The sequence below is a fragment of the Klebsiella sp. GG_Kp173 genome, assembly GCF_040062415.1.
In the GTDB taxonomy this organism is placed as follows: domain Bacteria; phylum Pseudomonadota; class Gammaproteobacteria; order Enterobacterales; family Enterobacteriaceae; genus Klebsiella; species Klebsiella quasipneumoniae.
Map to the genome: position 1 here is coordinate 115,344 of NZ_JBEAFZ010000088.1, position 212,233 is coordinate 327,576.

A 212,233-nucleotide genomic window follows, 5' to 3' on the forward strand; every position below is an offset into this window, starting at 1 on the left:
GGCGTTAACTTCATGGTGGCGCACGACATGCTGCCGCTGGCGTCTATCTTCGTGGAACCGGCGAAAATCCTGTTCCTTAACAACGCCATCAACCACGGTATCTTCTCGCCGCTGGGTATTCAGCAGTCCCACGAGCTGGGTAAATCCATCTTCTTCCTGATTGAAGCGAACCCGGGTCCGGGGATGGGCGTTCTGCTGGCGTACATGTTCTTTGGCCGCGGCAGCGCTAAACAGTCTGCAGGCGGGGCGGCTATCATCCACTTCCTGGGTGGTATCCATGAAATCTACTTCCCGTACGTGCTGATGAACCCGCGTCTGATCCTGGCCGTTATCCTCGGCGGGATGACCGGTGTCTTCACCCTGACCATCCTCAACGGCGGTCTGGTCTCTCCGGCTTCCCCGGGCTCTATCCTGGCGGTGCTGGCGATGACGCCGAAAGGAGCCTACTTCGCGAACATCGCAGCCATTATCGCCGCGATGGCGGTCTCCTTCGTGGTCTCTGCGGTTCTGCTGAAGACCAGCAAAGTCAAAGAAGAAGACGATATCGAAGCGGCAACCCGTCGTATGCATGATATGAAGGCGCAATCAAAAGGCGCCAACCCGCTGGCGGCAGGCAATGTCACCAACGACCTGAGCCATGTGCGGAAAATCATCGTCGCTTGCGACGCCGGGATGGGTTCCAGCGCCATGGGCGCCGGGGTACTACGCAAGAAAGTGCAGGATGCCGGCCTGAGCAACATCTCGGTCACCAACAGCGCGATCAATAATCTGCCGCCGGATGTTGACCTGGTGATCACCCACCGCGACCTGACCGAGCGCGCCATGCGCCAGGTACCGCAGGCGCAGCATATTTCGCTGACCAACTTCCTCGACAGCGGTCTCTACACCAGCCTGACCGAGCGTCTGGTGGCGGCCCAGCGCCACATCGACAACGAAGTCAAAGTCACTGATAGCCTGAAAGACAGCTTTGATGATACTGACAAAAACCTGTTCAAGCTGGGTGCGGATAACATCTTCCTCGGTCGCAAAGCGGCCACAAAAGAAGAAGCCATCCGCTTCGCCGGCGAGCAACTGGTGAAAGGCGGCTACGTTGAGCCGGAATATGTGCAGGCGATGCTGGACCGCGAAAAACTGACCTCGACCTATCTTGGCGAGTCCATCGCGGTGCCGCACGGCACCATCGAAGCGAAAGACCGCGTGCTGAAAACTGGCGTCGTCTTCTGCCAGTACCCGGAAGGGGTGCGCTTTGGGGAAGATGAAGACGATGTTGCCCGCCTGGTGATCGGCATCGCCGCCCGCAACAACGAGCACATTCAGGTGATTACCAGCCTGACCAACGCGCTGGATGACGAAACGGTGATTGAGCGACTGGCGAACACCACCAGCGTCGACGACGTACTGGCGCTGCTGAATAAATAAACAGACCGGTCCATTCCCTCTCCTTTTTGGAGAGGGTTTGGGTGAGGGGAAAAGCCTCACCCCAGCCCTCTCAGGTAAAAACATTAATTGAAGGTTAATACTATGAAAGCATTACATTTTGGCGCAGGTAATATCGGACGTGGCTTTATCGGTAAACTGCTGGCCGACGCGGGCATCGAACTGACGTTTGCCGATGTTAATCAGACCGTACTTGATGCCCTGAATGCCCGTCATAGCTACCAGGTTCACGTCGTTGGCGAAAATGAGCAGGTGGATACCGTCTCCGGCGTAAATGCCGTCAGCAGCATTGGCGACGAGGTCGTGGATCTGATCGCCAGCGTCGACCTGGTGACCACCGCCGTCGGTCCCGTGGTCCTTGAGCGCATCGCCCCGGCCATCGCCAAAGGGTTGGCGAAGCGCAAAGCGCAGGGCACCGAACGCCCGCTGAACATTATCGCCTGCGAAAATATGGTGCGCGGCACCACGCAGTTAAAAGGCCACGTATTTAACGCCCTGGCGGAGGAAGATAAGGCCTGGGTGGAAACCCATATCGGCTTCGTCGACTCCGCCGTTGACCGTATCGTGCCGCCATCGGCGTCCGCTACCCATGACCCGCTGGAAGTCACCGTGGAAACCTTCAGCGAATGGATCGTCGATAAAACCCAGTTCAAGGGCGAACTGCCGACCATCCCGGGAATGGAATTAACTGATAACCTGATGGCATTTGTCGAGCGCAAGCTCTTCACCTTGAACACCGGGCATGCTATAACCGCCTACCTCGGAAAACTGGCGGGCCACCAGACGATTCGCGATGCGATCCTCGACGAGAAAATTCGGGCCGTCGTGCAGGGCGCGATGGAGGAGAGCGGCGCGGTGCTGATCAAACGCTACGCCTTTGACCCGCAGAAGCACGCGGCTTATATCCAGAAAATTCTTGGCCGTTTCGAGAACCCGTACCTGAAAGACGATGTTGAACGCGTTGGCCGTCAGCCGCTGCGCAAACTGAGCGCCGGCGACCGTTTAATTAAGCCGCTGCTGGGTACACTGGAATACGGCCTGCCGCACCGCAACCTGGTGAAAGGGATCGCGGCGGCGATGCATTTCCGTAGCGAAGACGATCCGCAGGCTCAGGAGCTGGCGGCGCTGATCGCCGACAAGGGGCCGCAGGCCGCGCTGGCCCAGATTTCCGGCCTTGACGCGGCAAGCGATGTCGTCGCGGAGGCCGTTAACGACTACAACGCGGTAAAATGATGCACAACCTGGCGCGACCGACGTCGCGCCCATTACGACTCCTGTCAGATATGCAGGCAATGATGGAAGAAACACAAGCATTTGAAAACCGTGTGCTTGAGCGTCTGAATGCTGGCAAAACCGTACGAAGCTTCCTGATCGCCACCGTCGAGCTGTTAACGGAAGCGGTCAATATTCTGGTGCTTCAGGTGTTCCGTAAAGACGACTACGCGGTGAAATACGCCGTTGAGCCCTTGCTGGAGGGCAGCGGGCCGCTCGGCGATCTCTCTGTACGCCTGAAGCTGATTTATGGCCTTGGGGTGATAAGTCGTGCCGAATATGAAGACGCCGAGCTGCTGATGGCCCTGCGCGAGGAGCTTAATCACGACGGCAATGAGTACAGCTTTACCGACGACGAAATTATCGGTCCGTTCGGCGAACTGCACTGCGTCGCCGCCCTGCCGCCAACGCCGCAGTTTGATGACAGCGACGCCGAACTGCTGGCAATGCAGAAACTGCGTTACCAGCAGATGGTGCGTTCAACGATGGTGTTGTCCCTGACTGAGCTGATTTCACGAATCAGCTTAAAAAAAGCCTTCCAGAAATCAACGCTCTGATTCCGGCTCCGTCTGGTCGCAGGTCGGCCGGTAAAGCTGACGATAATATTCCAGACGCTGCAGAAACAACGCTTCCTTATCCTGAGGGATATCTCGCGGTACATGCTGCAGCCGCGGAGACTTTTTCAAATACTCCATAAACGCCTGACTGGAAGCCATAAAATCAACCGCTTTGTCGATTAAACGTGGTACGCCGTCGCCGATCTTTGCCATCACGTCCTCCTTTTGGGAATAATCTGATTAAGCATTAGCCAATTCACCGGCGTGGGTTAAGGAAAACGTGCTTATCTGCCGACCGGCTTCACAGAAATGAAATTAGAGCGGGTATCAGAAAGAATATTAATAAAATTCAAATTATTAGCAGGTTCAGGTATCGTATTCTGACGGCGATTAACGGCGAATTTTTGATAAATAGCTATCAACAATAGCGGTCACGGCACATACTATAGGCGAATGAAGCCCCTTTATTAACAGATCAAATCACCATGAAAGAAGTCGAAAAGAATGAAATCAAACGTCTGAGCGATCGTCTCGACGCCATCCGCCACCAGCAGGCCGAGCTGTCGCTGGTGGAAGCCGCCGATAAATACGCTGAGCTGGAAAAAGAAAAAGCCACTCTGGAAACGGAGATTGAACGTCTGCGTTCCGTCCAGAGCCAGAAGCTGAGCAAAGAGGCGCAAAAGCTGATGAGCCTGCCGTTCCGTCGCGCGATTACCAAAAAAGAGCAGGCCGATATGGGCAAGCTGAAGAAAAGCGTCCGCGGCCTGGTGGTCGTCCATCCGATGACCGCCCTGGGCCGGGAAATGGGTCTGAAAGAGATGACCGGTTTCGCCCGCAGCGAATTCTAATCCCCAGCCCTCTCCGTCCGGAGAGGGTTATTCTGTCCTACCGCCACCCTTTTTCGTCCCCTGCCGGCAGATTGGTCCAACCAATAAATTCATCTACCCCCCAGCAGTTCACAAATCCATCAAAATGCATCACAAACCCGTTGCCTAAGAGTAACATATGGTTAACCATTCGTTGTCATCAACCCTGCTATCCCTAATTGGCCGGGCCAATTTTACCTAAGACGGATTCGGCAATGAGCGCAGACTCAGCCCACACGTCCTGGCGGCCCGATGGAGACCCTGCATGAATCTCTGGCAACAAAACTACGATCCCGCCGGTAATATCTGGTTATCCAGTCTTATCGCATCGCTACCGATTCTGTTTTTCTTTTTTGCGCTGATTAAGCTCAAACTGAAAGGCTATCTCGCCGCTACCTGGACCGTTGCGATCGCCCTGGCCGTCGCATTGCTGTTCTATAAAATGCCGGTGGACCGCGCCCTGGCCTCGGTAGTGTATGGCTTCTTCTACGGACTGTGGCCCATCGCGTGGATTATTATCGCCGCGGTCTTTGTCTATAAAATCTCGGTGAAGACCGGACAGTTCGACATTATCCGCTCGTCGATCCTGTCGATTACGCCTGACCAACGCCTGCAGATGCTGATCGTCGGATTCTCGTTCGGCGCCTTTCTCGAAGGGGCAGCGGGGTTTGGCGCGCCGGTGGCGATTACCGCGGCGCTGCTGGTCGGACTCGGGTTTAACCCGCTGTATGCGGCTGGTCTGTGCCTGATCGTCAACACCGCGCCGGTGGCCTTCGGCGCGATGGGCATCCCAATCCTGGTGGCCGGCCAGGTAACCGGTATCGACAGCTTCGCCATCGGCCAGATGGTGGGCCGCCAGCTGCCGTTCCTGACCATTATCGTGCTGTTCTGGATCATGGCCATCATGGATGGCTGGCGGGGCATCAAAGAGACCTGGCCGGCGGTGATGGTCGCAGGCGGCTCGTTCGCTATCGCCCAGTACCTCAGCTCTAACTTCCTTGGCCCGGAGCTGCCGGACATCATCTCATCGCTGGTCTCCCTGATCTGCCTGACCCTGTTCCTCAAACGCTGGCAGCCGGTGCGCATCTTCCGCTTTGGCGACATCGGCGCCTCGCAGGTGGATATGACGCTGGCCCGCACGCGCTACACCGCAGGACAAGTGATCCGCGCCTGGTCGCCGTTCCTGTTCCTGACCGCCACCGTAACCCTGTGGAGCGTGCCGCCGTTCAAAGCGCTGTTCGCACCGGGCGGCGCGATGTATGACTTCGTCATCAATTTTTCGGTGCCGTTCCTCGACAAAATGGTCGCCCGCATGCCGCCGGTGGTCAGCGCCGCGACGCCTTACGCCGCCATCTATAAGTTTGACTGGCTGTCGGCAACCGGCACCGCCATTCTGTTCGCCGCCCTGCTGTCCATCGTCTGGCTGCGTATGAAGCCGAAAGACGCGCTGACCACCTTCGCCGGGACGCTGAAGGACCTGGCGCTGCCGATCTACTCTATCGGCATGGTGCTGGCGTTCGCTTTTATCTCCAACTACTCCGGGCTGTCGTCAACCCTGGCCCTGGCGCTGGCCCATACCGGCCACGCGTTTACCTTCTTCTCGCCGTTCCTGGGCTGGCTGGGGGTATTCCTGACCGGTTCGGACACCTCGTCTAACGCCCTGTTCGCCGCGCTGCAGGCAACGGCGGCGCAGCAGATTGGCGTCTCCGATATCCTGCTGGTCGCGGCCAATACCACCGGCGGCGTCACCGGCAAGATGATTTCCCCGCAGTCGATCGCCATCGCCTGCGCCGCGGTTGGCCTGGTGGGTAAAGAGTCAGATCTGTTCCGCTTTACCGTCAAACACAGCCTGATCTTCACCTGTATGGTGGGCCTGATCACCACGCTGCAGGCCTACGTTTTAACCTGGATGATCCCGTGATAGTGATGCCTAAACGCCTGGCCGACGATGTAGCCCGTCGCGTCCGGGCGCTGATTGAAGAACAACAGCTGGAGGCGGGCATGCGACTGCCCGCCGAGCGTCAGCTCGCCGCTCAGCTCGGCGTCTCGCGCAATTCCCTGCGCGAAGCGCTGGCGATGCTGGTCAATGAAGGGGTACTGCTGAGCCGTCGCGGCGGTGGCACTTTCGTCCGCTTTCAGCATGAGCCGTGGTCGGAGCAAAACATCGTCCAGCCGCTGAAGACGCTACTAGCCGATGACCCTGACTACAGCTTCGACATCCTCGAGGCCCGCCACGCCATCGAAGCCAGCACCGCGTGGCACGCGGCGATGCGGGCCACCGACGCCGATAAAGAAAAAATTCGCCTGTGCTTTGAAGCGACCCAGAGTGAAGACCCGGATATCGCCTCGCAGGCGGACGTCCGCTTCCATCTGGCCATCGCCGAAGCCTCGCATAACGTGGTGCTCCTGCAAACCATGCGCGGCTTTTTCGACCTGCTGCACTCCTCCGTCAAGCAGAGCCGTCAGCGTATGTATCTGGTGCCGCCGGTATTTGCCCGCCTGACCGAACAGCACCAGGCCGTCATGGAGGCGATTGTCGCCGGCGACGCCGAGGCGGCGCGCCAGGCGATGATGGCCCACTTAGGCTTTGTCCACGCCACCATTAAACGTTTTGATGAAGACCAGGCCCGCCAGGCGCGAATTACCCGCCTGCCCGGCGATGCTATTGATAATTCCAGGGAGAATTCGTGATGATTATTTCCGCCGCCAGCGACTATCGCGCCGCCGCCCAGCGTATCCTGCCGCCTTTCCTGTTCCACTATATCGACGGCGGGGCTTACGCCGAACATACCCTGCGCCGCAACGTGGAAGATCTCTCCGACGTGGCGTTACGCCAGCGTATTCTGCGCAATATGTCGGACCTGAGCCTCGAGACCACCCTCTTCAACGAGAAGCTGGCGATGCCGACGGCGCTGGCGCCGGTGGGGCTGTGTGGGATGTACGCCCGCCGCGGGGAAGTGCAGGCCGCCGGCGCAGCGGATGACAAAGGTATTCCGTTTACCCTCTCCACCGTTTCCGTCTGCCCAATTGAAGAGGTCGCCCCGACCATCAAGCGGCCGATGTGGTTCCAGCTGTACGTTCTGCGCGACCGCGGCTTTATGCGCAATGCGCTGGAGCGCGCTAAGGCGGCGGGTTGTTCAACGCTGGTCTTTACCGTCGATATGCCGACCCCCGGCGCCCGCTACCGCGACGCCCATTCCGGCATGAGCGGCCCGAACGCCGCCCTGCGCCGCTACTGGCAGGCGGTCACCCATCCGCAGTGGGCATGGGACGTTGGCCTCAACGGCCGTCCGCACGATCTGGGGAATATCTCCGCCTATCTCGGCCAGCCGACCGGCCTGGAGGATTACATCGGCTGGCTGGCGAATAACTTCGATCCATCGATTTCATGGAAAGACCTCGAGTGGATCCGTGATTTCTGGGACGGTCCGATGGTGATCAAAGGGATCCTCGACCCGGAGGACGCCCGCGACGCGGTGCGCTTTGGCGCCGACGGCATTGTGGTCTCCAACCACGGCGGCCGCCAGCTTGACGGCGTGCTCTCCTCCGCTCGCGCCCTGCCGGCAATTGCCGACGCCGTGAAAGGCGACATTACCATTCTCGCCGACAGCGGCATCCGCAACGGTCTCGACGTCGTGCGGATGATCGCCCTGGGCGCCGACAGCGTACTGCTGGGCCGCGCTTACCTGTACGCCCTGGCGACCCATGGCAAGCAGGGGGTGGCGAATCTGCTGAATCTAATCGAGAAAGAGATGAAGGTGGCGATGACCCTGACCGGCGCGAAAACCATCGCGGACATTAGCCGTGATTCGCTGGTGCAGAACGCGGAGGCGCTGCAGACCTTCGATGCGCTGAAGCAGCATAACGCGGCATAAGCTGCGCCGTTGTGCTCTCTCTCCTCACCCTCTCCGTCAGGGAGAGGGAACCGTCCGGCAGCCAGGCTAGCAGTAGCGTTCCCCTCCGTCCAGGTGAAGTACCGAAGGTTGGGTGGGTCCTTTCACCCGCGTCCTCCGGCCCACCGACCGGCGCCGGTTTTCCCCCTCTCCCTCAGGGAGAGGGCCGGGGTGAGGGTTGACCAAATATCTGCTATTCTGCCCCCCGCAATTAAGGGGGCAGTATGCTGAACATCGTGTTATTCGAACCAGAGATCCCGCCGAACACCGGGAATATTATCCGCCTGTGCGCCAACACGGGCTTCAGTCTGCATATCATTGAGCCCATGGGCTTCACCTGGGACGATAAGCGCCTGAGACGCGCCGGACTGGACTATCACGAGTTCACCGCCGTGCAGCGCCACGCCGATTACGCGGCATTTCTCGCCAGCGCGCAGCCGCAGCGCCTGTTCGCCCTGACCACCAAAGGCACGCCGGCCCACAGCGCGGTCAGCTATCAGGATGGCGATTTCTTGATGTTTGGTCCGGAAACCCGCGGTCTGCCGGCGAGCATTCTGGATGCCCTGCCGCCGGAGCAGAAAATTCGGATTCCGATGATGCCGGACAGCCGCAGCATGAACCTGTCGAATGCGGTGTCGGTGGTGGTGTATGAGGCCTGGCGGCAGCTGGGGTATCCAGGCGCGGTGCTGCGCAGCTAGCCTGAGCGATTCCCGGATTGCAGCGCACGGCGCCTTATCCGGGCGACAGGCTGGCGGGATGAGATCGCAGGCCCGGTAAGCACAGCGCCACCGGGCAAGACGTTAAATCCCGTCGCCGTACTCGAAAGTGTGGTGAATACCGTTGAAATGCTGATCCATATCCATCGCCGGCTTATCGCTCTCCGGCTTGCCGACGATGCGCGCCGGTACGCCCGCCGCGGTAGTGTGCGGCGGAACCGGCTGCAATACCACCGAACCGGCGCCAATCTTCGCCCCACGCCCGACTTCGATATTGCCGAGGATCTTCGCTCCGGCGCCAATCATCACGCCTTCGCGAATTTTCGGGTGACGGTCGCCGCTGGTTTTACCGGTACCGCCGAGGGTGACCGACTGCAGAATAGAGACGTCATCCTCAATCACCGCCGTTTCGCCAACCACAATACCGGTGGCGTGGTCGAGCATGATCCCGCGGCCGATTTTCGCCGCCGGGTGGATATCCACCTGGAAAGAGACGGAGACCTGGTTTTGCAGGAAAATCGCCAGCGCACGCCGGCCCTGCGTCCACAACCAGTGGCCGATACGATAGGCCTGCAGAGCATGGAAACCCTTCAGATAGAGCAGCGGCGTGGAGTATTTATCCACCGCCGGGTCACGCGTGCGCACCGCTTGAATATCGCAGGCGGCGGAGGCGATCATTTCCGGGTCGGCGGCGTAGGCTTCTTCCACCACTTCGCGAATGGCGATCGCCGGCATAATCGGGGAAGCCAGCTTGTTGGCCAACATATAGCTCAGTGCGCTGCCCAGATTTTCATGCTTGAGTAACGTTGCGTGGTAAAAACTGGCGAGCATTGGCTCACAGTCAGCCAGAGCCCGGGCTTCGGCTTTAATATTATTCCAGACGATATCCAGTTCTTCACACGGCATTGCATACTCCAGGCGATATGGTAATGACCTGCCAGTTCTGCGCTGGCAGGGTCATTCAGGTGACAAAGGAAAGCTAATTGCTGCTGCGCTCGTCCTTGCGGGCGCGACCCAATAAGGTCAATGCTGCCTCGCGCGCAATTTTTCCGCAATACAATACCTGATAAATTTCCTCGGTTATTGGCATTTCGACACCTAAACGCTGTGCCAGAACGCGAACTTCCTTGGTATTGCGGTAGCCTTCAACCACCTGGCCAATCTTTTCCTGGGCGCTTTGCACGTCCATCCCCTGGCCGAGCATCATGCCGAAGCGACGGTTACGGGACTGGTTGTCGGTGCAGGTGAGCACCAGGTCACCGAGGCCGGCCATCCCCATAAAGGTTTCCGGGTCGGCGCCCAGCGCCGCGCCAAGGCGAGACATTTCCACCAGGCCACGGGTAATCAGCGCCGTCCGCGCATTGGCGCCGAAGCCGATGCCGTCCGACATCCCCGCCCCGATGGCGATGACGTTTTTCACCGCGCCGCCGAGTTGTACGCCGATAAAGTCCGGGTTGATGTAGACGCGGAAGCTCTTGCCGCAGTGCAGCAGGTGCTGCAGATCCTCGGCAAACTGCGGATCCGTCGCCGCCAGCGAAATCGCCGTCGGCAGGCCGGCGGCCAGCTCTTTGGCGAAGGTTGGCCCGGAGATCACCGCCAGCGGGATATCATCGCCCAGCGCTTCACGCGCCACGTCCTGCAGCAGACGACCGGTTTCGGCCTCAAGGCCTTTGGTCGCCCACACCAGACGCGCGTCAGGACGCATCAGCGGTTTAATCTGGCGTAACACCTGACCAAACACATGGCTTGGCACCACCACCAGAATATCGCGGCTGGCAGCCAGCGCGGTGGCCAGGTCGCTTTCAAGATGCAGCGTATCCGGGAAAGGCACATCGGGAAGGAACGCGGCGTTGCAGCGATCGTGTTGCAGCGTCGCGATATGTTTCGGGTCATGGCCCCAGAGCACAACGTGGTGGCCATTTCTTGCCAGGGTGATGGCAAGAGCGGTGCCGTAAGAGCCGGCACCGATCACAGTCATTGCAGCATTAAGTGCGTTCATCAGGCATCCTGATGTTGTTCAGCACCTTCGCCAGCCTGCTGCTGCAGATAGTTCATAAACAGCGCGTCGAAGTTCACTGGCGCAAGGTTAAGTTGCGGGAAGGTACCGCGGGAAACCAGGCTGGTGATGCACTCGCGCGCGTACGGGAACAGAATGTTCGGGCAGTATGCGCCAAGGCAGTGCGCCATCTGGGTGCCTTCGATGCCGTCGATGGAGAAAATACCGCCCTGCTGTACTTCGCAGAGGAACGCGGTCTCTTCGCCCAGCGCAGCGGTCACGGTTACACGCAGCACCACTTCATAAACGCCTTCAGCCAGCTGGGTGGAGGCGGTATCCAGATCAAGTTTAACTTCCGGCTGCCAGTCTTTCTGGAAAACTTGCGGCGCGTTCGGCGCTTCAAAAGAGATATCTTTGGTATAGATACGCTGGATCTGGAAGGTCATTTCGGTGCTGTTTTGTTCTGACATAGTAAAACCCTTTCGTGTTGTCCTTAAATACGCGCTTCCGGCAGGGAAAGCGCGCAAAAATTAGCGCAAGAGGGGATCAAGTCCACCACGTGAATCAAGCGCATACAAGTCGTCACAGCCGCCAATGTGCTGCGCATCAATAAAAATCTGCGGAACCGTCGTCCGTCCGCTGCGCTGGATCATCTCCTCACGCTTCGCGGCATCGCCATCGATCGGCAACTCATGGAACGTTACGCCTTTGCTGTTCAGCAGCGCTTTCGCGCGGATGCAGAACGGGCAGGTCGCTTTGGTGTAGATCTCAATATTGGCCATGACTTCACTCCTGTTATTACCCTGAGGGTTTTACGCCGCAGCCTGTGTTCCCCTCACGTCAGGCGCGACGGGGAAAACGCGGCGGCATCACCACGCGAGGTAAGTTATTTGCCGCGTACCAGAGGGAGGTTTTCGCCGCTCCAGCCAGCAATGCCCTCTTTCAGTACAAAGACTTTTTCAAACCCGGCTTTGTTCAGCGCGTTGGCTGGCTCTTGCGCCTGCATGCCGGAACCGTCTACCACAATAATGGGTTGCGATTTGTGTTTTTCCAACTCGCCGACGTTATTCGCTTTGATATCGCTGGGCAGCAGGTTGATGGCGCCGGCAATATGGCCTTTACGGAAATCGTCACGCTGACGCAGGTCGACCACTACCGCGTCTTCTTTATTGATAAGACGCGTCGCTTCACCACGGGTGATGACTTTAACTTTCGACATCAGGCCCTTGAAGGTGGTGAACAGCACCGCCCCCAGCAGCGCGATCCACGCGATGCTCAGAACAGGGTGACGGCCGATGAATTGCATAATTTCTTGCATGGGGGGTTACAACTCCCGACTAAGTGAGAAAAAAACCAGGAAAGGAGTATACCTGTGCCTTGCGGCAATTACAGCCAGTGAGCGCGATGTAATGTATTTTCTGCGGGCGGCGGCGAAAAAAAGCCGTTCTCGCTGACGCGCCGCGGACTGGCCGCTCCCTTTCTTTGATCTTTCACGGGGATTTAAACGATTCAGCTGTAGTAAAATTACGCAAAATTTCTGTCTTTGAGCATGAGGTTGTCGCAATGTCGGTTACTAAAAAACCTATGGTACTGGTGATTCTGGATGGCTACGGCTATCGCGAAGACCAACAGGATAACGCCATTTACAGCGCTAAAACGCCGGTAATGGACGCCCTGTGGGCCAAACGTCCGCATACCCTGATCGATGCATCCGGCCTGGAAGTTGGCCTGCCGGACCGTCAGATGGGGAACTCCGAAGTGGGTCACGTCAACCTGGGCGCCGGTCGTATCGTCTATCAGGACCTGACCCGTCTCGATGTGGAAATTAAAGAACGCACCTTCTTCGCCAACCCGGTACTGACCGCCGCGGTCGATAAAGCGGTTGCCGCCGGCAAAGCGGTACATATCATGGGTCTGATGTCGCCAGGCGGCGTCCACAGCCACGAAGATCACATCATGGCGATGGTGGAGCTGGCGGCAGAGCGCGGCGCTGAGAAGATCTACCTGCACGCCTTCCTCGACGGCCGTGATACGCCGCCGCGCAGCGCGGAAAAAACGCTGGCGACATTCGAAGCCAAATTTGCCGCGCTGGGCAAAGGCCGCATCGCGTCGCTCATCGGCCGCTACTACGCCATGGACCGCGACAACCGCTGGGATCGCGTTGAGCAGGCCTATGACCTGATGACCCTGGCGAAAGGCGAATTCCAGGCCGATACCGCCGTCGCCGGTCTGCAGGCTGCCTACGCCCGTGACGAAAACGACGAGTTCGTGAAAGCGACCGTGATCCGCGCCGCCGGCCAGGCCGATGCGGCGATGGAAGATGGCGATGCGCTGATCTTCATGAACTTCCGTGCTGACCGCGCGCGCGAAATCACCCGCGCCTTCGTCAACGCCGACTTCGACGGCTTTGCGCGTAAGAAAGTGGTTAACCTCGACTTCGTGATGCTCACCGAATATGCCGCCGACATCAAAGTGGCCTGCGCCTACCCGCCCGCCTCGCTGGCCAATACCTTCGGCGAGTGGATGGCCAAGCACGATAAAACCCAGCTGCGCATCTCCGAAACTGAAAAATACGCCCACGTCACCTTCTTCTTCAACGGCGGCGTAGAAGAGCCGTTCAAAGGCGAAGAGCGGATTCTGATTAATTCGCCGAAAGTAGCGACCTACGATCTGCAGCCGGAAATGAGCTCCGCCGAGCTGACCGAGAAACTGGTCGCGGCCATCAAAGGCGGCCAGTACGACACTATCATCTGTAACTACCCGAACGGCGATATGGTTGGCCATACCGGGGTGATGGAAGCCGCCGTAAAAGCCGTTGAAGCGCTGGATCACTGCATCGATCAGGTGGCGCAGGCGGTGGAATCCGTTGGCGGTCAGCTGCTGATCACCGCCGACCACGGTAACGCCGAGCAGATGCGCGACCCGGCCACCGGTCAGGCGCATACCGCCCACACTAACCTGCCGGTTCCGCTGATCTACGTCGGTAACAAAGCGGTTAAAGCGGTCAATGGCGGCAAACTTTCCGACATCGCCCCAACCATGCTGTCGCTGATGGGAATGGAAATCCCGCAAGAGATGACTGGCAAGCCGCTGTTCATCGTGGAATAATCCTTCCCCATGAGGGGAAAGGCGACGTATTCAACTACATGGATCGCAACGGCAGTTCGATCCGTCCTTTACGCCAGCGCGCTCAGCGCTGGCGTATTACTGTGCGCGTCATCTGCGCACGCCGACGATCGCGATCAGCTTAAGTCCATCCAGGCCGACATCGCCGCCAGGCAGCGGGCGATTAAGCAACAGCAGCAGCAGCGCGCAAGCCTGCTCGCCCAGCTCAAAGCGCAGGAAGAAGCGATCGCCGCCGCGGCCCGCAAACTGCGCGAAACCCAGGACAACCTGAACCAGCTCAATAAGCAGATTGACGAAATGAACGCCTCTCTCGCGAAGCTGGAGCGCCAGCGCGCGTCTCAGGAGCGTAACCTCGCCGCGCAGCTTGACGCCGCGTTCCGCCAGGGGCCGCATACCGGCATCCAGATGGTGCTGAGCGGTGAAGAGGGCCAGCGCAATCAGCGGATGCAGGTCTACTTCAGCTATTTCAACCAGGCCCGTCAGGAAACCATCGCGGAACTGAAGAAAACGCGCGAAGAGATGGCGGTGCAAAAGTCGATGCTCGAAGAGAAGCAGAGCCAGCAGCAGACGCTGGTCTACGAGCAAAAAGCTCAGCAGGCGAAGCTGGAGCAGGCGCGTAACGAACGGAAAAAGACCCTTTCCGGACTGGAATCCTCCATTCAGCAAGGTCAGCAACAGTTAAGTGAATTGCGGGCTAACGAATCGCGCCTACGCGGTCGTATCGCCCAGGCGGAGGCTGCCGCCAAAGCCCGAGCCGATCGGGAAGCACGCGATGCGCAGGCGGTGCGCGACCGCCAGCAGGAAGCATCGCGCAAAGGCACCACCTATAAACCAACGGAAAGCGAGCGTTCGCTGATGTCACGCACCGGCGGACTAGGCTCGCCGCGCGGTCAGGCGTTCTGGCCGGTTCGCGGTCCGCTCCTTCATCGATATGGCGAACAGCTGCAAGGTGAACTACGTTGGAAAGGGATGGTTATCGCCGCGTCTGAAGGCACCGAAGTCAGAGCCATTGCCGATGGTCGGGTCATTCTGGCCGACTGGCTGCAGGGCTATGGTCTGGTGGTGGTGGTCGAGCATGGCAAAGGCGACATGAGCCTGTATGGCTATAACCAAAGCGCGCTGGTCAGCGTCGGTACGCAGGTGCGTGCCGGTCAGCCTATCGCGCTCGTAGGCAGCAGCGGCGGTCAGGGCCGTCCGTCGCTCTATTTCGAAATTCGCCGCCAGGGTCAGGCGGTCAATCCACAGCCGTGGTTGGGAAGATAAGTTTTGCTTCAATTTCGCGCAATTGCTCTTGCCGTAGCCGGTTCGCTGGCTCTGGCGGCGCCAGCGTTCGCTGGCAAACTCTCCATCGTTATTGACGATTTTGGCTACCGCCCGCAGACCGAAAATCAGGTGCTGGCGCTGCCTTCCACTATCTCCGTCGCCGTGCTGCCGAACGCGCCGCACGCCCGGGAAATGGCCACGAAAGCGCATAATCTGGGCCATGAAGTGCTCATCCACCTGCCGATGGCGCCGCTCAGCAAACAGCCGCTGGAAAAAGACACCCTGCGTCCCGAAATGAGCAGCGAGGAGATCGAGCGCATCATTCGCGAGGCTTACGGCAAAGTCCCCTACGCCGTCGGGCTGAATAACCATATGGGCAGCGCGATGACCTCCAACCTGTTTGGCATGCAGAAGGTGATGCAGGCCCTGGAGCGCTACAATCTCTATTTTCTCGACAGCGTGACCATCGGCAATACCCAGGCCATGCGCGCCGCGCAGGGCACCGGGGTGAAAGTGATTAAGCGCAAGGTGTTTCTTGACGATACGCAGAATGAAGCCGATATCCGCACCCAGTTCAACCGCGCCATCGCCCTGGCGCGTCGTAACGGTTCGGCGATAGCCATTGGCCATCCGCATCCGACGACGGTGCGGGTGCTGCAGCAGATGGTCTATAGCCTGCCGCCGGATATCACGCTGGTGCGCCCGAGCAGCCTGCTCAACGAGCCGCAGGTCGACAATTCGACGCCAAACTACACTCAGCCGCCCGCGCAACAAACGGCGCCGCAGCAGCAGAAGCCGCGTAATCCGTTCCACGGCGTGAAGTATTGCAAGCCGAAGCGCCCGCTGGAGCCCGTGAACGCCAGCCGCTTCTTCACTATCCTCAGCGACAGCATCAGCCAGAGCGCGCTGGTCCAGTACTATCGCCTCAAATGGCAGGGCTGGGACAATCCCGGCAACTAGACCACTCAGGGGTCCGTTCGCTTTTGCGCGACGGGCGCCTGGTTATCTTCGTGGGCGTACCACGCCTTAAAATATTTGAGAAAGCTATAAAACGTGGCGTACAGGCCGGTGACCACGCCGACTTTGCCATAGCGCCACGCCCCGCTGAACAGATACCATTTAAAGAAAGCGCCAATGGCGCTGACAATCCCCCGCGCCAGCGAAGGTTTGATCTGCTGGTGCTTCACCAGCCGGGTGGTATAGCTGTTCAGCTTATTAAACACTTCATGCAGCGAATAAAAGGTGTCATGGCGTACAAAGCCAGGCAGCCTGACGGATCGCGCGTGTCCAACCACCTGGTCATCCACCGGCCGGTCGTTAAATCGCGCCTGCTGGCGGTTAAAGAGGCGCACCGGGTAATCCGGCGAGGAAATGGGGTAGATCGTCCGCACCTGCTTGCCGAGGACAAACCAGTAGCGCGGCAAACGCCAGGCGCAGGCCGGGTCAGGCTCCTCCCCCGCTTTTAACGCCTGAATGGCCGACACGACGTCGTTATCAAGAATTTCATCGCTGTCCATGCACAGCACCCAGTCATGGCTGGCCAGCCCAATGGCATAGTTCATCTGCGCGCCGTGGGCTTTATAGGCATGGTGATGGACGGTGAGACCAAACTGCTGACAAATAGACACCGTTTCGTCGGTGCTACCGGAGTCGACGACAATACACTCATCGGCTACCCTCAGCAGCGGGGGCAGCACCTCCATGAGCAGACGTGCAGAGTTACAGGTCAGTAAGCATACGGAGAGTTTAAGCATGATAGTTACAAAGTTAAACCGCGACTAAACACACTGTATAAGCGAATAACCGTAAAATCGATGTAGAAATTGTGCGCTTGATATTAAGCAGGCTAAAAATGTTATCCAAATCTAAATTAAGGCGCCCGCAGGCGCCTTTTTTGCTGGTTTTTACAACAGACCGGAGGCGTTATTCCCAGCTCAGAACCACTTTACCAGACTGGCCGGAGCGCATGGCGTCAAAACCCTTCTGGAAGTCGTCAATGCCGAAGCGGTGGGTGATGATCGGTGAAAGATCCAGACCAGACTGGATCAGCGCCGCCATCTTATACCAGGTTTCGAACATCTCGCGGCCGTAGATCCCTTTGATAAACAGCCCCTTAAAGATGACCTTGGTCCAGTCAATGGACATATCTGACGGTGGAATACCCAGCATCGCGATACGACCGCCGTGGTTCATGGTATCCAGCATGCTGCGGAACGCCGGCGGCGCGCCGGACATCTCCAGGCCCACGTCGAAACCTTCGGTCATCCCCAGCTCGACCATCACGTCATTAAGGTTCTCTTTGGCCACGTTCACCGCGCGGGTAACGCCCATTTTGCGCGCCAGCTCAAGACGGTACTCGTTGACGTCGGTGATCACCACGTTACGCGCGCCGACGTGTTTCGCCACCGCCGCCGCCATCACGCCGATCGGACCGGCGCCGGAAACCAGCACGTCTTCCCCCACCAGATCGAAGGAGAGCGCGGTGTGCACAGCGTTGCCGAACGGGTCGAAGATAGACGCCAGGTCATCAGAGATATTGTCGGGGATTTTAAAGGCGTTAAAGGCCGGGATCACCAGATACTCAGCAAAGCAGCCCGGGCGGTTGACGCCCACGCCGATGGTGTTGCGGCACAGGTGGGTACGGCCCGCGCGGCAGTTACGGCAGTGGCCGCAGGTGATATGCCCTTCGCCGGAGACGCGGTCGCCAATCTTAAAGCCGCGCACTTCCTGGCCAATCCCCACCACTTCGCCGACATATTCGTGCCCGACCACCATCGGTACCGGAATAGTCTTCTGCGACCACTCATCCCAGTTGTAGATGTGCACGTCGGTCCCGCAAATGGCGGTCTTGCGGATTTTAATCAGCAGATCGTTATGGCCGACTTCCGGTTCCGGTACGTCGGTCATCCAGATGCCTTCTTCCGCTTTCAGTTTGGATAACGCTTTCATCTCACACCCTTATTAGGCGATGACGCCCAGTTGTTTACCGATGCGGGTAAAGGCTTCCACCGCACGCTCAATTTGTTCAGGGGTATGCGCCGCCGACATCTGGGTGCGAATACGCGCCTGGCCTTTCGGTACCACCGGATAGAAGAAGCCGGTGACATAGATCCCTTCTTTCTGCAGCTCGCGGGCAAAGTTCTGCGCCACCACCGCTTCGCCCAGCATCACCGGAATGATGGCGTGGTCGGCGCCCGCCAGAGTGAAGCCTGCCGCGGTCATTTTTTCACGGAACAGACGCGCGTTGGCCCACAGGCGATCGCGCAGGTCTGCACCCTCTTCGACCATCTCCAGCACTTTGATGGAGGCGGCCACGATGGCCGGCGCCAGAGAGTTGGAGAACAGATACGGACGGGAACGCTGGCGCAGCCACTCGACCACCTCTTTGCGTGCGGCGGTGTAGCCGCCGGAGGCGCCGCCCAGCGCTTTACCCAGCGTGCCGGTGATAATGTCGACGCGACCCATCACGTCGCAGTATTCGTGGGAGCCGCGGCCGTTTTCGCCGACGAAGCCGACGGCGTGGGAGTCATCGACCATCACCAGCGCATCGTATTTATCCGCCAGATCGCATACGCCTTTCAGGTTGGCGATCACGCCATCCATCGAGAAGACGCCGTCGGTGGCGATTAACACGTGACGCGCCCCGGCGTCGCGGGCTTCTTTCAGGCGCGCTTCCAGCTCCTGCATGTCGTTGTTGGCATAGCGGAAGCGTTTCGCTTTACACAGGCGCACGCCGTCGATGATAGAGGCATGGTTCAGGGCGTCGGAGATAATGGCGTCTTCCGGGCCGAGCAGCGTTTCAAACAGGCCGCCGTTGGCGTCGAAGCAGGAGGAGTAGAGGATCGCGTCTTCCATACCGAGGAAATCCGCCAGCTTCTTCTCCAGCTGCTTGTGCGTATCCTGGGTGCCGCAGATGAAGCGTACCGAGGCCATCCCGAAGCCGTGGCTGTCCATGCCGGATTTCGCCGCGTCGATCAGCGCCGGGTGGTTGGCCAGACCCAGATAGTTATTGGCGCAGAAGTTAATCACGTGGCTATCGCCGACGGTAATGTCCGCCTGCTGCGCCGAGGTGATGATGCGCTCTTCTTTAAACAAGCCTTCGGCCCGAGCGGTCTCCAGATTGCTAGTTAACTGTTTGTAGAAATCACCACGCATTGCAACTCTCCAGATTCGGCAAAATTTGGCACATATTACCCAAAGCTATACGCTGATACGAGATGATGCATGCCTGAATGAATTATTTGCAGCATAAATCACGTCAGCCCAGCACCTTATTCTGCGAATGGCTGTAGGCTTGCTCATGTGGTGATATGATATGAGCATTCATGTCCGGATTGTCTCCGGGCTCTCAACTTCAAAGGTACAGTTATGATCATCGTAACCGGCGGCGCAGGCTTTATCGGCAGCAACATCGTTAAAGCGCTGAACGACAAGGGCATTACCGACATTCTGGTTGTCGACAATCTGAAAGACGGCACCAAGTTTGTGAACCTGGTTGACCTGAACATCGCTGACTACATGGATAAAGAAGACTTTCTGATCCAGATTATGGCAGGCGAAGAGTTCGGCGACATTGACGCTATCTTCCACGAAGGCGCGTGCTCTTCCACCACGGAGTGGGACGGCAAGTACATGATGGACAACAACTATCAGTACTCCAAAGAGCTGCTGCACTACTGCATGGAGCGCGAAATTCCGTTCCTGTACGCCTCTTCGGCAGCCACCTACGGTGGACGCACCAGCGATTTCATCGAGTCCCGCGAGTACGAGCAGCCGCTGAACGTCTACGGCTACTCCAAATTCCTGTTCGATGAATACGTCCGTCAGATCCTGCCTGAAGCCAATTCGCAGATCGTCGGCTTCCGCTACTTCAACGTCTACGGGCCGCGCGAAGGCCACAAAGGCAGCATGGCGAGCGTCGCTTTCCACCTCAACACCCAGCTGAATAATGGCGAAAGTCCGAAACTGTTCGAAGGCAGCGACGGCTTCAAGCGCGACTTCGTCTACGTCGGCGACGTGGCTGACGTCAACCTGTGGTTCTGGGAAAACGGCGTTTCCGGCATCTTCAACCTCGGCACCGGCCGCGCGGAATCCTTCCAGGCCGTCGCCGATGCGACCCTGGCGTACCACAAAAAAGGCAGCATCGAGTACATCCCGTTCCCGGACAAACTGAAAGGCCGCTACCAGGCGTTCACCCAGGCGGATCTGACTAACCTGCGTAAAGCGGGCTATGACAAACCGTTCAAAACCGTTGCCGAAGGCGTAACGGAGTATATGGCCTGGCTGAATCGGGGCGCGTAAGAGATAACATGAAAATTCTGGTGGTAGGCCCGTCTTGGGTGGGCGACATGATGATGTCGCAAAGTCTTTATCGTACGCTCAGGGCGCGCTATCCCCAGGCGATTATCGATGTGATGGCGCCTGCCTGGTGCCGTCCGTTGTTATCGCGCATGCCGGAAGTGAACGAAGCGATCCCGATGCCGCTGGGCCACGGCGCGCTGGCTATCGGCGAACGCCGCAAGCTCGGGCACAGCCTGCGCGAGCGTCGCTACGATCGCGCTTATGTGCTGCCGAACTCGTTTAAATCGGCATTAGTCCCCTTCTTTGCCAACATCCCGCTGCGCACCGGCTGGCGCGGCGAGATGCGCTACGGCCTGCTCAACGACGCCCGGGTGCTGGACAAAGACGCCTGGCCGCTGATGGTGGAACGCTACGTGGCGCTGGCCTACGACAACGGCGTGATGCGCTGCGCCAAAGATCTGCCGCAGCCGCTGCTGTGGCCGCAGCTACAGGTCAACGAAGGGGAAAAGTCGCAGGCCTGCAGCGCCTTTAACCTGTCCAACGATCGGCCGATCATCGGCTTCTGCCCCGGCGCGGAGTTCGGCCCGGCAAAACGCTGGCCGCACTATCACTATGCTGCGCTGGCGAAAAAGCTCATCGACGATGGTTATCAGATTGCGCTATTTGGCTCGGCAAAAGATAACGAGGCCGGCAAAGAGATCATCGCCGCCCTCAGCAGCGAGCAGCAGGCCTGGTGCCGGAATCTGGCGGGTGAAACCCAGCTGGAGCAGGCGGTGATCCTGATTGCCGCCTGTAAAGCGGTGGTGACTAACGATTCGGGGCTGATGCACGTCGCCGCGGCGCTGGACCGCCCGCTGGTGGCGCTGTATGGCCCGAGCAGTCCGGACTTTACCCCGCCGCTGTCGCATAAAGCGCGCGTGATCCGCCTGATTACCGGCTACCACAAAGTGCGCAAAGGCGATGCCGCCGAAGGCTATCATCAGAGCCTGATCGACATTACGCCAGAGCGCGTCCTGCAAGAGCTGAATGAATTGTTGACGGATAAAACCGGGCACGAGGAAGCGTAGCGGATGCGGGTATTGATTGTAAAAACCTCATCGATGGGCGACGTGCTGCACACGCTGCCCGCGCTGACCGACGCCGCGCAGGCTATCCCCGGCATCCGCTTCGACTGGGTAGTGGAAGAAGGCTTCGCGCAGATCCCCTCCTGGCATGAAAGCGTCGAGCGGGTGATCCCGGTGGCGATCCGCCGCTGGCGTAAAGCCTGGTTCTCCGCGCCGATCAAAGCGGAGCGTAAAGCCTTTCGCGAGGCCGTCCAGGCGGTAAAGTATGACGCCATCATCGACGCCCAGGGGCTGGTGAAAAGCGCTGCGCTGGTCACCCGCCTGGCGCACGGCGTCAAGCATGGTATGGACTGGCAAACGGCCCGCGAGCCGCTGGCCAGCCTGTTTTACAACCGCCGCCACCACATTGCGAAACAGCAGCACGCCGTGGAGCGTACCCGCGAGCTGTTCGCCAAAAGTCTCGGCTACGCGAAACCCCAAACCCAGGGGGATTACGCCATTGCGCGCCATTTCCTGCAGCACGAGGCTAGCGCTGCCGCCCCCTATCTGGTGTTCCTGCACGCCACCACCCGCGACGATAAGCACTGGCCGGAAAACCGCTGGCAGGAGCTGCTCGATCTGCTGGCCGACAGTGGCGTCCGCATTAAGCTGCCGTGGGGCGCCCCGCACGAAGAGGCGCGGGCGAAGCGGCTGGCGGAAGGCCGGGAGTATGTTGAAGTGCTGCCGCGCATGAGCCTTGAGCAGGTAGCGCAGGTTCTGGCCAGCGCCCGGGCCGTCGTCTCGGTCGATACCGGTCTCAGTCATCTGACCGCCGCGCTGGATAAACCGAACTTCACGCTTTACGGCCCGACCGATCCGGGGCTGATTGGCGGATACGGTAAAAACCAGCACATCGTGCGGCCGGAAAACAGCGCCAGCACCGGCGATATTACCGCCAGCCGGGTTCATCTTCTTCTGCACAATCAGGGGCTGCTCTGATGGGATCTCTGTTTAAGCAGATCTATCGCTACACCCGCCCTCGCGCTTATCGTCACAATGAAAATCTGTGGCCTTTTACCCGCATCACCCGCGCGCCGAGCGGCGAAATCAGCGCGTTGCGCTATAAAGGGAAAACGGTGCCGCTGGTCAGCCTGAGCGCGCTGAAAAACAGCATGCAGGGTGAAGTCCTGCTGACCGCCACCGGTCCTTCGACCCGCAATATCGATTTTTCCCTGTTGTCGAAAACGATCCCAGTGATGGGCGTCAATGGCGCCTGGCATCTTGCCGACCGCCTGCACTTTTCGCTCTATACCATCGTCGACATGGAGTTTTTCGATAAGAAGCCGGACATTATCCGCGCTATCGTCAGCCAACCGGACATTCTGCTGTTCACCACCATGCATGGGATCGCCAAAATCGTCGATCGCTATGCGGACGCGCTGCGCTGCCGTTTGGCGTTGATTGAGGACGGTTGCTATAAGATTTACCAGCCGAAAGTCGCCAGCGAAGCGATAAAGCGCACTTACCAGCAGAATCCGGCGATGTGCTTTCATCCCCAGCGCCCGGATATCTGTTTTAGCACCGATATTCGCCAGGGCGTCTTTGATGCCGGTACGGTGGTCTACTGGGCGCTGCAAGTTCTCGCCTGGCTGGGCTTCAATACTATCCTGGTGAGCGGCCTGGATATGACCAATTTTAACCAGCCGCGATTCTACGAAACACAACAAGAAAAATTGCCTTCTTACCTGGCAACAAAAGTGGATACCCTCGTCATGCCCTCCTTTGCGCATGCCGCGCAGGTACTGCAGCAACGCCAGATCCGGGTGATTAATTTTTCCCCAGAAAGCGCTGTACCGGATACTATTTTCGAAAAGGTTGCGTTTAATGAGTACTTTAAAAGTGAGTAACTTCGCCCGACAGGGTTACTCGATTGTCTTTCCTTTGTTTTTATTTTTTAGCGCGATTTTTTGTATGTCCACCCGGACCAATAATCTGCTGCATTTATCGATCCTGCTGCTGTTGCTGTCGCTGGTACGCCAGGAAAACCGCCAGGCGCTGGCCGGCGTGTTACGCGAGCAGTGGCAGACCTGGACGCTGCTCGCGGCCTTCTTTATCTATTACGCCCTCAGTAACCTGTGGGGCCATACGCCGCAGCATATTGATTCGCCGATCACCCACGGTGTGTATCTGACGGGCTATCTGTTGCTGATGGCGATGCTGCTCAGCGACGAACGAACCCGCCGCCTGGCCATGCTGGCGGTGGTTGGCGGGATCACCGTGCTCTCGCTGTGGACGCTGATGTTCGACCACACGCTGGTCCTCACCGAACGAGCGGTCTCCCCCGAGAACCCCGGGCCAACAAACGTTATCGACCTTGCCGGATACTGCGGCATCGGCATCTTAATCTGCGGCATGCTACTGAAAGAAAAAGCCAGCCACTGGCTCTATCTGCCGGTGGCCATCATGCTGGTGATGATGCTGCTGACCCAAAGCCGCGGGCCGCTCATCGCCCTGGTGCTGGCGGTCGGCTGTACGCTGCACCTGCACGTCTTCACCCGCCGCAACCTGCTGATCGCCGCGGCGCTGGCCGTGCTGGTGGCTCTGCTTTTGGTCATGACGCCGGTGGGCGACATGCTGCTCGCCCGTTTCGAAGAGCTGGGCACCCAAAGCGGGCTGCGTCTGAGTATCTGGCACCATACGCTGTCGGAGATGGCCAGCCAGCCCTGGCTGGGACGCGGTTTCAGCTATGAACTGGATTTCATCAACTACAGCGGCGAACACATCACCACCACCCACAGCGTATATATGGGCGCGCTGCTGAAAGGCGGCATCGTGGGTTTACTGCTGCTGCTGGCGGTCATTGCCTGCGGACTCTGGCAGGCGTGGCGCAAGCGCCGCTCCGACAGCCGCTACAGTCTGGCGATCCTGTTTTACGCTCTGGTGTTTATGGCCTCGCAGGGGATGTTTATCATCAGCAACCCCCGGGAGACCTGGGTGCTGTTCTGGCTGCCGCTGGGCATTGCGCTCAGCAAAGGGCTAGCGGAAAAGCGTTAACAAAAAAGGGCCGCTGACGGCCCTTTTTTATAGTCACTTTTATATTAACTGCGGGCGGCGACCAGCCGGTCGGCCTGCTCTTTAATCACCGGCCACACCGACTCAATCGCCACATCGGCGACATTCGCTTCTTCACAGACGATCTGCCTCGCTTTGTCATAGCCCGGCGCCCAAATATGATAGCCGGGCAGCCCGGTATCCTTGAGTTTACGTTTGTTATAGACCGCCACCATCGGTTTATCGAAGGCGCGGGCGATATGCACGATCGAGGTGTCCGGCGTAATGACTAAATCACAGCTGCGGATCACCTCCACGGCGGAGTTGATGGTGCTGTCGGCGATGTACAGCGCCATATCCAGCCCCAGCTGCTGAATCTTCTCACTGCGCCCCACCATCACGATACAGACCCGGTAAGGCAGAGCATGTAGCCGCTCGACCAGGGTCGCCACCTGATGACGACAGAAGTCTTTATCTTCGGAGGCGGTAAAAGGGTTAATGGCGATGCGCAGTGCGACCTCTCCGGCCTGGGAAAGCAAGCGCGCCACCTTCTCCCGCTCATGGCGGCAGCCGGGGAGATGGTAGTGATACGGGTGGTCGTCAACGACGCCAAAAAGCTTCACCACCTGTTTATAGCGCTGGGAAATATGGCTGTTGCTGTCAAAAAAAGCGATCGAATGATCGTAAAGTTTATAGGGCTCTTTATTAAACCCAATCACGCTGGTCGCCCGTAAATCGGCGAGTAATTTAAAACGTTCATAGCTGGTCACGTCATCAAAATCGATAACCGCATCAAAACCCGCCGCCCGTAACGTATTTAAGGACATGCGTGGTCGATATAAATATACTTGCTCGATGAATTCTGAGCCGGCTAATATTTCGCAGCATATTGGTCCGGTTAACACCGAAACCTGATATCCCCGTTCGGCCAGTATTCTGGCGCAGCCGGTGGTCACCACCATATCGCCGACTTTATCGTCCAGGCGCAATAGCAGCACGCGGCGCACAGGGGCCGGGTCGAAGGGTTTGCGCGCCGGCTTATTTCTGTATCGATAGTTAATTAAATTAAATTTAATACCGCGGAAAAAAGCGTTCTTTTTCCGCGTCAATTGTTTAAGGATACGCATACGGTACCTTGAGCTGTGTTAGCGCTGTGTGATTTTCCGCTGGTAATATTCTGCCAACGTCATGCCCTTCACCTGCGGCGCCAGCCAGCTAAAAAAGGCTTCAAGGTCAGCGTATAAACGCTCAATATCCCGTTCATTCTGGAACGTGGGGCTGCCGCCGGGCATATACTCTGAAGAGTGGAGCATATATTCCACGTAGTCATTGCCCTGCGTCAACGTTTGTTCGACGACTTTTTTCATCGTCTCCACGTTGCCGCCCATCGGACGCAGCCAGTGTACGGAGGGGGAACGCACTTTGCCGCGCAGGCGGTCGTAGCCCTGCTTCACGCTGTTCATCCACGCGGAGTGCTTGTACTGAATGCTCATCGGCACTTCCAGCAGCGGCGAGTGGCCTTCGCGGCTGATGTCATTTTCATCGAGAAAATAGGCATGCTGCGGGAAGCGGCGATAATCGGTCCCGCCATCGCCCTGCGGCGCCCCCTTGGCGGTCTTCCAGTTCACCCGCGGGGTCACCGAGCAATCCACCTGATAACCGTGCTCCACCAGCAGACGCGCATAGCGCTCGTCAAAGGCCCAGCGCCCGGCGCGATGGCTAACCATTTTGGTCTGGAAGGTGTCCTCCAGCAGATGCGTCATATAGTCGACCTTTTCACGCATCATGGCATCGCTGTATTCAATGAGATAAGGCTTATGCCGCCAGTCGTCGGCGGTTAGCGGCTCGGTCGGCGGGCTGTTCCAGGCATGCAAATGCATACCGACTTCCGCGGTGCCGCGGGCAATCACGTCTCTGGCGAATTCGATATAAAAGGGGTCGATGGCCATTTCATAGTTGGTCAAATAGACCGGTTTAAAGCCATACTTTTCGCAAAGTTGCTGAAAACGCGGGAGATAACGCGCATTCTCGGTGGTGATGCTGTCATGTTTTTGCCAGAGGTTATCGCCCTCTGTATCAATCGTGATGAGAAATGCGGGATTGTGCACGAAAACGTCCTCAGGCCATACGTATCGGGTCATGGTAGAGCAATACAACGCTTCTCTCAATCTGTCTGATCCCCTAGAATCGGAACCCTTATCCTGGATGAAGAACAGAGTATGACGCCTGAAACCCTCTCCCGCAGCCCCTTGAACCCGGCGCGGATCCTGGTCATTAAGCTGCGCCATCATGGCGACATGCTGCTGATCACCCCGCTTATTCACGCGCTGAAACAGCAGTACCCCGCCGCCTGCGTGGATGTCCTGCTGTATGAAGAGACCCGGGATATGCTCGCCGCCAACCCCGATATTCACCAAATTTATGGTCTCGACCGCCGCTGGAAAAAGCAGGGGAAAAAGCATCAGTTGAAGATGCAATGGCAGCTCATTCAGACGCTGCGCCAGCAGCGATACGATATGGTGCTTAACCTTGCCGACCAGTGGCCGAGCGCGATTATCAGCAAACTGACCGGCGCCGCGACGCGGATCGGCTTTGATTTTCCGAAGCGTCGCCACCCGTTCTGGCGCTATTGCCACACCGCGCTGGCCGCCACCCAACAGCATAATCAGCTGCATACGGTACAGCAGAATCTCTCTATCCTCGCTCCGCTCGGTATCCAGTTGAACGACGCGCCGGCGCGGATGGGTTACAGCGAAGCAGACTGGGCCACCAGCCGCGCCCTGCTGCCGGAGGACTTCCGGGATAACTACATCGTCATCCAGCCAACGTCGCGTTGGTTCTTTAAATGCTGGCGCGAAGATCGGATGAGCGCGCTGATCAACGCGCTGTCCGCCGAAGGGTACGCGGTGGTGCTCACCTCCGGCCCCGACGACAGAGAGAAGCAGATGGTGGAGACCATCATCGCCGGCTGCCCGCAGGCGCGGCTGCACTCTTTAGCCGGTCAGTTAACGCTGCGCCAGCTGGCGGCGGTGATCGATCACGCCCGGCTGTTTATCGGCGTCGACTCGGTGCCGATGCATATGGCAGCGGCTCTCGGCACCCCGCTGGTCGCCCTGTTCGGCCCCTCGAAGCTGACCTTCTGGCGTCCGTGGCAGGCGAAAGGCGAGGTGATCTGGGCCGGCGACTTCGGACCGCTGCCCGACCCGGACGCCATCAACACCAACACCGACGAACGTTATCTCGATTTAATTCCTACCGACGCCGTGATCGCGGCGGCGAAAAAGGTACTGGCATGAGTAAATTCAGGCTGGCTCTGGTGCGGCAGAAGTACCGCCCGGACGGCGGCGCAGAACGGTTTGTCTCCCGCGCGCTGGAAGCCCTCGACAGCAGTCATCTGCAGTTAAACGTCATCACCCGCGAATGGCAGGGACCGGTGAAGCCCGACTGGCAGATCCATATCTGTAATCCGCGCAAATGGGGGCGCATCAGCCGCGAGCGTGGGTTTGCCAACGCCGCGCGGGCGCTCTGGCAGCGCGAGTCCTTCGACCTGGTGCAGAGCCATGAGCGTATTCCCGGCTGCGATCTCTACCGCGCCGGCGACGGCGTTCATCGCCGCTGGCTGCAACAGCGCTCGCGCATTTTACCGGCCTGGAAAAGCCGCCTGTTGTTTGCCGACCGTTACCACCGCTACGTCATGCAGGCGGAGCGCGAGATGTACGAAGACCCGCATCTGCGCGGGGTGATCTGCAACGCCGAGATGATCAAGCGCGAGATCATCGAAGACTTTGGCCTGCCGGCGGATAAGATCCACGTTATCTATAACGCCATTGATAACCAGCGCTTCCTGCCGCCGGGCGAAGACACATTTGCCGCCTTACGCGCCAAATGGCAGTTGCCGCTGCAGGCAACCTGCCTGATTTACGTCGGCTCCGGCTTTGAGCGTAAAGGGCTGGCGGCGGCGATCCGCGCCATCGCCCCGACCGATCGCTATCTGCTGGTGGTTGGCAAAGATAAGGATCAGCCACGTTACCAGGCGCTGGCGAAGAGCCTGAACTGCGAAGCGCGGGTGCGCTTCTTCGGCATGCAGTCGGAAACGCTGCCGTTCTATCAGATGGCCGATGGCCTGCTGCTGCCCACCCTCTACGATCCGTTCCCCAACGTCATCCTCGAGGCAATGGCCTGCGGTCTGCCGGTGATCACCACCACCGGCTGCGGCGGGGCGGAGTTTATCGTCAACGGCCACAACGGTTACGTCTGCGACGCCCTGGATATCCCGGCGCTGCAGCAGGCGGTGATGGCCCTGCCCGCCCGCGCGCTGGGCTCCGTGGAAGGCGACCGCGCCCGCGAGCGCATCATGGCCTGCACCAGCGGGCGCCTCTCCACCCAGCTGCTTTCCCTTTATCAGGATCTGGTGAAATAACGATGCGCATCTTATTTGTGATTGATGGATTGCCCGGCGGCGGCGCGGAAAAAGTGGTCCTGACCCTGGCGGCACAGTTCCTGCGCGACGGCGATCGGGTATCACTCATTTCGCTACGCGACGTCTGCGAGTACCCCTTGCCCGAGGGGCTCGACTACCAGGTGGTGGCCGATCGCTGCCGCAAACCCTGGCGCAAGCTAACCGAGCTGTCCCGCCGCGCCCGCCAGCTGGACGCCGCGATCATCCGGGCCGAGCAGCAGGGACAATTTGACCTTGTGCTCTCCAACCTGCACAAAACTGACCGCATCGTCGCCCGCAGCCGGGCGCTGCGCGAGCGCAACGTCTGGTTCTGCCTGCACGGCGTCTTCTCGGCCTCTTATCTTGGTCACCGTACCGGCTTTGACCGCTGGATGAAGCAGCAGAAAATTAAGCGGATTTACCAGGGGCGCAACGTGGTGGCGGTTTCCGACGCCGTCGGGCGCGATCTGGTGGAAGCCTTCGCCCTGCGCCCGGCGCAGCTGAAAACCATCTATAACCCCTTCGATATCGCCGCCCTGCGCGCAGGAGCGGAAGCCGACAGCGAGCGCCCGGACGGCGACTACCTGATTCACGTCGGCCGCTTCCATCCCGGCAAACGTCACGACCGCCTGCTCGAAGCCTACGCGCAAAGCGGCATTGACGCGCCGCTGGTGCTGTTAGGACAGGGGAAACCGGAGCAAGAGCAACGCCTGCGCCAGCTGGCCAAAACGCTTGAGATTGAAGACCGGGTGTGGTTCAAGGGTTTTCAGAAAAACCCCTTACCGTGGATCAAAGGCGCGCGGATGCTGGTTTTGAGCTCGGATAGCGAAGGATTCGGCAATGTGGTAGTGGAGGCGCTGCTGTTACATACCCCGGTCGCCAGCACCCGCTGTCCCGGCGGCGTCACCGAGATCCTGACCGGCGAACTTGCCCGGGGTCTGGCGGATCTCACCAGTCCGGCGCTGGCTCAGACGATGCAAAGCATTTACCATAACCCGCCGGCCATCGACGATGCCGCGCTGGAAAAATTCAGCGTCGTGTCCATTTGTCAGCAGTACCGTCAGCTGCAGCGCACCTGACGCCGTTAGTTAACCAGGATCGAAGATTTATGAGTCAAACGCCTTTACTGAGCATCGTGGCTGCCGTCTACAACGGTGAGAAATTTCTTGCGCAATTCTTTGAGTGCATTGAACAGCAGCAGCTGGACAGCTATGAACTGATCCTGGTGAACGATGGGTCGACGGACAACAGCCTGGCGGTGATCGCCGAATGGCGGGATCGGCTGCAGAACGTCCAGGTGCTGGAGCAGGAAAACCAGGGCGTCTCGGTCGCGCGTAATACCGGCCTCGCCGCCGCCAGCGGCAAGTACCTCGCGTTTCCGGACATCGACGATAAACTCTATCCGGGCATGTATCGCACGCTGCTGGAAATGGCCGAGAAAGCACATCTCGATGTCGCCACCTGCAACGGCACCTACGTGTACGAAAAGCGCCGCGAGAGCCACCCGATCTTCCCGCTGGATCGCTTGCCCTCGACCGGCGTGTTGCCGGGCCATGTCTGGCTCAAGCAGGCCCTGGACTCGCGGAAATTTCTGCACGTCACCTGGCTCAATATCTATCGCCACGATTTTATCCGCCAGCATCACTTCCATTTCGAGCCCGGCCTGCGCCATCAGGATATCCCGTGGACCACCGAGGCGCTGCTGGCCGCAGAGCGCGTGCAGTACACCAGTCAGCAATTCTATGATTACTACATCCATTCTGAGTCGGTATCGCATAAGCCGGACAACGACGACACGCTGATGCGTTCGGCGCGCCATTACATGAAAATTCTGGAGATGCTGGAGGCGATCAACCAGCGTTACCCGGATAAAGTGCGCCATATCGCCGCCTGTCGCTGGCAGATCGCCAAAGAAGGCCTGGGGATCATCCACACCTTCGACAGCATGAAAGATGAGTCGAAAAAGCATGTTATTATTAAAGAATTCTTCGACCGCGGTATCTGGCGGTTAATCTGGAAAAACGCCTGTACTTTCCGTTTACGCTGGCGCCTGGGACGCCGTTATCTGCGTATTAAGCGTTATCGCCACGCGGGATAGACCAAAAACCCGCTGTTTCCGCCAAAGAGATAGCTTTACGCGGGCTAAATGCTTAGAATTTGCCCGCCAAAACAGAGAACGGATAAATAGTTTGGAATTGCTTTATACCACCCTACTTTACCTTATTCAGCCGCTGGTGTGGCTGCGGCTGCTGCTGCGCAGTCGTAAGGCTCCTGCCTACCGTAAACGCTGGGCGGAACGCTATGGCTTCTGTCAGAACAAGGTAGAGCCGGATGGCATTCTGCTGCACTCCGTTTCCGTCGGCGAGACCTTAGCCGCCATTCCGCTGGTTCGCGCCCTGCGCCACCGCTACCCTTCTCTGCCGATCACCGTCACCACCATGACGCCGACCGGCTCCGAGCGCGCCATGTCGGCCTTCGGCAAAGATGTCCATCACGTCTATCTGCCCTACGATCTGCCCGGCGCTATGAACCGCTTCCTGGACACCGTTCAGCCGAAGCTGGTGATCGTCATGGAGACCGAGCTGTGGCCGAACATGGTGGCCGCGCTGCATAAGCGTAAGATCCCGCTGGTGATTGCCAACGCCCGCCTGTCCGAACGTTCCGCCAAAGGCTATGCCAAACTGGGCGGCTTTATGCGCCGCCTGTTGAGCCGTATTACGCTTATCGCCGCGCAGAATGAAGAAGATGGCAACCGCTTCCTCGCGCTGGGACTGAAGCGCAATCAGCTGGCGGTCACCGGCAGCCTGAAATTCGATATCTCCGTTACGCCAGAGCTGGCGGCGCGCGCGGTGACGCTGCGTCGGCAATGGGCGCCGCACCGCAAAGTCTGGATTGCCACCAGCACCCACGATGGCGAAGAGCAAATTATCCTCCAGGCGCATAAAAAGCTGCTGGAGACCTTTCCGAACCTGCTGCTGATCCTTGTTCCCCGCCATCCGGAGCGCTTCCCTGACGCCCGCGACATGGTGCAAAAAGCCGGAATGAGCTTCACTCTGCGCAGCACCGGCGAGATCCCCTCCTCCAGTACCCAGGTGGTCATTGGCGATACCATGGGCGAACTGATGCTGCTCTACGGCATTGCCGACCTCGCTTTCGTCGGCGGCAGCCTGGTGGAGCGCGGAGGCCATAACCCGCTCGAGCCGGCGGCGCACGCCATTCCGGTGCTGATGGGGCCGCATACCTTCAATTTCAAAGATATCTGCGCCAAGCTGCAGCAGGACGATGGCCTGATCACTGTCACCGACGCGAACTCGCTGGTCAAAGAGGTTTCCACGCTCCTGACCGATGAAGACTACCGCCTGTGGTATGGCCGTCACGCGGTGGAAGTGCTGCACCAGAACCAGGGCGCGCTGTCGCGTCTGCTACAGTTACTGCAACCTTACCTGCCGCAGCGGAGTCATTAATGTCTAACCGGCTTTCCGTGGTGATGATCGCCAAAAACGCAGCGGACCTGCTGCCGGATTGTCTGGACTCCGTTAGCTGGGCGGATGAAATTATCGTCCTCGACTCCGGTAGTACTGACAGCACCGTCGAGCTGGCTCGCCGCCTCGGGGCGCAGGTCTATACCCATACCGACTGGCGAGGCTATGGCATTCAGCGCCAGCGCGCGCAGGACTACGCCACCGGCGACTGGGTGTTGATGATCGATACCGATGAGCGCGTCACGCCAGAACTCAGGCAGGCTATTCTTAAGGTACTGGAAGCCCCGCAGCGCGGCGCCATCTACAGCATCGCCCGGCGTAACTATTTTCTCGGACGCTTTATGCGCCACAGCGGTTGGTACCCCGATCGCGTCCTGCGCCTGTACGAACGCGCCCGTTACCGCTATAACGATAATCTGGTCCATGAATCGCTGGATAGCCTGGGCGCCGAGGTCATTCCGTTGACCGGCGATCTCCTGCATCTGACGTGCCGCGACTTCGCTGGCTTCCAGCAAAAACAGCTGGCGTATGCCGCCGCGTGGGCGCTGGAACGCCATCAGAAGGGCAAGAAGACCTCGATGGCGGGGATATTCAGCCATACGCTGGGGGCGTTCCTGAAAACGCTGCTGCTGCGCGGTGGGGTGCTGGACGGTAAGCAGGGCTGGTTACTGGCGATGGTCAACGCGCAGTATACGTTTACAAAATATACCGAGCTGTGGGCGCTGAGCCACGGCTACTCGGAGAAAGAGTCATCATGAGCACAAAAGCGATCTATCCGGGTACCTTCGATCCCATCACCAATGGCCATATCGATATTGTCACCCGCGCGGCGAGCATGTTCGATAAAGTGGTGCTGGCTATTGCCGCCAGCCCGAGCAAAAAGCCGATGTTCAGCCTTGATGAACGCATTGCGCTGGCGGAGCAGGCGACGGCCCACCTGGTGAACGTTCAGGTGGTCGGCTTCAGCGACCTGATGGCCAGCTTCGCGCGCGCGCAGCAGGCCAACATCCTTATCCGCGGCCTGCGGGCGGTGGCGGATTTCGAGTATGAGATGCAGCTGGCCCATATGAATCGCCATCTGATGCCCACCCTTGAGAGCGTGTTCCTGATGCCGTGCAAAGAGTGGTCGTTTATCTCCTCTTCGCTGGTGAAGGAAGTCGCGCGCCACCAGGGCGATGTCTCTCATTTCCTGCCAGCCAACGTCCACCAGGCGCTGTTGAATAAGCTGAAGTAACGCATCTGCTGGGGCGTGAGCCACGCGGGCTGGCGCTGCGCTGCTGGGCCATCCACACCGGCTCTGTCTCTGTCTTGATGCCAGGTGGCGCTGCGCTTACCTGGCCTACAAACGCCCCGGGTCCGCCAGATGCGCACCCGCAGTTTCGCTGACCTGGCCGACAATCATTCCTGTTCCGGTGACTATTTCTGACACTGGCGGCAATAAAAGGTCGCCCGCTGGGCATGCTTGGTCCCGACGACCGGCGTGCCGCAGATCCGGCAGGGTTCGCCCTTGCGGCCATAGACCTGTAGCTCCTGGGCAAAATAACCGGGCTTGCCATCGCTTTGCAGGAAGTCCTTCAGCGTGGTGCCGCCCTGCTCTATCGAGCGCAGCAGGACCAGCTTAATCACCTTCACCAACTGCTCGCACTCGTCCCGCGACAGCGAGGACGCCAGCCTGTCAGGGTGGATCCCGGCGGAGAACAGCGATTCACTGGCGTAGATATTGCCGACGCCCACCACCAGCTTGTTATCCATCAGCCAGGGTTTGATCGCGGTTTTCTTCTTCGCGCATTTCTGCTGGAGATAGTCGGCGTTGAAGGCATCGCTTAGCGGTTCCGGCCCCAGATGCGCCAGCACCGGGTGGCCTTCCAGCTCTTTGGTCCATAGCCAGGCGCCAAAGCGGCGCGGATCGGTATAGCGCAGGACTTTACCGTTACTCATAACCAGATCAACGTGATCGTGTTTTTCCGCAGGCAGCTCTTCGCTCAGGATGCGCAGGCTCCCCGACATCCCAAGATGGACGATGATCCAGCCGTCCGGGAGTTTCAGAAGCAAATATTTGGCGCGACGTCGCACGCTGAGCACCGGAACGTCGCTCAGGCGATAAATCTCTTCGGAAACCGGCCAGCGCAACCGTCCGTTGCGCACGACGGCGTGCAGAATGGTGGCGCCAACCAGGTGCGGCTCAATGCCGCGACGGCTGGTTTCCACCTCTGGTAATTCAGGCATGATTTTCCTCATCTACATAGGCAGGCGTCACCATTTTACCTCGTTCAGGAGGCAGCGACGCGATTAGTGGAGAAAATTCACGCCAACGGTCATCCGCCTGCCATCAGGCTGCGGTTTAAATTTCCAGCGCCACAGCATATTGACCGCCTGCGCATCATACTGTTCCACTTCGCTGCTTTTGCTGATGAGTACCAGCGTCGGCATGCCAGTGTCATCGATATCAATGGTCAGTTCCGCCCGCCGTTCGTCCGGCCGCTGCGGCGCTCTCCACTCCACGTTGAAGAGAGCAGCATTCAACACCTCATCACGATCGATATCAACCGTCATGCGCTGCGCTGGATCCAGGGGGGCGACGGTTTCCTGACGATCCAGTTTTTGACTGGCGGGTAAGATCGCCGCGGCCTTCGCCGTATCTTCCCCTTTAGCTCTCTCCCCAAGGATATCGCCATAGTCGGCGTAGACCTTTGCCGAAAGAATCGCCTTACGTGGCCCCATGCCAACCCGCATCAGGAGCTTCGTTTTGATATTCGCTATTTTCTGCTCGGTATCCTCGGTGAGCGGCTGTAGCAGCATGGAAGCGATCATCGCGCCCATGTACAGCTCTGGATCGCGATCGGCCCACACGCTCCCCCAGGCCATCCACACCTGCGGATCCTCTGGCGCCAGCGCCAGCAGCTGCGACCATGCTGCCCTCTTCTCCTCAAAGGAGGCGTAACTTTTTCTGAACGCCAGATCTTTGAGTAGCGGCGCGTAGTACGGATGCGTATCCACCAGGGCTTCCATCGCCTCCGTCATTTCAGTAAAGCTTTCCATTCTGCCTTTGGTCGTTTTATCCCGCTTTTTGAGGTAGATAAGCTGTAACTGATGCGCCTCTTTCGCGCTCAGTCTCTGTTGCGGAAACAGCGCTTTCATTCGCGTAAATCGCGCGATCATCTCCTGGCGGGTGCTTTCCATCCCCGTTTTATTATGGCGAGCGGCCAGCCGGGAAATGCGCATCGCCCGCGCCTCCATCTCCCCATAGTATTCTTCCGGCGGTACGCGATCGCTGATAAAGCTCACCGGCATCAACACGCGTTTTCCCTGCCGGTGAGAACCAAAACGCCACTCCTGCGCATAGTGCAGCGCCGCCTGGTCGAACTCGGGAACGCCGCTGCTGCACTCAACGACCACGTTTAACAACTCGCCGCTGGCGTCGGTATCCAGCGAGAGTATGGTTGTCGCTGTCTTGATATATTTATGTATCGCCGGATACAGCATCGCCTGCAAACTCTCTTTTCTGAGGCCATACCGCTCCGTATCAATACTAACGTGTCCGGGAAAGCGTTCGTTAATCGGGCTGACGCTACGCACGGGAGCGGTTTTAAACACGATTGATTTTGCCAAAGGCAGCACCTTGCTCGCTTCACCCTGTTCCGTTGCATACTTATCCAGTGGCAAATCACAGGAGCGGGTCTGCATTCTGGCCCGCAGAATTTGCAGGATTTGCCGATCTTCCACCGGCATTTGCGCGATGTATGCTGCCAGCCTTTGCTGAAGCGCAGGCTGCCGCGGGCTCTCCTTCAGGCCCTCCGCCATCAACAACCCGGTCGTAATACTCTTTGTGAACGGCTGAAACTGCGATTTTCGCACCCGCTCATCATCGCGGGACTGGATCAGCGCGACTGCCCAGCCCAGCCAGGCATCCGGGTTTTCCGGCGCAATGGCGATGGCCCGACGAAAGGCCGTTTCCGCCTGCGATTTATCCGCCTCGCTCGTCAGCGTCAGGACGGCCGTGGCCAACGTCAGATCGCCCCGGTCCGGCATCCAGGCCAGATAGTCCATGATTTTGGGTAACGCATTCGCTTCCCGTTCACGATAGCCCAACGCCTGCAGCCAGAGCGCATCCGCGGCGGCGGCATCTTCTTCATTCCAGCCAAGCGGCAGCGCCCACAGCGTTTTTTTCTGGGCGAGAAATTGCTCGGTGATCTTGTGCTGATCCAACGGCCCCCCACGCAGCACTATCTGAATAAAACGGGCATCGCGGTCATAGAGAAAATCGCTCCAGGCGGGCGTTTCCAGCTGATTCATACTCTGCCAGCGCCGCTGGTTTTGTTCGCCAAAAGGCACCTTGCATAAGGTAATGCCAATAACAAAAACCAGCTGCGCCACAGCAACAATCAGATAGCCTTTATTGCGTCGGGTAACCGCCACCCATATCAGGGCGGAAAAATAGATCGTTCCTCCCAACCACAGGCCATAGAGATATAAACGCTGGGGATCATTGAGCGCGGCAGGTAACAGCGGCAGGGTATCCATTAAGCGAAATGGCGCGGACCACAGCAAGGAGACTAAATCCGGCGCAACAAAAGCCATCAGCAACGCGAAAAAGAGAATGAGATATCTTAATTTCAGCGTCATTTATGGCTTACTCCGAACAATGGACCGGAGAATCATCGCCGCCACCCAGATAAAAATAATCAGTAACGCCGCAATATCAAACCATGCTGGACCAGAGCCGTTGAGCCGGGCAAAACTGCGCGCCAGCCCCCCCATAATCAGCGTACTCATCAGCGCCAGCGCGCCATGCCAGGCAAACGAAGGAACGCTGCTGCGAATACTGCGCCACAACAGGGTTAACTGCCCCGGCCCGGTGGGTTGACGAGGTACGGCAGCGGCTGGCGCCCTGCGAGGCTGCCGCATTACCGGCGCAACCCGCGGGCGAACGGTTTCCGCTTGCTTACGCTGCTTTGCCTGTTTGATTCCCGCAACAACTTGTTTTTTCCGCGCGCAGACCAGACACGGCATCCCGGCGAAATGCTGGTGTTTTTGATGACAAAGAATAATTTTTTGCGTGCTGCGTAGCGCATAAGGACGCAGCTCCTGCGCCCACTCATCGGCGGAGGGACGTCGGGCGGCCGAGTCGCTAAATGCGCGATCGAACAGCTTACGCAGCTCAACCGGCAACAAATGGTGAGTACTGCCCGGCACCGGAACACTACTTTTTGCCGCATTGATACCGTAGGCGTAACAACCAGCAGCGATACGACCGGGTAAATCATCAGGCACCTTCGCCGATATCGAGCGACCGCTGAAGGGATGAATTCCGTGATTGAGTAGCTGGAAAATAATCACCGCCAGCGAAAAGCGGTCCTGCGCCTCCTCTTGCTCACCGGGTACCTGCCCAATACGCTGAAACTCCGGCGCCAGATAATCCGGCGTAAACTGCCCTGCGGGGAAACGCTCTCCCTCGCCCTGGATGCTAAAGCCATCGCAGTCCAGCAGCGCGATATACAGGCTGTCGCGATAGAAACGCAGATTGACCGGCTTCATATCGATAACCCGGTGCTGTCGCGCATGCAGCGTAGAGACCAGGGTTGCAAGGTTGCAAGCCAGGCTCACTTTCGCGCCGATGCCTTCCGGCAGATGGTGCGCCTTCGCCTGCCGCGCCTGTAAAATATACTCCAGCTCAATGGTGCGCTGGGTGTCCAGAACCGGCATAACAAAGCCCACAACGCGCTTGCGCTCGTCGTAGAGCAAATAGTCGGGCCACGCCAGCTGGACAATCGTCGCATCTTCTGCGGGGGCAGGGATCTCGGGCCGCTGCGCCAACATGGCGCTGAGCTTGCGCTGATAGTAAGCGGTATCGGTGTGTGGATGGTAAAGTTTGGCAACGCGGGAAGGGTCATCCGCCAGGAAATAAACGCTACCCGCACCACCGCTTTTGATCAGTTTCCCCAGACGTACGGCGCGACGCTGTTCTGTATAGCAGACTGGCTGTTTTTTATGGTTCATGACGCAGGGCTACCAGAAGCGTCTTGTCATCACCGGTTATCGCCCAGGTGCGCGGGTCATCCAGCGTGGCGCGTAGCGCTTCGCTTCCCTCTGCCTCCGAAGAATGCTGTAGATAACGCAAAACCGGATCGATAAACGGAGAGAACAGCGCATCCCCACGCCGATTGAGTGCGAACGGCTGTACGCCGTCAGTCATCATCACCAACCGCGTGGCTCTGCCAGAAAACGGGCTGATATGTAAATGCTCCCGCCAGTCGTCGCTGGTCAGGAACCAGGTCTGGTTAGCGTATTCGCCGTTTTCAGGCAGGGAGATGTGCTGTTCGGCATCCAGACTTAACGCCGCAGCGCCATCGCCAATATGTACTATCACAGAGGCAGTCTCGCCCAGCCACGCGGCCAGAACGGTACAGGCAAAATCGCCCGGAGAAATATCCTGTGCCTGCGCCTGTAATAGAACAGTCTCACGCACGCTCCCGACCAGCGCCACCAGCTGCTTTTCATCCGGTGTAGTGATGAATGTCGCCAGTCGACTAGCCAGCTCATGCGCGACCATGGCCGCGCCCTGCTCGCTATACGCGGCAGAGCCCGCCCCATCACACACCACGGCGACCAGCCGATTGCCCAAATTGCGGTAGCAAAAGGCATCCTGGCAGGGAAGTTGATTGTGTCGGTGGCTGCTCCCCATGACCGACGCTGCGTATACGCGCCAGTTCATGGTGTCAGACCGAAATTTCTGACCAGCTATCCGTCGGCGGCAGCTGTGCTTTACCGCCCGGTGTCGACTGCGACACCACCTGCATACTGGCGCTGAGCCAGAGGAATAGCTCGCGGAACTGCAATCCCTTCAACTGCTTCACACCGTTCCTGCCGCTGCGACTGAACTGTTCCATCGACTCCGTCGCGTCGTCTCCTACGCTAATCGGAAACACAGCGACTTTGTTTGCCGCCTGCGCATCACGACACTTCTGCGCAGCCGCCTGCCAGTTGTCCGTGGGCTCGCCATCCGACATTAAAAACAGCCACGGCCGGGTATAGGGAACGCCAGCCGCTTTCAGACGCTGCTTTTCAGCTTCAATTTCGTCCAGCGCCAGGCTAACAGCCTGCCCGGTGGGCGTCAGGCCATTGGCCTCAAGCACCGGAGCGGTGAAGTCCATCGCATCACACCAATCACCGTAGAGTTCACATTCATCATACCCGCCATACTTAATCACCAGCAGGCGAACGCGTTTCGCGGCGATGACATCCTGCTTAAGTTCTTCCTCCAGCAGCTTTAACCCTTCGTTCAACTGCGCGATTGGCTGACCCTGCATACTACCAGAGCAATCGAGGACCAAAATTAACGGGGTACGCTGTTCGCTGTTATCGATAAATGAAACATCTGGAATAAAAGAGGCCATAACAATCCCTGTCGCTGGTTTTCTGTACCGGAAGAATAGACAGACTCTACAAGCAAGACAAGAAAAAGCTTTTTATTCATATAGTTAATTGGTAATTACGAGACTATCAAGAGAGGGATATATAATTAGTTTTGCAGATGTTTAGCGAGAAAAAGGCAATAAAAAAACCCCGCCTGGGCGGGGTTTTTATTACAAGGAGGCGAAAATTATTTAATTTTAGCTTCTTTGTAGATAACGTGCTGACGTACAACCGGATCGTACTTTTTCAGTTCCATTTTTTCCGGTTTGGTACGTTTGTTCTTCGTGGTGGTGTAGAAGTGACCAGTACCAGCGGAAGAAACCAGCTTGATTTTCTCACGAATACCTTTAGCCATGATTTATTTCCTCTAAGTACTTAGTACTTTTCGCCACGGGCACGCAGTTCAGCCAGAACTGTATCGATGCCTTTCTTATCGATTACACGCATACCTTTAGCAGATACGCGCAGGGTGACAAAACGCTTCTCGCTCTCAACCCAGAAACGGTGAGAGTGCAGGTTCGGCAGGAAACGGCGTTTAGTCGCGTTCAGTGCGTGGGAACGGTTGTTACCGGTCACCGGACGCTTGCCAGTAACTTGGCAGACTCGGGACATGTCTATTCTCCAAAAATCAAATTAGCTCGAGCTTCGTATGGGGTATTGGCGCCTCGTCAGGCTTTACAGCCTGGTCATCGCAGTTCAATGTGAACTCTCGACTGCCAGGCCCAAATGCCAAACCCGAGATTCTCAAAGGTGGCGTAGTATACGCTGACTCGGCGATGTGCTCAAGTCCCGAACAGACAAAGATCCCGAAGGATCGCCAGTCTGGGGCTAAATCCAGCCACGTTCGGCAAAAGATACATACGCACCGCGGCCGATAACCAGATGGTCAAGCACGCGTATCTCCATGAATCGACAACATTTTACCACCCTTTCGGTAATCAGCCTGTCAGCCTGGCTCGGCTCCGGACTACCGGAGGGATGATTATGCGCAAGGATCACGGCGGCGGCGTTCACTTTGATGGCTTCGCGTACAATTTCTCGCGGATGCACCTCAACGTGGCTAAGAGTACCAGAAAAAAGGCGGCTATGTTTCAACACGCGGTTCTGATTATCTAAAAAGATCACCATAAAGATCTCGCGCTCCTCTTCCGTCAGCTGGCTTTGCAAAAATTCCCGCGTCATCGAGGGGGTGATCAGCGCGGCCTCCTCAACCAGCTGCGAGCTAAAATAGCGCCGCGCCAGCTCGGCAATCCCCTTCAGTTGCGCATATTTCGCCAGCCCCAGTCCGTCAACGGCAACCAGTTGCGCTTTATCAGCGGAAAGCAGAGCGTAGAGCGAACCAAAACGCTGCAGTAACGCCTGGGCGTAGCTCAGCACATCCTGACGGCGTGTGCCAATGCGCAGAAACAGCGCCAGTAGCTCAACATCCGTCAGCGCCTCGATGCCGTATTGCAGCATCTTCTCCCGTGGCATCAGATTTTCCGTTCCGTCCATGCGCCCTCCTGCGTGAATCAGCCTATCCTGGCACAACCTGACGGCGCTGCCGAGGCGCCGCTTTTCACCCTGCGTAGCCGCTCGCAAAGTGAATGCCCGTCAGAGGCACGACCACGTCAGGATTGTGATAAGATGCGCGGATTCTGGTCTACGGCAACAGGAATACATCATGATGACTCTGGCGGGTAAAAAAATCGTCCTGGGCGTCAGCGGCGGTATCGCGGCGTATAAAACCCCGGAACTGGTGCGGCGACTGCGTGAACGCGGCGCGGAAGTGCGTGTCGCAATGACGGAGGCGGCAAAAGCGTTCATCACCCCACTCAGCCTGCAGGCGGTATCCGGCTATCCGGTTTCCGATAGCCTGCTCGATCCGGCGGCGGAAGCGGCCATGGGCCATATTGAGCTCGGAAAATGGGCCGACCTGGTGATCCTCGCCCCGGCGACCGCCGATTTGATTGCCCGCGTGGCGGCCGGCATGGCTAACGATTTGGTGTCGACGATCTGTCTTGCCACCCCTTCTCCGGTTGCCGTCTTGCCCGCCATGAACCAGCAGATGTATCGCGCGCAGGCCACCCAGCATAATCTGCAGACGCTCGCTTCCCGCGGCCTGCTGCTGTGGGGACCGGACAGCGGTAGCCAGGCCTGCGGCGACATCGGCCCGGGGCGAATGCTCGATCCGTTAACCATCGTGGAGATGGCCGCACAGCATTTCGCCTCCCCTGTCAAAGATTTGCAACATCTCAACCTCATGATTACCGCGGGCCCGACCCGTGAGCCGTTGGATCCGGTGCGTTACATCTCTAACCACAGCTCCGGTAAGATGGGCTTCGCGATTGCCGCCGCCGCCGCACAGCGCGGCGCGAACGTGACCCTGGTCAGCGGACCGGTATCGCTTCCGACACCGCCCTTTGTGCAGCGTATTGATGTCACTACCGCGCTGGAAATGGAAGCGGCCGTCCAGGCCGGCGCTCAACAGCAGCACATTTTTATTGGCTGCGCCGCGGTGGCGGATTACCGCGCCGCCGCCATCGCCGAAGATAAAATAAAAAAACAAGGTGATGAATTAACAATAAAAATGGTTAAAAACCCGGATATCGTGGCCGGGGTTGCAGCGCTAAAATCGCATCGCCCCTACGTCGTTGGGTTTGCCGCCGAAACGAATAATGTGGAAGAATATGCGCGGCAAAAACGTGCCCGCAAAAACCTCGACCTGATTTGCGCCAACGATGTTTCCCAGCCTAATCAGGGCTTTAACAGCGATAGCAACGCATTACACCTTTTCTGGCAGGATGGGGAAAAGCGCTTACCACTTGAGCGCAAGGAACTCCTGGGCCAATTATTACTCGACGAGATCGTGACCCGTTATGATGAAAAAAATCGACGTTAAGATTCTGGACCCGCGTGTCGGCCAGCAATTTCCGCTGCCGACCTATGCCACCTCCGGCTCCGCCGGACTTGACCTGCGAGCCTGTCTCGACGACGCCGTAGAGCTGGCGCCGGGCGCAACCACGCTGTTGCCGACCGGCCTTGCGATTCATATCGCCGATCCCTCTCTGGCGGCGGTGATCCTGCCGCGCTCCGGCCTGGGTCATAAGCATGGCGTGGTGCTGGGCAACCTGGTGGGCCTTATCGACTCCGATTACCAGGGGCAGCTGATGGTGTCCGTCTGGAACCGCGGTCAGCAGAGCTTTGTTATCGAGCCGGGCGAACGTATCGCGCAGATGGTCTTTGTGCCGGTCGTGCAGGCGGAATTTAACCTGGTGGAATCTTTCGATGCCACCGACCGCGGCGAAGGCGGCTTCGGTCACTCAGGGCGCAAATAGGCCCAGCAACACGGAATCTGCATCCCAACGCGCATAATGCAATAACACCACCGCAAACTCTGGTTTGCGGTCGCGTTGTGGATGTCTGCCTGACAAGTGCTTATTTTCAGGGGTATTTTAAAACATGGCAGAAAAGCAAACTGCGAAACGGAATCGTCGCGAAGAAATACTTCAATCTCTGGCGCTAATGCTGGAATCCAGCGATGGTAGTCAACGTATTACCACCGCGAAACTGGCAGCTTCCGTCGGCGTCTCTGAGGCCGCGCTGTATCGCCATTTTCCCAGCAAAACCCGCATGTTTGACAGCCTGATCGAGTTCATTGAAGACAGTCTGATTACGCGCATCAATTTGATTCTGAAAGATGAGAAGGACACGTCCGCGCGCCTGCGCCTGATTGTTCTGTTGATTCTTGGGTTTGGCGAGCGTAATCCTGGGCTGACGCGCATCCTCACCGGACACGCGCTGATGTTCGAACAGGACCGGCTGCAGGGCCGTATCAACCAGCTTTTTGAACGCATCGAAGTGCAGCTGCGTCAGGTGATGCGCGAGAAAAAAATGCGCGAAGGCGAAGGCTACACGCTCGACGAAACGCTGCTGGCCAGCCAGCTGCTCGCCTTCTGCGAGGGCATGCTGTCGCGCTTTGTGCGCAGCGAGTTCAAATACCGTCCGACGGATGATTTCGACGCCCGCTGGCCGCTGGTCGCCGCACAGCTGCAGTAGTTTTCTTTGCATTGCCCGGTAGCGCTCTGCTTACCGGGCTTTTTCGTTACACGCCGTAGGCTTCGCGATAAGCGCGAACGGCCGCCAGGTGTTCCGCCATCTCCGGTTTCTCTTCCAGGTAAGCGATCAGCTCTTTCAGGGTTACGATCGAGATAACCTGGCAGCCGTAATCCCGCTCCACTTCCTGAATGGCGGAGATTTCACCGCGGCCGCGCTCCTGACGATCCAGGGAGATCAGCACGCCCGCCAGCTGCGCGCCGTTGGCCTGGATGATCTCCATGGATTCGCGAATCGCCGTACCGGCGGTGATCACGTCATCCACCAGCATGACCCGCCCCTGCAGTGGACTACCGACCAGATTGCCGCCTTCGCCGTGAGTCTTTGCCTCTTTACGGTTAAAGCAGTAAGGCAGGTCGCGGTCATGGTGTTCGGCTAACGCCACCGCGGTGGTGGTGGCGATCGGGATCCCTTTGTAGGCCGGGCCAAACAGCAGGTCGAACTCAATCCCGGAATCCACCAGCGCCTCGGCATAAAAACGGCCCAGCAGAGCCAGATCGCGCCCGGTGTTAAACAGGCCGGCGTTAAAGAAATAGGGGCTCTTACGCCCGGATTTCAGCGTAAACTCGCCAAACTTAAGAACCTGCTTGCTAAGCGCAAACTCAATAAACTGGCGCTGATACGGCTTCATGGATTCGCTCCTCATCTTACTTTTTTACGGTCAAAAAAAAGGCGACTTCTCAGTCGCCTTAAAAACTAATCTGCTAACGCCGCCTTCTGCGTCGTAATAATGGATTCGATCCCCCCTCGGGCTAACGCCAGGAGAGTGAGGAGCTCTTCATGGGTGAACGGCTCGCCTTCTGCCGTACCCTGCACCTCAATGATGCGACCATCTTCGGTCATCACCACGTTCATGTCGGTTTCCGCGGCAGAGTCTTCGATGTACTCCAGATCGCAGATGGCTTCGCCATTAACGATCCCAACAGAGACCGCCGCCACCATCCCTTTCATCGGGTTAGTTTTCAGCTTGCCGGCCGCCACCAGCTTATTCAGCGCATCAGCCAGCGCCACGCAGGCACCGGTAATAGACGCGGTGCGGGTGCCGCCGTCGGCCTGCAGCACATCGCAGTCGAGGGTGATGGTAAACTCGCCCAGCGCTTTCAGATCAACCGCCGCGCGCAGCGCACGGGCGATCAGGCGCTGAATTTCCATCGTCCGGCCGCCCTGCTTGCCTTTTGCCGCTTCACGCGCGTTACGCGTGTGCGTTGAACGCGGCAGCATGCCATATTCAGCGGTGATCCACCCCTGTCCCTGTCCTTTCAGGAAACGCGGAACGCCTTCGTCAATGGAGGCGGTGCACAGCACTTTGGTATCACCGAATTCAACCAGCACAGAGCCTTCAGCGTGTTTTGTGTAATTACGGGTCAGGGTGACGGGGCGCACCTGGTTGGCGCTACGACCTGCTGGACGCATGATAGAAATCTCCGGCTTGAAACGAATGTGGCTGCGCATTATACGGATTAAAGGCGCTTATTCCTATCCTGATAAGGTCTCGAAAGCTATAATCCTCCCCACTCTCCTTTAAAAACAGGAACGACTATGATCCGCAGTATGACCGCCTATGCCCGCCGTGAAATCAAGGGTGACTGGGGTAGCGCCGCATGGGAGCTGCGCTCGGTAAACCAGCGCTATCTGGAAACGTACTTCCGCCTGCCGGAGCAGTTCCGTAGCCTGGAGCCCGTGGTACGCGAACGCATTCGCGCCCGCCTGACTCGCGGTAAAGTCGAATGCACCCTGCGTTTTGAACAAGACCCCAGCGCTCAGGGCGAACTCATTCTCAACGAAAAGCTGGCTAAACAGCTGGTTAACGCTGCCAACTGGGTGAAAATGCAGAGCGATGAAGGGGAAATCAATCCGGTTGATATCCTGCGCTGGCCGGGCGTAATGGCCGCCAAAGAGCAGGATCTTGACGCCATCGCCGCCGACATTCTGGCAGCCCTTGACGGCGCGCTGGATGACTTCATCGTCGCTCGCGAAACGGAAGGCCAGGCGCTGAAAACGCTTATCGAGCAGCGTCTTGAAGGCGTGAGCGGCGAAGTGGCGAAAGTTCGCGCCCATATGCCGGAAATTCTCCAGTGGCAGCGCGAGCGTCTGGTCGCCAAGCTGGAGGATGCGGAAGTGCAGCTGGAGAATAACCGTCTCGAGCAAGAGCTGGTGCTGATGGCGCAGCGTATCGACGTTGCCGAAGAGCTGGACCGCCTCGAAGCCCACGTGAAAGAGACCTACAACATTCTGAAAAAGAAAGAGGCCGTGGGTCGCCGTCTCGACTTTATGATGCAGGAGTTCAACCGTGAGTCGAACACCCTGGCGTCAAAATCGATCAATGCCGAGGTCACCAACTCCGCGATTGAGCTGAAAGTGCTGATCGAGCAAATGCGCGAGCAGATCCAGAATATCGAGTAATCTCAGATACCTTTCTGAAGGCCGGTTTACCGGCCTTTTTTCATCCATTTCAAAAGCAATATTTCTTATCCAGTACCCGGCAGGTCAAAAACGCCCCTGCCGCGCACAGCAGCGTCGGGGCCAGATAGCTGTGATCCATGTGGGTGAATTCCATCACCAGCACCACCGCCGTCAGCGGCATCTGCATGGAGGCGGCGAGAAAAGCGGCTGCCCCCACCAGGGCGAAACTACTTTCATCTCCGCCGGGGAACCCTGATTGCCAGAGCGCGCAGAGCAGCAGGCTGGCCAGCCCGCCCACCGCCAGCCCCGGGGTTAGCAACCCGCCCTCCGCGCCGCCGCGCAGCACCGCCAGGATAACCACCATCTTCAGCCCTAACAGGATCGCAACCATGGAGAGAGGCAGCCCGTCGCTGAGCGCCAGCTGCATCGGCCCCTTGCCATTGCCCGGTAGCGCAGGGAGCCAGAGGCTCAGGACGGCAAGAAGTGAAAACGCCAGCAGACAGAACACCGGCATCTGCCAGTTACTTCGCACGCGTGAACGCGCTGCGCTGGTCGCTTTGCGAAAGAGCCAGGCGCCGGCGCCCAGAATCGGGCCCACCAGAATCGCCCACCAGAGAAAGGTGTGCGGAAGCGCGCTGGAAACAAAATGGTATTGCGATTCATCCCCTAACCCGAGGGTGGCCGTCCAGGCGGCAATCGCCGAGGTCATTATCGCCGCCAGCGTTTTTTCCCAGCTAAACGATAGCAGCATGACCTCGAGGGTGAACAACGCCCCTGCCAGCGGGACGTTATACACCGCCGCCAGGCCCGCGCCCGCCCCACAGGCAATCAGCGTGCGGGTGTCATCCTCCAGCAGGCTCAGCTTACGCGCCACCATCCCCCCTCCCAGCGCGCCCATTTCCCGCGGCGCCACTTCGCGGCCAAGCGGGGAACCCAGCGCTACGGTGACGATCTGCAACAGGGCGTGGATCGTCGTGGTGCCCGCGGGCATGGGGACGGAAGGGTTAGCCGCCGCCGCGGCAATGGAAACCCGCTTCTGCCCATAGCGACCAAGCAGCCACCAGCCAAATCCGGCGACGATGCCGCCGGCCACGATTGCCGCGATGCGACGTGGCCAGGGCGACGCCGTGACGCCCTGTAAAAATGACACCGAACCGACGATCTGCCCGGAACTGTAGCCAAAAGCCAGGTGCTGAATGGCGTGTAAAATCAGTGCCAAAACCATGCCGGACAGACCGGCCAGAATCCCGGTTAATACCACGGCCAACAGGCGAGTCAGAGAATGTTTGCTCCCGGCGGCGACACGCATTTTCTCATCTCCTCGAGAAAGAAAATAAAAGGATAAAGGTCGGGACTTAAACATTAGGTATTCGTAGCGTTTTCAATATAGAAAATCGATCGGGAACAAGTCATTACTTTTTCTAATTTTTAAAAATTCAAAAAATAGAAATCAACCGCCAATTAAAGCCAATTTAATCTATATTGGCATTAGTTTTTCCTGGCCTAACTATTTCACTTTAGAAAATCTCAATCGTGATCCTGCGCACAAATCGTTAACCTGCCGGCCACTGTCTGGGGGGATCTATGCTGCTTCATGTTCTGTATTTAATCGGTATCACCGCGGAAGCCATGACCGGAGCGCTGGCTGCCGGGCGTCGGCGGATGGATACGTTCGGCGTCATTATTATCGCCACCGCGACCGCGCTGGGCGGGGGTTCCGTTCGCGATATCCTGCTGGGACACTATCCTCTCGGCTGGGTGAAGCATCCGGAATACGTCATTATTGTCGCCGTCGCCGCCGTCCTTACCACAATTGCCGCCCCGGTAATGCCGCACCTGCGCCGGCTTTTCCTGGTGCTGGATGCGCTGGGGCTGATCGTATTTTCCATCATCGGTGCGCAAATCGCCCTGGATATGGGAGAAGGGCCGGTTATCGCCTCTATTGCTGCGGTCATCACCGGCGTTTTTGGCGGTGTACTGCGCGATATGTTCTGCAAACGCATTCCGCTGGTCTTCCAGAAAGAGCTGTACGCCGGGATCTCGTTTGCCGCAGCGGTACTCTATATAGCGCTGCAACATTACGTTAGCAGCCACGATGTGGTGGTCCTGGCCACGCTGCTGTTCGGCTTTACCGCCCGCATGCTGGCGCTGCGCTGGAAGCTCGGGCTACCGGTCTTCCACTACACCCACGACGCCCACTAACCGCCTCAAAACCCGGGGATGCGTTGCCCGCTAAGCCATTGCGCCAGCGCCGCCACGTCAGGGTGATGCAGGAAAGCCACCAGCTGTCGGGCTCTGATCGCCCCCACGCCCGGCAGCGTGCGCCATTGCGCTTCACTCTTTGCCGTGAGGAGGCGCCAGTTTTCATTTCCAGGCTGCGCCAGCGCCTCCTGGGGCACCGGGATCCCCATCGCCAGCACCCAGCGTATAAAAGGCCGTTTACGAATAAGATCAAACTGATGCCAGAGGTGCTGCCCACGGGCGGCCGAGATCCCAGGCATCGCCTGCAGCTGCTCCGCCGTGAGCGCCAGCCAGGAAAAAAGATGCTCCATCGGGTGCTGCCGCTGAATGACGCGCCATACGTTTTCCCCTACGCCATCGATATCCAGCGCCGACTTTGATGACAACCAGACCAGCCGGGAAAGAAACTGTTCGCTGCACTCAGGGGTGGCGAAATAGCAGGTTAGCGCATTGAATTTGGCCGCCGGCGGCGTCGGTTTAAGGCGCTCGGCCATCCGCCAGACGACCGCGTCGATCCGTGGAATACCCTGACCTGCCAGACTGATCTGCAGCTGATCGCCAACCCCAATATCCAGCGCCTGCCAGCGGGCCACAGAGCCAACGTTAACCCGCTGCACGCGTTTGTCATCCAGTCGCTGGGGCTCAAGCTCAGCCACTACGTTGACTCTACCGCTGCGGCCGGTACTGAAATGGATCGCCCGCACCTCCATCACCCGCGATGCCGGAGGATATTTCCAGGCTGCCAGCCATTCGCCCTTTCCCGGTGACCAGACGCGCCCCGCCGGTTCGCGCCCTTCACGCACAATCACGCCATCGCTGACGAAGGGCAGCGGCGAGCGATACCACCGCTGGCGCCACTCCGCCACCTGCTCAACACGCGTCACCGGATGGGTGTATTGTCCGCTGTAGATAAACCCCGCCTGCGCCAGCAGCTTCTGACGACGGCGCATATCCAACGGACCGTCTGGCCAGGCCCAGATAAAAACGTCCAGCTGGCTGAGGGGCGCCGCCGCGTCAGCCCGCATCATCAACCCGGCGACTTTCGCCCGCGCGTTCATTCCGCCAGCCTGCTGCTGAACATGCCCCTCCCGACGCAGAAACAGCTCCCCCTGCAGCACGCTGTTGGCCAGTTCGCCGGTCGTCAGCTTCGCCAGCGCCGGGATCTGCCGCGCTCGGGCGGTCCACAACTCACCGCGCAGGCCATCCCCGCGGCTGATAGCCTGAACCAGATGCCCCTGGCGATAGACCAGGGTTACCGCCACGCCGTCCACCTTAGGCTGTATCCACAGGTCGGTTTTATTTTTCATCCAGCGGGCCAGGCTGGCTTCATCCGCCAGCTTGCGTACGCCGGTATGGGCGACCGGATGACGCGTATCGCCGGTCGGTGGAGACAGACCGTCCTCCTCAGGCGTCGCGCCCCGAAAGCATTGCCGCCACTGCGTCAGGCGCTGGGTGAGCTGGTCGTAAACGTCATCACTCACCTCGCTGGCGCCCTGTCGCCAGTAAGCCTCGTTCCAGGCGTCAATCTGTTGATGAAGACGTGCAATCTCCTGTCTGCCTTTAGCCGGCGGCCAGTCCGGGCACGTCGCCAGCGCGCTGGCAGAGAACATCCCTATCGCCAGCCACCCCCCTCCTTTACGCATTGCAGTTCCCTCCTTCAGCACCTGACGGAGAGTCTGCGGCAGAATACCGGAAACCGCGACGGGGGCTTTTTCACCCTGCGAAGCGCCTTCCAGGATTTGCACCTCGTTGCAGCAACGGCTGGCGAATTTAGGAAAACGGCAGGCAAAATGAAAGAAACAGCGGCAAAAAGTGTGACAAGGACTGCGTCACGCCGCGGCGACGTGTATAATAGGCTCGTATGTAGGACCTCTTTCGATAACCACATACAAAAGACACTCATGGCTCAAGGCACGCTTTATATTGTTTCCGCCCCTAGCGGCGCGGGTAAATCCAGCCTGATTCAGGCTTTATTAAAAACCCAACCGTTGTATGACACCCAGGTATCGGTTTCCCATACCACGCGGGCGCCGCGTCCGGGTGAAGTGCACGGCGAACACTATTTCTTCGTGAATCACGACGAATTCCGCTCGATGATTGGCGAAAACGCGTTTCTGGAACATGCAGAGGTCTTTGGCAACTATTACGGCACGTCGCGTAAAGCGATCGAGCAGGTGCTGGCGACCGGTGTTGATGTCTTCCTCGATATCGACTGGCAGGGCGCGCAGCAGATCCGTAAAAGCATGCCGGGCGCACGCAGCATTTTTATTCTGCCGCCGTCAAAAGATGAACTGGACCGTCGCCTGCGCGGCCGCGGCCAGGACAGCGAAGAGGTGATCGCGAAACGAATGGCCCAGGCCGTTGCGGAAATGAGCCATTACGCCGAATATGATTACCTGATTGTGAACGATGATTTTGACACCGCCCTGAGCGACCTGAAAAATATCATCCGCGCTGAACGTCTGCGCATGAGCCGCCAAAAGCAGCGACATGGCGCTTTAATCACCAAACTATTGGCAGACTGAACCCACATTCAGTATCATGCCCAGTCATTTCTTCACCTGTGGAGCATTTTAAGTATGGCACGCGTAACTGTTCAGGACGCTGTAGAGAAAATTGGTAATCGTTTTGACCTGGTACTGGTCGCCGCGCGTCGCGCTCGTCAGATGCAGGTCGGCGGAAAGGATCCGCTGGTACCGGAAGAAAACGATAAAACCACCGTAATCGCACTGCGCGAAATCGAAGAAGGTCTGATCAACAACCAGATCCTCGACGTACGTGAGCGCCAGGAACAGCAAGAGCAGGAAGCCGCTGAATTACAAGCCGTTACCGCGATTGCTGAAGGTCGTCGTTAATCACACAGCGGGTCGCCCTTGTATCTGTTTGAAAGCCTGAATCAGCTGATTCAAAACTACCTGCCGGAAGACCAGATCAAACGTCTGCGGCAGGCGTATCTCGTTGCACGTGACGCTCACGAGGGTCAGACACGTTCAAGCGGTGAACCTTATATCACGCACCCGGTCGCGGTAGCCTGTATTCTGGCCGAGATGAAGCTCGACTACGAAACGCTGATGGCCGCGCTGCTGCATGATGTGATTGAAGATACTCCCGCCACCTACCAGGACATGGAACAGCTTTTTGGTAAAAGCGTCGCCGAACTGGTAGAGGGGGTATCGAAACTTGATAAGCTCAAGTTCCGCGATAAGAAAGAGGCGCAGGCCGAAAACTTTCGTAAAATGATCATGGCGATGGTGCAGGACATCCGCGTCATCCTCATCAAGCTTGCCGACCGCACCCACAACATGCGTACCCTGGGCTCGCTACGCCCGGATAAACGCCGCCGCATCGCCCGCGAAACGCTGGAAATCTACAGCCCGCTGGCGCACCGTTTAGGTATCCATCACATCAAAACTGAGCTCGAAGAGCTGGGCTTTGAGGCGCTGTACCCGAACCGCTACCGCGTCATTAAAGAGGTGGTCAAAGCGGCGCGCGGCAACCGTAAAGAGATGATCCAAAAGATCCTCTCGGAAATCGAAGGGCGTTTGCAGGAAGCGGGGATCCCCTGCCGCGTCAGCGGTCGCGAAAAGCATCTGTACTCGATCTACTGCAAAATGGTGCTCAAAGAGCAGCGTTTTCACTCGATCATGGATATCTACGCCTTCCGCGTTATCGTCCACGATGCCGATGTCTGCTACCGCGTGCTTGGCCAGATGCACAGCCTCTATAAACCGCGTCCAGGTCGTTTCAAAGATTACATCGCCATTCCGAAAGCGAACGGCTATCAGTCTTTGCACACCTCGATGATCGGCCCCCACGGCGTCCCGGTCGAGGTACAAATTCGTACCGAAGACATGGATCAGATGGCGGAGATGGGGGTCGCGGCGCACTGGGCTTATAAAGAGCACGGCGGCGAAAGCAGCACCACCGCGCAAATCCGCGCCCAGCGCTGGATGCAAAGCCTGCTGGAGCTGCAGCAGAGCGCCGGCAGCTCGTTTGAATTTATTGAGAGCGTTAAATCCGATCTGTTCCCCGATGAGATTTACGTTTTCACCCCGGAAGGGCGCATTGTCGAACTGCCCGCTGGCGCCACGCCGGTGGACTTCGCCTATGCGGTGCATACCGATATCGGCCATGCCTGCGTCGGCGCGCGCGTCGACCGCCAGCCCTATCCACTGTCGCAGCCGCTCTCCAGCGGTCAGACTGTCGAAATTATTACCGCGCCGGGCGCACGTCCGAATGCCGCCTGGCTGAACTTTGTCGTCAGCTCGAAGGCGCGCGCCAAGATCCGTCAGCTGCTGAAAAACCTCAAGCGCGATGACTCGGTCAGCCTTGGCCGTCGTCTGCTCAACCACGCGCTGGGCGGTAGCCGCAAACTCGCCGAGATCCCGCCGGAGAATATCCAGCGCGAGCTCGACCGGATGAAGCTGGCCTCGCTTGACGATCTGCTGGCGGAGATCGGTCTGGGCAACGCCATGAGCGTGGTGGTGGCGAAAAACCTGCAGCAGGGCGAAGCCGCTGCGGCACCGGTGCCGGCCAATGCCTCGAACCACGGCCATCTGCCAATCAAAGGCGCCGATGGCGTGCTGATCACTTTCGCCAAATGCTGTCGTCCGATCCCCGGTGACCCGATTATCGCCCACGTCAGTCCCGGCAAAGGGCTGGTTATCCATCATGAATCCTGTCGTAACATCCGCGGCTACCAGAAAGAGCCGGAGAAATTTATGGCGGTTGAGTGGGATAAAGAGACCGCTCAGGAGTTCATTACGGAGATCAAGGTGGATATGTTTAATCACCAGGGCGCACTGGCTAACCTGACGGCGGCGATCAACACCGCCTCTTCCAATATCCAGAGTCTGAATACGGAAGAGAAAGATGGCCGCGTATACAGCGCCTTTATCCGCCTGACCGCCCGCGACCGCGTGCATCTGGCGAATATCATGCGCAAAATCCGCGTCATGCCGGACGTGATTAAAGTCACCCGTAACCGAAATTAGCTTTTAGACAAAACATTCGAATTGCATCAAGGCAGCAAGCGAATGACAAATCTGCCGGGAGCAGATTTGAACGCTGCTTGCAGGCCCCGTCAGGGGCGAGGCCCAGGGATGGGCCGCGTGATCCGCAGCGACTAAAGAGGTAATTCGAAGGATGAAGTGTAATGAATTCACAGCGTTATGCGCGTATCTGCGAGATGCTCGCCAGGCGTCAGCCTGACCTGACGGTCTGCATGGAGCAGGTCCATAAGCCCCATAACGTCTCTGCGGTCATCCGGACCGCAGACGCCGTTGGCGTACACGAGGTGCACGCGGTCTGGCCGAGCAGCCGGATGCGCACCATGGCCTCCGCCGCCGCGGGCAGCAACAGCTGGGTGCAGGTGAAAACCCACCGTACCATCGCAGATGCCGTCGGCCACCTCAAAGGCCAGGGTATGCAAATCCTCGCCACCCATCTTTCCGGCAAAGCCATCGATTTCCGTGAAATCGACTATACGCGCCCAACCTGCATCCTGATGGGTCAGGAGAAAACCGGCATCACTCAGGAAGCGCTGGCCCTGGCCGATCAGGACATTATTATCCCGATGATCGGCATGGTGCAGTCGCTGAACGTCTCCGTCGCCTCGGCGCTGATCCTGTATGAAGCCCAGCGGCAGCGACAGAACGCCGGGATGTACCAACGCGCCAACAGCATGCTGCCGCCGGAAGAGCAGCAGCGCCTGCTGTTTGAAGGCGGCTATCCGGTGCTGGCCCGCGTCGCGAGACAGAAAGGGCTACCTTACCCCCACGTTAACGAGCAGGGCGAAGTGGAAGCCGATGCCGCGTGGTGGGCCACCATGCAGGCTGCGAGGTAAACCCCATGTCAGGCCGCCTGTTAGATGCCGTTCCGCTCAGTTCACTCACCGGCGTTGGGGCTGCGCAGAGCAGCAAGCTGGCGAAGATCGGCCTGCATACGGTACAGGATCTGCTGCTGCACCTGCCTTTGCGCTACGAAGATCGCACCCATCTTTACCCGATAGCCGATCTGCTGCCCGGGGTTTATGCCACCGTGGAAGGCGAAGTGCTCAACAGCAATATCACCTTCGGCGGCCGCCGAATGATGACCTGCCAGATCAGCGATGGCACCGGCATCCTCACCATGCGCTTTTTCAACTTCAACGCGGCGATGAAAAACAGCCTCGCGACCGGTCGACGAGTGCTGGCCTACGGTGAAGCCAAACGCGGGAAGTACGGCGCCGAGATGATCCACCCGGAATACCGCGTCCAGGGCGATATGAGCACCCCGGAGCTGCAGGAGACCCTGACGCCGGTCTACCCGACTACCGAAGGCATTAAGCAGGCGACCCTGCGCAAGCTCACCGATCAGGCGCTCGAGCTGCTCGAGACCTGCGCAATTAGCGAACTCCTGCCGCCGGAGCTGTCGCAGGGGATGATGAGCCTGCCGGAGGCGCTGCGTACGCTGCACCGTCCGCCTCCCTCCTTGCAACTTAGCGAGCTGGAAAGCGGCAAGCACCCGGCGCAGCAGCGCCTGATTCTGGAAGAGCTGCTGGCGCACAACCTCAGCATGCTGGCGCTGCGGGCGGGCGCCCAGCGCTATCACGCCCTGCCGCTCGGCGCCAACGATACCCTGAAAAATCAGCTGCTGGCCTCCCTACCCTTTAAGCCCACCGGCGCGCAGGCGCGGGTCACCGCCGAGATCGAGCGCGATATGGCGCTGGACGTGCCGATGATGCGCCTGGTGCAGGGCGACGTCGGCTCCGGTAAAACGCTGGTCGCCGCCCTGGCCGCTCTGCGCGCTATCGCCCACGGCAAACAGGTGGCGCTGATGGCGCCCACCGAACTGCTCGCCGAGCAGCACGCCAACAACTTCCGCAGCTGGTTTGCACCGCTGGGCATTGAGGTCGGCTGGCTGGCGGGCAAACAGAAAGGCAAAGCCCGCCAGGCGCAGCAGGACGCTATCGCCAGCGGCGAGGTGCAGATGATTGTCGGCACCCACGCCATCTTCCAGGAACAGGTGCAGTTTAACGGCCTGGCGCTGGTGATCATCGACGAACAGCACCGCTTCGGCGTACACCAGCGGCTGGCGCTGTGGGAGAAAGGTCAGCAGCAGGGTTTCCACCCGCATCAGCTGATCATGACCGCCACGCCGATCCCGCGCACCCTGGCGATGACCGCCTACGCCGACCTCGATACCTCGGTTATCGACGAGCTGCCGCCGGGCCGAACCCCGGTGACTACCGTCGCTATCCCGGACACCCGGCGCAGCGATATTATTGACCGCGTGCGCAACGCCTGCACCCACGAAGGCCGCCAGGCCTATTGGGTCTGTACGCTGATTGAGGAGTCCGATCTGCTGGAGGCCCAGGCGGCGGAAGCGACCTGGGAGGAGCTCAAGCTGGCGCTGCCGGAGCTGAATATCGGTCTGGTGCATGGGCGGATGAAACCGGCGGAGAAGCAGGCGGTGATGCAGGCTTTCAAGCAGGGCGAAATGCATCTGCTGGTGGCCACTACGGTCATTGAAGTCGGTGTCGACGTACCGAACTCGAGCCTGATGATTATCGAAAACCCGGAACGTCTGGGTCTGGCTCAGCTGCACCAGCTCAGAGGGCGCGTCGGGCGCGGCGCGGTCGCTTCCCACTGCGTGCTACTCTATAAATCGCCGCTCTCTAAAACGGCGCAGAAACGCCTGCAGGTGCTGCGTGACAGTAACGACGGTTTCGTCATCGCCCAGAAAGACCTTGAAATTCGCGGTCCCGGTGAGCTGCTCGGCACCCGCCAGACCGGCAACGCTGAGTTTAAAGTGGCGGATTTGCTGCGCGATCAGGCGATGATCCCCGACGTTCAGCGCATTGCGCGTCACATTCATGAACGCTATCCGCTGCAGGCCCAGGCGCTGATCGAGCGCTGGATGCCGGAAACCGAACGCTATTCCAACGCGTAGCGCGCTTTTGCCGCGCTGCGGGCAATCTTTCTACACAATGAGTGGATTATGAAACGAGAACTGGCCATCGAATTTTCGCGTGTCACCGAAGCCGCCGCGCTGGCGGGCTATAAATGGCTGGGCCGCGGCGATAAAAACTCCGCCGACGGCGCAGCGGTTAACGCCATGCGCATTATGCTTAACCTCGTCAATATCGACGGCACCATCGTCATCGGCGAGGGCGAAATCGATGAAGCGCCGATGCTCTATATCGGCGAAAAAGTGGGCACCGGCCAGGGCGATGCGGTGGATATCGCCGTCGATCCCATCGAAGGTACCCGGATGACGGCGATGGGCCAGGCTAATGCCCTGGCAGTGATGGCGGTCGGCGATAAAGGCTGCTTCCTCAACGCGCCGGATATGTATATGGAAAAGCTGATTGTCGGCCCAGGCGCTAAAGGCGCTATCGATCTCAATCTGCCGCTGGAAGAGAACCTGCGCAATATCGCCCGCGCGCTGAACAAGCCGCTGGGCGAGCTGACCGTCACCGTGCTGGCGAAACCGCGCCACGATGCGGCGATTGCTCAGCTGCAGCAGCTGGGCGTGCGCGTGTTCGCCATTCCCGATGGCGACGTCGCGGCCTCCATTCTCACCTGCATGCCGGATAGCGAAGTGGACGTGCTGTACGGCATCGGCGGCGCGCCGGAAGGGGTGGTTTCCGCCGCGGTGATCCGCGCGCTCGACGGCGATATGCAGGGCCGCCTGCTGGCTCGTCACCACGTGAAGGGCGACAGCGAAGAGAATCGCCGCATCGGTGAAAACGAGCTGGCGCGCTGCAAAACCATGGGCATCGAAGCGGGTAAAGTGCTGCGCCTTGATGAAATGGCGCGCAGCGATAACGTCGTCTTCTCCGCTACCGGCATCACCAAAGGCGATCTGCTGGACGGCATTACCCGTAAGGGCAATATGGCCACCACCGAGACGCTGCTGATCCGCGGCAAGTCGCGCACCATCCGTCGGATCCAGTCGATTCATTACCTCGACCGTAAAGATCCGGACGTCCAGCAGCACATCCTGTAATACCGCTTTCTCTCCTCCAGGCAACCGTCCGCGGGCGGTTGTCCTGTTCTTCGTTTATATTTGATCAATAGAGCTTTCTTGCGCCTGCGGGGTGGAAATCTTGCCCGTCTGGGCCGAAGATAAGGCATCGCTTGGCAACAGGAGAAGACGATGGCGGACTGGGTTAGCGGCAAAGTGACAAAAGTGGAGTACTGGACGGACGCCTTGTTCAGTTTATACGTGCGGGCGCCTGTCCATCCGTTTACCGCCGGGCAATTTACCAAGCTCGGGCTGGAAATCGACGGCGAACGCGTGCAGCGCGCCTACTCCTACGTCAACGCCCCCGGCAATCCCGATCTCGAGTTCTATCTGGTCACCGTCCCGGAAGGCAAGCTGAGCCCGCGTCTGGCGGCGCTGAAACCGGGCGATGAGGTCCAGGTGGTGAGCGAAGCGGCTGGCTTCTTCGTCCTCGAGGAAGTACCGGATTGCGATACTCTGTGGATGCTGGCGACCGGCACCGCCCTCGGGCCTTATCTGTCGATTCTCCAGGAAGGCAAAGATCTTGAGCGATTTAATCATCTGGTGCTGGTCCACGCCGTGCGCTACGCCGCGGACCTGAGCTATCTGCCGCTGATGCGCGAACTCGAGCAGCGCTACGCCGGCAAATTACGCATCCAGACGGTGGTCAGCCGCGAAACCGTGGCAGGCTCGCTGACCGGCCGGGTGCCGTTCCTGATTGAAACCGGGGCGCTGGAGGAGGCGGTCGGCCTGCCGATGACCCGCGACACCAGCCATGTGATGCTGTGCGGCAACCCGCAGATGGTGCGCGATACCCAACAGCTGTTAAAAGAGACCCGGCAGATGACCAAACATCTGCGTCGCCGGCCGGGCCACATGACGGCGGAGCACTACTGGTAATCAGGCGTCCGCTTTCCAGCGCACGTCCTGGGTCTCCTTGCCGAACTTATTCTCGCCCTGGGTGCCGACAAACGCCCCAAGGTCGATCAGCATCATGACGATAATCAGCGTCGGCACAAAGCGCCCGACGCCCCACTGCCAGACCTGCGGCAGCATCGCCCAGTTCCCCGCCAGCAGCATCCACGCCAGAATCATCAGCAGCGCCCACAGTCCGGATTTGCCGCGATCGTGCAGCCGCTTCACCACCACCGCCGCCGTCGGCCACAGCAGGCAGACAATAATAAACGCCGCCGTCTGCAGATTAAGCAGATTGCTGCCTGCCAGGGTGAACAGCGCGCTCATGGTCACCAGCCAAATGGCAATCCAGATCCAGAAATCGCGGCGGCCAATGCGCCCTTTAATTGAGAATAACCACTGCTGTAGGGTCATGCGTTTTTCCTTATCATCATCGTCTGCGTAGTTTACCCTGGCGTTGTGACTTTTTGACAAGCGCCGCGCTTCCCGATTTAATCGTCAGCAGGCAAAAAAAGGAACGACGGGCATGAAGAAGTGGACAATCTTGTGTTTCAGTGGGCTGATGGGCCTTGCCGTCGGCCCGCATGCGTTGTCCGCAGAAAGCGAATCGACGACCGCTGCCCCCTACCTGCTCGCCGGCGCGCCGAGCTTTGACCTGTCGATCAGCCAGTTCCGGGAAAAATTTAACACCGATAACCCGAAGCTGCCTCTGAATGAATTCCGTTCCATATCAACCAGCCGCGATCGGGCTAACCTGACCCGCGCCGCCAGCAAGATTAACGAAAATCTCTATGCCTCCACCGCGCTGGAGCGCGGCACGCTGAAGATCAAATCCATGCAGATCACCTGGCTGCCGATCCAAGGGCCGGAGCAAAAGGCGGCGAAGGCCAAAGCGCTGGAGTATATGAGCGCCATGATCCGCGCCTTCGTGCCCACCCTTAGCCCGGCGCAGAGCCAGCAAAAACTGCAGAAACTGCTGACTGCCGGCAAAGGCAAACGCTACTTCTCCGACACCGAGGGCGCCGTGCGCTATGTGGTGGCAGATCATGGTGAAAAGGGTCTGACCTTCGCTGTTGAACCGATTAAGCTGGCGCTATCTGAAACGCTGGAAGGTAACAATAAATGACAAAAAGCAAAGCCTTTCCAGTGACGAGTCTCTATACTGTTTCACAGACCATGCTGCCCTCTGGGGCGGCTATATTCCTTAATTCGCTTAAGTAGCGTGGAGAATTAAAATGCGACATCCTTTAGTGATGGGTAACTGGAAACTGAACGGCAGCCGCCACATGGTAAACGAACTGGTTGCGAACCTGCGTACCGAGCTGGCTGGCGTAAGCGGCTGCGCAGTTGCCATCGCCCCGCCGGAAATGTATCTGGACCTGGCTAAGCGTGCGGCAGAAGGCAGCCACATCCACCTGGGCGCGCAGAACGTTGACGTAAACCTGTCCGGCGCTTTCACCGGTGAAACCTCCGCCGAAATGCTGAAAGATATCGGCGCGCAGTACATCATCATCGGCCACTCCGAACGTCGTACCTACCACAAAGAATCCGACGAGCTGATCGCGAAGAAATTCGCCGTGCTGAAAGAGCAGGGTCTGACTCCGGTACTGTGCATCGGTGAAACCGAAGCCGAAAACGAAGCGGGCAAAACGGAAGAAGTTTGCGCACGTCAGATCGACGCGGTACTGAAAACGCAGGGCGCTGCCGCTTTCGAAGGCGTGGTTATCGCTTACGAACCGGTATGGGCTATCGGTACCGGCAAATCCGCGACCCCGGCTCAGGCTCAGGCGGTGCACAAATTCATCCGTGACCACATTGCTAAAGCTGACGCGAAAATCGCTGAGCAAGTGATCATCCAGTACGGCGGTTCCGTTAACGCTGGCAACGCCGCAGAGCTGTTCACCCAGCCGGACATCGACGGCGCGCTGGTTGGCGGCGCCTCCCTGAAAGCTGACGCTTTCGCGGTGATCGTTAAAGCAGCAGAAGCGGCGAAAAAAGCGTAATTCGCTTTTCCCGGTGGCGACACGCGACCGGGTTGACTGACAAAACGTGGGAGCCCGGCTTAGCACAGCGCAAGCCGGGCTTTCTTTTGCCGCTACAGTTTCCCCAACAGCTGATACCACGCGTAGTCCAGCGGCAGTAAAATCAAATAGCTCACCGCCGCCAGCGCCAGACAAAGCAACATCCCCGCCCTCGCCGGGACTTTGCCTAACCCCATCGCGACCACGATTGGCGACGCCTGATACGGCAGCAGCGGCGTGGAATAGCCCAGCACCTGAATCATAATCACGCTCAGCAGCGGGAAGTCGGTGGCGTCGGCAAAGCTCTGGGCAAAGGTGGTATACAGCGCCGGCACGCCGTTGGCGGTCATAATAAAGTTCAGCGCGCTGGTAATTCCGGTCAGCGCCAGGAAGCTGGTGAAAGGATTGTCTTTATCCAGGGGCATCACCTGCAGCAGCGCATTGCCCACCACGCCGCCAATCCCGGTTTGGGTGACGGTGATCGCTAGCCCCAAAATCCCGGCAACATAAATACAGGTGCGCATATTCACCCCGCTGGCAAACTCTTCGCCGCTGATAAAGCCCACCCGCGGCAACAGCGTGACCACCGCCGCCGCCAGGCCGGTCCACGCCGGGCCGATGCCATGCCAGCTCTCGGTCACCCACAGCGTGAGGACCACCGCCAGCAGCCACGCCAGACGCTTCTCGTCGCGGCTCATCGCCGGCAGCGGCGCCAGGTCGCGCGGCGGATGCGGCTTACCGGGAAACAGCCAGCAGATCAGCGCCACCAGCGCCGCCCCTTTCAGCCAGCCAAGCACCGGCGTATGCAGCAGTAAATAGGGAACATAATTCAGATGGATACCGTACGAGCCCTCCGCCGCGCCGCTCATCACCAGATTCGGCACGTTGGCGGGCAAAATCGTCGCCGAAAGCTGAAAGGTGCCGAACCCCACCGCCAGCGCCAGGCCGAACCAGCCGCGGCTGCCGTCGGCAATGCCCGCCCGGCGGGCCATCGCCGCCACGATCGGCATCAGCAGCGCGATGCGCCCCATGTTGGAAGGCATCACGAACGCCAGGGCATAGCTCAGGAGTACCACGCTGGCGACCATCCGCGGCCAGGAGTCGGTTAGCCGCGCCGACAGCGCCTGCGCCGCCCGGTCCGCCAGCCCGGTTTTACGGATCGCGATGCCGAGCACAAAGCCGCTGAACACCAGCCAGAAGGCCGAGGAGGCAAAGCCGCCAAAGATCACCTCCGGCGGGGCGATTTTCGCCATCATCGCCGCAGCGAAAAACAGCAGCGCGGTGATAAATTCCGGCAGCAGCGACGTCGCCCAGAGCACAATGGTAACGCCGACAATCAGTGAAGGGAGGAACAGCGGGTGGGTAAGCCAGAGCGACATGCCTGTCTCCTGTCGTTTTTTTCAGCAAGAATACGACGACAGGTAAGACAGGTAAACGCCAGAACTAGTGGTTTGCGTTAAGGATGGCGCAGCGATGATCCTGGATCTCTTCCGCCGAGGCCCGGTTCAGGGACAGCAGGTTACGCTCCGTCGCCAGCAGCACCAGAGAGCCGTCGCTCTGCTGCGCCATCGCCAGCGCGTAGCGTCCCATATGCTGACGCGCCTCCGGCACCTCTTCCGCCAGCATCAGGAACGGGCTGCGCTGGGCGAGCTCCGCCTCCGTCACCCGGCGCGCCAGATATTCATGGCCCTGAAGCCCACCCGGCAACGGCAGCCAGCGGCTGCTGATCGCCGCCGCATCCTTGTCTAACTGCGCGCGCACATCGGGGCGCAGGCAAGAGATATGAATATGGAAATGGTTTTGCGTGCGTCCGCTGCGCGAGTTGATCGCCAGCGATACCGCGTTATCAGGAACCGGCGCGCCGTGGTGCTGGCTCATGATCTCACGCCCCTGCCAGGCCTGCCAGAAGAAGTTCGGCGTCAGTGGATCCAACAGCAGCGGGCTTTCGGTGCCGTTAATGCGGTAGGTCGGCATCAGCAAATACTGCAGCGGGCCGTTACGATCTTTAAACAGCACATAGCCGCCCTTGAGGTTCACTTCGGCACACGGCGACGGGTTTTGCTGCTGTTGCTGATGGGGAACGCACTGCTGCAGAACAATCTTGCGCAACGCGTCCGGGTTGCCAGAGTGCAGCCAGTAGTAGCCGCCCGCCAGCGCCGCGAGGATCGCCACCAGCAGCGCCAGCAAAAAGTATCTTACTCTTCTCATTTTCATTCCCTGTTAAGCCTGAAGCGGAAGAGTAACGTAATTTGATGACTAAATGAAAACAGATGACGGGCGGAGCGTTTTCCGGGTCGCGGCTGGCGCCTTACCCGGGCTACGCACAGCGCAGAACTGTAGCCCTGCTAAGCCTAGTGCAAGCAGGGATTCCCGGGTGGCGGCTGACGCCTTACCCGGGTTACGCACAGCGCAGAACTGTAGCCCTGCTAAGCGTAGCGCAAGCAGGGACAAGAGAATTAACGCTGGCTAATCTGGTCGAAGGTGCCGCCGTTGGAGAAGTGCTCTTTCTGCGCTTTCGTCCAGCCGCCGAACTCCTGATCGATAGTGAACAGTTTCAGTTTCGGGAATTCATTAGCATATTTCTTCGCCACGTTCGGATCGCGCGGACGGTAGAAGTTCTTCGCCGCAATCTCCTGGCCTTCCGGCGAGTAGAGATACTTCAGGTACGCTTCCGCCACCTGGCGGGTGCCTTTCTTATCCACGACTTTATCGACCACCGAAACGGTCGGCTCAGCCAGAATCGACTCACTCGGGGTCACGATTTCAAACTTGTCTTTGCCCAGTTCGTTGGTCGCCAGCAGCGCTTCGTTTTCCCAGGCGATCAGCACATCGCCGATCCCGCGTTCTACGAAGGTATTGGTCGAACCGCGCGCGCCGGAGTCCAGCACTTCCACGTTTTTATACAGCGCCTTGACGAAATCCTGGGCTTTCGCCTGGTCGCCATGGTTCTGATGCAGGGCATAGCCCCAGGCCGCCAGGTAGTTCCAGCGAGCGCCGCCGGAGCTTTTCGGGTTCGGGGTGATGACCGACACGCCCGGTTTGATCAGATCGTTCCAGTCATGGATCTGTTTCGGGTTGCCCTTACGGACGAGGAACACGATGGTGGAAGTATAGGGCGCGGAGTTATCCGGCAGGCGCTTCAGCCAGTTTTTATCGATACGGCCGCGCTCGGCGATCGCGTCGACGTCGTAGGCCAGCGCCAGCGTAACCACATCCGCTTCAATACCGTTAATCACCGAGGTCGCCTGCTTGCCGGAGCCGCCGTGCGACTGGCGGATCACCACGTTGTCGCCGGTCTCCTGCTTCCAGTGCGCGCTGAACGCTTTGTTGTACTGTTCGTACAGCTCGCGCGTTGGATCATAAGATACGTTTAATAGCTGAAAATCTTTTGCCAGAACGCTGGCGGATGCCAGCAACAGAGTTAACCCTACGCCCCACTTATTCATCGCACCGCTCTCTTTATGTCGTGTTGTGATGGGCTAAGCGTGCCAGAAAGCGATTCAATGATTAAAGAATAAAAAAAGATTGGCTATAACTTGTGAGTATAAAGGAAGGGATAAGGATCACCCCCTCCCTGGCGGGAGAGGGCGTGAAGCGATTAGACTTCTTCCATGCGGCCCAGGAGCGCCTGCAGACGTTCCTGCCAGCCCTGCTGCTGCTCTTTCAGCTGGCTGTTTTCGCGCTCCAGCTCTTCACGACCATGCTGCGCGCTCTGAACTTCCTGCACCAGGGTGTTGTTCTTTTCTTTCAGCTCTTCGATTTCCATCTGCAACAGAGTGATGGTATCAATCGCCTGCTGAACCTTAGATTCTAATTTCTCAAACACTTCTAATGACATCGTCATACCTCTCCTGAACTTGCAAGGCGTTGATAGAAACTGGTGTTTCGTATACGCGGTCCCGCCTTAACGAAAATTAGCGCACATAGCGGTGTTATCGTCGATTGTATGAATCCCCGCCGCCCCTGTCCAGCGGCAAGCCGCGCAGATTGCGGTTTGCAACACTTTTCAGTCTTTACCTGGTACTTTCAGCGCAGTTCGCTCGTACTTCATGAGCCATTGTTAATATTATGGTTAACAAAATGCGAGGTGAAACGCTCCGGCAGCGCGCTTAATGCGCGCGAATGGCGCGAAAACGCTCATTTTCTTGACGTGGTACACACATTTGAAGTTCGATATTTCTCGTTTTTGCTCGTTAACGATAAATTAACACTATGCCTACATGGCAATATGGTCGTCTGTGACCACCCTACATACAATAATCATCACCACGCTTCAGGATTCGATTATGAGCCAAACATCAACCTTAAAAGGCCAGTGCATCGCAGAGTTCCTCGGTACCGGGTTGTTGATCTTTTTCGGCGTTGGGTGCGTGGCTGCGCTCAAGGTCGCGGGAGCCAGCTTCGGACAATGGGAAATCAGCATCATCTGGGGTCTGGGCGTCGCCATGGCGATCTACCTGACCGCAGGCGTATCCGGTGCGCACCTTAACCCTGCGGTGACTATCGCGCTCTGGCTGTTCGCCTGCTTCGATGGCCGCAAAGTGGTTCCTTTTATTATTTCGCAATTCGCTGGCGCCTTTTGCGCTGCGGCATTAGTTTACGGGCTTTATTACAATCTTTTCCTCGATTATGAAACCACCCACCATATGGTACGCGGCAGCGTGGAAAGCCTTGATCTGGCTGGCATCTTCTCCACTTACCCGAACCCGCATATCAATTTTGTGCAGGCCTTCGCGGTAGAGATGGTGATTACCGCTATCCTGATGGGCGTCATCCTGGCACTGACCGACGATGGCAACGGTGTGCCGCGCGGCCCGCTGGCGCCGCTGCTGATCGGCCTGCTGATCGCGGTGATTGGCGCCTCCATGGGACCGCTGACCGGCTTCGCCATGAACCCGGCGCGTGATATCGGCCCGAAAGCCTTCGCCTGGCTGGCCGGCTGGGGCGACGTCGCCTTCACCGGCGGTAAAGATATTCCTTATTTCCTGGTGCCGCTGTGCGCACCGGTGGTCGGCGCGGCGCTGGGCGCGTTCAGCTATCGTAAGCTGATTGGCCGCCACCTGCCTTGCGACACATGCGTGGACGAAGAGCAAGAGAGCCCCTCCTCTTCCTCCACTCAACATAAAGCTTCGCTGTAATCTGACTACGGGACACCGACTATGACCGACAAAAAATATATCGTTGCGCTTGACCAGGGCACTACCAGCTCCCGGGCCGTTGTGATGGATCATGATGCCAATATCGTCAGCGTCTCCCAGCGAGAATTCGAACAAATTTATCCTAAGCCAGGCTGGGTTGAACACGACCCGATGGAAATCTGGGCGTCCCAAAGCTCGACGCTGGTCGAAGCGCTGGCCAAAGCGGATATCAACTCCGATCAGATCGCGGCCATCGGTATCACCAACCAGCGTGAGACCGTGGTGGTGTGGGAGCGCGAGACCGGCAAACCGATCTATAACGCCATCGTCTGGCAGTGCCGCCGCACCGCCGAGATCTGCGAGCAGCTCAAGCGTGACGGGATGGAGGAGTATATCCGCAAGGCCACTGGCCTGGTGGTGGACCCCTACTTCTCCGGCACCAAGGTGAAATGGATCCTCGACCATGTCGAAGGTTCCCGTGAGCGTGCGAAGCGCGGTGAGCTGCTGTTTGGCACCGTGGACACCTGGCTTATCTGGAAGATGACCCAGGGTCGCGTGCACGTCACCGACTACACCAACGCCTCGCGTACCATGCTGTTCAACATCCACGACCTGGACTGGGACGACAAGATGCTCGACGCGCTGGATATTCCGCGCGCCATGCTGCCGGAAGTGCGCAAGTCGTCCGAAGTGTACGGCCAGACCAACATCGGTGGTAAAGGCGGGACCCGTATTCCTATCGCCGGGATCGCCGGTGACCAGCAGGCGGCCCTGTTCGGCCAGCTGTGCGTCAAGGAAGGGATGGCGAAAAACACCTACGGCACCGGCTGCTTTATGCTGATGAACACCGGCGAAAAAGCGGTGACCTCCACTCACGGTCTGCTGACCACCATCGCCTGCGGTCCGCGCGGCGAGGTGAACTACGCACTGGAAGGGGCGGTGTTTATGGCTGGCGCCTCCATTCAGTGGCTGCGCGACGAGATGAAGCTCATCAGCGATGCGTTCGATTCCGAGTACTTCGCCACCAAAGTGAAGGACACCAACGGCGTGTACGTCGTGCCTGCGTTCACCGGTCTTGGCGCGCCGTACTGGGACCCCTATGCCCGCGGCGCGATTTTCGGCCTCACCCGTGGCGTGAACTCGAACCACATTATCCGTGCGACGCTGGAGTCCATCGCCTATCAGACCCGCGACGTGCTGGAAGCGATGCAGGCTGACTCCGGTATTCGTCTGCATGCGCTGCGCGTGGATGGCGGCGCGGTGGCCAACAACTTCCTCATGCAGTTCCAGTCCGATATCCTCGGCACCCGCGTGGAGCGTCCGGAAGTGCGCGAAGTTACAGCCCTGGGCGCCGCCTATCTGGCCGGTCTGGCGGTCGGCTTCTGGCAGAACCTCGATGAGCTGCAGGAAAAAGCGGTGATTGAGCGCGAATTCCGCCCGGGGATTGAAACCACTGAGCGTAACTATCGTTACAGCGGCTGGAAGAAAGCGGTGAAACGCGCGTTAGCGTGGGAAGAGCACGACGAAGCGTAAGATTGTGGAGGTATTCCCGGCTTGCGGCGTAAACGCCTTAGCCGGGCTACAAAACCCCAAACAGCACGATCTTGTAGCCCGGACAGGTGCGCAGCACCACCTCCGGGTTTTTTATCAACCAAATATCGGCAGCAACAGGTACAGCTTAATCACCAGCGCGTTGACGATATCGATAAAGAACGCCCCCACCATCGGCACCACCAGGAAGGCCATATGTGACGGGCCGAAACGGTCGGTAATTGCCTGCATATTGGCGATCGCCGTCGGCGTTGCCCCCAGACCAAACCCGCAATGCCCGGCTGCCAGCACCGCGGCATCGTAGTTTTTACCCATCATCCGATAGGTGACGAACACCGCATACAGCGCCATCGCTACCGCCTGCACCGCCAGGATAATAATCATCGGCAGCGCCAGAGAAGCCAGTTCCCAGAGCTTGAGGCTCATCAGCGCCATGGCGAGGAACAGCGACAGGCTGACGTTGCCCAGCACCGACACCGCGCGATCGAACACCCGATACAGCCCCGCCAGCGCCAGGCTGTTGCTGAGGATCACGCCGATAAACAGCACGCAGACAAAGGTCGGCAATTCAAAGACACTGCCCGCCAGCAGTTGCGCAACCACCTTGCCCACCGTCAGACAGATGGCGATCAGGGCGATACTCTCGATCAGCACCAGCGAGGTGATCACCCGCCCCACGTCCGGCTTTTCGAAGGCGGTCGGCGCCACCTGATCGTCCGGCGTCCCGTCCGGCGAGGAAGAGTGTTTCACCAGGTAACGCGCCACCGGGCCGCCGATCAGGCCGCCGAGCACCAGGCCGAAAGTCGCGCAGGCCATCGCCACCTCGGTGGCGTTGGCAAAACCATAGCGCTCAACGAACAGCTTGCTCCATGCCGCCCCGGTGCCGTGGCCGCCGGAAAGGGTAATAGAACCGGCCAGCAGACCCATCAGCGGATCCAGGCCCAACAGCTTCGCCATGCCGATACCGAGGGCGTTCTGCAGCAGCAACAGACCAACCACCACAATCAGAAAGGTACCCAGTACCTTGCCGCCAGCCCGCAGGCTGGCCAGGTTGGCGTTCAGACCGATGGTGGCGAAGAACGCCAGCATCAGCGGATCTTTGAGGCTCATATCGAAATCAATATCGATATCCATACTTTTTTTCAGCACCAGCAGCGCCAGCGCCACCAGCAGACCGCCGGCAACAGGTTCAGGAATGGTGTATTTCTTGAGGAGGGGTACGGTTTGGACGAGTTTTCTGCCGAGTAATAGCACAAGCGTTGCGGCAACGAGCGTCGATAAGGTATCGAGATGAAACATAAAAAGCTCCTTATGGGCGCATGATCCATTCACACGCGACGATATTCCTGGTGTCTTTAGCTTCTCTTCATGAGGAGGCAGAGGGGGATTTTACGCAGAACGGCGGAAAAAATGACAGAAAAAGATATTTTGTATCCTGAATGATGCGATTTAGCATACAAAATGTTAATAATCTCGTTGCGCATATTCACAGCATAAATTTTTATGGGCAAACGATGGCACACGTTTGCTTTTGGTCTACAGTCCGATAAAATTCCCGCTTTGCCACCTTGGGATTGCTTGTGATGTCCGTTAACACCGCAGAGTCAGAAAATGCGCAACCGGTTGCGCACAAACCAGCCAGCGAATTAATTTACCGCCTCGAAGATCGCCCGCCGCTACCGCAAACCCTGTTCGCCGCCTTCCAGCACCTGCTGGCGATGTTTGTCGCGGTGATCACCCCGGCGCTATTAATCTGCCAGGCTCTCGGTCTCCCGGCGCAAGATACCCAACATATCATCAGCATGTCGCTGTTCGCCTCCGGCGTGGCCTCCATTATTCAGATCAAAGCCTGGGGCCCGGTCGGTTCCGGACTGCTCTCCATCCAGGGCACCAGCTTCAACTTTGTCGCCCCGCTGATCATGGGCGGCACCGCGCTGAAAACCGGCGGCGCCGACGTCCCGACGATGATGGCCGCCCTGTTCGGCACCCTGATGCTGGCCAGCTGCACGGAAATGGTCCTCTCCCGCGTCCTGCACCTCGCGCGCCGCATCATTACCCCGCTGGTCTCCGGCGTGGTGGTGATGATCATCGGCCTGTCGCTGATTCAGGTTGGGTTGACCTCCATCGGCGGCGGCTACGCGGCGATGGCCGACCATACCTTCGGCGCGCCGAAGAACCTGCTGCTGGCGGGCATCGTGCTGGCGCTGATCATCATTCTCAACCGCCAGCGTAATCCCTATTTGCGCATCGCTTCGCTGGTGATTGCCATGGCTGCCGGTTATCTGGCGGCGTGGTTCCTCGATATGCTGCCAGCCAACACCGCCCCGACCAACAGCAGCCTCATCACCGTCCCGACGCCGCTCTATTATGGCCTCGGCATCGACTGGAGCCTGCTGCTGCCGCTGATGCTGGTGTTTATGATCACCTCCCTGGAAACCATCGGCGATATCACCGCCACCTCCGACGTCTCCGAACAGCCGGTCTCGGGTCCGCTGTATATGAAGCGCCTGAAAGGCGGCGTGCTGGCTAACGGCCTCAACTCCTTTGTGTCCGCGGTCTTCAACACCTTCCCGAACTCCTGCTTCGGCCAGAACAACGGCGTGATCCAGCTGACCGGCGTCGCCAGCCGCTACGTCGGCTTTGTGGTGGCGCTGATGCTGATCGTCCTCGGGCTGTTCCCGGCGGTGAGCGGCTTCGTACAGCATATCCCTGAGCCAGTGCTCGGCGGCGCCACGCTGGTGATGTTCGGCACCATCGCCGCGTCCGGCGTGCGCATCGTCTCCCGCGAGCCGCTGAATCGCCGGGCGATCCTGATTATCGCCCTGTCGCTGGCGGTGGGCCTCGGCGTGTCGCAGCAGCCGTTGATCCTGCAGTTCGCGCCGGACTGGCTGAAGAATCTGCTCTCCTCCGGTATCGCCGCCGGCGGTATCACGGCGATTGTTCTGAATTTAATTTTCCCGCCAGAAAAAGCCTGATTTAACGCGTCCCGGTCGTGCCATCGGCCGGGGCACCCTGGCGCTGCCCTCCACCGCCTGCCCCGTCACGGAAATAAACCACGCCTGCCTTGAGAAGTGCGCATAAATCGGGCATAACACGGTTATGTGCATCTCACAGAATGGAAGACCATGAAATTTCTTGGAAAGCTGATTCTCTGGCTGCTAGTCGCTCTGCTGCTCGTCATCGTTGGCGCGTGGTTCCTGCTGCAAACCCACTGGGGCGCCCGCCAGGCCAGCGCCTGGCTCAGCAATGGCACCGGCTGGCAGGTCTCCTTCGATGCGATGGACCACGATTTCTCCTCCCCTCTTCATGTGCAGTTGCAAAACGTCACCTTTGGCCGGGAAGGCAAGCCGGCAACCCTGGTGGCGAAAACGGTCGATATTGGCTTCAGCACCCGCCAGTTTAGCGACCCGCTGCATGCGGATGAGATTGTCCTTAACGACGGCACCCTGAATCTGTCACCCCACTCTGCCGACCTGCCGTTCGCTGCAGACCGGCTAATGTTGCGCAATATGGCCTTCAATAGTCCGGAAACCGGCTGGGCGCTCAGCGCGCAGCGCGTCACTGGCGGCGTCAGCCCATGGGCGCCGGAGGCAGGCAATGTGCTGGGGAAAACGGCGCAGATCCAGATGAGCGCGGGCTCGATGACGCTCAATGGCGTCGAAGCCAGCAATGTTCTGATTCAGGGCAAGATTGATCAGGGCGAGGTCACCCTCTCCACCCTCGGCGCCGATGTCGCCCGCGGCACCTTAACCGGCAATGCGAAACGCAGCGCCGACGGCAGCTGGCTGGTGGATAACCTTCAGCTCAATGAGATCAGGCTGCAGAGCGCCGCCTCGCTGGCCGACTTTTTCGCACCGTTAACCACGGTCCCCTCTCTGCAGATTGGCCGCCTGGATATCACCGACGCGCGCCTGCAGGGGCCGGACTGGGCGGTAACCGACCTCGACCTGAGCCTGCGCAACCTGACGCTCAGTCACGGCGGCTGGCAGAGCCAGGACGGCACGCTGTCGATGAATGCCAGCGAATTTATCTACGGCTCGCTGCACTTTTTCGACCCGATCCTGAATGCCGAATTTTCACCCCAGGGTATTGCCCTGCGCCAGTTCTCCTCGCGCTGGGAGGGCGGCATGGTGCGCACCTCCGGCAACTGGCTGCGCGCCGGTAACGCGCTGGTGCTTGACGACACCGCCTTCGCCGGGCTGGAGTACACGCTGCCGGCGAACTGGAAGCCACTGTGGATGGCCCCGCTGCCGGCCTGGCTGCAAAGCCTGACGCTGAAAAAATTCAGCGCTAGCCGCAACCTGATCATCGATGTGGACCCAGCCTTCCCATGGCAAATTACCGCTCTCGATGGCTATGGCGGCGAGCTTCAGCTGGTGAAAAACGGCAGCTGGGGGGTGTGGAACGGTAGCGCGACGCTGAACGCCGCGGCGGCGACCTTTAACCGAATTGACGTGCGTCGCCCTTCACTCAAGCTGAGCGCCACGGCGTCGACGGTCAATATCACTGAGCTCAGCGCCTTCACCGAGCGCGGCATTCTGCAGGCCACCGCCGCCGTATCCCAGCTGCCGCAGCGCCAGGTCAATCTGAGCCTGAACGGCCGCGGCGTGCCGCTGAATATTCTGCAGGCCTGGGGCTGGCCTTCGCTCCCCATTAGCGGGGATGGCAATCTCCAGTTGACCGCCAGCGGCAGCGTGCAGGCCGATGCCCCGCTCAAGCCGACGGTCAACGCACAGCTTAGCGCCGTGAATATGGAGAAACAGCAGGTGGCGCAAACCATGCGCAACGGCGAGGTCAATACCGCCCCCGCCGCGCCAGCGCCCACTCCCGTCACGCCCTAGCGATGCCCCATCACCCTCTCCCCCACGGGGAGAGGGAACGCTTCTCTGCAAACACTCCGCTCTGGCTACGCCCTTTCCCTTTCAGGGAGGGGGTCTGCAAGCATTCTGAAACCTGTGTGCAATAAGCGGCTATCTGTGCCTATTTACCGCTACTGGTTCCTTTCAAATATCAGAGTTGCTATAACCAAAATACTGGAAGTCAATAAAAACAAACCGCTCCCTGTACCTACAAAAATATAAAAGGATCAATCATGCCTGAAATACGTCAGCGTATTCTGGAGAATATGCAAAAATTCTCCCGGGCCATGATCGGCGCCGTATTGTTCTTGCCGGTCATTGGCTTAATTCTGGCCCTCAGTTCAGTATTAACTAATCCGACATTAATTGCTGAAACCAGTTTCCTGCACCAGCTTGGGCAGATGCTCGGCGACACCTTTTGGCCTCTATTTGGCAACCTCGGCTTATTATTTTGCGTCGGTATTAGCTATGGCCTGGCAAAAGATAAAAAAACCGAAGTCGCGCTGGTTGCGGTGATGTGCTTCATTATGTTTCTTGGCGCCAACCACTCCTGGCTGGAACACACCCACGGACTCGCCGAAAAAATTAACGGTGAATATTATGGCACCGGGCAAACCCAACTGCTGGGCTTTGTAGTGGTGGATATGGGCGTTTTCCTTGGCATTATTCTCGGCTGCACTATCGCGTGGGTGCACAATAAAGTTTCTACTATTGAGCTGCCCGGCGCGCTGTCGATGTACGGCGGCGCCAAGCTGACGCTGGTGGCGATGACGCCGGTGGTTATCTTCTACGCCATCGCCTTTACCTGGATTTGGCCGTTTATGACCCACGGCATCTCCGCCCTCACCGGCTTTATGAAAAATGCTGGGGTCGCCGGGGTCTTCGTCTATGGTTTCTTTGAAAAATTTCTTATCCCGACCGGCCTGCACCATTTTGTCTGGTCACCCTTCCAGCTCACCCAGATTGGCGGCACCCTGAACGTGGACGGCCAGGTGGTCTCCGGTACCCAGGCCATTTTTCTCGCCTATATGCGCCATCCGGATCTGACCCCGGTGATGAATGAGGCCCTACGCTTCTCACAGCAAGGGATGACCACCATCTTCGGCCTGGCCGGCGCCTCGCTGGCGTTCTACCACACCGCGAAGCCGGAGAAAAAAGTGATGGCCAAGGCGATTCTGCTGCCGGCAATTATCACCTCGATGCTGACTGGCATCACCGAGCCGATTGAGTTCACCTTCTTGTTTGTCTCGCCGCTGCTGTGGGTGATCCATGCGACGTTAACCGCCGCCTCGCAGGCCATTTGCGACCTCTTCACCGTACGCCCCTGGGGAGCCTCGGGCCTGATCGAATTTCTGATCTATAACCTGCCGCTACCGGTCTCCTTAACGCGCTGGCCGGGATATGTCCTTATCGGTATCGGCCAGTTCGCCGTCTACTACGTGATTTTCCGCACTCTGGTGGTGAAGCTGAATCTGAAAACGCCGGGCCGGGAAGATGACGAGAACGTGAAGCTCTACAGCAAAGCGGAGTATCGCCAGAAAGTCGCGCAGCCGCAGTCGGTCACCGATGACATTATCCGTGGTCTCGGGGGCAAGGAGAATATTCTCTCCGTCGATAATTGTTTTACCCGCCTGCGCGTGGCCGTGCGCGATATGGCGCGGGTTGATGACGCGCAATTAAAAAATACCGGCGCCAACGGCGTAGTGCGCAATCGCAATGAGGTTCAGGTTATTTATGGCGTAAAAGTGGGACAGGTACGTTCCCGGGTTGATAACTGGTTAGCAGAAAATTAATGAGGAGTTTGTATGAAATTAACCGTATTAGGCGGGGGCGGCGTTCGCTCTGCATTTTTAGCGAAATCTCTGGCATATAATGCTCACCGCATTGGTTTAACGGAGGTGGTTTTTCTCGATAACTCTGCAGATAATCTGGCGATATTCGGTGAAATTGCCCGCTATGTATTTACGACCATTCGCCCGGATATTCATTTCACGACCACTACCGATCCGGTCGCGGCGCTACAAAACGCCAATTATATTATTACCACCCTGCGGGTCGGTGGTGATGAAAGCCGTATTCGCGACGAGCGCATTGCGCTGCAACATAACACCCTCGGCCAGGAGACCACCGGCGCCGGCGGCTTCGCGATGGCCATGCGTTCGATCCCGGCGATCCTCGACTATTGCCGGCTGATCGAAGCGCATGCCTCCGAAGACGCCATTCTGTTTAACTTTACCAACCCCTCAGGCCTGGTGACGGAAGCGATCGTCAAGTCCGGCTTTAAGCGTCGGGTCTACGGGATCTGCGATGCCCCCTCCGAGCTGATTCGTGAGCTGCCGGCGATCCTCGGCTGTGAGGAGCGCGACCTGAGCGTGGAATGCTATGGGCTGAACCATTTCTCCTGGTTTACCCACTTCACCGTGCGCGGGGAAGCGGTGACCGAGCGGCTGATCGCCAGCCCGGCGCTGTACCAGAAGACCGCGATGCAGTATTTCTCACCCGAACTGGTGCGGCTGTGCGATAACCAGTTACTCAACGAATATCTCTATTATTATTACTATCGCGACGAGGCGCTGAAGGCGATTCAGGGGGCAGGCGAAACGCGCGGGGAGCAGATCGCCCGTATCAATCAGGAGATGCGCCAGGCGCTGCGCACCGTGGATGCCAGAACGCAGCCGGAAGCCGCCTTCAATATCTGGATGCAGCACTACCTTCGCCGGGAAAATAGCTATATGCAGAACGAATCCCGGCAGGAGAAATTTCATACCCGCGAGCCGCTGACGCTGCGGCAGTTTATCGAAGAGCCGGACACCGGCGGCTATGCCGGGGTGGCGCTGGATATTCTGGAAGCGGTGAACAGCACCACCACCAAGCGGATCGTGGTGTCGATCCAGAATAATGGCACGCTCGACTTTTTGCGCCCTGACGACGTGATTGAGATCAGCTGCGACCTGAGCCGGGAGGGTCTCAAGCCGGTAACGCCGGTGAAGGTGCCGACGGCGCAGAAAAATATGATTTCCTGCGTGAAAGAGTATGAGCGGCTGGCGGTTGCGGCGATCCTGCAGCAGGATAAGTCGCTGGCGGTGCGGGCGCTGATGGCGCACCCGCTGATCGGTTCCTATTCGCTGGCGAAAACCCTGGTCGAGGCCTACCTCGACGATGAGCAGTTCGCCGCCTGGCGGTAACCTGCTGCCGATGGGATTCCCCCGCTTGCGCTACGCTTAGCGGGGCTACGAACGGAGCGGTTATGATTTTATGTAGGTCGGGTCAAGCGTAAGCCGCCACCCGACAAATAGCTGCATCACCCGGTAGCCCGGATAAGGCGCCATCCGCCATCCGGGAACTCCCCCGCTCGCACCGCGCTTAGCGGGGCTAGCTATTGTTACGTACGCGGGTAAACCACATCTTCAGTAGCCGCTCAAAGCCTAAGATGCAGTAGCCGAAAAACGGGTTGCTCCAGTAAATATCATCGTCAAACTTCTGCGGGTCGTGAATAATAAACGCCGTATCTGCAGCCTGCGCCAGCGGGCTCTGATAATCACCGGTAAAGCAGACCAGGTTGATCTCCTTCCCCTCCAGGGCCTTCACCCAGTTAAGCGCTGAGCTGCTGCGCCCGGATTTCGAAATGATCCAGATGGAGTCGAAGCGAGCGGCGTTTTTCTGTTCAAGAATTTCGTAATCCGGCCACAGCGCCAGGCTGGCATTCATCCCAGTGACGAGAAACTTGTTATAAATATACTGGGCGATCAGCTGCGAAAAGCCGCTGCCGTGGATCAGGACGCGCTGCTGCGCGAGGCTTGCCAGCAGTGGCGTCAGCGCCTCCGCCGGCTGAATGCTCATATAGTCGATATCGTTGGTGACATCGAGCTTCGGCATGGTGATATTGAACTTGATGAAATAGACCAGCTCCAGCCAGCCGCTGAACTTAAGCTTTTTCGCCAGCCGTACCAGCGAGGAGGGATTACTGTAGCACTGCTCCGCCACGGCGCGGACCCCCTGGCGGATACACTGCTCCGGGTCGTTCTGGATAAAGCGCAGCACGGTCATTTCCGTTTTGCTTAGCTTCACGTCACGAAAGATATTTTCTACGTCCATGGCGGGCTCCTCTCAGCGGCAGAATACGCTATCACCGTTCAGCAACGGCGTCTGCGGCCTGAGTCACCAGACTGAAATGAATATTACTTTTTGTACAAAAATGGAATAAAAAACCCTCTCCGCCAGGCGAAGAGGGTCTCTGCCGTTAACGCAGTCTTTTACAACGTAATCGTCAGCGTATTGCCCTGGGCGCTCACCACCACACCCCATTCGCTGCCGGTCTGCGTGCCGCCCTGAACGCCGGCTATCTGCTGGATATTGCGCAGGCACAGCGTCCAGCCGCGGGCTTCGCCTTCGCCGCTCACGGCGATGGTGTTGCCCTGGCGCTTCGCCTTCAGGGTGAAGATCGTGGAACCGTCCGCCGCCGGAACCTGACAGCGCGCCTCGCGCCCCTCTTCGAGGTGGAACAGCTGGAAGGCGGTGCCTTCATGCCAGGCATAATCGGGTTTCTGGTCATTGTTGCCCAGCGCCAGCAGAGTATTGTCGCGAATGTAGACCGGCAGACTCAGCGCATTATGATTCTGCTTATGCCAGCGGCTACCCGGCAATTCATCGTTATGCCACAGATGCGTCCAGCGCCCTTCCGGCAGATAAAACTGCACATCGCCCGCTTCGGAGAACACCGGCGCGACCAGCACTGAATCACCCAGCATATACTGGCGGTCGAGATAGTCGCAGGTCGGATCGTCCGGGAACTCGAGCATCATCGCGCGCAGCATCGGGGTGCCGTACTCATTGGCCAATGCCGCCTGACGATAGAGATAGGGCATCATGCGGCATTTCAGCTGCGTGAAGTGGCGCACCACGTCGCAGGACTCTTCGTCGTAGGCCCATGGCACACGATAGGATTTACTGCCGTGCAGGCGGCTGTGGCTGGAAAGCAGGCCGAAGGCGCACCAGCGCTTGTAGACGTGGGCCGGGGCGGTATTCTCGAAACCGCCGATATCGTGGCTCCAGAAACCGAAGCCAGACATGCCGATCGACAACCCGCCGCGCAGGCTTTCCGCCATCGATTCGTAATTGGCGTAGCAGTCGCCGCCCCAGTGCACCGGGAACTGCTGTGCGCCCACCGAGGCGGAGCGAGCGAACAGCACCGCTTCTTTCTCGCCGACGGTCTCTTTCAGCACGTTCCACACCAGTTCGTTATAGATGAAGGCGTAATGGTTGTGCATTTTCTGCGGGTCAGAACCATCAAACCACTGCACATCGGTCGGGATGCGTTCGCCGAAGTCGGTCTTGAAGCAGTCGACGCCCATCGCCACCAGGCCTTTGAGTTTGTCGGCGTACCACTGACAGGCTTCCGGGTTGGTAAAGTCATATATCGCCAGCCCAGGCTGCCACTTATCCCACTGCCACAGCGAACCGTCCGGGCGCTTCAGCAGATAGCCCTTCTCTCTCAGCTCCTTGAACACCGGCGAGCGCTGGCCGATATACGGATTGATCCACACGCAGATCTTCAGCCCTTTCGCCTTCAGGCGCTTGATCATCCCTTCCGGGTCCGGGAAAGTCAGAGGATCCCATTCGAAATCGCACCACTGGAAGGCCTTCATCCAGAAACAGTCGAAATGGAAGACGTGCAGCGGCAGCTGGCGCTCGGCCATGCCGTCGATAAAGCGGTTCACCGTCGCTTCGTCATAGTTGGTGGTGAACGAGGTGGTCAGCCACAGACCAAACGACCATGCCGGCGGCAGCGCCGGGCGACCGGTGAGCTGCGTATAGCGGTTGAGCACCGCTTTCGGCGTCGGGCCGTCGATCACGAAGTACTCAAGGTATTCGCCTTCCACGCTAAACTGGACTTTCGAGACCTTCTCCGAGCCCACCTCGAAGGAGACGCGCTGCGGGTGATTGACCAGCACGCCGTAGCCGCGGTTGGTCAGGTAGAACGGAATGTTTTTATAGGATTGCTCGGTGCTGGTGCCGCCGTCTTCGTTCCAGGTTTCTACCGTCTGGCCGTTGCGCACCAGGGCGGTAAAGCGCTCGCCGAGACCGTAGACGGTTTCGCCGACACCGAGGTCGAGGCGCTCAAACAGATAATTGCGCTGGGTCTGACTATCCTGCACGTAGCCGTTGTTTTTCAGCTGACTACCGGTGATACGCACGCCGTCGCGCAGAAAATCCAGCGCCCAGAATTCGCCTTTAGTGACGCGCACGCTAAGGCTACCGCTTTTCAGCTCGGCGAATTCGGCCGTATCCTCTATGGTGACATTGACGTCGTTCTGCACGTTCAGCGGGTAGTGCGGACCGTTATCCAGCGCGCCCTGGAAGTGCTCCATACGCACCCCGATCACCCCTTCCAGCGGGGAGAAAAAGCGCAGGGTGAATAACGGCGTATCCAGCTGCCAGGCGCGTTCGCGGACATCGCGCGGCGCGGCATAGACCACCATTTCATTCCCCTGCTGCTCCACCTCATAAACCTGTACGGGTTGGATCAGGGTGAGCCCTGGTTGAATGAGCCAGTTTCCATCACTGATTTTCATTAAAACGTCCTCTTAGTTTTGCCATTCTTTGTCGATCGGGGCTGTTGCGAAATCTTGTTCATTACGACGCGCGCCCTCGGCCAGCTCGGCCATCATTTTTTTCAGGAACGGCGTTTTCAGCGTGTAGAAGCGTTTGGCGATCGCCGCGCTCAGCAGGTAACACACCGCCGGAACGAGGGTGAACAAGGCGATAATAATGGTGAGGGTGGCGCCGTTCTGAGTTTTGGCTGCGGCGTCGTAACCGCCGCCGGCCAGCATCCAGCCGATGAGCGCGCCGCCCAGCGCCAGACCCAGCTTGAGCACAAACAGGGTGCCGGCAAAGCTGATGCCGGTCAGGCGTTTGCCGTTGCACCATTCGCCGTAGTCGACGGTGTCGGACATCATCACCCACTGGATTGGCGTCACCAGCTGGTGCAGTACGCCAATGGCGAAGATAAAGACGAACATGGTGATTTCGGCATTCATCGGTACGAAAAACATCGCCACGCTGAGCACCGCCAGGATGGCGTTGGTCCACCAGAAGACGCTGACTTTGCATTTCCAGTCGGTCAGCGGTTTCGCCAGCGCCGAGCCAATCAGGTTGCCGACGCAGTAGGTGGTGAGGAAGACGGTGAACAGCGCCGCCGAGCCCATGATCCAGGTGGTGTAGTACATCATCGCGCCGCCGCGAACGCAGACCGCGAGGATATTGAGAATGGTGAGCACGCCAACCACTCGCCACTGGTCATTGCGCCAGATATCGCGCAAATCTTCGCGCATCGAGGTGCTGCTCGGCGGCGCTTCAACACGCTCTTTGGTGGTAAAAAAGCAGAAGGCCAGCATCAGGAAGGCGATCGCCGACAGCACCGCGATGCCCCCCTGGAAGCCAAGCGCTTTGTCTTCGCCGCCGATAACGTTGACCAGCGGCATCATCAGCACGGTGGAAAGCATGCCGCCTGCCGTCGCCAGCACAAAGCGCCAGGACTGGAGTGAGATGCGCTGTGTCGGGTTGTCGGTGATCACGCCGCCGAGCGCGCAGTAAGGGATATTCACCACGGTATAGAGCAGGGTCAGCAGCGTGTAGGTTACCGCAGCGTAAATCAGCTTGCCGTGGTGGCTTAAGTCCGGCGAGCTGTAGGCCAGTACGCAGACGAGGCCGAACGGAATGGCGCCGAAGAGGATCCACGGGCGAAATTTACCCCAGCGGCTGCGGGTACGGTCGGCCAGCAGGCCCATGCACGGGTCGGAGATCGCATCCAGCGCGCGCGCCAGCAGGAACATGGTGCCGACAAAACCAGCGGGGATGCCGAAGATATCGGTGTAGAAAAACATCATATACAACATAACGTTATCAAAAATGATGTGGCTGGCGGCGTCACCCATGCCGTAGCCAATTTTCTCTTTGACGGACAAAATATGATCTTTCATATGGGCACAATTCCCTTAGCGGCGCCATGGATTGGTACCGGTTACATTTCTTGTAAACCTTTGCCGCAGGAAGATGAATTGCGATATCTCGTTATCAGATTACGTTTCTTGTTTTCTGTGATCGCGGTAGCCTGAAAGCGTATGAAAAAGTGTAACCCATGGATTTTGAACGGATTTGTTTCAGACTGTTCTGCAAAGTCCAGTTTTAACAGTAAAAAAGTGCGTTCAGGTATGTGGTAAACGGCTGAAAGTAGCTATAATGCGCCCCGCCTCCATGTAGCAATCGAGGCGCGGAAGATCGTCATCTCCGGTGAGGTGGCTGGACTTCAAATCCAGTTGGGGCCGCCAGCGGTCCCGGGCAGGTTCAACTCCTGTGATCTTCCGCCAGTTTGCCTCTGCTCCTCCACCGCCACGCCATACCAAACTGAGCCGCAAAACCCATCATCCCAGTCAATCATTTTCATCCAAACTCTGCGTTATTTTGTCTCCTGCGAACCCGTTACACTGGTGCAAAGGCCGCGTGCCGTTGCCAACCGAAACAGGAGAGCCATGATGACCCCCGAACTGAGACACTGTTTTTCCATTACCATCCAGGTTGATAAACCGATAATCGTTTCCCGCAGTCCGCAAACCGGCAAGCGTCAGCTGATCCCGATTCTCGGCGGCAGCGTTTCGGGTCAACTTCGCGGCCACGTGCTACCCGGCGGCGTCGACAGCCAGATTATCGAGCCCGACGGCACGTGCAGGCTATCCGCCCGCTATGCCCTGCAGGTGGAGGAAGGGACGGTGTACGTGGAAAACAACGGTATTCGCCGGGTGCCGGCCCGCTATCATGACCAGCTGTTCGCCGACGATATGCGCTTTTTTAGCACTATTCCGCCGGAAGAAATCTATTTTCGCACCGTCCCCACCTTCGAGGTGGATACCCCCGCGCTCAGCTGGCTAACCACCTCGCTGTTTATCTGCGCGGGCGGACGTACTCAGGATGGGGTGATGCTCGATTTCTATCAGGTGGGCTGATTTTCACTTTCTGCATATAACTGTTATTGCCGTTAACCCGTTTTTCCCCTCCCGGCGCCGGTCTACTATCGCGTCATCGCTTTATTCACCCGATTCACAGACCGGAGCAGTTATGAAAGCTATCGCCATTACTCAAGCCGCCGCTGACGGCGACAATATCCCTTTTTTAACCGAGATCGACCTGCCGGTCCCTTCCGCCCACGGGCGTGATCTGCTGGTTGCCGTGAAGGCGGTCTCGGTCAATCCGGTGGACACCAAAGTGCGCGCCGGCTTCCAGGGCGACACGCCGCGGGTGCTGGGCTGGGACGCCGTTGGCGTGGTGCAGTCCGTCGGTGAGGAAGTGACGCTGTTCGCACCAGGCGATGAGGTCTGGTACGCCGGCGCCCTGGGCCGGGCCGGCAGCAACAGTGAATATCAGCTGGTAGATGAGCGCCTGGTGGCCCACAAACCGCGCACCCTCGATAACGCCTCCGCCGCCGCGCTGCCGCTGACGGCTATCACCGCCTGGGAGCTGCTGTTTCACCGTCTTGGCGTCACGGAAGGCGGCAACGCGGGCGACACGCTGCTGATCGTCGGCGCGGCGGGCGGCGTGGGGTCGATCCTGACCCAGCTGGCCAGCAAACTGACCGCCATGACGGTGATCGGCACCGCCTCGCGTCCGGAGAGCCAACGCTGGGTCCGCGAGGCGGGCGCGCACCATGTTATCGATCACAGCAAGCCGCTCTCCGACGAGCTGGCGCGCATCGGCATCAACGCGGTGACCCATGTCGCCAGCCTGACCAACACCGACCAGCACTTCAACGCGCTGATCGACGCCCTCGCCCCGCAGGGCAAGCTGGCGCTGATTGATGACCCGGAGACCCTGGACGTGGTGCCGCTGAAAGCCAAAAGCCTGTCCCTGCACTGGGAATTTATGTTCACCCGCTCAATGTTTGAGACGGATGACATGATCGCCCAGCATCAGCTGCTAACCCGCGTGGCGGCCTTGATCGACAACCACACGATCAAAACCACACTCGGCGAACACTACGGCGCTATCACCGCCGACAATCTGCAGAAAGCGCATCGCCAGCTGGAAACCGGACGCGCAGTGGGCAAGATTGTGCTGGAGGGATTTTAAGATGATAACCCTTCTCGCCGTGCTCAAGGCGAAACCAGGCCAAACGGACGCGCTGCGCAAGGTCCTGCAGGGTCTGCTCCTGCCGACGAGACAAGAGCCGGGCAATCTTGACTACGCGCTGTTCCAGCTGCGCGACGCGCCGGATACCTTCTACATGCGGGAGTCCTGGCGTGACCAGCAGGCGCTGGATGAGCATATCGACCAACCCTACTTTCAGGCCTTTATTGGCGAGATGGATTCCCTGCTCGCCGAGCCACTGCGCCTGGACTATCTGACGCCAGTCGCCCCCTGAAAACTCTGCTCCTCACCCGGTGAGGAGCGGTTTTAACGCTTTGAGCTACCCGTCTCGCATCCCGGGCGCTCCAGGCTACGCTTATCCTTACCGCGCAAAAAACGCTCACCTCCGTCCGCCCGTTTTAACACCGATATAATCAAGAGGTTTCGCTATGCTGATCAACGCTATAGGTACCTACTCCGCCAGCCAACCGCTGGAATCAATGGCCATCACCCGCCGCGAACCGGGGCCGCAGGATGTGCAGATCGCCATCGCCTACTGCGGCGTCTGCCACTCCGATCTCCACCAGGCGCGATCGGAATGGGCCGGAACGCTCTACCCCTGCGTGCCGGGGCATGAAATTGTGGGCCGGGTCACCGCGGTCGGCGAGGCCGTCTCGCGCTACGCCGTCGGCGATCTGGTGGGCGTCGGCTGCATGGTCGATAGCTGTCAACAGTGCGAGGAGTGCGCTGAAGGGCTGGAGAACTACTGCGACCATATGGTGCTGACCTACAACGGACCGACCCAGGACGCGCCGGGCCACACCCTGGGCGGCTATTCACAGCAGATCGTGGTCAAAGAACACTACGTGCTGCGGATAACCCATCCCGAAGCGCAGCTGGCCGCCGTCGCGCCGCTGCTGTGCGCCGGGATCACAACCTACTCGCCGCTGCGCCACTGGCACGCCGGGCCGGGTAAAAAAGTCGGCGTGGTTGGCATTGGCGGCCTTGGACATATGGGAATCAAGTTGGCCCACGCCATGGGGGCCCACGTGGTGGCCTTTACCACCTCTGAATCCAAGCGTAATGCGGCCAGAGCGCTAGGCGCTGATGAAGTGGTGGTGTCGCGTAACGAAGAGGAAATGGCGGCCCACGTCAAAAGCTTCGATTTCATCCTCAACACCGTGGCGGCGCCGCATAATCTCGATGCCTTCACCACGCTGCTGAAGCGCGATGGCACCATGACGCTGGTAGGCGCGCCGTCCACACCGCATCCGTCGCCGGAAGTGTTCAATCTGATCATCCGCCGCCGGTCAATTGCCGGGTCGATGATTGGCGGGATCGCGGAAACCCAGGAGATGCTCGACTTCTGCGCTGAACACGGCATCGTCGCCGATATCGAACTGATCCGCGGCGATGAGATCAACGAAGCCTGGGAAAGAATGGTCAAGGGTGACGTGAAATACCGCTTCGTGATCGACAGCGCGACCCTAGGCGGCTAAGCGCCGCGGCGAAAGGTACGCCGCCATTCGGTCGGACTGACGCCAAAGCGCGCCTTAAACTGCTGACGCCAGGTGACGGCAGAGAGATAACCCACCGCCTCCGCCACCTGCTCGACCGGCAGATCCCCCGCCTCAAGCAGGCTCTGGCTGCGGCGCAGGCGTTCGGCGGTCAGCCAGTCGGTGATGCTCATCCCGGTCGCCCGTGCGAAGTGGCGGGTCAGGCTGCGGCGGCTCATCGCCACCACCCGGGCCAGCGAATCGAGATTATGCGGCTCGGCAATATGCTGCTGCAGATAATCCAGCAGGCAGTTGATTCGCGCATCGCGGGTATTTTTCGGCACCGGCTGAGCGATGAACTGCGCCTGGCCGCCCTCGCGGTGCGGCGAAACAATCAGCCGCCGGGCGATCTGGTTGGCCGCGAGGCTGCCGTAACGCTGGCGGATAATGTAGAGGCAACAGTCGAGCGCCGCCGCGGTGCCCGCTGAAGTAATGATCCGCTGATCGTCGACGTACAGGGCGTTGATATCCAGCCGCACCTGCGGAAACCGGTGCTGAAAATCCTGCTCAAACTCCCAGTGGGTCGCCGCGCGTTTCCCGTCCAGCAGTCCGGCGTAGCCAAGGACGAACGCGCCCAGGCACAGACCGACGATTTCCGCGCCGTTATTCCGGGCCCGCACCAGGCTATCAAGCAGCGCCTGCGGCGGGCGCCGGTCGACCTCGCCCCAGTAAGGCACCACCACGATATCCGCCTGTTCCAGTACGGCGTAATCGCCGCTGGCGTACAGCGCGAAGCCGTCGCGGGCGCGCAGCAGCCCAGGTCGCTCGGCGCAAATGTGCAGATTAAAGCGTTTGTTTTCAGAGACCGAATCGCCAAACAGCATGCAGGGAACGGCGTAATGAAACGGGCTAAAGCCCTCTACGGCAACAATCGCCACATCGGTGAGCTTCATCGTTCCTTCCCCTTGCGCACGTTAATAAACCACGGTTTCCCCATCCTGCGGGATACACACTACCTCGGCAATCTGATTATCCAGCGCATAATGGCGCATCTCTTCCCGACTCACCAGGCAGTGGTTGACCGCCTCCAGGTGGATAGCCATGATTTTCGCTTCCGGCAGGGTGAAGTGTACGTTCAGGAGATCCTCTTTGCCCATGATAATCGGGCCAAAGCCGATGACGTGGGCGTAGCCGGCGTTGAGGACCACCACGTCCGGACGCAGCTTCAGCAGGTCGGCCGCAATTTCATCACGCCAGATGGTATCCCCCACCAGCCACAGCGTCTTCTCCTGCGGATGGCGAAACAGCACGCCGCAGGCCTCGCCCAGGCGTTCGGCCATCGCCGGCACCGCGTAGGTGCGATCGCTGCCGTGCTGGCCGGAGGTGGTTTTCAGCAGGCGCACGCCGGCAAATTCGCTGTCTGCCGTCAGCAGGCGGATATCCTGGAACCCCTGGCTGCGCAGCAGCGCACCGTCGGCCTCGTGCTGGACGAATACCGGCAGGGTTTTCGGGATCGCGGCGATCGCCGCCTCGTCCCAGTGATCGTCATGGGTATGGGTGACGATCACTGCGTCAACGTCGATAATGTTATCGCGGGAAAAAGGCAAGGCCACCAGCGGGTTGCGCAGCTCGCTGCGCGCGGTGCCCGGAAAACCCGGCCAGGCGCCTTTGTCCGCCAGCATCGGATCGATCAGAAACTTTTTCCCGGCGTAGTCAATAATCTGGGTCGCGTTACGGATATGGGTGATGTTCATGTCGGCGTTCCTCAGGGGGTAATTTGACGAACATCGTACTGAGTACCAGCCTGGCGCAATAGGGGCATTTGGGCAAGGATCGATGAAATCGGGCCAACCTGCGGCGATTGCTATCCGTCTCCGGCTATGTTGTTCTGAAGGCTCCATTTTTGACAGGAGTGGCAGGATGAAGAAAAAACTGACCGCCGCCGATATGCACGACCCGCAGGTCATCGCCGAAACGCCGTGGTTCAGCATGCGCAAGGTGGGTATTGATATCGCCCCCGGCGAGCGCCGCGACTTTTACGCCATTCACTATCCCCGCCCGGCGGTGGGGGTTGTGGCTATCCAGGAGGGCAAAGTGCTGCTGATTCGCCACTACCGCTACCTGATCGACAAGGTAGTGTGGGCCATTCCGTCAGGCGGCGTTGACGAAGGGGAAGATCCAGCGGCGGCCGCGCTGCGCGAGCTGCGGGAAGAGACCGGCTGGCAGGCGCAACGCGTCGAGGAGATCATTCGCTTCAACCCCTCCTACGGCAGCAGCGATCAGCTATTTATCACCTGGCTGGCCACCGGTTTACGCTGGGTGGGGATGGATGCGGATCAGGATGAGGTAATGGAAACCGGCTGGTTTACCTTTGAGGAGATAAACCAGCTGATCGCCCGCGGCGAAATGCCGGACGGGCTGTCGCTGGTGCCGCTGCTGCAATTGATGGCGCAGCCGCGCACCGGGCAGGCTACGGCTTAAGCATTCGCCAGCGGAACCACAGCTGGGCCACGAGGATCAGCACACCGCCGATAATTTTCTGCAGCGGCAGCTGTTCGCCGTACCACAGCGCGGCGGCAATGACCGTCAGCAGCGGTTCGAGCACCATAATGATCGCCGCGCTGGCCACCGCCGCGTACTTTTGCCCCTTCATCTGCAGACCGAAGCGCAGGCTGGTGGCGATGACAATGCTGGCCACCAGCCAGCCGAAGGTCGGTAGGGTCATCGGCTGGTCCCAGCGTTCAACGGCAGCGGAGATGGTCAACCCGACGATACCAGTGATCGCCAGCTGCACGGTGGTCAGGGGGATCAGCGGCACTTCACGCGCGCAGCGGCTGGTGTAACAGAACCAGATCGACTGCACCAGCGCCGTCAACAAAAACCAGCCCTGGCTGGGGTGGAAGGCTATCGGCATATGCAGACTGAGCAGCCCCAGGCCCACCACCGCGATCGGCAGGCACTCCCACCAGGCCCGCGGCGGGCGCACCTTCATCATCACCCACGCGGTCAGCGGGACGAACATCATCGACAGGCTCATAATAAACGCCCCTTCGCCGAGCGACGCCGTCGTGGAGACCGAGTAGATCCACAGGCAGAGGTTGAGCGCAAACCACAGCCCGCTGATGATGAGCTTTGGCCAGTGCTGCTTTTGCGGGCGAAACCCGCGGCAGAATGGCAGCAGCAGCAGCGCGGCGAAGAAGAAGCGCAGCCCAAGGAACGCGAATACCGGCATGCCGGCGATCGCCTCGCGGGAAAAAATCCAGCCGCAGGCGGCAATCACCGTCGCGGCAATCAGCAGCAGGTCAGCCTGCCGTTGGCGTACCATACGCGCCTCTCCCTGTGTGTTGGCTTACCAGCCCGGCACCGCGCCGCCGTTGAAGATAGTCTCTGCCGCCTTCGCCACCTCCGGCGACTGGTACGACTGCATAAACTCCTTCACGTTTTCCGCGTCTTTATTGTCTTCACGGGTCACGATGATGTTCACGTAGGGCGAGTTTTTATCTTCGATAAAGATGCCATCGCGAACCGGCGACAGCCCGGTTTGCTGCAGGTAGGTGGTGCTGATGATGGCCACGTCGACTTTAGGATCGTCGAGTACGCGCGGCAGCTGCGCCCCTTCCAGCTCCATAATTCTCAGGTGATGCGGGTTGTCGGTGATATCCACCGCCGTCGGCAGCAGGCCGGTGCCGGCTTTGAGGGTAATCAGCTTCTCTTTTTGCAACAGCAGCAGCGCCCGCCCGAGATTGGTCGGGTCGTTGGGGATGGCGATCGTCGCGCCGTCTTTCAGTTCGGCGACTGACTTGATCTTGCGCGAATAGCCGGCCATCGGGAAGACGAAGGTATTGCCGACCGCCACCAGATGGTAGTTATGCGCTTTGTTGTCCTGCTCAAGGAAAGGCCGATGCTGGAAGACGTTGGCGTCCAGATCCCCGGCGTTGGTCGATTCGTTAGGCAACAGCGAGCCGCTGAACCCCACCAGCTCTACCTCCAGACCATACTTCTCTTTGGCCACCTTCTTCGCCACTTCCGCCACATCCTGTTCAGCGCCATTAATCACGCCGACCTTAATGTGCTTCGCTTCATTACTCTTTTGGTCGCAGCCGACCAGCGCCAGACCCGCCAGCATTACCGCGGCGGCGGCACGTAAACGTAATCTCATCCTCTTCACCCTGTCCGTCCTGACTGTCATTGTTTTTTTCGTGCAAAACTATAGCGACTTTCGGGTGGGGTAATAAACAGCAAACCACGCAACCGGAAATAAAATCATCTTCCCCAGAGCGAAGCACTAGCCCCGTCGCCACTCGCCCGGCGTCACGCCATAGCGCATTTTGAAACGCTTCGAGAAGGACGCCAGCGACTGAAAGCCGCAGCGTTCGGCAATCACCTCGAGGTTGGTCTGACGCTCGAGGCGCAGCAGCCGGGCGGCCAGCGCCATTCGCAGCTGCGACAGCCACGCCTGCGGCGTCAGGTGATAAACGCGGGCAAAATGACGGGCAAAGGTGGCCCGCGACAGAAAGGCGCGGGCGGCCATGGTTTCCAGCGTCCACGGCTGCTCCGGGGTCGCCATCACCGCCAGCACCGCCGGCATCAGGCGTTCATCGCTCATCAGACGCAGCAGCCCGCCGGGCGGCTGCTGCTCGCCAAGCAGCATGCGCAGCAGCAGCACCAGCAGCGTATCGCCGAGGCTGCGCACGATAGCGCTGCCGCCGGGACGCTGCGCCAGGCTTTCGCGGACCAGTATGTTAAGCAACGGCTGCAGCTCCGGGCAGTCTTCGCGCGTATCGGTATGGAGATGGATCAGCGTCGATGCCTCAGTGAACAGCCAGCTAACGTGCGGACCAAAATAAAATTCGCCGCACAGCATCTCCAGCGCCCCCTCCGCCGGGCCGGCGCGCATTTCCGTCACCGTGCCGTTAAACCGGTGCGCTACCGGCAGCACCTGGCCCCACTCCACCAGGCTTTCCATCAGATGCGGCGAACCGTGCGGCAGGAGGACCACATCTCCCGCGCGCAGGTGATGAGTCTGGCCGCCGACGTTAAGCCGCCCCTCACCGCGCAGCACCACGTGCCACGGCACCACGCCGCTGCGCATTTGCTGGTGCCCGGCCTGCCAGCGGCCGCCGAAGCGACAGTGCAGGTTCACTTCGCAGCGCGGCGCCAGCAGCGCCAGCAGATGACTGAGACTGTCCATGCTTCTCCTGAGACGATAAGACAAAAAGGTGAGACGAAGACCGCCAGTCTAGCATGCGGCAACGGCCTAAGATGACCCCAATGCCAACACACACCCTCGATAACAACAGGAGTTAACCATGAGCCGTTTAGCTGATATCCGTGAACAAGACGCCATTGGCAAAGCCGCCGATATTTTCGCCGGGATCAAAAAAGCGATGGGCAAAGTGCCAAACGCCTACCTGACCATCGGCGGCCACTCGCCGGCGGCGTTGCAGCAGGCGCTGGCGCACAATGCGATGCTCCATAAAGGCAGCCTCAGCGCCCAACAGCTGGAGGCGATTAATCTGTCAGTCAGCGAAGCCACCGGCTGTGACTATTGCCTGGCCGCGCACACCCTGATGGCGAAAAAAGCCGGCTTCAGCAGCGAGCAAATCCATGCCCTGCGCCGCGGGGCGTATGCGGAAGAGACACAGCTTGATGCGCTGGTGAAATTTGCGCAGACTCTGGTCACCACCACCGGTACGCTGCCGGAAGCCGACGTCGCCGCGCTACGCAACGCCGGGTTTAGTGACCAGCAGGTGATTGAGATTATCAGCGCCATCAGCGCGATCCTGTTCACCAACATGGTGAACCGGGTTAACGACACGGTGGTCGACTTCCCGAAAGCCGATTAATCCGTCGCGCAGCGCCGGTTTTACAGCCCCAGATCGCTGAGCCCCGGATGATCGTCCGGGCGACGCCCCTGGGGCCAGTGGAACAGGCGCTCGCTTTCAGCGATCGGCAGATCGTTGATGCAGGCGTAGCGCGTCTGCATCAGTCCATGCTGATCAAACTCCCAGTTTTCATTGCCGTACGAGCGAAACCAGTTGCCGCTGTCGTCGCACCACTCGTAGGCGAAGCGCACGGCGATACGATTTTCCTGCCATGCCCACAGCTCCTTAATCAGCCGATATTGCTGCTCTTTGCGCCATTTCCGCTGCAGGAATTCGACAATTTCCCTCCTGCCGTGAACAAACTCGCTGCGGTTGCGCCATTCGCTGTCCACGGTGTAGGCCAGAGCGACCTTTTCGGCATCGCGGCTGTTCCAGCCATCTTCCGCGGCGCGAACCTTCTGGATAGCGCTGTCGCGGGTAAACGGCGGTAACGGGGGACGTTGTTCGGTCATGCTGACTCTCCTCTGCGAACTAATTGCTGCTGCAGGCGCTGATTCTCCTGCTCCAGGTCATGAATACGTTGCTGCAGGTTCTGGCTGTACTCCGCCACCTGCTGCGCGCTGTAGCGCGGCGTAATGTGCTGCGGGCAGTTCCAGTCAAACGCCTGCAGATGAAAGAGAAACAGGCGCTCGATGCGGGCGCGATAGTTGGCCGGCGCCACCTGCGCCAGCAGCTGCGGGTGGTCCACTGCCGCCAGGACCTCGACGGTGGCGTAGATTTTCAGCCTGGCACGGCGCGGATAATCCATCAAAAACAGGCAGGCCCGGTCGCTGCCGCGCAGATTGCCGGTAGTGATGTACTGGCGGTTACCGCCGAAATCGGCCATCGCCAGGGTGGTGTCATCCAGCAGATGCAGAAACCCCGGCGGGCCGCCGCGGTGCTGAATGTAGGGCCAGCCGCTCTGCGACACCGTCGCCAGATAAAAGCTGTCGCGGGTGGCGATCATCCCCGCTTCGCTGTCGCCGAAGCGGTCGGCCTGGCGGCGGCTATGCGGCGTTTGCCACAGCTGGTCGCTGCCCATTTCATGCTGCACATCCATCACGTCCGGGGTGATGGCGATATCGAGAAAGGTTGCTGCCATAGCGCCTCCTGTTGTCTGGCGCCATCATGGACTGTACTGCGAAAAATGATAATACTGGTTTAGTGGCAATCATCTTTCCAGAAACCGGGAGAATAATGGATCGATTAAGCGCGATGGCGCTGCTGGTGAAAGTGACCGAGCTGGGGAGTATGTCGGCGGCGGCGCGGGCGCTGAATATGCCGTTGACCACCGTCAGCCGCCATATCGGCGAGCTGGAGAACACGCTGGGGGTGCGCCTGCTGGCGCGGACCACCCGCAAACTGACGCTCACCGACGCCGGGGTCGATTATGTCGCCGCCGCGCGGCGGATCCTCGAGGAGGTGGAAAACGCCGAACGCCAGGCGACGGGCGAGTATCAGGAGCCGAAAGGCGAGCTGGTGATCTCTGCGCCGACGATGTTTGGACGCCAGCACGTTCTCCCGGTGATCGCTGAATTTATCGCCCGTTACCCGCAAATTCGCGTCCGTTTGCTGCTCAGCGATCGTAACGCCGACCTGGTGGGCGACCATATCGATCTGGCGGTGCGGATTGGCGACCTGGCGGACAGCAGCATGGTGGCCACCCGCCTCGGCAGGATGCGCATTGTGGCCTGCGCCCATCCGGCGCTGCTGGCGAAATACGGCGAGCCGCAGCGGCCGCGCGATCTGGCGGCGCTGCCGATCATCCGTATTGAATCGCCGATGCCCTATCGCGGCTGGCGCTTTCGCGCCGCTGAGCGCGAGGACCAGCTAATTAATCTGCCGCCGGCGCTATCGGTCACCACGCCGGAGAGCGCTGCTGATGCCGCGCGGCTGGGGGTGGGCGTAGCTCGCTTACTGCACTATCAGGCGCTGGACGGCCTGCGACAGGGTGAGCTCCGTCTGCTGCTGGAACGCGTCGAGCCGGAACCGGCGCCGGTCCATTTGCTGTATACCGCGCGGGACCTGGTGCCGCTTAAGCTGCGCAAATTTATCGATTTTGCCGCGCCGGCGCTGCGTCAGGCGCTGCTGCGCATCGCCGGGGCCGCTTAGTGCGTCGCGGTCTTCAGCGGCGCCTCCTTTAACAGCCAGGAGAGGACAAACGCCACCGCCATAATGCCGGCCGCCATCAGGAACGCCGCGTGGATCGCCGCGCCGAAGGCGTCGAGATAGTCGAGGCGGATATCCGCGGGCAGGTGCTGCACCGCCACCGGATTCATTCCCGGCGGCAGTACCGCGCCTTCCGGCAACAGCTTTTGCAGGTTGCTCTGCAGTACGTGTGTGAACACCGCGCCAAACAGCGCCACGCCGATGGAGCCGCCGATCGAGCGGAACAGGGTCACGCCAGAAGTGGCCACGCCGTACAGCTTCGCCGGCATCGCATTCTGCACCGCCAGGACCAGCACCTGCATCACCAGCCCCAGACCCGCCCCCAGCACGCCGGTAAACAGGTACAGCTGCCACAGCGGCGAGTGAATGGTGATCCGGGTCAGCAGCACCATGCCGGTCACGCCAAGCAGGGTGCCGAGGATCGGAAACAGGCGATATTTACCGGTCCGGCTGATAATCCGCCCACTGATAACCGAGGTCAGCAGCAGGCCGCCCATCAGGGGGATCAGCTGCAGCCCGGCCTCGGTGGGAGTCGCCTCCTTCACCACCTGCAGATAGAGCGGCAGGAAGGTGACCGACCCGAACAGCGACATGCCGATGACGAAGCCGATCAGGCTGCACAGCAGGAAGCTGCGGTTGCGGAACAGCGACAGCGGAATAATCGGCTCGGCGGCCATCCGCTCTTCGTAGATAAAGCCGATGACACCCACGATGCCGAAGGCCAGAATGCACCACAGCTGCGGGTCATTCCAGGCATGGACGCTGCCCCCTTCCGAGGTAAACAGGATGATACACAGCAACGCCATGCTGAGGTAAATCGCTCCCAGCCAGTCAATCTGATGCTGGCTGCGTTTATTGCTGCTGTGGAATACCGCGCCGATCACCAGCAGCGCGAAGAGGCCCAGCGGCAGATTGATGTAGAAGATCCAGCGCCAGGAGGCGTGTTGCACCAGAAAGCCGCCGATCAGCGGGCCGATCACCGTCGCCAGGCCAAAAACGCCACCGAACAGCCCCTGATAGCGGCCGCGGTTGGCGGGCGGGATGACGTCGGCCACCGCCGCCATGCTGATCACCATCAGGCCGCCGCCGCCGAGCCCCTGCAGGCCGCGCATCAGCACCAGCTGGGTCATGTTTTGCGCCAGCCCGCAGAGGGCGGAGCCGACGAGAAACAGCCCAATCGCCACCTGCAGCACGATTTTGCGACCGAACAGATCGCCGAATTTACCGTACAGCGGCACCGCGATGGTGGAGCTGAGGATATAGGCGGTGACCACCCAGGAAAGCTTGTCCAGCCCCCCCAGTTCGCCGACAATCGTCGGCAGCGCGGTGGAGACAATGGTCTGATCCAGCGCGGAGAGCAGCATCACCAGTAGCAATGCGCTGAACAGCAGGCGTATCGACTGCACCGGTGGGTTTGCGACTTGAGTAGTCATCACAACGCTCGCTTGAAATTAATTAAATGCATAATTAATATTTAGTGAAAGAATGAGTCGGGTCAAGAGATCGCCATATCATGACAGCACAAAAGGATCAGAATGCCCCCCGCCGCCCGGGGCGACCGCGTGGAAAAAAATCGGGTACCGCCAACCGCGAACAGCTTATGGACATCGCCCTGACGCTGTTTGCCCGCGACGGTGCGGCCCGCGTGTCGTTGAACGCCATCGCCAAAGAGGCCGTGGTAACGCCGGCGATGCTGCATTACTATTTCAGTTCGCGGGATGCGCTGGTGACGCAGCTGATTGAGGAGCGCTTTATGCCGCTGCGCAACCACATCAGCCGCATCTTTGTCGACCATCCGCAGGACCCGGTGCTGGCGCTGACGATGATGGTCGAAACGCTGGCGCATATGGCGGAGAAGAACGCCTGGTTCGCGCCGCTGTGGATGCAGGAGATCATCGGCGAGATGCCTATCCTGCGTCAGCATATGGACGCCCGCTTCGGCGAGGAGCGTTTTCAGGTGATGCTGGAGGCAGTGCGCCGCTGGCAGCTGGAGGGCAAGATTAACCCGGCGCTGTCGCCGGAGCTGCTGTTTACCACGGTGATTAGCCTGGTGCTGGTGCCGTTTTCGCGCATCCACAGCGATCCGCGTTTACAGGCGGTCAACCGCCAGACCATCGTCAGCCACGCGCTGGCGTTGATGGGCCATGGCGTCGGGGGTTAAGCGCAGCCGCCGCCCGGCGAAATAACGGCACAACCGGAAATGTCCCTCTTAGCACTATGTTTGGCAGGGCCACAACGTTTAGCAGGGCTACCACTCCCGTGTTATGTCCGGGCAGATTGCGCTCCCGGTTGATCTTCTGCGTTATGTCTCTTATGGAGCAGGGAGCGCACAGGGGGCGGCCAGTCGCCGCCGCCCCCTGTACCCCCGGGCTCCGGCCAGCAAAATCGCCGCTACGCGGTGCCTTCGACTTATCCCTGCAGGCTTCGGGTCGGGCCGAGGCAGCGTCCATGCAAAACACGGCCCTCAGCCCGCATCCATGCGGGCTGCCCCGGCCTTCCGGGAACGTCTCAGCGATTTTGAGGCCGCCAGCACCGGCAGTTTCAGTCGCGCAAGTGGTTAAATTAACAACAGGTCGCACGAACCCCAGGACGGGTAAGGCGACAGGCTCCACCCGGCAAGAATACAGGTGACGTGCCTGATATCCTACCCGGCGGCGCTGCGCTTGCCGGTCCTGGGTGGGGCGAAACTATGAGAGAACGGTGTAGGCCGGATAAGGCATTTATGCCGCCATCCGGCACAATCACAGGTACGGTACCTGACCGCCCGGCGATATCAGGATCGTTACAGCGCTTTCGACAAATAGTGACGCTGCATCCCCGCGTGCGGGAAGTCGGGCAGCGACATCTGCAACTGATAGCCTAATTTCTGATAAAACGGCAGCGCCTGGAAGCTAAAGGTATCCACCAGCAGATGGCTGCAGCCCAGCGCCTGCGCCTGCCGCTCCGCCTCCTGCATCAGCTCGCTTCCCAGCCCGCGTCCGCGGGTCGCCTCGCTGACCCACAGATACTCAATACACAGCCAGTTGCCTTTGCGTTTGGCAATCAGCCCGCCCTGCATCACCCCTTGTGCATCGCGGGAGTAAACCCCCAGATCGCCAAACTGCGCCGCATCAAGATACTGCTGATTATAGTGCCGCAGACCGGCAAACAATTCTTGTTGATCGTCGGGATTAATGCTTTTTGTAATGATTAACGCCATTAACTATCTCCAGTATCGCGATGCCGAATGGTTATTTTCCCTCTCCACTTTCACAAAAAATTCTTATTTTCTCCATGATTATTTGCCTTAATTTTTTGCGTTCTAAAAGTAAGCAAAAAAACCTTTCCATTATCGCGGCGGATCGTATAATGGCAAAAATGAGAATGATCATTCTCACCACAAAACCAGAGGAGATGCGCCTTTCACCTCCTGAAGGCCGAAGAGGTTGGCTTCAGCGGAGACACAATAACAATCACGTTCAGGAACATCTGTGTTCCTTTTTTGTCATTTTCGCTTAGCCGAAAATGCCTCAGCGCCCAACCTATTCCCTCGTTTTTAAATAAACGGGGCGGACGTCTTATATCTTGAGAAAATATAATGAAATACATCATAGCTCCCATCGCGACAGCATTATTTCTCCTTAGCGGATGCGATAATGCGCAGACATCTGCCCCGCAGCAACCCACGCCGGAAGTGGGCGTGGTCACTCTGCAAAGCCAGCCGGTTCCGGTAGTCAGCCAGCTCACCGGCCGCACCACCGCCTCGCTCAGCGCCGAAGTACGCCCGCAGGTGGGCGGCATCATCCAGAAGCGCCTGTTTACCGAAGGCGATATGGTGAAGGCCGGGCAGGCCCTTTACCAGATCGATCCCTCCAGCTATCGCGCGACCTCGAACGAAGCGGCGGCGGCGCTGAAACAGGCCCAGGCGCTGGTAGTCTCCGACTGCCAGAAGGCTCAGCGCTACGCGTCGCTGGTCCGGGATAACGGCGTCTCCCGCCAGGATGCCGACGACGCCGCCTCCACCTGCGCCCAGGACAAGGCCAGCGTGGAATCGAAGAAAGCGGCGCTGGAGAGCGCGCGCATCAACCTGAACTGGACCACCGTCACCGCGCCGATTGCCGGGCGTATCGGCATCTCGTCGGTCACGCCGGGGGCGCTGGTCTCCGCCGATCAGGATACCGCGCTGGCGACGATCCGCGGGCTCGACACCATGTATGTCGATCTGACGCGATCCAGCGTCGATCTCCTGCGCTTACGCAAACAAAGCCTGGCCAGCAACAGCGACACCCTCAGCGTGACGTTAACCCTGGAAGATGGCAGCACCTATCAGGAAAAAGGGCGTCTGGCGCTCACCGAAGTCGCCGTCGATGAATCCACCGGCTCGGTAACCCTGCGCGCTATCTTCCCCAACCCGCAGCATGTCCTGTTGCCGGGGATGTTTGTTCGCGCGCGCATCGATGAAGGCATCATGAACGACGCGATCCTCGCCCCGCAGCAGGGGATTACCCGCGATGCCAAAGGCAACGCCACGGCGCTGGTGGTCGATGCCGACAACAAAGTTGCGCAGCGCGCCGTGGAAACCGGCGACACCTACGGCGATAAATGGCTGGTGCTGAGCGGCCTGAAAGCGGGCGACAAGCTGATCGTCGAAGGCACCGGTAAAGTGGCCCCTGGCCAGACGGTGAAGGCCGTTGCCGTCAACAATAACGGAGGCAACGCCTGATGTTCTCCCGTTTCTTCGTGCGTCGCCCGGTCTTTGCCTGGGTGATCGCCATTCTGATTATGCTCGCCGGCGTGCTGGCGATCCGCACCCTACCGGTGGGCCAGTATCCGGACGTCGCCCCGCCGGCGGTGAAAATCTCCGCCACCTATACCGGCGCCTCTGCCGAAACCCTGGAGAACAGCGTCACCCAGGTCATCGAGCAGCAGCTTACCGGCCTCGACCATCTGCTCTACTTCAGCTCTACCAGCAGCTCCGACGGCTCGGTCAGCATCACCGTCACCTTTGAGCAGGGGACCGACCCGGACACCGCCCAGGTGCAGGTGCAGAACAAAGTCCAGCAGGCGGAATCGCGGCTGCCGAGCGAAGTCCAGCAGTCCGGTGTGACGGTGGAAAAATCGCAGAGCAGCTTCCTGCTGATCCTCGCGGTGTATGACAAAACCGACCGCGCCACCAGCTCCGATATCTCCGACTGGCTGGTCAGCAACCTGCAGGACCCGCTGGCGCGCGTGGAGGGCGTCGGCAGCCTGCAGGTGTTCGGCGCCGAATACGCGATGCGCATCTGGATGGATCCGACCAAACTCGCCTCCTACTCGCTGATGCCTTCCGACGTCCAGTCGGCGATTGAGGCGCAGAACGTGCAGATCTCCGCCGGTAAAATCGGCGCCCTGCCGTCGTCCAGCGCCCAGCAGCTGACCGCCACCGTACGCGCGCAGTCGCGGCTGCAAACCCCCGATCAGTTCAAAGCGATCATCGTGAAAAGCCAGGCCGACGGCTCGGTGGTGCGCCTGAGCGATGTCGCGCGGGTGGAGATGGGCAGCGAGGATTATACCGCTACCGCCAATCTGAACGGCCATCCGGCCGCCGGGATCGCGGTGATGATGGCCCCCGGCGCCAACGCGCTGGATACCGCGACCCTGGTGAAAAGCAAGATCGCCGAATTCCAGCGTCAGATGCCGCAGGGATACGATATCGCCTATCCGAAGGACAGCACCGAGTTTATTAAAATTTCGGTCGAGGACGTGATTCAGACCCTGTTCGAAGCGATCGTTCTCGTGGTCTGTGTGATGTATCTGTTCCTGCAGAATTTCCGCGCGACGCTCATTCCGGCGGTGGCGGTGCCGGTGGTGCTGCTCGGCACCTTCGGGGTGCTGGCGCTGTTCGGCTACTCGATTAACACCCTGACGCTGTTCGCTATGGTGCTGGCGATCGGCCTGCTGGTGGATGACGCCATCGTGGTGGTGGAGAACGTCGAGCGCATTATGCGCGACGAAGGGCTGCCCGCCCGGGAAGCCACCGAAAAATCGATGGGCGAAATCTCCGGCGCGCTGGTGGCAATCGCCCTGGTGCTGTCGGCGGTCTTTCTGCCGATGGCCTTCTTCGGCGGCTCGACCGGGGTCATTTATCGCCAGTTCTCGGTGACCATTATCTCGGCGATGATGCTGTCGGTGGTGGTGGCCCTGACCCTCACCCCGGCGCTGTGCGGCGCGCTGCTCAGCCACTCCAGGCCTCATACCAAAGGGTTCTTCGGCGCGTTTAACCACCTGTGGGGGCGTACGGAAGCCGGCTACCAGCGCCGCGTGCTCGACGGCCTGCGCCGGGGCGCGGTGATGATGGGCGCTTACGTCCTGATTTGCGGGGCGATGGCGCTGGCGATGTGGAAACTGCCGGGCAGCTTCCTGCCGGTGGAGGACCAGGGCGAGATCATGGTCCAGTACACCCTGCCCGCCGGGGCCACTGCGGTGCGCACCGCCGAGGTGCGCCGCCAGGTAACCGACTGGTTCCTGACGAAAGAGAAAGCCAATACCAACGTCATTTTCACCGTCGACGGCTTCAGCTTTAGCGGCAGCGGTCAGAACGCCGGGATGGCCTTCGTGTCGCTGAACAACTGGTCGCAGCGCAAAGGCGACGACAATACCGCCCAGGCCATCGCCCTGCGCGCCAACAAAGAACTGGGGGCGATCCGCGACGCCACCCTGTTCGCCATGACGCCGCCGTCGGTGGACGGTCTCGGACAGAGCAACGGCTTCACCTTCGAGCTGATGGCCAGCGGCGGTACCGACCGCGACAGCCTGATGAAGCTGCGCAGTCAGCTACTGGCGGCGGCCAACCAGAGCGGCGAGCTGCAGTCGGTGCGCGCCAACGACCTGCCGCAGATGCCGCAGCTGCAGGTGGATATCGATAACAACAAAGCGGTCTCGCTGGGGCTGTCGCTGAGCGACGTGACCGATACGCTCTCCAGCGCCTGGGGCGGCACCTACGTGAATGACTTTATCGATCGCGGCCGGGTGAAGAAGGTCTATATCCAGGGCGAGAGCGACGCGCGCGCGGTGCCCTCCGACCTTGGCAAATGGTTCGTTCGCGGCAGCGATAACAGCATGACGCCGTTCTCCGCCTTCGCCACCACCCACTGGCAATACGGCCCGGAAAGCCTGGTGCGCTACAACGGCTCCGCCGCCTTTGAGATCCAGGGCGAAAACGCCGCCGGCTTCAGCTCCGGCGCGGCGATGGACAAGATGGAAAAGCTGGCCGACAGCCTGCCGGCGGGCTCCACCTGGGCGTGGAGCGGCATTTCGCTGCAGGAAAAGCTGGCCAGCGGCCAGGCGATGAGCCTGTACGCCATTTCGATTCTGGTGGTGTTCCTGTGCCTGGCGGCGCTGTATGAGAGCTGGTCGGTGCCGTTCTCGGTGATCATGGTCATCCCGCTCGGCCTGCTCGGCGCGGCGCTGGCGGCGACGCTGCGCGGCTTAAGCAACGACGTTTACTTCCAGGTGGCGCTGCTGACCACCATCGGCCTGTCGTCGAAGAACGCCATCCTGATCGTCGAGTTCGCTGAATCCGCAGTGGATGAGGGTTATTCGCTCTCCCGGGCGGCGATCCGCGCCGCGCAGACCCGTCTGCGCCCCATTGTCATGACCTCGCTGGCGTTTATTGCCGGGGTGCTGCCGCTGGCCGTCGCCACCGGCGCCGGGGCCAACAGCCGCGTGGCGATCGGCACCGGCATCATCGGCGGCACCCTGACGGCCACCCTGCTGGCGGTGTTCTTTGTGCCGCTGTTCTTCGTGCTGGTGAAACGCTTCTTCACTCGCCAACGTCCTTCTCAGGAGTAAAGTATGTTTCGTTTGAGTTTTATGTTTATCGCGCTCCTGACCGCGGGCTGCGTCTCGCTTGACCCGCATTATGATCGCCCGGCCGCGCCGGTGCCGGCCACCCTGCCCGGGGCGCACGGCGAATCGACGGCGGTGGTCGGCGACTGGCAGAAAGTGGTCAATGACGCGCGGCTGAAAAAAGTGGTCAGTATCGCGCTAAACAGCAACCGCGATGTGCAAAAAGCGCTGGCCGATATCGAGGCCGCGCGCGCCCAGTACGGCGAGACGCGGGCGTCGCTGTTTCCCACTGTCGATGCCGAGCTGAGCCATACCCGCAGCAAAACGGTGGCCAGCGGCCTGAGCTCAACTTCGCAGGCCGACGGCGCGGTCTCCAGCTTCGAGCTGGATCTGTTTGGCAAGAACCAGAGCCTGTCGCGCGCGGCGCGCGAAACCTGGCTTGCCAGCGAATTCACCGCGCAGAATACCCGACTGACGATGATTGCCGATTTGACCACCGCCTGGGTGACGCTGGCGACGGATAACAGCAATCTGGCGCTGGCGCAGCAGACCATGGACAGCGCAGCAAACTCGCGCAACATCGTCGCCCGCCAGATGGCGGTGGGCACCGCCTCCGCCGGCGATTTAAGCTCGGCGGAAAGCGTCTATCAGCAGGCGCGCGCCAGCGTCGCCAGCTACCGCACGCTGGTGGCGCAGGATAAAAACGCCATTAACCTGCTGGCGGGGGAAACCGTGCCGGAGAGCCTGCTGCCCGGCACCCTCGAAAGTCTGGGGGATAACAGCATCGCCCTGGTGCCGCCGGGGGTGTCGTCGTCGGTGCTGCTGCGCCGGCCGGATATACAGGAAGCGGAGCACAACCTGAAGAGCGCCAATGCCGATATCGGCGCGGCGCGGGCGAATTTCTTCCCGTCGATTTCCCTGACCGCCAGCGCCGGGGTCGGCAGCGACTCGCTGTCGTCGCTGTTCAGCCACGGGATGCAGGTGTGGTCGTTCGCCCCCTCCATCAGCCTGCCGCTGTTCACCGGCGGCAGCAACCTGGCGCAGTTGCGCTATGCGGAAGCGGAGAAAAAGGGGCTGATCGCCACCTACGAGAAATCGATTCAGAGCGCCTTTAAGGACGTTGCCGATGCGCTGGCCCGCCGGGAAACGCTAAGCGAAGAGCTCGATGCCCAGCGGCAGTACGTCGCCGCCGAGCAGACCTCGCTGGATATCGCCATGAAGAGCTATCAGGCCGGGGTCGGCGATTATCTGTCGGTGCTTACGGCCCAGCGCACGCTGTGGTCGGCGAAGACGACGCTGCTGTCCCTGCAGCAGACCGACCTCAATAACCGGATCACCCTCTGGCAGTCGCTGGGCGGCGGCGCCAGTTAATTTCACCCGCCGGGCGGCCGCGCCCGGCTTCTGTAAGGAATCGTTATGCCACGTGTTTCCCTCTCCTGGGCGCTGATCCTCGGCCTGCTGTCTGGCATCGGCCCGCTGTGCACTGATTTTTATCTGCCGGCGCTGCCGGAGATAACTCAGCAACTGCAGGCCACCAGCACCCAAACCCAGCTGTCGCTGACCGCCGCGCTGATTGGCCTCGGCCTGGGTCAGCTGTTTTTCGGCCCGCTGAGCGACCGCATTGGCCGCCTGAAACCGCTGGCGCTGTCCCTGCTGCTGTTTATCTTCTCTTCGGCGATGTGCGCCCTGACAAGGGATATCAACATGCTGATTGTCTGGCGTTTTTTACAGGGCTTCGCTGGCGCCGGCGGTTCGGTGCTGTCGCGCTCCATCGCCCGCGATAAATACCAGGGCACCCTGCTGACCCAGTTTTTCGCCCTGCTGATGACAGTGAACGGCATTGCGCCGGTTCTGTCCCCGGTGCTGGGCGGCTACGTGATCACCGCCTTCGACTGGCGAATTCTCTTCTGGACGATGGCCGCCATTGGCGGCGCGCTGCTGGTGATGAGCCTGACTATCCTGCGGGAAACGCGCCCGGCCGCGGCAACCAATGCGACCCGCCAGCGGCCCGGCCAGCCGGTGCTGAAGAATCGTCGTTTTCTACGCTTCTGCCTGATTCAGGCCTTTATGATGGCCGGACTGTTCTCCTACATCGGCTCCTCTTCCTTCGTGATGCAGAGCGAATACGGCATGAGCGCCATGCAGTTCAGCCTGCTGTTCGGTCTGAACGGTATCGGGCTGATTATCGCGGCGATGATCTTTTCCCGTCTGGCGCGCCGCTTCAGCGCCGAAAGCCTGCTGCGCGGCGGCCTGACGCTGGCGGTGAGCTGCGCGGCGATCATGCTGCTGTTTGCCTGGCTGCAGCTGCCGGTGCTGGCGCTGGTCGGCCTGTTCTTTACCGTGTCGCTGATGAGCGGCATCAGCACCGTCGCCGGCGCGGAGGCGATGAGCGCCGTTGACGCCGCCCAGTCCGGCACCGCGTCCGCGCTGATGGGCACCCTGATGTTTGTCTTCGGCGGCATCGCCGCGCCGCTGGCGGGCCTCGGTGGCGAAACGATGCTGAAAATGAGCCTCGCGATGGCGATCTGCTACCTGCTGGCGCTGCTAATGGGCCTCAGCCAGTCGCGCAGCGCGCGCTAAACGCCAGGTGCGGTAATAAAATATTCCACCTTTATTACCGCACCATTTCCCGCCATCTCTACCATTCTCGTATTATTCTCCGCGTACTAATCGTGATACTCTTCACAGGCAAGGAATAAATAATTCCTTATACTGCGCACGACTGAGAATAACGAGGTTTCTATGAGTATCGACCTGAGCAAACTGCTGACCGAGCGACGCAACGCCAACAGCGCCAACATTGACACCCTTTCCACCCTTGAGATGCTGACGGTGATAAACCAGGAAGACCAGCAGGTGGCCCAGGCGATTACGCCCTATCTGCCGCAGATTGCCGAGGTGGTGGATAAGGTCGCGACGGCGCTGCAGGCCGGTGGCCGCTTGATTTATATCGGCGCTGGCACCTCAGGGCGTCTGGGGATCCTCGATGCCAGCGAATGCCCACCAACCTTCGGCACCCGCCCGGAGCAGGTGGTGGGGATCATCGCCGGCGGACATAAAGCGATTCTCAGCGCCGTGGAAAACGTGGAAGACAACAAAGCGCAGGGGGCGATGGATCTGCAGAACCTGAACTTCAGCCACCGCGATGTGCTGGTGGGGCTGGCGGCCAGCGGACGCACGCCGTACGTCATTGGCGCCATGGAGTATGCCCATCGCCAGAATGCCTTTGTCGCCATCGTCAGCTGTAACCCGCATGGCGAAATGGCCCAGCTGGCGGACGTCGCCATTACTCCGGTGGTCGGCCCGGAGGTGGTGACCGGCTCAACCCGCCTGAAAGCCGGCACTGCGCAGAAGCTGGTGCTGAACATGATCTCCACCGGGGCGATGATCCGCGTCGGCAAGGTCTACAGCAACCTGATGGTCGACGTCGAAGCGACCAACGCCAAGCTGATTGAGCGCCAGGTTTCCATCGTGATGGAGGCGACCGACTGCGATCGCCCCACCGCCCAGAATGCGCTGGAGGCCTGCGGCCGCCACTGTAAAACGGCGATCGTGATGGTGCTGGCGGACTTAAGCGCCGAAGAGGCGCAGTCGCTGCTGGCGAAAAACAACGGCTATATCCGCAAGGCGCTCAGCAACACCTGAGCACCGACAGACAGGTAACGGGCAATGGCAAAAATAACGAAAGAGATGATAGCGCGGATCCTCAGCCACGTAGGCGGCGCCGCAAACGTCGCGCAGGCGGGCAACTGCATGACGCGCCTGCGCTTGACCCTGCGCGATGAAGGGCTGGCCGACACCACCGCCATCCGCCAGATTGACGGCGTGATGGGGGTGATCGTCAGCGACGAGCAGTTCCAGGTAGTGCTCGGCCCCGGCAAAGCGCAAACCGCCGCCGAGATGATGAACGTCCTGCTGGAGGAGGCGCCCGCCGCGCCGACGCTGGCCGACGTCGCGGCGGAGAAAAAGCAGGCGCTGAAGGGCAAGCAGACCAGCGCGGTGCAGAAGTTTCTCGCCAAATTCGCCACCATCTTTACGCCGCTGATCCCCGGCTTTATCGCCGTCGGGCTGCTGCTGGGCTTCGCCACCCTGGCGGAACAGGTTTTCGTACTGGAGAACGCCCATCCGAACGCCAGCCTGGTGGCGCTGATTGGCTATATGAAGGTCTTCAGCAAAGGGATGTTCACCTTTCTGAGCATCCTGATTGGCTATAACGCGCAGAAGGCGTTCGGCGGCTCCGGCGTGAACGGCGCGATTATCGCCTCGCTGTTCGTGCTGGGCTACAACCCGGAGGCAACCAGCGGCGTCTACGCCGGGATTTCCACCTTCTTCGGCCATGGCATCGATCCGCGCGGCAATATCATCGGCGTACTGATCGCCGCCATCCTTGGCGCGTGGGTTGAACGCCAGGTGCGGCGGGTGATGCCGGCCAACCTCGATATGATCCTCACTTCGGCGGTGACGCTGCTGATCATGGGCGCGGTGACCTTTACGGTGATCATGCCGATTGGCGGCTGGTTGTTTACCGGCATGTCGTGGCTGTTCCTGCATCTTAACGGCAACCCGTTTGGCTCGGCGGTGCTGGCCGGCCTGTTCCTGCTGGCGGTGATGTTCGGCGTCCATCAGGGGTTTGTCCCGGTCTATTTTGCGCTGGTGGACGCCCAGGGCTTTAACTCGCTGTTCCCGATCCTGGCGATGGCCGGGGCCGGGCAGGTGGGGGCGGCGCTGGCGCTGTTCTGGCGGGCGAAGCGCGATTCGCTGCTGCGAACCCAGATTAAAGGGGCGATTATTCCGGGCTTCCTCGGGATTGGCGAGCCGCTGATCTACGGCGTCACCCTGCCGCGGATGAAGCCGTTTGTCACCGCCTGCCTCGGCGGCGCCTGCGGCGGCTTCTTCGTCGGGCTGATCGCCTGGCTGGGGCTGCCGGTCGGCCTGAACACCGTGTTCGGTCCGTCCGGGCTGGTGGCGCTGCCGCTGATGACCTCCGGCAGCGGGATTTACGCCGGGATGGCGGTTTACGCCGGCGGACTGGCGGTCTCCTACCTGTGCGGCTTTGTGCTCACCTGGCTGTTCGGCAGTAAAAATGTCGATTTAAGCTAGAACGCGATTGTCGGGTCATGCCCGGCGGCGACCTCGCCTTCCCGGGCCAACAAAATCGTTACCCCGCCGCGGCCAACTACCATTTCCTGCCCCGCCGCCCGGGCGGGCGCATGCTATGATTCCCCTTTGTCACATTTCACCAGAGGAAAAGATGGGCTCCAGCAAAAAAGGGATGCTGAACGTACTGATTGCCGCCGTGCTGTGGGGCAGTTCCGGGGTATGCGCGCAGTTTATTATGCAGGAAAGCCAGATGTCGTCGCCGTTTCTGACCATGACGCGTCTGCTGTTCGCCGGGCTGATCCTGCTGATGCTCGGCTTTGTTCACGGCGACCGCATTTTCCGCGTGCTGCAAAACCGCCGCGACGCCGTCAGCCTGCTGTTTTTCTCGCTGTTTGGCGCGTTAACCGTGCAATTCACCTTTTTGATGACCATTGAAAAATCGAATGCCGCCACGGCCACGGTGCTGCAGTTCCTGTCCCCGACGATCATCGTCGCCTGGTTCGCCCTCGCCCGCAAAGCGCGCCCCACTCCGTTGGTGCTGGGGGCTATCTGCACCTCGCTGGCGGGCACCTTTCTGCTGGTAACCCACGGCAACCCGACGACGCTGTCGATTTCGCCGGCGGCGCTGTTCTGGGGGATCGCCTCGGCGTTTGCCGCCGCGTTTTATACCACCTATCCCTCGACGCTAATTGCCCGCTACGGGACGCTGCCGATCGTCGGCTGGAGCATGCTGTTCGGCGGCGCGATGCTGCTGCCGTTTTACGGCGGCCAGGGCACCGATTTTGTGGTGAACGGCAGCCTGCTGTTAGCTTTTTTCTACCTGGTGGTGATCGGTACTTCGCTGACATTCAGCCTTTATCTTAACGGCGCGCAGAAGATTGGCGGCGCCAAAGCCGGGATCCTCAGCTGCGCCGAACCGCTGAGCAGCGCCCTGCTGTCGCTCCTGCTGCTGGGGATCACCTTCACGCTGCCGGACTGGCTGGGCACTCTGCTGATCCTGGCGTCGGTGGTGCTGATCGCTATCGACTCGCGGCGGCGGGTGAGAGCCGCCTGAGGCGATGATAACAAACGCCTTTTCAATAAGTTAAATTAACCGCTATTTGCGTGTTTTCCCGCCTGCGCATATAGTTGACGGAAGCGATTACGGAAGGAGAAGCCTGATGAAAGCATGTTGGATGGTATGCCTGGTCACCGCCCTGAGCGCCACGTCGGCGTGGGCCGAATCACCGCTCCAAAGCCTGCAGTTCGAGCAGCAAAAACAGCAGGTGCTCAAAGCGGTGAAGGAAAAATGCGCGCCAGCAAGCCACCTCAGCGATAACGATTTTGCCAATAAAGTACTGGCGACCGACGGTAACAAGAACGCGGTCCGCGAAGCGACGCTGGCGAAAGAGCGCAATAACCAGAAAAGCTACCAGGCCGCAATCGACAAAATCGTCTGTCCGGCCAAATAGCGGTTATTTCAGCCTGGCGACCAGCGTTTTCCAGTCAAACGGCGTCAGCTGCCTGTAGCTCAGGCTACGGGCGGCCATCTGCTCCGGAAGCTGGCGCTGGCTTTTCGCGATCGCCTCGCTCATTATCCCGGCGCTCCCCACATCACGCAGGGTTTTCACCACCTCTTCCATCTCTTCGCTGCGCCGAACGCCATGTTCCGCCACCCGGCTGATCAGATAGTCGGGAAACGCGCCTGTCCAGCCCAGAGACGGGAAACTATGATGCAAGGAGCTAAGCACCTCCTCCTCGACGCCATATTCACGGGCCGCGAACAGGCATTCTGTGGTGAGCGCTTCAAGACCTTTGATCATCACGCTACGGCACATTTTTATCGCCGACACCTGGCCCACCGTACTGGCGCCATAGCGGGCATTCAGCCCCAGCCCCTGCAGACGCGGCGCGATCGCCTCCGCCTGCGGCCCGCCGATCAATAACGGTGTCTGCAATCGGGCCGGCGGCACCGGCGCCATCACCGCGACATCAATGTAGGCGCCGGGCAGAAAATGTTCAGCTGCCTGCCGTTTCGTTTCCGGCGCCACGGAGTTGAGATCGAGGAAATATTGCCCCGGCTGCAGCAGCGCGGCGGCCTGCTGCGCGACCTTTAACGCCTCACCGGCGGTCACAGTAGAAAAAATCAGCGCGGCGCTCTCCAGCGCCTGCGCCAGCGAACTCCCCGCCTGAACGCGCGAATCACCGGCTTTCCTGACCATTGCCTCTCGCTCCGGGCCATTGAGCTTGCAATCCCATATGGTCACCGCATGCTCACGGGCCAGATCTGCCGCCAGAATGCCACCCGCCTCGCCAAAACCAATAAACGCGATTGTCGTCATCATTACTCCTCACGCGGCCAGACGCGGGCCGGAATAAAAACTTCGCCAGCAAACAGCAGTCGCGCCGTGCGTAACAGGCCGCAGCCTGTCAGGGCGCCGTCTGCGTCAAGCTGAAGCGTCACGCTAAATTCGCCTGTCGGATGCTCGACGCTGAGCAGCGGCGTAGCGCCTGGCGCGACCTGCGCCATGCCCTGCGCGACGGATCCAGGAAGCAGACAGGCGCTGGCCACGCTCACCGCGCCAAATACGCCGATCGACGCGTGGCAGCGGTGCGGGATAAAGGTGCGGCTGCTGATGGCGCCGCCGTGTCGCGGCTCGGCGATCAGGGTCATCTTGGGCACCGTGCGCTGGCTGACGTCGCCAAGCTGCATCAGCGGCCCGGCCTGCAGGCGAATCGACTCCAGGCGACGTTTAAGCGCGTCGTCATTATCCAGCTGTTCGCGTGTCTCATAGCCGGTGCAACCGAGGTCGCACGCGCGCAGCAGGATCACCGGCATTCCGTTATCGATGCAGGTCACCTCGACGCCGTCAAAACGGTCACGGACCCGGCCGGTCGGCAGCAGTGCCCCGCAGCTGGAGCCTGCCACATCAAGAAAATGGAGCAGGATCGGGCTGGCGCTGCCCGGCACGCCATCGATACGACTCTCGCCGACGTAGTCGACCCCGTCGGCATCGCAGGGGATCTCTGCCACCGCCAGTTGCCCCGTGTTCTCCATATAAATACGCACGCGAGTGAGCGGCGCATTGTGGCGAATCAGCCCACGCTCGATGGCGAAAGGGCCAACGGCGGCAAGAATATTGCCGCAGTTTTGGCCGTAGTCCACAGAGGCCCCCGTCACGTTCACCTGGGCAAACAGATAGTCCACATCGGCGTCAGGCCGTGCGGAGCGGCGGATAATCGCCACTTTACTGGTCAGCGGATCGGCGCCGCCGATCCCGTCAATTTGCCGGGGATCAGGCGAGCCCATCACCGCCAGCAGCACCGCATCACGTTGCACCGGATCGGCAGGCAGATCGTCAGCCAGAAAACAGGCCGCCTTCGAGGTGCCGCCGCGCATCCATAGACAGGGAATTCCGCGTTGCGCCATCTTACTCCTCCACCTCATCTGCGCTGTCGTAATACCGCAGCCCCTTTTCCGCCAGACGCTGGCGCATCGCGTAAATATCCAGCCCCAGCTCGCCATGGCGCATCCGCTCACGCTTCGCAAGCTCATTGCTCATGCGTGCTTCCGCTTTATCGAGCACATCACGCACCAGGGCGTGAGGCAGCACCACAACGCCATCGTCGTCGGCCACCACGACATCGCCCGGCTGCACAAGCTGGCCTGCGCAAATCACCGGGACGTTAACCGAGCCGAGGCTCTCTTTCACCGTTCCCTGGGCATAAACCTGACGGGACCAGACGGCGAATCCCATCTCCCGCAACGTTTGCGAATCGCGAATGCCGATATCGCCCACCAGACCGACCACACCGCGCGATTGGAGAGACGTCGCCAGCAGATCGCCGAAGAAGCCATCGCCGCACGGCGACGTCGGGGCCACCACCAGAATATCGCCGGCGCGGCACTGCTCGACCGCAACATGAAACATCCAGTTGTCGCCTGGCGTCACCAGTACCGTGACCGCGTTGCCCGCCCGGCTGACGCCCTGCTGAATCGGACGGATTGCCGGTCCCATCAGCCCCTGGCGTGCCCAGGCTTCATGGAGCGTCGCCACCCCGGCCGCCTCACAGCGGCGCAAAACCGCCTCGTCATGGCGCGGCAGATGGCGGATCACAAGGCCTTTTTTATTTAACAGCTTCATGCCAGGTTCTCCGTTACGCGGGGGAAGATGCTCTGGAAGGCTTCGCCGTGAACGATATCGCGCGCGGCCGTGATGCCGATGTTGCGTTTGGCCTGCACTCCGCGCTGCAGCGCCACGCGGGTGTAGTACTCCCACAAATGCTCCTGGCCCTGCATACACTGAATGGCCTGATACTTTTTCTCCCAGACAGTGGTGATGTCCAGCAGCACATCAGGCTTCCAGTTGCACTGCTCCGGCTGGTGCGGTTCGAAACAGTAAACCGGGGGAGCAGCGACAATTTTCTCGCTGGGGCGATAGCCTTCTGCCTGAGCGATAATCCGAGCCTCCTGAGCCAGGTGGGAGGCCAGCGGGTGATCGTAGTTATAGGGATCCTGCAGCGAGTGCGTCAGAACAAAGTGGGGCTGGATACGGCGATACACATCCGCCAGACGAAACAGCGTCTCTTTATCGGCGCGCAACGGATAGTCGCCGATATCAAAGAATTCGACGCTGGCGCCCAGGATCTCGGCGGCGGCCTGCGCCTCTTCGCGACGGACTTGCTTCACCGCCTCCTCGGTCATGTTGCCTTTACGCCACAGTTTGGCGGACTCGCCGCGCTCGCCAAAGGACAAACAGACCACATGGACCTGATAGCCCTGCAGGGCATGCAGGGCTATCGCACCGCCCGCGCGCCAGACGAAATCGGCCGAGTGGGCGCTGACGACAAGGGCACTTTTTTCGCTAACCGGATGAGACATGATGGCTTCCTCTGTTGTTTTTTTCAGCTTGTCATGTCCCGCCGTTGGAAGGTAATTCGTTAACTTGCGAAGGCTATGATTTTTATTTATGTTGTCGACTCACTCACTATTTCAGGCCTGACGAATAATGCTGAAGAGAAAGCACGATAAAATCATAAATATCATGCAGCTGCGCTTTTTTTGTCAGGTCGCTCTGCGAGGAAGCGTCTCGCGTGCTGCCGATGACTTATTCCGCACGCAGTCAGCGATAACCCGGGCTATCCGCGACCTTGAAGCCGCGTTGAACGTCACGCTGTTCGAACGCCATTACAGCGGCATGGTGCCCACCGAGTATGGCAAGTGCATCCTGCCGCGCGCCCGGCGGGCGATTGACGACCTGCAGGCCATCCCGGCGCTGTTGCAGAAGCACCATACCCGCACCAGCGGCCCGCTGGCGGACGCCGGTTGGCTGTTCAATACCCGCCGGTTAGCCATATTTATTCAGCTCTATCACGTCAACCATACCCAAACCGTCGCGCAACAGTTGGGGATCACCCAGCCGGCGGTCAGCGCCGCGCTGAAGGTCCTGGAGAAAGGGGCGGATTCGGCGCTATTTCGCCGGACGCCAGAAGGGGTGCGTCCCACGCCTGCCGCAGAACTGCTCTATCCCCCGGTGAGCAGAGCGCTCAACGAGCTGGAAAACATCTGGAGCGATCTCGCCGCCCGTCGAGGGGTGCTGGAGGGTACCGTGCGCATTGGCGCCCTGCCGCTGAGTCGCACCCGGCTACTGCCCTCCGCCATTGCCGCCTTTCTGGCCCAGCACCCGGGTATTACCCTCATGACCAATGAAAGCCCGTATGAGTCGCTGGTCGCCGATATGCGCGCAGGTAATATCGATTTTATTATCGGCGCCCTGCGTCAGGATGAAGATCTCCCGGACCTCTGTAGCGAGGCGTTATTCGAAGAGGATATGCTGATTTTACTGCGTAATAACCACCCGCTGCTGCGCCATCCGGATCCGCGCAGCCAGCTGGCGACAGCGCAATGGGTGCTGCCGCGCGCCAACGCGCCGGCGCGCCATTTGCTGGATAAGGCGTTTGTCACCCTGGGGCTGCCGCTGCCCCAGCCGACGGTGGAGACCGGGGATGCGGCGATGGTGCGAGGATTGCTGCAGGACTCCGACATGCTGGCGGCGGTTTCCGCCAGCCAGATGCGTTTTGAAACTGACAATGGGTTGCTCAGCGTGTTGCCGGTCCCCCTGCCCGATACCACCCGGCGTATCGGGCTGACGTTTCGCGCCGGCAGCCTGCCCTCCCCGGCGACGCAGGCGCTGTTGCGTTTTATTTATCAGCAGGTTCAGGACGGGACTGTTTAACGTTTACCCGCCACCGAATAGGTTACCTGTTGGTTGCGCGTTTGCTGAAACGCCTCCAGCGTCTGCCCGCGCATCGCGGCGTAAATATGCAGGTTGGATACGCCGACCACCGCGCCCATTTTCTCCAGCAGGAAGAAACTGGCGCCATACTGAATCAATCCCCGCCAGTCGCGTGCGTTGAGCAACTGCTGTTCCTCCTCACTCAGTCCGGCTTCGGCATAAAGCGACTGAGGCGACTGCAGAAAACGTTCGCGCCAGGCAGGCTCAATCAGCCGATGCAGGAAACGGTTAAGCCGCAAGCCATTCAGGCTGCGCTCGTGGGTAAAAGGATAGGTTCCCGGCAGTTTCTCCACCCCGGCCAGCTGCTGCGCCATATGCTGGCGATGGCGCGTCAGGGTATCGACGGGGGGCAGGCGCGCATTGTTCTCAAGGATCAGCGTAGCGATACCGGTCATCGACGGCAGGTAATAGTCGCGCCAGGTTTCGGTGACATTGGCTGATAGCGCGCCGCGCATCACCAGCCACATGATCACCTCAGACCCTTCCATTCCCCCCAGCTCGGCATATTCGCCAAGGGTCATTTCGGTAAGCTTTTCCGGGTCATTAACCAGCATGTCAACAAACTGGGCATCCCAGTCGGGATTATTAAATCCGCAGCGCTCGCCATGAACCTGATGCGAGAGCCCGCCGGTCGCGACAATCGCCACATTGATATCTTCCGGGAAGCTTTCAATTGCCCGGCGCAGCGCCTGGCCGAGTCGGTAACAACGGCGCGCGCTCGGTACCGGAAATTGCAGCACGCCGATCTGTAACGGGATTACCGCCGTCGGCCACCCCTGCGCTTCATCCCAGGGCAACAGCGCCGAAAGCGGCGAGAAAAGGCCGTGGTCGAGCTTTTTATCCATAAAGAACGACATATCAAACTCATCGGCCATCAGGCTGGCGCCAATGTGCCTTGAGAGCGCCGCATTGCCCTGGAGCGGCGGCAGACAACGTGGTCCGCCGCCTTCATCGGCAACGTCATATTGACTATCGATTCCCAGCGTAAATGTCGAATAGTGATCGAAGAAAAAGGCGGTCACATGGTCATTAAAGATGTACACCAGCGCATCCGGTTTTTTCTCCTCCAGCCAGCGCTGCAGCGGTTCGAAGCTCTGGAAGATCGGCGACCATGCCGGGTCCTGCTGTTTATGATGATCGACCGCGAAGCCGATAGTCGGGGTATGAGAGACGGCGATACCGCCGAGAATGTTAGCCATCAGATAACTCCACTTATCGGTGTTCCAGGGGGGATGACAAAGCGTCCAGTTCTGCCTCTGTGAGTCGAGGCTTAGCGTGATTCATACGGTGCAACAAAATACAGGTCCCCGCCAGGCAGGCCGGCAGCGCAAGCACCAAAAAGATCGACGAGTGTCCCGGCACGGCCAGCATCAGCAGCCCGCCCAGCGTGGAGCTGAGAATAGCCCCGGTACGGCCGATACCATGCATCCAGCTGACGCCGGTAGCACGGATCTCGGTTTGATAATAGGCTGGCGAATAGGCCTGCAGACCGTTCTGCGCGCCGTTAATGCACATCCCGCTGATAAAAATCAGCACCGACAGCGCCGCCGATCCGAAATCCATCAACCCCTGGGACAACAGGCACAGGCAGCCAAGGAAATAGGTTGCCGCAATCACCGCTTTCGCCGAAGCACGATCCATCAGTATACCGACAAGGATCCCGCCCAGCGGGCCGCCGAGCTGGAACAAGCCGGTCATCATCGCCGCCTGCTGCAGCGACAGCCCGCCGGAGCGGAGAATGGTTGGCAGCCAGCCGTTCAGCAGATATATCACGAACAGCCCCATAAAATAGGTCAGCCACAGCGCTATCGTGCCGCGGGCATAGCCATGCCGAAACAGCTGCGCCACTTTACTGCTCCGCGTGATGGGCGGCGCATTCAGCTGGAAGACGGTGTCAGCCGTAAACTGGCCTCCAAGCCGGTTAAGCGCCCTGGCGATCTGCTCGCCCGGTAGTCGGCGCGCCACCATGCTCATCGCCGACTCCGGCAACATCACGATCATAAAGGGAAGCACCACGAGCGGCAGCACGCCGCCAAAAATCAGCGCCGAGTGCCAGCTGTAATGCGATAACAACCCGGCAGCGATAAAGCCGCCGAGGCCGGAACCCACGTTGAATCCGCTGTACATCAGGGTGATCATCACTCCTTTACGCCGCTCCGGCATATATTCCGCCACCAGCGTGACGCAATTGGGCATCACGGCGCCAAGTCCGAGGCCGGTGAGAAAGCGCAGCAGCGCCAGCTGCGACGGGCTTTGCGCCACGGCGCCGGCCAGGCTGAACAGCGCAAACAGCGCCACCGACCAGAGTAAAATGCGTTTTCGGCCGTAGCGGTCAGAAAGCGGGCCCGCCACCAGCGCGCCAATGGCGACGCCGAACATAGCCGCCCCGAGAATCGGCCCCATTTCAGCCCGGCTGATGCCCCAGTCCTCGATGAGCGCCGGGGCGACAAAGCCCATCACCGCAGCGTCATACCCATCCAGCATAATGATGATGAAACAGAGCAGCAGCACGTTCCATTGAAAGCGCGAGACCGGGCGGGCATCTATCCACGCTTTCACATCGACAACGTTCATGTGATTCATAGGGTGACTTCCTCAAGCAGGCGGTACGAATGTTCTGGTTAGTGTTTTTTTGAGTGGAACTTTCGTACTCAACTTAAGGCAGGTCACGCAGGCTGTCCGGTTCGAAAACCCGGCGACAGATATGAGTTTTATTTATAATGTGAGGGATACGACAAAAAACAGCCAATAAAAAACCCGCAGCCAACGGCGGCGGGTCAGGGCAAGAGCGACGATCAGTGCTTTGGAATAATTAAATCGCCGCGCAGCGGGCTGCCGCCCGGGTTGTCCGTTTTCTCGGTCAGCCAGTTGACGATCCGCGACGCCATCGCGTCCATGGAATATTCAATCGCCGGGATAGTCGGGATTCCGGGCAGCTGTAACGATCCGGCGAGGCTAAACACCATCACATTTTGCGGAACGGCGCGGTTAAACGCCTGCAGCTGCGGCACCACGCGCTGCGCCTGCAGCTCATCGCTCACCAGCAGCGCGTTAAAGTTCAGCGTCGTGGCGTTATTGACCAGCTCCTGCACCGCCACCGACGGCGAGGTGTTATCCAGAAACACCAGATTGCGATTAAACGGCAAAAAGTTTTTTTCCAGCGCGTGCTTGTAGCCCAGCAGCACCTGATCGGCAAAGCCGCTGCTCTGCGGATGGATCAGCGCAATCTGCCTTCTGCCCTGGCTTATCAGATAGTGGCAGGCGGTTTCGGCGGCGAAGGCGTGATCGAACTGAATGCTGTTTTCGCCCTCGCTGTCGAGGCAGTCCACCAACACCACGTCCGGGCGGTTAATATTCAGAGGAAAACGCGCGCCGATGATCAGCACGTTATCGCACAGCCCGCAGGTTAACTCCTCCAGCGAGTTCATCACGCCGCTGCTGGTGTTGGCGAAGCGCAGCAGCAGGTGCTTCTGGTGCTGGCTGAGCTGTTTTTCCAGGGCGTAGAGATAGCTGGTGGTTTGATTGATATTGTCCTGGGCGCAGATGACGCCGATGCAGCCGGTGGACTGGCTAAGCAACGACTGGGCTATCATGTTTGGCCGGTAATTGAGCGCTTCCGCCGCCTGCAGCACCGCCTGACGACTGGCTTCCTTCACGCCACGTGAGCCGCTCAACACTCGCGACACCGTGGCTTTGGAAACCCCGGCAAGTCGTGAAACATCATTGATTGTCGACATCATTTTCCCCTGCGCGGGCGCCGCGTCCCGCCAAAATCCTGTAAACCTGAATCGCTTCAATTATGACCAGCGCAGTATATCCATTTCGCCATTTGTTTGGAAACCGATTTTCCATTTCAGCGCAAAACATCGCCAAATCGACAGAATAATGTGAGCCAAATCCAATAAATCCGCCCCATAAGCAGGAGATCTTGACCACTATCACAGTTCTGCTTTTTATAAATGGAAACCGGTTTCCGTCTGATATCAAATCATCCACGCAATAACTTTTTACATTTTGAGGATGGTCGTCGATGTACAAGATTATGCTGTGCTGCTCTGCCGGAATGTCCACCAGTCTGCTGGTCAGAAAGATGGTGGAGGCGGCGAATGAACGTGATCTGCCGGTGCAGATTGACGCCTATGGCGTTTCCGAATTTGACATCCAGTTTCCGCAGTATCAGGTGGTGTTGCTAGGCCCCCAGGTGAAATACATGTTGAAAATCCTGTCTGACAAAGCGGCTTCCCTGAACATTCCCGTTCAGCCCATCGATACGATGGACTACGGTATGCAGCGGGGAGACAACGTCCTGAATTATGCTCTGTCGCTGATCCCAGCGGCGCACTGAGAGGTGTTGAAATGAGTTCTCTGTATCAGTCCATGATTGCCGTGATCGAGCAATCTATTACTCCGCTGGCAGGACGCCTTGGGCAGCAGAAATATGTTATCGCTATCCGCGATGGCTTCACTGCCGCATTGCCGTTTATGATCATCGGCTCTTTCATGCTGGTATTTATCTTTCCGCCGTTTTCACCCGAGACCACCAACGGCTTTGCCCGCGGCTGGCTCGATTTCTCCCAGCACTACCGCGAACAGCTAATGCTGCCGTTTAACCTCAGCATGGGCGTAATGACCTTCTTTATCTCGGTCGGCATTGGCGCCAGCCTCGGTCGTCAGTTTCAGCTGGATCCGGTGATGTCCGGTCTGCTGGCGTTTATGGCCTTCCTGCTGGTCGCCGCGCCCTATGCCGATGGAAAAATTTCCACTCAGTATCTGTCCGGACAGGGCATTTTTACCGCCCTCATCACCGCCATCTACTCCACCCGCGTCTACGCGTGGCTGAAGCAAAACAACATCACCATTCGACTGCCTAAAGAGGTACCGACCGGCGTCGCTCGTTCGTTTGAAATCCTTATCCCGGTGCTGGTGGTGATTGGTACTTTGCATCCGCTGAACCTGTTTATCGAAGCGCAGACCGGGATGATCCTGCCGCAGGCGATCATGCATCTGCTGGAGCCGCTGGTTTCCGCCTCCGACTCGCTGCCGGCTATTTTGCTCTCCGTCCTGATGTGCCAGATTTTCTGGTTCGCTGGGATCCACGGCTCGCTGATTGTCACCGGTATTATGAACCCGTTCTGGATGGCTAACCTCTCGGCAAACCAGGCGGCGCTGGCGGCCGGCACGGTGTTACCGCACGTCTATCTGCAGGGCTTCTGGGATCACTATCTGCTGATTGGCGGCGTCGGTTCAACCCTACCGCTGGCCTTCCTGCTGCTGCGTAGTCGGGCCACGCATCTGCGCACCATCGGCAAGATGGGCATCGTGCCGAGCTTCTTTAATATCAACGAGCCGATCCTGTTCGGGGCGCCGATCATCATGAACCCGATGATGTTTATCCCCTTCGTCTGCGTACCGATGGTCAACGCGGTGCTGGCTTACGGCGCGACGCGTCTTGGCTGGCTGAGCCAGGTGGTGTCCCTCACTCCGTGGACCACGCCGGCACCGATTGGCGCCTCGTGGGCGGCCAACTGGACGCTGAGCCCGGTAGTGATGTGCCTTATCTGCATGGTGATGTCGGCGGTCATTTACCTGCCGTTCCTGCGCGCCTATGAACGTTCCTTAATGAAAACCGAAGTTGAGAAAACCAAAAATAGCGTTCCGGTGGCAGAAACCGTTAGCTAATTCCTCTCCGCCCCGGAGAGATAATATGATGGCAGCGTAATAATGCAGAAAAAGGACTTTCACTGCATTATTAAATAATAAAGACCTCAGGAATACACATGATTGAATTAGAAGATGCGGTAATGGAAATTATCGTTAATGCGGGACAGTCACGCTCATTATGTTTTGAAGCGCTACATGCGGCCAGAACCGGAAATATCGACGAAGCGCGTTTACTGTTAAATGAAGCCGACGGTTACGCCCGTCGGGCGCATCAGATGCAGACCCAGCTCATCGAGCAGGATGCCGGTGAAGCGCGTCAGCCTATGACGCTGATTATGGTACATGCCCAGGATCATCTGATGAATTCGCTGCTGGCCCGCGAGTTCTCAGAAGAATTAATCCATCTGTACCAGCGTTAATTAATATGGAATAACGCCTGCGAGAATATTATTCTCCGGCGTCGCTGTACCCTAAAAAACAAATCAGCTTATTTTGGCTATATATTTTAGCCAGAATGGGATGGTTATTATCTGAAATATATTAATTATTAAAGCGAGATAACCATGAATACTGTGAAAAAACTGCCTTTAGCCATGGCGGTTGTCGCCGCGCTGTGCCCAATTTCCGTAATGGCGCAAGAATTTACTCAGGAACAGATCGACGCCATCGTCGCCAAAGCCGTTGATAAAGCGCTGGCCGAACGCCAGGCGAAAATCGACGCCGCGGCCGACAAAAAGGTCGACGTGATCACCAACCCGCAGACCACCGCCGCCTCGCCGGATATGGCCATTCCGTTCGGCCTCAAGTTCAGCGGCTACGCCCGCTATGGCGCCCACTTCCAGACCGGCGACCAGAAATATGTCGGCGTCGACGGCTCCTATAACGGCGCCTCGGCGATCGGCCGCCTGGGCAACGAAAGCAACGGCGGCGAATTCCAGATCAGCAAGGCCTTCAAAAGCGCGCAGGGGGCTATCTGGGATCTTAACGTGATGTTCGACCACTGGAGCGACGAGGTTAACCTGAAGAAGGCCTACGTCGGCGTCACCAACGTGCTGGAATCCAACCCCAACGCCTATATCTGGGCCGGCCGCGACTTCCACCAGCGTCCGCAACAGGGGATCAACGACTACTTCTGGATGAACCATGACGGCCAGGGCGCCGGGGTGAAGAACTTTGATATCGGCGGCGTGCAGTTCGACGTGGCGGCGGTGTCGCAGGTGAAATCCTGTAGCCCGGAAGTGATGGCCGACGAGACCAACCCGTCGCGCATCACCTGTACCGGCAGCTCCGACACCGGCGACAACGGCCACTACGCGCTGACCACCAAAACCCACAACATCAAGGCCGGGCCGATTGACGTCGAGGTGTACGCCAACTACGGCTTTGACTCGAAGGCGGTGGACAGCGACGCGCGCCTCGAAGCCTGGCAGGGCGGCCTGGTGCTGAGCCACACCAACGACAGCGGGGTGAACAAGGTGATCCTGCGCTACTCCGACAACTCGGATAACAGCGTCTACAACAAAACCGACGACCTGACCACGGTCTACGCCAGCTTCGAGGGCAGCCATAAGTTCACCCAGCAGGCGCAGGTGGAATATCTGCTGGCCTTCCACGACTACGACAACGGCAGGGATAACACCGACAACCGCAAGAACTACGGCGCCATCGTGCGGCCGATGTATTTCTGGAACGACGTGCACTCCACCTGGCTGGAAGCCGGCTACCAGCGCGTGGACTACGACCAGGGCGGGGATAACCACGGCTGGAAGCTGACGCTGTCGCAGAACATCGCCATCGGCATGGGGCCGGAGTTCCGTCCGATGCTGCGCTTCTACGTGACCGGCGGCCAGGTGGACAATGAGCATACCGCGAAGGTCAACGGCACCCAGGACCAGCAGCTGGATTCGCTGAACGTCGGCGGGATGTTTGAGGCGTGGTTCTGATGCGATAGCGTTGTTGAAGGAGCGTTCCCGGCTGGCGCTACGCTTAGCCGGGCTACGACTGGTGCGCTCCATTTATGCCGGATGGCGGCATACATGCCTTATCCGGCCTACAGAAAACCTCCTTCCCCCAGGCCCGGCAAGCGCAGCGCCGCCGGGCAGTCAGCCCGTGCCCTGGTGGCGTCATCAATTCTTTATCTCTGGCTTAATCGGCGGGCGATACGCTCCAGCTTCATCATCAACAGCAGCGTGACGCCCACCAGCACGATGGTCAGCGCCGAGCCATCGGCGATATTACCGCGATCGGTCAAGCTGAAAATGGTCACCGGCAGCGTCGTCCAGCCCGGCGGATAGATCATCACCGTCGCCCCTAACTCTCCCATCGACAACGACAGGCTAAGCGCCAGCGCCGAGATCATCCATGGCGTCATCAGCGGCAGCGTCACATGGCGCAGGCGGTACCACGGTGAAGCGCCCAGGCTGGAGGCGACGTTTTCAATATCAACGGAAATCCGCGCCAGGCCGGTCGTTACGTTGCTGAAGGTAAAGGCCGAGATCAGCACGAAATGCGCCGCCAGGACGATAAAGAAGGTGCCGTTCATCTGCAGCGGCCCCTGGCTGAAGGCCACCAGAATGCCCAGTCCCACGGAAACCGAGGGGATGGCGCTGGGCAGATAAAACATCAGCCCAAGATATTTCTGCAGCTTCGCGCCAGTCTGGCGCAGCGCCAGCGCCGCCCACATCCCGCACAGCAGCGCCAGCAGGCTGGCGCAGAAGCCCACCACCAGGCTGGAAAACAGCGAATCCCACGCCGCCCCGCGAAACGCGTTAACAAAGTGGGCAAAGGTAAAGCCGGTGGGCAGCAGGCCGTTCCATTGTTTACTCAGGCTGGAGAGTAAAATCACCGCCAGCGGCAGCAGGAAAACGCCGGCAAAAAGCGTCACCGCCAGCGCGCCCGCCGCCGCGCGGCCTTTACGCGACCAAATCAACATCGTTAACTCCTTACGCCAGTGCGCACCGCCGCCAGCCGATAGAGCATAAACAGCCCCAGCGACAGCAAAATATTGATCAGCGCAATCATGCAGGCCACGCTGTAATCCGACTCCAGAATCGCCTTGCTGTAGACCATCATCGGCAGGGTATTGACCCCTTTGGCGCCAATAAACAGCACGATCCCGAACTCGTTAGTGGTCAATAGCAGGCACAGGCTGCCGCCCGCCATCAGCGCCGGGAGCGCCGCCGGGAAGATAACCTGGGTAATCACCCGTAACGGATGAGCGCCGAGAATACTCGCCGCTTCCAGCTGGCTCTTATCTATCTGCCGCAGTCCCGCCATCAGCGGGCGCATCACCAGCGGCGTAAACACGGTAATCTCCGCCAGAATCACGCCGTTAATCGAATAGAGGAAGTCTACCGGCGGCAGTTCAAAAGCAAACAGCGCCATCAGGGCACCGTTGAGCAGCCCCGCCGAGCCGTAAATAAAGGTGAACGCGAGAGTGATAAGAAAGGTCGGCAGCGCAATAAAAGTATCAATGACCCGGCCCACCAGTTGGCTGCCGGGGAACGGAATAAACACCAGAATCAGCGCCAGGATGCTGCCGAGCACCAGGCAGCCAAGGGTAGCTAACACCGCAATCTGTAAGGTATTGAGCAGCGCGCCAATAAAGCGCTTAGAGTCGATCACCTGCCAGAAGGTCTCGAGGCTCAGGTTGCCGCTGGCGTCGCGAAGCGCCTGTTCGGCGATCAGCAGCAGCGGATAGAAAAACAGCGTCGCCAGCACCAGCAGCGGCAACGCCAGCCACAGGTAAGGGCGCAGGTTTCGCGCCGGACGCGCAAGCGTGAGGGTTTGCGCCATCATTGCACCTCGATCAGAACCGCATCGCCAGGTTCGAAGTAGAGCGCCAGCTTGTCCCCCGCGCGCGGCAGTGGGTTGACCTGAGTCATGACGATCCGCACCGCTTCGCCCGCGACGTCGCACAGCAGATGCGTCAGATCGCCCTGCCAGTGCACCGACGTCAGGGTGGCGTTGAGGCGATTACTGGTTGCCGATCGCGGCGCCAGGCTCATGTGCTGCGGGCGAATGCATAACAGCTTATTGTTGCCATGCAGGCCGCCCCGGCTGAAGGCGTTAATCAGGCCGCCGCCGCAGCTTACGCTAACCAGCCCCGGCTCGGGGCTGTCTTTCAGCGCCGTCGCCTGCAGGATATTGGCGCGGCCGAGGAATTCGGCGCTAAAGCGGTTCGGCGGATAGTGGTACAGCTCGTGCGTTTCACCGTGGGCGATCAGCGACCCGTCTTTCATAATGCCGATTTTGTCCGCCAGAGTCAGCGCTTCGGTCTGATCGTGGGTAACGTAGAGGATGGTCAGCTCCGGTAGTTCGCGATGCAGGCGGGCAATCTCTTCCACCATGTTATGGCGAATTTGCGCGTCCAGCGCCGACAGTGGTTCATCAAGCAGTAACACCCGGGGACGCACGGCAATCGCGCGGGCTATCGCGACGCGCTGCTGCTGGCCGCCGGAAAGCTGATGCGGATAGCGGGTGGCGTAGTCCGCCATACCAACAATGTTTAAGGCTTCGGTCACCCGCTCGGCGATCAGCGCCCTGGGCTGCTTTTGCGCCCGCAGGCCGAAGGCGACGTTGTCTTCCACCTTCATATGGGGAAACAGCGCGTAGTTCTGCACCACCATCGCCAGCCCGCGCTGGTAAGGCGGCAGGTGGGTGACGTCCGTGTCGCCGATCAGGATCCGCCCGCCAGCCGGTTGCACAAAACCGGCAATCGCCCGCAGCACGGTGGTTTTCCCGGAACCGGAAGGGCCAATCAGCGCCAGCACTTCACCGGGCTCAATGGTCAATGACAGCGGTTTTAAGACCACGTTGCCGTGGTAGGAAACGCGCAGCGAGTCCAGGGTGATCCCGGAGGTCCCCGCCAGCGACGGGGAAGAGATGACGGAGGTTTTCATTAACATCAGGCTTACTCGCTATCGGTCACTTTATGCCAGCGGGCGATATCCGCCGAGAGAGAAATCGCGACGTCGTCCCAGTTGGGTTCCCAGCGCTTCACGCCGTCGAGCGCCGCCTGCGCTGCCTTAAAGTTAGCGTCATCCGGCGCCACGTCGCTGCGCACCGGTAAGCCCCAGGAGCGCGCGCTGACGCTGGATTGCGCCGGTTTATCCAGCAGGAAATTAATCAGCTTCTTGCCGTTTTCGCTGTTCGGTCCGTTCTGCACCAGCCCGATGGTGTAGGGCAGCGCCAGCGCGCTGCGCTCGCCTTTGTCGTCCGCCGGCCAGAAGATTTTGACGTTCGGATTACGCGCCATCTGCGACAGGTTCATCTGCAGATCGCCGTTGGCGACGTACAGCTCGCCTTTGTTGACCAGCGCCGTCAGCTTGCCGGTGGAGGCCGATGGGCCGACGTTATTGGCCTGCAGCTTGCCCAGATACTCGAAGCCGGCATCTTTGCCTCCAAGGCTGTGGAAGGCCTGCAGCATCACCGCGGTGCCGTCCCCCGCCTGGCCCGGCGTGGAGTACTGCAGCTTATTCTTAAAGCGGCTATCCAGCAGATCCTGCCAGCTGGCCGGCGCGGTTTTCAGCAACTGGCCGTTATAGATGAAGGTCAGATAGTTGTTCACCAGCGGCGAATAGCGGTCATTGGCGCCGGGGATCTGCGCGCTGCCCTGTGGGGTAAAGGTGGCCAGCAGCTGCTCTTTCGCGGCGCGCTGGATAAACGGCGGCACCGTGACCAGCACATCGGCCTGCGGATTGGTGCGCTCCTTCGCCAGACGCTCGACGATCGCGCCAGAGCCGCCTTCCACATACTGCACTTTGATGCCCGTCGCTTTGGTGAAGGCGTCAAACTGGCTCTGATACCAGCTGTTATCGCCGTCATGCAGGCCGTCGGCGGAGTAAACCGTGACGACGCCGTCCGCCCAAACCGGGGAGCTCGTCAGCGCGAACAGGGACAGCAGAGCAAGTCGGGAGAGTTTCATCGTGTTAACCTCATCGCAGTTAGTTGTTCTGGTGTAGACCAGATTTGCGTTCACGCTACCGAGGGTTTATGACAAAACGATGAAAGAAGTGTGTCGAAAGAGTTAAAGCGAAGGGGATACGTCGCCCCCGGTTAACGCTGACGCCACCGGGGATACGGGAAGGGTTAATACAATAAAATCAATGGGTATCGACTTCGATCCGCAGGCTGTCATGCCGCCAGTATTCGATATCGTAATCAAGAATACGCCCGTGCTGATCGTAATTCAGCCTGCGCAGCAGCAGCGCCGGGCGCCCCTCCATCACCCCCAACGCCTCTGCGGCCTGCGGCGGCATGGAGGTGGGATAAAACGACAGATGCATACTGGTATAGATCAGGTCGTAGTGACTCTGATAAATCTCGGTCAGACTGCCGTTGAGATCGTGGCGCAGCAGCTCCGGCACCCGGGCCGGCAGGCAGTGGTTTTCGCAATAGCACACCGGACGCCCGTCGGCATAGCGCAGGCGGGTCAGCAGGTAGACCTGATCGAAGGGCTGCAGCGCCAGCGGCGCCATCACATCCAGCGGCACGGCGGTTAAGCGGCCATCAAGCAGCACCGTTTTCGGCTCACGTCCCTGTTCGAGACACAGCTTGTGGAAGTTGGTGTTCTGCGTCGGATCCAGCCACAGACGCTCCGGCGTCACAAACCAGCCGCGGCGGTCGGCGCGGTAGATCACGCCGCTGGCCTCCAGCTGCGCCAGACTCTCGCGCACGGTGATACGGGTCGTGTTGAACAGTGCGCACAGCTCGCGCTCGGAAGGCAATTTATCGCCGCTTTTGAGGGCGCCGTTTTGAATACGCGCCTGCAGCTGCGCCTTAATCATCAGGTATTGCGGCATCTCGCCAGAGGGTGATTTCATGTTTACTCGCTGCCACGTTTGGTGCGCTCATTATACATAGCCAGATGAATTTTTTGTTGCAGCGCCACATTTCCTTTGACCCTGCCCCGGCTTTGTCTCCATGATAAACACCAATCTGGTATAGACCAAATGGTGAGACAAATGACTTCACGGAATTACCTGCTGCTGACTCCCGGCCCGCTAACCACCTCCCGCACGGTGAAAGAGGCGATGTTGTTCGATAGCTGCACCTGGGATGATGATTACAATCTCGGCGTGGTACAGACCATTCGCCAGCAGCTGGTGCAGCTGGCCACCCCGGCCGACGGTTATACGGCGGTGCTGTTGCAGGGCAGCGGCAGTTACGCGGTCGAAGCGGTGCTCGGCAGCGTCATCGGCGAACAGGGCAAAGTGCTGATCGTCAGCAATGGCGCCTATGGCGCGCGTATGATTGAGATGGCGCAGCTGATGGGCATCGCCTTTCATCCTTACGATTGCGGCGAAGTCGCCCGTCCGGACGCGGCGGCGATCGCGCGTATCCTGCAGGATGACCCGATGATCACCCATATCGCGATGGTGCATAGCGAAACCACCACCGGCATGCTCAACCCGATCGAAGAGGTAGCCGCGCTGGCGAAGGAGTATGGCAAACGCTATATCGTCGATGCGATGAGCAGCTTCGGCGGCATTCCGCTGGATATCGCCGCGCTGAATATTGACTATCTGATAAGCTCCGCCAACAAATGCATTCAGGGCGTGCCGGGCTTCGCTTTCGTCATCGCCCGCGAATCGGAGCTGGCCACCTGCAAAGGCCGCTCGCGCTCGCTGTCGCTGGATCTTTACGCCCAGTGGCGCTGTATGGAGGATAACCACGGCAAGTGGCGCTTCACCTCACCGACCCATACCGTGCTGGCCTTCGCTCAGGCGCTGAAAGAACTGGCCCAGGAGGGCGGCGTCAGCGCCCGCCATCAGCGCTACAGCCACAATCAGCGCCGACTGGTCGCCGGAATGCGCGCGCTCGGCTTCCGGACGCTGCTTGATGACAGCCTGCACTCGCCGATCATTACCGCCTTTTATTCACCGGACGCGCCGCAGTATCGCTTTCACACCTTCTACCAGAAGCTGAAAGATCAGGGCTTCGTTATCTATCCGGGCAAAGTGTCGCAAAGCGATTGCTTCCGCATCGGCAACATCGGCGAAGTCTACGACGCCGACATCACCGCCCTGCTGGCGGCCATCGACAACGCCATGTACTGGAAACAATAAGGAACCGCCATGAACCGCATCACCGCACTCATCCTCGACTGGGCCGGCACCACCGTGGACTTCGGCTCCTTCGCGCCGACGCAAATTTTCGTCGAGGCCTTCCGCCAGGCCTTCGATATTGAGCTCACCCTTGAAGAGGCCCGCGTGCCGATGGGGCTTGGCAAATGGCAGCACATTGAGGCGCTGGGCAAACTGCCGTCGGTCGATAGCCGCTGGCAGGCGAAATTTGGTCGGCCAATGACGGCTGCTGATATTGATGCGATCTACGCCGCGTTTATGCCGCTGCAAATCGCTAAGGTTGTCGATTTTTCCGCTCCGATCGCCGGCGTGGTCGACACCCTCGCCGCGCTGCGCGCCGACGGACTGAAGATCGGCTCCTGCTCTGGCTATCCGCGCCCGGTGATGGAAAAGCTGGTTCCAGCCGCCGCCGCCCAGGGCTATGCCCCGGACCATTGGGTCGCCACCGATGACCTTCCCGCCGGTGGGCGTCCGGGCCCCTGGATGGCGCTGCAGAACGTGATTACCCTGGGCATAGACGATGTGGCCCACTGCGTGAAGGTCGATGACGCCGCGCCGGGCATCAGCGAAGGGTTACATGCCGGGATGTGGAGCGTCGGCCTGGCGGTGTCCGGTAACGAATTCGGCGCTACCTGGGAGGCGTACCAGGCGATGTCGAAAGAGGAAATCGCCACCCGTCGCGAGCGGGCGGCAGGCAAGCTGTATGCCGCCGGGGCGCATTATGTGGTTGATACCCTGGCGGACCTGCCGGAAGTGATTGCCGACATCAACGCCCGGCTGGCAAAAGGCGAACGGCCTTAAGCGGGTGAATTCACCTTCACTTTGGCCGCCACCAACAGGCCGGTAAACAGCATTAATACCCCTGACAACACCAGCGGCGACAGCAGCCCTAAGTGGTCAAGCGCAATGCCGCCGACCGCGGCGCCGCAGGTGTTGGCCAGCTGGATCACCGCCACCTGAATCGACCCGGCTTTTTCCGCCTGATCGGAGAGTGAACGGGTGATCCACGTTGACCACCCCACCGGGATCAAGGCGAACGCGAAGCCCCAGATAATTGCCACCGTCGAGGCGACGATTTTGCTTTCTCCCCACAGCACCAGCGCCGCCGCGCAGGCGGTCAACACCAGCGGCGCAATCGCCAGCGCCGCTTTCACCGAGCGTTTGAGCAGCACCGAGGAGAGCGACGTGCCGATGAAGCTGGCGATACCAAAGCTCAGCAGCACCAGCGTCAGGCCATCGACATCAAACCCGGCGAGGGTCATGTAGACCGGGCGAATATAGGTAAAAAAGGCGAACTGTCCGGCAAAGGCCATGAAAATGGCGCACATGCCGGCCATCACCCCCGGCCGCTTCAGCAGGCCAAACATATTTTGCTGCTGAGCCGCCGATTCACCAGGCAGCGACGGCAGCGCTTTCAGCACCCAGAGCGTACACAGTACACCCATCACCGCCGCGCCGTTAAACACGTTGCGCCAGCCGATAAGCCCGCCAAGGAAACTGCCCAACGGGGCGGCGATCACCAGCGCGATGGATACCGCGCCGAAGATAATCGACAACGCTTTCGGCACCACGCGCATCGGCACCAGCCGCATGGTCAGCGAGGCTGACATCGCCCAGAAACCGCCGAGCGCCAGGCCCAGACAGGCTCGTCCCAGCAGCAGCAGGGTGAAGCTATCGGCAAACGATACCAGCAGGCAGGAAAGGGTCAGCAGCAGCGAAAACAGGATCACCACGTAGCGGCGATCGGTTTTGCCAATGATGGAGGTGATAAACAGGCTGGAGAACATCGCTACGAATGCCGTCGTCGTCACCGACTGCCCGGCCATCCCTTCGGAGATGCCTAAATCCAGCGCCATCGGCGTCAGCAGACTGACCGGTAGAAATTCGACGGTAATCAGGCAGGCAACGCAGAAAGCAACCGCGAAAACCGCCGACCAGTTTGGTCGCGCCAGCTCGCGTGCATGGGGTTTGGCTTCATTTGAATAACTCATGAGTGACCTGCGAAGAAAGTGGCTGAAAGCCGCGCAGTGTAACATTTTGTTTGTGACGCATTTAACGTTTTCGCAACTCTTCTCGCTTTTCATAAGAGGATGCGTAGCTGCTCGCATGTTTAAAAAAACGATGCTTGCTATCGCTTTAACAAATCTCAGGAGAATTTAATATAGCACTATGTGCTATACTTTTAACGACAGGATGTCAGCAATGCGTATCTTCAAAACCAAATGGTTCGCCAGAGAGGCTAGCTCTCATGGCATTTCCGACGACGAGCTCTATCAGGCAATTCAATCTGTGCTTCAGGGCAAGGTGGTTGATTTAGGAGGAGGGGTTTATAAAAAGCGACTCAACAAGAATCGCGATCGCGCAATCATCCTTACCAAAAGCGCAGGGTATTGGTTTTATACCTTTCTATATGCCAAACAGGATATGGCCAATATCAACCATCGCGAGTTAATGGGTTTTCGTGAGTTAGCAAAACACTATGCCAATCTCTCTGAAGAGAAAACGACGGTCTTAGTTAAAAGTAAAGAACTGGTGGAGATTTGCGATGACAGCAAAAAATAAATACAAAAGCCCGGCTTTCGAAGCGATCCATAGCGCTGCGTCGGGGCTATTCAGCGTTGGCGCAATCCCACAGGAAACAATGCGCCATTTTGATGAATCATGTCTCGGTAGCGTAGCCGCACTTCAACCCATTGAAATTAAAGCGCTACGTGAACAACTCAATGTTAGCCAATCCGTGTTCGCTCGTTATCTGAATACCAGCGTGTCTACCGTGCAAAAATGGGAGACTGGCGCTAAGCGACCAAGCGGAATGTCATTAAAATTGCTTAGCGTCGTACAAAAACACGGCCTGAAAATCCTACTGTAGTTATCCTGCCGGATGGCGCTTACGCTTATCCGGCCTACAAGTGACGAGTGCGGAAACCGTAGGCCGGATAAGGCGCAGCCGCCATCCGGCACAAAAAGCGATGAACCCCAGGCCGAATAACTATGAGATCAGTGCAGCCAGTGCACGCCGTCTTCCGGGAGAAACAGGTCGTTATAGCGCTGCTGAAGGTTATGCAAATCGCTCATATCCGGATCCAGCTCGCGCAGAAACCCTTGCGCCAGGCGGATCTGCGCCTCGGTGATCGGCGCCGCTAAACGCGCTTTTTGCATCAGGCGATACCAGTAATGCAGGTTTTTTTCGCTGGCGTCGACAATCGCAACCTGCCAGATCAGCAGCACCTGGGCGGCGTTCTGCAGATGCGCTTCATTCGGCCGTTCAAGGTAACGCAAATACTCATTGCCGGCGGTTTTACCCAGCTGATCGATCATCGATTCCAGCGGGACGGGCGTGATGCCCAGGCGTTCGCTCAGGCGGCGGATCGCGCGGCGTGAATCAGAGGTAAGCACCCGAAATCCCACAACAAATACCACTACCAGGGTGGCCAGTCCTATCCAGATCATGCATCCTCTCATCCAATCGCAGCCTGACTATCATAATGGGAATTTGCCTGCTGTCGACTGTCGGACCTGGCATATTACGTAAGAAATAAAAAAGCCCGGCGCAATGGCCGGGCAAGGTTACCAAATACCTGGTGAATCAGGCAGTCTGCAAAATACGGTTCTTTTTCTCGCGGCGAATTTTACGCTCTTCGAAGATAGCCACGATGGCCATCAGGCAGATACAGCCGATGGCGGCGGCGTCCAGCGCCGCAAAGGTGCCGGCCCAGCCGGTGAGGCCAAAGACCGGGGTGCCGTCGGCAATCATCCCGAGGCCCAGCTTGGCGAAGCTATCGCCGATCAGATAGGCGAAAGTGCCCTTGATCCCATCGGCGGCGCCGATCGCTTTTTTCGGTACGAAGCCAACGGCGGCGACGCCAATCAGCAGCTGCGGGCCAAACACCAGGAAGCCCAGCGCAAACAGCGAGGCCAGATAGACGTACTGGTTGCTGGCATGTTGATAAACGCCAAGAGTGGCGATAATCAGCGCCAGCGCGATGCAGGCCACCAGCGCGCGGCGGCCGTTGGCCAGGTCCGACAGCCAGCCCCACAGCAGCGTGCCGACCAGGGCACCGACCTCAAACAGGGTAAACCCCTGAATCGCCACCTCTTTCGACAGCTTCAGCTCCTGGAAGGCGTACACGGTGGACCATTGATCGATACCGATACGCACCACGTAGAGGAAGATGTTGGAGAAGCACAGCAGCCAGATCACTTTGTTTTTCAGCACGTACTCAACAAAGATCTGCCACTTGGTCATCGCGTTTTCTTCGGTCTCTTTATCCTCTTCGCTGATCGCTTCGCCAAACAGCTCCTCCGCCGTGCCGAGGCCGTAGGATTCCGGCGAGTCGCTACCGTAGCGCAGGCCAATAAAGCCGACGATCAGCGCAATAATCGACGGGAAGATAAACATGCCGATCACGTGGCCGTCGAACAGATAGTTGGCGCCAAACAGCGCCACGCCCGCCGCGCCGGCGCCGCCAAGGTTGTGAGAGATATTCCAGAAGCCGAGGAAGGTGCCGCGTTTGCGTCGTGGCGTCCATTTGGTGATGGTGGAATAGCTGCACGAGCCGCCGGTGCTCTGGAAGAAGCCGCTTAGCGCATAGAAGGCGATCATCAGGAACAGGCTGGTGGAACCCGCACCCATACTGGCGCTAAAGCCCAGCATGCAGATGGCGGAGAGGATCAGCATAAACGGCAGGAACTGCTTGGTGTTTTTGCCATCGGCATAGTAGGAAACCAGGGTTTTCCCTACGCCGTAGGTAATGGAGAAGCCCAGGCCAATCATCCCCAGCTGGGTCATGCTCAACCCGTAGGTGGTGATCATGTCGTTCTGCGCAATATTAAAGTTCTTGCGGATCAGGTACATGGTCAGGTAGCCAATGAAGACCACCAGATAGGACTGCATGAAAGGTTTGAACCACATTTTGCGCCGCACGTCGAGCGGCAGATCCAGGGTCGGCTTACGAACCTGATTAAGAAAGGCCAGCATGGGTATCTCCTGAGCTGATTTTTTATGCCTGCGTCATAGCCAGGCATTGTAAAAATCAGCGCGCCGTCTGGCCTGAGACGGCGTCCAGGTGAAACCGGGAAAATTTCTTAGTTTTGCCCCATTCGCGGCGAAAGAGTGAGATGCATCACGCTTCACTGGCGGCGCGCGGCGCCTGCGCGTTTAAGAACGGCAGCAGCAGCAGCGCGGAAATGCCGGCGGCAATCGCGATCGCCACGAAGAATCCGGTCCAGTGCCAGATATCCATTACCTGCGCCAGCGGCCAGCCGGAAAGCGACGCGCCAAGATATGCGAACAGGCCGACAAACCCGGTAGCCGCCCCGGCGGCCTCTTTATGCGAACACTCCGCCGCCGCCATGCCGATCAGCATCTGCGGGCCGAAGACAAAGAAACCGGTGGTGAAGAAGCAGGCCGCCTGCATCACGTAGCTGGCGAACGGCAACAGCCACAGGCCGCCAACCGACAGCAAAATGCCGGCGGCGAAGATCAGGTTCATCGGTCCGCGATTGCCGTTAAACAGCTTATCCGAGCCCCACCCCGCCACCAGCGCGCCGATAAATCCGCCCAGCTCGAACATGGTCACCGCCGAGTTAGCGGTCACCAGATCGACGCCAAGCGTCTCCGACATATACAGATTGCCCCAGTCGTTAATCGCCGCCCGCACCACGTACACCAGCACATAGCACAGCGACAGCAGCCAGATATAGGGGTTTGCCAGCACGTATCGGGTGAGGATCTCTTTGCGCGTCAGCCCGGCGCCCTCCTGCTGCTGGGCAATCTCCAGCGCATCGTGACGCCAGTCGCCCACGGCGGGTAGCCCCACCGCCTGCGGACGATCGCGCAGCCGCCAGCACAGATATAATCCGGCGAGGATCGCCAGGCCGCCGGCGATGGTCATCCCCGCGCGCCAGCCGTAATGTAGCGCCGCCGCTCCCACCACCATCGGGATCAGCGCGCCGCCAACGTTATGCGCCGTATTCCACAGCGCCCACCAGCCGCCGCGTTCGGTGCGTGAATACCAGGCCGTCAGCAGCCGGGCGCAGACCGGCGAGCCCCAACCCTGAAAGAAGGCGTTCAGTGCCCACAGCAGGGCGAAGGCCCACAGTGAGGAAGAAAAACCGAACAGAATATTCACCACCCCGGTGGCGATAAGCCCCAACCCCATAAAATAGCGGGCATCGGAGCGGTCGCTGACGATACCGGAGAAAAATTTCGACAGTCCGTAGGTGATGTAAAACAGCGTGGCCAGCAGACCGATATCGCTGCGGGTCAGCACGTTGCTGGCGAGAATGTCAGGCACCGCGGCGTTAAAGCTTTTGCGGGTGAAATAGAACAGCGCGTAGCCCAGCCAGATGGTCAACAGGATATGGCGGCGCCAGTAGCGATAACGCGCATCAAGCTCGCGTTTATCGCTAATCGGCGCAGCGTCAGGCGGGGCTTTTAAAAAGGCGAACATCAGCGATCCTCTCAGGCGTAACGCAGCGGTAGATTGACGCACACCCGGGTACCGTGGGTGCAGGAGATCGTCAGCGTGCCCCCGAGGGCGGTCACGCGCTCGCGCATGCCGGTCAGACCGAATCCCTGCGCGCTGGAGCCCGGCGGCAGGCCGCAGCCGTCATCCTCCAGCACCAGCATCAGACGCTCCTCCTGCTGCCAGCCCTGCAGGGTCACGGCGCTGGCGCTGGCGTGCTTGACGATATTGTTCAGCCCCTCCTGGCAGACGCGGAACAGGGTCACGCGCTGGTTTTCGCTCAGCCCCGCCTCGTTAATCCGCCAGTCGAGATGGCTGACAATGCCGCGGTCCTCCAGCTCCATCTCGCGCATCAGAGAACGTACCGCCTGCTCCAGCGGCAGGTCGTCAAGCTGGCGCGGACGCAGGCGGCCCAGCAGGCGACGCACCGAGTCGTAAACCCCCAGCGAGAGGTGTTCAATCAGCTGGCCGCTCTGGCGAACGCTGGCGTTGTCCGGCGCCAGCCGCTGGACGATCCCCGCCTGGGTGCGTATTGCGGTGATGGTCTGGCCAATATCATCATGGAGCTCGCGGGCGACGTCGCGGCGCACGCTCTCTTCGGTCTCCAGCAGGCGATCCGCCAGACGACGATTACGCGCCAGCTCGTTCTGTAGCGACTGGTTAAGCTCGCGCAATCGCTGGATCCCCGCCCCCAGCAGCAGCCCGGTGAGGCTCTGCGCCAGCAGCGAAAGCAGGAGATCGACGGGGTGATCGTGCCAGGTCTGGCTGGCAATCAGGGCGATAGCGTTCATCAATGTGGCGATCAGCGCGCCCTGCCAGCCGTAGTGCCAGGCGAGGGCGATAATCGGCAGCGCAAGGCAAAACGGGGTAAAGCGGGAGAGCTCAGCGGGCAGCCCAAGCTGCAGCCACAGGCTAATAGTGAATAACAACAGATACCAGATCAGATGCCGCCCGCGCCAGTTTACCGGCTGCGCCACCAGCGACGGCCCCAGGGGCCGCCAGACGGTGCTGGTGAGGTAGTGCCAGAACACCAGACAGGTCGGCGCCAGAGTCAGGCCGCCGGTGAGCGTCAACAGCAGGGCGTTAAGACCCTCGTCCCCCTCCGCCAGCCAGGGCAGCGATTGCAGCAGCGCGGCGGCCATTAACGCCCCGCCCTGACGCAGAAGCGTCAGCCAGTCGCGCTGCTGGCGATATCGCGAGATCAGCGCCACCGGCAGGAGGGTCAGCAGGCTTCCGGTCATCAATATTATCGGGTGCGCCAGCGCCACTTCCTGCGCCAGCCAGAAGATCAGCACCCACTCGGTTCCCAGCAGCACCGGCCAGTAGCCGCGCGGGCACTGCAGCATCAGCCCCAAACGCAGGCCGAAGGGGAACAGCAGCACCGCCAGATCGGCGCGCTCCACCAGATGCAGGCTGATGCTCCACAGACAAAACCAGGCGGCGGCGAAGATAAAGGCGCAGCCGATCACCGACAGCAGGCGCGGGAGTATGGTCTTCATTGCCAGCTGTCAAACATACGGCGCGCCAGCTCGACGTCATTGTTGACGCCCAGCTTTTCCAGCAGGTTAGCGCGGTGAACGTGGACGGTTTTCGGCGACAGTCCGAGCTCAGCGGCGATCTCTTTCACCGCCATGCCCTGCGCCAGCTTTTCCGCCACCTGGCGTTCGCGTTTGGTAAGCGGATCCTGGCGCCCGGCGGCCAGCTTCATGGCGATATCCGGTGTGAGATAGCAGCCGCCCGCCGCCACCGTGCGCACCGCGGCGATAAGTTCGTCCGGGCTGCAGCGTTTCGACAGAAAGCCCCGCGCGCCGGCGTTAAGCGCCTGCTCGACCAGCGCCGGGCTGTCGTGCACCGACAGCATGATGGTCGCCATCCCCTTCGGCAGCTGGCTGAGCAGCGCCAGCCCGGAAATATCCGGCATTGAGATATCGCAGATACAGACCTGAACGCCGCGCCCCGGCAACCCCGCCAGCGCCTCGCGGCCGCTGCCGAATTCGGCGACAACCTGAAAATCAGTTTCCAGCCCCAGCAGCTGAGCAAAGCCGGAGCGGACAATCAAATGATCGTCAATAAGGGCGATGGTGGTCATGATAGGGTCCTGGTGCCTGAGGCGACAAAGCGCTGTGTCCGTAGGCCGGATAAGCGCAGCGTCATCCGGCAAAGGCGCTTACCTTAACCATAAGCACCTTACCGTTCAAGCCTTGCGCGATTTACTCGAAGAACACCGCAATTTTGTTAAACATGGTGGGATCGGACTGGTTACGCGCCACTTTGGTGACATCTTCCAGCTTTTCAATCTGGCTAATCATCTGCCCGAGACGCTGATCGTCGTTCACCAGCAGCCAGATGCGGCTGTGTTCGCTGCCCTGAATCGGTAGACAAAGAATACCTTCGACGTTAAAGGCACGGCGGGCAAAAAGCCCGCAGACGTGGGTCATGACGCCGGGGTGGTTGCGGACGGTGAGTTCCAGAATGACGTTATCACAGTGTTTTTGCATGGCTTATTCCCCCACCATTTCAGTATTGGCCGCACCCGGCGGTACCATCGGATACACTTTCTGCTGCGCGTCGATGCGCACGTGGATCAGCGCCGGTCCCGGACGAGCGATGATCGCCTGCAGCGCCGCCTGCGGATCGGCTTCGTTATTTAAATCACAGGTTTGCAGGCCAAAACCGGCGGCAATCTGCATAAAGTTAATCATCCCCGGATAAGTGGCGGCAAAAACGCCCTGCTGATAAAACAGGCTCTGCTGCTGATGCACCAGCCCCAGCGCTTCGTTGTTCAGCAGAATAATTTTTACATCCAGCTGATTTTCAGCGGCGGTAGCCATCTCCTGAATATTCATCATCAGGCTGCCGTCGCCGGAGAAGCAGATAACCTTGCGCTGCGGATTCGCCAGCGCCGCGCCAATCGCCGCCGGCAGGCCGAAGCCCATGGTACCGAGACCGCCGGAGGTCAGCCACTGGCGCGGACGGTTGAGCGGGTAGGCCTGCGCCGTCCACATCTGGTGCTGGCCAACGTCGGTAGTGATGATCGCTTCATCATCCACGCAGGCGGCCACGGCGTTAATCAGGCCGTAATGGGAAAGCGGGTCGCTTTCCTGCGGGATGGCGCAAGGAAATTCGCGCTGCAAGTCGGCCACCAGCTGGCGCCATTCCTCGCGCGGCTGCGCCTCAATCTGCGGGTTCAGCTGGGCTAAGACTTCCGCCACATCGCCCTGAATCGCCACGTGCGGTTGCTTGATTTTGCCCAGCTCGGCGCGGTCGATATCGACGTGGATAATCTTCGCGTTCGGGCAGAACTGCTCGGTCTTGCCAATCGCCCGGTCATCAAAACGCGCGCCTAAAACAATCAGTAAATCCGCTTCCTGCAGAATGAAGTTGGTGCTGCGCGCGCCGTGCATCCCCAGCATCCCCAGCGACAGCGGGTGCGCCTTCGGCAGCATGCCCAGCGCCATCAGGGTCATGGTGGTCGGCAGATTGGCTTTTTCCGCCAGCTCACGGATCTCCTGCGGCGCGTTAATCACCCCGCCGCCCAGATAGAGCACCGGACGCTTCGCCGCATTGATCATCGCCGCCGCTTCGCGCACGCTTTCGGGGGGGAATGCCGGCGGAGCGGCGCGCTCGCCCGGTTCCGGCAACGTTTCCAGCTCAATGGTCGCCGACTGTACGTCCTTAGGAATGTCTATCCACACCGGCCCGGGACGCCCGGACTGAGCAATACGGAAGGCGTCGCTGATCACCTGCGGCAGCTCGGCGATGTCGCGCACCAGATAGTTATGTTTGGTGATGGGGATAGAGATGCCGTAGGTGTCCACTTCCTGGAAGGCGTCGGTGCCAATCATCGATGCCGGCACCTGGCCGGTGATGCAGACCAGTGGAATCGAATCCAGGCGGGCATCGGCGATCGCCGTCACCAGGTTCGTCGCCCCCGGGCCGCTGCAGGCCATACAGACCGCTGGTTTGCCTTCGGTACGCGCCATCCCCTGGGCGATAAAGCCCGCGCCCTGCTCGTGGCGCGCCAGGATGTGGCGGATCTGCGTGCTCTGGCTTAAGGCATCGTAGATAGGCAGGATGGAGCCGCCCGGAATGCCGCTAACCATAGTGATACCCTGGCGTTCCAGTAAATGAACAACCAGCTGCGCGCCGGTAAAGCGCATTGTGTTTGATGTGGTGCCCGAACTTGCCATGCTCCAGTCCTTTTCTTCTGGGCCGACTTTACCGGGGGGCTCGCCAACAAAAAACCCCGCTCGGTTTGCGCCGGCGGGGTTTGGAATTCGTGTTGTTCCGGACCCTACGGCGCATTGCCGACGACGACCACCACAGACACGACGACCACCGCGGCTGGCGCGGTTTTTAGTAGGGTCGAAGCGATCAGGGTTGCGTTCATTAGGGACCTGTTGTGTCGAAAAATAAGCTGAATTTATACAAACACAGGTTTTACGTTTTCACAATGGATTTATTTTCATCCACGAAAATTTGCGCGAAAGATCACAGTTCGGCGCAAAAGGGCAGAAAACGAAAAACCCCGCCGGAGCGAGGTTTTTATCAGTATGGTTACAGGTGGTAGCCGCAAGCACACTGTATTACGTCAACGCCAAAAGTATACGCGATCGCTGCAGTTCGCGCAATTTAAGGTCGCTTTTTCTCTGTCATAGAGTATGGGCGAGAGCGGCGGATTTGTCCAAAAAATACTGTTCATCCATACAGTATTTATCTATACTGGGTGTGTTCATGGTGTGCCATTCGGGGGCCGCAAGTTTGACCGGCGCAACGAAGTCCTGGCTGAAACGGGTGGTGCCGTCAGTGCCTTAACCCCGAGAGAGCACACTGTGTTACGTCAACAACGTGCAGTCACTGGTCCGCGCGGCAACGCGTGGTTCAGCGCTGCGCACCCCTGTCGTTGCTGGCGGCGGGCCGGGAAGCCGTCCACGGAAGGAGCAACCATTGGCCAGGGCGACGCCGCCGGCGACAGGCAGGGATAAGCTGGCAACAGGCAGCGGAAAGGTACGTCAGCTTATTGTGCTCCTTAACCACAGGAGACGCGCGTATGGGCGGAATGGATATTATTATTTTAATCCTGAAACTCATGGTTGCTGTGTTGCAACTACTTGATGCAGTCCTGAAACAGTTCCGCTGATTCAGGTTCAAGTCGCACCTGAGGGGGGCGGGAAACCGCCCCCCTGCAGGCGCCCGCCGGGCGTCCCGGGATGACTTGATGGAGGAAGCTATGCCACCCCTGTTAATTGCCGCCACGACGCCGGATGCCCTGGGGTTCGCGGCGCTACGCACCGAAAGCCTTGAACAGCATTTCAATATGCTGCGCCGCCTGGCGGAAAACTGGCAGAGCGGCAAAAACCGCTTTACCGGGCCGGGCGAAACGCTGCTGGGCGCCTTTGTGAACCACCAGCTGGTTGGGGTATGCGGCATCAATAGCGATCCCTTCAGCCCGCAGCCGCGGGCCGGGCGTATTCGCCATCTCTACATCAGCGAGCGCTACCGCAGCCGGGGGATCGGCCAGCAGTTGCTGGTCTCGGTTATCACCCACTCCAGCGCCTGGTTTGATTTTCTCAACACCCACGCCCCGGCGCAGGCCTGGCCCTTTTATGAAAGACTTGGCTTTCGCCCGGTGTACGACGAACCGCGGGTGACGCATCGCCTGTTTTGTTCGCTGTAGCCCCCGCTGGCTGGCAGCGCGGGCGCGTGTTACAGTCCGGTGACCTTCACTGTTGAACCTGTCTGCGATGACCATCACCGTATTCTGCATTTTGCTGTTCGCCGCCCTGCTGCACGCCAGCTGGAACGCTATTGTCAAAGCCAGCGGCGATAAAATGTACGCGGCGATCGGCGTCAGCGGCTCGGCCGCGCTGATCGCGCTGGTGATGCTGCCCTTTTCCCCGCAGCCAACGCTTGCCAGCGCCCCCTATCTGCTGGCGTCGTGCGCGTTACAGGTGGTGTATACGGTGCTGGTGGCGAAGACCTATCAGGTGTCGGATATGAGCCAGACCTATCCGCTGATGCGGGGGACTGCCCCATTGCTGGTGGCGGCGATAAGCGTGCTGTTTCTCGGCGATCGTTTGTCGCCGCTGGCCTGGCTGGGCATCGGCGTCATCTGCCTGGCTATTCTGGCGATGGCCTTTAACGGCCGCGCCAGCTCGCGCAAAGGCATCGTGCTGGCGCTGATCAACGCCTGCTTCATCGCCGGCTATACGCTGGTGGACGGCACTGGCGTCCGGCTGGCGGGCTCGGCGCTGGGCTACACCCTGTGGACCTTTTTTATGAACGGCTTCTGCCTGCTAAGCTGGGCAATGATGACCCGCCGCGCTGAAGCCAGCCGCTATCTGCGCCTGCACTGGCGAAAAGGTATCCTCGGCGGTATCGGCACCATGGGCTCCTACGGCCTGGCGCTGTGGGCGATGACCCAGGCGCCGCTGGCGGTGGTCGCCGCGCTGCGTGAAACCTCCATTTTGTTCGGCGCGCTAATCGCTTTTATCGTCCTGAAAGAGCAACTGATGCCGCTGCGCATCTTCGCCGCCTGCGGGATTGCCGCCGGGGCGATCCTCCTGCGCCTTGCGTAGCCTGCAATGGCAACATTAGTTGCCGTTCCTGTTTACATAATCTGCCTGGAATTCCCTCAACAATCGGCACTTTGCAGTTGTTCTGTCATTTTTATATGGTAGATTCCTCCATCGATTACGGGATGTGCCAGTCACATATTCTTCATTTCTCTTTACTCACAAAGTATTCATCGACATGAAACGGCATAAAAACTTCAATTTGTTGTTGATGCTGGTACTGCTGGTGGCCGTTGGCCAGATGGCGCAGACCATATATATTCCGGCCATCGCCGACATGGCGGTCGCGCTGAACGTTCGCGAAGGGGCGGTTCAAAGCGTGATGGCGGCCTACCTGCTGACCTACGGTATTTCACAGCTGTTTTACGGCCCGCTCTCCGACCGCATCGGTCGCCGCCCGGTGATCCTCGTCGGGATGTCGATTTTTATGCTGGCGACGCTGGTCGCCATGACCACCCATAGCCTGCCGGTGCTGATCGCCGCCAGCGCCATGCAAGGGATGGGCACCGGCGTCGGCGGCGTGATGGCGCGCACCCTGCCCCGCGATCTGTACGAAGGCGCCCAGCTGCGTCATGCCAATAGCCTGTTAAATATGGGTATTCTTGTCAGCCCGCTGATTGCCCCGTTGCTCGGCGGCATCCTCGACACCCTGTGGAGCTGGCGCGCCTGTTACGCTTTCCTGCTGGTGCTGTGCGCCGGGGTGACCTTCAGCATGGCGAAATGGATGCCGGAAACGCGCCCGGAGGGCGCGCCGCGCACCAAACTTCTGGCCAGCTACAAAACGCTGTTCGGCACTGGCGCGTTTAACTGCTATCTGCTGATGCTGATCGGCGGCCTGGCGGGGATTGCGGTATTCGAAGCCTGTTCCGGCGTACTGATGGGCGCGGTGCTCGGCCTGAGCAGCATGGCGGTGAGTATTCTGTTTATTCTGCCGATCCCGGCGGCCTTCTTCGGCGCCTGGTTTGCCGGCCGCCCCAACAAGCGTTTCCCGACCCTGATGTGGCAATCGGTTATCTGCTGCCTGCTGGCGGGTCTGATGATGTGGATCCCGGGGCTGCTGGGCGTCATGACCGTCTGGACCCTGCTGGTGCCGGCGGCGCTGTTCTTCTTCGGCGCCGGCATGCTGTTCCCGCTGGCCACCAGCGGCGCGATGGAGCCATTCCCGTTCCTCGCCGGTACCGCCGGGGCGCTGGTTGGCGGCTTGCAGAATATCGGCTCCGGCGTACTGGCCTGGCTGTCGGCGATGATGCCGCAAAACGGTCAGGGCAGTCTCGGTCTGCTGATGATGCTGATGGGTCTGTTGATTCTGCTGTGCTGGCTGCCGCTGGCCTCGCGCTTTACCCACCATCAGCAGCCGGTATAAGCGCGGCGGCCGTGCCCCGGATAGCGGCTGACGCCTTATCCGGGCTACCTCCCGGTGGCTGCTTTTGTCTTATGTCAGGCTGTGCAGCCACTCGATAAAGGCGTCGATTTTCGGCCACTGGCGACCCGGCAGGGTGGTTACATAGTAGTGCTGGTGGCATTTCAGCGTCATATCGCCAAACGGGGCGATCAACTCCCCACTCTCCAGCCGCTTCTGCACCAGCCGCTTACGCCCCATCGCCACCCCGACATGATTCATCGCCGCAATCGTCGCTAAATCGGAACGATCGAAGCCAATACCCGACGATGGCGGCAGTTCCACCGCAAACTGCTGCGCCCAGCTATACCACTCGTCGGTGCCAGAATCGTTGCTCCATGCCTGGCGGTCGTGGAGCAACGTACAGTGGCGCAGATTGCCCGGATTCGACATTAACTGCCGCTGTTGCGCGTAATTCGGCGTACATACCGGCACGATCGCCTCATCCATCAGAAAATGGTAACTCAGCTGCGACGACGGCGCATCATCAAAATAGATCGCCAGATCGATGCCCGTCCGCTGCAGGTTAACGTTCTCATTGCCGGTCAGCACGGTGAGGGAAATGGCCGGGTAACGGCGGGTAAAGTCACCCAGGGCCGGCACCAGCCAGCACTGGGCGATAGAGGGCCGCGAGTAGACCGTCAGACTGCCGGAGAGCTCCTGGTTTTTGATATCGAGGATCTCCTGATTGAGACCATCCAGCGACGACTTCAGCGCCCAGTAGACCCGCTTACCTTCACGCGTCAGCTCAACTTTGCGATGCGAGCGGACAAAGAGCAGGATCCCCAGCTCCTCTTCAAGTTGATTAATCCGGTGGCTGACGGCGCCAGGCGTGAGCGCCAGCTCGTCGGCGGCCAGGGCAAACGACTCGTGCCGAGCCGCCACCTCAAAGGTCGACAGCCTGGAGAGCTGCCAGCCGTTCAGCAACCGGGTACCTAAGGTTTTTAGCACATCCATCACGCGCTCCTGGCAAATACAGTGGCTGTTGATGATAAAAAAATCACGCCGGTTTTGCCGCAAAAGGGTGAGTTAATTTGACCCATAGCATATTTAATGGTCTGTTTTTGAGCTAAATCACCCATTTGATTCAATTCTCCTCACCCTAAAGCCCATTTTTATCGTTTGTCAGCCCATGACGATTCTCGCTTCAATAAGGCCAGATTATTCACAGGCGAGGTGGAATATGGGTTCGCAAGTCTGGGTTGTGAGCACGCTGCTGATCAGCATCGTGTTAATCGTCTTAACGATCGTCAAACTGAAGTTTCATCCATTTCTGGCGCTGCTGCTGGCGAGCTTTTTCGTCGGCGCGATGATGGGGATGGGCCCGCTGGAGATGGTCAACGCTATTGAGAGCGGCATTGGCGGTACGCTGGGCTTCCTTGCGGCGGTGATCGGTCTCGGCACCATTCTCGGCAAGATGATGGAGGTCTCCGGCGCGGCGGAGCGCATCGGCCTGACGCTGCAGCGCTGCCGCTGGCTGTCGGCGGACGTGATTATGGTGCTGGTCGGCCTGATCTGCGGCATCACGCTGTTTGTCGAAGTCGGCGTGGTCCTGCTGATCCCCCTGGCCTTCTCCATCGCCAAAAAAACCAATACCTCGCTACTGAAGCTGGCTATTCCGCTGTGTACCGCGCTGATGGCGGTGCACTGCGTGGTCCCCCCGCATCCGGCGGCCCTGTTTGTCGCTAACAAACTGGGCGCCGATATCGGCACAGTGATTGTTTATGGCCTGCTGGTCGGTCTGATCGCCTCGCTGGTTGGCGGTCCGCTGTTTCTCAGAGCGTTAGGCAACCGCCTGCCGTACAAACCGGTTCCGGCCGAATTTGCCAACCTTGAGGTCCGCGAGGCGTCGACGCTGCCGTCACTCGGCGCCACGCTGTTTACCGTACTGCTGCCGATTGGCCTGATGCTGGTGAAAACCGTCGCCGAACTGAACATGGAGAAAGGCGGCACGCTGTATACGGTGCTGGAATTTATCGGCAACCCCATCACCGCGATGTTTATCGCCGTCTTTGTCGCCTATTACATGCTCGGCATTCGTCGGCAGATGGGGATGGGCGTCCTGCTGACCCATACGGAAAACGGCTTTGGGTCTATCGCCAACATCCTGCTGATTATCGGCGCAGGCGGCGCATTCAACGCGATTTTAAAATCCAGCGGCCTGGCCGATAGCCTGGCGGTGATCCTATCGAACCTTGATATGCACCCGATTCTGCTGGCCTGGCTGGTGGCGCTTATCCTGCACGCCGCCGTTGGCTCCGCCACCGTGGCGATGATGGGCGCTACCGCCATCGTTGCCCCGATGCTGCCGCTTTATCCCGGCGTCAGCCCGGAGATCATCGCCATTGCCATCGGTTCCGGCGCCATTGGCTGCACGATCGTCACCGATTCCCTGTTCTGGCTGGTAAAACAGTACTGCGGCGCCAGCCTCAGTGAAACGTTCAAGTACTACACGACGGCGACTTTTATCGCGTCGCTACTTGCACTGGCCGCCACCTTCCTGCTTTCTTTCATTATCTGAGCGCAAAGAGACGTATGATGAAACACGCTGAATTGACCACCTTAACCGCGACCTTCCCGCTTGTGCAGGATCTGATCGCCCTGAAAGAAACCACCTGGTTTAACCCCGCCACCACCACCCTGGCGGAGGGATTGCCTTACGTCGGCCTGACCGCCGACGACGTGCAGGGCGCCCATGCCCGCCTGCAGCGCTTCGCGCCCTATCTGGCGGAAGCCTTCCCGGAAACGGCCGCCAGCGGCGGGATTATCGAATCGGAAGTGGTCGCCATTCCGGCAATGAAGCACCGCCTTGAGCAAAAATTCGGCCAGCCGATTGGCGGCGAACTGCTGCTGAAAAAAGACAGCCATCTGCCGATCTCCGGCTCGATCAAAGCGCGCGGCGGCATTTATGAAGTGCTGACCCATGCGGAAAAGCTGGCGCTGGAAGCCGGTCTGCTGACTACCGCAGACGATTATCGCAAATTGCTGACGCCGGAGTTTAAACAGTTCTTCAGCCAGTACAGCATCGCCGTCGGCTCCACCGGCAACCTCGGGATGTCGATCGGCATCATGAGCGCCCGCATCGGCTTTAAGGTTACCGTGCATATGTCCGCAGACGCCCGGGCGTGGAAAAAGGCCAAACTGCGCAGCCACGGCGTGACGGTGGTGGAGTATGAAGAGGACTACGGCGTGGCGGTCGAACAGGGGCGCAAGGCGGCGGAATCCGACCCGAACTGCTTTTTCATCGACGATGAAAATTCGCGCACTCTGTTCCTCGGCTATGCCGTGGCCGGCGAGCGCCTGAAGGCGCAGTTCGCCAAAGCCGGACGGGTGGTCGATGCCGACCATCCACTATTCGTCTACCTGCCGTGCGGCGTCGGCGGCGGCCCTGGCGGCGTGGCGTTTGGCCTCAAGCTGGCCTTTGGCGACCACGTTCACTGCCTGTTCGCCGAACCGACCCACTCCCCCTGCATGCTGCTCGGCGTCTATACCGGGCTTCATGACCAGATAGCGGTGCAGGATTTAGGCATTGATAATCTGACCGCCGCCGACGGTCTGGCGGTCGGCCGGGCGTCCGGCTTCGTTGGCCGGGCAATGGAGCGCCTGCTCGACGGGTTCTATACCCTTGATGACCAGACGATGTATGACATGCTGGGCTGGCTGGCGACAGCGGAAAATATCCGCCTTGAACCCTCCGCGCTGGCCGGAATGGCCGGGCCGCAGCGCGTCTGCGCCAGCAAAGCGTACCATCAGCTGCAGGGGCTGAGTGAGCAACAGCTGCAGCAGGCGACCCACCTGGTGTGGGCCACCGGCGGCGGAATGGTGCCGGAAGAGGAGATGGCGCAGTATCTGGCGAAGGGGCGCTAATCTTCAGCGCAGCAGCGGCATCAACGCCTCTGGCGGCCGCTGCTGTCGGCGCAGGTCCCGCATCACCCGCATATAGGGCCCGCTGAGATCGTAAAACTGTCGGTAACCCGCACACAGCGGGTCTTCCTGTTCGCCGCAGCGGCACAGGCGTAGCCACGGACAGCCGTAGCAGGCGCTGTTGGCCGCCGGCGCTCCCGCCTGCGTTATCAACTCGCCGCACCAGGCGCTCAGCGTCTCGCTAAACAGCAAAATATTGATACGGCCAATATCTTCCCGCACCCAGCGGTGAAAGACTGCGCAGAGAAACTCACCCCACAGCGCGGCGTCGCCGGCCGCCAGCTGCGGAATAAAATGGATAGCCGTGAGTCCCTGTTGACGCAGCTGCGCATAGAACGCCTGCGGTTGATGGCAATGATGCGCCTCCACAACGACAGCCTGAAAGGGAGTGTCATGTTGCTGGCCGGGGGCATGAGTGAGAGGCAAATTCGCCGGACATCCTGTCATGACATATCCCTAATGAATAAAACGATCTGTTGAAGGTGAGTAACAGCAAACAGGAATGCCAGAGAAAGTACTGCGAGTGCGATCAAAAATTTGTCACGAACCGCCCGCGGCTGTAAAAAATCGCTGTCGTCGACGTCCATCAGATGACGACGGCGGGTATAGCCCCAGAGGATCACCGCCACTATCGCCAGCACGCCGATCGACAGCCAGAAAGGCAGTCCGGCGCGGTGCCAGCTGTGCTTAATCGCCAGCGCCATCAGCGCGCCATAGCCCAACAGGGTGCGAAACCAGGCCAGCGAGGTACGCTCTGGCTGTAGTCCCGGGTCGCTTTCCCGCCGCGCCCGGCGTTTATCCGCCATACAGCACCAGCGGCATCACCGCGACCACCACCGCCAGCAGCAGGATGCTAATCACCAGCAGCGTCCGGGTATAGGGGAGATCCTGCTTCAGGCGCATCGCCTTCTCGTTATTCAGCCAGCGCAGATAGCCATAGATGGCCATGCCGCCGGCAAACAGGCACAGCAGCAGGGCGAGAATTTCACGGATCAGCGGCGTGGCAAAGTCTGGCGCCAGCTGGTCAAGACCGACGCCAGCGGCGAGAAACCCCAGCGCCGTGCGGATCCACGCCAGAAAGGTACGTTCGTTAGCCAGCGAAAAGCGGTAATCCGGCGCTTCGCCGAGGCGGGAGATTTTCATGACGATTCCTTGTTCATCGCGCAGCAGGCTTCAGCATAGCGTAAATCAGGAACCGGGGAGAAGAACCGGCGCCCCGCAGGGCGCCGGTCAACGGCGGGGATTAATGCAGCTCCGGCCAGTAATCTTTGTTGGCCGCAATCAGGTCGTCGAGGATCGCTTTTGCCACCGAGGCGCTCGGCACGGTTTTCGACAGGGTAATCGCCTGCCACAGCTTGTGGTAAGAGCGCTGTTCCCAGGCATCGACCACCAGTTTTTCCACCGCCACCTGCTGGCTCATCATCCCTTTCTGGAAGTGCGGGATGTCGCCGACCGTCAGCGGCTCCGGCCCGTTGTGACCCACCAGGCAAGGAATTTCCACCATCGCGTCAGCGTCAAAGTTATGGATCGCGCCGTTGTTCGGCACAATCAGCAGCATCCTTTCCTGGGTGTTAAAGGCGATGGCCGTCGCCAGATCGACGATATACGACGCGTGTTCGTCAATTTCCAAATCGCCAGCGGAGGATTTCCCGGCGGCAATAATCGCCCGGCAGGCGCTGAAGACGTTTTTCTCACGATGATCCATCACCTCATTGGCGCGGGTGCGTTCCGGGTTGGAGTGGGCCACCACGTAGTCCGGGAACAGATAATATTTCAGATAGGTATTCGGCATGGTCTGCGGATCCAGCGCCTGCACATCTTTCGCTTTGGCAAAGGTGTCGTTCCAGCTGGCCTCGGTATGCGGGTCGTTAGAAGGCGGCACATAGCCGTATTTCGCCACATATTCGCGCAGTTTCGGCATCAAATCGTTGCCGTCGAGATCCTCAATCGAAGTCCACCAGCCGAAGTGGTTAAGGCCGTAGTAGCGCACGCGCATCTGTTTACGGTCTTTGAGGCCAACAATCTGCGCCATCCGCCCTTCAATGCCAATCGGCATATCGCAGATGTTGAGGATTTTGGCGTTTGGCCGCAGACGGCGGGTGGCTTCCGCCACAATCGCCGCCGGGTTGGAGTAGTTGAGCATCCAGGCGTTCGGCGAATATTTTTCCATATAATCCACCAGCTCCAGCACGCCGCCGATAGAGCGCATACCGTAGGCGATCCCGCCCGGTCCGCAGGTCTCCTGGCCCAGCACGCCGTGGCGCAGCGGGATTTTCTCATCCTGTTCACGCATCGGATATTTCCCGACGCGGATATGCGCCATGACGAAATCAACATCGGTAAACGCCGCCTGCGGATCGGTGGTATAACTGAATTCAATCTCCGGCGCCTGCTCTTTGAGGATCACTTTGCACGCCTCGGCGATGGTCTCCTGGCGCGCGCCGTCGTTGTCGTAAAATTTCAGCGACCGCAGCGGAAAACGATCCTGGTTTGCCAGCAGCATCAGGACAATGCCCGGAGTGAAGGTGCTGCCGCCGCCTGCGATAACAACTGAGAATTTTTTCATGATACTGCCTCCGTCATGGTGGTATGTTCGGTCGAAAGAGAATCTTTCATCAGGTTTTCCAGCTGGTCGCGCACCTGGGGAACGTGCAGGCCGACGATGACCTGAATCCCGTTGCCGCGGCGTACTACCCCGTGGGCGCCCAGCGCTTTAAAGACGTCGTCACTTTGCGTTTTCGCCATATCGACCAGCGCGATGCGCAGTCGGGTGGCGCAGTTATTGATACTTTCAATGTTGCCGGCGCCGCCGAGGGCCTGCAGGAAGCCAGCGGCCTGGCCCAGCCGGGTCTCTGGCACGGCCGCCGCCGTGGTTTTACCCCGCGCTGCCTGATAGTCGGCCTTGCTGTAGAGCTTGATTTCACTCTCTTCCCGGCCCGGCGTCTTCAGGTTCAGACGCAGGATCAGGGTGCGGAAGACCACGAAGTAGAGAGCGGTGAAACAGAGACCAATACCTATCTGAATGAACATCATCGAGGCGTGGTGATGAAACATTGGGATCCAGTTTTGCGGCAAGAACTGGTCGAGCAGGCCGCCGCCGAAATTGCCCACCACCCCGCAGATGTACATTACCGTCGCCATGGACGCCGCCAGCACCGCGTGGACGGCGAACAGCAGCGGCGAGATGAACAGGAAGGTGAACTCCAGCGGCTCGGTGATCCCGACCAGCATCGCGGTCAACGTGGCGGGGATCAGCAGGCCGGCAACCTTGACGCGATTTTCCGGCGCGGCGGTGAAGTAGAGCGCCAGCGCAATACCCACCGAACCAAACACTTTCGAGTTACCGTGCAGGGCAAAGCCGCCCTCCGGGAACAGCGTCTTCAACGGTTCCGTACTCTGACTGAACGCCTGCAGATGCTCTGCCCAGTAGACCTGTAGTCCCCCCTCCACCACCGCCGGGCCAAAGATGAACGGGCCATAGACGAAGTGGTGCAGGCCGGTGGGGATCAGAATGCGCTCAAGGAAGATGTAAACCCACACCCCAAGCGCGCCGGCAGAGCGCAGGAAGGCCTGTAGCGATTCAATACCCAGCTGGACTTTTGGCCAGCCGAGCAGCGTCAGCCAGGCGCAGGGGATCATCGCGAGGAAGGCGACAATGACCACAAACGATGAGCCCTGGAAGATGCCGAGGAACACCGGCAGGGGTTTATCGAAATAGCGATTATGCAGGGCCGTCACCAGGCCGGAGATGACGATCGCCCCGATAATGCTGGTGTCGAGGGTTTTAATCCCGGCAATCATCGTCAGGCCGCTGCCGGCCGTGGGTTCAACGGAAAAGTCGACGCCGAAGAAGTGGCCCCAGGTCATCCCCATGGCATTGATAAAGTAGTTCCAGGTGAGAAAGCTCACCAGTACCGCCAGACAGGCCCGGCCCTGGGCCTGCTTCGCCAGGCCAATCGGCAGGCCGACGGCGAAAATCAGCGGCATATTACGAAAGACGGTCCAGCCGCCCTCTTCTATGATGTGAACGATCTGTGCAAACAGGCTGTCGGGTGCGGTCAGCGCTTCGCCGACGAACATCGGGTTGCGCAACATAATGGCGATACCGACCACGATCCCGGCGAAAGGAAACAATAAAACCGGGGTAAACATGGCGCCGCCAAAGCGTTGTATTTGACTGAGCATTGGGAAATCCTCATATAACAACTCGTAGGGTGAATGGCCTTCTTTTTCTTGGTTACCGGCCTCACTCGAGAATAGGAATTTGCCCGTCCGACAACATGCCGCGCCGTTGCGATTCGTGATCGCTTTCATGGTTTTAATTTGGCCAAAGTTGTCTACTTCGCTAACAAAAGTTAGACATCGATAAGCTAAAGGATGTAATCGATCTAATGAATGTATAATAACTATCTGTATTAAAACCTATTTTTAGCTAACAGGTGAAGAAAATAACCTCGCCCTTTCCTGTACAAGAGGACTACTGGTGATCTACAAATCCATTGCTGACCGCCTGCGGCTACGGCTGAATTCTGCCGACTTCGCCATCGGCAGCCCGCTGCCGGGAGAGAAAAAACTGGCCGAGGAGTTCGGGGTGGCGCGCATGACCATCCGCAAAGCCATCGACCTGCTGGTGGACTGGGGGCTAGTGGTCCGTCGTCACGGCTCGGGGACCTACGTGGCGCGCAAAGACGTCCATCATGAAACCAGCAATCTCACCGGCCTGGCGGAAGTGCTGCGCAAACAGGGTAAAGAGGTGGTGAGTCAGGTGCTGGCCTTCGAGGTGATGCCCGCCCCGCCGGCCATCGCCAGTCTGCTGCGGATTAAAATTGATGAACGGATCTACTTCTCACGGCGGGTGCGCTTCGTCGACGGCAAGCCACTGATGCTGGAGGATAGCTATATGCCGGTGAAGCTGTTCCGCAACCTGTCGCTGAGTCATCTGGAAGGGTCGAAATTTGATTATATTGAGAAGGAGTGCGGGATCATCATCAGCGGGAACTATGAAACGCTGACGCCGGTGCTGGCGGACAAGCAGCTGGCGCGCTCAATGAACGTCCCGGAGCAGACGCCGCTGCTGCGTATTACCTCCCTTTCCTACAGCGACAGCGGCGAGTTTCTTAACTATTCGGTCATGTTCCGCAACGCCAGCGAGTATCAGGTGGACTACCATCTGCGCCGCGTCCAGACGCACAGCCCGCTAGCTCAGCCCCCAGAACAGCACGGCGAGTAGCTGCGGGGTGATAATCCGCAGAAACATCACCAGCGGATAGACGGTAGCGTAAGAGAGCGCCGCCGCGCCGCTGGTGGCGTGCAGATTGTTGGCGAAGGCCAGCGCCGGCGGGTCGGTCATCGAGCCGGCCAGCATGCCGCACAACGTCAGATAGTTCATGTTCGCCAGCATGCGCGCGAGAATGCCTACCGTCAGCAGCGGGATGGCGGTGATGAAAATGCCGTAAGCGATCCAGCTCAGGCCATCGCCCTGGGTCAGGGTCGCCACAAAGTCGCCCCCCGATTTTAGCCCGACCACCGCCAGAAACAGCACAATCCCCAGCTCGCGCAGCGCCAGGTTGGCGCTCGGCGGCATAAACCAGTACAGCTTGCCGATGCTACCGATGCGCCCGAGAATCAGTGCCATAATCAGCGGTCCCCCGGCCAGCCCCAGCTTCAGGGCGGCGGGGAAGCCGGGAATAAACAACGGGATAGAACCCAGCAGTACCCCGAGGCCGATGCCGATAAATACCGGCAGCATCTGAACCTGCTGCAGCTTCTGCTGGGCGTTACCCAGCTCGGCGGCCACGGCGTCAATCGCCTCCGGACGGCCGACCAGGTTGAGGATATCGCCAAACTGCAGGCTGGCGCTGCTGCTGGCCACCAGTTCGACGCCTGCGCGATTAAGCCGGGAGATCACCACGTCATAGCGCTGTTTGACGTGCAGATCGCGTATTTTCTTCCCCAGCACTTTCTCGTTAGTCACCACCACCCGCTCCACCTTCAGGTCGGTGCCGCGCGTTGACAGCGAGGTGGCCACCTCCTGGCCGATCACCAGTTGCGCATTGTGCAGATCCTCCGGCCGCCCCACCAGGTGCAGCAGATCGCCGGCCTGGATAAGGGTTCCCGGCGCAGGCACCATCAGCAGCTCACCGCGCTTCAGCCGCGAACAGACGATATTGTCGCTGTTGAGCATCGGCACATCCTGAATCGCCATCTGGTGGAGGTTGGGGTTCTCCACCCGCACGTTGATGGTGTGCAAATGGGCATGGCCGTTGCCGCTGCTCTCCTCAAACTGCTGGGCCTCTTTCTCGACATTGATGCGAAAGAACAGGCGCACCAGCCACATGGTCAGCAGAATGCCGCAGATGCCGAACGGATACGCCATCGCGTAGCTCATCCCCATCTGATCGACCACCTCGAACGGCACCCCGAGATCGCGCAGGATTTGCTGCCCGGCCCCCAGCGCCGGCGTGTTGGTCACCGCGCCGGAGAAGATGCCAAGCACCACCGGGAGAGGAATATTGAACAGCTTATGCAGCACCGCGGTGACCAGGCCGCCGAGAATCACGATCAGGATAGCGAACAGATTGAGCCGCAGGCCTGAGACCCGCAGCGAGGCGAAAAAGCCCGGTCCCACCTGGATACCGATGGTGTAGACAAACAGGATCAAGCCGAATTCCTGAATAAAATGCAGCATCGGGCTGCTGAGGGCGACGCCCGCCTGATCGACAAAGTGACCGACGATAATGCCGCCAAATAACACGCCGCCAATACCAAAGCCAACGCCGCGGATTTTGACATTGCCGATCCACAACCCAACCACCGCCACCAGCGCCAGTACGCTGACCGTCAATGCTATCTCACTCATGGTACCGTCCCTGTGAATAACATTATTATTAACAGGGATTATGACCGCGGCCAGGCGGGTTGTATGCTGCCTGGCGCACAATACCAGCAAACAGACAGGCACAAAAAAGCCCCGAAAATCGGGGCTTTATAAGTTTTTCGCTTAATTAACTATTTAACGCCGGTCGTTCGCTGATGGCGATACGCTGCGGGGCGATCTGCTCAGGCTCATTGCGGGTCAGATCGATATGCAGCAGACCGTTGGTGAAGGTCGCGCCAGAGACCTCCATGTTGTCAGCGAGGGTGAAGCTCAGGCTGAAGGCCTGGCTCACCAACCCCTGGTGTAGCCAGGTGGTCTCTTTTTCCGGCTGCTGCGGCGTGCCTTTTACCACCAGACGGGTGCCTTCCAGTTGAATATCCAGATCTTCCTGACGGAAACCGGCCAGCGCAAGGGTGATGCGGTAGTGGTTATCGTCGCTTTTTTCGATGTTATAGGGCGGGAAGCTCTGGCTTTCACCGGCAGTTTGCAGGGCGCTGGCCAGTTTGTCAAAACCGATCCATTGACGCAGCAGGGGGGATAAATCGTAGTTACGCATACTGTTTTCTCCTTCTAAGAAGCGAGTGAATGTCTGCGAATTGCGTGAATTCGCATCTGCTCCCTGACGGCGAGCAGGTTGTTACATCAGGCCGCCTTGCGGCCTGAGAGAGACAATTAGTTGATTTCGATACGGCGCGGCTTGTTCGCTTCCGGGATCACCCGTTCCAGATCGATATACAGCAGACCGTTTACCAGGTTGGCGCCGCGGACATGAATGTTTTCCGCTAGCTGGAATTTGCGCTCGAAGTTGCGCTCGGCGATCCCCTGATACAGGTAGGTCCGCTCTTTCTGCTCGGCAGCGTGGGCGCCTTTGACGATCAGCAGATTGTCCTGGGCGGTGATCTCCAGTTCGCTTTCAGCAAAGCCGGCCACCGCGATGGCGATGCGATAGTGGTTTTCGTCTACCAGCTCGACGTTATACGGAGGGTAGCCGCCATTGCTCTGGCTTTGATTGTTTTCCAGCAGGTTAAACAGGCGGTCGAAACCAATGGCTGAACGATAAAGCGGGGAGAGATCGAAGTTACGCATAATAAATAGCTCCTGAAAATCAGCGAGAATCAAATGACCTTCCATCGTGGACAGGCCGCGGTAATCCGGAATACCCCTCAGGCGTATTCTCAGCGGGTTACACCTATAAAATGGGTTTCTCCCCGTCCTTTTCAAGGGATTCGGGGCGTTTTTTTTTGCAGTTTGCCGATGATTGCTTAGACTGGGGGGAGGAGCACAAAAAGCAAAGTGCGATGCCCGCCACAGTGCGGCGCAATAACGCTATGCATTCACGGGATGGCCCGATATAACCGCTGAAAGGTTATATCAACGCCCGAAACGACGATGGAAGAACAATGAAAAGCAGACGACTGTTAAAGCTGGTCCTGTTCAGCGGGATAATAAGCCTGAGCGGTTGCTCCAGCGTAATGTCACATACCGGTGGCAAAGAGGGAACCTATCCGGGCACGCGATCCAGTGCGCAAACGCTGGGGGACAGCAATACCAACTGGGGTGTGAAATCGCTGGTGGCGCTGGACATGCCGTTCACCGCCGTCATGGATACCCTGCTGCTGCCGTGGGATATGTTCCGCACCGACAGCTCAATCAAATCTCGGGTCGAAAAGAGCGAGAAGGCCACGCTGGCGACCAACTCGGTGATCCCGCCAGCGCCGATGCCTGCCCAGTAAGTTATCGCCCGGTCTGCGTAACCCACAGCTGACGATAACCGTCCACCTCCTCCATCCAGGCAATCTGTTTACCGTCTGGCGAAAAGACGATCGCGTCCGCCGAGGGCGCATGAGCATGCGCCTCGGTTAAAAAGGTGATATCGCCTGTGCCGGCATGACAGCAGGCAATCCGCCCCTCCAGTACAAAGCCCAGCCACTCTCCCGACGGATGCCAGTTAAACGCCGACTGGATACCCGACGCGTGATGCGTCAACTGCCGCGGCTCGCCCCCCTGCGGGGAAATAAGCCATAGCTGCACTACGCCGGCGTCGTCGCGCATCAGAAAGGCTATCGCCGTCGCCTGCGGATTGGCGCGCACCCAGTGGCGCGGAACGTTCACCAGCCCCGGGTAGCGGCGATGGTGGGTGAAGGTCAAACGACGCTGACTGACGCCCGCCGGCGGCGCCGGCATCGTGGTTGCGGTGCCCGCCAGCGGCGCCCCGCCGGGCTGCTTCCAGCCGGCTTCATCCTGCGGCAGCTCGACAATAAACAGCTCCGGGACTTTGTCGCCGTTTTCCGCCAGCGTATCACCAATAAACGCCAGCGCATGGTTCCCGACCCAGCCCTCTTCATAGGCGCGATTAATCTCATCGCTGCCCGGCGCGGGAGTCGGCGTCGTGCGGCTCACCAGCACGCACCAGTGGCTGCCGCCGTATTCGCGCGGATGGTGGCCCGGCGGCGTCACGGGTCCATACGGCGCCGCCACGCCGACGTTACGCAGATCCAACGCCGGGTCGCGCTCATGCAACACATGATCGTTGTAGGTAAAACTGACCCGTTGGCCGTTGGGGCTATAGACATGGACGTGGCTGCCGCCGCGCAGCGCCCCGGGGGTGTAAGGGGCGGTAATGTCCATGGCGTCCAGATTCTCGACGGTATCCTGAAAGGCCACCACCCCGCGACGGTGATGAAAATCATACTGCCACTGTGCATCCGGCCGCTCGGGGCCATGAATAAACACATAGCGATCCTGGGTTGGATGCACGGTCACCACGCCGACGTGCGCGCCTTGCGTGGCACGATAAATGGTCTCCACCGCGCCGCTGTTTACGTTCACTCGCTCTATGGTCTCGCCGGTGAACGACGCGCCGGACGGGCGAACGTCGTACACCAGCCACTGGCTGTCGGGGGTCCAGGTGCGGGTGTTGGTGAGCTGGTGGTTGCGAGGAGCAAAGGTAACTTGTTTCATGGTGTGCTGACCGGGCCGATATGAGAGTAGCCTTAGCATACCGCAATCCGCACCGGGTTGAATGCCCGGCGACGAGCTTAAAACGCTTCGCCGACCTGGAAGTAAAATCCGCTGCTGCCTTTGCCGATACCGTAGTCGAGGCGAACGTTAACGCGAGGTTTGAATTCAAAGCGGTAGCCAACGCCCCCCGAAGGCAGCCAGCGGCCATTATTCAGCGACGACAGTGAAGGCCCCATGGTTCCCGCCCCGGCCCAGGCGACAATCCCGTGCCGCCAGGTGAGTTGCCGGCGATATTCCAGCTGGCTGCTGAAGACGTTTTTATCCCGGTAGCGCCCCTGATAGTAGCCGCGCATCCGCTCATCGCTGCCCAGCAGGGGCATCATGCTCCACGGCACCTCGCCCTGGGTGAAAGCGCCATCGGCCTCCCAGGCGAGGACGCTCTTCTCGCTGAGGGCATGATAATGGCTGTAGTGCAACTGAAATTCTTCAAAGCGGGTATCGCTGCCTAAGCCGGGCGCATAGTGGGTGTAACGGAAGTTGGCATACTGACCCCGGCGCGGATTGGGGACGAAGTCGCGATCGTCCCAGTTGAGCGCGACGCTGGCACCCGAGCTGAATACCGACGGTCCCTGCGGGGTATTTTCAATTTTCGGCAGATCGTTATGGTCCATCTTATCGGCATTCTGCGCCGCCAGCGACCATCCAGCGCCGAGATAAACATTGTCGATAAGCTGCCGATAGACCGTCGGGCGCAGGGTCAGCACCTGGGCGGTATATTTCTCTTTTTCGTTGTCTTTATCGCCGGCATGAAAGCCTTGTCCCCAGAAGTACGTCGGGGTGTTGGCCATTGAACCATCAACAAAAATTCGCCATCGGTCGTGGTCAAAAAAAGCGTAGTTTTTCACGCTAAGGCCAAAGGCGCCGGTGGAGCTGGCGTAGCCGCTGAGCGTCAGCGTGGAATTCTGGCTGGTGGTATCCTGCGGATCGGGGCGGTAGAGACCGACGACGGCAGTGCCTATGCCCAGCCCCAGCTCCGGCGTATAAAACGGACCGGGCATCATGCCCCAGTCAATGCCTTTGCTGGCGTCGAACTTATCGCTGGCGCCGAGATGCTGCAGCCAGCCGTCGATTTGCTCGCGGCTGATGACCTTGGCCCGGACCGGCGCGCATAGCGCGCATGTCAGAAGCAACAGAACAGAGTTAAGCAGTCGGCTCAAAAGCGATACTCACCGGAGATAAAGAAGCTGTTACGTTCGGCAAAACCAAACTCCGTGGTGATGTTAAAATTCTGCGTCAGCTCATACTGTGCGCCCACCAGCACGTTCCACGGCGACTGCAGATGCTGCTTCACATCAAAGCGACCGTTATTGTCCTGGTTGGCCAGGTTGACCATATTCTGCAGCAGCGGCGACGGCATCGAGAGATCGTTAAGGCTGCCCTTAAACTCCTGCTGCACGTCCTGATACATGCTGCCGACCCACAGGTTCAGCTTACCGGCGGGGAGATGTAGCGCATCGACCGAAGGCGTAATGAAACGATAGCCTACGCGCGGCGAAAAGGTAAACGCATCAATGCTGCCGTCGAGGATATCAAAGCGGGTCTGGGTGTAGTTAGCGTCCAGCACCGTAAACCAGTTGCCGACGCCGCCCACCAGCGTGGTGCCCATCCCATAGGTGGTACCTTTAAAATCGAGGCGAAAGTCGAGGTCCTGCATTCCGGGCATGGGCACCACTTTGCCGTTCGGTCCCTTCAGGGCGACGGCAATCTGCGAAATGGAGTGTCCCTCGGTGTGTCCGACGAGACCATAAACATTCATAAACGGCAGCAGCCAGGCATCCAGCTTGAGCGTCTCGGTTTTGCTGCTTTCCCGCGTATGACCAACGCCAATCTGGAAGGCGTTATCCAGCGAGATCGGCCCCTTAGCGAAAATGTTCTTCACGGCGTGTTTGCAAACAGGATCCTTACCGCAATCGATATTGCGGCCGTCCAGCGACAGGCCGGTGAAGCTAATGCTGTCGACATTAATATTCTGCCGCATATCCATATAATTAATGCTGACGCCAAACGGCAGCGGCAGGACGTAGCCACGTTTTCTGGCCTCGTCGCCTAGAAATGGCAATATCGGCGCCGATTCCGCTGTCTCAGCCTCGGTGTCGGCCGGCGCCGGCAGATCCGCAGGCTCGACGCCGTGATAGGCGTACGCCGGCTCAAGCGGCGTCGTTGGTTCCGCGGCCGCGCAAATCTGAACAGAGGCGAATGGCAGCGTAACCAACATCAAATAATGACGTTTATTCATGAAAAATATGATGTTAGTTCTGAATTGCAAAAAAAGAGGGCGGGTAGCTTATAGAATCCCCTGTGCGGAGTAAGGGATTTAAATGCGGATTAACATCTGTTCATGAAAAAAGAGAAGACAGGCCCGAAGAACGCCGGGCCTGAAGGAAGCTTATGCTAAAACGTATTTTTCAATAGCGAAGGCGACGCCATCATCGAGGTTCGATTTGGTAATGAAGTTCGCCGCCTCTTTGACCGCCGGAATGGCGTTATCCATCGCCACGCCGACGCCGGCAAATTCAATCATCGCGATATCATTTTCCTGATCGCCAATCGCCATAATCTCTTCTGGTTTGATACCCAGCGCATCGGCCAGCGACTTCACGCCGGTGCCTTTATTGACGCGTTTATCCAGTATTTCGAGGAAGTAAGGCGCGCTTTTCAGCACGGTGTACTTCTCTTTCACTTCCGCCGGGATACGGGCGATGGCCTGGTCGAGGATCGCCGGCTCATCGATCATCATGACTTTCAGCAACTGGATTTCAGGGTCCATCTTTTCCGCTTCGCAGAACACCAGCGGGATGGTTGCCACATAGGATTCATGCACGGTGTAGTAGCTGATATCGCGGTTTGCGGTATACAGCGTATTGCGATCAAGCGCGTGGAAGTGGGAGCCGACCTCGCGGGAAAGCTGTTCGAGGAAGCGATAGTCGTCATAGCTCAACGCGGTTTGCGCCACGGTGCTGCCGTCCCCGGCTTTTTGCACCAGCGCGCCATTGTAGGTAATGCAGTAATCACCCGGCTGCTCCATATGCAGCTCTTTCAGATAGCTGTGAACGCCGGCGTAAGGGCGGCCGGTGGTCAGCACCACGTTGACGCCGCGCTCACGCGCCGCGGCAATGGCGGCTTTCACCGCAGGAGAGATGGTATGGTCTGGCAGCAGCAGAGTGCCGTCCATATCGATTGCAATCAGTTTAATAGCCATAGGATCCCCGGGTAAGATGAGTCTTCCCTCATGCTAACGCGATTCCGCTCAAAAAACAGTAAAAGTGTCGGCCAGAAAGGGGGATGGAACCGCAGCAGAGGATTCCTCTTTTACTGGCAAAGAAAAGCCCGGTCACGCCATGCGACCGGGCTCAGACATTCCGTTACCCCGGGCAAACTCGCTCCGGGGGAACACGGCTTAGATATCGATATTCGCCGCTTTCAGGGCGTTTTCTTCGATAAAGGCGCGACGTGGTTCAACCGCATCACCCATCAGGGTGGTGAACAGCTGATCGGCAGCAATGGCATCCTTGACGGTAACGCGCAGCATGCGGCGGCTGTCCGGATCCATGGTGGTCTCCCACAGCTGATCCGGGTTCATCTCGCCCAGACCTTTATAGCGCTGGATAGAGAGGCCGCGACGGGACTCTTTCACCAGCCAGTCCAGAGCCTGCTCGAAGCTGGCCACCGGCTGACGACGTTCGCCGCGCTCGATGTAAGCATCTTCTTCCATCAGGCCGCGCAGTTTCTCGCCCAGGGTACAGATACGGCGATATTCCGGCCCCATAATGAACTCATTATCCAGCGGATAGTCGGTGTCCACGCCGTGGGTACGAACGCGGATAACCGGTTCAAAATGCTGCAGTTCTTTGTTCTCGTGGAGATCAAATTTCCACTGGCTGCCGTGCTGCTCTTTCTCATTCAGCTCGGATACCAGCGTGTTCACCCAGCGGGTCACCTTCTGTTCGTCAGCCAGATCGGTCTCGGTCAGGGTCGGCTGATAGATAAGCTCTTTCAGCAGCGCTTTCGGGAAGCGGCGCTCCATGCGGCCAATCATTTTCTGGGTGGCGTTAAACTCGGCAACCAGTTTTTCCAGCGGTTCGCCCGCCAGCGCCGGCGCATTGGCGTTAGTATGCAGGGTCGCACCGTCAAGAGCGATAGCGATCTGATACTGATCCATCGCTTCGTCGTCTTTAATGTACTGTTCCTGTTTGCCTTTCTTCACTTTGTACAGCGGCGGCTGGGCAATATAGACGTGGCCGCGCTCGACGATCTCCGGCATCTGACGATAGAAGAAGGTCAACAGCAGGGTACGAATGTGCGAGCCGTCGACGTCCGCATCGGTCATGATGATGATGCTGTGATAGCGCAGTTTGTCTGGGTTGTACTCATCGCGCCCGATGCCGCAGCCCAGAGCGGTGATCAGCGTGGCCACTTCCTGGGAAGAGAGCATTTTATCGAAGCGGGCTTTCTCAACGTTGAGGATTTTACCCTTCAGCGGCAGGATCGCCTGATTCTTGCGGTTACGCCCCTGCTTCGCAGAGCCGCCCGCGGAGTCCCCTTCCACCAGGTACAGTTCGGAGAGCGCCGGGTCGCGTTCCTGGCAGTCCGCCAGTTTGCCCGGCAGGCCAGCCAGATCCAGCGCGCCTTTACGGCGGGTCATCTCACGGGCACGACGTGCGGCTTCGCGCGCGCGCGCGGCGTCAATAATTTTGCCGACCACGATTTTCGCATCGGACGGGTTTTCCAGCAGGTATTCGCTCAGCAGTTCGTTCATCTGCTGCTCAACCGCCGATTTCACCTCGGAGGAGACCAGCTTGTCTTTGGTCTGTGAGGAGAATTTCGGATCCGGCACTTTCACCGATACCACGGCAATCAGGCCTTCACGGGCGTCGTCGCCGGTGGCGCTGACTTTCGCTTTTTTACTGTAGCCCTCTTTGTCCATGTAGGCGTTGAGGGTACGGGTCATCGCCGCACGGAAGCCGGCAAGGTGAGTACCACCGTCACGCTGCGGAATGTTATTGGTAAAGCAGTAAATGTTTTCCTGGAAGCCATCGTTCCACTGCAGGGCCACTTCCACACCGATACCGTCTTTTTCCGTAGAGAAATAGAAGATATTCGGATGGATCGGCGTTTTGTTCTTATTGAGATACTCAACGAACGCCTTGATGCCGCCTTCGTAGTGGAAATGATCTTCTTTGCCGTCACGCTTATCGCGCAGGCGGATAGAGACCCCGGAGTTCAGGAACGACAGTTCGCGCAGGCGTTTCGCCAGGATATCGTATTCAAACTCGGTGACGTTGGTGAAGGTTTCCAGGCTCGGCCAGAAACGCACCATGGTGCCGGTTTTATCGGTCTCGCCGGTCACGGCCAGCGGCGCCTGCGGCACACCGTGCTCATACATTTGTTTGTGCACTTTGTTATCACGCTGGATAACCAGCTCCAGCTTCTGCGACAGGGCGTTAACCACCGAGACGCCCACGCCGTGCAGGCCGCCGGAGACTTTATAGGAGTTATCATCGAATTTACCGCCAGCGTGCAGGACGGTCATGATAACTTCCGCTGCGGAGACGCCCTCTTCCGGGTGAATGCCGGTCGGGATGCCGCGGCCGTCATCCTGGACAGAGACGGAGTTATCGCTGTGGATGGTCACCACGATATCTTTGCAGTAACCCGCGAGCGCTTCGTCGATAGCGTTATCCACAACCTCGAATACCATGTGGTGCAGACCGGTGCCGTCATCCGTGTCGCCGATATACATACCCGGGCGCTTACGCACCGCATCCAGCCCTTTCAGGACTTTGATACTGGAGGAGTCATAAGAATTCGACATCAACGTTTCTCGCTCATTTAATCTTGGGTTAATCCGTTATTTTACCTTTTTCCACGCGGAACATCTTCGAATTTTTGTCCGACATGTCCATAACGTGCTCAGCGCTGATCGCGCTGACGAAAACCTGCGACTGCGTCGCTTTCAGGCGACTGGATAACAGACCGCGGCGGGCATCATCGAGTTCCGAGGCAAAATCATCTATCAGGTACAGGCAGCGCCGCCCGCTGACGCGGGTGAGGAACTCGCCCTGCGCCAGACGCAGGGCGCACATCAGCAGCTTAAGCTGCCCGCGCGACAAGGTATCTTCCACCGGCGCCCCGTCGGCACGAATACGGAAATCCGCTTTATGCGGGCCGTGGGCGGTATAGGTTAACATTCTGTCGCGCTCGAAATTCCGCTCCAGTACTTCAGCGTAGTCGGTCTCTTTTTCCCAGCCGCGCTGGAAGGAGAAAGAGAGCGAGAATTCCGGTAAAAATTGCTGACAGGTATCCGTCATGTCTTCGACGATAGCGGCGCTGTATTCGGCACGCCAGCGGCTGATCTGCTCCGCCAGCGGGATTAATTCCAGATCCCATGGCCGCAGCTGGGCATAGCGGCTGACCTGACGCAGCGCGGCGTTGCGCTGCTTGACCAGGCGCTTCAGGTTGCTCCAGGCGGTGAAGAATCCGGCTTCGTTATGAAAGCATCCCCAGTCAAGGAATGCTCTTCTGTATTTGGGGCCGCCGTTGAGTAAAGTAAACCCCTCCGGCGTAATCAGCTGCATCGGCATCAGGTGCGCCAGCTCCGCCACTTTGTGGCCGTCGGTGCCGTCGATACGCACCTTGCTGTCGCCCTGTTTGTCTTTGGTCAGGCCGATGGCGGTTTCCCGCTCTTCGCCCTGCAGACGGCCATGAAGAACAAAGGCCTCCTGCTCGTGGCGGATCACCCGGCCAATTTGCAAACTGCGAAACGCCCGGCCGTGGCCAAGCGTGTAGATGGCTTCCAGCACGCTGGTTTTGCCGCTGCCGTTGGCGCCAACCAGGAAGTTAAAGCCGGGAGATAAAGCGAGATCCGCATGTTCAATATTGCGGAAGTCTTTGATCAGGAGTCGGGATAGCGACATATCAGCTCGTCATCATTCAAGGGGCGTGGGTGTCGCAGCCAGTTCGTCTACCGCCAGCGCGCAGAAAGCGGAGCGTACACGAAGTACGTGAGCATTTCGAGCACTGCCGGAAGGCGAAATGGCAAGTAAACCAGCCCCTTTGCAGATTCTACAATCGCATTGGCATGACAACGTAGGCGGCGGATTGCGAAGCCGCATCCTCAATCTGCACGCTCGACACCGAATCCGTCAGCAGAATCCGTACATTCTCGCACTTCAGCGCGTTCAGCACATCCAGCACGTAGCTAACGTTGAAGCCAATCTCCATCTCCGTTCCGGCGTAGGTCACGTCCAGAATCTCTTCCGCTTCTTCCTGCTCCGGGTTATTGGCGGTGATTTTCAGCTGATTTTCGCTCACGTACAGCCGCACGCCGCGGAATTTCTCATTGGAGAGAATCGCCGCGCGGGCAAAAGCCTGCTTCAGAATATCGCAGCCCGCTTCGAGGTGTTTATCCGGATTTTTCGGCAATACGCGGCGATAATCCGGGAAACGGCCATCAACCAGCTTCGAAGTGAAGATAAAATCGCCGACGTGGGCGCGGATGTTATTGCTGCCAATCTGCACGCGCAGCGGCGTATCACCGCCGTCGAGCATCCGCATCAGCTCAATCACCCCTTTACGCGGCACGATCACCGAATGGTTCGGCAGCGACGCTTCCAGCGGCATCGAACAGACCGCCAGACGGTGGCCGTCGGTAGCGACGGTGCGCAGTTCGCTGCCTTCGGTTTCGAACAGCATACCGTTTAAGTAGTAACGAACATCCTGGTGCGCCATCGAGAACTGGGTCGCTTCGATCAGACGCTTCATGGTCGCCTGCGGCAGGGTAAATTCCACCTCGCTCTGCCAGTCGTCAAGATTCGGGAAATCGGCAGCGGGCAGGGTCGACAGCGAGAAGCGGCTGCGGCCGGAACGCACCAGCATGCGATCGCCTTCCAGCTGCACCGCGATCTCCGCGCCTTCCGGCAGGCCGCGGCAGATATCAAAGAATTTACGCGCCGGAACGGTGGTGGCGCCCGCTTCGTGCGGCTGAACCAGCGCCACGCGCGCCACCATCTCCATTTCAAGATCGGTACCGGTCAGCGACAGCGCGCCGTCCGCGACCTGAAGCAGCAGGTTACCGAGAATGGGCAGCGTCGGACGACCACCTAACGGACCGCTCACCTGTTGCAGCGGTTTTAATAAATGTTCACGTTCTACGGTAAATTTCATAGCGTCACGAGGATAATGTTCTGATTAAATTGGAAAAATCTTCTTTAATGTCGTGGCTTTCTTCACGCAGCTGCTCAATCTTGCGGCAGGCGTGCAGCACGGTGGTATGGTCGCGGCCGCCAAACGCATCGCCGATTTCCGGCAGGCTGTGGTTGGTCAGCTCTTTGGCCAGCGCCATCGCCATCTGGCGAGGACGCGCCACCGAACGGGAGCGGCGTTTGGACAGCAGATCCGCTACCTTAATCTTGTAGTACTCCGCCACCGTCTTTTGAATATTGTCGATGGTGACCAGTTTTTCCTGCAGCGCCAGCAAATCGCGCAGCGCTTCGCGCACGAAATCGATGGTGATCGCCCGGCCGGTGAAGTTGGCGTTGGCGATAACGCGGTTCAACGCCCCCTCCAGCTCACGCACGTTTGAGCGCAGACGCTTGGCAATAAAGAACGCTACTTCACCCGGCAGGCGGATGTCGTTCTCATCGGCTTTTTTCATCAGGATCGCGACGCGGGTTTCCAGCTCCGGCGGCTCGATCGCCACCGTCAGCCCCCAGCCGAAGCGGGATTTCAGACGATCTTCAACGCCGTTGATCTCTTTGGGATAACGATCCGAGGTCAAAATGATCTGCTGATTACCTTCCAGCAGGGCATTGAAGGTATGGAAAAACTCTTCCTGGGATCGCTCTTTATTGGCGAAGAACTGAATGTCATCGATCAGCAGGGCGTCAACGGATCGGTAGTAGCGCTTAAACTCTTCGATGGCGTTGTTCTGCAGCGCTTTAACCATGTCCTGAACGAAACGCTCCGAGTGCATATAGACCACTTTGGCGTTCGGTTTACGCGCCACGATACCGTTCCCCACCGCGTGCAGCAGGTGGGTTTTGCCCAGACCCGTCCCGCCATAAAGGAACAGGGGGTTGTAGGCGCCGCCCGGGTTATCCGCCACCTGACGCGCCGCCGCGCGGGCCAGCTGGTTAGATTTACCTTCGACGAAGTTATCAAACGTGTGTTTCACGTTAACGTTAGAACGGTAGGTCGGCTCCGCTGGCGCCGGGACATTATCCCAGCCAGGGCGCACGATCGTCGGCGCCACGCGCGCGGTCTGCACCTGCGCCGCCGGGATAGTCGCTGCGGCCGGGCTTACCGCCCCTTTCTGCAGCGAGCTGGCGGGCTTAGCGCCCACCTCAAAACGCAGCTGCGGGGCGTCCGCACCGCAAAAATCATTGAGGAGTCCATTGATATTATTGAGGTATTTGTCCCTTACCCAGTCGAGCACAAAACGGTTTGGCGCATACAGTGCCAGCGTGTTATCGCTCAGTTCCGCCTGCAATGGGCGGATCCACATGCTGAATTCTGTGGCTGGTAACTCATCCTGCAATCGGGCAAGACACTGCTGCCAAAGCGAAAGTGACACGGCGGACTCCACTCGAACATAAAATCGATATCAAAGAAAAACTGAAACAATCGTGATTGTTGGCACACGTCGACAAGACCCTGCATTAGCCGAAAAGCCCCTGCACAAAAGGGGTGACGTGCGAACCGCTATCTGCGGTTATTTCCCGCTGCGGATCCGGGGATCGCGATCGGGACCGGGGATCATAGCCTAAACTGAGAAAGAGATCTTGTGTTTCTCAACAGATTCTTCCCGATTTATCCACAGGAAGGATCGAAACCGGGTAAGTGTAATCGATCCTGGAAGGAGTGAAGCACGATTTCCGCCGCATATTGGAAAAATTAATGAGCTATGCCGCTTTTGGGCGCAAACGATCTAACAAAGATCCTTCAGGATCCTTGCGCTTTACTGGCCAGGCCGTATAATCCCCCACCCGGCGCGTAATGCCCGTTTTCGTCACACGTCTCAGCTTATTTTTTGTGCGACGAGGTGCGAGAAATAAGGAAAGAGAATTGACTCCGGAGTGTACAATTATTACAATCCGGCCTCTTTAATCACCCACGCTGAGGCGTAAGTCGTTCGAAGTTCGTTCGGGTCTACGCAAAAGTCAGTGAATTTATTCAAGTTTAGGTAGAAATCGCCATGAAACGCACTTTTCAACCGTCTGTACTGAAGCGCAACCGTTCTCACGGCTTCCGTGCTCGTATGGCTACTAAAAATGGTCGTCAGGTTCTGGCACGTCGTCGTGCTAAAGGCCGCGCTCGTCTGACCGTTTCCAAGTAATAAAGCTAACCCTGCGTGGTTAAGCTCGCATTTCCCAGGGAGTTACGCTTGTTAACTCCCAGTCATTTCACTTTCGTCTTCCAGCAGCCACAACGGGCTGGCACGCCGCAAATCACCATCCTCGGCCGCCTGAATTCGCTGGGGCATCCCCGCATCGGTCTCACCGTCGCCAAGAAAAACGTGAAACGCGCACATGAACGCAATCGGATTAAACGTCTGACGCGTGAAAGTTTTCGTTTGCGTCAACATGAACTCCCACCTATGGATTTCGTGGTGGTGGCGAAAAGAGGGGTTGCCGACCTCGATAACCGTGCTCTCTCGGAAGCGTTGGAAAAATTATGGCGCCGCCATTGTCGCCTGGCTCGCGGGTCCTGATCGGCCTGATTCGAGTTTATCAGCGCCTGATTAGTCCGCTACTCGGGCCGCATTGTCGTTTCACCCCAACCTGTTCTCAATACGGAATTGAGGCCTTACGCAGGTTTGGAGTGATAAAAGGCAGTTGGTTGACAATGAAACGCGTATTAAAATGCCACCCTTTACACCCTGGTGGTGACGATCCCGTCCCGCCTGGACCATTTGATACCAGAGAACACTAACGATGGATTCGCAACGCAATCTTCTTATCATCGCTTTGTTGTTCGTGTCTTTCATGATCTGGCAAGCCTGGGAGCAGGACAAAAATCCGCAACCCCAGCAGCAGACCACGCAGACTACGACCACAGCAGCGGGTAGCGCCGCCGACCAGGGCGTACCGGCCAGTGGCCAGGGGAAACTGATTACGGTTAAAACCGACGTGCTTGAGCTGACTATCAACACCAACGGTGGCGATATTGAGCAGGCGCTGCTTCTGGCGTATCCAAAAACGCTGAAATCGACCGAACCGTTCCAGTTACTGGAAACCACCCCGCAGTTTGTCTACCAGGCGCAGAGCGGCTTAACCGGCCGTGACGGTCCGGATAACCCGGCAAACGGCCCGCGTCCGCTGTACAGCGTCGATAAAGAGGCGTTTGTGCTGGCCGATGGCCAGGATGAGCTCGTCATCCCGCTGACCTACACCGACAAAGCCGGCAACGTCTTCACCAAAACCTTCACCCTGAAACGCGGTGGCTATGCGGTGAACGTCGGTTATAGCGTGCAGAATGCCAGCGAGAAACCGCTGGAAGTCTCGACCTTCGGTCAGCTGAAGCAGACCGCTGCGCTGCCGTCCAGTCGCGATACGCAGACCGGCGGCCTGTCCACGATGCATACTTTCCGTGGCGCAGCGTTCTCCACCGCGGATTCGAAATACGAAAAATACAAATTCGATACCATTCTGGATAACGAAAACCTGAACGTTAGCACCAAAAACGGTTGGGTTGCCATGCTGCAGCAGTACTTCACCACCGCGTGGGTGCCGCAGAATAACGGGACGAATAACTTCTATACCGCCAACCTCGGCAACGGCATTGTTGCTATCGGCTATAAATCCCAGCCGGTACTGGTACAGCCTGGCCAAACCGACAAACTGCAGAGCACGCTGTGGGTCGGCCCGGCGATTCAGGACAAAATGGCTGCCGTCGCGCCGCACCTGGATCTGACCGTCGACTACGGCTGGCTGTGGTTCATCTCCCAACCGCTGTTCAAGCTGCTGAAGTTCATCCACAGCTTCCTCGGCAACTGGGGCTTCTCGATCATCGTCATCACCTTTATCGTTCGTGGCATCATGTACCCGCTGACCAAAGCGCAGTACACCTCCATGGCGAAGATGCGTATGCTGCAGCCGAAGATTCAGGCCATGCGCGAGCGTCTGGGCGACGATAAACAACGTCAAAGCCAGGAGATGATGGCGCTGTATAAAGCGGAGAAAGTGAACCCGCTGGGCGGCTGCTTCCCGCTGATTATTCAGATGCCGATCTTCCTTGCGCTGTACTACATGCTGAGCGCCTCGGTTGAACTGCGTCATGCGCCGTTTATCCTGTGGATCCACGACCTGTCTGCTCAGGACCCGTACTACATCCTGCCGATCATCATGGGCGCGACGATGTTCTTCATCCAGAAGATGTCGCCGACCACCGTGACTGACCCGATGCAGCAGAAGATCATGACCTTTATGCCGGTCATCTTCACGGTGTTCTTCCTGTGGTTCCCGTCTGGCCTGGTGGTGTACTACATCGTCAGCAATCTGGTGACCATTATTCAGCAGCAGCTGATTTACCGTGGTCTGGAGAAGCGTGGCCTGCATAGCCGCGAGAAGAAGAAATCCTGATACTCTTCATTCTTCAAGGCAACGCATCTGCGACTTGAATGATTTAGAGTAGTTACGGTAACGTTAATGCCAGAGAAGGCGGTCAATGGACCGCCTTTTTTACATCTACATAGAGAGTCACCATGAGCCATAACGACACTATCGTCGCCCAGGCAACCCCACCGGGACGCGGGGGTGTGGGCATCCTGCGCATCTCCGGCCTCAAAGCGCGCGACGTCGCGCAGGCGGTACTCGGCAAGCTGCCGAAACCGCGCTATGCCGACTACCTGCCGTTCAACGACGTTGACGGTACGCCGCTGGATCAGGGGATTGCGCTGTGGTTCCCCGGGCCGAACTCCTTTACCGGGGAAGATGTGCTTGAGCTGCAGGGCCACGGCGGCCCGGTCATTCTCGACCTGCTGCTTAAACGTATTCTTACCCTGCCGGGCCTGCGCATCGCCAGGCCGGGCGAATTCTCCGAGCGCGCGTTCCTTAACGACAAGCTCGACCTGGCGCAGGCAGAGGCCATCGCCGACCTTATCGACGCCAGCTCAGAACAGGCGGCGCGCTCGGCGCTGAACTCACTGCAGGGGGCCTTCTCCGCGCGGGTTAACCACCTTGTGGAAGCGCTCACTCACCTGCGCATCTACGTGGAAGCGGCGATTGATTTCCCGGATGAAGAAATTGATTTCCTCTCCGACGGCAAAATTGAAGCCCAGCTGAACGAGGTGATGGCCGACCTCGACGCCGTCCGCGCCGAAGCCCGTCAGGGCAGTCTGCTGCGCGAAGGGATGAAGGTGGTGATCGCCGGACGGCCAAATGCCGGTAAATCGAGCCTGCTGAACGCCCTGGCGGGCCGCGAAGCAGCGATCGTCACCGACATCGCCGGCACCACCCGCGACGTGCTGCGCGAACATATCCATATCGACGGCATGCCGCTGCATATCATTGATACCGCAGGCCTGCGCGACGCCAATGACGAAGTGGAACGTATCGGCATCGAGCGCGCCTGGCAGGAGATTGCCCAGGCCGATCGGGTGCTGTTTATGGTCGATGGCACCACCACCAGCGCCGTTGATCCGGCGGAGATCTGGCCAGATTTTATCGAGCGCCTGCCCGCTAAACTGCCGATTACCGTGGTGCGTAATAAAGCCGATGTCACCGGCGAAGCGCTGGGTATCAGCGAAGTAAATGGCCACTCACTGATCCGCCTGTCGGCACGCACTGGCGAAGGCGTCGAGGTGCTGCGTAACCACCTCAAGCAGAGCATGGGCTTCGATACCAATATGGAAGGCGGCTTCCTCGCCCGCCGTCGCCATCTGCAGGCGTTGGAAGAGGCGGCGAATCATCTGCAGCAGGGCAAAGCCCAGCTGCTGGGCGCCTGGGCCGGCGAGCTGCTGGCGGAAGAGCTGCGTCTCGCGCAGCAGGCGCTGAGCGAGATCACCGGGGAGTTCACCTCCGATGACCTGCTGGGCCGCATCTTCTCCAGCTTCTGTATCGGCAAATAACGTTTAGTCCGTAAATGTTCACTCACCCGCATTAACGCCGCGTTAATGCGGGTTTTTTCTTGCCCTTTGCGGCGCAACGTTCTCTACTTTTATCTCCCCTTAACCACGAGACTAAATCATGACCGTTGAATATACCGTGATCGAGAAGGTGCCCTCCGCCGAAGCGTTTTGCCATCTGCGAGAGGTAGCGGGTATGTCGCCGCGCCCCCTGGAAGGCGCCAGAGCCGGGCTGCCGCGCAGCTGTTATGGCGTACATATCCTCTGGCAGGAGACGCCTATCGCCATGGGGCGCATCGTCGGCGACGGCGCGATTAATTTCGACATTGTCGACGTCGCCGTCGATCCGGCTCACCAGGGAAAGGGCCTTGGGCGGCTGGTGATGGAGAAGCTGGTCGCCTGGCTGGACGCTAACGCCTTTGACGGCGCCTACGTTACGCTGGTGGCGGATGTTCCGGAGCTGTACGCGAAGTTTGGCTTCGAAAGCGTTCGGCCGGAAAGCGAAGGGATGGCCCGCGTGTGGCGATGCCGGGGCCGCTAGTTCGCGTTTCCTGCCAGGAAAATAGTGTTGTCCAAATGGCAACTCGTCTTGCGGGACGTTCCTCACTATGCTGAACGCCATTCACATCGCGAGGATCTCATGACACGCTTTCTTCTCTGCAGCTTTGCCCTGGTTCTGCTCTATCCCTCCGGCATCGATATGTATCTCGTCGGCCTGCCGCGTATTGCTCAGGATCTGGGAGCCAGCGAGGCGCAATTACATATCGCCTTCTCGGTCTATCTGGCCGGAATGGCCTCCGCGATGCTGTTTGCTGGCCGTATCGCCGACCGCTCGGGGCGTAAGCCTGTCGCCATGGTGGGGGCGGCGATCTTTGTTATCGCCTCCCTGCTCTGCGCGCAGGCGCACACCAGCAGCCACTTCCTTACCGGACGCTTTATCCAGGGGATCGGCGCCGGCTGCTGCTACGTGGTGGCTTTCGCTATTCTGCGCGATACGCTGAACGACCGTCGACGGGCCAAAGTGCTGTCGTTGCTCAACGGCATTACCTGCATCATCCCCGTGCTGGCGCCGGTGCTCGGCCACCTGATCATGCTGAAATACCCATGGCAGAGTCTGTTCTACACCATGATCGGCATGGGGGTAACAGTGGGTTTGCTGGCGGTATTTATCCTGCGCGAGACGCGTCCGACGGCGCCTGCGCAGACGGCTATGCCGCAGCATGGCGCGGGCGAATCGCTGTTGAACCGCTTTTTCCTCAGCCGCATTCTCATCACCACCCTCAGCGTGACGGCGATCCTCACCTACGTGAACGTCTCGCCGGTTCTGATGATGGAGGAGATGGGGTTCGATCGCGGCACCTATTCCATGACGATGGCGCTGATGGCGATGGTCAGCATGGCGGTCTCCTTCTCGACGCCGTTCGCCCTGTCGCTTTTTAAACCACGCACCCTGATGATAACCTCGCAGCTGCTGTTCCTGGCGGCAGGCGTGGCGCTGAGCCTCGCCACCCAGCAGGTCGTCACCCTGGTCGGGCTGGGCATGATTTGCGCCGGCTTCTCCGTCGGCTTCGGCGTCGCAATGAGCCAGGCCTTGGGGCCATTCACGCTGCGCGCCGGTGTCGCTAGCTCGGTCCTCGGCATCGCGCAGGTGTGCGGTTCGTCGCTGTGGATTTGGATCGCCGCCATCATCGGACTCAGCGCAATGAATATGCTGATCGGGATACTCATTGCCTGTAGCATAGTGAGTCTTGTTCTGCTACTGGTCGCCACCCCGCCGCGGGTTGCGCAACACAATGAAGAAGCCGCTTTCGAGTCTCGATCTTAATTTACTGCTCTGCCTGCAGCTCCTGACCCAGGAGCTCAGCGTCACCCGTACGGCGAAGCGGATGAACGTTTCGCCCTCGGCGGTGAGCAAGTCGCTGGCCAAGCTACGCGCCTGGTTTGACGATCCGCTGTTTGTCAAAACGCCGCTGGGCCTGGCGCCTACACCGCTGGTCAGCAGCATGGAGCAGGATCTGGCGGACTGGATGCAGATGGGCAATCAGATCCTCGATAAACCGCACCACACCATGCCGAGCGGCCTCAAGTTCGAGCTGGCGGCGGAAACGCCGTTGCTGATGATCCTGTTTAACACCCTCTCCCAGCGCATCTATCAGCGCTACCCGCAGGCATTGATTCGTTTGCGTAACTGGGACTACGACTCCCTGGACGCCATCATTCGCGGCGAGGTGGATATCGGCTTCTGCGGTCGCGAAAGCCATCCGCAGTCGCGGGAGCTGCTGAGCCTGCTGCCGTGGTATATCGATTTTGATGTGCTGTTCACCGACCTGCCGCAGGTCTGGCTGCGCGCCGATCATCCGGCGCTCAGGGAGGAGTGGGATCTGGCGGCATTCTTACGCTATCCGCATATCACCATCTGCTGGGAACAACGCGATACCTGGGCGCTGGACGACGTGCTGCAGGAGCTGGGGCATAAGCGTAATGTGGCGCTGACCGTGCCGGGGTTTGAGCAATCCCTCTTTATGGCGGCTCAACCGCAGCACACCATGCTGGCCACCGCGCCGCGCTACTGCCAGCACTATAATCAGCAGCATCAGCTACCGCTGGTTTCCCGGCCGCTGCCGCTGGAGCCGCAGCATCTGGAAAAGCTTCGCGTCCCCTTCACCTTGCTATGGCATAAACGCAACAGCTACAACCCGAAGCTTGTCTGGCTTAGAGATACGTTGAAAGCGCTCTATTCCGGTACGCTGTAAGCTTTGTTTCGTGTCCGTAGCACCTTATTTGCGCAAGAATTTGTAAAATCCAAACAAATTCCCTTTTCAAGGGGGGATTTCGGCATTAAAACCTGTTAATACCAGGCGATAATAGCGCCCGCAGTTTTCATTCAGACCATTACTCACGGAGCGACGTATGGCAACGCATTTTGCACGAGGGATACTCAGTACCGGGGAGCCGCTATCGACACGTTTGTCAGCGGCCTGTCATCAATCCGCACGTCGGCTCCCTGAATACCGGCAAGCCCGCTTTCGCGCTTCGCGGTCGCTGCTCGCCGAACTGCTGTTTATGCTTTACGGCATCGGCGAGCTGCCTGAAATCGTTAACGAAGCCAATGGCCGACCGGTTTTTAGCGATCGTCACCTTCCCCGCTTCTCTATCTCTTATACTGGCAATATCGTTGGCGTAGCGCTGACCACCGAAGGGGATTGTGGCCTCGATATGGAGCTGCAGCGCACTGTCCGCAGCCACGACGCCGACCGGCAAAATTTCAGTAACAATGAGAATCTGTGGGTTAACATTCAGCATGACCCGGACGAAGCGCGCAGCCAACTGGTGGCGCTGCGGCGCAGCGTGCTGAAGCTGACCGGTGAAACATCAACGCAGCTGCAGCTGCTGCCTGGCTCCGGCCGCCTGCGTACCGCCGGCAGCCTGCCGATCGAAGCCGTCTGTGACGCCGAATCGCTGCTGGTGTGGTCGATTGCCGCTACCCCGAATATCGGCCCGCTGAAGGTCTGGGAGTATGACGCTAAGGGAGGCGACTGGCACAGCCTGGCGGACGCTCAGCGGCGCGCGCGCGAGCCGTCAGCCCGCCTGATGCGCTTTACCAGCCTACCCACGGAAAAAACCTTATCCCTCAATTGACCGGTCTTGCCGGCATCATGATCCAAAGGAGCAATCATGTCAGATACCTTGAAAGTGGTTACGTTACTCGGCAGCCTGCGTAAAGGGTCGTTTAATGGAATGGTCGCGCGTACCCTGCCCGGCATCGCGCCGGCGGGCATGGACATCTCCGCGCTGCCGTCAATCGGCGATATTCCGCTGTACGATGCTGATATTCAGGAAGAAGAGGGATTCCCGCAGCGCGTGCAGGAGATTGCGCAACAGATCCGCGAGGCGGATGGCGTGGTGATCGTCACCCCCGAGTATAACTATTCCGTGCCTGGCGGCCTGAAAAACGCCATCGACTGGCTTTCACGCCTGCCAGAGCAGCCGCTGTCCGGCAAGCCGGTGCTGATTCAAACCAGCTCAATGGGCGCCATCGGCGGCGCGCGCTGCCAGTATCATCTGCGGCAGATTCTGGTGTTCCTCGATGCGATGGTAATGAATAAACCGGAATTTATGGGCGGCGTGATCCAGAACAAAGTGGATCCGCAGTCAGGTGAAGTGGTCGATCAGAGCACCCTCGACCATCTGCGCGGCCAGCTGACCGCCTTTGGCGATTATATTAAGCGGGTAAAAGCATAAAAAAAGCCCGGCAGCGATGCCGGGCTTTTTCATCATGCGTGCGGATTAATGTGCATCAATAAAGACAATCTTCAGCACGAACAGCAGCGAGACGATAATTACGCAAGGGCTGAGGTCGCGCAGACGGCCGGTGCCGATCTTCATCACGCAGTAGGAGATAAAGCCCAGGGCGATACCTTCGGTGATCGAGAAGCTAAACGGCATCATCACCGCGGTGATAAACGCCGGTACCGCTTCCGTCAGGTCATCCCACTTCACGCGCGCCAGGCTGGAGGTCATCAGCACGCCGACGTAAATCAGCGCGCCGGCGGCCGCATAGGCCGGAACCATCCCCGCCAGCGGAGAGAGGAAGATAACCAGCAGGAACAGGATACCGACGACAACGGCGGTCAGGCCGGTGCGCCCGCCTACGGAAACGCCGGAGGAGGATTCGATATACGCTGTTACCGACGAGGTGCCGATGAAGGAACCTGCCACCGACGAGACGCTATCGACAAACAGCGCCTGCTTCATGCGCGGGAATTTACCGTTGGCGTCCGCCAGACCCGCTTTATCCGTCACGCCGATCAGCGTCCCGGAGGAGTCAAACAGGTTGACCAGCATAAAGGAGAAGATTACCCCGGCCAGGCCCAGATTCAGGGAGCCCGCCAGATCGACATGACCGATCACCGAAGTCACGCTCGGCGGCGCTGAGACGATACCGGTGTAGTGCACATCCCCCAGCATCCAGCCCAGCAGGGTGGTCACCACGATAGAGACCAGTACCGCGGCGTGAATGTTGCGCGACGCCAGAATCGCGATGATAAAGAAGCCCAGCACGCCCAGCAGCACGCTATGGGAAGTCAGATGACCAATGCTGACCAGCGTTTCCGGGTTAGCGACGATAACCCCGGCGTTCTTCAGGCCCATCATACCGATAAACAGGCCGATCCCGCTGGTGATGCCCACGCGCAGGCTCAGCGGAATATTGGCGATCATCCAGTAGCGTACGCGGAAGATCGTCAGCAGCAGTAGGCCGACGGCGCCCCAGAAAATCGCGCCCATGCCGACCTGCCATGGCAGGCCCATCGCCTGCACCACCACAAAGGCGAAAAAGGCGTTCAGGCCCATCGCCGGCGCCAGAGCAACCGGCAGGTTCGCGAACAGCCCCATCATGATACTGCCGAAAGCGGCAATCAGACAGGTGGTCACAAACACGGCGCTGGTATCCATGCCCGCTACGCCAAGAATTTGTGGGTTAACAAAAACGATATACACCATCGTCAGGAACGTGGTGAAACCGGCGATGGCTTCCGTGCGCACCGTGGTGCCGTGCTCGCGCAGTTTAAATACGCGCTCCAGCAGACCCTGGCCAGAAGACTGGCTGGTTTGTTGTTGACTCATTATCGGTTTCCGAACGTAAGGAGGGAAAATTCGACGCTATCCTATACCAAATTACAGCGCCAGGCGCGGTTGTATGGTAATTTTTTTCATTTATTTTGCTTATACGGCAACGATTGCGTCGCGGCATTGGACATGACGAAAACGTTAAACTTGTTAATATGGAATGGCTATGACTCAACCAGAAGCAGTATTTTTTGACTGTGACGGCACGCTGGTCGACAGCGAGGTAATTTGCTCCCGCGCCTACGTGCACATGTTCCAGGAATTTGGCATTACGCTGGAGCTGGCAGAGATTTTTAAGCGCTTCAAAGGCGTAAAGCTGTACGAAATAATCGACACCATCAACGCCGAGCATGGCGTTAACCTGCAAAAGGCCACCCTGGAGCCGATTTACCGTGCGGAAGTCGCCCGCCTGTTCGATAGCGAACTTGAGGTGATTGCTGGAGCCCAGGCGCTGCTGGATGCGGTAAGCGTCCCGATGTGCGTGGTCTCCAATGGCCCGGTCAGTAAGATGCAACACTCTCTCGGCCGCACCGGCCTGCTGCACCATTTCGCTGACCGGTTGTACAGCGGCTACGATATTCAGCGCTGGAAACCCGATCCGGCGCTGATGTTCCATGCCGCAAAGGCGATGAACGTTAACGTTGAGAACTGCATTCTGGTTGATGATTCCAGTGCAGGTGCACAATCGGGAATAGCCGCCGGCATGGAGGTGTTCTACTTCTGCGCCGATCCGCACAACCCGCCAATCGATCATCCCAAAGTGACAACCTTTACCGATCTGGCTGCGCTGCCGGCATTGTGGAAAGCGCGCGGTTGGGATATCACTCGCTAGCCCCCGGCGTCGCCTGGCCGGGCGACGGTTGGCAGCAAGGGTATCCCGGTAGCGCTGTGATCTCGCCCAGAACAGGATGGCTGGCGACCGGCTTAACTCATTATCTTCGGACACAAGCACTTTCATCTTGTCTTTCTTCACTCGCGGAAAACGGGGGCTAAACGCCCCCTCCGGCTATTTAAACAGTTTTTGCACAAACTCCGCGTAGGCAGGGCGCCAGACGTCCATTTCATGGTTCAGGCCGGGATAGGCGTGATAGTCAAAGTTGATCTTCTGTTTTTCCAGCTCGCTTTTCAGACCCGCGATGTCTTTGCCGGTCACGGAATCTTTTTCCCCGACGACCACGGTAAAGTTACGCAGCTGTTTATTGATCGCCTCAGGATGCTTCAGCTGCGCTTCCACTCCAGCATTCGGCACTGTGGTGGTTGTGACGCCGCTAAACGTGGCGAGCCAGCCAAAGCTCTCCAGATGATTCATCCCGGAAACCAGCGCCTGATACCCGCCCTGCGACAGCCCAGCCAGCGCCCGACCGTCGGCATCTTTACGCACATTAAACCGGGCATCGATCAGCGGAATAATATCCTGCATGAGCTCTTTATCCGCCGCCTGCGCATTCAGCGGATAGAAGGTTTTGCGTCGCTCCTGCGGCGGGAAGTTTTCCGCGATGGCTTCCGGGATATCGGTTTCGGTATCCGGGACCACCACCAGCATTGGCTTGATCTTGCCCTCCGCCAGCAGGTTATCCATGATTTGCGGGATCCGCCCCTGATCGATGGCCGACAGGCCGCTGTCGCCAAAGCCATGATAGAAATAGAGCACCGGCAGCGGATCGCCGGTTCCGCTATAACCCGGCGGCGTCCAGACATAGAGACGACGTTCAGCGTTCAGCGCCTTCGAGTGATAGGTAAGGGTGCGCAGATCGCCGTGCGCGACCGCCCGATCGTCAAGAATACTGCCCGGCACCAGAATCAAACTGGTGTTCACCTGGCGCTGCGGCTTCTGATAGCGGCTGCCGGTATCTACCGAGCGGAAGCCGTCCACATCAAAATAGTATTCATAGAGATTGGGCTTCATCGGCTCGCTTTTCCATGTCCAGACCCCGTGGTCCGTTTTGGTCATGTCGTGCGAGACAAAAGTGTCCGGCGTGGCACCGGTGACTACCGAAACCCGCCGGGCATCAGGGGCAAACAGGCGGTAAGTGATACTTTTATCCGCGTTAACTTGGGTGATAAAGTGGCTCACCGGCAGGGAGGGGTCCGGCACCGCGGGCAACGGTGCAGCCTGAATGGTGAACGCCGCGCCCGCCAGCGCCAGGGCGAAATAAATTGCATGTCGTTTCATCGTCATTCCTCTTATGTTGTGTCCGTTCTGTTATCGTCTCACCACCAGATTTCCGCCTGCGCCCCTACGGCAAATTGATCGTTTTTACCGTCTTCAAAAATGCTGGTGGTGTTATTCGCGGCCTTATCCAGGTCGATATCCTTCGCTTTAATATAGGTGGCATAAAAGCGAATTTCCGGGCGCGAGGTCAGCATACTGGTATTAACTTTGAAGGTATGGAACAGCGTCGTCTTATAGCCGGACTCGTTATATTTTTTGCCGGTAACATCTTTGTTTTGCTGCTTGAAGTACCCCAGTTCGACGCCGGTCTGGTTATATTTATTCCAGATATAAGCCGGTCGCAGGACCGTACGGATGGATTCAAAATCGGAGTGGGCCCCGGTCTCGTAGCTGTAAACGTCGTTACCAAAAGAGTAAACGATGGCATTCGCCATAATAATGTCATCACGTAAATAGGTTTCCCCTTGCGAGGTTAAGCGCACGGCGGTGCCATTGGTATGGTCGCCATAATAGCGGCCGTTAAAGGTGGTATAGGGGCTGGATCCGGCATAGCGCGAGAAGCTGCTGGCAATGGAGTTATTCGCCAGTAAGAAAGAGAATTCGTTAAAGCCGCCGTTAGCAAATTTTTGCGTTAACGAGGTGCCGGCCATCCAGGTATCTTTCCATGGATAATAGCCTTCATTGCCCTCTTTATATTTCTCAGAAGAACTTTGGTTGGCAGCGACATAGCGTCCGCTGACCATCAGGCTGGCTTTATCCCACAGCGGGATCTCTTTGTAACGGATATCAAGGGTATTGGTGTTTATTTGCTGCTTATTGCTCAAGGAACGATCGTAGTCATCAACATCTTCCCGCACCAGCGCGATATCGAATTTCCCGACGCCAACCTGCCAGTTTTCCAGCCCCACGCCAGCCGCCGCATCGGTTCTCTGCGTTTTCCAGTCCAGCATCTGAATCTCGATTTTTGGCGCACCGTGTTTGCCGACCCAGAAATCGGCCTCCGGGGCAAACGGCAGGAATCCTTTGGTGTTAACGTACATATCCGAGAATTGGATGTAGTTTTCGCCGCCGGCATTGTCGCCAAACCAGCCAGTGGAATACTGCTGGCCAACGTTCCCGTCGAGCATCACAACGGCGTCGACGCGTTTATCGCCTTCCTGAAACACCCGCTGCTTCAGCTGCAGATCGAACCAGCCGGAATATTCATTGCCCAGACGGCCAAGCGAGCCGATGGCCCACGATTTTGGCGAGCCATGCGAGGCGGTTCCCCAGCCCGAGCGGAAGTAGCCGTTATAGCTAAAGCCAATTTCATCTTTGACGAACCTGCTAAAATCTTTCAGCGTCATCGCGCTGTAGGCTGGTGCACTGTCTGTAGCAGGTTGTTGATTTTTGACCAGTACCGCATCCGGTTTCACCGCTGCTTTCGGTCCGGCTGCCGCCGCGACGTTGCGCTTCTGGCTCTCTGCAGGCGGAGACCATGAGGCCCAAATCTGGTCTCTTTTTCTCTCCTGGTCTTGATATTTTTTGAGCTCTTTTTGCGTATCGCTGAGCGCTTTTTCCAGCAACTCAAGCCGTTGCTCTACCGTCAGCTGGCTCGCGATCAGGGAGGTTGAATAACAAAGCGGCGCCAGCAAGGCTATCGCCGAAGCGATCCTGGTTTTTCTCATCATAATATTCCCTTATATAAGTATTGGCATTAATAAAAACGACAGCGACAAGCATCGCGCGGGTTCAAATAGCTTTATCCATACCGCTTAAGGGCGCGGGGACTGTTATTTTTGCGCCTGGAAAAAAGCAAAAAAACCCGAAGAAGACGATCTGCCTTAACAGATAATCCTCTTCAGGTTTTGCCCGCGCATCGCGGTAGCAACCCTTATTAAGTCATTCTTCGCACGCATAAAAAAACCTGATATCGCCGCCGTGGGGGCAATATCAGGTTTTGCCTGCTGTCGCAGTAACAATCCGTTTAAAACATTTTGAGCTTGCGCGCTCAGTCAGTGGATGCTGATTGTTACGCGATAAAATGAAGAACTCAAACGGGCAGCCTGTTAATTGTGACGATAATCTCAGCAATATCGCTGCCGGTGGAGGAATCATATCTAATTCTGATAAATCCATTCATCAGAATTAGACAAAATGATTATTACTCTTTCGGATCTTTACCAGCGAGCAATTTATCCAGTTCATCGCCGCCCACATGACGGAAATCCTGGCCTTTGACGAAGTAGAAAATATATTCGCAGATATTCTGGCAGCGGTCGCCGATACGCTCGATGGAGCGCGCGCAGAACAGCGCCGTCAGGACGCTGGGGATAGTGCGCGAGTCTTCCATCATGTAGGTCATCAGCTGACGTACGATGCCTTCATATTCCTGGTCGACTTTCTTGTCTTCGCGATAGATACGTACCGCCTCGTCGAGATCCATACGCGCGAAGGCATCCAGCACGTCATGCAGCATCTGCACCGTATGGCGGCCCAGCGATTCAAGGCTCACCAGCAGCGGCTGATGCTGCTGGGAAAACTTCTCCAGCGCGGTACGGCAGATTTTATCCGCCACATCGCCAATGCGTTCCAGCTCAGCGATAGTCTTGATGATCGCCATCACCAGGCGCAGGTCGCTGGCGGTCGGCTGGCGCTTGGCGATGATGCGCACGCAGGCTTCATCGATCGCCACTTCCATCATGTTGACCTGTTTGTCGCCGTCAATCACGCGTTTCGCCAGTTCGCTGTCCTGGTTATGCATGGCGGTGATCGCATCAGAAAGCTGTTGCTCCACCAGCCCCCCCATGGTCATCACCTGGGTGCGGATATACTCCAGTTCAGCGTTGAACTGGCCGGAAATATGTTTGTTAAGATTTAGGTTGTCCATGGTGTCTCCTGATTGCCCAACTGGTGAGAGCCTGAAAGCACAAGGGCAAATCAACCGTAGCGGCCAGTAATATAATCTTCAGTTTGTTTCTTCGCGGGCTTGGTGAACAGATCATCCGTATTGCTGAACTCAATCAGCTCGCCAAGATACATAAATGCCGTATGGTCGGAGCAACGCGCAGCCTGCTGCATGTTGTGAGTCACGATAACGACGGTGTAGTCCTGTTTCAGCTCGGTGATCAGTTCTTCGATACGCCCGGTGGAGATCGGGTCCAGCGCGGAGCACGGCTCATCAAGCAGCAGCACTTCCGGGCGGATCGCGATACCGCGGGCAATACACAGACGCTGCTGCTGACCACCGGAGAGAGAATACCCGCTCTGGTGCAGTTTATCTTTGGTTTCGTTCCATAATGCGGCTTTGGTCAGCGCCCACTGCACGCGCTCGTCCATATCGGCACGGGACAGTTTTTCAAACAGGCGCACCCCGAAAGCGATGTTGTCGTAAATGGACATCGGGAACGGCGTTGGCTTCTGGAACACCATGCCAACCTTAGCGCGCAGCAGGGCGATATCCTGGGTGTTAGTCAGAATATTGTCGCCATCCAGTAGGATCTCACCTTCCGCACGCTGCTCTGGATACAGTTCAAACATTTTGTTGAACGTGCGCAGCAGGGTGGATTTACCACAGCCTGACGGACCGATAAACGCCGTTACCTGGTTTTTGGTGATATCCAGGTTGATGTTCTTCAGGGCATGGAATTTGCCGTAGTAGAAGTTCAGGTTACGAACTGAAATCTTACCCGGAGCTGTATTCACCATACTCATCTCAATCTCTTCCTCATTCAGCGCAGCCGTGGCTGCGCCGCAAAAAATTAACCGTGTTTCTTCTTGGCGAAGATAACGCGCGCCAGGATGTTCAGCAGCAAGACGCACAGGGTGATAATCAATACCCCGGCCCATGCCAGTTGCTGCCACTCCGCAAACGGACTCATGGCAAATTTGAAAATGGTCACCGGCAGGTTGGCAATCGGCTGCATCATGTCGGTGCTCCAGAACTGGTTAGACAACGCGGTGAACAGCAAGGGCGCCGTTTCCCCAGCGATACGGGCGATAGCCAGCAGGATCCCGGTCATAATCCCTGAGACGGAGGCTTTCAGGGTGATCGCCGAGATCATCTTCCACTTCGGCGTCCCCAGCGCATAGGCCGCTTCACGCAGGCTATCCGGCACCAGTTTCAGCATGTTTTCGGTGGTACGAATAACGATAGGCACCTGCAGCAGCGCCAGGGCGATAACGCCCGCCCAGCCCGAGAAGTGCTGCATCTGCGCCACCACGATGGTGTAGACGAACAGGCCGACCACGATAGACGGTGCGGAAAGCAGAATATCGTTGATAAAGCGGATAATTTCAGCCAGCACCGACTTGCGGCCATACTCCGCCAAATAAATTCCGGCGAGGATACCCAGCGGCGTACCAAAGACGGTTGCCCACAGGATCAGCAGGCCGCTGCCGGCGAGGGCGTTGGCCAGACCACCGCCCGCGGTATTCGGCGGCGGCGTCATTTCGGTAAACAGCGCCAGACTCATACCGTCGAAGCCGCGGGTTATCGTCGCCATCAGGATCCAGATAAGCCAGAACAAACCAAACGCCATGGTGGCCATCGACAGCGCCAGAGCGATACGGTTCTTCATGCGGCGTTTGGCCTGCATCTTGCGGCGGGACTCCGCCAGCTCGGCGGTGCTTTGCATTTCAATGGTCGCCATTAGCGTGCCCCCTCATTCTTCGCGAGGCGCATAATCATAAACTTCGACGCCGCCAGAACGATAAAGGTGATAACGAACAGGATCAGGCCCAGCTCCATTAGCGCCGCCACGTGCAGGCCGGTTTCCGCTTCGGCGAATTCGTTGGCCAGCGCGGAGGTAATGCTGTTCCCCGGCATATACAGCGATATGCTGTCGAGCTGGTAGGTGTTGCCGATGATAAAGGTGACCGCCATGGTTTCACCCAGCGCGCGGCCCAGACCGAGCATCACGCCGCCGATCACCCCGTTTTTGGTGAACGGTAAAACGATGCGCCAGATCACTTCCCAGGTGGTGCAGCCGATGCCATAGGCCGACTCTTTCATCATCACCGGCGTCTGTTCGAAAACATCGCGCATGACCGCGGCGATATAAGGGATGATCATGATGGCCAGAATGACGCCAGCGGCGAGAATGCCAATCCCAAACGCCGGACCGGCAAACAGCGCGCCGACGAACGGGATGGTCGACAGGACGTTCCCCACCGGCTCCTGGAAGTAAGTCGCAAACAGCGGGGCGAAAATAAACAGGCCCCACATGCCGTACACGATACTCGGGATTGCCGCCAGCAGCTCAATCGCAATGCCCAGCGGGCGCTTGAGCCAGGCGGGGGACAGTTCAGTCAGAAACAGCGCGATGCCGAAGCTCACCGGGACGGCGATCAGCAGCGCGATAAAGGAGGTCACCAGAGTTCCGTAGATCGGCACCAGCGCGCCGAAGATTTCGTTGGGCGCATCCCACTCTTTGGTCCACAAAAAGGCAAAGCCAAACTTTTGAATGCTCGGCCAGGAAGAGATGATCAGGGAAACGATGATGCCGCCCAGCATCAATAGCACAATCAGCGCAGCCAGTTTTACCAGCGCACTGAAAATTATGTCACCCTTTTTCCCCGGAGGGGTAAATGCAGGCTTGGTTGCAGCCATAGATTACTCTTTACGTATTAAAACTTGTTCGAATAAATGCCCGGTGGCGTTGGCTCCCGGGCCTACAGTCTGAACCGTAGGGCGGGCAGCGCCTGAACGCCCCCGCCATCTTCGTCAAAAATCTACTGTTAGTACAGCGCTTTACCGCTGCTGTCTTTGACGTTGGTTTTCCATGCCGCACGAACCTGCTCTACCACGCTTTCCGGCAGCGTCGCGTAATCCAGCGCATTGGCTTCTTTCCCGCCGTTTTTATACGCCCAGTCAAAGAACTTCAGCACTTCTGCGGTCTGCTCAGGCTTGTTCGTCGCCTTATGCACCAGGATGAAGGTGGTTGAGGTGATCGGCCATGCGTTTTCACCTTTCTGGTTAGTCAGGTCCTGAGCGAAAGACTTGCTCCAGTCAACGCCTTTTGCGGCGTTAGCGAAGTTGTCTTCAGTCGGGCTAACCGGCTTGCCGTCGGCAGAGACCAGTTTGGTGTACGCCAGGTTGTTTTGCTTGGCGTAAGCGTATTCGACGTAACCAATCGAGCCCGGCAGACGCTGAACAAAAGCGGCGATACCGTCGTTGCCTTTACCGCCCAGACCGGTTGGCCAGTTAACGGTAGAGCCTGCGCCGATTTTCGATTTCCACTCTTCATTCACTTTGGACAGGTAGCTGGTGAAGACGAAGGAGGTACCGGAACCATCGGCGCGGCGAACCACGGCGATATTCTGCGACGGCAGCTTCAGACCCGGGTTGAGCTTAGCGATCGCTTCGTCATCCCATTTTTTAATTTTACCCAGGTAGATATCGCCGAGGGTTTTGCCATCCAGCACCAGCTCGCCGGATTTCACGCCAGGCAGGTTAACCGCCAGCACCACGCCGCCAATCACGGTCGGGAACTGGAACAGGCCTTCCTGGGTCAGTTTGTCATCAGCCAGCGGAGCATCAGAAGCACCGAAATCCACGGTGTTGGCAATAATCTGTTTAACGCCACCAGAGGAACCAATACCCTGGTAGTTCACTTTATTGCCAGTTTCTTTCTGATAGGTGTCAGCCCATTTGGCATACACCGGCGCAGGAAAAGTTGCACCTGCGCCAGTCAGGCTTGCTGCTGCGAAAGCAGAGAAAGCGCTCATCGATAAGGTCGCGGCGACAACTGTTGCGACGGTGGTACGCATAACGTTCATAATGTCTCCTGCTGGGATTCGTAAATCATTGTTTCGAGGCTATGGTGAGCAAAATAGGTCAAAGAGGTGACAGTAAAATGTACGAATTATGACAGTTTTATGACACGCCGGAAGGGGGGATTTTACGTCAAATAATACGCTTATAACTCAAATGGTTATCTACTAGCATGACCACACAATGACAGAATAATTTTCTTTTTATGACAGCGAAATCGCAGAGCAAAACGATCGTTTGTCGTCTATCGCCTCCCCAGATATTGCGCACAAGATCGGCGAAAAACAGCAGGTAAAAATAAAAAAGGGCCGCCGCCGGCAGCCCTTTGCAAAAGAGATAATACGTTACTCAACCGTGACCGATTTCGCCAGGTTACGCGGCTGATCAACGTCAGTGCCTTTGATCAGCGCAACGTGATAAGCCAGCAGCTGCAGCGGTACGGTGTAGAAGATAGGCGCGATGCTCTCTTCGACATGCGGCATCTCAATGATGTGCATGTTGTCGCTGCCGTTGAAGCCGGCGTCACCGTCGGCGAAAACGTACAGCTCACCGCCGCGGGCGCGAACCTCTTCGATGTTGGATTTCAGTTTTTCCAGCAGCTCATTGTTCGGCGCCACTACGATCACCGGCATTTCCGCATCAATCAGCGCCAGCGGGCCGTGCTTAAGCTCGCCTGCCGCGTAGGCTTCCGCATGAATATAGGAGATCTCTTTCAGCTTCAGCGCCCCTTCCATAGCGATCGGGTACTGATCGCCGCGGCCAAGGAACAACGCATGATGCTTATCAGAGAAACGCTCTGCCAGCTGCTCAATACGCTTGTCCTGGGAGAGCATCTGCTCGATACGGTTCGGCAGCGCCTGCAGGCCGTGGACGATATCATGCTCAATGGACGCATCCTGGCCTTTCAATCGCGCCAGTTTCGCCACCAGCATCAGCAGCACCGTCAGCTGAGTGGTAAAGGCCTTGGTCGAGGCCACGCCAATTTCCGTTCCGGCTTTGGTCATCAGCGCCAGATCGGATTCACGCACCAGCGACGAGCCCGGCACGTTGCAGATGGCCAGCGAGCCGAGATAGCCCAGCTCTTTCGACAAACGCAGCGCCGCCAGGGTATCGGCGGTTTCACCAGACTGGGAAAGGGTGATCATCAGGCTGTTACGACGCACCGCAGACTTCCGATAGCGGAATTCGGAGGCGATTTCCACATCGCACGGCACGCCGGCTAACGCCTCGAACCAGTAGCGGGAGACCATCCCGGAGTTATAGGAGGTCCCGCAGGCAACAATCTGAATATGTTCAACCTGAGCCAGCATTTCATTGGCGTTCGGCCCCAGCTCGCTGAGATCGATTTCGCCGTGGCTGATACGCCCGGTTAGGGTGTTCTTAATCGCATTCGGCTGTTCGAAAATCTCTTTCTGCATATAGTGGCGATAGATACCTTTATCGCCGGCGTCATACTGCAGATTGGATTCGATCTCCTGACGCTTCACTTGCGCAGCGGATTTATCGAAAATCACCACCGAGCGACGAGTCACTTCCGCAATATCGCCTTCTTCAAGGAAGATGAAGCGGCGGGTAACCGGCAGCAGCGCCAGCTGGTCGGAAGCGATAAAGTTTTCACCCATGCCCAGACCAATCACCAGCGGACTACCGGAGCGGGCCGCCAGCAGGGTTCCCGGGTCGCGGGTATCCATGATTACGGTGCCGTAAGCGCCGCGCAGCTGCGGGATGGCGCGCAGCACGGCTTCACGCAAGGTTCCACCTTGTTCCAGCTCCCAGTGCACCAGATGGGCGATAACTTCGGTATCGGTCTCAGTGACGAAGACATAGCCGCGAGACTGCAGCAATGCGCGCAGCGGCTCGTGGTTTTCGATGATCCCGTTATGGACCACCACAATGTGTTCAGAAACATGCGGATGCGCATTGCTCTCAGACGGTTCGCCGTGCGTCGCCCAGCGAGTATGGGCGATCCCGGTACCACCGTGTAACGGTTGCTCTTCGACCGCCTGAGCCAGCATCTGTACCTTACCCAGGCGACGCACGCGGGTCATATGACCTTCGCTGTCGACTACCGCCAGACCGGCAGAGTCATAGCCACGGTATTCCAGACGACGTAAACCTTCGAGAAGGATTTCAGCAATATCACGCTGCGCGACTGCGCCAACAATTCCACACATAGTTAAATTTCCTGATAATGGCGATATGCCATGCGTTGTCGCTGACCTGTATTTGCCCGTTTCCCGGGCGCCCCGAGCCTTGTAGAGAGTGGGGTTATTGTTATGGTACTGCCTGCGGACGGGGATCTATGTTGACCCTCTCATCCTGGTTCGCCGGGCGTTGTACACCCCCGGCGACAATTCTGTTCATTTTTTCTTCACCGGACGCTGCCAGCCCTGCTTATGGACCTGCGGCACGCGGCTCAACACCAGTTCGTTATCGGCGATATTGCGTGTGACGGTGGTGCCGGCGGCGATAGTGACACCGTTGCCTACCGTAACCGGGGCCACCAGCTGGGTATCCGAGCCGACAAAGACATCGTCGCCAATAATCGTTTTGTGTTTGTTCGCGCCATCGTAGTTGCAGGTGATGGTGCCCGCGCCGATATTGACGTTATCACCGATCTCCGCATCGCCCAGATAGGTCAGATGACCCGCCTTGGAGCCTTTGCCGAGACGCGCCTTTTTCATTTCCACGAAGTTGCCAACGTGGGCGCCTTCCAGCAGTTCGGCGCCCGGGCGCAGACGGGCAAATGGGCCGATGGTGCAGGCCGCCTGCAGCTGGGCATCTTCCACCACGCTGTAGGGGCTGATTTCGCAATCATCGCCGATGGTGCTGTTTTTGATCACGCAGCCGGCGCCGATTTTCACACGATCGCCCAACACCACGTTGCCTTCCAGAATAACGTTAGTATCGATCTCCACATCGCGCCCGTGCTGCAGCGTACCGCGCAGATCGAAACGCGCCGGATCGCGCAGCATCACTCCCGCCAGCAGCAGCTTTTCCGCTTGCTCAGCCTGGTAGACGCGCTCCAGGCGCGCAAGCTGCAGGCGGTTGTTGACGCCTTCGACTTCGCTCAGGCGCTGGGGATGCACGGCAACGATCTCGCGACCTTCCTGATGCGCCATGGCGATGATATCGGTGATGTAGTATTCGCCCTGGGCGTTGTTATTGGTGAGATTCGCCAGCCAGCGCTTGAGGTCCGCTCCGCCGGCGATCAGGATCCCAGTGTTAATTTCCTGAATCTGGCGCTGCGCCTCGCTGGCATCTTTGTGCTCAACGATACCCGTCACCTGGCCATTCTCACGGGTAATGCGGCCGTAGCCGGTTGGATCATCCAGCTTCACGGTCAGCAGACCAATCCCGCCCTGCGGCTTCGCGGCGCGCAGGCGCTGTAGCGTCTCGACGGAGATCAGCGGCACATCGCCGTAGAGCATCAGGATGTCTTCATCATCATTGAAGAACGGCGCCGCCTGCTGCATGGCGTGCCCGGTTCCGAGCTGCTCGGCCTGCAGCACCCAGTTCAGGTTGTCTTCATGCAGCGTCTGACGCAGCAGATCGCCACCGTGGCCATACACCAGGTGTACCGCACATGCGCCTAAATCGTTAGCGGCATCAATGACATGCTGCACCATTGGCTTCCCGGCCAGGGTATGCAGCACCTTAGGTAGATCGGAATACATGCGGGTCCCTTTGCCTGCGGCAAGGATAACCACGCTCATCGCACTATTTGACATACTCATCCTGACGGTAGTTAGAACGAAAAGTAAAAGCCTTTCACGTTGAAATTTCTACATATTTTTCATCATAAAACGAGACGTGGAGAAAACGTCCAGGCTCACTGCTATACACCATTTTATGACGCTATTTTTAACCACTGCAAATCAGTTTAACGCTGAAAAAGGAGGGCGGGGAGGATAATCATTGACTATCTCACTGCTTTTGCTGTTTTTTCGCCACCTGAATAAAGCCGCTGCGGAAAGCGATTTTCAGTACCCACAGCGGGAAGAACCAGGATAATCGTTGCCAGTCGCTGGCGGGGGAGGGCGGCAAAGTGATTGATGTAGCGATAAAAAACGAAAGGCCACCGTCAGGTGACCTTCTTTGCCCGGTTTCACATCGCCAGTGTTGTCGTTTTGATGGGCGATACGTCGTGTCAGCGGGGGGATAGCGCGGAGCTTAGAAGCTCAGGACGCTAAATTTAGCGATGATTTTATGGAACAGTTTCATGATGATTTCCTGACGCAGGTGCAGTTTGATAACGCTATTTTATGTGATATGCACCACATAAAATAGAGTCTACGCTTCATCATTTAACTAATCAATAACAATTAAGGGTGAATTCTGTTTTCACTTCATCCGCTCGTCAGCAGCTGGGCATAAAAAAAGCCAGCCTGGAAACCAGACTGGCTTTTTACGTTCAAGCCGGTGTTACATCGCTTTTTTGGTCAACTCGATAACGCGCAGTTTAGCGATCGCTTTGGCCAGTTCCGCAGACGCCTGAGCGTAATCCACATCGCCGTGAGAGCTCTTAATGTGCTCTTCCGCTTTGCGTTTCGCTTCCAGCGCTCGCGCTTCGTCGAGGTCCTGACCACGAATTGCGGTATCCGCCAGGACGGTCACGCTGCCAGGCTGCACTTCAAGAATGCCGCCGGACAGATAGATAAACTCTTCATGACCGTGCTGTTTAACGATGCGAATCATACCAGGCTTAATGGCGGTGAGCAGCGGTGCGTGTCCCGGGTAAATACCCAGTTCACCTTCGCTACCCGTTACCTGGATTTTTTCGACCAGACCAGAGAACATTTGTTGCTCTGCGCTGACGACGTCCAGGTGGTAAGTCATTGCCATATCACCCTCCGATTAAGGCGTTAAAGTTTTTTGGCTTTTTCCACGGCTTCGTCGATGGAACCGACCATGTAGAACGCCTGCTCTGGCAGGTGATCGTATTCGCCTTCCATGATGCCTTTAAAGCCACGGATGGTGTCTTTCAGCGCCACGTATTTGCCCGGAGAACCGGTAAAGACTTCAGCCACGAAGAACGGCTGGGACAGGAAGCGCTGGATCTTACGTGCGCGAGCTACCACCAGTTTGTCTTCTTCAGACAGTTCGTCCATACCGAGGATGGCGATGATGTCTTTCAGTTCCTGATAACGCTGCAGGATGGACTGAACGCCACGCGCGGTGTCGTAGTGTTCCTGACCAACAACCAGCGGATCCAGCTGACGGCTGGTGGAGTCCAGCGGGTCAACAGCCGGGTAGATACCCAGGGAAGCGATCTGACGGCTCAGTACTACGGTTGCATCTAAGTGAGCAAAGGTAGTGGCTGGGGATGGGTCAGTTAAGTCATCCGCCGGTACGTATACCGCCTGTACGGAGGTGATAGAACCGGTTTTGGTGGAGGTGATACGTTCCTGCAGAACGCCCATCTCTTCCGCCAGGGTCGGCTGATAACCTACCGCTGAAGGCATACGACCCAGCAGTGCGGATACTTCCGTACCGGCCAGGGTGTAACGATAGATGTTATCGACGAACAGCAGTACGTCACGACCTTCGTCACGGAATTTCTCAGCCATGGTCAGGCCGGTCAGCGCAACGCGCAGGCGGTTTCCCGGCGGCTCGTTCATCTGGCCGTACACCAGGGATACTTTATCGATAACGTTGGAATCGGTCATTTCGTGGTAGAAGTCGTTACCCTCACGAGTACGCTCACCTACGCCCGCAAACACGGAGTAACCGGAGTGCTCGATCGCGATGTTACGGATCAGCTCCATCATGTTTACGGTTTTACCGACACCCGCACCACCGAACAGACCGACTTTACCGCCCTTCGCGAACGGACACATCAGGTCGATAACTTTGATGCCGGTTTCCAGCAGTTCCTGAGAGCTGGACAGCTCTTCATAGGACGGTGCTGCGCGGTGGATAGCCCAACGCTCTTCTTCGCCGATGTCGCCTTTCATGTCGACCGGTTGACCCAGTACGTTCATGATACGACCCAGCGTAGCTTTACCAACCGGGACTTCGATCGGGTGCTCGAGGTCTTTTACATCCAGACCGCGGCGCAGACCATCGGAAGAACCCATGGCGATGGTACGCACGATACCGCCGCCCAGCTGCTGCTGAACTTCCAGCACCAGAACTTCATTACCATTCTGTACCTCAAGGGCTTCGTACACGCGTGGTACGGCATCCTGAGGGAACTCGACGTCGACCACGGCGCCGATTACCTGGACAATCTTTCCAGTAGCCATCTTAAATCCTCTACGAAATAACCTGGTTAAACCGCGGCGGCCCCCGAGACGATCTCGGTGAGTTCCTGAGTAATGCTGGCCTGACGAGCTTTGTTGTATACCAACTGCAGCTCTTTAATCAGGCTGCCGCCATTATCGGTCGCGGCTTTCATCGCCACCATACGGGCGGCCTGCTCGCTGGCCAGGTTTTCAACCACGCCCTGATAAACCTGAGACTCGACGTAGCGGCGCAGGAGGGTATCCAGCAGCGCTTTCGGATCGGGCTCATACAGGTAATCCCAGGATTTACGTTTCAGATCAGCGTCTTCTGATGCCGGTAACGGCAGCAGCTGAGTGATCGTCGGAACCTGAGACATGGTGTTAATAAATTTGTTGCTGACAACGTACAGCTTGTCCAGACGGCCTTCATCATAGGCCTGCAACATCACTTTTACCGGGCCGATCAGTTCGGACAGGGATGGGTTATCCCCCATACCGGTCACCTGTGCAACAACGTTGCCGCCAACGGAGTTAAAGAAAGAGACGCCCTTAGAGCCGATCATTGCGAGGTCGCACTGAACGCCTTTATCGGACCATGCTTTCATTTCCGCCAGCAGTTTCTTGAACAGGTTAATGTTCAAGCCGCCGCACAAACCACGGTCGGTCGACACCACCAGGTAGCCCACGCGCTTAACGTCGCGTTCTTCCAGGTAAGGGTGCTTATATTCCAGATTACCGTTCGCAAGGTGACCAATCACTTTGCGCATAGTATCTGCGTAAGGACGGCTGGCCGCCATGCGCTCCTGCGATTTACGCATTTTGGAAGCGGCGACCATCTCCATCGCTTTAGTGATCTTTTGCGTGTTCTGGACGCTTGCGATCTTACTACGTATCTCTTTTGCGCCGGCCATGAGCTTCTCCTCAATGCCTTGCGGCCTGCCCTAAGACAGACCGCCAGACGTTACCAGGACTGGGTTGCTTTGAAGGAATCGAGGATGCCTTTCAGCTTTCCTTCGATTTCGTCGTTATAGCCACCGGACTGGTTAATCTCTTGCATCAGCGGAGCGTGATCACGGTCGACGTAAGCCAGCAGTGCGGCTTCGAAGCTACCGATTTTCGCCAGTTCTACATCAGCCAGATAACCACGTTCTGCTGCGAACAGAACCAGAGACTGCTGCGCGACGGACATCGGCGCATACTGTTTCTGTTTCAGCAGTTCGGTCACTTTCTGACCGTGGTCCAGCTGTTTGCGGGTTGCATCGTCAAGGTCGGATGCAAACTGGGAGAACGCCGCCAGTTCACGATACTGCGCCAGCGCGGTACGGATACCACCGGACAGTTTCTTCATGATCTTGGTCTGCGCTGCACCACCCACACGGGATACCGAGATACCCGGGTTAACCGCAGGACGAATACCGGCGTTGAACAGGTTGGTTTCCAGGAAGATCTGACCATCGGTAATGGAGATTACGTTGGTCGGAACGAACGCGGAAACGTCACCCGCTTGCGTCTCGATAATCGGCAGCGCGGTCAGAGAACCGGTTTTCCCTTTCACTTCACCTTTGGTGAAGGCTTCAACGTATTCGGCGTTAACACGCGCAGCACGCTCCAGCAGACGAGAGTGGAGGTAGAATACGTCGCCCGGGAACGCTTCACGTCCTGGCGGACGACGGAGCAGCAGGGAGATCTGACGATAAGCAACAGCCTGTTTAGACAGGTCATCGTATACGATCAGCGCATCTTCACCGCGGTCGCGGAAGTATTCGCCCATTGCGCAACCGGCGTATGGCGCCAGGTATTGCAGTGCAGCAGATTCGGATGCAGTCGCTACCACCACGATGGTGTTAGCCAGCGCGCCGTGCTCTTCCAGTTTACGCACCACGTTAGAGATGGTGGACGCTTTCTGGCCGATAGCAACATAGACGCACTTGATGCCGGAATCACGCTGGTTGATGATGGCATCGATAGCCAGCGCAGTTTTACCGGTCTGACGGTCGCCGATGATCAGTTCACGCTGACCACGACCGATTGGGATCATGGCGTCAACGGATTTATAACCGGTCTGTACCGGCTGATCGACGGACTGACGTTCGATTACGCCCGGCGCGATCGCTTCAACGGCGGAGAAACCGTCGTTTTCCAGCGGACCTTTACCATCAATTGGCGCGCCCAGGGTGTTAACCACGCGGCCCAGCAGGCCACGACCAACCGGAACTTCCAGGATACGGCCAGTACATTTCACCTTCATGCCTTCGGCGAGGTCAGCGTACGGCCCCATCACCACCGCACCTACGGAGTCGCGCTCCAGGTTCAGTGCGATAGCGTAACGGTTACCCGGCAGGGAGATCATCTCACCCTGCATACATTCGGCAAGGCCGTGGATGCGGATAACACCGTCACTTACAGAAACAATAGTACCTTCGTTATGAGCTTCGCTCACAACATTGAACTGAGCAATGCGCTGCTTGATCAGTTCGCTGATTTCGGTGGAATTCAGTTGCATGCTCCAGTCCCCTTAAGACTGCAAGACGTCTGCAAGGCGATCAAGACGGCCGCGTACGCTGCCATCAATGACCATATCACCCGCACGGATGATAATACCTGCCATAACAGACTTATCGATTTTGCAATTCAGCTTAACTTTGCGTGACAGACGTTTTTCCATCGCGCTGACGATCCTGGCAAGCTGTTCATCACTCAGTTGGTTGGCAGATATGACTTCTACCTCTGCGATGGCCTCACTGGCCGCGCGCAGGTGAATGAATTGCTCAAGAACGTCCGGGAGCACCTTCAGACGATTATTTTCCGCCATCACCTTAATCAGGTTCTGGCCGTTTTCGTCAAGTTGCTCGCCGCAGATAGCGATAAACGCTTCTGAGAGCGTTTCCGGCGCCAAAGCACCGGAGAGAAGCTCTGCCATTTGATCGTTTTTGGTCACTTCGGCGGCAAACGCCAGCATATCCTGCCAGCGTTCAACACTGTTGTGTTCGACGGCAAAGTCAAAAGCTGCTTTGGCGTAGGGGCGAGCTACCGTTACAAATTCAGACATCAGCCCCTCCCTCCTTACAGTTCAGCGACAAGTTTATCCACGATGTCGCTGTTAGCAGCTTCATCCACGGAACGTTCGATGATCTTCTCGGCGCCAGCAACAGCCAGGATAGCGACCTGCTTACGCAGCTCCTCGCGTGCACGTTTACGCTCAGCATCAATTTCAGCCTGCGCTTGTGCAACGATTTTGGTGCGTTCCTGTTCTGCTTCAGCTTTAGCTTCGTCCAGAATCTGAGAGCGGCGCTTGTTCGCCTGCTCAATGATTACCTGGGCTTCCGCTTTCGCTTTTTTCAGCTGGTCGGTCGCGTTGGCCTGTGCAAGGTCCAAATCTTTCTTAGCGCGTTCTGCAGAAGCTAAACCGTCAGAAATCTCTTTCTGGCGTTTTTCGATGGCAGCCATTAAAGGCGGCCATACGTACTTCATGCAGAACCATACGAAGATAACAAACGCGATGGCCTGGCCGAGGATTGTTGCGTTCATGTTCACAGCACAATACCTCTTTAATTAACTCTGTGGCTTAGGTTTCTAACAACTTACTACGCGACGGCGAACATCACGTACAGACCCAGACCTACAGCGATCATCGGGATAGCATCCACCAGACCCATAACGATAAAGAACTGAGTACGCAGCAGAGGGATCAGATCCGGCTGACGCGCTGCGCCTTCCAGGAATTTACCTCCGAGGATGCCGATACCGATCGCAGCACCGATTGCCGCCAGACCCATCATCACAGCGGCAGCCATGTACAGCAGATCCATATTCAGGTTTTCCATGACAGTCTCCAGTTTGTTTCAGTTAAAACGTAGTAGTGTTGGTAAAAATCAATGCTCTTCAGACGCCATCGACAGATAGACAATCGTCAGAACCATGAAGATGAAGGCTTGCAGCGTAATAATCAGGATGTGGAAAATGGCCCAAGGCACATTCAGAACCCACTGTGACCACCACGGCAACAGACCAGCAATCAGAATGAAAATCAGCTCACCGGCATACATGTTGCCGAACAGTCGCAGACCGAGAGAGACCGGTTTGGACAGCAGGCTTACCCCTTCAAGGATTAAGTTGACAGGAATGAACGCCCAGTGATTGAACGGCTGCATGGTCAGTTCTTTAACGAACCCACCCACGCCTTTCATTTTGATGCTGTAGAAAAGAATCAGGATGAACACGCCAAGCGCCATCGACAGGGTGATGTTCACGTCAGCAGACGGAACCACGCGCAGTGCAGGCAGGCCGAAAATGTGTTCGCCGATATAAGGAAGCAGGTCGATTGGCAGCAGGTCCATCAGGTTCATCAGGAAGACCCAGACGAACACGGTCAGCGCCAGCGGCGCGATAACCTTGCTCTTGCCATGGTACATGTCTTTGACGCTACCATGGACGAAGCCGATGATCATTTCGATGAAGGTCTGGAATTTCCCTGGTACGCCGCTGGTCGCTTTCTTAGCAACGCTACGGAACATGGCCAGGAACAGCAGACCGAGAACCACCGAGAAGAACATGGAGTCAATGTTGAGCGTCCAGAAGGTGGCCGGGGGGTTGTGCGGATCCACCAGCGAGAAAGTACGCAGGTCAATCTGAAGGTTGTTCAGATGGTGACCTATGTATTCCTGCGGCGTCATATTTTCTGAAGCCATGATGCCTTTTACCCTTTGTTGTTGATTACAGCTGGCGCCAGAACTTGTACCACCAGCACCAAAACCCACGTCACGATCAGTGGCAAAAATACCACTTTTAAAACGGCCAGCGCCACCGCCAGGAGGGCGAAGGTCAGCAACACCTTGAAGGCTTCACCGAAGGCGAAGGTCCAGGCCACACGGCCTTTTGCTGGTGTATGCGCCTGATGACGCCAGGCAAAAATCATAAACATCAGATTTGGCAAAACCACTGCCAAACCGCCGCATACCGCGGAAATGCCCCAGAAGGGGTCTTTGAGGCTGAACAGCAGTCCACTTGCCATTACTGCCAGTAACTGAATAAACAGAAGCTTGCGAGCAACGTTTCGACTCAAGAGCGACACTGACATCACGTTTTTACTCCTGCTCCCTTTGAGGTATGTCGCGTGTCGTATAAAACGTCCTTTAAGACGAAGAGTCAAGCATCAAAAAGCGGACAAATTATACGGTGACGCCCCGTGATTTCAAACAATAAGTAGCAAAATAGTGAATAAATGTTTAATTATTTTCCAACGGACAACTTTCCGCGCATTTCAGCGTTCTGTGAGCGGTCATACAAAACTGCAAATAACGTGGAAACACGGCAATTAAAGCGTGCATTAGATCACATAATAAACATTTCAAGCGCCCTTTAATGAATCAAGGACATAAAACACTATTTTTCATGCTTTTGATATTCAAGATAAAAAGTGAGGACATTATCTAAAACAACCCCACATACAATAAAAACCTTTTATTGACATTTATAATAAAAATTTAACATCGCTATGCTGTTTATCGTTGTCGATTTTTAGCACCCTGATATTTTCAAAGTTGACTATTTTGTCAGTGAATCAGTTACGCTAAGTTAACCGCAAGAAAAACCATAGTAAAAACATGGTTAAATGCAGCCCGATAAGAACGGGAGGTGTCCTTTATTTTTGTAACATTCACGAGCCACATTTTTTCCACATTTTTTGATAAAAATTAACTCGATTTTGGCGTAATCACCACCAGGTGCCGCTCCCCTTCCAGCTGAGGAACATGTAGCTCAATGACCTCGGCTATGGCATACCCTTCCGGCAGGTTTTCCATTTCGTCTTTTTGCGCTAACCCTTTGAGCGCATAGAAGTGACCGTTCGCGGCCGGCAAATGATGGCACCAGCTCACCATATCATTAAGCGATGCGAAGGCGCGGCTTATCACGCCATCAAACGGCGGCTCAGCCGGGAAAGCTTCCACGCGGCTCTGCACCGGGGTAACGTTATCCAGCTTCAGCTCATGCTGCACCTGACGCAGGAAGCGCACGCGTTTGCCAAGGCTGTCCAGCAGGGTGAAATGCGACTCCGGGCGCACGATAGCCAACGGGATCCCAGGCAGCCCCGGTCCCGTACCGACATCGATAAAGCGCGAGCCCTGCAGATAAGGCGCGACGACGATGCTGTCCAGGATATGACGCACCAGCATCTCATTTGGATCGCGAACGGAGGTCAGGTTATAGGCTTTGTTCCACTTATCGAGCAGCCCGACGTAAGCCACCAGCTGATTTTTCTGGTGATCGGTGAGCAAAATACCCGCTTCATCCAGCAGACGAGAAAGTTTGTTGAGCACGGTAAGTACCTTCAAAAAATAATGAGCCCGGAGGCGCTAACGCTTACCGGGCCAGGAATGATAAAGGCGAACGCTGATTATGCAACTGGGAAATCAGCGCGGCAGGCTGCCGCAATCAGGCGCTGCGACGCAGCATCCCCTGCTTTTTCAACCAAACCAGCAAAATAGAGATCGCCGCCGGGGTGATCCCGGAAATACGTGACGCCTGCCCTATCGACGACGGTTTATGGTCGTTTAGTTTAGCGATCACTTCATTAGACAGTCCGGTGACCTGACGGTAGTCGAGTGTCGCCGGTAACAAGGTATTCTCGTTGCGCTGCTGTTTCTCGATCTCATCCTGCTGGCGCGCGATATAGCCTTCATACTTCACCTGGATCTCAACCTGCTCAGCCGCCTGCCGATCTTCCAGCCCCGGCGCGAACGGCGAGAGCTGAACCAGCTGCTCGTAGGTCATTTCCGGACGACGCAGCAGATCTTCACCGCTGGCTTCGCGCGACAGCGGCGCGGTCAGGTGAGCGTTCACTTCGTTAGCGCTCTCAGCCTGAGGGTTCACCCAGGTCGATTTCAGGCGCTGGCGTTCACGCTCAATGCTTTCCAGCTTCTCGTTGTAACGCGCCCAGCGTTCATCATCCACCAGACCCAGCTCACGCCCCTGCTCAGTCAGACGCAGGTCGGCGTTGTCTTCGCGCAGCATCAGACGATATTCTGCACGAGAGGTAAACATGCGGTACGGTTCTTTGGTACCCAGAGTACACAGGTCATCCACCAACACGCCGAGGTAGGCCTGATCGCGACGCGGTGCCCAGCCCTCTTTTTCCGCCGAGAAACGAGCAGCGTTAAGACCGGCCAGCAGACCCTGAGCCGCAGCTTCTTCATAACCGGTGGTGCCGTTGATCTGACCGGCGAAGAACAGACCCTGAATGAATTTGCTCTCGAGCGTCGGCTTCAGATCGCGCGGGTCGAAGAAATCGTACTCAATAGCGTAGCCAGGACGGACGATCCGCGCATTCTCCATCCCCTGCATTGAGCGGACGATTTGCATTTGCACATCGAACGGCAGGCTGGTGGAGATGCCGTTCGGATAAATTTCGTTTGAGGTCAGGCCTTCCGGTTCGAGGAAGATCTGATGTTGGTTGCGATCGGCAAAGCGCATGACTTTGTCTTCGATCGACGGGCAGTAGCGTGGACCGATCCCTTCGATCACCCCGGCGTACATGGGGCTGCGATCGAGGTTATTGCGGATCACGTCATGGGTTTTCTCGTTAGTGTGGGTGATATAGCACGGCACCTGACGCGGATGCTGATCGGCAGATCCCATAAACGAGAAGACCGGCATTGGGTTATCGCCATGCTGTTGCGCCAGCACGCTGAAATCGATGGTGCGCGCGTCAATGCGCGGCGGGGTTCCGGTTTTCAGCCGGCTGACGCGCAGCGGCAGTTCACGCAGGCGACGAGACAGCGGGATCGACGGCGGATCGCCGGCGCGTCCGCCGCTGTAGTTATCCAGACCAATATGGATTTTGCCGTCAAGGAAGGTCCCGACGGTCAGTACCACCGCTTTGGCTCGGAATTTGAGGCCCATCTGGGTGACCGCGCCTACGACACGATCGTTTTCGACAATCAGATCTTCCACTGCCTGCTGGAAGATCATCAGGTTCGGCTGGTTCTCCAGCGCAGTGCGTACCGCCTGACGGTACAGCACGCGGTCAGCCTGGGCGCGAGTGGCGCGCACCGCGGGGCCTTTGCTGGCGTTTAGTATCCTAAACTGAATGCCTGCCTGATCGATCGCTTTGGCCATCAGACCGCCGAGCGCGTCCACTTCTTTTACCAGGTGTCCTTTCCCAATGCCGCCAATCGCCGGGTTGCAGCTCATCTGCCCCAGCGTGTCGATATTGTGTGTCAAAAGCAGGGTCTGTTGACCCATACGCGCTGCGGCCATTGCGGCCTCAGTGCCTGCGTGACCCCCGCCAATGATAATGACGTCAAAAGGATCCTGATAAAACATGGTGGTCTGCCTCGCATAACGCGGTTTGAAAATGGATTGAAGCCCGGGCCGTGGATTCTACTCGGCTTTGGTCTTTTGAGAAAGACTCCGGGATCCTGAGTATTAAAAAGAAGATCTTTATATAGAGATCTGTTCTATTGTGATCTCTTATTAGGATCGACTCTCTTTGTGGATAAGTCGGATCCACGAAGTAAGATCAAAAGCTTAAGAAGGATCACTATCTGTGAATGATCGGTGATCCTGGTCCGTATAAGCTGGGATCAGAATGAAGGGTTATGCACAGCTCAAAAACCATACTCCGGTTATTCTTTGGATAACTACCGGTTGATCCAAGCTTTTAAGCATGGTTATCCACAGAAGAACGGACGATCTTTACAATTCTCAGAGCAAATTTTTCCAGGATCCCAGCCAGATTTCCGCCGGATCCTCCGGAATTTCATGTTCCAGCACGTTGATCTTCAGGGTCTCGCCGATCTGTTTTGCCCCGCAGGCCTTCAGCGCCGCTTCTAATTTATCGATCGCGCCGCAAAAAGTGTCGTATTCACGGCTGCCGATCCCGATGGCGCCAAAGCGCACGGCGGAAAGATCGGCCTGCTGCGCCAGCAGTGCGTCATAGAAGGGAACCAGGTTGTCGGGAATGTCGCCGGCGCCATGGGTGGAAGAGATAACTAACCAGATCCCTTGCGCCTGCAGATCGTCCACCAGCGGGCCGTGCTGGATTTCAGTGCTGTAGCCTGCTTCTTCCAGCTTTTCTGCCAGATGCTCCGCTACGTATTCCGCACTGCCCAGGGTGCTGCCGCTGATAAGTGTAATGTCTGCCATAGATCGCCGATCGCCCGCTCAACTGTTCAGAGTGGCGTATTGTACGCTGTGAGCGAGCTGGGATCTACCTGTGGAAAAATGTGGGATTAAAAAAAACGATCAGGGCTTAATGGTGCGCATGATCGGGTTCTGCAGCACGATCAGGGTTTCAGTGGACTGAATTTCATCAATTGTTTGGATCTTGTTGATAAGTACCTGCTGCAGGGCATCGATGGATTTACACATCACCTTAATAAAGATGCTGTAGTGGCCGGTGGTGTAGTAAGCCTCGGTCACCTCCTCCAGGCTTTCCAGGCGGGCGAGGGCGGAGGGATAGTCTTTGGCGCTCTTGAGAATAATGCCGATGAAGCAGCCGACGTCATAGCCCAGCTGTTTGGGGCTGACGTCAATGCGCGCGCCAGTAATGATGCCCGCCTGTTTCATCTTTTCGACGCGCACATGAATAGTACCCGGGCTGACGCTGAATTGTTTGGCCAGTTCGGCATAGGCGGTACGGGCGTTGGCCATGAGCGCATCGAGAATGCCGCGGTCCAGATTGTCGATCTGATAATTTTCCATATCTTTTTCTTATGAAGTTTGACGGTTCTTACTATTTTAGCTCTATATTTTGTTGAATTAAAAGTTGTTGAGCCTTTTTATTGATTGATTATTGTATTGGCGGCCTGTTTTGTTGCTTAATCAATGGCAACAGGACGCAGGAGTCATAAAAATGAAAACCGCTTATATCGCAAAACAACGCCAGATCAGTTTCGTTAAATCCCATTTTTCCCGTCAGCTGGAAGAGAAGCTTGGCCTGATTGAAGTCCAGGCGCCAATCTTAAGCCGCGTGGGCGATGGGACGCAGGATAACTTGTCCGGCTGCGAGAAAGCGGTTCAGGTGAAAGTGAAAACACTGCCCGACGCCCAGTTCGAAGTGGTTCATTCGCTGGCGAAATGGAAGCGTCAAACCCTGGGACAACACGACTTCAGCGCGGGCGAAGGGCTGTACACGCACATGAAGGCCCTTCGCCCCGATGAAGACCGTCTTACGCCGATCCACTCCGTCTATGTCGACCAGTGGGACTGGGAGCGGGTGATGGGGGATGAAGAGCGCCACGTCGGCACGCTGAAGGCGACCGTCGAAGCGATCTACGCCGGGATCAAAGCCACCGAGCTGGCGGTCAGCCAGGAATTTGGCCTGACACCGTTCCTGCCGGAACAGATCCACTTTGTTCACAGCCAGGCGCTGCTGAGTCGCTATCCGGCTCTTGATGCCAAAGGCCGCGAGCGAGCGATTGCCAAAGAGCTGGGCGCCGTCTTCTTAATCGGCATCGGCGGCAAACTCTCTGATGGCAAGCGCCATGATGTACGTGCCCCGGATTATGATGACTGGAGCACTGAGGTTTCTGAAGGCTTTGCCGGACTGAACGGCGATATCCTGGTATGGAACCCGGTGCTGGAAGATGCGTTCGAGATCTCATCAATGGGGATCCGCGTTGACGCCGCGGCGCTAAAACGCCAGCTGGCGCTGACTGGCGACGAAGATCGCCTGCAACTGGAGTGGCACCAGGCGCTGCTGCGCGGCGAGATGCCGCAGACTATCGGCGGCGGCATTGGCCAGTCTCGCCTGACGATGTTGCTGCTGCAGCTCGACCATATCGGCCAGGTGCAGTGCGGCGTATGGCCGGCACAGGTTCGCGAAAGCGTTCCCGCGCTGCTGTAACGATTAGCGCCGCCAGCGTCGCAGCAGGCGGCTACGCAACCCGGTATCAAAGCGCCAGATATGATCGAAGATGCGCATGATGCCGGGTTTGCCGTGTACCGACATCGCCACCGCGTGAAAACGGTGCTGATGCTTTCGCTGTAGCTCCCCCACCTGCGCAATCACCTCATCCGGCAACCGCTGGGCAATAAAGTCGGAGATCACCACGGCGTCCGCATCCACCCACTGCGGGTTTTGCAGACGTTCAATAATGGCGCGAAAACAGCTGGCCAGATCGGTGCCGCCGCGAAAGCGCTGGCTCAGAAAGCGGATCGCCTGCTCCAGGCCGCCCTCGCAGGTCAGTTCGTAGTGCACCACTTCGCTGGAGAACAGCATAATAAAGCAGCGGCGGTTATCCGCCAGCGCGACGCGCATCAGGGCCAGACAAAAGGCTTTGGCGTACTGCTCGTTAAAACCGCCCATCGATCCTGACGTATCGACGCAGACAATAAAGGGCCCGCGAGGCTGTTCATCAAAATCCTGCCGCGTCACCGGGCGTTCGGTGATTTTTTCGCGCCAGGCGTCACCGTGCAGCCGGTAAGTCAGGAGCTGTTTCTCCACCAGCTTGCGATAAAATTCAAACTCCAGCTCCGTGATGCCGAGCGTCGCCAGCTCCGGCGGCAGCAGGCGCAGAATGTCATCGCTCTGCTGGAGGCCGTCGACCTGTTCCGGCACCGTCGCTGGCTCGCGCACCAGGCTACGGAAGGTCTCCATCGGCGCGTCTTTCTTCGGCACGGATTTCGCTTCCCGTGAACGCCCTAGCTGTTCCGCCAGCTGCAGCAGCTCCGGCTGCTGGTTAAGAAAATCGCCATAGCGCACGATCAGCTGATAGTCGCCACGTTTCAGTTCGCCGGCACTCATATCCCACAGGCGTCCGGCGGCGGTGTCATTCTCCGCCAGCACCGGATCGAGCTGACCGCTGAGTGTCATTCGTTCCTGGACCTCACTGAGCAACTGATCGCGCTCCTCATCCAGCAACTGCTGGTTAAGGCTGGTGGCTTGCACCACCAGGCTCAGGCGCCAGCGCTGTAAAAACAGCGTATGCAGCGCCGGGGTAAAGGTAGCATTGTCGTCCACCAGCTTCTGCGCCTGGGCGGCAAAAGGGGACTGGAGCTGGTGCAGCTTGCCGAGGATCTGCGGTAGCTGGACGATAAACTGTGAGGTAGAGAGCAGTTGAGCCTGCTGATAGGTTTGTACTTCGGCGTCCAGATCCGGCGGGATGTTAACCTCTTTTAAGCGGGCGCGAACGGCTTCCCGCCAGCGCGGAATATCCGCCGCGATGATGTTTTTCAGGCGGGGAAATTTCTCAAAGAAAACCGCCAGCTGCGGAGAGGCCAGCAGCGCCAGCAGCATCTCCTCGATCATTCCCTCTTCGCTGACTGCCAGCATGACATTCAGCATATCCAGCGTCATGGCTGTTTCGCCTGTTTAATCTGCGCGCCGACGTCCTGCAGGCTGGCTTCGATTCTTCCCAGCCACTCGACCGGGATAAACAGGCACTTCTGCTGCTCGCTGAAGCGGTTATGTTGCTGGTGCCACTCATCGTCCAGCGCCTCCAGCTGCTGGCGAATTTCCGCCGGCATGTTCTCCTGCGACGCGCTGCCGGGCAGCGCGAGGCGTGAGCCCTGCAGGCTGACGTCGCGAACGACCAGATGCTGGCTGGTGTCGACATCCATATTGAGCAGTTGGGCAAAGCCGATCCCGTTGAGCTTGCCGCGGATCTCGCCGCCTTTTTCCAGCCAGCTGGCTAACGCCTCGCGCTCAAAAGTAATGTGGATCACTTCCATATCGTGAAGTTTGAGCGGCTGCTGCAGCAGCAGGGTCAGGGTGGATCCCTGGATCTCCGCCGGCAGCTCATAGTGCGGCTTGCGGCTAAACATGCCGCCAAGGCGGGTGACCTTTAGCGCCGTTTTGTCACTTTGCTGCTGTTGGATCTGAATGCGTCGCTGCACAATCGCCCCGAGCCGCGTCAGCATTGCCTGCTGCTGCCAGGCGTGGCAGGTCATCAGCGTTTCCAGCTGCTGCGACATCAGGTGCATGCTCTCGACGTTGTGCCACAGACAATCTTTCAGCAGGATAAGATCTATCGGCGCGATGCTGTCGCGGCCGCTGAAGAAGGCGCTGGCCTGCAGCAGGCGAATGGCCTTTTTCCAGCGGCGATCTGAAACGTACGGCGCGTTTGGCAGGGCATCCAGCTGCTGGCGCAGCTGGAATATCAGCTCAAACACCGCGTCCGGTAGTTTGATATTGCCGATCTGCTGCTGCCATTGCGTAAACTCCTCGTCGCTTACCTGCAGCGCGCTGGGCACCGGATTGCTGTTTTCATCCTGCTGGCTGACCAGCATCGAACGGAAATTTCCTTTATCCTGCACTTTATCAAGCCACAGACGGATCAGCATTCGGTCATACAGCGCTTCCAGGCTGCTGTCGGCTTCGGGGAGTTCGTTCGAGGCGGCCACCAGCAGGCGCATCGGGATTTTCTCTTCGTGAGCGCCATTGCGGAAGTGACGTTCGTTAATCGCCGTCAGCAGGGTGTTGAGGATAGCCGGACCCGCTTTCCATATTTCATCGAGGAACACGATTTCTGCTTCCGGCAGGTAGCCGGCGGTTAAACGCTCGTAGCGCCCTTCATCTTTCAGCGCCTGAATGGACAGTGGGCCAAAAACCTCTTCCGGGGTGGAAAAGCGGGTCATCAGGTATTCAAAAGCGCGCGCCTGCTGGAAGGCGAACTTGAGGCGGCGGGCAATCAGGCTTTTGGCGATCCCCGGCGGACCGAGCAAAAATACGCTCTCGCCGCTGAGCGCCGCCAGCAGGCACAGGCGTATCGCGTGGCTGCGTTCAAAGAGTCCTTTTTCGAGTGCCGCGCTGAGTCGGGAAATTCTTTCAGCCAGTAAATGTGTTTGAGCCATAATTGAGTTGCGTGCTTTGTCATGTATCGTTATTGGGACGAGTATAGATGTTAGAGCAGGGGCGGTAATAGCCTGAAGAATCGATTTATTTTTTTTGAGCCAGGTTAATATGGTGTCTGTTAGGGGTACGATTTCACAAATAATCGTGCATACTGTGCGCTTTTTGTGGGCCAAGGGACTAGGCACACATTTGTTTTATAAACGAAAAGACTAGTCTATGAGCACTGATAATAAACAATCGTTGCCGGCGTTAACGCTGGCGGCCATCGGCGTGGTGTACGGTGATATCGGTACCAGTCCACTGTATACCCTGCGTGAATGCCTGTCAGGTCAGTTTGGCTTTGGCGTTGAGCGCGATGCCGTTTTTGGCTTTTTGTCGCTGATTTTCTGGCTGTTAATCTTTACCGTATCGATTAAATACATCACCTTCGTGATGCGGGCGGATAACGCCGGGGAAGGCGGGATCTTAACGCTGATGTCACTGGCCGGACGCAATACCTCGGCGCGGATGACCTCTGTGCTGGTGATCCTCGGCCTGATCGGCGGCAGTTTCTTCTATGGCGAAGTGGTGATAACCCCGGCGATTTCGGTCATGTCGGCGATAGAGGGGTTAGAAATTATCGCCCCGCAGCTCGATAGCTGGATTGTGCCGATCTCCATTATCGTGCTTACCCTGCTGTTTATGATCCAGAAGCACGGGACCGGGATGGTCGGCAAGCTGTTTGCGCCGATTATGCTGATCTGGTTCCTGTTGCTGGCGGTGCTTGGCGCGCGAAGCATTTACGCTAACCCGGAAGTTCTGCAGGCGCTGAACCCCTACTGGGCGGTGCACTTCTTCCTACAGTACAAGACCGTTTCCTTTATTGCGCTTGGCGCGGTGGTGCTGTCGATTACCGGGGTGGAAGCGCTGTACGCCGATATGGGGCACTTCGGCAAACTGCCGATCCGCGTCGCCTGGTTCTCCGTCGTACTGCCTTCGCTGGTGCTGAACTATTTTGGCCAGGGGGCATTGCTGCTTAAGCATCCGGAAGCGATTAAAAACCCGTTCTTCCTGCTGGCGCCGGAGTGGGCGCTGATCCCGATGCTGATTATCGCCACGCTGGCGACGGTTATCGCCTCGCAGGCGGTGATCTCCGGGGTCTTCTCCTTAACCCGTCAGGCGGTGCGTCTGGGCTATCTGTCGCCGATGCGCATCATCCACACCTCGGAAATGGAGTCCGGGCAGATCTATATCCCGTTTATTAACTGGCTGCTGTATGTCTCGGTAGTGATCGTCATCGTCAGCTTCGAGCACTCCTCTAACCTGGCGGCGGCGTACGGTATCGCGGTAACGGGCACCATGGTGCTGACCTCCATCCTTTCGGCAACGGTGGCGCGCAAAAACTGGCACTGGAATAAGCTGTTCGTTGGGCTGATGCTGGTGGCCTTCCTGTGCATTGATGTTCCGCTGTTCTCGGCGAACCTCGATAAGATTGTCTCCGGCGGCTGGCTGCCGTTATCCCTGGGTCTGGTGATGTTTACGGTGATGACCACCTGGAAGAGCGAGCGCTTCCGCCTGCTGCGTCGGATGCACGAGCACGGCAACTCGCTGGAAGCGATGATCTCTTCACTGGAGAAATCGCCGCCGGTACGCGTCCCGGGTACCGCGGTGTATATGTCCCGCGCCCTGAACGTGATCCCGTTTGCCCTGCTGCATAATCTGAAGCACAACAAGGTGCTGCATGAGCGAGTGATCCTCCTGACCCTGCGCACCGAGGACGCGCCTTACGTGCATAACGTTCGCCGGGTGCAGATTGAGCAGCTGTCGCCCTCATTCTGGCGGGTGGTGGCCAGCTACGGCTGGCGGGAAACGCCAAATGTCGAAGAGGTGTTCCATCGCTGTGGCCTGGAAGGCCTCAGCTGCCGGATGATGGAGACCTCGTTCTTTATGTCCCATGAGTCGTTGATTATCGGCAAACGGCCGTGGTATCTGCGTCTGCGCGGCAAGCTTTATCTGCTGTTGCAGCGTAACGCCCTGCGCGCGCCGGATCAGTTTGAAATCCCGCCAAACCGGGTTATCGAGCTCGGTACTCAGGTCGAAATCTGATGTCAAAAAGCCCTTCCGTTGCGAAGGGCTTTTTGTTTTTCACTCCGTTTGTCATGTCCTGTCGCTGTCTCGCGAAACGTTTCGATGGCGATCACATTTCTCTCTTCTGGTGATGGTTTTCTGCTCACACATTGATAATAATTATTGTAGCGAAACGTTTCGCTAGTGGAGCAAAAGAGAAAAAATGAAAAAAGGCACCGTACTTAACGCTGATATTTCCGCGGTCATCTCCCGCCTGGGTCACACCGATACGCTGGTGGTCTGCGATGCCGGATTGCCGGTTCCCCGCAGCAGCGCGCGCATCGATATGGCGTTAACCCAGGGCGTACCTTCATTTATGCAGGTTCTGGAAGTGGTGACGACGGAAATGCAGGTTGAAGCGGCTGTCATCGCGGAGGAAATTAAGACGCATAATCCGCAGCTCCACGCGACGTTGCTCAACCATCTTGAGCAGCTGCAGCAGCACCAGGGAAATACCATTGAAATTCGTTACACCAGTCATGAGCAGTTCAAAAAACAAACCGCAGACAGTCAGGCGGTAATTCGCAGCGGGGAGTGTTCCCCGTTCGCGAATATCATTCTCTGTGCCGGCGTTACGTTCTGAGGTCGCCGTCATGGAAGCCTTATTGCAACTGAAAGGGATCGATAAAGCGTTCCCTGGCGTCAAGGCGCTCTCCGGCGCCTCGCTGAATGTCTATCCTGGCCGGGTGATGGCGCTGGTGGGTGAGAACGGCGCCGGTAAATCCACCATGATGAAAGTGCTGACTGGGATCTATACCCGTGACGCCGGCGCTTTATTATGGCTCGGTAAAGAGACCACCTTTAACGGCCCAAAATCTTCCCAGGAAGCCGGGATCGGCATTATCCATCAGGAACTGAACCTGATCCCGCAGTTGACGATCGCCGAGAACATCTTCCTTGGCCGCGAGTTCGTTAACCGCTTTGGCAAAATCGACTGGAAGCGGATGTATGCCGAAGCCGACAAGCTGCTGGCGAAGCTGAATCTCCGTTTTACCAGCCAGAAGCTGGTGGGCGATCTGTCGATTGGCGATCAGCAAATGGTGGAGATCGCCAAAGTGCTAAGCTTCGAGTCGAAGGTCATCATTATGGATGAACCGACCGACGCGCTGACCGATACCGAAACCGAATCGCTGTTCCGCGTGATCCGCGAACTAAAATCGCAGGGGCGCGGCATCGTCTACATCTCCCACCGCATGAAAGAGATCTTCGAGATTTGCGACGACGTGACCGTGTTCCGCGACGGGCAGTTTATCGCCGAACGCGAGGTCTCCTCGCTGGATGAAGACCGTCTGATCGAAATGATGGTTGGCCGGAAGCTGGAAGATCAGTATCCGCATCTGGCTAAGGCGCCGGGCGCGGTGCGTCTGAAAGTCGATAATCTCTGCGGCCCGGGCGTGGAAAACGTGACCTTTACCCTGCGCCAGGGGGAAATCCTCGGCGTCGCCGGGCTGATGGGCGCCGGGCGGACCGAGCTGATGAAAGTGTTGTATGGCGCGCTGCCGCGCAGCAGCGGCTCTGTGACGCTCGACGGTCACGAAGTGGTGACCCGTTCGCCACAGGATGGCCTGGCGAACGGCATTGTCTATATATCCGAAGACCGTAAGCGCGATGGCTTAGTGCTCGGGATGTCGGTAAAAGAAAATATGTCCCTGACCGCCTTGCGCTACTTTAGCCGGACGGGAGGAAGCCTCAAGCATAAAGATGAACAGCAGGCGGTCAGTGATTTCATCCGGCTGTTTAACGTGAAAACGCCGTCCATGGAGCAGGCGATCGGCCTGCTCTCCGGCGGCAACCAGCAAAAGGTCGCCATCGCCCGCGGGCTGATGACCCGGCCGAAGGTCCTGATCCTCGATGAGCCGACCCGTGGCGTCGACGTCGGGGCGAAGAAAGAGATCTACCAGCTCATCAATCAGTTCAAAGCCGATGGCCTGAGCATCATTCTGGTCTCCTCCGAGATGCCGGAAGTGTTGGGCATGAGCGATCGCATCATAGTGATGCATGAAGGGCATCTCGGCGGTGAATTCACACGCGAGCAGGCCACCCAGGAAGTATTGATGGCTGCCGCTGTGGGCAAGCTTAACCGTGTGAATCAGGAGTAAGAAAGATGACAACCCAGGCTGTTTCTGGTCGCCGTTATTTCACGAAAGCGTGGCTGATGGAGCAAAAATCGCTGATTGCCCTGCTGGTGCTGATCGCGGTGGTATCGACCATGAGCCCCAACTTTTTTACCGTCAATAACCTGTTCAATATTCTGCAGCAGACCTCCGTTAACGCCATTATGGCGGTAGGGATGACGTTGGTCATACTGACCTCGGGGATCGACCTGTCCGTCGGTTCCCTGCTGGCGCTCACCGGCGCGGTGGCGGCGTCGATCGTTGGCATTGAGGTGAATGCGCTGGTGGCGGTCGCTGCTGCCCTCGCATTAGGTGCGGCGATCGGCGCAGTCACCGGGGTGATTGTGGCGAAAGGCCGCGTGCAGGCTTTCATCGCCACCCTGGTGATGATGCTGCTGCTGCGCGGCGTGACCATGGTGTACACCAACGGCAGCCCGATCAATACCGGCTTTAGCGATAATGCCGATCTGTTCGGCTGGTTTGGTATCGGGCGTCCGCTGGGGATCCCGACGCCGGTATGGATCATGGCGATTGTCTTCCTGGCGGCCTGGTACATGCTGCACCATACTCGCCTGGGCCGTTATATCTATGCCCTTGGCGGTAATGAGGCAGCGACGCGTCTGTCCGGGATTAGCGTCAATAAAGTCAAAATTATCGTTTACGCGTTGTGCGGGATGCTGGCGTCGCTGGCAGGGATTATCGAAGTGGCGCGCCTCTCCTCCGCACAGCCAACGGCCGGGACAGGCTATGAGCTGGACGCCATTGCGGCAGTCGTGCTCGGCGGCACCAGCCTGGCGGGCGGCAAAGGACGCATTGTCGGCACGCTGATTGGCGCGCTGATCCTTGGCTTCCTGAATAATGGTTTGAACCTTTTAGGCGTTTCTTCCTATTACCAGATGATCGTTAAAGCGGTGGTGATTTTGCTGGCGGTACTGGTAGATAACAAAAAGCAGTAACTAAGAACTCTACAGGACATCTTAACTATGAATATGAAAAAACTGGCGACCCTGGTCTCTGCTGTTGCGCTAAGTGCGACCGTTAGCGCGAACGCGATGGCCAAAGACACCATCGCTCTGGTTATCTCTACTCTCAACAACCCGTTCTTCGTGTCTCTGAAAGACGGCGCGCAAAAAGAAGCTGACAAACTGGGCTACAACCTGGTGGTGCTCGATTCCCAGAACAACCCGGCGAAAGAGTTGGCTAACGTTCAGGATTTAACGGTGCGCGGCGCGAAGCTGTTGCTGATCAACCCCACCGACTCTGATGCCGTCGGCAATGCTGTGAAGATGGCGAACCAGGCGAAAATCCCGGTCATCACCCTTGACCGTCAGGCGACAAAAGGCGATGTCGTGAGCCACATCGCCTCTGACAACGTGCAGGGCGGAAAAATGGCGGGCGATTACATCGCGAAAAAGCTGGGTGAAAGTGCGAAAGTCATTGAGCTGCAGGGCATTGCCGGGACTTCCGCGGCGCGCGAGCGTGGCGAAGGCTTCAAACAGGCTGTGGCGGCGCACAAGTTCAATGTTCTGGCCAGCCAGCCGGCCGATTTCGACCGTACTAAAGGGCTGAACGTGATGCAGAACCTGCTGACCGCCCATCCTGACGTCCAGGCGGTGTTCGCGCAGAATGATGAAATGGCGCTCGGCGCCCTGCGCGCGTTGCAGACCGCAGGCAAGTCCGATGTGATGGTGGTTGGATTTGACGGCACTCCGGATGGCGAAAAAGCAGTAAACAGTGGCAAACTGGCGGCGACCGTCGCACAGTTGCCGGAGCAGATCGGCGCGAAAGGCGTTGAGACTGCTGATAAGGTACTGAAGGGCGAAAAAGTGGAGGCTAACTACCCGGTTGAGCTGAAGCTGGTCGTTAAGCAGTAATATGCGATTCGGACTGGCAACGGTCCGAGGGACAATATAAAAAAGAAAAGCAGGGCATGCGCCACCGGATCCCGGTGGCGCGCTTTCCCGGGAACAGAAACGATGAAAACTGCAGGCAAACTTGTCGTCCTTGGCAGCATCAATGCCGATCACATTCTCAACCTTGACGCTTTCCCGACACCGGGTGAAACCGTCACCGGCAACCACTACCAGCTGGCGTTCGGGGGGAAAGGGGCCAACCAGGCAGTGGCCGCCGGGCGCAGCGGGGCGGATATCGCGTTTATCGCCTGTACCGGCGATGACGACATCGGTGAACGCATCCGCCGCCAGCTGGCAAGCGATAAAATCGATGTGGCGCCTGTGCGCGCGGTCGCCGGGGAAGCAACCGGCGTGGCGTTAATCTTCGTTAACGCCGAAGGTGAGAATGTCATCGGTATTCATGCCGGCGCCAATGCGGCATTATCCGTCGCTCAGGTAGAGGCGGAAAAAGCGCGGATCGCCAGCGCGCAGGCGTTGTTGATGCAGCTCGAGTCACCGCTGGAGAGCGTGCTGGCGGCGGCGAAAATCGCCCATCACCATCAGACCACCGTGGTGCTTAATCCCGCGCCAGCGCGTGAACTGCCCGATGAACTGCTGGCGCTGGTGGATATCATTACCCCCAACGAAACCGAAGCGGAAAAGCTGACGGGTATTCGCGTTGAGAGTGACGAGGATGCGGCAAAAGCCGCCGACGTGCTGCATGCCAAAGGCATTGGTACGGTGATGATCACCCTCGGCAGCCGCGGCGTCTGGCTCAGTGCCGAAGGCGAAAGCCGCCGGATCCCAGGGTTTCGTGTGCAGGCTATTGATACTATCGCCGCTGGCGACACCTTCAACGGCGCGCTGGTAACCGCGCTGCTGGAAGGAACCGATCTGCCGGAGGCGATCCGCTTTGCACATGCCGCGGCGGCGATTGCCGTGACCCGCAAAGGCGCGCAGCCTTCCGTGCCGTGGCGCACAGAGATCGATGAATTTTTAGCGCAACAGGGGTAATGCTTGGCTACGATGAAAGATGTGGCCCGCGTAGCGGGCGTTTCCACATCGACGGTGTCACACGTCATCAATAAAGACCGCTTTGTCAGCGAGGCGATCACCGCCAAAGTCGACGCCGCGATCAAAAGCCTTAACTACGCCCCCTCTGCGCTGGCGCGTAGCCTCAAGCTTAATCAAACCCGCACCATCGGCATGCTGATCACCGCCAGTACCAATCCGTTTTATTCGGAGCTGGTGCGGGGCGTGGAGCGCAGCTGCTTTGAGCGGGGTTATAGTCTCGTACTCTGTAATACGGAAGGTGATGAGCAGCGAATGAATCGTAATCTGGAGACGTTAATGCAAAAACGCGTCGATGGATTACTGCTGCTGTGCACTGAGACCCACCAACCCTCTCCGGAAATTATGCAGCGCTATCCGTCGGTTCCGACGGTCATGATGGACTGGGCGCCGTTTGATGGCGATAGCGATCTGATTCAGGATAACTCGCTGCTCGGTGGTGATATGGCGACCCAGTACCTGATCGATCAAGGGTATTCACACATCGCCTGCATTGCCGGCCCGCTGGATAAAACCCCGGCGCGTCTGCGCCTTGAAGGTTACCATGCTGCGATGGCGCGCTGCGGTCTGCCCGTAGCCGAGGGATATGTGGTGACCAGCGATTTTGAGTTTGGCGGCGGGTTTAGCGCGATGCAGCGGCTGCTGGCGTTGCCGCAGCGGCCGCAGGCGGTGTTTGTCGGTAACGATGCCATGGCGGTTGGCGCTTATCAGGCGTTATACCAGGCCGGGCTGCAGATCCCGCAGGATATGGCGCTGGTGGGTTACGATGATATTGAACTGGCTCGCTATATGACGCCGCCGTTGACCACCATTCATCAGCCAAAAGATGAGCTGGGGGAACTGGCCATCGACGTGCTGATCCATCGCATGGCCGACCCGCAGCAAAAACAGCAGCGCGTACAGTTAACCCCGGAGCTGGTGGTCCGCGGTTCCGCTTAGCGTTTGTGCCGCTCGCTAATCAGGTTGCGGCCATCCTTCGCTCTTAACAGCATAAACATCAGCGCCGACACGATGGTTATCACGCCCATGGTAATAAAGGTGTAGTGAAACTGCTCTACGGTGCTGGCGCTGTCAAAACCTTCATAGAAGCGCAGCACCGCAGCGCTGATGGCCACCCCGAGACTGATGGAAAGCTGCTGGGTGACGGCCAGCAGGCTGTTGCCGCTGCTGGCATTGTCATCCGTCAGATCGGCCAGGGTAATGGTATTCATGGCGGTAAACTGCGTGGACATCGCCATCCCCAGCACGAACAGCGGCAGAAGAAGCATCCACAGCGGCATTTCTGGCGACTGCAGCGAGAACTGGGCAATCATAAGGCCAATAAACACGGTGATCCCCACCAGGGTCTTACGATAGCCAAACCAGCGCAGCACCTGGGTAACGGTAGATTTCGCAATAATCGAGCCGATAGCGGTGGGGGCGATCATACAGCCGGCGATAATGGCCGGATAGCCGAAGCCAACCTGTAGCATGAGCGGCATCAGAAACGGCACGCAACCCGTACCCAACCGCGTGGCAAGGTTGCCGGCAATGCCAACCGAGAACGTATGGGTCTTAAATAAAGAGAGCGAGATAAGCGGCGCAGGATGGCGGCGCGCGTGACGGACATAGGCCAGGAGCAATATCAGACTGACGGCGATCACCGCCAGCGCCAGCCATGTCGCCACAATTTTTTCGCCAAACAGTTCAATACCGCTGGAAAATAACACCAGGCTTAAGCCAAATAACAGGAAACCGGTTATATCGAAGCGTCGGCGCGGCGTTGTGAAATTTGGCATGTATTTACGGGCGTACAGAATGCCGATCACGCCGATGGGAATGTTTATCAGGAAAATCCAATGCCAGCTGGCCCAGGTAACAAATACCCCGCCGAGCACCGGACCCAGAATCGGTCCCACCAGTCCTGGCATGGTGACAAAGTTCAGAACCGGCAGCAGTTCGCTGCGCGGATAGGCGCGCAGGAGGGCCAGCCTCGCCACCGGCATCATCATCGCCCCGCCGATCCCCTGAATGACGCGAAAAATGACCAGTTCCGTTAATGAACTGGAGAGCGCGCAGGCGAGGGAGCCGAGAGTAAACAGGCTAACGGCGATGATAAAGACCCGACGCGTGCCGAAGCGATCGGCCAGCCAGCCGCTGACCGGGATCAGCATCGCCACCGTCAGCGTATAACTGATGATGGCCGACTGCATTGCTAACGGGGAACGATTCAGGCTGTGGGCGATAGCCGGGAGGGCAGTGTTAAGAATGGTGGCATCCAGCGCCTGCATAAAGAAGGCCATCGCCGCAATCCACGGCAGGCCGGCCATGCTGCGCCCTTTTTTTCCGCTCATGCCAAATCCTTGTTATTGATTTACGTGGTGGGGGGCGTTTAGCAGCGCCTGGCAGGCAAGTAAGGCGCCCGGCGCATCACTGTTGAGAATGGCATCGACAATCGTCTGGTGGAGATCGAGCTTCACCACTTCATTTTGCGTAATTGATGTGAAGTAAGTGTGATAGACCGAATGAAATAAAGAAGCGAATGAGCTGAGGAAAGGATTACCGCTCATTTCATAGATATGTTCATGCCAGGCCATATCGACTGCAATCCAGCGATCGCGCTGAAAATGGCGTTTCAGAGCAATCATCTCTTCCATTAATGTATTGAGCTGCGCTTTTTGCCCGGCGGTGCCGTTGGCGGCGGCGAGAAAGCAGGCCTGTGGCTCCAGGCTGCTGCGCATGACGAGAAAGTGGCTCACCACCTCTTCGAAGTTATCTTCTGTTAGCCACCAGGAGAGCAGTTCCTTATCAAGGAAATTCCAGCTGCTGCGCGGCATGACCCGGGTGCCAATGCGAGGGCGGGGCAGCAGCATGCCTTTTGCAGTAAGCGTCTTCACCGCTTCGCGGACGGCGGTACGGCTTACGCCGAACTGCTCCCCCAACTCCATTTCGCCGGGAAGAATGCTTTCCGGCTGATATTCGCCAGTCAGTATTTTTTGGGCGAGCTTTTCGGCCAGTACCCAGGAGATGTTCTTTTGTGCCGCCAGTTGCTGTGCGCTTAAAGACATAAATGCCGTTCCTTTCTTTCCTCTACTCTAACAGTATGCCACCAGGCGCCCCGTTTCGTCGGTTAAAACGGCAAAACGGCGGTTTTTTGCGACATTCCTCGCCGCATTGTTGAAAAAAGAGACGGTTGAAAACTTTTTTTGCATTTCCCCTTGTCACCTCAGAATTACTCCCTATAATGCGCCTCCACTGACACGGAACAACGGCAAGCAAGCCGCCGGGTCAGCGGGGTTCCGGTGAGAACCTCGCAGAGAAAAGCAAAAATAAATGCTTGACTCTGCAGCGGGAAAGCGTAATATGCACACCCCGCGCCGCAGCGAAAAACGAAGCGGCACTGCTCTTTAACAATTTATCAGACAATCTGTGTGGGCACTCAAAGTGACATGGATTCTTAATGTCTTCGGACAATAAATGAATACCAAGTCTCAAGAGTGAACACGTAATTCATTACGAAGTTTAATTCT

The 212,233-nt window shown here is 58.4% G+C and carries 205 protein-coding genes, 1 tRNA gene, 1 pseudogene and 1 other annotated feature (1 of these 208 running past the window's edge); of the genes and pseudogenes, 98 read left to right on the forward strand and 109 right to left on the reverse strand.

The window, feature by feature from the left end; translation table 11 throughout:
• From mtlA to mtlR, 3 genes are all read left to right on the forward strand, one after another.
• Window positions 1-1,419, forward strand: the 3' portion of a protein-coding gene (gene mtlA / locus ABLU50_RS23505) for a PTS mannitol transporter subunit IICBA (protein WP_017900038.1). 489 nt of this gene lie to the left of the window's left edge; the window shows 1,419 of its 1,908 coding nt (coding positions 490-1,908); its start codon lies beyond the left edge, outside the window; the stop codon is at window positions 1,417-1,419.
• Between the two features lie 102 nt (window positions 1,420-1,521).
• Window positions 1,522-2,670, forward strand: coding sequence for a mannitol-1-phosphate 5-dehydrogenase (gene mtlD, locus ABLU50_RS23510; protein ID WP_004205038.1), 1,149 nt, complete (start codon window positions 1,522-1,524; stop codon window positions 2,668-2,670).
• Window positions 2,670-3,266, forward strand: coding sequence for a mannitol operon repressor MtlR (mtlR, locus tag ABLU50_RS23515; RefSeq protein ID WP_002922401.1), 597 nt, complete (start codon window positions 2,670-2,672; stop codon window positions 3,264-3,266). The genes mtlD and mtlR overlap by 1 nt, the downstream gene beginning before the upstream one ends.
• On the opposite strand, the gene ABLU50_RS23520 is transcribed toward mtlR, so the two are convergent.
• A complete protein-coding gene (locus tag ABLU50_RS23520; protein WP_002922402.1) occupies window positions 3,255-3,479 on the reverse strand; it encodes a hypothetical protein in 225 nt (74 codons plus the stop codon). The genes mtlR and ABLU50_RS23520 overlap by 12 nt on opposite strands.
• A 272-nt stretch (window positions 3,480-3,751) precedes the next feature.
• Between ABLU50_RS23520 and ABLU50_RS23525 the strand changes: the two genes are divergently transcribed.
• The 5 genes from ABLU50_RS23525 to trmL all read left to right on the forward strand — a co-directional run bounded on the left by ABLU50_RS23525 (window position 3,752) and on the right by trmL (window position 8,723).
• Window positions 3,752-4,114 carry a YibL family ribosome-associated protein gene (locus ABLU50_RS23525; RefSeq protein ID WP_002922410.1) on the forward strand — a complete coding sequence of 121 codons (363 nt, stop codon included), beginning with the start codon at window positions 3,752-3,754 and terminating at the stop codon, window positions 4,112-4,114.
• Window positions 4,115-4,397: 283 nt separating this feature from the next.
• Window positions 4,398-6,053, forward strand: a complete 1,656-nt coding sequence (lldP, locus tag ABLU50_RS23530; protein ID WP_087832332.1) for an L-lactate permease — start codon at window positions 4,398-4,400, stop codon at window positions 6,051-6,053.
• Entirely contained in the window at window positions 6,050-6,823 is a 774-nt protein-coding gene (lldR, locus tag ABLU50_RS23535; RefSeq protein WP_004205041.1) for a transcriptional regulator LldR, read from the forward strand. The genes lldP and lldR overlap by 4 nt, the downstream gene beginning before the upstream one ends.
• On the forward strand, window positions 6,823-8,007 hold the full coding sequence (lldD, locus tag ABLU50_RS23540; RefSeq protein WP_004205042.1) for an FMN-dependent L-lactate dehydrogenase LldD: 1,185 nt from the start codon (window positions 6,823-6,825) through the stop codon (window positions 8,005-8,007). The genes lldR and lldD overlap by 1 nt, the downstream gene beginning before the upstream one ends.
• Before the next feature lie 242 nt (window positions 8,008-8,249).
• Complete coding sequence (gene trmL, locus ABLU50_RS23545) at window positions 8,250-8,723, forward strand: tRNA (uridine(34)/cytosine(34)/5-carboxymethylaminomethyluridine(34)-2'-O)-methyltransferase TrmL (RefSeq protein WP_004205043.1); 474 nt, start codon at window positions 8,250-8,252, stop codon at window positions 8,721-8,723.
• Between the two features lie 102 nt (window positions 8,724-8,825).
• Here the strand turns inward: trmL and cysE are convergent, their stop codons facing one another.
• From cysE to ABLU50_RS23570, 5 genes are all read right to left on the reverse strand, one after another.
• The gene (gene cysE, locus ABLU50_RS23550) at window positions 8,826-9,647 is read right to left on the reverse strand and encodes a serine O-acetyltransferase (protein WP_002922426.1); all 822 of its coding nucleotides are present in this window, start codon (window positions 9,645-9,647) and stop codon (window positions 8,826-8,828) included.
• Between the two features lie 73 nt (window positions 9,648-9,720).
• Window positions 9,721-10,740: an NAD(P)H-dependent glycerol-3-phosphate dehydrogenase gene (gene gpsA / locus ABLU50_RS23555; protein ID WP_004205045.1), complete on the reverse strand. Its 1,020-nt coding sequence runs from the start codon at window positions 10,738-10,740 to the stop codon at window positions 9,721-9,723.
• Window positions 10,740-11,207: a protein-export chaperone SecB gene (secB, locus tag ABLU50_RS23560; protein ID WP_002922428.1), complete on the reverse strand. Its 468-nt coding sequence runs from the start codon at window positions 11,205-11,207 to the stop codon at window positions 10,740-10,742. The genes gpsA and secB overlap by 1 nt, the downstream gene beginning before the upstream one ends.
• Window positions 11,208-11,267: 60 nt before the next feature.
• A complete protein-coding gene (gene grxC, locus ABLU50_RS23565) occupies window positions 11,268-11,519 on the reverse strand; it encodes a glutaredoxin 3 (RefSeq protein WP_002922429.1) in 252 nt (83 codons plus the stop codon).
• Between the two features lie 104 nt (window positions 11,520-11,623).
• On the reverse strand, window positions 11,624-12,055 hold the full coding sequence (locus ABLU50_RS23570; RefSeq protein WP_004205046.1) for a rhodanese-like domain-containing protein: 432 nt from the start codon (window positions 12,053-12,055) through the stop codon (window positions 11,624-11,626).
• Between the two features lie 245 nt (window positions 12,056-12,300).
• Between ABLU50_RS23570 and gpmM the strand changes: the two genes are divergently transcribed.
• Genes gpmM through ABLU50_RS23585 form a run of 3 tightly spaced genes read left to right on the forward strand, consistent with a single transcriptional unit; the run spans window position 12,301 to window position 16,086 of the window.
• Entirely contained in the window at window positions 12,301-13,845 is a 1,545-nt protein-coding gene (gpmM, locus tag ABLU50_RS23575; protein ID WP_023319322.1) for a 2,3-bisphosphoglycerate-independent phosphoglycerate mutase, read from the forward strand.
• Window positions 13,846-13,854: 9 nt separating this feature from the next.
• A complete protein-coding gene (gene envC / locus ABLU50_RS23580) occupies window positions 13,855-15,126 on the forward strand; it encodes a murein hydrolase activator EnvC (RefSeq protein WP_004205048.1) in 1,272 nt (423 codons plus the stop codon).
• Between the two features lie 3 nt (window positions 15,127-15,129).
• The gene (locus ABLU50_RS23585; RefSeq protein WP_017900042.1) at window positions 15,130-16,086 is read left to right on the forward strand and encodes a divergent polysaccharide deacetylase family protein; all 957 of its coding nucleotides are present in this window, start codon (window positions 15,130-15,132) and stop codon (window positions 16,084-16,086) included.
• Between the two features lie 5 nt (window positions 16,087-16,091).
• Here the strand turns inward: ABLU50_RS23585 and ABLU50_RS23590 are convergent, their stop codons facing one another.
• The 3 genes from ABLU50_RS23590 to kbl form a co-directional block, all read right to left on the reverse strand.
• The gene (locus tag ABLU50_RS23590; RefSeq protein ID WP_017900043.1) at window positions 16,092-16,880 is read right to left on the reverse strand and encodes a glycosyltransferase family 2 protein; all 789 of its coding nucleotides are present in this window, start codon (window positions 16,878-16,880) and stop codon (window positions 16,092-16,094) included.
• A 169-nt stretch (window positions 16,881-17,049) separates the two neighbouring features.
• Window positions 17,050-18,075 (reverse strand): L-threonine 3-dehydrogenase, encoded by a 1,026-nt coding sequence (tdh, locus tag ABLU50_RS23595; protein ID WP_043522712.1) that lies wholly within the window; start codon window positions 18,073-18,075, stop codon window positions 17,050-17,052.
• 12 nt (window positions 18,076-18,087) lie between these two features.
• Window positions 18,088-19,281 (reverse strand): glycine C-acetyltransferase, encoded by a 1,194-nt coding sequence (gene kbl / locus ABLU50_RS23600; RefSeq protein ID WP_017900044.1) that lies wholly within the window; start codon window positions 19,279-19,281, stop codon window positions 18,088-18,090.
• A 213-nt stretch (window positions 19,282-19,494) separates the two neighbouring features.
• On the opposite strand from kbl, the gene rfaD reads away from it, so the two are divergent.
• Genes rfaD through ABLU50_RS23625 form a run of 5 tightly spaced genes read left to right on the forward strand, consistent with a single transcriptional unit; the run spans window position 19,495 to window position 24,524 of the window.
• On the forward strand, window positions 19,495-20,427 hold the full coding sequence (gene rfaD / locus ABLU50_RS23605; RefSeq protein WP_057212700.1) for an ADP-glyceromanno-heptose 6-epimerase: 933 nt from the start codon (window positions 19,495-19,497) through the stop codon (window positions 20,425-20,427).
• 8 nt (window positions 20,428-20,435) lie between these two features.
• A complete protein-coding gene (gene rfaF / locus ABLU50_RS23610) occupies window positions 20,436-21,494 on the forward strand; it encodes an ADP-heptose--LPS heptosyltransferase RfaF (protein WP_057212698.1) in 1,059 nt (352 codons plus the stop codon).
• 3 nt (window positions 21,495-21,497) lie between these two features.
• Window positions 21,498-22,469: a lipopolysaccharide heptosyltransferase RfaC gene (gene rfaC, locus ABLU50_RS23615; protein ID WP_004205056.1), complete on the forward strand. Its 972-nt coding sequence runs from the start codon at window positions 21,498-21,500 to the stop codon at window positions 22,467-22,469.
• The gene (locus tag ABLU50_RS23620) at window positions 22,469-23,377 is read left to right on the forward strand and encodes a glycosyl transferase (RefSeq protein WP_023319326.1); all 909 of its coding nucleotides are present in this window, start codon (window positions 22,469-22,471) and stop codon (window positions 23,375-23,377) included. The genes rfaC and ABLU50_RS23620 overlap by 1 nt, the downstream gene beginning before the upstream one ends.
• Window positions 23,355-24,524, forward strand: coding sequence for an O-antigen ligase family protein (locus tag ABLU50_RS23625; RefSeq protein WP_023319327.1), 1,170 nt, complete (start codon window positions 23,355-23,357; stop codon window positions 24,522-24,524). The genes ABLU50_RS23620 and ABLU50_RS23625 overlap by 23 nt, the downstream gene beginning before the upstream one ends.
• Window positions 24,525-24,568: 44 nt before the next feature.
• Here ABLU50_RS23625 and ABLU50_RS23630 read toward each other — a convergent pair whose 3' ends face one another.
• Window positions 24,569-25,648 (reverse strand): glycosyltransferase family 9 protein, encoded by a 1,080-nt coding sequence (locus tag ABLU50_RS23630; RefSeq protein ID WP_004205059.1) that lies wholly within the window; start codon window positions 25,646-25,648, stop codon window positions 24,569-24,571.
• Window positions 25,649-25,666: 18 nt separating this feature from the next.
• Window positions 25,667-26,629, reverse strand: coding sequence for a polysaccharide deacetylase family protein (locus tag ABLU50_RS23635; RefSeq protein WP_012540311.1), 963 nt, complete (start codon window positions 26,627-26,629; stop codon window positions 25,667-25,669).
• A gap of 111 nt (window positions 26,630-26,740) precedes the next feature.
• Here ABLU50_RS23635 and rfaQ point away from each other — a divergent pair, with 111 nt between their 5' ends.
• From rfaQ to coaD, 7 genes are all read left to right on the forward strand, one after another.
• The gene (gene rfaQ, locus ABLU50_RS23640) at window positions 26,741-27,817 is read left to right on the forward strand and encodes a putative lipopolysaccharide heptosyltransferase III (RefSeq protein WP_017900048.1); all 1,077 of its coding nucleotides are present in this window, start codon (window positions 26,741-26,743) and stop codon (window positions 27,815-27,817) included.
• Window positions 27,814-28,941: a glycosyltransferase family 4 protein gene (locus ABLU50_RS23645; RefSeq protein ID WP_060656571.1), complete on the forward strand. Its 1,128-nt coding sequence runs from the start codon at window positions 27,814-27,816 to the stop codon at window positions 28,939-28,941. Before rfaQ ends, ABLU50_RS23645 begins: the two co-directional genes overlap by 4 nt.
• Before the next feature lie 2 nt (window positions 28,942-28,943).
• Window positions 28,944-30,038 carry a glycosyltransferase gene (locus ABLU50_RS23650; protein WP_049092426.1) on the forward strand — a complete coding sequence of 365 codons (1,095 nt, stop codon included), beginning with the start codon at window positions 28,944-28,946 and terminating at the stop codon, window positions 30,036-30,038.
• 29 nt (window positions 30,039-30,067) lie between these two features.
• Window positions 30,068-31,057, forward strand: coding sequence for a glycosyltransferase (locus ABLU50_RS23655; RefSeq protein WP_004205064.1), 990 nt, complete (start codon window positions 30,068-30,070; stop codon window positions 31,055-31,057).
• 91 nt (window positions 31,058-31,148) lie between these two features.
• Window positions 31,149-32,423 (forward strand): lipid IV(A) 3-deoxy-D-manno-octulosonic acid transferase, encoded by a 1,275-nt coding sequence (gene waaA, locus ABLU50_RS23660; RefSeq protein ID WP_004205065.1) that lies wholly within the window; start codon window positions 31,149-31,151, stop codon window positions 32,421-32,423.
• Window positions 32,423-33,199: a glycosyltransferase family 2 protein gene (locus tag ABLU50_RS23665; RefSeq protein ID WP_023319330.1), complete on the forward strand. Its 777-nt coding sequence runs from the start codon at window positions 32,423-32,425 to the stop codon at window positions 33,197-33,199. The genes waaA and ABLU50_RS23665 overlap by 1 nt, the downstream gene beginning before the upstream one ends.
• A complete protein-coding gene (gene coaD, locus ABLU50_RS23670; RefSeq protein ID WP_004205067.1) occupies window positions 33,196-33,675 on the forward strand; it encodes a pantetheine-phosphate adenylyltransferase in 480 nt (159 codons plus the stop codon). Before ABLU50_RS23665 ends, coaD begins: the two co-directional genes overlap by 4 nt.
• A 182-nt stretch (window positions 33,676-33,857) precedes the next feature.
• Here coaD and mutM read toward each other — a convergent pair whose 3' ends face one another.
• From mutM to radC, 8 genes are all read right to left on the reverse strand, one after another.
• On the reverse strand, window positions 33,858-34,667 hold the full coding sequence (gene mutM, locus ABLU50_RS23675) for a bifunctional DNA-formamidopyrimidine glycosylase/DNA-(apurinic or apyrimidinic site) lyase (protein ID WP_087832330.1): 810 nt from the start codon (window positions 34,665-34,667) through the stop codon (window positions 33,858-33,860).
• 63 nt (window positions 34,668-34,730) lie between these two features.
• Window positions 34,731-37,064 (reverse strand): TonB family protein, encoded by a 2,334-nt coding sequence (locus ABLU50_RS23680; protein ID WP_087832329.1) that lies wholly within the window; start codon window positions 37,062-37,064, stop codon window positions 34,731-34,733.
• On the reverse strand, window positions 37,065-38,438 hold the full coding sequence (locus ABLU50_RS23685) for a DNA-binding protein (RefSeq protein WP_087832328.1): 1,374 nt from the start codon (window positions 38,436-38,438) through the stop codon (window positions 37,065-37,067).
• Entirely contained in the window at window positions 38,428-39,123 is a 696-nt protein-coding gene (locus ABLU50_RS23690) for a PP2C family serine/threonine-protein phosphatase (protein WP_227665611.1), read from the reverse strand. Before ABLU50_RS23690 ends, ABLU50_RS23685 begins: the two co-directional genes overlap by 11 nt.
• 34 nt (window positions 39,124-39,157) lie before the next feature.
• A complete protein-coding gene (locus ABLU50_RS23695; protein ID WP_023319335.1) occupies window positions 39,158-39,835 on the reverse strand; it encodes a VWA domain-containing protein in 678 nt (225 codons plus the stop codon).
• Window positions 39,836-40,041: 206 nt separating this feature from the next.
• Entirely contained in the window at window positions 40,042-40,209 is a 168-nt protein-coding gene (gene rpmG / locus ABLU50_RS23700; RefSeq protein ID WP_002922510.1) for a 50S ribosomal protein L33, read from the reverse strand.
• A 20-nt stretch (window positions 40,210-40,229) separates the two neighbouring features.
• Window positions 40,230-40,466, reverse strand: coding sequence for a 50S ribosomal protein L28 (gene rpmB / locus ABLU50_RS23705; RefSeq protein ID WP_000091955.1), 237 nt, complete (start codon window positions 40,464-40,466; stop codon window positions 40,230-40,232).
• Between the two features lie 216 nt (window positions 40,467-40,682).
• On the reverse strand, window positions 40,683-41,348 hold the full coding sequence (gene radC / locus ABLU50_RS23710; protein WP_023319336.1) for a DNA repair protein RadC: 666 nt from the start codon (window positions 41,346-41,348) through the stop codon (window positions 40,683-40,685).
• Window positions 41,349-41,520: 172 nt separating this feature from the next.
• Between radC and coaBC the strand changes: the two genes are divergently transcribed.
• The 3 genes from coaBC to slmA all read left to right on the forward strand — a co-directional run bounded on the left by coaBC (window position 41,521) and on the right by slmA (window position 43,892).
• Window positions 41,521-42,735 (forward strand): bifunctional phosphopantothenoylcysteine decarboxylase/phosphopantothenate--cysteine ligase CoaBC, encoded by a 1,215-nt coding sequence (gene coaBC, locus ABLU50_RS23715; RefSeq protein ID WP_032431274.1) that lies wholly within the window; start codon window positions 41,521-41,523, stop codon window positions 42,733-42,735.
• Window positions 42,713-43,171, forward strand: a complete 459-nt coding sequence (gene dut / locus ABLU50_RS23720; protein ID WP_017900056.1) for a dUTP diphosphatase — start codon at window positions 42,713-42,715, stop codon at window positions 43,169-43,171. Before coaBC ends, dut begins: the two co-directional genes overlap by 23 nt.
• A 124-nt stretch (window positions 43,172-43,295) precedes the next feature.
• The gene (slmA, locus tag ABLU50_RS23725) at window positions 43,296-43,892 is read left to right on the forward strand and encodes a nucleoid occlusion factor SlmA (RefSeq protein ID WP_004205072.1); all 597 of its coding nucleotides are present in this window, start codon (window positions 43,296-43,298) and stop codon (window positions 43,890-43,892) included.
• Window positions 43,893-43,938: 46 nt separating this feature from the next.
• On the opposite strand, the gene pyrE is transcribed toward slmA, so the two are convergent.
• Both pyrE and rph read right to left on the reverse strand, forming a co-directional pair.
• A complete protein-coding gene (pyrE, locus tag ABLU50_RS23730; protein WP_004205073.1) occupies window positions 43,939-44,580 on the reverse strand; it encodes an orotate phosphoribosyltransferase in 642 nt (213 codons plus the stop codon).
• Window positions 44,581-44,645: 65 nt separating this feature from the next.
• Complete coding sequence (rph, locus tag ABLU50_RS23735) at window positions 44,646-45,362, reverse strand: ribonuclease PH (protein WP_023319338.1); 717 nt, start codon at window positions 45,360-45,362, stop codon at window positions 44,646-44,648.
• Window positions 45,363-45,488: 126 nt separating this feature from the next.
• Here rph and ABLU50_RS23740 point away from each other — a divergent pair, with 126 nt between their 5' ends.
• Window positions 45,489-46,352 (forward strand): YicC/YloC family endoribonuclease, encoded by an 864-nt coding sequence (locus ABLU50_RS23740; RefSeq protein WP_004205076.1) that lies wholly within the window; start codon window positions 45,489-45,491, stop codon window positions 46,350-46,352.
• A gap of 49 nt (window positions 46,353-46,401) precedes the next feature.
• Here ABLU50_RS23740 and ABLU50_RS23745 read toward each other — a convergent pair whose 3' ends face one another.
• On the reverse strand, window positions 46,402-47,661 hold the full coding sequence (locus ABLU50_RS23745) for a chloride channel protein (RefSeq protein WP_069603477.1): 1,260 nt from the start codon (window positions 47,659-47,661) through the stop codon (window positions 46,402-46,404).
• A gap of 275 nt (window positions 47,662-47,936) precedes the next feature.
• On the opposite strand from ABLU50_RS23745, the gene ABLU50_RS23750 reads away from it, so the two are divergent.
• Window positions 47,937-48,554: a trimeric intracellular cation channel family protein gene (locus ABLU50_RS23750; RefSeq protein WP_002922654.1), complete on the forward strand. Its 618-nt coding sequence runs from the start codon at window positions 47,937-47,939 to the stop codon at window positions 48,552-48,554.
• 5 nt (window positions 48,555-48,559) lie between these two features.
• Here ABLU50_RS23750 and ligB read toward each other — a convergent pair whose 3' ends face one another.
• Window positions 48,560-50,236: an NAD-dependent DNA ligase LigB gene (gene ligB, locus ABLU50_RS23755; RefSeq protein WP_087832326.1), complete on the reverse strand. Its 1,677-nt coding sequence runs from the start codon at window positions 50,234-50,236 to the stop codon at window positions 48,560-48,562.
• 258 nt (window positions 50,237-50,494) lie between these two features.
• On the opposite strand from ligB, the gene gmk reads away from it, so the two are divergent.
• The 7 genes from gmk (at window position 50,495) to fpr (ending at window position 58,481) form a co-directional block, all read left to right on the forward strand.
• Window positions 50,495-51,118, forward strand: a complete 624-nt coding sequence (gmk, locus tag ABLU50_RS23760; RefSeq protein WP_002922664.1) for a guanylate kinase — start codon at window positions 50,495-50,497, stop codon at window positions 51,116-51,118.
• Window positions 51,119-51,172: 54 nt separating this feature from the next.
• Window positions 51,173-51,448 (forward strand): DNA-directed RNA polymerase subunit omega, encoded by a 276-nt coding sequence (gene rpoZ / locus ABLU50_RS23765; protein WP_000135058.1) that lies wholly within the window; start codon window positions 51,173-51,175, stop codon window positions 51,446-51,448.
• Window positions 51,449-51,466: 18 nt separating this feature from the next.
• Entirely contained in the window at window positions 51,467-53,587 is a 2,121-nt protein-coding gene (gene spoT / locus ABLU50_RS23770; protein WP_004205080.1) for a bifunctional GTP diphosphokinase/guanosine-3',5'-bis pyrophosphate 3'-pyrophosphohydrolase, read from the forward strand.
• Between the two features lie 161 nt (window positions 53,588-53,748).
• Window positions 53,749-54,438, forward strand: a complete 690-nt coding sequence (trmH, locus tag ABLU50_RS23775; protein ID WP_023319341.1) for a tRNA (guanosine(18)-2'-O)-methyltransferase TrmH — start codon at window positions 53,749-53,751, stop codon at window positions 54,436-54,438.
• 5 nt (window positions 54,439-54,443) lie between these two features.
• On the forward strand, window positions 54,444-56,525 hold the full coding sequence (gene recG / locus ABLU50_RS23780) for an ATP-dependent DNA helicase RecG (RefSeq protein ID WP_043522747.1): 2,082 nt from the start codon (window positions 54,444-54,446) through the stop codon (window positions 56,523-56,525).
• A 48-nt stretch (window positions 56,526-56,573) separates the two neighbouring features.
• Complete coding sequence (gene glpX / locus ABLU50_RS23785; RefSeq protein ID WP_004205085.1) at window positions 56,574-57,584, forward strand: class II fructose-bisphosphatase; 1,011 nt, start codon at window positions 56,574-56,576, stop codon at window positions 57,582-57,584.
• Window positions 57,585-57,734: 150 nt separating this feature from the next.
• Entirely contained in the window at window positions 57,735-58,481 is a 747-nt protein-coding gene (gene fpr, locus ABLU50_RS23790) for a ferredoxin--NADP(+) reductase (RefSeq protein WP_004205086.1), read from the forward strand.
• Here fpr and ABLU50_RS23795 read toward each other — a convergent pair whose 3' ends face one another.
• The gene (locus ABLU50_RS23795; RefSeq protein WP_004173894.1) at window positions 58,482-58,910 is read right to left on the reverse strand and encodes a DUF805 domain-containing protein; all 429 of its coding nucleotides are present in this window, start codon (window positions 58,908-58,910) and stop codon (window positions 58,482-58,484) included.
• Window positions 58,911-59,022: 112 nt separating this feature from the next.
• On the opposite strand from ABLU50_RS23795, the gene ABLU50_RS23800 reads away from it, so the two are divergent.
• Entirely contained in the window at window positions 59,023-59,622 is a 600-nt protein-coding gene (locus tag ABLU50_RS23800; RefSeq protein ID WP_004205087.1) for a YiiQ family protein, read from the forward strand.
• A 109-nt stretch (window positions 59,623-59,731) separates the two neighbouring features.
• Window positions 59,732-60,499: a triose-phosphate isomerase gene (gene tpiA / locus ABLU50_RS23805; RefSeq protein WP_002922909.1), complete on the forward strand. Its 768-nt coding sequence runs from the start codon at window positions 59,732-59,734 to the stop codon at window positions 60,497-60,499.
• A 92-nt stretch (window positions 60,500-60,591) separates the two neighbouring features.
• Here the strand turns inward: tpiA and ABLU50_RS23810 are convergent, their stop codons facing one another.
• The 4 genes from ABLU50_RS23810 to zapB form a co-directional block, all read right to left on the reverse strand.
• Complete coding sequence (locus ABLU50_RS23810) at window positions 60,592-61,896, reverse strand: SLC13 family permease (protein ID WP_087832325.1); 1,305 nt, start codon at window positions 61,894-61,896, stop codon at window positions 60,592-60,594.
• 64 nt (window positions 61,897-61,960) lie between these two features.
• The gene (locus ABLU50_RS23815; RefSeq protein WP_074195322.1) at window positions 61,961-62,731 is read right to left on the reverse strand and encodes a CDP-diacylglycerol diphosphatase; all 771 of its coding nucleotides are present in this window, start codon (window positions 62,729-62,731) and stop codon (window positions 61,961-61,963) included.
• A 242-nt stretch (window positions 62,732-62,973) separates the two neighbouring features.
• Window positions 62,974-63,963, reverse strand: coding sequence for a sulfate ABC transporter substrate-binding protein (locus ABLU50_RS23820; protein WP_004205090.1), 990 nt, complete (start codon window positions 63,961-63,963; stop codon window positions 62,974-62,976).
• 152 nt (window positions 63,964-64,115) lie between these two features.
• On the reverse strand, window positions 64,116-64,361 hold the full coding sequence (gene zapB, locus ABLU50_RS23825) for a septal ring assembly protein ZapB (RefSeq protein WP_004150222.1): 246 nt from the start codon (window positions 64,359-64,361) through the stop codon (window positions 64,116-64,118).
• A gap of 442 nt (window positions 64,362-64,803) precedes the next feature.
• Between zapB and ABLU50_RS23830 the strand changes: the two genes are divergently transcribed.
• Window positions 64,804-65,655: an MIP/aquaporin family protein gene (locus ABLU50_RS23830; RefSeq protein WP_004205091.1), complete on the forward strand. Its 852-nt coding sequence runs from the start codon at window positions 64,804-64,806 to the stop codon at window positions 65,653-65,655.
• A gap of 21 nt (window positions 65,656-65,676) precedes the next feature.
• A complete protein-coding gene (glpK, locus tag ABLU50_RS23835; RefSeq protein ID WP_004873089.1) occupies window positions 65,677-67,188 on the forward strand; it encodes a glycerol kinase GlpK in 1,512 nt (503 codons plus the stop codon).
• Window positions 67,189-67,302: 114 nt separating this feature from the next.
• On the opposite strand, the gene gltS is transcribed toward glpK, so the two are convergent.
• On the reverse strand, window positions 67,303-68,505 hold the full coding sequence (gltS, locus tag ABLU50_RS23840; protein WP_004901437.1) for a sodium/glutamate symporter: 1,203 nt from the start codon (window positions 68,503-68,505) through the stop codon (window positions 67,303-67,305).
• Between the two features lie 284 nt (window positions 68,506-68,789).
• Between gltS and ABLU50_RS23845 the strand changes: the two genes are divergently transcribed.
• The 4 genes from ABLU50_RS23845 (at window position 68,790) to ABLU50_RS23860 (ending at window position 75,250) form a co-directional block, all read left to right on the forward strand.
• A complete protein-coding gene (locus tag ABLU50_RS23845; protein WP_004150226.1) occupies window positions 68,790-70,181 on the forward strand; it encodes a uracil-xanthine permease family protein in 1,392 nt (463 codons plus the stop codon).
• A gap of 150 nt (window positions 70,182-70,331) precedes the next feature.
• Window positions 70,332-72,047: an AsmA family protein gene (locus ABLU50_RS23850; protein ID WP_004205094.1), complete on the forward strand. Its 1,716-nt coding sequence runs from the start codon at window positions 70,332-70,334 to the stop codon at window positions 72,045-72,047.
• 251 nt (window positions 72,048-72,298) lie between these two features.
• The gene (locus tag ABLU50_RS23855; protein WP_004205095.1) at window positions 72,299-73,858 is read left to right on the forward strand and encodes a PTS transporter subunit EIIC; all 1,560 of its coding nucleotides are present in this window, start codon (window positions 72,299-72,301) and stop codon (window positions 73,856-73,858) included.
• Window positions 73,859-73,870: 12 nt separating this feature from the next.
• Window positions 73,871-75,250 carry a glycoside hydrolase gene (locus ABLU50_RS23860; protein WP_087832324.1) on the forward strand — a complete coding sequence of 460 codons (1,380 nt, stop codon included), beginning with the start codon at window positions 73,871-73,873 and terminating at the stop codon, window positions 75,248-75,250.
• A 187-nt stretch (window positions 75,251-75,437) separates the two neighbouring features.
• Here ABLU50_RS23860 and ABLU50_RS23865 read toward each other — a convergent pair whose 3' ends face one another.
• From ABLU50_RS23865 to ABLU50_RS23875, 3 genes are all read right to left on the reverse strand, one after another.
• Window positions 75,438-76,160 carry an SIS domain-containing protein gene (locus tag ABLU50_RS23865; protein WP_087832323.1) on the reverse strand — a complete coding sequence of 241 codons (723 nt, stop codon included), beginning with the start codon at window positions 76,158-76,160 and terminating at the stop codon, window positions 75,438-75,440.
• Window positions 76,161-76,318: 158 nt separating this feature from the next.
• Entirely contained in the window at window positions 76,319-78,637 is a 2,319-nt protein-coding gene (yicI, locus tag ABLU50_RS23870; protein WP_032456738.1) for an alpha-xylosidase, read from the reverse strand.
• Between the two features lie 12 nt (window positions 78,638-78,649).
• On the reverse strand, window positions 78,650-80,044 hold the full coding sequence (locus ABLU50_RS23875; RefSeq protein WP_087832322.1) for a glycoside-pentoside-hexuronide family transporter: 1,395 nt from the start codon (window positions 80,042-80,044) through the stop codon (window positions 78,650-78,652).
• A 292-nt stretch (window positions 80,045-80,336) separates the two neighbouring features.
• Here ABLU50_RS23875 and ABLU50_RS23880 point away from each other — a divergent pair.
• The 5 genes from ABLU50_RS23880 to ABLU50_RS23900 all read left to right on the forward strand — a co-directional run bounded on the left by ABLU50_RS23880 (window position 80,337) and on the right by ABLU50_RS23900 (window position 83,680).
• Window positions 80,337-80,431 (forward strand) — tRNA-Sec (locus tag ABLU50_RS23880).
• 165 nt (window positions 80,432-80,596) lie between these two features.
• A complete protein-coding gene (locus tag ABLU50_RS23885) occupies window positions 80,597-81,064 on the forward strand; it encodes a DUF3237 domain-containing protein (RefSeq protein WP_004205101.1) in 468 nt (155 codons plus the stop codon).
• Between the two features lie 112 nt (window positions 81,065-81,176).
• Window positions 81,177-82,184, forward strand: a complete 1,008-nt coding sequence (locus ABLU50_RS23890; protein ID WP_004205102.1) for a zinc-binding alcohol dehydrogenase family protein — start codon at window positions 81,177-81,179, stop codon at window positions 82,182-82,184.
• Window position 82,185: 1 nt separating this feature from the next.
• Window positions 82,186-82,476 (forward strand): putative quinol monooxygenase, encoded by a 291-nt coding sequence (locus tag ABLU50_RS23895; RefSeq protein WP_004205103.1) that lies wholly within the window; start codon window positions 82,186-82,188, stop codon window positions 82,474-82,476.
• A 154-nt stretch (window positions 82,477-82,630) separates the two neighbouring features.
• Entirely contained in the window at window positions 82,631-83,680 is a 1,050-nt protein-coding gene (locus tag ABLU50_RS23900) for an NAD(P)-dependent alcohol dehydrogenase (protein ID WP_087832321.1), read from the forward strand.
• Here the strand turns inward: ABLU50_RS23900 and ABLU50_RS23905 are convergent.
• Entirely contained in the window at window positions 83,677-84,630 is a 954-nt protein-coding gene (locus ABLU50_RS23905; RefSeq protein WP_069135558.1) for a helix-turn-helix domain-containing protein, read from the reverse strand. The two genes, ABLU50_RS23900 and ABLU50_RS23905, sit on opposite strands and share 4 nt — an antisense overlap.
• Before the next feature lie 21 nt (window positions 84,631-84,651).
• On the reverse strand, window positions 84,652-85,431 hold the full coding sequence (locus ABLU50_RS23910) for an MBL fold metallo-hydrolase (protein ID WP_087832320.1): 780 nt from the start codon (window positions 85,429-85,431) through the stop codon (window positions 84,652-84,654).
• A 166-nt stretch (window positions 85,432-85,597) separates the two neighbouring features.
• On the opposite strand from ABLU50_RS23910, the gene ABLU50_RS23915 reads away from it, so the two are divergent.
• Window positions 85,598-86,158: an NUDIX hydrolase gene (locus ABLU50_RS23915; RefSeq protein ID WP_004205107.1), complete on the forward strand. Its 561-nt coding sequence runs from the start codon at window positions 85,598-85,600 to the stop codon at window positions 86,156-86,158.
• Here the strand turns inward: ABLU50_RS23915 and ABLU50_RS23920 are convergent.
• The 3 genes from ABLU50_RS23920 to ABLU50_RS23930 all read right to left on the reverse strand — a co-directional run bounded on the left by ABLU50_RS23920 (window position 86,148) and on the right by ABLU50_RS23930 (window position 88,868).
• A complete protein-coding gene (locus tag ABLU50_RS23920; RefSeq protein WP_004205109.1) occupies window positions 86,148-87,002 on the reverse strand; it encodes a DMT family transporter in 855 nt (284 codons plus the stop codon). The two genes, ABLU50_RS23915 and ABLU50_RS23920, sit on opposite strands and share 11 nt — an antisense overlap.
• 24 nt (window positions 87,003-87,026) lie before the next feature.
• Entirely contained in the window at window positions 87,027-87,836 is an 810-nt protein-coding gene (nlpA, locus tag ABLU50_RS23925) for a lipoprotein NlpA (RefSeq protein WP_017900755.1), read from the reverse strand.
• Between the two features lie 126 nt (window positions 87,837-87,962).
• Window positions 87,963-88,868 carry an AraC family transcriptional regulator gene (locus tag ABLU50_RS23930; RefSeq protein ID WP_017900756.1) on the reverse strand — a complete coding sequence of 302 codons (906 nt, stop codon included), beginning with the start codon at window positions 88,866-88,868 and terminating at the stop codon, window positions 87,963-87,965.
• Between the two features lie 118 nt (window positions 88,869-88,986).
• Here ABLU50_RS23930 and ABLU50_RS23935 point away from each other — a divergent pair, with 118 nt between their 5' ends.
• Window positions 88,987-89,523, forward strand: a complete 537-nt coding sequence (locus ABLU50_RS23935) for a peroxidase-related enzyme (RefSeq protein ID WP_087832319.1) — start codon at window positions 88,987-88,989, stop codon at window positions 89,521-89,523.
• Between the two features lie 20 nt (window positions 89,524-89,543).
• Here the strand turns inward: ABLU50_RS23935 and ABLU50_RS23940 are convergent, their stop codons facing one another.
• Both ABLU50_RS23940 and ABLU50_RS23945 read right to left on the reverse strand, forming a co-directional pair.
• Window positions 89,544-90,014, reverse strand: a complete 471-nt coding sequence (locus tag ABLU50_RS23940) for a nuclear transport factor 2 family protein (protein ID WP_032456743.1) — start codon at window positions 90,012-90,014, stop codon at window positions 89,544-89,546.
• On the reverse strand, window positions 90,011-90,643 hold the full coding sequence (locus ABLU50_RS23945) for a pyridoxamine 5'-phosphate oxidase family protein (RefSeq protein WP_087832318.1): 633 nt from the start codon (window positions 90,641-90,643) through the stop codon (window positions 90,011-90,013). The genes ABLU50_RS23940 and ABLU50_RS23945 overlap by 4 nt, the downstream gene beginning before the upstream one ends.
• A gap of 95 nt (window positions 90,644-90,738) precedes the next feature.
• On the opposite strand from ABLU50_RS23945, the gene ABLU50_RS23950 reads away from it, so the two are divergent.
• Window positions 90,739-91,653 (forward strand): LysR substrate-binding domain-containing protein, encoded by a 915-nt coding sequence (locus ABLU50_RS23950; RefSeq protein ID WP_087832317.1) that lies wholly within the window; start codon window positions 90,739-90,741, stop codon window positions 91,651-91,653.
• On the opposite strand, the gene ABLU50_RS23955 is transcribed toward ABLU50_RS23950, so the two are convergent.
• Entirely contained in the window at window positions 91,650-93,143 is a 1,494-nt protein-coding gene (locus ABLU50_RS23955) for an MDR family MFS transporter (protein ID WP_023319361.1), read from the reverse strand. The two genes, ABLU50_RS23950 and ABLU50_RS23955, sit on opposite strands and share 4 nt — an antisense overlap.
• A gap of 80 nt (window positions 93,144-93,223) precedes the next feature.
• On the opposite strand from ABLU50_RS23955, the gene ABLU50_RS23960 reads away from it, so the two are divergent.
• A complete protein-coding gene (locus ABLU50_RS23960) occupies window positions 93,224-93,871 on the forward strand; it encodes a TetR/AcrR family transcriptional regulator (protein WP_087832316.1) in 648 nt (215 codons plus the stop codon).
• A 621-nt stretch (window positions 93,872-94,492) separates the two neighbouring features.
• Here ABLU50_RS23960 and ABLU50_RS23965 read toward each other — a convergent pair.
• Window positions 94,493-94,909, reverse strand: coding sequence for a GNAT family N-acetyltransferase (locus ABLU50_RS23965; RefSeq protein ID WP_004205120.1), 417 nt, complete (start codon window positions 94,907-94,909; stop codon window positions 94,493-94,495).
• Here ABLU50_RS23965 and ABLU50_RS23970 point away from each other — a divergent pair.
• The gene (locus tag ABLU50_RS23970) at window positions 94,884-95,000 is read left to right on the forward strand and encodes a hypothetical protein (RefSeq protein ID WP_032431163.1); all 117 of its coding nucleotides are present in this window, start codon (window positions 94,884-94,886) and stop codon (window positions 94,998-95,000) included. The two genes, ABLU50_RS23965 and ABLU50_RS23970, sit on opposite strands and share 26 nt — an antisense overlap.
• On the opposite strand, the pseudogene ABLU50_RS23975 reads toward ABLU50_RS23970, so the two are convergent.
• Window positions 94,960-95,081: pseudogene (locus ABLU50_RS23975) on the reverse strand (hypothetical protein). The gene ABLU50_RS23970 and the pseudogene ABLU50_RS23975 sit on opposite strands and share 41 nt — an antisense overlap.
• 206 nt (window positions 95,082-95,287) lie before the next feature.
• Here ABLU50_RS23975 and eefA point away from each other — a divergent pair.
• The 8 genes from eefA (at window position 95,288) to ABLU50_RS24015 (ending at window position 106,067) form a co-directional block, all read left to right on the forward strand.
• Window positions 95,288-96,412, forward strand: a complete 1,125-nt coding sequence (gene eefA / locus ABLU50_RS23980) for a multidrug efflux RND transporter periplasmic adaptor subunit EefA (RefSeq protein ID WP_087832314.1) — start codon at window positions 95,288-95,290, stop codon at window positions 96,410-96,412.
• Window positions 96,412-99,519 carry a multidrug efflux RND transporter permease subunit EefB gene (eefB, locus tag ABLU50_RS23985; RefSeq protein WP_087832313.1) on the forward strand — a complete coding sequence of 1,036 codons (3,108 nt, stop codon included), beginning with the start codon at window positions 96,412-96,414 and terminating at the stop codon, window positions 99,517-99,519. The genes eefA and eefB overlap by 1 nt, the downstream gene beginning before the upstream one ends.
• Window positions 99,520-99,522: 3 nt before the next feature.
• Window positions 99,523-100,887: a multidrug efflux RND transporter outer membrane subunit EefC gene (eefC, locus tag ABLU50_RS23990; RefSeq protein WP_106479128.1), complete on the forward strand. Its 1,365-nt coding sequence runs from the start codon at window positions 99,523-99,525 to the stop codon at window positions 100,885-100,887.
• A gap of 45 nt (window positions 100,888-100,932) precedes the next feature.
• Complete coding sequence (locus ABLU50_RS23995; protein WP_004205126.1) at window positions 100,933-102,096, forward strand: multidrug effflux MFS transporter; 1,164 nt, start codon at window positions 100,933-100,935, stop codon at window positions 102,094-102,096.
• Window positions 102,097-102,258: 162 nt separating this feature from the next.
• Window positions 102,259-103,161 carry an N-acetylmuramic acid 6-phosphate etherase gene (gene murQ, locus ABLU50_RS24000; RefSeq protein ID WP_069603462.1) on the forward strand — a complete coding sequence of 301 codons (903 nt, stop codon included), beginning with the start codon at window positions 102,259-102,261 and terminating at the stop codon, window positions 103,159-103,161.
• Window positions 103,162-103,185: 24 nt separating this feature from the next.
• Window positions 103,186-104,616 carry a PTS N-acetylmuramic acid transporter subunit IIBC gene (gene murP / locus ABLU50_RS24005; RefSeq protein ID WP_087832311.1) on the forward strand — a complete coding sequence of 477 codons (1,431 nt, stop codon included), beginning with the start codon at window positions 103,186-103,188 and terminating at the stop codon, window positions 104,614-104,616.
• Window positions 104,617-104,767: 151 nt separating this feature from the next.
• Entirely contained in the window at window positions 104,768-105,670 is a 903-nt protein-coding gene (locus ABLU50_RS24010; protein ID WP_004205129.1) for a DMT family transporter, read from the forward strand.
• A gap of 106 nt (window positions 105,671-105,776) precedes the next feature.
• The gene (locus ABLU50_RS24015) at window positions 105,777-106,067 is read left to right on the forward strand and encodes a YicS family protein (RefSeq protein WP_002923120.1); all 291 of its coding nucleotides are present in this window, start codon (window positions 105,777-105,779) and stop codon (window positions 106,065-106,067) included.
• A 3-nt stretch (window positions 106,068-106,070) separates the two neighbouring features.
• Here ABLU50_RS24015 and ABLU50_RS24020 read toward each other — a convergent pair whose 3' ends face one another.
• From ABLU50_RS24020 to galB, 4 genes are read right to left on the reverse strand one after another with little or no spacing between them, the layout of a single operon-like run.
• Window positions 106,071-106,937 carry an NAD(P)-dependent oxidoreductase gene (locus ABLU50_RS24020; protein WP_023319368.1) on the reverse strand — a complete coding sequence of 289 codons (867 nt, stop codon included), beginning with the start codon at window positions 106,935-106,937 and terminating at the stop codon, window positions 106,071-106,073.
• A 2-nt stretch (window positions 106,938-106,939) separates the two neighbouring features.
• Entirely contained in the window at window positions 106,940-108,025 is a 1,086-nt protein-coding gene (locus ABLU50_RS24025) for a 4-oxalomesaconate tautomerase (protein ID WP_087832310.1), read from the reverse strand.
• A gap of 1 nt (window position 108,026) precedes the next feature.
• Window positions 108,027-108,740, reverse strand: a complete 714-nt coding sequence (locus ABLU50_RS24030; protein ID WP_087832309.1) for a 4-carboxy-4-hydroxy-2-oxoadipate aldolase/oxaloacetate decarboxylase — start codon at window positions 108,738-108,740, stop codon at window positions 108,027-108,029.
• Complete coding sequence (gene galB / locus ABLU50_RS24035; protein WP_087832308.1) at window positions 108,737-109,477, reverse strand: 4-oxalmesaconate hydratase; 741 nt, start codon at window positions 109,475-109,477, stop codon at window positions 108,737-108,739. The genes ABLU50_RS24030 and galB overlap by 4 nt, the downstream gene beginning before the upstream one ends.
• A 127-nt stretch (window positions 109,478-109,604) precedes the next feature.
• Here galB and ABLU50_RS24040 point away from each other — a divergent pair, with 127 nt between their 5' ends.
• On the forward strand, window positions 109,605-110,831 hold the full coding sequence (locus tag ABLU50_RS24040) for a LysR family transcriptional regulator (RefSeq protein WP_017900183.1): 1,227 nt from the start codon (window positions 109,605-109,607) through the stop codon (window positions 110,829-110,831).
• On the opposite strand, the gene ABLU50_RS24045 is transcribed toward ABLU50_RS24040, so the two are convergent.
• From ABLU50_RS24045 to ABLU50_RS24060, 4 genes are all read right to left on the reverse strand, one after another.
• A complete protein-coding gene (locus ABLU50_RS24045; protein WP_087832307.1) occupies window positions 110,828-112,090 on the reverse strand; it encodes a gallate dioxygenase in 1,263 nt (420 codons plus the stop codon). The two genes, ABLU50_RS24040 and ABLU50_RS24045, sit on opposite strands and share 4 nt — an antisense overlap.
• 13 nt (window positions 112,091-112,103) lie before the next feature.
• Complete coding sequence (locus ABLU50_RS24050) at window positions 112,104-113,474, reverse strand: aromatic acid/H+ symport family MFS transporter (RefSeq protein WP_087832306.1); 1,371 nt, start codon at window positions 113,472-113,474, stop codon at window positions 112,104-112,106.
• Window positions 113,475-113,686: 212 nt separating this feature from the next.
• A complete protein-coding gene (locus ABLU50_RS24055) occupies window positions 113,687-114,628 on the reverse strand; it encodes a LacI family DNA-binding transcriptional regulator (protein ID WP_004205142.1) in 942 nt (313 codons plus the stop codon).
• Window positions 114,612-114,929 carry a hypothetical protein gene (locus tag ABLU50_RS24060; RefSeq protein WP_123811952.1) on the reverse strand — a complete coding sequence of 106 codons (318 nt, stop codon included), beginning with the start codon at window positions 114,927-114,929 and terminating at the stop codon, window positions 114,612-114,614. Before ABLU50_RS24060 ends, ABLU50_RS24055 begins: the two co-directional genes overlap by 17 nt.
• Between ABLU50_RS24060 and ABLU50_RS24065 the strand changes: the two genes are divergently transcribed.
• The 4 genes from ABLU50_RS24065 (at window position 114,922) to ABLU50_RS24080 (ending at window position 118,495) form a co-directional block, all read left to right on the forward strand.
• Window positions 114,922-115,236 carry a PTS sugar transporter subunit IIB gene (locus ABLU50_RS24065; protein ID WP_087832305.1) on the forward strand — a complete coding sequence of 105 codons (315 nt, stop codon included), beginning with the start codon at window positions 114,922-114,924 and terminating at the stop codon, window positions 115,234-115,236. The genes ABLU50_RS24060 and ABLU50_RS24065 overlap by 8 nt on opposite strands.
• An 11-nt stretch (window positions 115,237-115,247) precedes the next feature.
• Window positions 115,248-116,570 (forward strand): PTS sugar transporter subunit IIC, encoded by a 1,323-nt coding sequence (locus tag ABLU50_RS24070; protein WP_004205144.1) that lies wholly within the window; start codon window positions 115,248-115,250, stop codon window positions 116,568-116,570.
• 98 nt (window positions 116,571-116,668) lie between these two features.
• Window positions 116,669-116,971 carry a PTS lactose/cellobiose transporter subunit IIA gene (locus tag ABLU50_RS24075; protein ID WP_004205145.1) on the forward strand — a complete coding sequence of 101 codons (303 nt, stop codon included), beginning with the start codon at window positions 116,669-116,671 and terminating at the stop codon, window positions 116,969-116,971.
• A 144-nt stretch (window positions 116,972-117,115) separates the two neighbouring features.
• Window positions 117,116-118,495, forward strand: coding sequence for a carbohydrate porin (locus ABLU50_RS24080; protein WP_048326094.1), 1,380 nt, complete (start codon window positions 117,116-117,118; stop codon window positions 118,493-118,495).
• 191 nt (window positions 118,496-118,686) lie between these two features.
• Here the strand turns inward: ABLU50_RS24080 and phnV are convergent, their stop codons facing one another.
• The 5 genes from phnV to phnR form a co-directional block, all read right to left on the reverse strand.
• Complete coding sequence (gene phnV, locus ABLU50_RS24085) at window positions 118,687-119,484, reverse strand: 2-aminoethylphosphonate ABC transport system, membrane component PhnV (protein WP_087832619.1); 798 nt, start codon at window positions 119,482-119,484, stop codon at window positions 118,687-118,689.
• A 2-nt stretch (window positions 119,485-119,486) separates the two neighbouring features.
• On the reverse strand, window positions 119,487-120,347 hold the full coding sequence (phnU, locus tag ABLU50_RS24090; RefSeq protein WP_087832620.1) for a 2-aminoethylphosphonate ABC transporter permease subunit: 861 nt from the start codon (window positions 120,345-120,347) through the stop codon (window positions 119,487-119,489).
• Entirely contained in the window at window positions 120,347-121,459 is a 1,113-nt protein-coding gene (gene phnT, locus ABLU50_RS24095) for a 2-aminoethylphosphonate ABC transport system ATP-binding subunit PhnT (protein WP_087832621.1), read from the reverse strand. Before phnT ends, phnU begins: the two co-directional genes overlap by 1 nt.
• Before the next feature lie 5 nt (window positions 121,460-121,464).
• Window positions 121,465-122,478 carry a 2-aminoethylphosphonate ABC transporter substrate-binding protein gene (gene phnS / locus ABLU50_RS24100; RefSeq protein WP_106479129.1) on the reverse strand — a complete coding sequence of 338 codons (1,014 nt, stop codon included), beginning with the start codon at window positions 122,476-122,478 and terminating at the stop codon, window positions 121,465-121,467.
• A gap of 178 nt (window positions 122,479-122,656) precedes the next feature.
• Window positions 122,657-123,376, reverse strand: coding sequence for a phosphonate utilization transcriptional regulator PhnR (gene phnR / locus ABLU50_RS24105; protein WP_004202235.1), 720 nt, complete (start codon window positions 123,374-123,376; stop codon window positions 122,657-122,659).
• 141 nt (window positions 123,377-123,517) lie between these two features.
• On the opposite strand from phnR, the gene phnW reads away from it, so the two are divergent.
• Together phnW and phnX are read left to right on the forward strand one after the other, a co-directional pair.
• Window positions 123,518-124,621, forward strand: a complete 1,104-nt coding sequence (gene phnW, locus ABLU50_RS24110) for a 2-aminoethylphosphonate--pyruvate transaminase (protein ID WP_004202236.1) — start codon at window positions 123,518-123,520, stop codon at window positions 124,619-124,621.
• 9 nt (window positions 124,622-124,630) lie between these two features.
• Window positions 124,631-125,440 carry a phosphonoacetaldehyde hydrolase gene (phnX, locus tag ABLU50_RS24115; RefSeq protein ID WP_060656547.1) on the forward strand — a complete coding sequence of 270 codons (810 nt, stop codon included), beginning with the start codon at window positions 124,631-124,633 and terminating at the stop codon, window positions 125,438-125,440.
• Here phnX and nepI read toward each other — a convergent pair.
• On the reverse strand, window positions 125,437-126,630 hold the full coding sequence (gene nepI, locus ABLU50_RS24120) for a purine ribonucleoside efflux pump NepI (protein ID WP_087832623.1): 1,194 nt from the start codon (window positions 126,628-126,630) through the stop codon (window positions 125,437-125,439). The genes phnX and nepI overlap by 4 nt on opposite strands.
• A gap of 211 nt (window positions 126,631-126,841) precedes the next feature.
• On the opposite strand from nepI, the gene ABLU50_RS24125 reads away from it, so the two are divergent.
• Both ABLU50_RS24125 and ABLU50_RS24130 read left to right on the forward strand, forming a co-directional pair.
• Window positions 126,842-127,201, forward strand: a complete 360-nt coding sequence (locus tag ABLU50_RS24125; protein WP_032456762.1) for a type II toxin-antitoxin system RelE/ParE family toxin — start codon at window positions 126,842-126,844, stop codon at window positions 127,199-127,201.
• Complete coding sequence (locus tag ABLU50_RS24130) at window positions 127,185-127,508, forward strand: DNA-binding transcriptional regulator (RefSeq protein WP_087832624.1); 324 nt, start codon at window positions 127,185-127,187, stop codon at window positions 127,506-127,508. The genes ABLU50_RS24125 and ABLU50_RS24130 overlap by 17 nt, the downstream gene beginning before the upstream one ends.
• A gap of 128 nt (window positions 127,509-127,636) precedes the next feature.
• Here ABLU50_RS24130 and ABLU50_RS24135 read toward each other — a convergent pair whose 3' ends face one another.
• The 8 genes from ABLU50_RS24135 to ivbL all read right to left on the reverse strand — a co-directional run bounded on the left by ABLU50_RS24135 (window position 127,637) and on the right by ivbL (window position 135,496).
• Complete coding sequence (locus ABLU50_RS24135; protein ID WP_004181583.1) at window positions 127,637-128,089, reverse strand: DUF1198 domain-containing protein; 453 nt, start codon at window positions 128,087-128,089, stop codon at window positions 127,637-127,639.
• Window positions 128,090-128,225: 136 nt separating this feature from the next.
• A complete protein-coding gene (uhpT, locus tag ABLU50_RS24140; RefSeq protein WP_004173860.1) occupies window positions 128,226-129,617 on the reverse strand; it encodes a hexose-6-phosphate:phosphate antiporter in 1,392 nt (463 codons plus the stop codon).
• A 145-nt stretch (window positions 129,618-129,762) separates the two neighbouring features.
• Window positions 129,763-131,091, reverse strand: coding sequence for an MFS transporter (locus tag ABLU50_RS24145; protein ID WP_087832625.1), 1,329 nt, complete (start codon window positions 131,089-131,091; stop codon window positions 129,763-129,765).
• Window positions 131,092-131,102: 11 nt separating this feature from the next.
• Window positions 131,103-132,584: a signal transduction histidine-protein kinase/phosphatase UhpB gene (uhpB, locus tag ABLU50_RS24150; RefSeq protein ID WP_072206934.1), complete on the reverse strand. Its 1,482-nt coding sequence runs from the start codon at window positions 132,582-132,584 to the stop codon at window positions 131,103-131,105.
• A gap of 17 nt (window positions 132,585-132,601) precedes the next feature.
• Complete coding sequence (gene uhpA, locus ABLU50_RS24155; RefSeq protein WP_023319382.1) at window positions 132,602-133,195, reverse strand: transcriptional regulator UhpA; 594 nt, start codon at window positions 133,193-133,195, stop codon at window positions 132,602-132,604.
• A gap of 121 nt (window positions 133,196-133,316) precedes the next feature.
• Complete coding sequence (gene ilvN, locus ABLU50_RS24160; RefSeq protein WP_017899675.1) at window positions 133,317-133,604, reverse strand: acetolactate synthase small subunit; 288 nt, start codon at window positions 133,602-133,604, stop codon at window positions 133,317-133,319.
• A gap of 3 nt (window positions 133,605-133,607) precedes the next feature.
• Window positions 133,608-135,296, reverse strand: a complete 1,689-nt coding sequence (ilvB, locus tag ABLU50_RS24165; protein WP_087832626.1) for an acetolactate synthase large subunit — start codon at window positions 135,294-135,296, stop codon at window positions 133,608-133,610.
• A gap of 104 nt (window positions 135,297-135,400) precedes the next feature.
• Complete coding sequence (ivbL, locus tag ABLU50_RS24170; RefSeq protein WP_002923286.1) at window positions 135,401-135,496, reverse strand: ilvB operon leader peptide IvbL; 96 nt, start codon at window positions 135,494-135,496, stop codon at window positions 135,401-135,403.
• A 12-nt stretch (window positions 135,497-135,508) separates the two neighbouring features.
• Here ivbL and ABLU50_RS24175 point away from each other — a divergent pair, with 12 nt between their 5' ends.
• From ABLU50_RS24175 to emrD, 5 genes are all read left to right on the forward strand, one after another.
• The gene (locus ABLU50_RS24175) at window positions 135,509-135,676 is read left to right on the forward strand and encodes a hypothetical protein (RefSeq protein ID WP_165796137.1); all 168 of its coding nucleotides are present in this window, start codon (window positions 135,509-135,511) and stop codon (window positions 135,674-135,676) included.
• 450 nt (window positions 135,677-136,126) lie between these two features.
• Complete coding sequence (gene tisB, locus ABLU50_RS24180; RefSeq protein ID WP_004145059.1) at window positions 136,127-136,246, forward strand: type I toxin-antitoxin system toxin TisB; 120 nt, start codon at window positions 136,127-136,129, stop codon at window positions 136,244-136,246.
• 90 nt (window positions 136,247-136,336) lie between these two features.
• A complete protein-coding gene (locus ABLU50_RS24185; RefSeq protein WP_087832627.1) occupies window positions 136,337-136,783 on the forward strand; it encodes a GNAT family N-acetyltransferase in 447 nt (148 codons plus the stop codon).
• A 67-nt stretch (window positions 136,784-136,850) separates the two neighbouring features.
• Window positions 136,851-137,684 (forward strand): DMT family transporter, encoded by an 834-nt coding sequence (locus ABLU50_RS24190; protein ID WP_004202252.1) that lies wholly within the window; start codon window positions 136,851-136,853, stop codon window positions 137,682-137,684.
• A 175-nt stretch (window positions 137,685-137,859) separates the two neighbouring features.
• Window positions 137,860-139,044, forward strand: coding sequence for a multidrug efflux MFS transporter EmrD (gene emrD / locus ABLU50_RS24195; protein ID WP_004202254.1), 1,185 nt, complete (start codon window positions 137,860-137,862; stop codon window positions 139,042-139,044).
• 69 nt (window positions 139,045-139,113) lie between these two features.
• Here emrD and dsdC read toward each other — a convergent pair whose 3' ends face one another.
• Together dsdC and ABLU50_RS24205 are read right to left on the reverse strand one after the other, a co-directional pair.
• A complete protein-coding gene (dsdC, locus tag ABLU50_RS24200) occupies window positions 139,114-140,037 on the reverse strand; it encodes a DNA-binding transcriptional regulator DsdC (RefSeq protein WP_065878498.1) in 924 nt (307 codons plus the stop codon).
• Window positions 140,037-140,171: a hypothetical protein gene (locus ABLU50_RS24205; RefSeq protein WP_032425824.1), complete on the reverse strand. Its 135-nt coding sequence runs from the start codon at window positions 140,169-140,171 to the stop codon at window positions 140,037-140,039. The genes dsdC and ABLU50_RS24205 overlap by 1 nt, the downstream gene beginning before the upstream one ends.
• Before the next feature lie 92 nt (window positions 140,172-140,263).
• On the opposite strand from ABLU50_RS24205, the gene dsdX reads away from it, so the two are divergent.
• Both dsdX and dsdA read left to right on the forward strand, forming a co-directional pair.
• Window positions 140,264-141,601 carry a D-serine transporter DsdX gene (gene dsdX / locus ABLU50_RS24210; protein WP_004202257.1) on the forward strand — a complete coding sequence of 446 codons (1,338 nt, stop codon included), beginning with the start codon at window positions 140,264-140,266 and terminating at the stop codon, window positions 141,599-141,601.
• A gap of 17 nt (window positions 141,602-141,618) precedes the next feature.
• Complete coding sequence (dsdA, locus tag ABLU50_RS24215) at window positions 141,619-142,947, forward strand: D-serine ammonia-lyase (RefSeq protein ID WP_087832628.1); 1,329 nt, start codon at window positions 141,619-141,621, stop codon at window positions 142,945-142,947.
• Window positions 142,948-142,950: 3 nt separating this feature from the next.
• Here dsdA and ABLU50_RS24220 read toward each other — a convergent pair whose 3' ends face one another.
• The 5 genes from ABLU50_RS24220 to ABLU50_RS24240 form a co-directional block, all read right to left on the reverse strand.
• Window positions 142,951-143,373 carry a hypothetical protein gene (locus ABLU50_RS24220; protein ID WP_025999188.1) on the reverse strand — a complete coding sequence of 141 codons (423 nt, stop codon included), beginning with the start codon at window positions 143,371-143,373 and terminating at the stop codon, window positions 142,951-142,953.
• Window positions 143,374-143,447: 74 nt separating this feature from the next.
• The gene (locus ABLU50_RS24225; protein WP_017899669.1) at window positions 143,448-143,810 is read right to left on the reverse strand and encodes a DUF202 domain-containing protein; all 363 of its coding nucleotides are present in this window, start codon (window positions 143,808-143,810) and stop codon (window positions 143,448-143,450) included.
• The gene (locus ABLU50_RS24230; RefSeq protein WP_087832629.1) at window positions 143,800-144,147 is read right to left on the reverse strand and encodes a YidH family protein; all 348 of its coding nucleotides are present in this window, start codon (window positions 144,145-144,147) and stop codon (window positions 143,800-143,802) included. The genes ABLU50_RS24225 and ABLU50_RS24230 overlap by 11 nt, the downstream gene beginning before the upstream one ends.
• A gap of 100 nt (window positions 144,148-144,247) precedes the next feature.
• Window positions 144,248-145,570 carry a 6-phospho-alpha-glucosidase gene (locus ABLU50_RS24235; protein ID WP_017899668.1) on the reverse strand — a complete coding sequence of 441 codons (1,323 nt, stop codon included), beginning with the start codon at window positions 145,568-145,570 and terminating at the stop codon, window positions 144,248-144,250.
• On the reverse strand, window positions 145,567-147,189 hold the full coding sequence (locus tag ABLU50_RS24240) for an alpha-glucoside-specific PTS transporter subunit IIBC (RefSeq protein ID WP_004202268.1): 1,623 nt from the start codon (window positions 147,187-147,189) through the stop codon (window positions 145,567-145,569). Before ABLU50_RS24240 ends, ABLU50_RS24235 begins: the two co-directional genes overlap by 4 nt.
• Before the next feature lie 298 nt (window positions 147,190-147,487).
• Here ABLU50_RS24240 and ABLU50_RS24245 point away from each other — a divergent pair, with 298 nt between their 5' ends.
• Window positions 147,488-148,234: a GntR family transcriptional regulator gene (locus tag ABLU50_RS24245; protein ID WP_004202269.1), complete on the forward strand. Its 747-nt coding sequence runs from the start codon at window positions 147,488-147,490 to the stop codon at window positions 148,232-148,234.
• Here ABLU50_RS24245 and ABLU50_RS24250 read toward each other — a convergent pair.
• The 3 genes from ABLU50_RS24250 to ibpA form a co-directional block, all read right to left on the reverse strand.
• Window positions 148,202-149,863, reverse strand: a complete 1,662-nt coding sequence (locus tag ABLU50_RS24250) for a putative transporter (protein WP_004202271.1) — start codon at window positions 149,861-149,863, stop codon at window positions 148,202-148,204. The genes ABLU50_RS24245 and ABLU50_RS24250 overlap by 33 nt on opposite strands.
• 145 nt (window positions 149,864-150,008) lie before the next feature.
• Window positions 150,009-150,437 carry a small heat shock chaperone IbpB gene (gene ibpB / locus ABLU50_RS24255; RefSeq protein WP_004145074.1) on the reverse strand — a complete coding sequence of 143 codons (429 nt, stop codon included), beginning with the start codon at window positions 150,435-150,437 and terminating at the stop codon, window positions 150,009-150,011.
• A gap of 116 nt (window positions 150,438-150,553) precedes the next feature.
• A complete protein-coding gene (gene ibpA / locus ABLU50_RS24260; RefSeq protein WP_004151523.1) occupies window positions 150,554-150,967 on the reverse strand; it encodes a small heat shock chaperone IbpA in 414 nt (137 codons plus the stop codon).
• Window positions 150,961-151,036, reverse strand: a sequence feature (ROSE (Repression Of Heat Shock gene Expression) occurs in the 5'-region of heat shock genes and acts as an RNA thermometer to modulate expression.). It overlaps the preceding gene by 7 nt.
• 245 nt (window positions 151,037-151,281) lie before the next feature.
• On the opposite strand from ibpA, the gene ABLU50_RS24265 reads away from it, so the two are divergent.
• Window positions 151,282-151,614 carry a YceK/YidQ family lipoprotein gene (locus ABLU50_RS24265; protein ID WP_004202272.1) on the forward strand — a complete coding sequence of 111 codons (333 nt, stop codon included), beginning with the start codon at window positions 151,282-151,284 and terminating at the stop codon, window positions 151,612-151,614.
• Window position 151,615: 1 nt separating this feature from the next.
• Here ABLU50_RS24265 and ABLU50_RS24270 read toward each other — a convergent pair whose 3' ends face one another.
• The 8 genes from ABLU50_RS24270 to dnaA all read right to left on the reverse strand — a co-directional run bounded on the left by ABLU50_RS24270 (window position 151,616) and on the right by dnaA (window position 162,473).
• A complete protein-coding gene (locus ABLU50_RS24270; RefSeq protein ID WP_087832630.1) occupies window positions 151,616-152,842 on the reverse strand; it encodes a DUF3748 domain-containing protein in 1,227 nt (408 codons plus the stop codon).
• Between the two features lie 77 nt (window positions 152,843-152,919).
• Complete coding sequence (locus ABLU50_RS24275; protein ID WP_064190004.1) at window positions 152,920-154,059, reverse strand: BamA/TamA family outer membrane protein; 1,140 nt, start codon at window positions 154,057-154,059, stop codon at window positions 152,920-152,922.
• Complete coding sequence (locus tag ABLU50_RS24280) at window positions 154,056-155,138, reverse strand: hypothetical protein (RefSeq protein ID WP_087832631.1); 1,083 nt, start codon at window positions 155,136-155,138, stop codon at window positions 154,056-154,058. Before ABLU50_RS24280 ends, ABLU50_RS24275 begins: the two co-directional genes overlap by 4 nt.
• Window positions 155,139-155,288: 150 nt before the next feature.
• Window positions 155,289-156,101, reverse strand: coding sequence for a sugar-phosphatase (yidA, locus tag ABLU50_RS24285; RefSeq protein ID WP_004202280.1), 813 nt, complete (start codon window positions 156,099-156,101; stop codon window positions 155,289-155,291).
• Between the two features lie 198 nt (window positions 156,102-156,299).
• Window positions 156,300-158,714: a DNA topoisomerase (ATP-hydrolyzing) subunit B gene (gene gyrB / locus ABLU50_RS24290; RefSeq protein WP_060656538.1), complete on the reverse strand. Its 2,415-nt coding sequence runs from the start codon at window positions 158,712-158,714 to the stop codon at window positions 156,300-156,302.
• Between the two features lie 28 nt (window positions 158,715-158,742).
• Window positions 158,743-159,816 (reverse strand): DNA replication/repair protein RecF, encoded by a 1,074-nt coding sequence (recF, locus tag ABLU50_RS24295; RefSeq protein WP_087832632.1) that lies wholly within the window; start codon window positions 159,814-159,816, stop codon window positions 158,743-158,745.
• A 148-nt stretch (window positions 159,817-159,964) separates the two neighbouring features.
• Window positions 159,965-161,065: a DNA polymerase III subunit beta gene (gene dnaN, locus ABLU50_RS24300; protein ID WP_004145090.1), complete on the reverse strand. Its 1,101-nt coding sequence runs from the start codon at window positions 161,063-161,065 to the stop codon at window positions 159,965-159,967.
• A gap of 4 nt (window positions 161,066-161,069) precedes the next feature.
• Window positions 161,070-162,473, reverse strand: a complete 1,404-nt coding sequence (dnaA, locus tag ABLU50_RS24305) for a chromosomal replication initiator protein DnaA (protein ID WP_017899658.1) — start codon at window positions 162,471-162,473, stop codon at window positions 161,070-161,072.
• Between the two features lie 621 nt (window positions 162,474-163,094).
• On the opposite strand from dnaA, the gene rpmH reads away from it, so the two are divergent.
• The 10 genes from rpmH to ABLU50_RS24355 all read left to right on the forward strand — a co-directional run bounded on the left by rpmH (window position 163,095) and on the right by ABLU50_RS24355 (window position 171,206).
• Window positions 163,095-163,235: a 50S ribosomal protein L34 gene (rpmH, locus tag ABLU50_RS24310; protein WP_000831330.1), complete on the forward strand. Its 141-nt coding sequence runs from the start codon at window positions 163,095-163,097 to the stop codon at window positions 163,233-163,235.
• A 15-nt stretch (window positions 163,236-163,250) separates the two neighbouring features.
• Entirely contained in the window at window positions 163,251-163,610 is a 360-nt protein-coding gene (gene rnpA / locus ABLU50_RS24315) for a ribonuclease P protein component (RefSeq protein ID WP_004151535.1), read from the forward strand.
• Complete coding sequence (yidD, locus tag ABLU50_RS24320; protein WP_004151536.1) at window positions 163,574-163,831, forward strand: membrane protein insertion efficiency factor YidD; 258 nt, start codon at window positions 163,574-163,576, stop codon at window positions 163,829-163,831. The genes rnpA and yidD overlap by 37 nt, the downstream gene beginning before the upstream one ends.
• Window positions 163,832-163,833: 2 nt before the next feature.
• Window positions 163,834-165,480 carry a membrane protein insertase YidC gene (yidC, locus tag ABLU50_RS24325; RefSeq protein ID WP_017899657.1) on the forward strand — a complete coding sequence of 549 codons (1,647 nt, stop codon included), beginning with the start codon at window positions 163,834-163,836 and terminating at the stop codon, window positions 165,478-165,480.
• 122 nt (window positions 165,481-165,602) lie between these two features.
• The gene (gene mnmE, locus ABLU50_RS24330; protein WP_021313053.1) at window positions 165,603-166,967 is read left to right on the forward strand and encodes a tRNA uridine-5-carboxymethylaminomethyl(34) synthesis GTPase MnmE; all 1,365 of its coding nucleotides are present in this window, start codon (window positions 165,603-165,605) and stop codon (window positions 166,965-166,967) included.
• Window positions 166,968-167,085: 118 nt separating this feature from the next.
• On the forward strand, window positions 167,086-167,505 hold the full coding sequence (locus tag ABLU50_RS24335; RefSeq protein WP_004202289.1) for a GNAT family N-acetyltransferase: 420 nt from the start codon (window positions 167,086-167,088) through the stop codon (window positions 167,503-167,505).
• Window positions 167,506-167,604: 99 nt separating this feature from the next.
• Window positions 167,605-168,789 (forward strand): MFS transporter, encoded by a 1,185-nt coding sequence (locus ABLU50_RS24340; protein ID WP_004202290.1) that lies wholly within the window; start codon window positions 167,605-167,607, stop codon window positions 168,787-168,789.
• Window positions 168,758-169,717 carry an HTH-type transcriptional regulator YidZ gene (gene yidZ / locus ABLU50_RS24345; protein WP_004202291.1) on the forward strand — a complete coding sequence of 320 codons (960 nt, stop codon included), beginning with the start codon at window positions 168,758-168,760 and terminating at the stop codon, window positions 169,715-169,717. Before ABLU50_RS24340 ends, yidZ begins: the two co-directional genes overlap by 32 nt.
• Before the next feature lie 310 nt (window positions 169,718-170,027).
• Window positions 170,028-170,603: a phosphopantetheinyl transferase gene (locus ABLU50_RS24350; protein ID WP_072140520.1), complete on the forward strand. Its 576-nt coding sequence runs from the start codon at window positions 170,028-170,030 to the stop codon at window positions 170,601-170,603.
• A 36-nt stretch (window positions 170,604-170,639) separates the two neighbouring features.
• The gene (locus ABLU50_RS24355) at window positions 170,640-171,206 is read left to right on the forward strand and encodes an NADPH-dependent FMN reductase (protein ID WP_004202293.1); all 567 of its coding nucleotides are present in this window, start codon (window positions 170,640-170,642) and stop codon (window positions 171,204-171,206) included.
• A 45-nt stretch (window positions 171,207-171,251) separates the two neighbouring features.
• On the opposite strand, the gene ABLU50_RS24360 is transcribed toward ABLU50_RS24355, so the two are convergent.
• Window positions 171,252-172,589 (reverse strand): NCS2 family permease, encoded by a 1,338-nt coding sequence (locus ABLU50_RS24360; protein ID WP_004202294.1) that lies wholly within the window; start codon window positions 172,587-172,589, stop codon window positions 171,252-171,254.
• A 169-nt stretch (window positions 172,590-172,758) separates the two neighbouring features.
• On the opposite strand from ABLU50_RS24360, the gene yieH reads away from it, so the two are divergent.
• On the forward strand, window positions 172,759-173,424 hold the full coding sequence (gene yieH / locus ABLU50_RS24365) for a 6-phosphogluconate phosphatase (protein WP_004202295.1): 666 nt from the start codon (window positions 172,759-172,761) through the stop codon (window positions 173,422-173,424).
• A gap of 174 nt (window positions 173,425-173,598) precedes the next feature.
• On the opposite strand, the gene ABLU50_RS24370 is transcribed toward yieH, so the two are convergent.
• From ABLU50_RS24370 to asnC, 22 genes are all read right to left on the reverse strand, one after another.
• The gene (locus tag ABLU50_RS24370) at window positions 173,599-174,765 is read right to left on the reverse strand and encodes an alpha/beta hydrolase-fold protein (RefSeq protein ID WP_087832633.1); all 1,167 of its coding nucleotides are present in this window, start codon (window positions 174,763-174,765) and stop codon (window positions 173,599-173,601) included.
• Window positions 174,766-174,803: 38 nt separating this feature from the next.
• Window positions 174,804-176,435, reverse strand: coding sequence for a carbohydrate porin (locus ABLU50_RS24375; protein ID WP_060656534.1), 1,632 nt, complete (start codon window positions 176,433-176,435; stop codon window positions 174,804-174,806).
• A 473-nt stretch (window positions 176,436-176,908) separates the two neighbouring features.
• The gene (phoU, locus tag ABLU50_RS24380; RefSeq protein ID WP_004107251.1) at window positions 176,909-177,634 is read right to left on the reverse strand and encodes a phosphate signaling complex protein PhoU; all 726 of its coding nucleotides are present in this window, start codon (window positions 177,632-177,634) and stop codon (window positions 176,909-176,911) included.
• 50 nt (window positions 177,635-177,684) lie between these two features.
• Window positions 177,685-178,458 (reverse strand): phosphate ABC transporter ATP-binding protein PstB, encoded by a 774-nt coding sequence (pstB, locus tag ABLU50_RS24385; RefSeq protein WP_004145006.1) that lies wholly within the window; start codon window positions 178,456-178,458, stop codon window positions 177,685-177,687.
• Between the two features lie 47 nt (window positions 178,459-178,505).
• Window positions 178,506-179,396 carry a phosphate ABC transporter permease PstA gene (pstA, locus tag ABLU50_RS24390; RefSeq protein WP_004202301.1) on the reverse strand — a complete coding sequence of 297 codons (891 nt, stop codon included), beginning with the start codon at window positions 179,394-179,396 and terminating at the stop codon, window positions 178,506-178,508.
• A complete protein-coding gene (gene pstC, locus ABLU50_RS24395) occupies window positions 179,396-180,355 on the reverse strand; it encodes a phosphate ABC transporter permease PstC (RefSeq protein WP_004202302.1) in 960 nt (319 codons plus the stop codon). The genes pstA and pstC overlap by 1 nt, the downstream gene beginning before the upstream one ends.
• A gap of 128 nt (window positions 180,356-180,483) precedes the next feature.
• Entirely contained in the window at window positions 180,484-181,524 is a 1,041-nt protein-coding gene (pstS, locus tag ABLU50_RS24400) for a phosphate ABC transporter substrate-binding protein PstS (protein WP_004150308.1), read from the reverse strand.
• 339 nt (window positions 181,525-181,863) lie between these two features.
• The gene (glmS, locus tag ABLU50_RS24405) at window positions 181,864-183,693 is read right to left on the reverse strand and encodes a glutamine--fructose-6-phosphate transaminase (isomerizing) (protein WP_004202303.1); all 1,830 of its coding nucleotides are present in this window, start codon (window positions 183,691-183,693) and stop codon (window positions 181,864-181,866) included.
• A gap of 186 nt (window positions 183,694-183,879) precedes the next feature.
• Window positions 183,880-185,250: a bifunctional UDP-N-acetylglucosamine diphosphorylase/glucosamine-1-phosphate N-acetyltransferase GlmU gene (glmU, locus tag ABLU50_RS24410; RefSeq protein WP_023319401.1), complete on the reverse strand. Its 1,371-nt coding sequence runs from the start codon at window positions 185,248-185,250 to the stop codon at window positions 183,880-183,882.
• A 694-nt stretch (window positions 185,251-185,944) separates the two neighbouring features.
• Window positions 185,945-186,364: a F0F1 ATP synthase subunit epsilon gene (locus ABLU50_RS24415; protein WP_001251971.1), complete on the reverse strand. Its 420-nt coding sequence runs from the start codon at window positions 186,362-186,364 to the stop codon at window positions 185,945-185,947.
• Between the two features lie 20 nt (window positions 186,365-186,384).
• Entirely contained in the window at window positions 186,385-187,767 is a 1,383-nt protein-coding gene (gene atpD / locus ABLU50_RS24420; RefSeq protein WP_004144997.1) for a F0F1 ATP synthase subunit beta, read from the reverse strand.
• A 26-nt stretch (window positions 187,768-187,793) separates the two neighbouring features.
• Window positions 187,794-188,657 carry a F0F1 ATP synthase subunit gamma gene (gene atpG / locus ABLU50_RS24425; RefSeq protein WP_004144996.1) on the reverse strand — a complete coding sequence of 288 codons (864 nt, stop codon included), beginning with the start codon at window positions 188,655-188,657 and terminating at the stop codon, window positions 187,794-187,796.
• A gap of 50 nt (window positions 188,658-188,707) precedes the next feature.
• Complete coding sequence (gene atpA, locus ABLU50_RS24430; RefSeq protein ID WP_004144995.1) at window positions 188,708-190,249, reverse strand: F0F1 ATP synthase subunit alpha; 1,542 nt, start codon at window positions 190,247-190,249, stop codon at window positions 188,708-188,710.
• Between the two features lie 12 nt (window positions 190,250-190,261).
• Window positions 190,262-190,795, reverse strand: coding sequence for a F0F1 ATP synthase subunit delta (gene atpH, locus ABLU50_RS24435; RefSeq protein ID WP_004202307.1), 534 nt, complete (start codon window positions 190,793-190,795; stop codon window positions 190,262-190,264).
• Window positions 190,796-190,809: 14 nt separating this feature from the next.
• Window positions 190,810-191,280 (reverse strand): F0F1 ATP synthase subunit B, encoded by a 471-nt coding sequence (gene atpF, locus ABLU50_RS24440; protein ID WP_004107293.1) that lies wholly within the window; start codon window positions 191,278-191,280, stop codon window positions 190,810-190,812.
• Window positions 191,281-191,330: 50 nt separating this feature from the next.
• Complete coding sequence (atpE, locus tag ABLU50_RS24445; RefSeq protein WP_000429386.1) at window positions 191,331-191,570, reverse strand: F0F1 ATP synthase subunit C; 240 nt, start codon at window positions 191,568-191,570, stop codon at window positions 191,331-191,333.
• Window positions 191,571-191,618: 48 nt separating this feature from the next.
• Window positions 191,619-192,434 carry a F0F1 ATP synthase subunit A gene (gene atpB, locus ABLU50_RS24450; protein WP_004202309.1) on the reverse strand — a complete coding sequence of 272 codons (816 nt, stop codon included), beginning with the start codon at window positions 192,432-192,434 and terminating at the stop codon, window positions 191,619-191,621.
• An 8-nt stretch (window positions 192,435-192,442) separates the two neighbouring features.
• A complete protein-coding gene (gene atpI, locus ABLU50_RS24455) occupies window positions 192,443-192,823 on the reverse strand; it encodes a F0F1 ATP synthase subunit I (RefSeq protein ID WP_004202310.1) in 381 nt (126 codons plus the stop codon).
• A 616-nt stretch (window positions 192,824-193,439) separates the two neighbouring features.
• The gene (gene rsmG, locus ABLU50_RS24460; RefSeq protein ID WP_004202311.1) at window positions 193,440-194,063 is read right to left on the reverse strand and encodes a 16S rRNA (guanine(527)-N(7))-methyltransferase RsmG; all 624 of its coding nucleotides are present in this window, start codon (window positions 194,061-194,063) and stop codon (window positions 193,440-193,442) included.
• A 115-nt stretch (window positions 194,064-194,178) separates the two neighbouring features.
• Window positions 194,179-196,068 carry a tRNA uridine-5-carboxymethylaminomethyl(34) synthesis enzyme MnmG gene (mnmG, locus tag ABLU50_RS24465; protein ID WP_004202313.1) on the reverse strand — a complete coding sequence of 630 codons (1,890 nt, stop codon included), beginning with the start codon at window positions 196,066-196,068 and terminating at the stop codon, window positions 194,179-194,181.
• 381 nt (window positions 196,069-196,449) lie between these two features.
• Window positions 196,450-196,890 carry an FMN-binding protein MioC gene (gene mioC / locus ABLU50_RS24470; protein WP_017899651.1) on the reverse strand — a complete coding sequence of 147 codons (441 nt, stop codon included), beginning with the start codon at window positions 196,888-196,890 and terminating at the stop codon, window positions 196,450-196,452.
• A gap of 99 nt (window positions 196,891-196,989) precedes the next feature.
• On the reverse strand, window positions 196,990-197,448 hold the full coding sequence (gene asnC / locus ABLU50_RS24475) for a transcriptional regulator AsnC (protein WP_002882510.1): 459 nt from the start codon (window positions 197,446-197,448) through the stop codon (window positions 196,990-196,992).
• A gap of 151 nt (window positions 197,449-197,599) precedes the next feature.
• Here asnC and asnA point away from each other — a divergent pair, with 151 nt between their 5' ends.
• On the forward strand, window positions 197,600-198,592 hold the full coding sequence (gene asnA / locus ABLU50_RS24480; protein ID WP_348864945.1) for an aspartate--ammonia ligase: 993 nt from the start codon (window positions 197,600-197,602) through the stop codon (window positions 198,590-198,592).
• Between the two features lie 3 nt (window positions 198,593-198,595).
• Here asnA and viaA read toward each other — a convergent pair whose 3' ends face one another.
• Complete coding sequence (viaA, locus tag ABLU50_RS24485; protein ID WP_348864946.1) at window positions 198,596-200,044, reverse strand: ATPase RavA stimulator ViaA; 1,449 nt, start codon at window positions 200,042-200,044, stop codon at window positions 198,596-198,598.
• Complete coding sequence (gene ravA, locus ABLU50_RS24490) at window positions 200,041-201,540, reverse strand: ATPase RavA (RefSeq protein ID WP_004202318.1); 1,500 nt, start codon at window positions 201,538-201,540, stop codon at window positions 200,041-200,043. Before ravA ends, viaA begins: the two co-directional genes overlap by 4 nt.
• A gap of 217 nt (window positions 201,541-201,757) precedes the next feature.
• Between ravA and kup the strand changes: the two genes are divergently transcribed.
• From kup to rbsR, 7 genes are all read left to right on the forward strand, one after another.
• Window positions 201,758-203,626: a low affinity potassium transporter Kup gene (gene kup, locus ABLU50_RS24495; RefSeq protein WP_004202319.1), complete on the forward strand. Its 1,869-nt coding sequence runs from the start codon at window positions 201,758-201,760 to the stop codon at window positions 203,624-203,626.
• A 184-nt stretch (window positions 203,627-203,810) separates the two neighbouring features.
• Window positions 203,811-204,230: a D-ribose pyranase gene (rbsD, locus tag ABLU50_RS24500; protein ID WP_004202320.1), complete on the forward strand. Its 420-nt coding sequence runs from the start codon at window positions 203,811-203,813 to the stop codon at window positions 204,228-204,230.
• 10 nt (window positions 204,231-204,240) lie between these two features.
• Complete coding sequence (gene rbsA, locus ABLU50_RS24505; RefSeq protein ID WP_004202321.1) at window positions 204,241-205,746, forward strand: ribose ABC transporter ATP-binding protein RbsA; 1,506 nt, start codon at window positions 204,241-204,243, stop codon at window positions 205,744-205,746.
• 5 nt (window positions 205,747-205,751) lie between these two features.
• Window positions 205,752-206,717 (forward strand): ribose ABC transporter permease, encoded by a 966-nt coding sequence (gene rbsC, locus ABLU50_RS24510; RefSeq protein WP_004202322.1) that lies wholly within the window; start codon window positions 205,752-205,754, stop codon window positions 206,715-206,717.
• Window positions 206,718-206,744: 27 nt separating this feature from the next.
• On the forward strand, window positions 206,745-207,635 hold the full coding sequence (gene rbsB / locus ABLU50_RS24515) for a ribose ABC transporter substrate-binding protein RbsB (RefSeq protein ID WP_004202323.1): 891 nt from the start codon (window positions 206,745-206,747) through the stop codon (window positions 207,633-207,635).
• 102 nt (window positions 207,636-207,737) lie between these two features.
• Window positions 207,738-208,667, forward strand: coding sequence for a ribokinase (rbsK, locus tag ABLU50_RS24520; RefSeq protein WP_087832636.1), 930 nt, complete (start codon window positions 207,738-207,740; stop codon window positions 208,665-208,667).
• A gap of 3 nt (window positions 208,668-208,670) precedes the next feature.
• Entirely contained in the window at window positions 208,671-209,663 is a 993-nt protein-coding gene (gene rbsR, locus ABLU50_RS24525; RefSeq protein WP_004202326.1) for a ribose operon transcriptional repressor RbsR, read from the forward strand.
• On the opposite strand, the gene mdtD is transcribed toward rbsR, so the two are convergent.
• Together mdtD and ABLU50_RS24535 are read right to left on the reverse strand one after the other, a co-directional pair.
• Window positions 209,660-211,057: a multidrug transporter subunit MdtD gene (gene mdtD, locus ABLU50_RS24530; protein ID WP_004202328.1), complete on the reverse strand. Its 1,398-nt coding sequence runs from the start codon at window positions 211,055-211,057 to the stop codon at window positions 209,660-209,662. The two genes, rbsR and mdtD, sit on opposite strands and share 4 nt — an antisense overlap.
• 12 nt (window positions 211,058-211,069) lie before the next feature.
• Window positions 211,070-211,771, reverse strand: a complete 702-nt coding sequence (locus ABLU50_RS24535) for a FadR/GntR family transcriptional regulator (protein WP_087832637.1) — start codon at window positions 211,769-211,771, stop codon at window positions 211,070-211,072.
• Window positions 211,772-212,233 lie beyond the last annotated feature (462 nt).

Bases quoted from the DNA above. Each gene is read 5' to 3' on its own strand.
- mtlD (WP_004205038.1), top strand. From the start codon at position 1,522: ATGAAAGCATTACATTTTGGCGCAGGTAATATCGGACGTGGCTTTATC.
- mtlR (WP_002922401.1), top strand. From the start codon at position 2,670: ATGCACAACCTGGCGCGACCGACGTCGCGCCCATTACGACTCCTGTCA.
- ABLU50_RS23520 (WP_002922402.1), bottom strand. From the start codon at position 3,479: ATGGCAAAGATCGGCGACGGCGTACCACGTTTAATCGACAAAGCGGTT.
- ABLU50_RS23525 (WP_002922410.1), top strand. From the start codon at position 3,752: ATGAAAGAAGTCGAAAAGAATGAAATCAAACGTCTGAGCGATCGTCTC.
- lldP (WP_087832332.1), top strand. From the start codon at position 4,398: ATGAATCTCTGGCAACAAAACTACGATCCCGCCGGTAATATCTGGTTA.
- lldD (WP_004205042.1), top strand. From the start codon at position 6,823: ATGATTATTTCCGCCGCCAGCGACTATCGCGCCGCCGCCCAGCGTATC.
- trmL (WP_004205043.1), top strand. From the start codon at position 8,250: ATGCTGAACATCGTGTTATTCGAACCAGAGATCCCGCCGAACACCGGG.
- cysE (WP_002922426.1), bottom strand. From the start codon at position 9,647: ATGCCGTGTGAAGAACTGGATATCGTCTGGAATAATATTAAAGCCGAA.
- gpsA (WP_004205045.1), bottom strand. From the start codon at position 10,740: ATGAACGCACTTAATGCTGCAATGACTGTGATCGGTGCCGGCTCTTAC.
- secB (WP_002922428.1), bottom strand. From the start codon at position 11,207: ATGTCAGAACAAAACAGCACCGAAATGACCTTCCAGATCCAGCGTATC.
- grxC (WP_002922429.1), bottom strand. From the start codon at position 11,519: ATGGCCAATATTGAGATCTACACCAAAGCGACCTGCCCGTTCTGCATC.
- ABLU50_RS23570 (WP_004205046.1), bottom strand. From the start codon at position 12,055: ATGCAAGAAATTATGCAATTCATCGGCCGTCACCCTGTTCTGAGCATC.
- gpmM (WP_023319322.1), top strand. From the start codon at position 12,301: ATGTCGGTTACTAAAAAACCTATGGTACTGGTGATTCTGGATGGCTAC.
- envC (WP_004205048.1), top strand. From the start codon at position 13,855: ATGAGGGGAAAGGCGACGTATTCAACTACATGGATCGCAACGGCAGTT.
- ABLU50_RS23590 (WP_017900043.1), bottom strand. From the start codon at position 16,880: ATGCTTAAACTCTCCGTATGCTTACTGACCTGTAACTCTGCACGTCTG.
- tdh (WP_043522712.1), bottom strand. From the start codon at position 18,075: ATGAAAGCGTTATCCAAACTGAAAGCGGAAGAAGGCATCTGGATGACC.
- kbl (WP_017900044.1), bottom strand. From the start codon at position 19,281: ATGCGTGGTGATTTCTACAAACAGTTAACTAGCAATCTGGAGACCGCT.
- rfaD (WP_057212700.1), top strand. From the start codon at position 19,495: ATGATCATCGTAACCGGCGGCGCAGGCTTTATCGGCAGCAACATCGTT.
- rfaF (WP_057212698.1), top strand. From the start codon at position 20,436: ATGAAAATTCTGGTGGTAGGCCCGTCTTGGGTGGGCGACATGATGATG.
- rfaC (WP_004205056.1), top strand. From the start codon at position 21,498: ATGCGGGTATTGATTGTAAAAACCTCATCGATGGGCGACGTGCTGCAC.
- ABLU50_RS23620 (WP_023319326.1), top strand. From the start codon at position 22,469: ATGGGATCTCTGTTTAAGCAGATCTATCGCTACACCCGCCCTCGCGCT.
- ABLU50_RS23625 (WP_023319327.1), top strand. From the start codon at position 23,355: ATGAGTACTTTAAAAGTGAGTAACTTCGCCCGACAGGGTTACTCGATT.
- ABLU50_RS23630 (WP_004205059.1), bottom strand. From the start codon at position 25,648: ATGCGTATCCTTAAACAATTGACGCGGAAAAAGAACGCTTTTTTCCGC.
- rfaQ (WP_017900048.1), top strand. From the start codon at position 26,741: ATGACGCCTGAAACCCTCTCCCGCAGCCCCTTGAACCCGGCGCGGATC.
- ABLU50_RS23645 (WP_060656571.1), top strand. From the start codon at position 27,814: ATGAGTAAATTCAGGCTGGCTCTGGTGCGGCAGAAGTACCGCCCGGAC.
- ABLU50_RS23650 (WP_049092426.1), top strand. From the start codon at position 28,944: ATGCGCATCTTATTTGTGATTGATGGATTGCCCGGCGGCGGCGCGGAA.
- ABLU50_RS23655 (WP_004205064.1), top strand. From the start codon at position 30,068: ATGAGTCAAACGCCTTTACTGAGCATCGTGGCTGCCGTCTACAACGGT.
- ABLU50_RS23665 (WP_023319330.1), top strand. From the start codon at position 32,423: ATGTCTAACCGGCTTTCCGTGGTGATGATCGCCAAAAACGCAGCGGAC.
- coaD (WP_004205067.1), top strand. From the start codon at position 33,196: ATGAGCACAAAAGCGATCTATCCGGGTACCTTCGATCCCATCACCAAT.
- mutM (WP_087832330.1), bottom strand. From the start codon at position 34,667: ATGCCTGAATTACCAGAGGTGGAAACCAGCCGTCGCGGCATTGAGCCG.
- ABLU50_RS23680 (WP_087832329.1), bottom strand. From the start codon at position 37,064: ATGACGCTGAAATTAAGATATCTCATTCTCTTTTTCGCGTTGCTGATG.
- ABLU50_RS23685 (WP_087832328.1), bottom strand. From the start codon at position 38,438: ATGAACCATAAAAAACAGCCAGTCTGCTATACAGAACAGCGTCGCGCC.
- ABLU50_RS23690 (WP_227665611.1), bottom strand. From the start codon at position 39,123: ATGGGGAGCAGCCACCGACACAATCAACTTCCCTGCCAGGATGCCTTT.
- ABLU50_RS23695 (WP_023319335.1), bottom strand. From the start codon at position 39,835: ATGGCCTCTTTTATTCCAGATGTTTCATTTATCGATAACAGCGAACAG.
- rpmG (WP_002922510.1), bottom strand. From the start codon at position 40,209: ATGGCTAAAGGTATTCGTGAGAAAATCAAGCTGGTTTCTTCCGCTGGT.
- rpmB (WP_000091955.1), bottom strand. From the start codon at position 40,466: ATGTCCCGAGTCTGCCAAGTTACTGGCAAGCGTCCGGTGACCGGTAAC.
- radC (WP_023319336.1), bottom strand. From the start codon at position 41,348: ATGGACGGAACGGAAAATCTGATGCCACGGGAGAAGATGCTGCAATAC.
- coaBC (WP_032431274.1), top strand. From the start codon at position 41,521: ATGACTCTGGCGGGTAAAAAAATCGTCCTGGGCGTCAGCGGCGGTATC.
- dut (WP_017900056.1), top strand. From the start codon at position 42,713: ATGATGAAAAAAATCGACGTTAAGATTCTGGACCCGCGTGTCGGCCAG.
- slmA (WP_004205072.1), top strand. From the start codon at position 43,296: ATGGCAGAAAAGCAAACTGCGAAACGGAATCGTCGCGAAGAAATACTT.
- pyrE (WP_004205073.1), bottom strand. From the start codon at position 44,580: ATGAAGCCGTATCAGCGCCAGTTTATTGAGTTTGCGCTTAGCAAGCAG.
- rph (WP_023319338.1), bottom strand. From the start codon at position 45,362: ATGCGTCCAGCAGGTCGTAGCGCCAACCAGGTGCGCCCCGTCACCCTG.
- ABLU50_RS23740 (WP_004205076.1), top strand. From the start codon at position 45,489: ATGATCCGCAGTATGACCGCCTATGCCCGCCGTGAAATCAAGGGTGAC.
- ABLU50_RS23745 (WP_069603477.1), bottom strand. From the start codon at position 47,661: ATGCGTGTCGCCGCCGGGAGCAAACATTCTCTGACTCGCCTGTTGGCC.
- ABLU50_RS23750 (WP_002922654.1), top strand. From the start codon at position 47,937: ATGCTGCTTCATGTTCTGTATTTAATCGGTATCACCGCGGAAGCCATG.
- ligB (WP_087832326.1), bottom strand. From the start codon at position 50,236: ATGCGTAAAGGAGGGGGGTGGCTGGCGATAGGGATGTTCTCTGCCAGC.
- gmk (WP_002922664.1), top strand. From the start codon at position 50,495: ATGGCTCAAGGCACGCTTTATATTGTTTCCGCCCCTAGCGGCGCGGGT.
- rpoZ (WP_000135058.1), top strand. From the start codon at position 51,173: ATGGCACGCGTAACTGTTCAGGACGCTGTAGAGAAAATTGGTAATCGT.
- trmH (WP_023319341.1), top strand. From the start codon at position 53,749: ATGAATTCACAGCGTTATGCGCGTATCTGCGAGATGCTCGCCAGGCGT.
- recG (WP_043522747.1), top strand. From the start codon at position 54,444: ATGTCAGGCCGCCTGTTAGATGCCGTTCCGCTCAGTTCACTCACCGGC.
- glpX (WP_004205085.1), top strand. From the start codon at position 56,574: ATGAAACGAGAACTGGCCATCGAATTTTCGCGTGTCACCGAAGCCGCC.
- fpr (WP_004205086.1), top strand. From the start codon at position 57,735: ATGGCGGACTGGGTTAGCGGCAAAGTGACAAAAGTGGAGTACTGGACG.
- ABLU50_RS23795 (WP_004173894.1), bottom strand. From the start codon at position 58,910: ATGACCCTACAGCAGTGGTTATTCTCAATTAAAGGGCGCATTGGCCGC.
- ABLU50_RS23800 (WP_004205087.1), top strand. From the start codon at position 59,023: ATGAAGAAGTGGACAATCTTGTGTTTCAGTGGGCTGATGGGCCTTGCC.
- tpiA (WP_002922909.1), top strand. From the start codon at position 59,732: ATGCGACATCCTTTAGTGATGGGTAACTGGAAACTGAACGGCAGCCGC.
- ABLU50_RS23810 (WP_087832325.1), bottom strand. From the start codon at position 61,896: ATGTCGCTCTGGCTTACCCACCCGCTGTTCCTCCCTTCACTGATTGTC.
- ABLU50_RS23815 (WP_074195322.1), bottom strand. From the start codon at position 62,731: ATGAAAATGAGAAGAGTAAGATACTTTTTGCTGGCGCTGCTGGTGGCG.
- ABLU50_RS23820 (WP_004205090.1), bottom strand. From the start codon at position 63,963: ATGAATAAGTGGGGCGTAGGGTTAACTCTGTTGCTGGCATCCGCCAGC.
- zapB (WP_004150222.1), bottom strand. From the start codon at position 64,361: ATGACGATGTCATTAGAAGTGTTTGAGAAATTAGAATCTAAGGTTCAG.
- ABLU50_RS23830 (WP_004205091.1), top strand. From the start codon at position 64,804: ATGAGCCAAACATCAACCTTAAAAGGCCAGTGCATCGCAGAGTTCCTC.
- glpK (WP_004873089.1), top strand. From the start codon at position 65,677: ATGACCGACAAAAAATATATCGTTGCGCTTGACCAGGGCACTACCAGC.
- gltS (WP_004901437.1), bottom strand. From the start codon at position 68,505: ATGTTTCATCTCGATACCTTATCGACGCTCGTTGCCGCAACGCTTGTG.
- ABLU50_RS23845 (WP_004150226.1), top strand. From the start codon at position 68,790: ATGTCCGTTAACACCGCAGAGTCAGAAAATGCGCAACCGGTTGCGCAC.
- ABLU50_RS23850 (WP_004205094.1), top strand. From the start codon at position 70,332: ATGAAATTTCTTGGAAAGCTGATTCTCTGGCTGCTAGTCGCTCTGCTG.
- ABLU50_RS23855 (WP_004205095.1), top strand. From the start codon at position 72,299: ATGCCTGAAATACGTCAGCGTATTCTGGAGAATATGCAAAAATTCTCC.
- ABLU50_RS23860 (WP_087832324.1), top strand. From the start codon at position 73,871: ATGAAATTAACCGTATTAGGCGGGGGCGGCGTTCGCTCTGCATTTTTA.
- ABLU50_RS23865 (WP_087832323.1), bottom strand. From the start codon at position 76,160: ATGGACGTAGAAAATATCTTTCGTGACGTGAAGCTAAGCAAAACGGAA.
- yicI (WP_032456738.1), bottom strand. From the start codon at position 78,637: ATGAAAATCAGTGATGGAAACTGGCTCATTCAACCAGGGCTCACCCTG.
- ABLU50_RS23875 (WP_087832322.1), bottom strand. From the start codon at position 80,044: ATGAAAGATCATATTTTGTCCGTCAAAGAGAAAATTGGCTACGGCATG.
- ABLU50_RS23885 (WP_004205101.1), top strand. From the start codon at position 80,597: ATGACCCCCGAACTGAGACACTGTTTTTCCATTACCATCCAGGTTGAT.
- ABLU50_RS23890 (WP_004205102.1), top strand. From the start codon at position 81,177: ATGAAAGCTATCGCCATTACTCAAGCCGCCGCTGACGGCGACAATATC.
- ABLU50_RS23895 (WP_004205103.1), top strand. From the start codon at position 82,186: ATGATAACCCTTCTCGCCGTGCTCAAGGCGAAACCAGGCCAAACGGAC.
- ABLU50_RS23900 (WP_087832321.1), top strand. From the start codon at position 82,631: ATGCTGATCAACGCTATAGGTACCTACTCCGCCAGCCAACCGCTGGAA.
- ABLU50_RS23905 (WP_069135558.1), bottom strand. From the start codon at position 84,630: ATGAAGCTCACCGATGTGGCGATTGTTGCCGTAGAGGGCTTTAGCCCG.
- ABLU50_RS23910 (WP_087832320.1), bottom strand. From the start codon at position 85,431: ATGAACATCACCCATATCCGTAACGCGACCCAGATTATTGACTACGCC.
- ABLU50_RS23915 (WP_004205107.1), top strand. From the start codon at position 85,598: ATGAAGAAAAAACTGACCGCCGCCGATATGCACGACCCGCAGGTCATC.
- ABLU50_RS23920 (WP_004205109.1), bottom strand. From the start codon at position 87,002: ATGGTACGCCAACGGCAGGCTGACCTGCTGCTGATTGCCGCGACGGTG.
- nlpA (WP_017900755.1), bottom strand. From the start codon at position 87,836: ATGAGATTACGTTTACGTGCCGCCGCCGCGGTAATGCTGGCGGGTCTG.
- ABLU50_RS23930 (WP_017900756.1), bottom strand. From the start codon at position 88,868: ATGGACAGTCTCAGTCATCTGCTGGCGCTGCTGGCGCCGCGCTGCGAA.
- ABLU50_RS23935 (WP_087832319.1), top strand. From the start codon at position 88,987: ATGAGCCGTTTAGCTGATATCCGTGAACAAGACGCCATTGGCAAAGCC.
- ABLU50_RS23940 (WP_032456743.1), bottom strand. From the start codon at position 90,014: ATGACCGAACAACGTCCCCCGTTACCGCCGTTTACCCGCGACAGCGCT.
- ABLU50_RS23945 (WP_087832318.1), bottom strand. From the start codon at position 90,643: ATGGCAGCAACCTTTCTCGATATCGCCATCACCCCGGACGTGATGGAT.
- ABLU50_RS23950 (WP_087832317.1), top strand. From the start codon at position 90,739: ATGGATCGATTAAGCGCGATGGCGCTGCTGGTGAAAGTGACCGAGCTG.
- ABLU50_RS23955 (WP_023319361.1), bottom strand. From the start codon at position 93,143: ATGACTACTCAAGTCGCAAACCCACCGGTGCAGTCGATACGCCTGCTG.
- ABLU50_RS23960 (WP_087832316.1), top strand. From the start codon at position 93,224: ATGACAGCACAAAAGGATCAGAATGCCCCCCGCCGCCCGGGGCGACCG.
- ABLU50_RS23970 (WP_032431163.1), top strand. From the start codon at position 94,884: ATGCTTTTTGTAATGATTAACGCCATTAACTATCTCCAGTATCGCGAT.
- ABLU50_RS23965 (WP_004205120.1), bottom strand. From the start codon at position 94,909: ATGGCGTTAATCATTACAAAAAGCATTAATCCCGACGATCAACAAGAA.
- eefA (WP_087832314.1), top strand. From the start codon at position 95,288: ATGAAATACATCATAGCTCCCATCGCGACAGCATTATTTCTCCTTAGC.
- eefB (WP_087832313.1), top strand. From the start codon at position 96,412: ATGTTCTCCCGTTTCTTCGTGCGTCGCCCGGTCTTTGCCTGGGTGATC.
- eefC (WP_106479128.1), top strand. From the start codon at position 99,523: ATGTTTCGTTTGAGTTTTATGTTTATCGCGCTCCTGACCGCGGGCTGC.
- ABLU50_RS23995 (WP_004205126.1), top strand. From the start codon at position 100,933: ATGCCACGTGTTTCCCTCTCCTGGGCGCTGATCCTCGGCCTGCTGTCT.
- murQ (WP_069603462.1), top strand. From the start codon at position 102,259: ATGAGTATCGACCTGAGCAAACTGCTGACCGAGCGACGCAACGCCAAC.
- murP (WP_087832311.1), top strand. From the start codon at position 103,186: ATGGCAAAAATAACGAAAGAGATGATAGCGCGGATCCTCAGCCACGTA.
- ABLU50_RS24010 (WP_004205129.1), top strand. From the start codon at position 104,768: ATGGGCTCCAGCAAAAAAGGGATGCTGAACGTACTGATTGCCGCCGTG.
- ABLU50_RS24015 (WP_002923120.1), top strand. From the start codon at position 105,777: ATGAAAGCATGTTGGATGGTATGCCTGGTCACCGCCCTGAGCGCCACG.
- ABLU50_RS24020 (WP_023319368.1), bottom strand. From the start codon at position 106,937: ATGACGACAATCGCGTTTATTGGTTTTGGCGAGGCGGGTGGCATTCTG.
- ABLU50_RS24025 (WP_087832310.1), bottom strand. From the start codon at position 108,025: ATGGCGCAACGCGGAATTCCCTGTCTATGGATGCGCGGCGGCACCTCG.
- ABLU50_RS24030 (WP_087832309.1), bottom strand. From the start codon at position 108,740: ATGAAGCTGTTAAATAAAAAAGGCCTTGTGATCCGCCATCTGCCGCGC.
- galB (WP_087832308.1), bottom strand. From the start codon at position 109,477: ATGTCTCATCCGGTTAGCGAAAAAAGTGCCCTTGTCGTCAGCGCCCAC.
- ABLU50_RS24040 (WP_017900183.1), top strand. From the start codon at position 109,605: ATGCTGAAGAGAAAGCACGATAAAATCATAAATATCATGCAGCTGCGC.
- ABLU50_RS24045 (WP_087832307.1), bottom strand. From the start codon at position 112,090: ATGGCTAACATTCTCGGCGGTATCGCCGTCTCTCATACCCCGACTATC.
- ABLU50_RS24050 (WP_087832306.1), bottom strand. From the start codon at position 113,474: ATGAATCACATGAACGTTGTCGATGTGAAAGCGTGGATAGATGCCCGC.
- ABLU50_RS24055 (WP_004205142.1), bottom strand. From the start codon at position 114,628: ATGTCGACAATCAATGATGTTTCACGACTTGCCGGGGTTTCCAAAGCC.
- ABLU50_RS24065 (WP_087832305.1), top strand. From the start codon at position 114,922: ATGTACAAGATTATGCTGTGCTGCTCTGCCGGAATGTCCACCAGTCTG.
- ABLU50_RS24070 (WP_004205144.1), top strand. From the start codon at position 115,248: ATGAGTTCTCTGTATCAGTCCATGATTGCCGTGATCGAGCAATCTATT.
- ABLU50_RS24075 (WP_004205145.1), top strand. From the start codon at position 116,669: ATGATTGAATTAGAAGATGCGGTAATGGAAATTATCGTTAATGCGGGA.
- ABLU50_RS24080 (WP_048326094.1), top strand. From the start codon at position 117,116: ATGAATACTGTGAAAAAACTGCCTTTAGCCATGGCGGTTGTCGCCGCG.
- phnV (WP_087832619.1), bottom strand. From the start codon at position 119,484: ATGTTGATTTGGTCGCGTAAAGGCCGCGCGGCGGCGGGCGCGCTGGCG.
- phnU (WP_087832620.1), bottom strand. From the start codon at position 120,347: ATGGCGCAAACCCTCACGCTTGCGCGTCCGGCGCGAAACCTGCGCCCT.
- phnT (WP_087832621.1), bottom strand. From the start codon at position 121,459: ATGTTAATGAAAACCTCCGTCATCTCTTCCCCGTCGCTGGCGGGGACC.
- phnS (WP_106479129.1), bottom strand. From the start codon at position 122,478: ATGAAACTCTCCCGACTTGCTCTGCTGTCCCTGTTCGCGCTGACGAGC.
- phnR (WP_004202235.1), bottom strand. From the start codon at position 123,376: ATGAAATCACCCTCTGGCGAGATGCCGCAATACCTGATGATTAAGGCG.
- phnW (WP_004202236.1), top strand. From the start codon at position 123,518: ATGACTTCACGGAATTACCTGCTGCTGACTCCCGGCCCGCTAACCACC.
- phnX (WP_060656547.1), top strand. From the start codon at position 124,631: ATGAACCGCATCACCGCACTCATCCTCGACTGGGCCGGCACCACCGTG.
- nepI (WP_087832623.1), bottom strand. From the start codon at position 126,630: ATGAGTTATTCAAATGAAGCCAAACCCCATGCACGCGAGCTGGCGCGA.
- ABLU50_RS24125 (WP_032456762.1), top strand. From the start codon at position 126,842: ATGCGTATCTTCAAAACCAAATGGTTCGCCAGAGAGGCTAGCTCTCAT.
- ABLU50_RS24130 (WP_087832624.1), top strand. From the start codon at position 127,185: ATGACAGCAAAAAATAAATACAAAAGCCCGGCTTTCGAAGCGATCCAT.
- ABLU50_RS24135 (WP_004181583.1), bottom strand. From the start codon at position 128,089: ATGATCTGGATAGGACTGGCCACCCTGGTAGTGGTATTTGTTGTGGGA.
- uhpT (WP_004173860.1), bottom strand. From the start codon at position 129,617: ATGCTGGCCTTTCTTAATCAGGTTCGTAAGCCGACCCTGGATCTGCCG.
- ABLU50_RS24145 (WP_087832625.1), bottom strand. From the start codon at position 131,091: ATGTTCGCCTTTTTAAAAGCCCCGCCTGACGCTGCGCCGATTAGCGAT.
- uhpA (WP_023319382.1), bottom strand. From the start codon at position 133,195: ATGACCACCATCGCCCTTATTGACGATCATTTGATTGTCCGCTCCGGC.
- ilvN (WP_017899675.1), bottom strand. From the start codon at position 133,604: ATGCAAAAACACTGTGATAACGTCATTCTGGAACTCACCGTCCGCAAC.
- ilvB (WP_087832626.1), bottom strand. From the start codon at position 135,296: ATGGCAAGTTCGGGCACCACATCAAACACAATGCGCTTTACCGGCGCG.
- ivbL (WP_002923286.1), bottom strand. From the start codon at position 135,496: ATGAACGCAACCCTGATCGCTTCGACCCTACTAAAAACCGCGCCAGCC.
- ABLU50_RS24185 (WP_087832627.1), top strand. From the start codon at position 136,337: ATGCCACCCCTGTTAATTGCCGCCACGACGCCGGATGCCCTGGGGTTC.
- ABLU50_RS24190 (WP_004202252.1), top strand. From the start codon at position 136,851: ATGACCATCACCGTATTCTGCATTTTGCTGTTCGCCGCCCTGCTGCAC.
- emrD (WP_004202254.1), top strand. From the start codon at position 137,860: ATGAAACGGCATAAAAACTTCAATTTGTTGTTGATGCTGGTACTGCTG.
- dsdC (WP_065878498.1), bottom strand. From the start codon at position 140,037: ATGGATGTGCTAAAAACCTTAGGTACCCGGTTGCTGAACGGCTGGCAG.
- dsdX (WP_004202257.1), top strand. From the start codon at position 140,264: ATGGGTTCGCAAGTCTGGGTTGTGAGCACGCTGCTGATCAGCATCGTG.
- dsdA (WP_087832628.1), top strand. From the start codon at position 141,619: ATGAAACACGCTGAATTGACCACCTTAACCGCGACCTTCCCGCTTGTG.
- ABLU50_RS24225 (WP_017899669.1), bottom strand. From the start codon at position 143,810: ATGGCGGATAAACGCCGGGCGCGGCGGGAAAGCGACCCGGGACTACAG.
- ABLU50_RS24230 (WP_087832629.1), bottom strand. From the start codon at position 144,147: ATGAAAATCTCCCGCCTCGGCGAAGCGCCGGATTACCGCTTTTCGCTG.
- ABLU50_RS24235 (WP_017899668.1), bottom strand. From the start codon at position 145,570: ATGAAAAAATTCTCAGTTGTTATCGCAGGCGGCGGCAGCACCTTCACT.
- ABLU50_RS24240 (WP_004202268.1), bottom strand. From the start codon at position 147,189: ATGCTCAGTCAAATACAACGCTTTGGCGGCGCCATGTTTACCCCGGTT.
- ABLU50_RS24250 (WP_004202271.1), bottom strand. From the start codon at position 149,863: ATGAGTGAGATAGCATTGACGGTCAGCGTACTGGCGCTGGTGGCGGTG.
- ibpB (WP_004145074.1), bottom strand. From the start codon at position 150,437: ATGCGTAACTACGATTTATCCCCCCTGCTGCGTCAATGGATCGGTTTT.
- ibpA (WP_004151523.1), bottom strand. From the start codon at position 150,967: ATGCGTAACTTCGATCTCTCCCCGCTTTATCGTTCAGCCATTGGTTTC.
- ABLU50_RS24265 (WP_004202272.1), top strand. From the start codon at position 151,282: ATGAAAAGCAGACGACTGTTAAAGCTGGTCCTGTTCAGCGGGATAATA.
- ABLU50_RS24270 (WP_087832630.1), bottom strand. From the start codon at position 152,842: ATGAAACAAGTTACCTTTGCTCCTCGCAACCACCAGCTCACCAACACC.
- ABLU50_RS24280 (WP_087832631.1), bottom strand. From the start codon at position 155,138: ATGAATAAACGTCATTATTTGATGTTGGTTACGCTGCCATTCGCCTCT.
- yidA (WP_004202280.1), bottom strand. From the start codon at position 156,101: ATGGCTATTAAACTGATTGCAATCGATATGGACGGCACTCTGCTGCTG.
- gyrB (WP_060656538.1), bottom strand. From the start codon at position 158,714: ATGTCGAATTCTTATGACTCCTCCAGTATCAAAGTCCTGAAAGGGCTG.
- recF (WP_087832632.1), bottom strand. From the start codon at position 159,816: ATGTCGCTATCCCGACTCCTGATCAAAGACTTCCGCAATATTGAACAT.
- dnaN (WP_004145090.1), bottom strand. From the start codon at position 161,065: ATGAAATTTACCGTAGAACGTGAACATTTATTAAAACCGCTGCAACAG.
- rpmH (WP_000831330.1), top strand. From the start codon at position 163,095: ATGAAACGCACTTTTCAACCGTCTGTACTGAAGCGCAACCGTTCTCAC.
- yidD (WP_004151536.1), top strand. From the start codon at position 163,574: ATGGCGCCGCCATTGTCGCCTGGCTCGCGGGTCCTGATCGGCCTGATT.
- yidC (WP_017899657.1), top strand. From the start codon at position 163,834: ATGGATTCGCAACGCAATCTTCTTATCATCGCTTTGTTGTTCGTGTCT.
- mnmE (WP_021313053.1), top strand. From the start codon at position 165,603: ATGAGCCATAACGACACTATCGTCGCCCAGGCAACCCCACCGGGACGC.
- ABLU50_RS24335 (WP_004202289.1), top strand. From the start codon at position 167,086: ATGACCGTTGAATATACCGTGATCGAGAAGGTGCCCTCCGCCGAAGCG.
- ABLU50_RS24340 (WP_004202290.1), top strand. From the start codon at position 167,605: ATGACACGCTTTCTTCTCTGCAGCTTTGCCCTGGTTCTGCTCTATCCC.
- yidZ (WP_004202291.1), top strand. From the start codon at position 168,758: ATGAAGAAGCCGCTTTCGAGTCTCGATCTTAATTTACTGCTCTGCCTG.
- ABLU50_RS24350 (WP_072140520.1), top strand. From the start codon at position 170,028: ATGCTTTACGGCATCGGCGAGCTGCCTGAAATCGTTAACGAAGCCAAT.
- ABLU50_RS24355 (WP_004202293.1), top strand. From the start codon at position 170,640: ATGTCAGATACCTTGAAAGTGGTTACGTTACTCGGCAGCCTGCGTAAA.
- ABLU50_RS24360 (WP_004202294.1), bottom strand. From the start codon at position 172,589: ATGAGTCAACAACAAACCAGCCAGTCTTCTGGCCAGGGTCTGCTGGAG.
- yieH (WP_004202295.1), top strand. From the start codon at position 172,759: ATGACTCAACCAGAAGCAGTATTTTTTGACTGTGACGGCACGCTGGTC.
- ABLU50_RS24370 (WP_087832633.1), bottom strand. From the start codon at position 174,765: ATGAAACGACATGCAATTTATTTCGCCCTGGCGCTGGCGGGCGCGGCG.
- ABLU50_RS24375 (WP_060656534.1), bottom strand. From the start codon at position 176,435: ATGATGAGAAAAACCAGGATCGCTTCGGCGATAGCCTTGCTGGCGCCG.
- phoU (WP_004107251.1), bottom strand. From the start codon at position 177,634: ATGGACAACCTAAATCTTAACAAACATATTTCCGGCCAGTTCAACGCT.
- pstB (WP_004145006.1), bottom strand. From the start codon at position 178,458: ATGAGTATGGTGAATACAGCTCCGGGTAAGATTTCAGTTCGTAACCTG.
- pstA (WP_004202301.1), bottom strand. From the start codon at position 179,396: ATGGCGACCATTGAAATGCAAAGCACCGCCGAGCTGGCGGAGTCCCGC.
- pstC (WP_004202302.1), bottom strand. From the start codon at position 180,355: ATGGCTGCAACCAAGCCTGCATTTACCCCTCCGGGGAAAAAGGGTGAC.
- pstS (WP_004150308.1), bottom strand. From the start codon at position 181,524: ATGAACGTTATGCGTACCACCGTCGCAACAGTTGTCGCCGCGACCTTA.
- glmS (WP_004202303.1), bottom strand. From the start codon at position 183,693: ATGTGTGGAATTGTTGGCGCAGTCGCGCAGCGTGATATTGCTGAAATC.
- glmU (WP_023319401.1), bottom strand. From the start codon at position 185,250: ATGTCAAATAGTGCGATGAGCGTGGTTATCCTTGCCGCAGGCAAAGGG.
- ABLU50_RS24415 (WP_001251971.1), bottom strand. From the start codon at position 186,364: ATGGCAATGACTTACCACCTGGACGTCGTCAGCGCAGAGCAACAAATG.
- atpD (WP_004144997.1), bottom strand. From the start codon at position 187,767: ATGGCTACTGGAAAGATTGTCCAGGTAATCGGCGCCGTGGTCGACGTC.
- atpG (WP_004144996.1), bottom strand. From the start codon at position 188,657: ATGGCCGGCGCAAAAGAGATACGTAGTAAGATCGCAAGCGTCCAGAAC.
- atpA (WP_004144995.1), bottom strand. From the start codon at position 190,249: ATGCAACTGAATTCCACCGAAATCAGCGAACTGATCAAGCAGCGCATT.
- atpH (WP_004202307.1), bottom strand. From the start codon at position 190,795: ATGTCTGAATTTGTAACGGTAGCTCGCCCCTACGCCAAAGCAGCTTTT.
- atpE (WP_000429386.1), bottom strand. From the start codon at position 191,570: ATGGAAAACCTGAATATGGATCTGCTGTACATGGCTGCCGCTGTGATG.
- atpB (WP_004202309.1), bottom strand. From the start codon at position 192,434: ATGGCTTCAGAAAATATGACGCCGCAGGAATACATAGGTCACCATCTG.
- atpI (WP_004202310.1), bottom strand. From the start codon at position 192,823: ATGTCAGTGTCGCTCTTGAGTCGAAACGTTGCTCGCAAGCTTCTGTTT.
- mnmG (WP_004202313.1), bottom strand. From the start codon at position 196,068: ATGTTTTATCAGGATCCTTTTGACGTCATTATCATTGGCGGGGGTCAC.
- mioC (WP_017899651.1), bottom strand. From the start codon at position 196,890: ATGGCAGACATTACACTTATCAGCGGCAGCACCCTGGGCAGTGCGGAA.
- asnC (WP_002882510.1), bottom strand. From the start codon at position 197,448: ATGGAAAATTATCAGATCGACAATCTGGACCGCGGCATTCTCGATGCG.
- asnA (WP_348864945.1), top strand. From the start codon at position 197,600: ATGAAAACCGCTTATATCGCAAAACAACGCCAGATCAGTTTCGTTAAA.
- viaA (WP_348864946.1), bottom strand. From the start codon at position 200,044: ATGACGCTGGATATGCTGAATGTCATGCTGGCAGTCAGCGAAGAGGGA.
- ravA (WP_004202318.1), bottom strand. From the start codon at position 201,540: ATGGCTCAAACACATTTACTGGCTGAAAGAATTTCCCGACTCAGCGCG.
- kup (WP_004202319.1), top strand. From the start codon at position 201,758: ATGAGCACTGATAATAAACAATCGTTGCCGGCGTTAACGCTGGCGGCC.
- rbsD (WP_004202320.1), top strand. From the start codon at position 203,811: ATGAAAAAAGGCACCGTACTTAACGCTGATATTTCCGCGGTCATCTCC.
- rbsA (WP_004202321.1), top strand. From the start codon at position 204,241: ATGGAAGCCTTATTGCAACTGAAAGGGATCGATAAAGCGTTCCCTGGC.
- rbsC (WP_004202322.1), top strand. From the start codon at position 205,752: ATGACAACCCAGGCTGTTTCTGGTCGCCGTTATTTCACGAAAGCGTGG.
- rbsB (WP_004202323.1), top strand. From the start codon at position 206,745: ATGAATATGAAAAAACTGGCGACCCTGGTCTCTGCTGTTGCGCTAAGT.
- rbsK (WP_087832636.1), top strand. From the start codon at position 207,738: ATGAAAACTGCAGGCAAACTTGTCGTCCTTGGCAGCATCAATGCCGAT.
- mdtD (WP_004202328.1), bottom strand. From the start codon at position 211,057: ATGAGCGGAAAAAAAGGGCGCAGCATGGCCGGCCTGCCGTGGATTGCG.
- ABLU50_RS24535 (WP_087832637.1), bottom strand. From the start codon at position 211,771: ATGTCTTTAAGCGCACAGCAACTGGCGGCACAAAAGAACATCTCCTGG.